The sequence below is a fragment of the Robiginitalea myxolifaciens genome (genome assembly GCF_900115205.1).
Taxonomy (GTDB): Bacteria; Bacteroidota; Bacteroidia; order Flavobacteriales; family Flavobacteriaceae; genus Robiginitalea; species Robiginitalea myxolifaciens.
In genome coordinates this window covers 343570-574255 of record NZ_FOYQ01000002.1, presented here as the reverse complement: position 1 = coordinate 574255, position 230686 = coordinate 343570, and the positions used below count along the sequence as shown (strand labels likewise).

Genomic DNA, 230686 nt, shown 5'->3' with positions numbered 1-230686 from the left:
TAAGCGATGGAATATCGGGGGGATCCTTGAATTCCGATCCAACGTAATCGGAGGCCGGGGCGCCCTGGAAGTATTTCAGTTCGATGGGGAGGAAGGCACGGCACGTTCCGGGCTTACCTCTATTGCACCGTCCGTAAAATTTGTACCCATAGCGGCGGTTAGTAATTTTTCCATCCAGAGTTCGCTCTTTTTCCCATTGGTAGATAACGAAACTGAGAATGGTGTTTTCCTGGATCAGAATGGTTTTATCTGGCAAACCCGCTTCTTTTACGACCATACCTTTGCGGGTGGGAAATGGCAACTGTTTTCTGAACTCAATAGCGAACTGAGTTTTGGGAAACCCGAGGATAGTTTTGCCAATAACAGCCTTAATCTTACCCCGGGGCTTTTCCTCAGTTTTTTTCCAAGTTCCAAGTTTACGGTACTCGCCCTTGTCCAGCACTCCCAGCGCATCGATTTGGGGAATGATTTTCCACAAGACTTTACGGCCCTCGGGGGAGGAATGAAATATCAATTGACCGACGCCCTGAACATTGAGGCCTTGTACACCAATTTTGTACGTGGGTCCAATACCGGGCTGGGGGAGACCTTTAATATTGGCCTTAGGGCAATTTTCTAAAACGAACATGCAGTATCTGACCCCATAGTATCCAAGACTTAATGATTGTAAACATCCGCAGACATGTTTATCCTATATTACTTGCTGTCAGCAGCTTACTGCAGACCGTGCCTTGTGTTGCCCAGGAGGTAAGCAGCTCCTACGGTCTGCAGCATGATGCAAAGATCCTAATCGATTCGATAGCTTTTGAAGGGAACCGGCGCACGCAGACATCGGCACTCCGCAAGGTAGTGCGAATCCGCAAAGGCGATTCTGTGGACGCCGCGATCATAGCGCAGGAGGTAGAACGGTTAAAACGACTACCATCCCTGGCCCATGTGGAATTTGAATTACGCGGGGAAAATCGGGACATCCTGCTGTTTCTACTGGAGGAGAACTTTACCCTGATTCCCTTTGCCAATTTCTATACCTCAGATAACGACGAATTCGCTTTTCGGATTGGCTTACAGGAGTTTAACGCCTTTGGTCGGAACATTACTTTGGGCGCATTTTACCAACGAGACATCTTTGATTCCTACGGCCTGCAATTCCGGGCACCCTTCCTTTTTAGCAGGCACCTTGGCCTGGCAGTTAACTGGACTTCGCTGGTTACCCAAGAGCCTGTTTTTCTGGATTCAGGCACAGCGGATTACCGTTACAGCAACCGATCTTTTGAAGTACTGGGGCTCTACCAGATCAACTTTAAGAATCGCCTGGAACTTGGAATAAATTACTTTACCGAGGATTACGCCTATTTGCAAGGGGCAACAGATCCAAACGTGCCTCAGGACTTAAAGGTGAATAAGTCGCTGGTTAAATTCATTTTTGATCACAATGGCCTGCGATACCATTATCATTACCTGTCCGGATTCCGGAGCATCCTCAATGTGCAATATGTCCATAGCCGGGATTCGGGGCAACTTCCCGATTTCTGGATTGGTTTCAATGACTTCTTGTATTTCGCCCGCGTGGGGCAACGGGGCAATTGGGCGAACCGTTTACGCCTTGGGCTAGCCGATAACGATCCTACCCCTTTTGCACCCTTTGCGGTAGATAACAACCTGAATATTCGTGGCGTAGGGAATACCATTGACCGGGGCACTGCGGCTATAGTTCTCAATACAGAATACCGCCATACCCTTATTGAAAAGGATTGGTTTGTGTTGCAGGGGAATGTCTTTGTGGATGGCGGAAGCTGGAGGAATCCGGGAGGTGATTTTGGGGACCTTACCGAACGCAATAACCTGCGCATTTATCCTGGTATCGGATTACGATTTATTCACAAACGCATTTTTAACGCCATTTTCCGAATAGACTACGGGCATGGGATCACCCCGGATGCCGCCAAGGGAATAGTCTTTGGGGTGGGCCAATATTTTTAAGTATGTCTGGAATACTTTGGTTTATACGAATTGGCTTTCTGCTGCTTTTGGTGGGAGCTTCCCCACAGGAGGAACGCGAATACGTCCGCCTGTATTACCCCAATGGCAACGTTAAGGCCGCCGGGTGGATTGCCGATCATGTGCGCGAAGGATACTGGTATTTCTATGCGGATGACGGGACCCTGGAACGCGAGGGGCACTACAATGAAGGAAGGCCTTCTAACTGGTGGATTTACTATGATGCGCAGGGCAAGCCCGCCCACAAATGCCAATTAGAAGATGGGATGAAGAATGGCTACTGCCTCAAATACACCGAAGGAGAGCTATCATCCGCTTCCCGATACAGTAAGGGACGCTTTGTGAAGGAATGGAAGGATCTGAAGAGCTTTAAGCGGGAAAACAGCCTGTTGGACCTGTACTAAAACACCAACCGAAATTCCGTTCCGGAATCGGGCGTTGAAACCAATTTAAGTTCGCCCCCGTGCAAGTGCATGATTTGACGCGAAAGACTCAGGCCAATTCCGCTGCCTTTTTCCTTGGTGGTGAAGAACGGGACAAAGATTTCGTCCTTGAGTTCTTCGGGTATTCCCGGGCCATTGTCTGCAACTGCGATTGTTTTTTGCCCCGCTCCATTGAAGTAGCCGCGGACCCGAATTTGCCGATCGGCTTGCTGTCCCAGTGCCTGACGCGCATTGCGGATGAGGTTGAGCATGGTCTGGGTAATGAGTTTCTCGTCGGCGTAAATTTCGAGATCTTCGGGCGCTATCTCCCAGGAAATAGGAGTATTCGTGTCATTGCTTCCTTCCGCCATTATCTGAAGTTTCTGGAATAATTCAGACAGGGGGATGAGCTGTCGGATCGGTTTCGGGACATTCAACAACGTTCTGTACGATTCCACAAACTCCATAAGGTTAGCGCTTTGCCCCTGTATTACCTCTAATCCCCGGATGGAACCGTCCAGTTTGCGTTGTTCTCCGAATAAGGCTGGATTTTCCTGCCCGCTTTGGAAATACTTCAGGACGGATTCGGATATAGAGGTTATCGGGGCAATTGTATTCATGATCTCATGGGTAAGCACACGAATCAGCCGAATCCAGGACTCGGTTTCTTTCTCATCTAGCTCATAGCGAATATCCTGTACAACCACCAGCAAGAGGGGTTCGTCTTTTAATACCACGGGTGTGGATTTCAGGGCCAACTGATGCTGTTCCCTTTCATTGGTCAGCTGGTAGAGCTTTCGGTCAAAGGGCTCAAAGCTGCTGAAGAGCGCATAGAGTTTCGGATCGATTTGTTCCAACTGCCGGACGTGATTCAAAGGGCTATGGTTGAATAACCTTTCTACGGTGGGATTGGAAAAAAGGATATGCCCTTTTTGGTTGTAAGTGAGTATCCCAATACGCGCCTGTCGCAATATTTCCTGGTAATAGTTCTCCCGGATTTGAAGTTGAATGTGTACCTCCTGGATCAGGCCATTGACGCGGTTTAAGCTTTGATTGAGCTCTTTAAAGGACTCAATATCAACTCTTTCAGGAAAACGAAGGGTAAAATCCTCATTGCGGATTGCGTCGAAGAAATAGGCGATTTTCCGATTTGTACTGTTGATATAACGAATCAGATCCAGGACAAGCCCAAATAGAATGGCCAGGGAAATCCCAAAGGTTATCCACCATTGGTTTCCCTGGGAATACGCCATCAGGATCGCGGCAGCCGCTATGCCGAATACCCTGAAAATGAGTTGGATGTAAAAATTCCGACTGGCCATCAGCGTGCAAACTTTTTGAGTTTATTGTATAGGGTCTGGCGGGTAATGCCCAACTCTTCTGCTGCAGCTGTATAATTGCCCTGATGCCTGTCCAGTGCTTTGTGGATCATAGCTACTTCCATTTCCTCCAGGGTTTTAGGGATATTCGCCGAAGTGCTTTCTCGAGCGCCGCTTGTCCCAAGGGAAATATCTTCGGGTTCGATACTGTTGTTTTCTGCCAGGATTACGGCGCGTTCCACACTGTGCAACAATTCCCGGATATTTCCAGGCCAGGAGTAATTCAAGAGCTTTTGCTGTGCTGCATTACTCAGCCGTATTCCGGATTTGTCGTATTTGGCACTGAATTTTCGGAGGAAGAAATCCGCGAGCACCCGGATATCATCCCCCCGCTCCCGTAAAGGGGGTACTTCAATGGTTATGGTATTGATGCGATAGAGCAGATCTTCCCGGAAGGCGCCTTCGCGAACCATTTGTTCCAGGTTGCAATTGGTTGCGCACAACAGGCGTATATCTACGGCGATGGATTTATTGGAACCAACCTTTACGATAGACTTGCTTTGGATGGCAGTCAGGAGTTTGGATTGGGCCTGTAGGCTTAAGTTTCCGATTTCGTCCAAAAATAAGGTTCCCGTATGGGCTGCTTCGAATTTACCTGTCCGGTCTTCCCGGGCATCTGTAAAAGCCCCACGTACATGGCCAAAAAGCTCACTTTCCAATAGGTTCTCCGCTATGGAACCCATGTCTACCTTAATAAATACCTCGTCCCTGCGATTCGAAGCCCGATGCAATTCACGGGCGATCAATTCCTTACCCGTTCCGTTCTCCCCGGTGATCAATACGTTCACATCCGTGGCTGCCACCTTTCGGGTTAACTTGAGCACAGCTTCAATGGCCTTGGATTGTCCGACTATGGAATGGCGGTCTTCGTTAATCACCTGCTTGAGTTGTCCTTCCTTTCTTTTGAGCTCATCGATGGTCTTATGGGAACGGGAAAGTTCTAGGGCAGCGCGGACGGTAGCCAGCAGCTTCTCGTTGTTCCAGGGTTTCAGGATAAAATCGGCCGCCCCTTCCTTAAGAGAACTCACGGCCAGGTCAACAGCACCATAGGCGGTCATCATTACTACAGTGGTCTGCGGCGATCGTTTCTTAATTTCCCGCAGCCAGTATAGGCCTTCATTACCGGTATTCACCCCGGCCGAAAAATTCATATCCAGCAGCACCACATCGTAACGATCCAGTTCCAGCGATGGAATTTGATTGGGATTCGAAATGGAGTCTACTGCATCGTATTCAAAGCGCAGGAGCAGATCCAGTGCGCTAAGGATACTTTTATTATCGTCAATGATTAAAATGTGGGCGGAAGTCATGCCAGCAGCACGTTGTGCAACGTAAAATTATTTTACACCCAATGTACAATATTTTTACATCTTCCAGAGCCGTCGGTTCTTTAAGATTTATTAAAACACTGATATACAGTATTTTGATTTTATGGCACGCCAATAGTATATAAAATGGCATGAATCAAAAACGACCAATCATCAATCTGCTGTTCAGTCTGCTCGGAGGGATTTTGTTGGGCCAGCAAACCGCCAATGAATCCCTCCCGGAGCGCTGGACCCTGGAGGCTTGTGTTGCCTATGCCCTGGAGCACAATGTCCAGGTAAAGGATTTCAGCTTCAATGTCGCTTCGGATCGGGAAACCTATCGCCAGTCGATCCGAAATCTTTTTCCAACTGCCAGCGGTTCTGCGGATTACTTTGTTAGTTATGGACGTGCGGAAGATCCCAATACCGGTACGTTTGTGACTCTTGATTTCTTCTCCAACAGTTATAACCTCAATAGTTCTATAGATTTATTCCAGGGATTTCAGAAATGGAACACCATCCGGGCCAATAAGTGGCTCTATCAGGCCTCCCTCAGCGAAAAGGAGCATCAGAATTACTTGCTCGCCTTTCGCGTAATGCAAGCCTTTTACGATATCCGCTTTTTTAATGGCCTTACCGCTATAGCGGAGGAGCAGGTTAGTGTTTCCCAGCAGAATTATGATCTGGTACAGCGGCAAATAGACCTCGGCTTAATGGCAGGGGCCGATCTCTACGAGGCGGAATCACTCTTACTCACCGATAAATTAAACCTGACCCAGGCGCAGAATCAACTGGCAGCAGCCAAACTGAACCTGATCCAGGAAATGAACCTTGAAGGGGTAAGTACCCTGGAAATCGAAACGACCCTGGATCCCGGGTTAATCGGTACTGAGACCTTACCGGATTCCGACGTCCTGGTTGAAACGGCTTTAGAGACCGTACCGTTAATGGCTGCCCAGGAATTTCGGGTGGAAGCGGCCCGCAAACAGTTGGCCGCCGCCCGGGGGAATTTATACCCTTCCATAAGTCTTGTGGCCGGATTTCGGACAGGGTATTTTGAAACAACCGTAGATTCCCTAGGGATGACCGTTCCTTTTGGAGATCAATTCAGGGATAACGCTTCGGAATTTGTCGGATTCTCTATGAATATTCCGATTTCCAATGCCTGGTCGCGCCGTTCACAGGTGAAGCAACAAAAAATCGCGTATCAGCGCGCGATGAATACACAGAAAATCCAACAGCAGGAATTGCGGCAAACCGTGATGCAATTGATTCAGGAAAATGAAAGCCTCAAGGTACAAAGGGAGCAAAGCGAGCAAACGGTAGTTGCACAGGAACTAGCCTTTGCTACGGCCCAGAAACGCTTTGAAAAAGGCTTAATCAATGGGATTGAGCTATTTACAGCGAAGAATCTCTATGCGACAGCCCAAAACGAAAACCTTCAGGTGCATCTTCGGTATGAAATCAACAAAAGCACTTTGGATTTTTACCAGGGATTACCGGTATTTGGTATGACCCGAGAATCGCGCTAATTCGCTAACGACACAGAAATTATGGACATCAAAATAGAAAAGAAAAAAGGGATACGGCGCAAGCACATTGTCTATGCGCTGGCCGGAGTGGCGTTGCTATTCGTAGGCTATAAACTGCTGTTATCGGATGGCGGAAGCACTTACAGAACCGAGGCAGATCGTATTTCCATAGCTCAGGTATCCCGCGGCGAATTCGACGATTATATTACCATCACCGGGAATGTTGCCCCCATATCGACCATCTATATGGACGCTTATGAAGGGGGAAGGGTTACCGAGAAGTTGATCGAAGAAGGAGCTACCGTTAAAAAAGGGGACATTATCCTGAAATTGGAGAATATGAACCTGTACGAACAGATTTTAGCCAGCGAGAGCAACCTGGCCTTAAAGCAAAACGATTTACGCTCAACAAAACTAACCTTTGACCAGCGCCAGGTAGACGGGCGTCGTTCCCTGGCAACCGCCAGTAATGAATTGCAACGGACCAAGCGAAACTTCGATCAGAACAAGGCGCTCTTTGCGGATGAATTAATCTCGCGGGAGGACTACCTTATCTCCAAAGAGAATTACGAATTAGCTCAGAAGCAGTACGATATCCTCAAGGTACAAACCGAAAATGACGAGCAACTGCGTGAGACTTCCCTCCGGGGACTGGACGCGGATCTGGTGCGAATGCAGAAAACCCTTTCTATGGTATACCAGCGGCTCGACCACCTCAATGTGCGAGCCCCCGCAGATGGGCAATTGGGTTTCCTGGATGCGGAAATAGGACAGAATATTACACAAGGGGAACGCATAGGCCAGATCAATGTCCTCACCGATTTTAAGATAGAGGCCAACATCGACGAACACTATATAGATCGGGTCAAGCGAGATCTCTCGGCTACCCTGGAGCGCAATGGCACTGAATTTCCGCTACGGGTTCGAAAAGTATATCCCGAAGTTCGCAGTGGACGATTTCGTGTAGACCTTGTCTTTACAGGCGATAAACCAGAAACCATCCGCGCCGGACAAACCTATAACCTGAAGTTACGACTCGGTGAATCCAGTGAGGCTGTCTTGCTACCCAAGGGAGGATTCTTCCAAAGTACGGGAGGACAATGGGTGTTTGTAGTGGTTCCCAATGGGGGTGAAGCCATTCGCCGGGAAGTTCGGTTGGGTAAACAAAACACGCAGTATTTCGAAGTCCTCGACGGCTTGGAAAGTGGGGAAAGTGTTATTACCAGTAACTACGATTCGTTCGGGGAAGCCGACCGCGTAATCATTAAGTAAAGAATTAAAAAACTCAAACAATCAAAAAGCGATGATAACTATTCAGAATCTCAAGAAATCGTTTCGCACAGAGGAAGTAGAGACCCTGGCGCTAAACAACGTAAACCTTAAAGTAGACGACGGCGAGTTCGTGGCCATTATGGGCCCTTCGGGCTGTGGTAAATCCACATTGCTCAATATTATTGGAATGCTCGACAACCCAACGGAGGGCTCCTATAATTTCGCCGGAAATGAAGTTTCCGGACTCAAAGAATCCCAGCGCACTGAGCTGCGAAAGGGGAATTTGGGCTTCGTTTTCCAAAGTTTCAACCTGATCGACGAGCTTACCGTTTTCGAAAATGTGGAACTCCCTTTGATTTATCTCAACATCAGTAAGAGTGAGCGCAAACAGCGGGTTACGGAAGTTTTGGAACGTATGAAGATGGCACACCGTGCCAATCACTTCCCCCAGCAATTGTCCGGAGGGCAACAACAACGGGTTGCGATATCCCGCGCCGTTATTACCAAGCCTAAACTCATACTGGCCGATGAGCCTACCGGAAACCTGGATTCCAAAAATGGGTTAGAGGTCATGAACCTGCTTACTGAGCTCAATCAGGATGGGACAACCATTGTAATGGTAACCCACTCCGACCACGATTCGCATTTCGCCCATCGGGTGGTTCACCTTTTCGATGGTCAGATTGTTACCCAGAATCAAAATCGCCCTGTAGGAGCAGCGATTTAGGAGTTTATTCATCGCATGCCGAGTTTATTCATCAATCGAAAATCACTGGGGTAACCCGAAAAAGCACACATCATGTTTAAGAACTATTTAAAAACCGCCTGGAGGAACCTGTTGAAGAACAAGGGGTACTCCCTGATAAATATAGGAGGTCTCGCCCTTGGGATCGCCGTAGCCCTGATCATAGGCCTTTGGATCCATGACGAACTTACCTATAACAGCTATTATAACAACAAGGATAGAATAGCCCAGGTATTTCAATCTCAGACTTTTAATGGGAATACCGGAACGGGACCTGCCATCCCACTACCTCTAGAACCAGCCCTCCGAGATGGTTTTGCCGATAACTTTGAGCATATCATGATGTCGTCCTGGACGCAGCAGGGTTTTCTGAGGGTTGGGGATCTGAATATCACGCGTACCGGGAACTATATGCAGCGAATGGCCCCTGAGTTCCTAAACCTCGAGGTAATTAAAGGAGATCGTGATGGCTTGCGTGAAATCAATTCTATCATGCTGGCAGAATCTACAGCGGAAACCCTCTTTGGTAATCAGGACCCAATAGGCAAGACTGTGCGAATTTACAATCAGTACGACCTCAATGTAAGTGCCGTCTACAAAGACATTCCCTTTAACAACTCCTTCAATGATACGGATTATATTATCCCATGGGACCACTATGTAAACAATGCTGAATGGATACAAAACTCCAAGGATAACTGGGGGAATAATTCCTGGCAAATGTTCGTGCAAATTGCAGACAATGCGGATATGTCGACTGTTTCCGAGCGCATCCGTAATGTCAAAAAAGACCTGAATGAGGACACAGCGGAATTTAATCCGCAACTTATGCTGCTTCCCATGGACGACTGGTACTTGCGTTCCAATTTCGAAGATGGCAAGCAGGTCGGTGGCCGGATCAAATATGTTTGGCTCTTTGGGATCATCGGGATTTTTGTTCTCCTGCTGGCCTGTATCAACTTTATGAATTTGAGCACGGCACGTTCCGAAAAGCGGGCGAAGGAAGTAGGGATTCGCAAGAGTATTGGCGGGCAACGCAGTCAACTGATCAATCAGTTCTTAAGCGAATCGCTGCTCGTAGTTGTCTTTGCCTTTGTCATGGCCGTCCTTATCGTTTTACTATCGCTCGATGGCTTTAATGACCTGGCGCGCAAAGAGATCGCATTCCCCTGGGAATCCCCCTTGTTTTGGGGACTGGCTTTGGGCTTGATTGTATTCACTTCGCTCTTGGCCGGGAGCTACCCAGCACTATACTTGTCCTCCTTCCGGCCCGTAGATGTGCTCAAAGGGACTTTTAAGGCAGGAAAGTATTCCGGTTTGCCCCGAAAAATCCTTGTGGTGCTGCAGTTTACCGTTTCGGTGGCCTTTATTATTGGAACCGTTATCGTGATGCAACAAATCAACCACGCTAAGAACAGACCAGTGGGTTACACTATGGATGGCCTGGTTCAGATTCCCACCTTTAGCGAGGATTTCAATGACAAAACCGAACTCATGCGGGAGCAATTCATCGGCTCCGGAGCCGTGGTGGAAATGGCCACCTCCAGTAGCCCGACCACTCGCATCTGGTCTAACCGAAGTGGTTATACCTGGGAAGGGAAGCCCGATGGTTTCCAGGAGGATTTTGCCTGGACCGAAGTCTCGGTGGACTATGCCAAAACCATTGATCTCAAAATCCTGGAAGGGCGGGACTTTTCTCGGGATATCGCATCGGATTCCATGGGAATCCTGATCAATGAAACTGCTGTCGCCTATATGGGTCTGGAAAATCCGGTAGGTACGATTATTCGCGATTCCGATGAAGAGGATCCCGGGCCGGATATGAAAATAATTGGAGTAGTTCAGGACATGATCGCCCAATCTCCATATGAGCCGGTGAAACAAGGCTGGTATGTCTATGACCGCTATAATAATTTCAGTTACTATAACCTGCGGTTGAATCCGAATCAAAGTGCAAGCCAAAGCCTGGCAACCGTTGAGCGGATCTTTAAGGACAACTTTCCGGCAATCCCGTTTCAATACGATTTCGTAGACGCGGAATACGGTGAGAAATTTGCTTCAGAACAACGTATCGGAACGCTTTCCGGAATATTTACTGCTCTGGCCATTCTGATCAGTTGCCTTGGCCTCTTTGGACTGACTTCCTTTGTTGCGGAACAACGGACCAAGGAAATCGGGGTGCGCAAGGTATTGGGGGCCTCTGCCTTTAACGTATGGAATATGCTTTCCAAGGATTTCCTGAAATTAGTCGCTATCTCTTGTTTCATCGCAGTTCCTATTGCCTACTACGTCATGAATGGATGGTTACAGGAATATCCGTATCGCGTTATCCTGAAATGGTGGATATTTGGCCTGGCCATGTTAGGAGCTTTTGGAATTACCGTGCTGACAGTAAGCTTCCAGGCGCTCAAAGCCGCCCGGCAGAATCCGGTAAAAAGTCTTCGGACGGAATAAACATAACCAACAAACAAACCAGAAGTTGAAAGGGCATCCCGCAGGGTGCCCTTTTTCTTGTCGGTTTACTTACTTGTTAAGATTGCAGTATTTTTAAGCCCAAATCCAACCTGAAGTGTCGGCCAAACAGGATCCCTATGCTGCCCTGAGATTCCGGGAATTCAATATTTTCCTGGGAGTTCGATTTGCCATGGTACTCGCCTGGTCCATGCAGTTCATCCTCATTGAATGGTTTGTTTATTCCCTGACCAAAGATCCCCTGTCCCTTGGTTTAATTGGGCTAATGGAAATTATCCCGGCTGTCTTAATGGCTTTGTTCGCCGGCCATATCGTGGATCAAAGGGAGAAAAGAAACCTGTTGATCAATTGTATCATCGCTTTTTCTGTCCTTAGCCTGGGCTTATTTTTTCTGAGCGATCCGGAGCGGGTGGCTTCCTGGGATCAAGGCTCATTGCTCGCTGGGATTTACGCCCTGGTTTTTTGCGGTGGATTGGTCCGTGCCTTTATTGGACCCACCATTTTTTCGCTGATCGCGCTGATTGTACCAAAACGGATTTACCCCAATGCTGCCACTTGGAGCAGTAGCACCTGGCAAGTAGCTTCAGTGCTGGGGCCAGCGCTTGCTGGTTTAACGATTGCCTGGATCGGGGTGCACTGGTCCCTTTGTCTGATCTTCGGATTTTCATTGTTGGCCTTACTCTTGCTGCTGAAGATTAAGCGCAAACCAATACTCAATCCAAAACTGGGGGAGCCTGTCCTGCAAAGTCTCAAAGACGGATTGCAATTTGTTCGGGGGAATAAAGCAATCCTCGGAGCCCTTACTCTGGATATGGTGGCGGTGCTCTTTGGAGGGGCAGTTGCGCTGCTGCCTATTTATGCCCAGGATATCCTGAAGGTAGGTTCGGAAGGCTTTGGGATTTTACGGGCCGCACCAGCTGTGGGCGCTTCCCTGACCATGCTGGGGTCTACGCGTTTCCCCCTGCACCGCAATGCCGGGAAAAAACTGCTCTGGGCCGTCTTCGCCTTTGGAGCCTGTATCCTGGTATTTGGAATATCCGAGATTTTCTGGATTTCGGTAGGCGCCTTGTTCCTGAGTGGGGCCGTAGACGGGGTGTCGATGATTATCCGCCAGACGATCCTGCAATTAAAGACCCCGGACAATATGAGGGGCCGGGTGGCTTCGGTCAATTCCATTTTTGTGGGATCCTCCAATGAACTTGGAGCTTTCGAAAGCGGCCTTACGGCGAAGCTAATGGGAACGGTTCCCGCCGTGGTTTTCGGGGGGATTATGACCATGCTTACGGTCGGTGTTACGGCCTGGAGTTCACCCTTCTTCAGAAAATTGGATCTCTCCAAAGATGTGGAGGAAGCCGAAGAAGCGTAATCGGTAGTCTTTTAATTTACGGGAATACGAAGGACCTGTTTTTTCTCACCGGGCCTTAAAGTAGTGGTGTGGTATTCCATACGTACCGAAGGACTTCCATAGTTGTAGTATACCCTGCATCCCACCATGAGTGGGGTATCGGACAAGGCGGGATCCTCAGCATTTTCGATATTGAATATCCATTCACCCGTGCTACCCGCACCAGCAAGGTCAAAGCTGCGCAACGAAATCCCAGTCTGCATTTCTTCACGCAAACGGTTTACCTCACCCAATTCGGTATGATCCCAATTGTAATAACGCATTTGAGGATTAACGGACTGTAAAACGAATTGCGCCCCGGGACGACTCCATTCAAAGACAATTCGGGCCGGATAGGACCCCGTAACCCCAATAGTTGGCTTTTCATTACCCAGGTCCCGACTGCGGACCGAGGCGAGGTAGGCTACACTTTTACCCAGGTCTGTGGCATAATCCCGTGATAATCCTGTGGTAGCCTTAAGCGAGCGATAATCGCGGGATAATCCCTTGATATTATCCTCAAATAAGTGTGCATCACTTTTTAAATAGGCCTGGTGTACCTTACCCTGAAAGGCTTGCGGGTCCAATTTTTCCAAGGTCGTTGCGAGGATCTGACCTGCCGGAGTTATGACTTCAGTAGACTTCTGCAAACGACTTCCACCAAATCCCGGACGCGATCCTCCTGCATACAACAGTTCTTGAATTCCCAGGGACACCATAAAATAGGCTTCCGGGTCTTCAGGTGCCAGTTGAATCACATTGCTAAGGATGCGCAGCGCATCTACCGGCTTATCTTCTTTGAAAAAATCATAGGCTTCCAGGTAAAATGACACATCATTTTCGTTCCCGGCACGCAGTTCAAAGTAGCGATCGATCCGCCTGGATGCGGGCACTCCTCTTAGTAGTTCCGTTAAGGCAGAAAAATTCACCAAAGCTGGATCAGAACCATCTTCATAAATATTTCCTTTGACTTTCAGCGCATCCTCTGGCTTTTGCCCCGACTTGGCGTAAACGGCATTCTTAGTGGTAATTTCCAATACGCCCCCGCTTCCCAGGGATCCGTATTTATTAGTCGCTACAAATCCTTTGAGCAGGGTCATGCTAGCGATATTTTCAGGGTCGAGGTAGGAGGTGTCGAAGACGCGTTTGGCACCGCCTCCGCCTCCTGCGTTGTTGTTGGTATGCCCGCCACCATCTGATCTGCCCATAGGGGTGCCGTCTACCACGATTAAGCCATAATTGTTTAATACGATTGATTTCATCTGGCGCGTCACAAACTGTGAGGCATCCTGGCCATTTCGTGCTAGCTCTATTCCGGTAAACTTCCCGCTGAGCAGGGTTTGAACAATGTCAGTCTCGATCTCGTCAATGTCCTCGTCTCCAATGGTCTGTACGGCATATCCCACCCGTCGCTTATCCCGGGGAGCAATGGCTGTCTGTACCATTTCGGGTTCTTCAAGCCGCTCTCCGGTAACGGTTACTTCGTCCAGATCAATGCCTTTGCTGTTCAGATAAAAGTTATACAACTTGTCCGAACCTGTAATGATCATTCGTGATTCCAACCCGGGTCCACTCAAAAACAGGGTATCCCCAATGGAGGAATTCATAGAGAATTTACCTTCAGGCCCGGTTCGTTGTTCTTCCCCCAATTTTAAGCTTTGCACCAGGACCCCTCGGGAGGGGGTACCATCGATGTACACCGTACCCTCGATCAGGGATAGGTCTTCAGCGTTAGCAATAGCTCCTCCGGAACTAGCATTGATTTCAGAATCTTTGGGTTTAAGTTGTACGTATTCCCCCCGATAGATCAAAGCGGCCCGCTCTAACCAGCGTTGGGATTCTCCGGTAGCCCGGCTCATAATGACGTTCCCGACTTCAACGGCCAGTTTATCGCCTTCCAGTAACAGATCACCGTCCGTGTAGATATAGGTAGCTTCTGTCCCCAGGTAGTCGGATAGTATCCCGTATAGCGCGATACCGTCGTACTTCAGATCTTTCAGATAGTCTTTTAAGGTTGACCAATCCCCATCGGAAACCCGAAAATTGGTTTCTTTCACCCCGGTATTGAATTCCAGTAGCCTGACCCCGGTATTTGGATTTGAAGCAAAAACGCCATCAAGGTAGCGAAAGGCGTAGATGGGTTCATTATCGGCCATGGAAGCCGACGTATCCCATGCCAGGGTTATTGTTCCGTTAGTTTGCCCCTGCGCAAAAACAGGAAAGGCCAACAAAATACAAAGGAGCGATAGCCGCAAATAAGTACGCATTATTATTTCATTAGTTAGCTAAAGATAATGATCCTGCAAAGAAAAGCACCTTCCGTAAAGAAGGTGCTCCAAATAGTTTGCCTGTAAGAACTTACTCTTCCGAACCTTGTGCAGCAGCGGTGTCATTGCCCCCATGGGTGCGGACCAGTCTGAGGAATTCGCCACGGTACCCTTCCGGATCGGCTCCTTTACCTGCAGAAGCCAGCGCAATCACTTGTTTAACATCCGAGTTATTGGCGAACTCGGAATCACGCAACTGCATGCCAAATAAGGCCAGAGATGCGGCAAAGGAGAAATCCTCACTTAAACCTTCAGGTTCTCCAAGATGCTTTTGAACCAGTTCCTTGCTCTTTTTACCATCGGGCTTTTTATAGCGAAACCTAACGGTGAACCAGGAAGAATCTGAGTTTTTTTTGTCAACGGCAACTTCGGTATACGAACGATCCGGGATCGGCTTAAGGAATGGACTTTCTGTGCCTACAGGCAGGACCTCATAGAGTGCAGTTACACTATGATTACTTCCCAGTTCCCCGGCATCTTTAGTGTCATCCATAAAATCCTCAGCAGCAAGCAACCGGTTTTCATAGCCAATTAAACGGTACGCTTTGACCTTTGCCGGGTTAAATTCCACCTGAATTTTAACGTCCTTGGCGATAGTAAACAGGGTTCCCCCGAATTCTTCACCAAAAACCTTTTGGGCTTCCTGCATGGTGTCGATGTAAGCGTGGTTGCCGTTGCCCTTATCGGCCAGGGTCTCCAGTTTGGAATCTTTGTAATTCCCCATACCAAAACCTAGTACCGACAGGAATATTCCCGATTCGCGCTTCGCTACAATCAAGTCTTCCATTGCCTTATCGCTACTGGCACCGACATTGAAGTCTCCATCTGTGGCCAGGATAACGCGGTTGTTCCCTCCGTTTATAAAATGCTTACGGGCCAGGGAATACGCCAGCTCAATCCCAGCGCCCCCTGCGGTTGATCCTCCTGCCTGCAATCCGTCTAATGCTGCAAGGATTTCTGCTTTACGGTTACCTCGGGTAGGAGGAAGGACGGTACCCGCTGCACCTGCATAGACCACGATGGAAACGCGATCCTGTGGTCGCAATTGATTTACCAGCAACTTAAAGGCAGACTTTAACAGGGGCAGCTTGTTGGAACTGTTCATGGATCCACTGACATCGATGAGGAAAGTAAGGTTCGATGCCGGAAGTTCTTCCTGATCAAAGGCCTTTCCCTGTAAACCGATGCGGACCAGGCGTGTGTTGGGATTCCATGGAGTAACGGCCAGGTTGGTGGTGATACTAAAAGGATCTTCCCCCGTGGGCTGTGGATAATCGTAGGCAAAATAATTGATCATCTCCTCGATTTTTACAGCATCCTCAGGAATGGTCTGCCCGGCATTGATCATCCGGCGTATATTGCTGTAGGCAGCGCGGTCAACGTCTATGGAGAATGTCGATAATGGATTTAGCATTACCCGTTTAAACCGATTCTCATTGATCTCCTCATAGGATTCATTGTTTTGAACTTGAGGAGGTGGTGCGTGGTGATAGGTGTAGCCGTTCGCGGGAGTAACATTGACTCCAGAGGCTTTACCCTGTAGGTTCCGGACCGCGTCGTATTCAGCAGAAACGGAAGTGACCGCTCCGGTTGCCATTTTCCTTTTTTGCACGCCGTAACCCACTACAACGACTTCTTCGAGAGCCGTGGAATCTTCTTGCATCTGCACATTGATTACAAGGTTTTTACCCACTTTTATTTTCTGGGCTTTCATTCCCAAATAGGTAAATACCAGGATATCACTGGTAGCGGCCTGTATGGAATACATGCCATCGAAATCGGTTTGGGTACCTTCGGTAGTTCCTTTAACGACAACATTGACACCAGGTAAGGGGAGGCCATCACTGTCGGTAACGATTCCGGTTATTTCTGCTGTTGTAGTCGGGGTGGGGGCCTCGCCCCCGCCCAAGGCAACAAGTAAAACGAGTAGGCTGAATAATGCTTTCATATCATTGAATTTTTTTGAGTACGCTTCAAACATAGCCAGCCGGGTAGGGGCAGGCAACGTCCAATGGGCAGCCTTACCCTTGTCTTGAGGGAAAGGGTTATTTGAGTTAGTGAGGCCCATAAATGATGAAATACCGGTATTTTTTTGGCCCGAGGCATAAATTCTACCCCTGATTCCCGATCTTCGGGGTATGAGATGCATTGCTGCCATTGCGTTTACCTTCCTCCTGGCTACTTCCTGTTCCAGTCAGTCTCAAGGCAGACTCGTAAGCGGGGAACAACTCACCGAAGTCCGGGAAAAGCTGGAATATTATCTCTACTACCCTCCGAATTATCCTGAAGATGGTCAAACCCCTGGGCAAGATCAGCGCACATTTGGATTGCTTGTTTTCCTCCATGGGGGTGGAGATGCGGGGAATTCTCTGGAACAGTTAAAAGCACAGGGACCCCCGAAGCGATTGCTCGAAGGGCCGGATTTGCCTTTTTTGGTATTGGCTCCACAACACGGGGAGGCCAGAACCTGGTGGAATACCAGGGCTGTTATGGAACTGGTCCGCGAAGTTGTGGATAAGAACCATATAGACCCCTCCCGGATTTACCTGAGCGGATTGAGTCGTGGGGCTTCGGCCTGTTGGGAACTGGCCGTGCAAAATCCGGATTACTTTGCGGCTATGGCGGTGGTTTGCGGCATGGCACCTGCGCCCTACGCCCATTGGCTGGATCCTGAGATGCCTATTTGGATGTTTCACGGTACGGAGGATGAGGTGATACCGTTTTCGGAATCACTGGAAATGGCCGATAAGCTCGAAGCGTTGGGTCGCAATGTTCGTTTTACTGTATATGAGGGGATGGGGCATAATGTTTGGGACAAAGCCTACGGGGATCCGGAGTTGTTTGAGTGGCTGGCTGCGCAGCGGCGGGATTAGTTAAGTACTGTAAATGGAAATGGTTATAAAAAATAGGGTTTTACTGCTGGGGGTAATCATCAGTATAAGCCTGCTGGGGTGCAAGGATGCGCCTCAGAAGCAGGAAACAATAAATAGCGGTGAAGGAGCCCCCGAAGTAGCAACACAGGAAGCGTCTGTCCAGGATTCTACGAGAGTAGATGCAACGGCTAATTCTGCACAAGAAGAAACTCCTCCTTTGGAATCCCTGCCGGATACAGCCTTTGTACGTCTGGCCGACTATAGCGACGGCTTTGCTTTCGATATGCGCTACGCAACCGATAATAACTTCCTTGAGGAAACCGTGTATCCTTGTGGCGAATGCTACACCCGGGTTAAAACGGCCAAAGCATTATTGCAGGCCAATGCCGTCTTTAAGGAAAAAGGGTATCGAATTCGCTTTTACGATTGTTATCGACCCAATTCAGTGCAGTATAAGATGTGGGAATTAGTCCCGAACCCGCAGTATGTGGCCAACCCGGTCAAAGGATCGATTCACAATAGGGGAGGTGCGGTGGATATTACCCTGGAAACCCTGGAAGGAAAACCCCTGGACATGGGTACTGATTTTGATTTCTTCGGACCTCGCGCGCATCACGATCATATGGATCTTCCTGCAGAAGTGCTCGAAAACAGGCGTGTTCTAAAGGAAACGATGGAGGCGCATGGGTTTTGGTCTATTCGAACAGAATGGTGGCACTATAATCTCGGGGCTGCCTCCCGTGACGCGGTTGCTAACTTTGTATGGCCCTGTCCTACCGCGAATTAGCACGTAGAATTTAGCTTTTGCCATAGGGGTGTTCCCAACCTTCCCGATACGCTCGCATAAGCAACGCTGAGGCTTCAGTGTCGCCGGGAATTATATGTTTTATGGGATCATAAGCTACCGGCCTGCCGATCTCCAGGGCCAGGTTGGCAAGAATGCAACTGGCAGAAGAAATATGGCCTTCTTCGATACTGGCAACCGGAGCCTTATCGGTTCCTATAGTTGTGAGTAAGTCCAGGAGATGTCTTCGGGTCGCGGGCACAGCATGTAATTCAATATCCTTTTCTTCCAGGTCAGCAGGATATTTTTCACGCTCATAAAGGACATCGCCCCGAATTATGGTGTCGTCCTGGGAGGAAGTAAATTCATATTTCATAACATCTCCCGCCAGGGTTCCCTTCTCACCAAAAATTTTAAAAGCCCAGGGATATTCCGGGTCTTCCGGGGTACCCCAACTGCGATGCGTCCAGTGAATCTTAAAATCGGGATAGTGAAAAATGGCTGTCTGTGTATCCGTGATATTGGATTTGCCTTCGGTTTGAACCAGGATGCCTCCTTCGGAACTTATTTGATCCGGCCAACCTAAATCCAGCATCCAGCGCACGGCATCGAGCATATGTACACACATGTCCCCCATAATACCATTGCCGTATTCCATAAAGGTGCGCCACCAGCGCTTGTGAGGCAGGCCGTCGTAGGGACGCATCGGAGCTGGTCCGGTCCAGAGATCATAATCCAGGAACTCCGGGACCTCCTGTAGCGGTGGATTACCATTTGCCCGCATGTGGTAGTAACAACAAATTTCAACATGCCCTATCGTTCCCAGTAAACCTTGGCGGACGATCTTCTCCCGGGCCTCGACCAGGTGAGGGGTACTTCTTCTTTGGGTGCCTATCTGCACTTTGCGCCCCAACTTTCGGGCGGTAGATAGGATGGCTTCGCCCTCCAATACATCTACGCTTATAGGCTTCTGCAGATATAAGTTAGCCCCGCGTTCCATGGCGTGGATTGCCGTTAAGGCGTGCCAATGATCCGGAGTTCCAATCAGAACAATGTCGAATTCGTGGGTGTCCAGCATGCGTCGATAGTCGCGGTAGGTACGCGGCATTTTCCCGGAGGGTTGGCGTGCCTTAGCCTGAAGGGCTGCCGTTTCCCGGTGTCTCCGGTCCACATCGCAAATAGCAACGATTTCACATGGAGCCACTTGCAATAGCCGCCAGAGATCCATGGTGCCATACCATCCAGCCCCGATTAACCCTACCCGCCATGGGGAATCCCGGTAAATGAGATCCAGGCCATAAGTGCCAAAAGAAGAAAGCAGCGCTGCTGCAGTCGCTCCTTTAAGGAAACGTCGGCGATTGATATTGAAGTGCGGTTGGTGGTTTTTCAACAAGTTTCAATTATTGGCCTATCTGCTTAAAGGTAGTTAATTAACCAAAATGCCAGGGGGAAGTAAAAGCAAGATCAGGCCTTGGAAGTAAAGAGAACGGCAAGACTATCGTCGACCAGACGAACAAAAAACAGGTAGCGATCCCCGCCATCGGCTATTTTGTTTCGCTTGCGAATCCGGGCAACAGTCTCGGGGAAGTTGCGGATGCTGATATTTGCTTTTGAGACGCCCAATTTGCCCGGTTTATAGGGTTTTACCTGCTCAACCCGGAAGCGGCGACCAGGAAAATCGAGTAGTACCCCGGAAGTATATAAATGGGTGTGTTGATGGAGTTTGCGCAATCCATAGCGCTGCCCGATTAAGGCAAAGGCTCCCGATTTCATTAATGCGACATTGGGTTCGTATAGATAGTTCTCAGGCATGCCCGTCGCAACTCCTGCTTCCTGTAGTTCTTCTTCGGTAAATTCGAAGCGTTCAGTAGTGTCTGCTGTAATATTTACAGCAATATGGCGAACAGGAGCCTGGCTGCCTGGTTGCAACCACCATAAGAGTTCTCGCATTTCATTGTTAACTGCAACCATATGAATTTCCCGAAGGTTACTTAATTGTCGGATACCTTCGCTAATATCGAGCATGGGAGAGGTCTTCAGTAAAAAATTACGGGAGCTGCTGCGGATTAATTCATCATGTTCCAAGATGTTGGGCTCGTAGTCCTCCAGGCGGATTACTTTTTCCCTTTGAGCGTTGCGGCGCGAGGGATCGGCATAGACCCAATCCAATGGCTTTTCCGGAAAACCCTTGAGAACGTCAAGACCGTTGGCATGTATCGCCTGAATATGTGATGCCCCCAGAGCAACAAAATTATTGGCCGCAATACGTGAAAGGGATTCGTCCTGTTCACAATGGTAGACTTGCGCAAAATTTTTTGACAGGAAATAAGCATCCACACCCAGCCCACCTGTTAGGTCCATGAGGGTGTTTCCGGCGACGAGACCGGCTTTGTAGCGTGCAGTTATTTCGGAAGAAGTTTGTTCTAGATTTAGGCTAGGCGGGAGGATGAGATTGCGTTTACCGTACCAGGATGGGACCTTCGATTTCAGGGTTTGGTGCCCTTTTAGTTGCTGGGCCAGTTGGGAAGAGGAAACAGCGTCGAAGGGACTCTTTTTTAAGGAAACTGACAGGATGTCAGCCGATAAATTATTTAATATAAAATCCTGTACACCAGTATTTAATATATTTTTATACAAAGTATAGCTATAAATCTTTAGTGAGGCGCCTAACCAGCTTGTTTTCCGCTAAAAATTCCTTTAAAATCACCTTAATTGCGGTATATCCCGGGATGGCTACGATCATCCCGGTTACCCCGAACAAGAGCCCTGCGATAATGATAACCAGAAATATTTCCAGCGGATGGGATTTGACGCTGTTGGAAAAAATCAGGGGCTGGGAAAGGAAGTTATCCACGAGCTGTCCAATGGTCAATCCGAGTAAAACCCAACCAACATCCGGAAGGATTACCGAGCTGAAATCTGAACCGAGATTTGAGGTCATGGTGAGGACGATCATAATGATCCCCCCGATCAACGGACCGATGTAGGGAATAATATTGAACAGCGCGCAGAGGAATGCGATTACCACGGCATCTTTTATTCCGACTAGTAAGAGTACAATGGTATAAATTATAAAGAGCACCAGTATTTGCCCAATCAACCCCACGAAATAGCGCGATAACAGCGATTTGATCTTTTCAATGGACTTCATTACGCGGCTTTCGTTTTGATCCGGGACAAAACTCAGTAGGCTATTCTCGAATAATCGACTATCCTTCAGGAAGAAAAATGAAATGAAAAGCACCGAAAACAGTCCCAGGCTCAGGTTGCTCAGAATACCCAGGATGGAGTTCAAAAAGTTGGGGATAAACCCAAACTCTACACCAGCTAAGATGCTTTTATCGAGTTCGCTATTCGCGATTACCGAATTCAGGGATTCCGGGCTGGCTCCGATATAGTCCATGATCTGCAGATAAAGGGAGTTGAGGTCACTTTGTAAGTCGTCAATATTGAGAAGGGATAGATTCCTGCCCTGTTCGCTGATCAAGGGTATAAATAGCGCAATGATCCCGCCGATTACCAGCAGGAGCAAGGTCATTACCACCAATACCGCTGCAGTATTGGGAAACTTGAGCTTTCGCCTGAGAAAAAGTACAACAGGCCTCCCGATAAGTGCAACAACCGCTGCTATCAGTACATAGGCAATTACGGATCGGATCAGGTACAGGAAATAGCCCAGTAAAATAATGCCTGCCAGAATAAAGACAGCCCTCAGGATTCCATTGGCCAGGGTGCGGGAGTTCATAAGTTTAATTTTTGAAGGCGTAATTTATGATATTGGCTCCCATTTGCAGGGCCTTCAAGCGGACGGCTTCCGGATCGTTGTGAACTTCAGGATCTTCCCAGCCATCGCCCAGATCACTTTCTGTTGTAAACAGTAATACCAGCCGGCCTTCGTGGAAGTATCCCATAGCCTGTGGGCGCTCGCCATCGTGCTCATGGATTTTCGGGAGGCCATCGGGAAAGGAGTAAGGTTCCTGGAATATCGGGTGATCTGCGCCCAACTCTTCCCATTGCCGGTCCGGGAAAACCTTACGCAATTCCTTATCGAGAAATTCGGCCATTCCGTAATTGTCGTCGATATGCAAAAAGCCACCGCCCAGCAAATAGGTTCTGAGGTTCATGGCCTCTTCCGCCGTGAAAATTACATTGCCATGCCCGGTCATATGAAGCATGGGGTATTCAAAGATCGAGGACTCTCCGACACCTACTGTTGCCGAAGCAGTATTTATATCCGTCTCAATATTTGCATTGCAGAACTGGATGAGATTCGGAAGCGCTGTTGGGTTGGCATACCAATCCCCACCTCCTCCGTATTTTAGTACCGCCACCTGCTGCGCACAAAGGTTAGACGCGGCAATGAGCAAAACTACGCCCAGGTATCTTCGTACTATGTCTGACACTATTTGCAAGGCTATTGATTGATTAAGTTTACGGTAAAACAGGCAGCCAATGCTGCGGTTTCTGTTCTCAGGCGACTATTCCCCAGGGAAACGGGAACAAAACCGCTACTGATGGCCTGTTCTACTTCCGCCTCACTGAAGTCTCCCTCTGGCCCAACTAAGACAACAACGTCCTTATCGGCCGCCACCCGACGCTTCAGGTCTGCTTTTTCCCCTTCCCTGCAGTGGGCAATAAACTTTAATATGGGTTGCTCGCCCTGGAGGAATTCCGCAAAAGTTTTTGGCTCCTCCAAAACCGGCAGGTAGGTCCTGAGGCTTTGCTTCATGGCCTCTTCCACGGTTCGTCGCATGCGATCCATCGGGAGATTGCGGCGTTCAGAGTGCTCACAGATTAACGGGGTAATCCGATCTACGCCAATTTCGGTGGCCTTTTCCAGAAACCATTGGAACCGGTCTATCTTTTTCGTGGGGGCAACTGCCATATGCAGGTCGAACATTTTGGGTCGCTTTTTCTCCGAATTGAGTACCCTCCCCATGCAACGCTTGTTGTTCGCTTCGAGGATTTCCGCATGAAAAAGCAATCCCTGGCCATTGGTAATCAGTAGCTTGTCCCCGGCTTTCTTCCGCAACACCTTTACGATATGGTGACTCTCTGCAGGGGGAAAGGAAAACTGATTTACGCTGTGGTCCAGCTCGGGATGGTAGAAATAATTCATCGGGAAGCTTTGGATTTGAGCGCTTCTGCTTTACTGCGGGCATGCTCCAATCCCCAGTCTATCCATTGATTAATTGCGGCGGTGTCCCGGTATCCCTCCGGGTCTACGAAGACAAATTCCTTCATGGGTCTGCCGGTAAACTCCATAGGGCGGGCTCCCGGCAGCATTAAGGCTTGTTCCATCAATGGTCCGGGTACGCGTACCATCAGGGATTCTCCTACGATACCAATACTCATTTTACCGCGATACATGTAGGCCAGCCCCCCGAACATCTTTTTTAGTTCCATGTCCTCATGAATGGCCGAACCGCGTTCCAGAAGCAATTGATTAAGCCGGCTTTCCAACGCTTCACTATAGGGCATAGACTGTTTATTTTCCGATTGAATACCTCGCTTTGGCCGATACATCGAGTCCGCAAAAGCGATTTTCAAGATACTTGAAATAACCGACAATTCCTATCATTGCAGCGTTGTCGGTACAGTATTCCATTGGGGGGACGTAGGTAGTCCAGCCCTGTTTTTCCTCAGCTTCTTTTAGGGCGCCCCGGATCCCGGAATTCGCAGCCACTCCTCCTCCTATAGCGATGTGTTTTAAGCCTGTTTCGGCTACCGCTTTTTCGAGTTTTTGCATAAGGATTTTGACGATGGTATGTTGAATGGATGCGCAAATGTGATCTCTTTCGCGCTCCACGAACCCGGCATCTTTTTCCTGTTGTTTTTGGATGAAATACAGGATACTGGTTTTTAATCCGCTGAAACTGAAATTCAGACCATCCACTTTGGGAATGGGGAATTCAAAACGCAGGGGATCACCCGCCTGTGCGTGTTTATCGATCAACGGCCCGCCCGGGTACGGAAAGCCAATCAGTTTGGCACTCTTATCAAAAGCTTCTCCTATGGCATCGTCCAGGGTTTCCCCGAGGACTTCCATTTGAAAAGGCCCATCTACCCGAACAATTTGTGTATGCCCACCACTAATGGTAGCCGCCAGAAACGGAAAAGGGGGAGGGGTATACCCTTCCCGTTCAATAAAATGCGCTAGGATGTGGGCTTCCATATGATTTACTTCAATGAGCGGGATATCCAAGGAAAGCGCCAGGGATTTCGCAAAAGAAGTGCCTACCAACAGGGAACCAAGAAGTCCCGGACCCCGGGTAAATGCTATGGCTGATAGGCTTTTTTTGTCGATATTTGCTGTGGCCAGCGCCTGATGCACCAAAGGAACGATATGTTGTTGATGCGCCCGGGAGGCCAACTCGGGAACGACCCCGCCATAAGCCTGGTGAATTTGTTGTGTGGCTACAATATTACTGAGCACCTGAGCCCCCTTGAGGACCGCTGCGGAAGTATCATCGCAGGAGGACTCGATAGAAAGGATTACAGGTTGTTCACGCACATCAGGCATTTGGAACGAAATTTGGTTGTGCAAAGGTAAAAATTAAGCCCCATCAGAAAAGTCCGCAAAATACTTGTTCGCTTCCTGCTTATCCTGCTGGTAATTTGCGTGCTGGGGACGGTTATTCTTTCCCTGCCCGGGGTACAGACCCGGTTGGCAAAAATGGCCACCAATGAGATTAATGAAACCTACGGCACAGACATTCGCATAGATCGGTTGCGGGTTTCACTGATTAGCTGGGACACTGCCCTGGAAAATATCTACATTCAGGATTACCAGGGAGACACCCTGGCGCATATTAAAGAGCTCAACACCTCCATCCTCAACCTTAAAGAGCTGGCCGGAGGGCAATTGGAATTCGGAGATATTGATATCGATGGGCTGTACCTGAACCTGAAAACCTACAAGGACGCTCCCGATACAAACCTGGGAATCTTTATAGATCAGCTCGACGACGGCAAACCCCGGGCTCCCGGCACTCCGCCATTTTATTTCAACACCACCGGCATCTCCATAATCAACAGTCGATTCCTGCTGACGGATGAAAACTTAGAGACTTCTAAAATTTTGGATTTCAAGAATCTGGAAATCGATGCGGATGACTTTACAATTTTGGGCCCCGAAGTAACCGCAGCCATAACCGCTTTGAAATTTCGTTCACCCAGAGGACTCGAAATGCAGGACATGGCGACGAATTTTTCCTACAGTAGGGAACAAATGCGTTTTGATTCACTGCGATTGCAATCACCGGGCTCTGTGATAAACGGGAACCTGACTTTTTCATACAAGCGGGAAGACCTGGTGGACTTTACCAACAAGGTGCTGGTCGATGCCCAATTCAATGAAAGCACTATTTCCCTGGATGAAGTAAATGTCCTCGCCCCAATTTTTGGTAGTGGGAAGGTGGCTTCCCTGAGTGCCGGATTTTCGGGAACCCTCAATGAATTAACCGTATCTGATCTATTGTTGGTCTGTGACCAAACCGGGATGCGCGGGACCTATGAGTTCAAAAACCTTTTTGATCGCGAGGAACCCTTTGTGATCAACGGCGAAATTCGAAACATTACTAGCAGTTACTATCAGCTGCGCGGCTTAATGCCTGAGATTCTGGGGCCTGTTGTTCCGCAGTCGGTACAGCGGTTAGGGCAATTTACGCTGCGCGGGCAGGCCGAAGTAACGGGAACCTCGGTAAATGCACAGCTCAACATTAACTCTCCTTTAGGCAGCGCTTATGCGGACCTGAATATGAATGATGTGGATAAGGCCGAAAAGGCTACTTATGCAGGTTTCGTATCCCTGATCGACTTTGACCTGGCCCGATTTACCCGGGATAAGAATTTAGGACGCACTTCTCTTGACCTCAATGTGGAAGGGACAGGCTTTACCCAGGAATCCCTGAATACAGAGATTATCGGGGAGGTATATACCCTTGCCTACAACGGTTACGATTATAAGGACATATCGGTTTCCGGGATAGTAAAAGATCAGTTATTCGACGGTTCCCTCAATAGCAAAGATCCGAATCTCATTTTTACTTTTGAAGGGCTGGCCGACTTTGGCAGTAACCCGAGTACCTTTAATTTCAACGCCTCGGTGGATCACGCCAACCTCTTTGCGTTGAATTTTATAGACGATTCTGTTTCTGTATTCCAAGGGGATGTGGCCATGGATATAATCGGGGATGATCCCGATAATTTCAGCGGGGATATCCGCTTTAGCCAAACGCAGTTCCGAAACGCGAACAACACCTATTTCTTCGAGGATTTCCAAATTGTATCCAGTTTTGATCAGGACACCGTACGCACCATAGAGATCAATTCTCCGGATATTATCACCGGCTACATGCGCGGGAAGTTCAAGACCCGGGAACTCGGAAGGCTATTGCAGAATTCTGCCGGTAGCATTTATACCAATTACCGACCCTACGAGATTTCTCCAGGGCAGGAATTGAACTTTAATTTCAGTATTTATAACAAGATTGTTGAGGTATTCCTTCCGGAAGTATCGTTTGGTCCCAATACCTTTATTCGAGGGAATATCGATGCCGATGCCGGCGACTTTAAACTCAACTTTCGCTCACCTTCCATTGCTGCTTTCGGCAACTCCATGGATTCCATTGATATTCGCGTCGATAATAAGAACCCCTTATTCAATACCTATGTTGCGGTGCAGGATGTACGCACGGTGTACTACGATGTCAGGGACTTTGAGCTTATCAATACAACCCTGAACGACACCCTGTTTTTCCGAACCGAATTCAAAGGGGGTAGCACCTACAACGACAGCTACAACCTTAACTTCTATCACACCTTTAACAAGGAGAACAAGTCCGTAATTGGACTAAAGCGATCCGACGTGAGTTTCAAGGGAAATACCTGGGTACTGAATCGGGAGGGTAATGACCGAAACAAGGTTATTATTAACCGGACGCTCGACAGCCTTATGATACAAGAGGTTGTCATGAACAATGAAGCCCGCGAGGAAATTTTATTGCGCGGTGAGCTCGCGGATTCCACCTATAAGGACCTGGAATTGCGCTTTAAAATCGTTTCCCTCAATAAGATTACCCCTGCCATCGACAGCCTCAAACTCAGCGGGGAGGTGAATGGTGTGCTTAACGTGCGTCAGGAAGACGATATTTACCTGCCGATAGGGAATCTCAATATCAGCGATTTTGGAGTGAATAACGTGCCGATGGGCGAGCTGGACATCGGGATTATCGGCAACAAGAACCTCACGGAATTTAGTGTCAATACCCGCATTACCAATCAGAATCGCGAAGTCTTTTCGATCATTGGCACCGTGCTGAACCAGGGGGAATATCCCTCGGCCAACCTAACGGCGAGTTTCCTGGACTTCCCCTTGCATCCATTCAATGCCCTGGGGGAAGGCGTAATTGATCAGATACGCGGGGATCTCAAGGGGACTGCGCGCATCGTCGGGGATATACGTAACCCGGAAATGTCCGGTTTACTAACGCTGAACGGGGCGGGCCTGGCGATCCCGTATCTGAATGTGAATTACGATTTTGCACCGGTATCACGGGTGCGGTTGGAGAATCAGAGCTTTGATTTCCAAAATATTCGACTAACGGATACCGAAATGTCGACACGGGCGGTGCTCGATGGTACCATTCGCCATCAGTTTTTTGATGATTGGAATCTGGACTTAAGTGTCGATACCCAGGGGGAACGCTTCCTATTGCTCAACACCGAATTCGACGAGGACGAACTGTATTACGGACAGGCCTATGCCGTAGGGCAAGGGCAAATAAGGGGGCCAACCAATGCCCTTGTAATAGATTTTGTGGGGGCAACAGGACCCGGGACTTCCCTTAAAATACCCATCAGCGACATTGCGACCGTAGGCGACTACAGTTTTATCAATTTTATCGAGAAGGATCAGCGCAGGCTAGAGGAGGAAGGCCGTGTGTTACGGGAATACGAGGGATTAGAGCTCAATTTTGACCTGGATGTAACTCCCGATGCCGAAGTAGAAATCGTGATCGATCAGCAAACCGGGAGCTCCTTGAAAGGAAGAGGGGCTGGGCTGATATTCATGGAGATCAATACCAACGGGAAGTTCAATATGTGGGGTGACTTCGTAGCTACGGAAGGCACCTACCGCCTGAAATACGGTGGGATCATTGACCGGACCTTCAAGGTTAAGCCTGACGGGCGAATTAACTGGGATGGTGAGCCTTTGGATGCCTTGCTGGATATGGAAGCGGTCTACTCGCTCAATGCCAACCCGGCCCCCTTGCTGGATAACGGCTTCGCGCGCAGTATTCCCACAGAGGTAATCGTCCGCCTTACGGGAGAATTGGAGCAACCCACGGTAGAATTCGACGTAGCCTTTCCAGGGGCTAGTTCCATTGTAGCTTCCGAATTGCAATATCAATTGCAGGATCCAACCGTGAAGGAACGCAATGCGCTGTTCCTGCTGGCACAGGGAACCTTTGTAAACCAAACCAGCGGACTCAATCAAAACGCCCTTGCGGGTAGCCTGATAGGCTCGGCAACAACCAACTGGTTTAACAAAGCCCTTGGGGCAAATGCAGACCGTTTGAATGTAGCCTTGTCCTATGAGGCCTCATACAACGATCCCAACGCTGAAGTCCTCCAGGAGGACCGGGTAGGGCTCAGTGTTTCTACGCGGATAACCGATCGAATCCTGTTCAATGGCCGCTTTGGTGTTCCTGTTGGTGGCGTGAGTCAATCAGCGGTTGCGGGGGATGCCGAGGTGCAGCTGCTGCTCAACGATCCGGGGACCTTGAGTATGCGGATTTTTAACCGGCAGAACGATATGCAACAGATCATCGGGGACCGCCAGGGATACACCCAGGGGGTAGGGTTGTCCTATGAGGTAGACTTCAATACGACCGGGGAGTTGTTCAGAAAGATTTTCGGGACGCAACCGAAAGAAGATCAGCGTGTTGTGCCTTCAGATTCCCTCCAGGTTCTGCAACCGAATGACAGCCTGGTTCCCAGGGATAGTTTGATACGATTTATCCCAAAAAACAAAAAACCTTTCTAGGATTCGCGTTTGGATGTGAATTTTTAGCAGTCAAACGTGAAAATCGTTACGAAAACGTTTTCGTGTACCCGGACCGCTAAGATTGCCCTTCCGGCATTCATTATTTGGTCAAAGTTTGTTAATTTTGCCATTCAAATTTTTGCATGTCTAAGACGATCAAAAAAATAGCGGTTTTAACCTCTGGGGGCGATTCTCCCGGAATGAACGCCGCGATTCGCTCCGTGGTGAGAACATGCGCCTTTTTGGATGTTGAATGTCTCGCCGTTTATCGTGGCTATCAGGGGATGATCGAAGGAGATTTCGTTCCCATGAATGCCCGAAGCGTAAATAACATTATTAACAAAGGGGGTACGATCCTCAAATCCGCGCGTTGTGAGGAATTCAGAACGCCGGAAGGGCGTGCCCAGGCGCACCAACAACTCGTAAATGCCGGGATCGATGGCTTTGTCGTGATTGGGGGAGACGGAAGTTTCCGGGGCGCCACCATATTCAACAAAGAATACGATTTTCCGGTAATGGGAATCCCGGGGACTATCGACAATGATATTTTCGGGACCCGCTTTACCCTTGGTTTTGATACGGCGCTCAACACCGTTGTGGAAGCCATAGATAAAATCCGGGATACCGCAAGTTCTCATAACCGCCTGTTCTTTATTGAAGTAATGGGAAGGGATGTAGGCCACATCGCCCTGAATGCAGGGGTAGCCGCCGGAGCTGAAGAAATCCTGATCCCTGAGGAAAACCTGGGGCTTGAACGCCTTTTGGATTCCCTGAAGCGAAGTAAGAAATCCGGTAAATCCTCCAGTATTGTGATTGTAGCAGAAGGAGATAAGACCGGTAAAAATGTATTTGAACTCAAGGAATATGTGGAGGAGCACCTGCCTATTTATGATGTTCGGGTTTCAGTACTCGGACACATGCAACGAGGCGGATGTCCTACTGCATACGATCGGGTTTTAGCCAGTCGAATGGGGGTAGTAGCCGTAGAGGCGCTCCTCAGTGGCAAAACCAACCTCATGGTTGGCATTATTGACAATGAAATGACCCTGACGCCCATCGAAGAGGCCATCAAGGGACACACAAAAATTGATAGGGAACTCATTCGGGTATCCGATATCATGACCGTATAATTTAAACACAGAAAAAATGGCAGCATTGCAAATTGGTATTAATGGATTTGGACGAATCGGACGCCTGGTTTTCCGCGCAACCGTGGAACGGGACAACGTAGATGTCGTTGCAATTAACGACTTGCTGGATGTAGAGCATCTGGCGTATTTGTTGAAGTATGACTCCGTTCATGGACGCTTCAATGGAACTGTGGATGTAAAGGATGGAAACCTGGTAGTTAATGGTAAAACCATTCGCATTACTGCTGAGCGCGATCCCTCCCAATTGCAGTGGGATGCAGTGGGGGCTGAAATCGTTGCGGAGTGTACCGGAATTTTCACTACCCTGGATATGGCCCAGAAGCACATCGATGGAGGTGCCAAGAAAGTCGTAATCTCCGCTCCTTCCAAAGACGCTCCTATGTTCGTAATGGGGGTGAATCACCAGGATGTAAAAGCTTCTGATACCATTGTATCCAACGCAAGTTGTACTACTAACTGTCTGGCCCCTCTGGCCAAAGTCCTGAATGACACCTATGGAATCGAAGAAGGATTGATGACTACTGTTCACGCTACTACAGCTACCCAGCTTACTGTAGACGGACCTTCCAAGAAAGACTACCGAGGTGGGCGCAGTGCGATGCTCAACATTATTCCAGCTTCTACCGGAGCAGCCAAGGCGGTTACCAAAGTAATCCCGGCTCTTGAAGGGAAACTCACCGGGATGGCATTTCGGGTTCCTACTGCGGACGTTTCCGTTGTAGACCTTACCGTGCGTCTGGAAAAAGAGACCTCGTATGAGGATATCAAGAAAACCATGAAGGCAGCTGCTGAAGGTCCCTTGAAAGGAATTCTGGGGTACACTGAGGAGGCCGTTGTTTCTCAGGATTTCGTTGGCGATGCCCGTACCAGTATTTTCGACGCTGGTGCCGGAATTGAATTGAATAGCAAATTCTTTAAAGTGGTATCCTGGTATGACAATGAGGCGGGTTATTCCAACAAACTGGTCGACCTGGCGCTGCACGTAAACAGCCTATGATTCTCATAACCGATAGCGGGGCAACCAAAGCCGATTGGATCGCGCTGGATTCCAAAGGCGATCAACTTTTCATGACTCAGACTTTGGGGCTTAGCCCCGAAGTTTTGAGCCGTGAGGTTATTGAAGAGCGCCTGGCCAATAACTTTGAATTGGCCAAGAACGCTTCAAAAGTGGAGCGCGTTCACTTTTACGGTGCTGGATGTGGAACGGAACGCATGCGTCGCTGGCTTCGCGAGATTTTTTCCGGCTTTTTCCCTAATGCCAAAATCGAGGTAAAGGAGGATACCTATGCAGCGATTTATTCCACCACAAAAATAGGTAGCCAGGGGATCGTCTGTATTCTGGGAACCGGTTCCAATTGCAGTTATTACGACGGCCACCAGATGTTTCAAAAGGTTACTTCTTTGGGATACATCCTTATGGATGACGGGAGCGGTAATTTCTTTGGGCGCAAATTAGTTCGGGATTATTACTATCATAAGATGCCTCAGGACCTGGCGTTGTTGTTCGATAAGGAATACAACCTGGATCCGGATGTAATCAAGGAGCACCTGTACAAAAAGCCTAACCCGAATACCTATCTGGCAACCTTCGCTCGCTTTATTGTTGAGCACAAGGAACATCCTTACTGCAAGGGCGTTATCGATAAGGGCTTCCAGCAGTTCATCAACAACCACATCATGCAGTTTGAGTTGGCCACCAAGGTGCCCATTCACTTTGTCGGGAGTATTGCCTACTACCTGCGGGAAGAACTATCGGCAGTGGTAGAGCGCAATGACCTCATTCTGGGGGTAATTCGCCAACGTCCTATCGAAGGACTGATGGAGTTCCACAAGCAAACGATTTAATACGCTTCACCCCGAAGTCTTACGAAACGCGATCAATCGCGTATCGCGATCATGGAAATTTCCACGTTTACGAACGCGGGTAGGTTTCCGACTTCCACGGTTTCCCGAGCTGGGGCATTCTCAGCTTCAAATCGAGAGCCATACACGGTATTGACTTCGGAAAACTGATGCATATCCTTTAAGAAAATCGTGGTCTTCACGACATCTTCGAAGGACATTCCCGCCTCGCTCAGGATGGCGTTGAGGTTTTTCATTACTTGCTCGGTTTCTTCAGATATAGAACCCTGGATTAACTCACCACTGGCCGGGTCAATGGCAATTTGCCCGGAAATGAACAGGGTATTTCCTTTTAATACAGCCTGGTTATATGGGCCAATTGGTGCTGGGGCCTTCTCGGTTTTGATTATTTTTTTCATGTTGATTTAATTGAAGTTATTGGGTTGGCTTCGATTCTCCCATTTGAGGTCCTTGAGGATGCTGGCTTTAATTCCGATAAAGAAGTACCAGCGTTCAAAGCGTCCAAACGGGCTCCAGTCAAAGTTCAATTTAAAACTTTTCAGGTCCCGATCGAAACGGAGGTTGGTAATCCCAAAACCTTTGAGTACAAAATCGTAGGAGGAATTGATTCCGACTTTCCACCGGGGAGATAGTTCGATATCCCCGGAAAACATCAATACGTTATTAGAAATCCGACCCTCCCGGTTTACGTTGGTGTAATTCAGGGCATAGGTAAGGTTTAGGTTCCAGGGTATTTTGGAACTCCAGGAAGGGTTTTGAACATCGTCCGGATCCCGGTCATCAAAAGCCCCCTGATTCAGGTCACGGGCCGATCCAAACAGGCCATCGGTACGTCCTCCTCCGGCCGCGACATAGGTATCCCCGTCATACGGATTATCCGGGTCTACCTGGCCATCCTGATCCTTGTTCTGGAAATCGGAAGATCGCAGGGAATAGGTAAGGTTGAGCCGGGCACTGGTCAGGCGAAACAGGCCTCCCCCGGCATCGATATTAAAGGTGTTGATTCGCCTGCCATTGTTGTCGATAGCATAAGGGTCCAGGCTGGCCCCAAAGTTCACCCGGAGTTTCCTGTCGAACAGGTCCGTACCCCCGGTAAGGTTTACCGGGCTCAGTTTCAGGGAATCCGCTTCCAGATTATAACTGGTACTTAAGTTCAGGCTATTGAGGAACATGACCTTTTTTGGTTCGGTCGCCGTGGAATCCTTATCACGGACCTTGGCTTCAAGCGTATTCGCCAACGTAAAGGAAAGGGAGCTGGACTGGGTCTGCCTCGGGGTGCCGAAGAGGGTATTTTCAAAGCGGGTGTAGAATATTTCTTCGCCCGTAGCCTCATTAACAACCTCCTCATAAAACTGGTCAAACGAAGGTGCCCAGCCATAGTTTATGCTCGGGCGCATCGTATGTCGCAGGGCCTGTATTTTCTTGTCTTCGCCAAAATTAAAGGTTCCGTAGAGCGTGGTACCCAAGCCTGCATTGAGGCTGTACTGATTGAATCGGTCAAAACCGTCTATGGTGTCGCGTACAATAGTTTGCGACTCCTCATCGAAGCGCCTTTGGGAAGTGTCCCAGGTCCATATATCTTCATAACTACCCCCCAGAGTGGCACTGATGTATTTGAATAATTTAAAGTTGGTCGAAATGGGAATCCGGTGTCGGGCACCCAGCCGGGCATTATCGAACATGGCCCCGGTGAGGAAATCGTCCATATTCGTGGTAATACTGTTCTGCCCGTTGAAATCGTATTGGAGGTTGATATTCTGGATGACTCCTTTTTTGATCCCCTCCCGTTTCGCAAAGGGGAAAATACGCTCCATACTTCCCTGCACAGTAGGCAGGGTTACGTTCACCGCTTCCGTATTGGTATTCTGACTATGCGTGGCGGTCAGGGATACATTTACCCGGGGGTAGGCGGGGAAGGTCTTGGAATAGGAAATAGATGAATTCAGGTTATTGACCTGGGTATTGGGTAGGTTTTGTTGCAAAAGGGAATTCCGGTAAAACTGGCTGCTGGCAATATTCACTGAGGCCGAAAAGCGCGAATTCGGACTGGCCTTGGGATCCTGATTGTGGCTGATCTGGATGCGGTAGATTGTATTTCTCGCATAATCGGAAAAGCCCTTCTGGCTGGTAATCAGATTCTCAAAATTAAAATTCACATTTCCCCGGAAAGCGTAGCGTTTTGCATAAACACTTTGTGCCCGAAACCCATAGCTCCCGTTGGTATAGATATCCCCATTAAACGAAAGGTCCACATAGTCGCTAATAGGCAGATAATAGCCCGCATTCTGAAGGAAATACCCGCGTTGGGGGTCATTTCCGAAGGTTGGGATCAGCACTCCGGCCGTTCGTCCGACACCCAGCGGAAAATAAGCAAAGGGTAGCGCAATAGGGGTAGGGACGTCTGCGATGTAAAGGTTGCTGTAGCCTGCGATTACCTTCTTACCCGGCACAAACTTGGCCTTGCGAATTCTGATGTAGTAGTCCGGATTAATCGTGTCCTTAGAGGTAGTGAGTTTCCCCTCGCTCATGAAATAGACCGAGTCGTTCTCTTTTTTGGTGCGTTCGGCATAGACTTTCATGGCCTCACTTCCCAGGGCTCCGGCATTTGCCTGTTGTTCGGTTCGGGAATTCCAGATTATTGCCTTTTCGGTATCGAAATTAAAGCGGATGGAATCAGGGGTAACCTCCTGAGAGCCTTGCTTAAAAAATGGCAGCTGGGAATAGTTGCCAAGGGTGTCTTTTAAGCGCCCTGCATAAACCTCGTTTTTGACATAGTCCAAAACGATGACTCCCGCCTTTAACTCGATGTCCTGATAATAGATTTCGGCCTCGTTATACAGATAAATACGCTGTTCGCGCTGACTCATCCGGATCGAATCCTTTGCTTTGTAGCGCACCTGGTCCGTTAAAGCACCGGAAGCAGGGGGAAGGGTATCTTGCTGAACAGCCGTTTCGCTGATGGAATCCTGCTGCATGAGCACTGTAAAATCAGGCGCCTGAAGGGTATCTCCAACCGGCATAATCGGCAAGACTACAGAGCGGTCTTCCTGAGCCCTTAATCCGACCAGGCAAAGGAGCATCAGGCCGAGGGAAAGAAGGAGATGTTTATTTGATTGCAAGACGATAAATCCTATTTTTGTAGGCAATAGCTCCGGATTCCGTGGTCAAACTTACATATTTTTATTGGCGAGCCGGAGCAATTAGAAGAATTTTAACCCGCCCCAAATTGAAAGAAAACCCCCAAATTAAATGGCGCAGTGAGATTATCATTCTTCTCATTGCCTCCCTGCTCTGGTCCATGCCGACACTATGGTCGCAAAGCGGGCCGAATAGCGGTGAGCCTCCTTTTACTGTTGTACTGGATGCTGGCCATGGCGGCCATGACCCTGGAAACCTGGGAAATGGGTATCTGGAAAAAAACATTGCCCTGAGTATTGTGCTTGAGGTAGGGAAGGCCCTGGAGCGTGAGGGCGGGATCAAAGTCATCTACACCCGCGACGACGACACCTTTGTTGACCTCTACGTCCGCGGAGAGATTGCCAACAAAGCCAAGGCCGATCTTTTCGTATCGGTCCACTGCGATTCTCACACGTCAAATGCCCACGGCGCCGGAACCTTTGTGCTCGGACTTCATGCCAACAAGCAGAATTTCGAAATAGCCAAGAAAGAAAACTCGGTGATCTATCTGGAAGATAATTACGAGACGCGCTATGCCGACTACGATATCAATTCCCCCGAATCTGTTATAGGATTAACGATTATGCAGGAGGAATTCCTGGATCAAAGTATCCTATTGGGTAAACTGATGCAAGACCGATTCACAGGGAAGTTGGGACGAAACGATCGCAAGGTAAAGCAAGCCGGATTTATCGTCTTGCACCAAACCTTTATGCCGAGCGTATTGATAGAAACGGGCTTCCTGACGAATAAAAACGAGGGCAAGTACCTGAATTCGGCTAAAGGGCAGGCCGAAATGGGGCAGGCCATAGCAGGTGCAATACTCGAATACCGCGAAAGTGTTCGTTCCGGCGCCTTACCGGAATCGGCTATGATCATCGATAACGATCCTCCTGCGGTTGCCGAAACTCCGGTAGATGAAGCTCCCATAAAGGAAGCTCCTGCAGAAGAAGCTCCCCAAAAGGAAGACCCAGTAAAAGAAGCTTCCGTAAATAAAGCGCCTGCAAATACAGAAGAGACAGCCGCGGAAATTCCTGCGAAGACTGAGGAGGTTGTCGACAAACCGCAGGTGGAAGACACTCCTGTTGAGGTGAAACAGCCCGAAAAAGAGGAAGCTCAGCCAAGCGGAATCACTTTCAAAGTTCAATTGTTGGCCGTTAGTCGGGATCCCAGCTTGAATCCACTCGACTACAAAGGCCTGAAACCCCTGAGTAAGGAAAAGTACCAGGATTTATTTCGGGTTTTATATGGCGATACGGCTTCATATGATCAGGCGCAAGCCTTACAGGCAGTGGCGGTCCGTAATGGATTTACATCCGCTTACGTTGTAGCGTATCGGGATGGTGTTCGCATTCCGTTGAAAGATGCGATAGAGTAATTTCTCGCTGAATAAAATATTTCTAATTTTGTTAGAAACGTAAAAGCTGCCTTTTGAAACTTTCCAGAGAAATTAAGACCGGAATAATCGTCATAGGCGGTATCCTTTTATTCATTCTTGGGTTCACCTACCTGAAAGCCTCTCCGCTATTTGATGACTCCAAGATATTCTATGCCGTCTATCCCAATGTCGGTGGGCTTCAGCCTGGCACGCCAGTTAGCATTAATGGCTATGCCGTTGGGAAGGTCCAGGATATCCGTTTCAAGGATGCCAGCGGGCAACTCATTGTAACCTTTTCCGTAAATGACGGCTTCGATTTTTCAAGGAACAGTATTGCTGAATTATACGATACCGGAATTATCGGGGGAAAAGGCATCCAAATTAAACCGGTATTCGACGAGGATCGTATGGCCCAGAACCGGGACACCCTGCCATCGAATATCCAACCGGGACTCACCGAACTGGTGCAACAGAATCTCAGTCCGCTGCAGATGAAGGTAGAGGGTGCCGTAACCAATGCGGATTCCCTGCTGGTACACTTTAATGACGTCCTCGACGAGGGGACGCGTTCAAATTTGCGACAGAGCATTCGCGGACTGAATCAGCTGGTAGCGAGTTTTCAGAAAAGCGCCGATGGTTTGAATGAATTGCTGGTGGCGAACCGAAGCCAGCTAGACAGTACGCTTAAAAACTTCAATAAGGTTTCGGGCAACCTTGCCCAACTCTCCGATAGTCTTAACGAAGCCGGGCTCGGCGAGACGATACGAAATATGGAAGCTACCCTGTCAAGCCTTAATGCGGTCATGTCTAAAATGGAGCAGGGGGAAGGCACAATGGGGAAACTCATGCAGGATGAGGCCTTGTATGAAAACCTGGCCAATGCTTCCCGGGAGCTGGATCTATTGCTTCAGGATTTCCGCCTGAATCCTAAGCGCTATGTCAATGTCTCTGTTTTTGGTAAGAAACAAAAGGAATATACGGTTCCAGAGAATGATCCGGCGGAAAACCAGTCTCCTCAATGATGACATATTTACCCAACCTGTTGTTTCTGGTCGCCCTGGTTCTGGGGATCGGATACTTTACCCGCAATATCCGCAAACTCATACGCAACATTAAGCTTGGCAGGCCAACCGAGCCTGGCGGCAGCCGTGCTGCACGATGGGGCCAAATGGCCCGCATTGCACTCGGCCAACAGAAAATGGTTGTACGTCCGATTGCCGGAATCCTCCACGTTATTGTTTATGTCGGCTTTGTAATCATCAATATTGAAGTCCTGGAGATCATCATCGACGGGCTCTTCGGGACGCACCGTGTTTTTGCTTTCCTGGGTCCGGTATACGACGTACTCATAGGCAGCTTTGAAATCCTGGCCCTCCTGGTGATTGTAGCCGTCGTGCTCTTCTGGCTTCGTCGCAATGCGCTTAAACTGGCCCGTTTCTGGAAACCTGAAATGAAAGGATGGCCCAAAAAGGATGCCGATTGGATCCTCTACATTGAGTTGGTCCTGATGTGTCTGTTTCTGACCATGAATGCTGCGGATTACAGCCTTCAGGAGATGGGTGCGGCCCATTACACTCAGGCAGGAGCTTTCCCGGTGAGTGGCTGGATTGCGCAATTTATGTCGGGCATGTCGGAAAGTACTTTGATACTGGTGGAACGCGGCGCCTGGTGGCTGCATATCCTGGGAATCCTCTTTTTCCTGAACTATCTCTACTACTCCAAGCACCTGCACATCCTTTTGGCCTTTCCCAATACCTATTGGGGTAAGTTGCAGCCCAAAGGTGAAATGACCAACCTGGAATCTGTTAAGCGTGAGGTGGCCCTGATGATGGATCCTTCTGCTGATCCTTTTGCGGCACCCGCTGCAGATGCTCCTCCACCGGAGACTTTTGGGGCCCGGGACGTTGAGGACTTGAGCCGGATACAATTGCTCAACGCCTATACATGTACGGAATGCGGACGCTGTACCAGTGAATGTCCTGCGAACCAAACCGGAAAAAAACTTTCCCCCCGTAAGATTATGATGGACGTGCGGGATCGGCTGGAAGCCAAAGGCCGGGAATTGGATGGTAAACCCGCTCAAGGGGAGGAGAAAGTACTGCTCGACGGCTATATTTCCAGGGAAGAACTTTGGGCCTGTACTACTTGTAATGCCTGTACTGAGGCTTGCCCGGTGAGTATTGATCCCATGTCTATTATTCTGGAGATGCGTCGCTACCTCGTTATGGAGCAGTCGGCTGCCTCCCAGGAACTCAATGTCATGATGGGTAACATCGAAAATAATGGAGCCCCCTGGCCCTTTAACCAAATGGATCGTCTGAACTGGCAGAACGAAATGTAATTGAACTATGGAGTCATCCACAAAAATACCTACCCTGGCCGAAATGACTGCTGCCGGACAAGAACCCGAAATCCTCTTTTGGGTGGGATGTGCCGGGAGTTTTGACGACCGGGCCAAGAAGATTACCAAGGCTTTTGTGAAGTTGTTACAAAAGGCTGGCGTGAATTTTGCAGTACTCGGCACAGAGGAGAGTTGCACCGGAGATCCGGCCAAGCGGGCGGGGAACGAATTCCTGTTCCAGATGCAGGCTGCGATGAATATCCAGGTTATGAATGGGTACGGGGTGAAGCGGATCGTCACAACCTGTCCGCATTGTTTCAATACCCTGAAAAACGAATACCCCGAATTAGGAGGGGATTACCAGGTACTCCACCATACCCAGCTACTCACCGATTTGGTGAAATCCGGTAAGCTCACGATAGAAGGGGGGACTTTCCGCGGCAAACGGGTAACCTATCACGACCCTTGCTACCTGGGCCGTGCCAACGGGGTCTATGAAGCTCCCAGGGAAGTGATCCGCAAACTGGACGCGGAACTGGTAGAAATGAAACGTTGCAAACAACGAGGGCTTTGCTGCGGGGCCGGGGGAGCACAGATGTTTAAAGAGCCGGAGCCGGGTAACAAGGATGTCAATATCGAGCGCACCGAACAAGCGCTCGAAACACAACCCGAAGTTGTAGCAGCTGCCTGTCCGTTTTGTAACACCATGCTCACGGACGGCATAAAAAACAAAGAAAAAGAAGCCTCCATAAAGGTAATGGACCTGGCAGAACTCCTGGCCGATGCCGCGGATCTTTAGGGCCTTACTCTTTATTTACAGGCGGGAACTATAATGAAGCGAGATGTTAGTCGAATTTGATCAACTCCCGGATTCCTCCAGAATCTGGGTCTATCAGGCCAGCAGGCCCTTTACCGAAGCTGAAACCGAAGCGCTGCAAAGCGATATGAAAGCTTTTCTGGAGCTATGGACTGCCCACGGCGCCTCTTTAAAAGCAGGATTCCAATTACCCTACCGACGTTTTATTGTTATTGGTCTGGACCAGAGCCAGCACGGTGCTTCCGGATGTTCCATAGACGCCTCTGTTCGTTTTATACAGGAACTGGAACAACGCCTGGATCTTATTCTTCTGGACCGCATGAACGTGACTTTCCGTCAAGGGGAGTATATCGCCTACAAGCCGCTTAAGGAATTCAGTGAAATGGCAAAAAACAAAGCTGTTTCGGCTAAAACCGTCGTGTTCAATAACCTGGTGGCCACCAAGCAGGAGTATCTCGAAGACTGGGAGGTTCCCGCTGGCGAAAGCTGGCATAAACGGTTTTTCTAAGGTGAACTTTTACCCAATACTATCCGTTTTTAATCCAATTAACACGGGCCATCCCATGAAGACCTGGGTCCTGTGTTTGCTCATTTGCGTTTCCTCTCTTAATGCACGGGGTCAGGATAATGCGATTCCGGATCCTTTCCTCGCCCCGGATAGTGTAGCCCAGCAGCGGTGGGTTGATGCCACGTACGAGGCCATGAGTGCCGAGGAACGCATTGGTCAGCTCTTTATGGTAATGGTGGCAAGCAGCCAGGGGGATGCTGCAGAGGCTAAAGCCATAGAACGCATTAAGGAGTACCACCTGGGTGGTATTATATTCAGTCGGGGAGGTCCGGTTCGGCAGGCTCAGATGACAAATGCCTTTCAGGAAGCATCTAAAACACCATTACTTATCGGGCAGGATGCGGAATGGGGGTTGGCCATGCGCCTGGATTCAACTTTTGCCTTTCCCTGGAACAGTACGCTGGGGGCTATCCGGGATACCAGCGTCCTGGAAACTATTGGTTATCGTATGGGGCTGCATGCCCGTCGTCTGGGGGTTCATATTAATTTTGCTCCTGTTGCCGATGTTAATATTAATCCGGCAAACCCAATCATTGGGAACCGGTCCTTTGGGGAGGACCCGAAATGGGTAACCAAACAAGCCTATCAGGTTATGCGCGGCATGCACCGGGCCGGAGTACTTACCAGCGCCAAGCATTTTCCGGGACACGGGGATACCGCTGCCGATTCGCATTCCACCTTACCTACCATTCCCTTTGATCGGGCCCGATTAGACAGTGTGGAGCTATATCCCTATCCAAAACTTATTTCGGGCGGGCTTTCTTCGGTAATGATCGCCCACCTCAATGTCCCTGCCCTCACCGGTTCACAAGTACGCCCAACCTCGCTTTCTAAAAGTGTTATCCAGGGCGTTCTGCGGAAAGAGATGGGGTATAAGGGCCTTGTATTTACCGATGCACTCAATATGAAAGGAGCTACCGGGTTTGAGGAAGCGCTTAATCCAACGCTGGAGGCCTTTCTGGCAGGAAACGACATGTTGCTCATGCCCAACAACCTGGAGGCCGATTGGGCTGCAGTCCTGGAAGCTTATCGCAGCGGGATGATATCCGAAACCCGCCTGGCCACTTCTGTAAAGCGAATTTTGAAGGCCAAGTACAAGGTTGGGTTGAATAAAAAACCTAAGGTTGCCCTGGAGGGAATACAGGAAGACTTGCATAAGCCCGAAGACAGCCTGGCCTATGAGCGCGCCATGGAGGAGGCCATAACCATTCTGAAAAACCCGGTACAGCTGTTGCCGATTCGCAATCTGGAAAACAAGCGCATCGCTTATCTGGCAACCGGTCCGGCAGATCACGAGGCCTTTTTGGAGCGGATGCGATTTTATGCGGATGTTGATCTGTTGCGCGTCAATGCCAGCGGAGAAATAAAGGGTCCCAGGCCCCTGGCAGCGTATAATCTGTTAGTTGTAGGATGGCATGGATCAAACGCTTCCCCCTGGTCTAAAGATCGGATTAGCGCGGCAGATCGTGAAAAGATAGCCTCTTTGGCTGCCCTGCGCAGTTCCAATACAGCGCTGGTTGTTTTCGGGAAGCCTTACTTGTTGGGGGATATTGAAGATTTTGGGGGTGTAGATGCCTTAGTTCTGGGTTACCAAAACAGTGTTATTGGCCAGGAAACGGCAGCGGAATTGCTGTTTGGGGTCTTTCCTGGAAATGGAAGGCTGCCGGTAACGGCGCATCCCAAATTTCCTGTGGGCACCAGTGTAAGCACCCCGGCATTGCAGCGACTGGGGTATTCCCTGCCGGAACGGGTAGGGATGGACAGAACGCTGCTCGCTCAGGTAGATACCCTGGTAAATCACGGCCTGGATTCCCTAATGTATCCGGGAGCCCAGGTTCTTATAGCCCGACACGGGCAAGTGATTTATCACAAAGCCTTTGGGTACCACACCGACAAAAAGGAAAAACCTGTAGCCAAGTCCGATATTTATGACCTTGCTTCGCTAACCAAAATTCTGGCCACACTTCCGGTATTGATGCAAATGGAGCAAGACGGGGAGATTCGCCTCAATGATACCTTCTCGACCCTACTCCCGGAGTTTGAAGAAACAGCACTAAAGGATGTTACCGTGCTCAAGGCCCTGAGTCATTACGGCAGATTACCTGCCTGGATAGCTTTTTACATCGATACCCTGAGCAAGGATCGTAAACCTTCCCGCGAATTCTATCGGGAGCAGCCGGAAGCAGGTTTTTCAATTCCCGTAGCCAAAGGGCTTTACCTGACCAATGCCTATCGGGATTCAATCTACAACCGTATCGCCCGTCAGGACCTTAAATCCAATCGCTATCGCTACAGCGATGTAGCGTATTATGTGTTTAAAAAATACATCGAAAAGCAAAAAGGAAAACGACTCAATAATTTGGTAGCCAGTGAATTATACGAACCTCTAGGGGCTTCGCGGACTACCTATTTGCCCCTGAATCGTTTTGATCCAGAGGTAATTGTTCCATCCGAAGAAGACAATTATTACCGATACCAAACCATTCGCGGTTATGTACACGACATGGGTGCAGCTATGCAGGGTGGAGTAGGAGGACACGCGGGTTTGTTCAGCGATGCCGTTGGGGTGGCCAAGATCATGCAGATGTACCTGCAGGGAGGTTATTATGGCGGGGATCGTTTTCTGGAGTCCCGGACCATAGAAAAGTTCAATAAATGCTACTTCTGTAAGCAGCAAGTCCGTCGGGGGGTTGGTTTTGATAAACCTCAGTTAGAGGACAAAGGCCCAACCTGTGGATGTGTGTCTCCACGGAGCTTTGGCCATAGCGGATTTACCGGGACCTATACCTGGGCCGATCCCGATGAAGGGATTGTTTATGTGTTTTTGTCGAACAGAACGTACCCCTCTGCCTCGAACAATTTATTGGTGCGTTCGGCCCTGCGAACCCGCATCCAACAGGCTATTTATGATTCCCTTATTAATTAGAGCGGGAAAATAGCCGTAATTTTATCCTATGAAAATTGCCATAGTCTGTTACCCGACTTTCGGAGGAAGCGGGGTAGTCGCTACCGAATTGGGCATTGCCCTCGCCAAAAGGGGGCATGAGATCCACTTTGTGACGTATAAACAACCGGTACGGCTGGAACTCCTCAGTAATCATATCCACTTTCACGAAGTTCACGTACCGGAGTATGCATTGTTTCATTATCAGCCCTATGAATTGGCCCTTTCCAGCAAACTGGTCGACACGGTAAAGCTTCATGGCATTGAACTCCTCCATGTGCACTACGCTATTCCACATGCCTACGCGGGATACATGGCCAAGCAAATGCTTCGGGAGGAAGGGATCCATATTCCAATGGTAACCACGCTACACGGGACCGATATTACCCTGGTGGGTAATCACCCGTTTTACCGCCCGGCCGTGAATTTTAGCATCAATAAATCCGATGCGGTTACTTCCGTTTCAGAAAGTCTGAAGCAGGATACGCTGGAGTTTTTTGACATCAAGAGAAAGATTCAGGTTATCCCGAACTTCATTGACCAAAGCAAGGTAAATCAGAATTTCACGGATTGCCAGCGAACCATGATGGCTCAGGAGGACGAGCGTATCGTAACCCATATCAGTAACTTCCGAAAAGTTAAGCGCATTGAAGATGTGATGCGGGTCTTCTACCGCATCCAAAATGAAATAGCGGCGAAACTGATTCTCGTAGGGGAAGGCCCGGAGAAAGAGCGGGCCGAAGCCATGGCGGATCAGATGGGAATCCAGCAGCAGGTGGTATTCCTCGGAAACAGCAATGAGATTGATCGCATCCTGTGTTTCTCTGACCTTTTCCTCTTGCCCTCCGAAAAAGAGAGTTTTGGGCTCGCAGCCCTCGAGGCGATGATCAACAAAACCCCTGTAATTTCCAGTAATGCAGGGGGAATTCCCGAAGTAAACCTCCATGGCGAATCCGGGTACCTTAGCAATGTCGGAGCTATTGAGGATATGGCCGAAAATGCCCTGAAAATTCTACGGGAAGATAAAACCCTGGCCGACTTCAAAATACGCGCTTACGAAGTGGCTACCCGATTTGACATTCAACGTGTAGTTCCCATGTATGAAGCAGTCTATGAGGAAGTTTATGCAGCACGCCTGAAGGAGGTATAGCCCACACCTTCCCGGCATTTCCGCTCCTTAGCACGAAAATTCATTTCCTTTCCCCTTATAAATCGGAGATTTTTCGGACTTTTGCATCAGTTTTTCTGCGGGTATATTATAATAATAACCTGCCCCGACTGTTAAGGGTACTAACATCCGAAACAGTTAAGAAATTATTCTGAAATGACTGACGCTTACAACTTAGCCCTCGAAGCAGCCGTACTCGCGGGTAAAGCAATTCTTGAAATCTACGATTCCAGCGAAGCGATTGAAATCACTTCCAAGACGGACGACTCCCCACTTACCAATGCAGATCGCGCTTCCAATGCAGTGATTAATTCATTCCTGGAACGCACTGATTTCCCGATTATCAGTGAGGAAAATAAGCAGATCGACTATGCCGACCGTAAGGATTGGGAAAGCTGCTGGATTGTTGATCCGCTGGATGGAACCAAGGAATTCATCAAGAGAAATGGAGAGTTTACGGTAAATATAGCCTGGTGCAAACAAGGTAAACCCGAATTTGGGGTGATTTACGTCCCTGTTACCCGAGAACTGTATTACGCAGTAGTCTCCAGCGGCAAGGCCTTTAAAACGGTACTGGACGAGGACCATAGCCTCAAAGTGGAGTTATTCCAGGAAGGCGATCGCATTAACCCATCCGGTACGGATAATGCACTTTTGCGGGTAGTAGGCAGCCGTTCCCATATGAATGCCGATACGGAAAACTTCATAGCCGAAATGAAAACCAAATACCAGGATATAGAAATTGTGAGCAAAGGAAGCTCCCTTAAATTTTGCCTGGTAGCAGAAGGTAAAGCAGATGTGTATCCAAGATACGCTCCTACCATGGAGTGGGACACTGCGGCCGGAAGTGCGATTTGCGAAGCCGTTGGGCTGCAGGTAATCTCACAGCGCGACCAACAACCGCTGAAATACAACAAGGAAGATTTGTTGAACCCTTATTTTCTGGTTCGTAGCTGATGTCCGACGAAACCGTAAAGAGACATATTGCCAAAACCATTACCTGGCGGGTCGTCGGGACGCTGGATACTATCCTGATCTCCTGGATCATTACCGGAAACCCGTTGACAGGCCTCAAAATTGGCCTTGCAGAGGTATTGAGTAAAATGGTGCTGTACTTTTTTCACGAACGCCTTTGGTTCCGGGTACGCATGCCGGAGAGCCGCAAGCGACACATCCTCAAAACGCTTTCCTGGCGGGCTATTGGAACCCTGGATACCATTATACTTTCCTGGATTATCTCCGGGAACCCCTTTACCGGTCTCAAAATAGGCATGGTAGAGGTGATCAGCAAAATGCTCCTATACTACCTGCACGAAAGGGCCTGGTATAGTACTAACTTTGGCCTGGGAACCAGAAGAAGAAAATCACAGACCCATGAGTGAGAATATTATCCCACACGATTATAAGGTTACCAGAGAAGACCGGGAGAAAGCTCAGGGGAATAAGGCTATCTTTGTTTTATTGACAGGGCTGTCCGGATCCGGTAAATCCACAATAGCCAATGCCTTAGAGCAGTACTTGTTCGAGAAAGGGCTCAGGACCTATGTTCTGGATGGGGATAATGTCCGTAAGGGGATTAACAATAACCTTAGTTTTAGCCCGGAAGATCGCTCAGAGAATATTCGTAGAATCGGGGAGCTCGGGAAGTTATTTGTCGATGCTGGCCTCATCACGCTCGCTGCCTTTATTGCGCCCTACCGGGCCGATCGGGAGGCCATGCGGGATCTGGTAGGCGCGGAGCGATACTGCGAAGTGTTTGTCAATACAAGCCTTGAGGTTTGTGAAGCCCGGGACGTCAAAGGATTATACGCCAAAGCCAGGGCGGGTGAAATTAAAAATATGACCGGGGTATCTGCCCCTTATGAGGCTCCTGAGCATCCCAGCGTGGAAGTTACTCACGAACAAAGCATTGCGGAATCTGTAGAAGCCATTTATAACGTATTATTACAACAAATAAAACTCAACAATGAGTAAGTATTATCTGAATTACCTGGACGAACTGGAATCAGAAGCGATTTATGTCCTGCGCGAAGTGTGGGCGCAGTTCCAGAACCCCGTCATTTTATTCTCAGGTGGAAAAGATTCTATTGTCGTAACCCATTTGGCCAAAAAGGCCTTTTATCCGGCCCGAATTCCCTTCGCCCTGATGCACGTGGATACCGGCCATAATTTCCCCGAAACTATTGCCTTCAGGGATTCCCTGATCGAAAATCTGGGCGCACGCCTGATTGTGGGGTCGGTACAGGAATCTATTGACAAAGGCCGGGTGGCCGAAGAAAGGGGTAAAAATGCTACAAGGAACGCCCTGCAGATTACTACCCTGTTGGATGCTATCGAAGATAATAAAGTGGATTGTGCCATCGGAGGAGGACGCCGCGACGAAGAAAAAGCGCGGGCCAAAGAGCGATTCTTTAGCCATCGCGATGATTTCGGGCAATGGGATCCGAAAAACCAGCGCCCGGAACTTTGGAACCTCTTTAATGGCAAACACTTCGAAGGAGAGCATTTCCGTGTTTTCCCCATCAGTAACTGGACGGAAATGGATGTTTGGAACTATATCCTAAGGGAAAATATCGAAATCCCATCCCTTTACTTCGCTCACGAAAGGGAAGTTGTTTGGCGTAACAATTCCTGGATCCCAAAATCGGAATATTTGATTATGGACGAAGGTGAAACGATCCACAAAAAGAAAATCCGTTTCCGAACTCTCGGAGACATTACCATTACCGGTGGGATTGAATCCGATGCCGATACCCTGGAGAAAATTGTTCAGGAAGTCGCTGCAATGCGCCAGACCGAACGTGGGAATCGCTCGGACGACAAGCGCAGCGAAACGGCCATGGAAGACCGTAAAAAGCAAGGATACTTTTAGAATTAGATCACTGAGTTTTGCTGTTCAATTCCTTTGAGTTTGCAATCTTTTTCCCGATTGTATTTGTGCTGTACTGGCTAACAGCCGCACATAAGACTCCCAGGAATGTTCTTTTATTGCTTGCGAGCTATTTGTTTTATGGCTGGTGGGATTGGCGGTTCCTCCTGCTTATTATGATAAGTTCCCTGGTAGACTTTTGGGTTGGTCAAAGGCTCCACAAGGCTAAAGAAGAGAGGAAGCGCAAGCAGTATCTGGGTATTAGCCTTCTCGTAAATCTTGGCTTCCTGGTTTATTTCAAGTACGCGAATTTCTTTATTGAAACATTCGTCGATACGTTCCGACTTTTCGGAAGCGAATTCGATGTAGCCCGACTCAATGTTATTCTTCCGGTGGGAATTAGTTTCTATACCTTCCAGACCCTGAGTTATACCATTGATATCTACAGAAAGAAGATAGCTCCAACCAAAGACTGGCTTGCCTTCTTTACTTTCGTTGCCTTTTTCCCACAGTTGGTCGCAGGCCCCATCGAGCGGGCGTCGCATCTCCTCCCTCAATTTTTCAGAACCCATAAGTTTGAATATAAACTTGTGCGCTCCGGGCTATTGCTGATCGCTTTTGGCCTTTTTAAAAAGATGGTCATTGCCGACCGGGCAGCGGTAGTGGTGAATAATGTTTTCAATAATGTCCATGATCACGCTGGCGTTGACTATACCATAGCAACCCTGCTATTCGCCTTCCAGATTTATTGTGATTTTTCAGGATACTCGGATATTGCGATTGGTACGGCGAGGACTATGGGGTTTGATTTGATGAAGAACTTCAATGCTCCCTACTTCTCGAAATCCATAACAGAGTTCTGGCGGCGATGGCACATTTCCCTTTCCACCTGGTTCCGGGATTATGTATACATTCCGCTGGGAGGAAGCAGAAAGGGTAAACAGCGCACGTACTTTAACCTGTTTGCCGTTTTCCTGATTAGTGGCCTTTGGCATGGGGCTGCGATGACCTTTATTATTTGGGGAGCGGTTCACGGGTTACTTATTGTTTTGGAGAAGGCATCCACTACTGTAAAGAGTTCGGTCCTGCCCAGATTGGGATTCCATAAACAAACGACCTCAAATTCGTTGTTCTTTACACTGCTCACATTTATAGCGGTGTGTTTTGCCTGGATATTCTTCAGGGCAAATTCCCTGGCAGACGCAATGGATATCATAAATGGATTGGGATATAATAACTATGCACTGCTTTTTGATCCTGCCCTGGCTATGGGACTTGGGGTTACCGCAGTAGATCTGAGGGTCCTCTTTTTGTTTATCGTCGTCTTACTGGCTTATGAGGTTTACGACCTTAAATTTGGGTTCATGACATTTTTTAACAAGCAGTCCGTTATTTTCAGATGGTCGGCTTATGTAATTTTGTTGCTGATCCTTGTCGTTTTTGGCATGTATGGTTCAGGACAGCCCCCAGAATTTATATACTTCCAATTCTAATGCAGCGCTTGATCCTTAAAATAGCAGTACTCGGAGCGCTTTTTGTAGCGGCACTTTTGCTTGGTAACTGGTATTTCAAGGATAAAAACATCCATGTAAAGCGCATGGAAGACTTCCGGGAAATCCACCGAAGCAATGACTCTGTCGATATCCTCTTTATGGGGAATTCCCATGCATACAACACATTCTTCCCGCTCATTTTTGACCGCAAATTCAAAACGAAATCTTTCGTATTGGCAAGTGGAGCGCAAAAGCTGGAGACGTCGCTATATTTATTTGAGAAGGAAGTCTTATCCCGCAAAAAATTGCCGGAATTATTGGTTCTCGAGGTAAATCATATGAACCTGGAGGGATATAAAAACGACAACCAGAAACTAGGCCAGTACCAGGTCTATGATAATTCATCCCTGGATTTGCAAGCTATTGAGAACCTGGGAAACATCTTTGGCAGGAAGAATTTAGTTGCTTCGACATTTCCGGTAGTCAGAAACCACAATAACTGGACGGAGGTCAATCCCTTTAACGCCTCATATGCCTTTACCAACGTAAATAGTTATTACAAAAATGGTTTCGTTGGTTTCCAGCGGGAGTTGAAGCCAAATAATTTAGATGGTTCGTTGCGATCAGAGATAAGCAATGACGGCAAAATCGAATTGATTGCCCCGAAGATTCCACCTTATGAAATAACACTCCCTCCAGCGGCTAAACGCGATTTATCTGAGTTCATAAGGTTATGTAAGCAGCATAATATTAAGCTACTGGTAGTTACAGCCCCCTATTTTCAGATTCTGAATGGCAAGTCCTCGGAACTGGCCAGTTTTTTGGAGCAGGAGGAAGTTAGCTATTTGAATTTTACGGATTCGCTTAGCAGCTTAAACTTACGCCTTAATGATTTTGCGAATAAGGGTCATTTAAATTTCAAAGGTGCAAAGAAAGCAAGTAACTGGTTGGCCGCTCAAATTGAAAATTCGTTCGAACTAGCCGGGCGTGAGGGTAGTGATACCTATGAACAATACATTAACCGGTACTCTCAAACCGTGCTCAATTCTGGCTCGCTATCGGCTTGCGATTATTATAACGAGCCGAATCACCAGATAGATCCTAATCGGAAACTGAATTCCATTGGGATATTAAAAGAGAGCGATGATCATATCGCCGTGTTCTTTGATATCTCTTATCAGGCTTTTCAACGTGATAATTACAGGGTGCGTTTCACATACAACAAGAAAGATCGCTTCTATCTTTCCGAAAGGGCTAAAAAATTGGGTAGTTTTGAAGAAAATTTTGAGATCCAGGGAATTGCGAAGCGACAAGGGGATCGAATTCTGCTCTTGCAAAGGAACTACGTACCGTTAAAGAGCATCAGTAAAATAGAATTAATACAAAAAGGTAAAGGCCCGGTTTTCAGCATTAATGGGCCTTTTGAATAGATTATTATGAAAATAGACAACAGTCAATTACTTCGATTTACCACAGCGGGAAGCGTGGACGACGGAAAGAGTACGCTCATAGGAAGGCTTTTGTACGATTCTAAATCGATTTTCGAAGACCAATTAGAAGCGGTTGAAAACACCAGTAAGCAGAAAGGACACGAAGGGGTAGACCTTGCCCTGTTTACAGACGGTCTTCGGGACGAACGGGAGCAGGGGATCACCATCGATGTGGCCTACCGCTATTTCACCACCCCGAGACGTAAATTTATTATTGCGGATACCCCCGGGCATATCCAATATACCCGAAATATGGTTACCGGGGCATCAACGGCCAACGCGGCCCTGATCCTGGTCGATGCGCGTCATGGAGTCATTGAACAAACCAAGCGGCATGCTTTTATCGCTTCTCTTTTGAATATCCCTCACGTAATTGTATGCGTGAACAAGATGGATCTGGTAGACTATGCCCAGGAGTCGTTCCGTGCGATTACAGAGGACTTTGAAGAGTTTGCTTCGAAAATGCTAATCTCGGATATCCGATATATTCCCATTAGCGCCCTGAATGGCGACAATGTGGTGAACCGTTCCGAAAATATGTCCTGGTACCAGGGTGCCCCATTGCTGCATACCCTGGAAACCATGCACATCAGCAGTGACATCAATAAGGTAGACGCGCGTTTCCCGGTACAGACCGTCCTGCGACCACAAAGTAAGGAGCACCTGGACTACCGGGGTTATGCCGGACGTATCTCCAGTGGGGTTTTTCGACCTGGCGACAAAGTAAGTGTACTTCCTTCCGGATTCTCTTCCGTGATCAAAGCTATCGACGGTCCTAATGGCAGCCTGGAGGAAGCATTTGCTCCGATGTCCGTTTCCATAACCCTGGAGGATGATATTGATATCAGCCGCGGGGATATGATTGTGAGAACCAATAACCAGCCAGAAGCAACCCAGGATCTTGAAGTGATGTTGTGCTGGCTGAATAACAAGCCGTCTCAGCCCCGGGCGAAATATAGCATCCTCCACACTACCAACGACCAAAAGGCGATGATCAAGGAAATCGTTCATAAGATCGATATCCAGACCCTGAACCGGGTGCCTGCAGATGGTGAACTCCAGATGAACGATATCTGTAAGGTGCGTATTCGTACGACCAAGCCCCTGATGGTAGACGTTTATCGCGAGAACCGCACCACAGGAAGCCTGGTACTTGTCGATGATGCCACCAATGAGACTGTGGCAGCAGGGATGATCGTCTAATTCGCAATTCACAGCAAGGAAGGAATCCACCGAGTCCTTAGTGAGAATAATCTTATCCGGAAATTGATACCAATAATCGGACGGGGGGTAATTTGGGTTGGCCCATTTTGCCTTTGCAGGGGCTATTTCCGGCAGCTGATCGACGAAATACGCTATTTACAGAATCCTCCACCTTTTGTGCGGAGACACCCTTAATTTTACAGTACCCAAATCATTGATATGAAACTGATTACCTATGCCCTTGCAGGCTTAATTGGCCTGAGTAGCCTACAAATCGCTACTGCACAGACAAATGAAATTACATCGGAATCTGAGATTCCGACCCTTACTGCAAAGGACTCTATAGTCCTGGAATCCTGGATATTTGGTCTTGGATTTAACGCCGTTGACGATTCCGGAGACGGATTCAACAATCTCCTTTCTATCGAAGACAAATGGAATATTGTTCCTTTTCCTTCGCGTGTTAGTATTGGACGATATTTCCAAAGTGGTCTCGGCCTCGAGCTTATCGGAAGTTACAACCGGTATATGGAAGGGAATATTGTAGAAAAGCAAGTCGTTACCGAGGAGATTCCTTATTGGGCTATCGACTCCCGATTGAGTTATGATCTGAATAAACTCGTCGGGGAAACTAGTTTCTTCGACCCTTACCTCGGTGTTGGGATCGGTTATGCCGATGCCTCAAACGTAGGACGGGTAACATTTAACGGTACCGTTGGATTCCGACTTTGGTTCTCTAAAAAATGGGGAGTTGACCTCAATTCTACAGGAAAATGGGATGCTTCTGAGGAAACGACCAACCACATACAGCACGCTGCAGGCGTAGTACGCCGATTTGGGATTGTGGAAGGACTCAGTAAGAAAGGGGAGGAGAAGCTCGCCTTGATTCGTGAAATGGAAGAAGCGCTCCAACGCCGTCAGGATTCTATTGCAGAGGCAGAACGCCTTGCACAGGCCGAAAGAATGCGTTTGGAAGAAGAGCGCCTCAGACAGCAACGCGAAGCCGAATTAGCCGCCGCTGAAGCTGCAAGACAGGCCGAAGCCAAGCGCCGGGCCGATTTAGCTGCAGAACTGGCTGGATTAGGTCAGGTCCGTTTTGCCCTGAACTCCTCTTACCTCAATACCGAATCAAAAGAAGTACTGGGCCGGGTCGTGGATTTTATGAATCGCAACAATACCCTGAAGTTTACCCTTACGGCGCATGCCGATTCCAGGGGGAATGCCGACTACAACCTCTGGTTGTCGCAACGCAGGGCCGAGAAAACGCTGTCCTATCTTATAGGAGCAGGTATCGACGAAAGCAGGCTTAGTGCCGAAGGGAAGGGTGAGAGCGAATTACTAAATCACTGCTCCGATGGAGTCCGATGTACAGCTGCAGAACATGCCGTAAACCGACGTAGCGAGATTACGATCAGCGCGTACGAATAACAATTTTTCCTGATTGCCAGACAATCAAAAACCCGGTAGTATTTGGGCTACCGGGTTTTTTTATGCTTAATGGATTGTAATTTTTATCGCGCGAAGATCAGCCGGAATGGCTCTGCATATTGATAGCCAACAGTATTGCCGAAATACGCAGCGGCCGTACGTAATCCTTCCAGACTGCGTGGATGGGGATGATCCCGAAGTTCGGTCTGATAAGCTTCCATAGCCTTCAGTTTTATCTCCAGGGTCTCGGAAATATCAACGAAAACATTTGGGCTAAACCACTGGCCACCAAGGATATTTCCCCATTCGGTGGACGAATTCACGTAGTAACTCAGTAAATAACGTACACATTGACCCGGCACTGGCCGACAGGCCACCACGGCACTGTCATAAATCTCCTTATGGTCGCGGTTAACATCGGTGTGATCCTGGACAAAAACCGTGTCGTACTGCCCTTTTTGGATAATTTCACCAAGGGCGGAGTTTTTATCGACATGGGCCACCGTGTCCAGGCGCATGTCAGGAAAAGTCATCCTCGGCAGGAGATTAGCTCCCATAGTTTTCATGGCAAGCTCAGCCTCCTTGAACTTATGTTCGAGGATCTTATCATCCCCGGCGTATTGGGTGCTACTGCCATCGGTAAAAATCAGCACATCCACAGTTTTACCTGCCTGGGCCAAAAGCGGTATCGTTCCGCCTACGCCCAGGACTTCGTCGTCCGGGTGGGCTGCGATTACCAGTATTTTCTGAAAAGAATCAATCACTTTATTCCTTTTTTTAGCTTGTAAATTTCGTCCTGGACACTATAGCCCAGTTTGTCCCCGATTTTAAAGAATTTGGGTTCGGGAATTTCCCCGTTGGCCAGGGTCGCTCCACCCAACCAAAGGTTTCCATCGGCAAATTGAACCAGGATTTCCCCACCCTTTCGGGTTAGTATTTGCCCTCGGGTCCCCGAAAATTTTCCTTCCTCGTCTTCCCGCACCTCCCAGAAGATGACTTTTTCATCCTTGTAGTAGGTATAGGCACCGGGATAGGGCTTGGAAACAGCCCGAATCAGGGCATCCATATCGGCGGCGCTGCGATCGAAGCTCAACAGGCCATCGGCCGGAGTCCTTTTACCGCGTACAGTAGCTCCTTCCTCGGATTGTTGCAGAAAATCAAAGGGCACCCCTTCACTGATCTGCTTGTATATTTCAAGGAAGCCCAGGGATAGTTCCCGGGCAACGATGTCATAGAGTTCGCCAACATAGGCGCGGGTGGGGATATTAAAATCGCGTTGGAATAGCAGCATCCCGGTATCTACACCCGTGTCAATTTTAAAAAAGCTTACGGCGGATGCTTCCAACCCTTCCAGGATAGTCCAGGGCAGGGGGGCACGACCACGCCCATAGGGTAGCTTACTGGGGTGTGTCCCTACTATAAATGCGCTAAAACAACGGATGAAATCCTCCCTGAATATTTGGCTCCATCCGAGGGTAAACAAATAATCAGCCTCCTTTGCCCCAAGTGATTCCAGGGTCTCCGGGCTATTCACATTCGTGCTGTCCAGGGTCTCAATTCCGTGTTGCTCGCAAAAAGGATGTAAATCGTAATAATCGGAAACCTGTGGATTGGGGCCGCTGGGCAGGGTTATCAAGCCGGTAATCTCACAACCCTGGTCTACCAGGTATTTTAAACTGTGAAAGGATTCCAGATTGGCGCCGATGCACCAGATTTTTGCCTTATGTTGCTGCCCCGACATAAGCTCAGGCTTCCTGTGTTTGGGCTACGGCAGCTTCCAGTTCCAGGCGTTCCAGTCCAAAGCGTTCCCGGAAGCCCGGGGTCACCAGTTTTAGTCGGTACTTGGCCATTTTCCGAACGACATTTTCAACAAAGGACTTGCTGAAAATGGGATAGGAATTCATTTTCTTGACAGCTTCCGGGGTACTGCAGTAATTTTCTGTGTTCCCAATGCTGTATATGGCACCTGCAAAAGGCAGGGGCTTCAGCGACTCCCCTGTGGGCAGTGCTTCCCACTCATGGCTGAACACCGGTAATTCTCCTTTCTCGTTGACCAATTGAGGCGCCAGATCGGCACGAACGATCAGACAGGTTCCGCAAAGCACGTTAAAGGTGTTTTTATTGAGAAAGATCAGGTTACTGCCTTCGTTATAGATATACCCTTTTTTAATAAACCAGCCGGCAGGTTTGTCTTTGGCGTCTGAGGCGAATTGCGCCAGGCCATTGTGGATACAATCATCGGCGTCAACAACCATGATGTAATCCGGATCATAAGCCTTGGATCGCTCCATCCCTGCCTTGATCTTGCGAGCCTTGTCGGCCTCCTTAGCGGCATTGCGATAGTGTTTAGGATCTGCCTCCTGAGGGGTGGTGCGGGCGATCATATCGTCTGTTGGCGGATCGAAATCTACCTGAAGGAATTCCAATTTGTCGTGGGTAAAATCGACGGGTGGAATTTCATGGCAAACCGCTATTACCCGGAAATCCTCAGAGGTTTGGTTACAAATGGAGCGCAGGGTTCGGTCTACCAGAACTGAAAAAACCTTCCAGTTGGTACTTACCTGTTCGCTTTTTATGGGTACTATAAATACTAACATCTTAGTTGCTTATGATTTAGGAGCCCGGTAAGCCGGGAAAAATTGTGTTTCGCCCACGCCTGAAGCCTGGGTTAACTTCTCGTATTCCGCGGGGTTTACGATATAACGCCAGATTATCCAGGGATAGGTCTGGTCGGAAAATGATGATTTAAAATCGAAGAGGGCATCGGCCTTACACTGGTAGCCTCCCCCTAAATTGAAAAACCGGAATCCTTCCTCTGTTCCCCGTACCCGCATCTCGTCAATAAGTAAGCGGGACGGTGCCAATCGCATATGATCGGGGTGCGTACCTGAGAGGTGATACTGAATGATATCATTCGATTTCACAAACATGGACCCGGCTGCCACGGCATCTGTTTCCAGATCTAAGGCCAGCAGGATATCTGTTTGAAAACCGTCACAATCCAGGAAATTGAAAAAATACTCCTGGTCAAAGAAATAGCTGTCATCGGCATCGAGCTTTTCCATGGTCATCAGATACACTTCGATGAAGTTAAGGACATCTTCCCGGCTTTCGGCCAGTTTAACCTTGAAATTACGACGCGCTTTGTTTACCCGGCTCTTGGTATCCCGACGGTAGGCCGCTCTGGAAGCCGCGAGGTCGCGAGTCAGGTCGATATTTACCAAATCGCCCAGTGGACGCAGGGTTCCCAGGCCTTCCAACAGCTCGTTTTGTCCGGGGATGAACGGATTCATCCGGGTGAAAATGGATACGACACCCATTTCCAGCAAGTAGTGCTCCAGGGTTACTTTGTATGTGGCAACCACCGATTCCTCAGGGGATTCTCCCAGGTTGGAAAGTGGTCCGGCGTAGCCGTATACAGAAGTGGCGTCCTTCAGATCGCTGTCTGGAATATCCCGAAGGAGCAGCGGAAGGAGTATCAGGGCATCCCCAGCCGAATATTCCAGTAAAACAGGGGATTCCCCAGTATTTCTGGAGATCTGGTGATAGTCAAAAGTGTGGTAAAAATCATAGGTGTCCACACGCCCCAGGAGATTCTCCCATGCTTGTTTTTCAGTATGTAAACGAATGCTCGTTTGCGACATTACATTAACTTTTGATAGACCTTCAGGGTCTTTTCAGTCATTGCTTCCAGGGTGAAATGGTTAAGGGCCCTGTCTTTCCCCTTGCTACTAACGTCATCCCTAAGGGATGCATTGCCCAATACCTGCGATAAAATGGATTGCAGGGCGCCCTGATCTGCTCTGGGATAAATAAAGCCATCGACCCCATCGGTAATTTGATCTAGGGCACCATTGGTATCGGTGCGTATTGTGCAGCAACCGCTCATCATGGCTTCCACACAGACCAGCCCGAAGGCCTCTGATAGGGACGGCAGCACAAAGACGTCGAATAATTCATAGAACGGTTTAGGATCCTGAAAAGGAACCTGGATAATTTCCAGGGTTTCGCGTGCCTCAGGCAGTAAGTCTTCCAGCCATTTCTGATCGGCCTCCGAGTAGTAGTCTCCCAGAAAAACCAGTTGAATATGGTCCCGTAGCTGCGGCTTTAGGCTGGCGGCAGATCCCAAAAGGACATCCAGGCCCTTTTCGCGGGTAATCCGTCCCACAAAACCTATGAGCAAGCGATCATCACGGAGTCCGTAGCGTTTCCGTAGTCCGGACAAAAGTGATTCCGGGCTGTTTTCAGCAAATCGGGATGGGATTCCATGGCATACAACCTGCACAGACGCAGGCTTGGCACCAAGGGTTTCAATGGCAAAATTCCTGGACTCCTCGCTAATGGCAATAAGCGCCGTAGCGTTCTTATAATTGATCTTTGGACGCAACTGAACATTGTGCACCGTGCTCACAAAGCGTTTTCCCAATAACCAAGGCAGAAAAGTGAGGTAGGGGGACTGCACGTGTAATACATCGTGAGGGGTTCGCAACAGCCACCAGAGAATTTGCACAGTAGCCAGGACTCCCTGGACAATTTTTATGGGAAGTATGCCCTTAGGAGTAATAAAAACCCGGGACGAATCGAGGCAAGCTGCCGCTTCCGCATATATATTGGCCAGATAAGGATTGTCCGGGTCGGTATTCCCACCCGAAATCAGCGATACGCTGTGCCCGCCTGCTTTCAAACCTTTGATCAGGTCAATGGTATGTAACGCTACGCCGCTTTTTTCAATACGACTTAAGAGTAAGAGGACTCTCATAGGGACGTTATCTGCCGCCTTGGGCTTTTTCTATCTCCGCAATAGTATCCTTGAGGATCTTTTGCGCAGTTTTAGCGAATTTCGGATAGGCTGTCTCAAAAGTTTCCCCAGGATCCAGGCGAATGGGTTCCTGACAAACAATGGTGCCTGCATCGACCTGTTCATCAATCACATGGGTCGTAATTCCGGTAATTTTAACGCCGTAGTCCAGGGCCTCCTGAATAGCCTTATGGGTGTTGAGGAAGCTGGGGAACAGCGATGGGTGTATGTTGATGATCTTTCCCGGAAATGCCTTCAGCAGCTCTTCACGTACCAGGTACTTGAAGCTGAGCAGGAGCACATAATCAATTTCCCTGTCTTGTAATAGTTGGGTCAAATGATGCTGGTATGCCGCCTTCGATGGAAAATCCGCCAACTGCACGCGGATATTCTCCACACCCTGACTTTCGGCGGCTTCGGCGGCCCCACTGGGGAGCCCATCGTAGATTAATAAGGAGATTTCAGAACCTTCCAGCTGCCCTCCGCCGTAAGCTTCGATCAGGTCTTTAGCGTTCCGTCCCCAACGCGAGGTTAGGATGGCCCATTTTAGCTTGCCCTCTTTGTTCATCTAAATCCAGCATTATAGAACTTGGATCCGCAACGTTGTCCTTGGAGCGAATCACATTGATCACAGTTTGTATAATAATTTTGATATCCAGGGGGAAGCTGAGCTTTTCCACATATTCGGCGTCCTTCTGAAGTCGCTCATCCCAATCCAGGAGGTTTCGCCCGGATACCTGCGCCAAACCGGTAATTCCCGGTAGTACGGTGTGCCTCAATCGTTCCTTTTCCGTGTAGAAAGGCAGGTACTTCGGTAATAGTGGACGCGGGCCAATCAGGCTCATGTCTCCTTTGAATACATTGATTAGTTGCGGAACCTCATCGAGGGAGGTCTTTCGGATTATCCGGCCCACGGGAGTTAGTCGCTTACTATCCGGTAACAACTTACCTTCGCCATCCCGCTTATCGTTCATGGTCTTGAACTTGATAATTCGAAATATTTTCTCGCCCTTTCCCGGACGTTCCTGCCGGAAGAATACGCTCCCCGAATTCGCGAAATAGAGCAGTATTGAGATGAGAAGCAGTATCGGGCTCAGTATGAGTAACATACTTGCCGATATCAGCAGGTCGATCAGGCGTTTGAAGTATTTTCTGTACATGTTGGGTACGAAAGATTCGCTGAGAACAAAGTAATTAATTTAAGGCGCTATGAGTCAAGTAAACTAGACGAATGGTCCGATTCCTGCGACTAGGCCAGTGAAAAGGCCTTGCTAGGACAGCGGAAAGCCCTGGCTAGCCGTAAATGCGGCCAATTTTTCATAAGCCCTGCCCACCTGCAATTCAGCAACCATATGGGCATAGCCTTTATTGCCCATGGTCTCTCGCAGGTCAGGATTCTCATACAGCTGTAAGAGTTTTTGCTTCAGCGCCTCCGTATCCGGGGCGTGCGCCCAGAAACCTGCTCCTACTTCTTCCAAATCCCTTCCATAGTCCGTATTCAGGTCAATGGCCGCAAGTACTGGCTTGCGGGCGTTGAAATAGGTAACTGTCTTGGAGGGGTAATTGGGAATGGTAAAATCTTCGCTCAGCGAGATTAACCCTACATCTGCAACCTGCATCAATTCAAAAAACCCACTTCGGGTCAGGTAGTCCCAGACCATGACGTTGCTCATCTTTCTTGCAGCAACCTCGCGATCCAGGCTCTCTTTTTCCACGCCTCCACCCACAATGAGGAAGAGCATATCGTCTATTTCACAGCAGGCCTCGGCCAGGGCAAGTACATTTTCCATCTTCTGTGGTTTTCCGATGTTTCCCCCAAAAAGGACCACAAATTTGCCCTCTAGACCAAAGCGGGCTTTTACTTCATCCAGCTGTTCGGGAGGTAATAAGTCATTTTTAACCCCCCAATTGGGCAATAAATGCAGCTTATCCGGATCGACTTCAGGGTTGTGTCGTCGGATATAAGCCATATTCTCTGCCGACATACAACCGATATAGTCACTGACTTTGTAAAGGGCTCTTTCGGTGCGACGAAAGTGTTTAAACAATAGGCTTCCCGGCCGCATCATGCCTAAATCCACGGCATTTTGCGGAAAAATGTCCCGAAGGACGAGATAAACTTTAAGCCCTGTCTTTCGTTTGAGCCATTGGGCAGCAACCGTAAGGGTAATGGGAGGGGTAGGGAGGATCAGCAGATCAAAGTTCAGATCGATGCCACTGCGCTTCAGGGCCCTTTTATAGGTGTAAGGCATCAAAACGGTAGTCAGGCCTTTCTGAATTAATCTCGGGCCAAAACCCTTTATCTGGGCCACTCGCAAGACCTGAAATCCATCCTCCTGCTGCACACCGGTATGTTGTGCATCATAGGCCGGGCCAACGATCACTACCTCGTGCCCCTGTTCGCGGAATGCTACCATGAGTTCCGTATACATGTTGTGGTACTCATTCATGTTGGGTACCGCAAGGCCAAGGAACAGGATGCGCATTTTAGGAGTTTTTGGACCAGACCACCCGATTGACGTAGTCTGTGTACGAAAGTATAATGCGAACTACTTTTTCACTCACATTAGGCATGCTGTAATCGGCCACCTGTCGGAAATTACGTTCCGGGTTGCGCTTTTGGGCGGTCAGGATTTCCAACCCCTGTAAAATGCGTTCCGGCTGAAGGCCAACCATCATTACCGAAGCCTCTTCCATGGCCTCAGGACGCTCGTGCGCTTCCCGGATATTAAGGGCCCGGAAGTTCAGGATAGAAGACTCCTCGGAGATTGTTCCGCTATCCGAGAGGACAGCAAAGGAATGATACTGCAAAGCGTTGTAATCACTAAAGCCCAGAGGCTTGAGAAATTGAATTAATTCATGCGTCTTAACATCTTTGGAATTCAGCATGTTACGTGTTCTCGGATGCGTAGATACGATAACCGGATACCCGTACTTCTCCGCGATACTGTTCAGGGAGGAAATGAGGCCTTCAAAATTCCGTGGATTGCTGATATTTTCTTCCCGGTGGCTGGATATCACAAAGTATTTTCCTTCCTCCAGGTTCAAACGCGTCAGAACGTCGGAGTTTTCGATTTTGTTGCGGAACTGACCCAGCACCTCAAACATCGGACTTCCCGTTTTTATAACACGGTCCGGCGGCAAACCTTCCCGGAGTAAGTACTCCCGTGCGATATCGCTATAGGTGAGATTGATATCGGCAATGTGATCCACAATCTTGCGGTTGGTCTCTTCCGGAACACGCTGGTCAAAACAGCGGTTTCCAGCTTCCATATGGAAGACGGGTATTTTGCGCTTTTTGGCCGGAATCGCGCAGAGGCAGCTATTGGTATCCCCCAGGACCAAAAAGGCATCCGGATTGATCGATTCCAGAAGCGGATCAATGGCAATCAGAATTTTACCCACGGTTTCCGTGGCATTGGCACCTGCTGCATTCAGGAAATGATCTGGCTTTCTAATGCCCAGGTCCTCAAAGAATATTTCGTTGAGTTCGTAATCGTAATTCTGTCCGGTATGAATGAGGGTATGGTCAATGGCGGTATGCCGATCCAGGGCGTTGAGCACACAGGCCAGGCGGATGATTTCCGGGCGTGTTCCTACTACCGTTACGACTTTAAGGGGTTTCACGATGATTGATCTTTTATTGGGTATGGTTAATCTTTTTGAACAACGTCTACAAAGAACGTATCGGGATCCTCCGGGTTATACGGTTCGTTAATCCAGAAGAGGGTAATGAGTTCCTCCTGTCCGACATTGCTGATATTGTGTGTGTACCAAACAGGCATATCTACGTAAGCGGGTGCCTCCCCGCTAAGCTCGTAGGTAATAACCTCGTCGGTTCCGATTTTCCTGAGTTGAATTTGTGCTTTGCCCTTGATAACGGCAAAACGCTCAGCTTTTCGCGTGTGAAAATGGTTGCCCCGGGTTATGCCGGGAACGGTGGTGGAATAGGAAAACTGGCCTTTGCTGCCTGTTCGGGCAATCTCCACAAAGCTTCCCCTTGGATCCGTGTGCAAGGTAAAAGGCGCGGGATAATGATCTGTCGGGATATAGCAACGGAAGGTATTGAAGAGGGCCCTTGTAAAGGTGTCCTCCACATCCGGAAATTCCCCGTTCTCCATGTAATCTGAACGAAACTGCAGGAGCAGGTTTAAGATTTCTGTCACTTTATAGAAATGGCGCGGTGCAATCGCATGGGTCCGGAAACTTGCCGAGGTATTCTCAGCGCCCTTCCCGGTTTCAGACGCAGTTTCGGTTGCCGTGATCGGGGAAGGGAAGGCCTTGGGAATAAGTCCCATGGCTTCGATAATTTCACATACCAGTTCATTGACGTAAATCAGGCCTATCTCATTGTCCTGGTGAACTTCTACCGCTTCGCCATGGGCGATTTTGTGGCAAAAAGTGGCCACCACAGAATTGTAGTTGGGCTTTCCAAAAGGTCCGAATACGTTGGGAATGGTCAGGGAAGTGCAACGCCCGTTGGTTTCCTCAGACCATTGTTTGAATAATTCTTTTCCGGCGAGCTTGGATTCACCGTAGCGATTCTCCTTAGATTCCTGGGTGGAAGAGGCAAATAGGATATGAGGCGTGTGATCCGCGGCCTTACAAGCTGCGATTAACTTTTCTACCAGTGCTACATTGGTCGCATAGATGACCTCCGGATCGGGGTGCCGGTTCATGGCAGCAAGGTGTACTACAGCGTCGCAGGCTGCTACAAATGCCTGGAGTTTTTCGGAATCCTCGAAATAATCCCGCTGAAAAGGAATAAGTTCCAGGGATTCATCAAGGGCCAGGGTGTTGGCCAAATGGCTACCTACGAATCCGTGTTGTCCTGTAATTCCTATTTTCATGACCTATTCATTTTCGCGAAACTCCCATTTTTCAAGGGGAAACCGATAATCATCCGCTGTTGAATCCGCAACACTGCAATCCGAAAACACCAGCAGTTCTGAATCCGGTGCCGCGGCTTTTATGGCGGTGCACATGCCCCCGGTTACGTATACGACCTCGGGAGAATCTGCCTGCAAGTTATAGACATCCGGCCGAATGGATTCATCCGGCGACTCGAAGTTTTCAACACGTACTGTATTGAGCACAAAACTTCCCCGGACGCAATGGAACCATTTAGACTCCTTGCGATGCCCCTGCCATCCCCGAACCAGGGTGGTATTTGCCGGTTTGATTCGGTAAAAGCGTTGAACTGCGCTTAGGTCCAGGTCGTTGCAAAAAACCATTTCCCCCCGGTGGTCTTCAAATTTCGCTCCCTGAATGCGCGATGCTGGCATTTAAAGCTGTTCTTGGATAAACTCCAGATCGGTAAGGGTTTTCTTGAGCTCCTCCATATTCAATCGCTTGGTGTTGTGCGAGTGATAATCTTCGATTTTGCTCATGTCTACTTCCCCTTCCGAGAAATAACGACTGTAGTTCAGGTCGCGGTTATCGGCCGGAATACGGTAAAATTCTCCCATATCCACGGCTTTCTGCATTTCCTCGCGGGTACACAGGGTTTCGTAGAGTTTCTCCCCGTGACGCGTTCCTATGACCTTTATGTCGTTTTCCGCTTCAAAAAGCTGACGGATTGCTTCGGCAAGGTCCCCGATGGTACTCGCAGGAGCCTTGTTTACAAAAAGATCCCCCTGGTTGCCGTGCTCAAAAGCAAAAAGGACGAGGTCCACAGCATCCTCCAGTGACATCAGAAAGCGGGTCATGGTAGGATCGGTTACCGTTAGCGGCAACCCTTCCTTGATTTGTTTTACGAACAAGGGAATTACGGAGCCCCGAGAGGCCATCACATTCCCATATCGGGTGAGGCAAACCGTAGTCTTGTTTTCCGGGATATTCCGGGAAGCAGCTACGGCTACTTTCTCCATCAGGGCCTTACTGATCCCCATTGCGTTGATCGGGTAGGCCGCCTTGTCGGTACTCAGGCAGATAATTTTTTCCACGCCGTTGGCTACTGCCGCATCGATGGTATTCTGCGTTCCAAAGACATTGGTTTTGGCCGCTTCGATGGGGAAGAACTCGCAGGAAGGCACCTGTTTCAGGGCTGCAGCGTGGAAGACGTAGTCTACACCACGCATGGCCTTGTCGATACTCTCGTATTGGCGAACATCCCCAATGTAGAATTTAACCTTGGGGTTCTTTAATTGGTTTCGCATATCGTCCTGCTTCTTTTCGTCGCGGGAGAAAATGCGTATTTCTTTAATATCGGTTTCGAGAAAGCGATTGAGAACGGCGTTTCCGAATGATCCGGTTCCGCCTGTAATCAGTAAGGTTTTATCCTTGAACATGGTTAAGTGTAAGGGTTTTATTCAGTTCTGGGGTTACAATTCCTATATTTTCTGTGCTACAAGGTAGCTGAAAATTGTAGCTTTTTAGACAAAGCGCAACAAAGTAACGCTTCTTTGAGGTATCAACGGATGTTCCTTTGATAAATTACATATTAATTGGACGAATGCACGATTTGGTAACGGGCCAAAAACCCCGCATCGGATGATCACCACGAATCTTCGATGATTTGCGGGATTTGAAGCCCTTAGGGCTGGGACCGAAGGAAATCGGCAAATGCAGACTGAAAATGGTCAATATCCCCCGAGATATCCTTCAGGAACACCTCGCAATTTGTATTGAAGACTGACGCGTCAAAATCACGTACAAAGTTTTCTATTTTTTCAGGTACTTCACAGTATTGATCAATGACGATTCCCAGGCCGTATTTAGCCACCAGTTCGCTCTGGGCGGTTTCCGAATTCACCAGGCAGGGAATGCGATACAATGCGGATAAGTATAAGCGGTTACTTAGCAAACTGGCTCCTTTGTTGAATTCTGTTCTGCTGATCAGGATGTTCAGGAAGTCAGTATCGGCCAATAAGGCTTCTTCATCGGGCTTATTGTATTGTCCGTAAAAGCTAATGTTAGAACAATCCCTGGATTCCGCAAAATCTTTTAACGCTTGCAGGGTAGGGCCCGAACCAATGAAATTCATTTGTATGGCCTCATTATTGCAAAGTTCCGCGACGAAGCGATGGTCAGAATCATAGTCCTTTATCTGTCCTATTGTTGTTAGTACTAGCGGCCATTTTTCGGGACTTGGGTAGTCCTTCCCGGTTCGCGACATATTTTCTTGTACCAGCTCAGCCCCTACGTTATGTCCGGTTATCAGCGATTTGTGCGGCGGAAGCCACTCCTTGAAACCAGGAGAAGAAATGACGATATGGTCGGCGCCTTGATAGCAGCGCTTGAAACGTCCGGGAAAATGATTCATCATTACCGAGAAATCCCGGATATCAAGCATAAACTCTCCACGGTACGACCCGGTGAGAAATTTTTGGAGAAAAATCGCCAATTGCGGGGTAAACACCACCACCCGGGTATAATTGCCAGCTTTCAGGGACCTTTTAATGAATTTTGCAAATCGCAGATAGTCGATAAACTTGTTCCAGGGGTAGCGGTGTTTGGGGATTCGGGAGAAGACTTGCTTACCTGCTTCCTTTCCGGTCCTATCCCAGTAGTACAAACTATAATCCGCTCCCGTTTTCCGGATTACCTCCAGGTAATAGTTGAGGTAGGGAGCATTAGAAGGATTGTTGGGAAGGATTAACGCTACTTTCATAAAGACGCTATTTGTACAAGTCTTATGATACTGAAGGTATATGTATTTTGTTTCCCATAGTTAGCCTGGCGAACTCCAGTACTCTGTGCGCCTGGACTTTATTGTTTTTATGGGTAAGCACAAAGGCCTTGGCCTGTTTCCCGAATTCATGCAAATCCTGTGCGCTTTGAGACATAACTTCCTCTAGTTTCCGGGCCATTTGCTCAGGATCTTCCCCTTCAAATAGATAAACAAAGGGCTTATATTCCGGGGGCATACCAGGCAGGGGAGTGGTTAGGGTTGGCGTACCCGATGCCATGTATTCCATATTTTTCGACGGGAATGAGTATTTGGTAAATTCCTCTGAGGACGGACGGGGGTTTACCAGTAAGCTCGCTTCTAATTGAGCGTTAACCACTACATTGGTCGGTACCAGACCATGGTAAATGACCCTGGGATCCTGCGCTGAATAAGTGCCCAGATCTTTTTCCATGGCCCCTGATCCGTATAAATGGAGTTCGGTATTGGGATCGCTGGTTTTCATAAAGGCCAGCACCAAATTCTCAACCCCATATTTTGCGAAGAGCCCCCCGCCGTAAAGGATTACCCTGGGAGAAGCTTTTTTGGTCAGATCGTTTTCCACCGAAGACATATTCATGTCCACCAGCCCCTCAACAATAATGTAGGGTCTGTTTTTGGGATTTACAACTGCCGACATGGCTTCCGTAAGTAAGATATATCCGGAAAACCTGGCAAGCGCAGAACGAGTTACCACGCTATAGAGTTTACCGGTGAAGGTTTGCCGGGATTCTGAAGAGGTGACCATCATCCCCGGGATATCCGTGACAATCCCGAGACATTTGCGGCCGGTGATTTTAGCCGCCGCAATAGCTGCCAGGCTCAACGTGGGATTCAGCGCATCACAGATCAACACGCGCTGGTCCTTTCGTCCGGAGAGCAACCAGAAGATATTGGAAAAGAAATACGCCAGGAACGCCCCCAGGTTCTTTAAAACCGGGAGATTGATAAAGGGTACATATCGGTATTGGACTCCCCTGGATTTTTCTCCTGGAAGGCGCCACCAAATACGGGAGTGATTCCTTCGGACTACAGGAATTATGCTGTAGGTCTCCACCGTGCAGTCGGAGGCCAACATTCCCATACCTTCTGCCAGCAGGCGATGAAACTTTTGCGCGGCAAGTTGAGGTTTCCGTGTGGAAGTCTCAAAAATATACTGAAGTGTGGCTTCTGAACAGAGGGCACTGAGATAGCGGACGCGTATCATTCTGGATTTTGTAGGCTTTTATACTTATTCACAATTCCTATGAACAAGCAGAACAATGCAAATTTGGTAAATGATCCGTCGATTACTGGCTCAACCATAAAAAGCAGAAAGAAGGAAAGCCCGTAGGTAACAAAAATGACATTTATCGGTATTTTCTCCTTGTTGCTTCGAACTGCCCTCCAAACATCCCTAAAGCCCCGGAAGGTAAAATAAAGGAGGAGAACAAACACAATAACGCCTCCTGATCTGTAGACATCCAACCACAGATTGTGAGAATGCCCGAATTCGGTTACATCCCAACCCAAGGGCTCTTTGATCATATATTCAAAGGATTTTGCCCAGCGATCTGTTCGGCCGCCACCACTGGCAACTTCGCCTGCTCCCCCTTTTTCGATACGCCTCGAAAAACTATTGAGCCAGTTGGCGTCCAGGTCAAACGATACTTTATTAGCGATAACAATAATCCCCACCATGATACCCATTATCAAGGCCAGATTACGCTTAAAATTCTGTCTGGGTAGAACATAGAACAAGGCGGTCAAAAACGCCAGCACAGTAATACCTAGTTGAGTCCGGCTTCCCAATCTCAGAACGCATACCATGCTGAGCACATAGATTATAGCCAGGACTATTTTATAACTGATTTTAATCCGATCCCTACTGGTTGCAAGAATGGCTGGTAGGCACATTGTAAAGATGAAGTAGGCTGCCATCCCGGTTGCGTTCATTTTGGTTTCACTCCAAAACATCGGAATATTTCGATCTCCCTGAACAAAACCACCTTCTGCGATGTTCAGCAAAACGGACAGCAACGCCGGAGAGGCCAAAACAACGCCTATCATTATCAGCAGGAGGTATAGCTTTTTGCCTGTACCCAGAATATGCACCATATACTTCCCCCAGAAATACATGGTTACGGGAATGGCGGCATAGACCAGGATATATTGGATTCCCTTAAGCGGGTTTACCGCATAAAACAGGGCGTGAACTACACAAAAAAGCATCAACCACATTCCGGTACGATCCCAGTTCTTAGAGGCAAACTGACCCCGGAACAAGAACATTGTGGGAATCAACAGGTATCCCAAAAGAAATCCGTAATTAAACAAATTAATGATTAACCCACTGATCAACAGAATGTTGAAGATTCCAACACCCTTAAAAAAGCTGATATTTACGGAAGTATTTTCCAATGGGCTATTTGCCTAGATTTCAGGGACGGTGTAGCCAAATGCCTCTATGTCTTTCTTAAAGGCATCCGCCACCAGGGCTACCGTTTCCGGCGTGTAATAATGCAGGAACTTTTTGTTGTCCCTGCTCTTCTTTAAGTGAGGCACCTCAATTTTGATATTTAATTTCGTGGCGATAGCCTCCATATCTTCGTTAAGGGTTTCCAGTTTACCAACGTAATCCACCAGCAACTGATCCCCATCGTAGAAAAAATCTTTTTGAAAACGCAATTCCTTCTCGATCCGCCACGCTAAATACTTTTCAAAACTCCCCAGATTCTTGATGAATTCATGTTGATAGTGATCTTTGTCCTTCAGCATAAATTCATATAGGGAAACCTGCCAATCCCAGGGATTGCGAACGAAGCCAAATTTAAAATAACTTTCGAAGACTTCAGCTGGTAGTTTGGCCTTCAAATCTTTGGCCCGAATATGCCCGTCGAACTGACTGGAAAAAATTTTCGGGTACTTCCCAATGAGCATGCCTAGTTTCGTGCCTAAAGAACTCTTAATAGGGGATTTGGAATTATAGTTTCTCAGGCCCGTACGGATACTGGTTCCAGCCACTTTGTAGTTGTGGATAAAAATGAACTTTTTGGTATGGGATATTAACATAGGTCGCTATGGAATAGGTACAATTGACTAACAAGTATACTCCGATAAAATTGCTTTACCTCCTAAAAAGGTGTGTAAAACGATGGAAAACCCAATAATTCCGACAACTCGAAACATTAGGGTGGAAGGGAATCTCCCTCAGGCAAATCCCTGACAATTAATTACCATTTTTCTCGTTAAAAAACCAACTTTGCGATTGCTATTCGCTTAGATCAAAATATACTATGATTTTCTTACAACCCCTGGGAGGCCTTTGTAATCGCTTGAGAACTTTAGATTCGGTAATAGACCTCTGCGAAAAGTACAATCGGGAACTAACCGTATTTTGGGTGAATAATGCAGCGTTAACAGCTCCTTTTGACGAATTATTTGAGCTTAAGGATACCCGGGGTGTAACGATTAATCTCATCGATGCCCCCGTAGGATTCCCGGATTTATATCGTTCTCCAGGGAATCTGCTAAAAAATTATCTCAAGGGCAGGAAGTTGACGGGAAATCAAAGTCAATTACTTAAAACCGTCAAAGCCATTCCGGAATCCCGGATAATCTGGAAGGACGATCTTCAAAAACTTTACGATTCAGGAAGTTTCGTTAACTCCCATAGCGTCGATGAAATGGACGCGAGGCTCTATCCGTTGGTTCAGGAGGATGTGGAAAGACTGTTTCAAGGAAATGCCGGCGAGAATGTCTACATAACCTCTTGTTACCGTTTGAGTCCGGTGCTGGATGCCTACAAGAAGTTTGAGCCTACAGCTGAACTCAAGGAGAGAATCGACAAAACCACGAGTTCTTTTACGAGGACTATAGGATTGCATATACGCAAATCGGATCACGAGACCTCCAAGAAGTTTAGTACTACAGAAAAGTTTGTGGGAGTAATCGAAAAAGAAATTGCTAACGATAGCCAGACCACTTTCTTTATTTCCACAGATGACGAGGCAACCAAAACTGATCTTATTGATAAATACGGCGATCGTATTCGCTTCAATGCAGTTTCCAGCTACGAAAGGGATAGCCCGGAAGCTGTAAAAGATGCCGTTGTTGACTTATACTGCCTTGCGGCCACATCCAGACTTTACGGGTCTCACCACAGTTCCTTTAGTCAGGTAGCGGCTATAATCGGCGGCATTCAGGCCACTACCGTAATGTAAACTTCTGGGTAGTCCCGGTGAGCTTATGCCAATCAATTCCTGAGATGCTTCAGGAAAAAAAACGCTTCAATTTCTTAACCACCAAAAATCGGGCAAGTCGGATAACTTCCCTGAGGTACAGCACTTTGGTTTCATAGAAGAGTTCTTTGGCCAGGTCTGAATCGGAATCGGGGAGCTGCCCGGCTTTCTCCATATCGTAAAGGAAATAGTCTGTTCCCGAAATTTCATGGATGATGTTGGCATCACGGGGTTTTAACTTTCTGCCGAAACGCTTAATTACATCGCGCTCGATTTTTCGTGATGAAAGTAAATACCGGGTTTGTGGATTGTGTTTGGTGCCATAAAGATCAACCGTTAGCTCTTCTTGGGATACTCCTAAAGCTTCATTGAGGTTTTCGTTTTCGAAGAAAACATCGTAAACACTTTTGGAACTATCGAGGTCACTGAATTGATATTGCTTCTCAACCCCTTCAAAAAGCGGGATTTGATAGTCCGTATTGCTCTCCTGCACATGGGTCCCCGAGTCCCCGAAATTGGTACTCAAACCTATTTTTGGATACAGGAAGTAGGTCTTGGTTTCCACCAGGTACTGTATGAAATACTTCAACCAGGATTTTTCTGACCAGGCCGAAACATAAGCTGGTAAATCATCGGAAGCCTCCAGAACTCCCTGATCCTTGTACCATTCGCGAAATCCACGCCATTGCGAACTGGTCCAGGCCTGTCCCCAGGAAGAAGCGAACTGGAAGTACCAGTTATCGTAGCCATCCTCCATTGGACTGAACTGTTTCTGGCACAGCACATTTTGCTTATGGTTGTACAGGGAAACCCCGGAAATATAGGGTCGGCTCTCAGCGAATGAAAGCGCTTGTGAGGTATAATTGTAAAAATCGCGCGCTACAATAAGATCGTCCTCCAAAAGTATTACGGATCCATAGTCCTGACTCAGGTCGCCACATTGAAGGACATGCTTTCTTAAGCCCAGGTTAACCTCTTGATAATTGATCTGTTTATCCCCGTGCTTCCAGGAAAAGGATTCGGCAACCGTGAGGACATCACCATTGGACTCGGCGCGATCAATACTAATGATCAGGGGGATGTCCTTGGAACTGTAAACAGCCCTGTTCAGCGACTTCAACAGCCTCGACAGGGAATCCGGCCTATTGTAAGCGATCACTATAATTGGAGTTCGGCTGCTCATTTTTCAAACGTACCGATAAAAGAAGAAATATCCCGAAACCTATCCGCATTGGCAGCGATCCATTCGGGATCTTTATTCCACCATTTGAAACCAATTAAAAATTCTCTTTGGTCTTGTTCAAAGCGGTATTTCAAATGTTTGCCGGGACTTCCTCCCACTATGCTGTATGGTTCAACATCCTTTCTGACCAGGGTATTGGTAGCGATTATTGCACCGTCTCCAATGGTTACCCCATCCATTATTCTTACGTGATTACCAATCCAAACGTCGTTCCCGATCTTAATGGAATAGGGCGTATTTGGATCAAGCGGGGGTTCAAATTCGGTGTATTGCTGTTCTTTTACGTAGGTGAATCCGGCCTGCTTGCGGGTTGAAAAGAATGCAGGGTGGGTACTTACGAATTTTTCCGCTGGGTGTTTTCCGAAAACGCCAGTAACGTCGTTGCCAATAGAACAATATTTACCGATGTGCGTATTGGTAAAAGCGCAGCCGGCTCCAATGTAACTCCCATAGCCCAGATGGCTGCTGTGGAAGGAAGAATTTGCGCCCAGTGCATTATTCCCTTCAAAACTGGCCGATTTCCCAATGAAGGATTTTTGGCCGAAAATAACCTGAACCTGGCCTTTTAGCCTGGTTTTCAGCCACCATTGCGCTATGCCGGGAACAAAAGGAAGCGAAAGAAGTAAGCGTTTTATCATCGTCGGATCAGTTGGAACTCCAGGCTATAAGTTCTTTCTTAAATTGGTCACCTTGCTAAGGGTTAGTTTATATTCAGGAATCGGGAAAAACCGGATCAGCAGCCAATATAGTATTCCAGCGGCTATAGGGATAATGATTATCGCCAGCAAGTCACTGAAATTCGCTTGCATTAACAATAACGAAAAAATTACCATTATCATATTAGCCAACAGAATCCAACGGATATCGATAATTTGCTGGAAAGCGTTGTACTTCAATAACTTGCCAACGTAGTAGGAATTGATAAAGAAATGAATTCCCGTCGCCAGTAGTTCGGCCAGGGCTATCATGACAATCCCATAGGGCAGGGCTATGATCACCAGGGTCGCCCGAATAGCAATTCCGAGATATTGCTGCCTGAGGACAAGATCGGTCCTCCCGATAACATAGAGGAGGTTTAAATTGAGGCCCGAGAGAATGGTGATGGAACGCGCCACACAAAAGATCTGCATCACCGGAACGGCGAGCATCCATTTTTCCGTAAGCACAAAGCGGACTAAAGGCTCTGCAACTACTGCAAGTCCCAATAAAATGGGTAATACAACCATTCCGGATATCTTCAGAATTTTCTTGGAGTGGGAGACTAGCAATTTCGTATCGTCCTGAAAAGGCGCAAGCCCGGGCAGTAATACACTATTCAGCGTACCGCTGAACAAACTATACACTACGGTTGAAAACTGAACCCCTCTGGAGAAGAATCCGAGCGCATTGGCGCTGAGGTATTTACCGATTAGAATAGCGTTCAGATTGCTGAATATATTGGCCAAAAGGGCGGAAACCAGCAGCTTTGATCCGTAGGAAAAGAGCCCCTTAAAAGAAGTTTTTGAGAATTTCCAAATAGGCTTCCAACGGGAGTAAATCCAGGTTAGGAAGGCCGCAAGGATTGCGCGTATCAGCGATTGCCAGACCAGGGACCAGACGCCGAACCCATTATAGGCCATATATATGGCGATTAAACCGGAAATAACGACAGAAATCACGTTGATTTTCGTCAGTGTCTTAAAATCCAGAAGAATGGTCAGCAGGGTAGTGGGTACCGCAAAGGATGCGTTGATTATCAGGGTAATGGCTAGTACCCGTAAATAATCGACCAGCAAAGGGACTTCATAAAAATCCGCGATAAACGGGGCGGAGAACCACAAGATGGCATAACAAGCCAGTGCAATGCCCAGGTTAAAGAGAAAGACGGTGGAGTTGTCGTCCTCGTCCCGATCCTGTTTGTGAATCAGGGCGTTGGTAAATCCACTATCGACAAAAACCTGAGAAATGATAATGAATACCATCAGGATGGCGAGCACCCCATATTCTTCCGGGCTGAGTATCCGGGCCAAGATGATACCCAACAGGAATTGGGTAGCCTGGGTGGAAATACGGTTCAAAGCACTCCATGCTGTACCCTTGAAAAGTTTATCTCCAAAACCCATTAGGTCCTTTGTCTTTCGTTCAGCGATTGGCGATTAGCAATGCATCACCGGGATTGGCTGGTATACCAGGAGTATATGTCTCGAATGCCCTGCTCCAATTCCTTGACGTGCTTCCAGCCCAGGTTGTGGAGTTTGTTTACATCCGTTAGTTTCCTGAGGGTTCCGTCGGGTTTAGAGGAATTGAAATAAAGCGATCCCTGAAAACCAACCTCAGCTTTGATTTGTTCCGCCAGCTCGGCAATTGAAATGTCTTTGCCAGTACCGATGTTAATGTGCGTGTTTCTGATTTCATCAGAATCCGGACAGGTTTGAGCAAAGTCGAGTTGCTCCATAATAAACACGCAGGCATCTGCCATATCTTCAGACCAGAGAAATTCACGTCTCGGGCGACCTGATCCCCATATCTCTACGTGCACCTGGCCATCTTTAAGTTTTACACCGTATTTCTCCAGGATGCCCGTAATTTCAGCATCTGTGCTGTTTTGGTCCACCCCTTCGATTGGCAGGTTTTTCAAATCGGAACGCAAGGTTTCCCAATCGGCATTTTCAAGTGCTTTACCCAGGTGGATTTTCCGGATTAATGCCGGTAATACATGGGATTTTTCCAGATCAAAATTATCATTGGGCCCGTAGAGATTGGTAGGCATTACAGAGAGGTAATTTGTACCATATTGCAGATTATAACTCTCACATAGCTTTATGCCCGCAATTTTGGCAATTGCGTAGGGCTCATTGGTATATTCTAATGGCCCGGTCAGGAGGTATTCTTCCTTCATGGGTTGCGGGCACTCTTTGGGATAGATACAGGTGCTTCCCAGAAAAAGAAGTTTCTGAACACCGGAACGATACGATTCATGGATGACATTATTTTGTATCATCAGGTTGTCGTAAATAAATGTACCGCGATAGGTATTGTTGGCAACGATACCGCCTACTTTGGCTGCTGCCAGAAAAACAACGTCTGGCTTTTCCTTGGCGAAAAATTCTGCAACCTGAGCGGAATCCCTCAAATCCAACTCTGAGCTTGTGCGCAGTAAGAGGTTTTGGTACCCTTTCTCCTGAAGACTTTTAAGTATTGCACTGCCAACCAGGCCACGATGACCGGCTATGTATATCTTACTATCCTTATTCATGCAATTACTCGAAATAGTTCATGATACGGTAGCCGCCATCCTTGAGGTATTGTTCTTTTTCCATTAACCTCAGGTCGCTCTCTACCATATCCTCGATTAAGTCCTCCAGCTCGTATTCGATTTGCCAGCCTAGTTTTTCTTTTGCTTTAGTTGGATCACCAATAAGCAAGTCTACTTCGGTAGGTCTGAAATATTTAGGATCCACAGCGAGAACTTCTTTTCCAACAGGTAATTGATATTTTGGATTACTGCAGGATTTCACCACAGCAGTTTCATTAACTCCTTCGCCTTTGAATTCCAGCTCAATGCCCACTTTATCAAAACTCATACGCACAAATTCACGAACTGGGGTGGTTTTACCTGTGGCAATTACCCAGTCTTCGGGTTGGTCTGCCTGGAGGATTAACCACATCATACGAACGTAATCCTTGGCATGTCCCCAATCCCTTTGCGCATCGAGGTTGCCGAGATAAAACTTCTCTTGTAATCCCATGGCAATTCGGGCTGTAGCTCGCGTAATTTTCCGGGTAACGAAGGTTTCCCCCCGAATCGGGGATTCGTGATTAAATAAGATCCCGTTGCAGGCAAACATATCGTAAGCTTCCCGATAGTTTACCGTGATCCAATACGCGTACATTTTAGCCACCGCATAAGGGCTTCTTGGGTAAAATGGAGTTGTTTCGGATTGAGGTACTTCCTGAACCTTACCATATAACTCGGAGGTAGAAGCCTGGTAAATACGGGTTTTCTTTTCCAATCCAAGCAAACGCACGGCATCCAGGATACGGAGCGTGCCGATACCATCGGCGTTGGCGGTGTATTCCGGCACTTCAAAAGAAACCTTTACATGACTCATTGCGGCCAGGTTATAGATTTCGTCGGGTTGAATTTCCTGGATCAGACGGATGAGATTCGTACTATCGGTCATATCTCCATAATGGAGAATGAAATTGCGATCTTCAACATGTGGATCCTGGTATATATGATCGATTCTATCCGTATTGAATAACGATGCTCTACGCTTGAGACCGTGGACTACGTACCCTTTTTTCAATAAAAATTCGCTGAGATAGGCGCCGTCCTGTCCTGTTACTCCTGTAATTAGTGCTACTTTACTCATTAATAAGACTGGGTTGAGATATTCCTTGTTAATTATCGACAAAGATGGGGATTTACATCTTTTCGTGAAATGATTCAAGTTGAAATTCAACAAATAACGTTGAAATAAGGACTATGTTGCTGGAGACAAAAAAAGCCCCCGATACGTTCGGGGGCTTTAAACTTTTTGCAGAAAATCCTAATTAGGCGGCGTAAATCCGACGTTTGACCAGCTACAATTCTGGAAACTAGCGTTCAAATTGTAGGATGGACCTCCCTGAATTCGTTCAATCTTGAAATTGTTAACTCCCTGGATCGTACAGCCACTTAATACGGTGTTGCTGTTGGCACGATCGACCTCGAAAAGGTAATCCAGGTTTATAAACCGGCAATTGTTAAACCTATTGTTGTCGGCGCTACTCGCATGGTTTGCAGTTTGAAAGTATCCAAAGGCAATTCCTGAGAAGGCATCTCTAACGGTAACCCGATTGAAGGTGTTGTTATCACTTGCATCGTCCACATCTCCCGCAGCACCGTCGTTCCAATCCTGGAATTTAATCGAGCAATTCGTCAGGGTTATATCCTCCAGGGTATTGTTGTTGGAACCGTTGGCAAGCCTCATTCCACCTACTTCTGGAGAGTTACTGTCGATATGGGACTCTTTTAGAATGTTTCCGTTGCGAATGGTGTTGTTGGAAGTTTGAGGGAATTGCAACCCTAACTGCGTATTCACAATTTCGAAATTGTTCAGGGTATTCCCGGTGATCTGGCCGTTTCCTTTAAAGGTAATTCCATGGCCACGATGCTCCAATTGTCCTACGCGCTTCACATAAATGTTGTTGAAGTTCGAGTTCCTTACACCTTCGGCAATCAGGAAATAGTAATCGGTTGGATTAATGTTGTTGTCTGCGTAGACCTCAACATTACTTACACTCATTCCAACCCCGTCTTTCAGGGTTACCCCCTTGGCCCCTGCATTGATGACGATTGAGTTCTCCAGCTTAACGTTATTCCCTGCCAGCCAGATTCCATTCCCGGAGTAATTCAGGAAGGCATTAGAGGTTGCAGATGGATAAGAATGAGAGGGGTTGTAATCCCCGATCTTCACTGCGATGATATTCTTAAACTCATTGTACTGCCCAATAGACTGCAGACCAAATTCATATTCGGTAAACTGGAAGTTTTCGACATGAATGTATGAACCGGTGATATAGAATCCGGTACCAGATCCTTCCCCAGAAGGTGCAGATCCTCGAAGGAGCGGCATTTTTGAGGCATTGAGCTGCTCTCCGTAATTGAAAGACGAGCTACCATAGGTTACGATATCACCCGGGGTATTGGTGTACCCAATAAACTTGATTGGATTGCCATAGGATCCACTGCGATTCACGTGAATCTGTTTGTTTCCGTAGTTTCCGGCTTTGACATAGACAATGTCACCAGGCTGGGCCGCATCAAAAGCATGTTCCAGACTCCAGGCTGTGCTTTCGCTGAGCCCACTGGCGTATGCGCTTCCGCTAGGAGTTACATAATAACCGGGAGGTGCGCTGCCGCCACCGCTTCCTCCGCTGCTTCCACCTCCGGACGAAGATTCAACAGTAATGGAAATTGTAGCCGTTCCAGTAACTCCCTGGTCATCGGTAACCGTTAGGGTAGTGGTATAAGTGCCCGGGGTATTAAAAGTATTCTGTGTCGTTTGACCATTTCCAGTCTCAGTATTTCCAAAATCCCAGGAATACGATACAATCCCGGAATCGTCCGTTGAGGCAGTGGCATCAAAACTAACGGTCAAAGGAGCAGGTCCTGAGGTAGGATTTGCTGAAATGCGAGCTACCGGAGACTGATTATTTGTTGAGGAAGACCCGGTAACCGTTATGGTCAGGTTATCCGTACTGGTTAGCCCCTCAGCATCGGTTACAGTTAAGGTAACACTATATTCTCCCGCTTCGGTAAAGGTTCGGCTGGGATTTTTGGCCGATGACGGGTCATTGGTTCCAAAATCCCAGTAATAACGGACTATACCTTTATCATCGGTAGATTCATTTGCCGAAAACTGTACGTTCAGGGGGGCTTCTCCTGAAGTTACAGAAGCGGATGCTTGAGCAACCGGCGCCTGATTATCCCCTTCCTGTACTGTAATAGTGATTATGGCTTCATCAGTAAGCCCATTGCCATCGGTTACAAGTAAGCTGGCATTATAGGTTCCCGGCTCGGTGTAGGTATGGGTGGGATTGATCGAAGTCGACGTGGACCCATCTTTAAAATCCCAGGCATAAGATGCAATTGCTGTGTCGTCAGAAGAGTCTTTACCTTCAAACGATACCTCCAGAGGTGCCTGCCCGTTGACCGGGGTGGCGTTGACAACGGCCTGAGGTGCCTGGTTCTCGGTGGATCCAGAGCCCGTATCTTCTTCCTCACCAGCACTTCCAGACGTGGGATCGGCTACGGTGATGGGGTCTGCCTCTTCCGGGGCATTATAGGTCACAACGAGTTTTGGGAATGCTTTGGAGGGGTGCTCTTTGGAAGCTATAGCCAGATCATTTCCGTTGGCATGGAACAGGATTAAGGTAGTTTTACCGGGAATCATATCTGCAGCACTGAGTACAATTTCCTGAGTACTTCCTGCGATAAAGGTATCATTGATTTGTCCGAGTAAAACGTCTGAACCGGGCGCATTGTCGAAATCGAGCTCCGTTTCGTCCCATTCCCCTTCTAATCCCTGATATACCTGAATTTCTCCGTCACCCCCATCGGTCATGATAGTAAACTGAAAGGAAGCGTCAGTTATGTAGCCGCCGATGGCTTCAATTGGGGATAAGTCAAAGAGCAAATAACTGGTCCGGCTGCCTTCCTCCAGGCGCATTAAAGTTTCATTGTAGCCCTTTCCACTTTGCAGGTAGGCGTCATCAGTAGGAGGGAAGGTCGTGGTTCTGGCTTCGAAGCCTTCTTCCATTCCCGCATTACTTTCTTCTTCGGTAGTCTCTGAGGTGGTTTCCTCAGTGGTTTCCTCTGTAGTTTCTTCGGCGGTCTCTGAGGTTGTCTCCTCGGTGGTTTCTTCGCTAGTCTCGCCTTCTTCCGGCGTTACTTCCTTTTGATTTTCGTAAAATTTTGCGTCGCTGATTATATCAGGGTCCTTTGAACATCCCAGTACAAGACAAAGGACTAAAAATGCAAAAGCAGGTATTGTGCTCCAGTAGATTCACGTGGGGTGAAATCTCATGAGTCGGATTAGGGTTTGGGGCTAGGTATGTTTGCTCTACTAGGTAACTGAATTAATCGGCAAAAATTATGATTTAATCGACGAAATGCACTTTTGCATGCAAAAATTTGTCAACAATTTCCAGGGAACTTATCCGGTCAAATCACGATACCAAAAAATATATCGTGTGTTTTACGGATGAAATTGCTCCTTTGGACGACAAAAGAAGGTGATTTTAACGTTTTTTTGATAAAAAACTCGATGAACTGCACACTCTTAATCAGGGATTCCTCGATTTGCATGCAAAATCTGACAAATTAAAGCGGAACCCCGGCCAAATTAGATGGAATAGTAATTCTTATACCATTTGATGAAGGCCTCGACACCTTCACTCAATTCGGTGGCCGGTTTGTAGTCGTAGCGTTGTTCGAGCCCGCTGGTACTCGCCCAGGTTCTCGGAACATCCCCGGGCTGCATCGGCATCATCTCCTGGGTAGCTTTTTTACCCAATTGTTTTTCGATCTCACCGATAAAATCCATCAGGCCTACGGGTTGTCCTTTCCCAATGTTAAAGAGCAGGTATTTTTCCTCCTTAGGGCGCAGTGCAACATTTTCCTCAAGAATCCGCACCATTCCAGCAACAATGTCATCGACATACGTGAAATCACGTTCTTGTTTCCCGTGGTTGAAAACCTTTATGGGCTTATCGTCTAATATTGATCGGGTAAACAGGTAATAGGCCATATCCGGCCGACCCCAGGGGCCATATACGGTAAAGAATCGAAGCCCTGTTGTGGCTAAGCCATAAAGATGGCTGTAGGTGTGCGCCATTAATTCATTGCTCTTTTTGCTCGCTGCATATAAGCTTATGGGATGATCCACATTGTCTTCGACCCGAAAGGGGATCGAATCATTGCAACCATATACGCTCGAGCTGCTGGCATAAACCAGGTGCGCTACATTATTGTGTCGGCAGCATTCCAGCAAGTTGGCAAAACCAACGATGTTGCTGTCTATGTAAGCCATTGGATTTTCCAGACTGTAGCGAACCCCCGCCTGGGCGGCTAGATTGCATACAGCATCAAAGGGATGTGTGGAAAATAACTTGGGGAGTGCTTCCCGGTCTTCCAGGTTTAAGCGATAGAATACGAGCTTATTCCCCCAAATATCGCTCTCGGCAGGAAGATTGTAGATTCCGGCAGCCTTTTCATCAATGCCCAACTCCTTGAGGCGATCAAATTTTAATTGAGGATCATAGTAGTCATTGATGGCATCCAGGCCAACTATTTCATGGCCCCGTTTGAGGAGTTCCTGTGCACAGTGAAATCCGATAAATCCGGCCATTCCGGTAACCAAAATGCGCATGTCTGAACTTTTGCGATTGGGAATATGAACCAAAAGTACACATAATGTTACTAGCTATACAGTTCCTTCGGTTTGGATTTGCCCCGCTTCCCTCAATAGCGTACTTTTTCGGATGAAGAACACATTTTGTCGTTTCAGGTATTTGCCAGTTGGTTTAGGACTTGCCCGAGAATGTAGCTTAACGGGTTTCCCATTCGGTTAAACGAAATTAAAAGGAGCGATTCGCCGGAGGCCTCAGGCTTGTTTTATCTTTAACTTTCTAAGGAAAATTCCAATCAAACCAGGGAGCTCCTAAACTGTTGAAGACCTGTTAATAACATGGCTTCAAAATTCGGACCCCTTTGAAATTTAAGGTTATCTTTGATAGCCGCTTAACAATCGACCAGAAAATGAATAATACGGTTGTAAAGGCCTCAAAAATATGGCTCTCCTCTCCCCACATGGGCGGCACAGAGCAGCACTATGTTCAGCAGGCTTTTGACAGCAATTGGATCGCCCCATTAGGCCCCAATGTTCAGGGTTTTGAGGAAGCGATAGAGGATTATCTTTCCGGAGGCGTCCACGTGGCTGCCCTAAGTTCCGGTACAGGAGCCATACATCTTGGTCTGAAGCTACTCGGAGTAGGTCCCGGAGACATCGTTCTCTGCCAGAGCCTTACTTTTTCCGCATCTGCAAATCCGATTACTTACCTGGGAGGACAACCCGTATTTATCGACAGTGAAAAGGATACCTGGAATATGTCTCCTGAATTACTGGAGGAAGCTATCCAGCATTTCCTTTCGAAAGGCAAGAAACCCAAGGCCATTATCCCGGTACACCTCTACGGAATGCCTTATAAAGCAGAAGCCATACGCGAGTTGTCGCTTACCTATGGAATTCCAGTTCTGGAGGATAGTGCCGAAGCCCTGGGAAGCAAGTACCACGATGTGCCCTGTGGCACCTTTGGCGATCTGGCCGTTTTGTCATTCAACGGCAATAAAATTATTACTACTTCCGGTGGGGGTGCCCTTGTGGCCCATACCCGGGAGCACAAGGAAAAAGCTGTTTTCCTGTCCACCCAAGCCCGCGACGCCGCGCCGCATTACCAACATTCCGAAATAGGGTTTAACTATCGGATGAGTAATGTCCTGGCCGGAATTGGACGGGGTCAGATGGAAGTTTTACAAGCGCGCGTCGAATCCAGACGGGCGAACCATCAATATTACCTGGAGCATCTCGGGAAACTCGAAGGGATTGAATTCCTGCAGGAACCCGAAGGCATGTTTTCTAACCGCTGGCTTAGCTGCATCCTGACGCCTTCCTACGAGGCCAGGGAGAAATTGCGTCTGGCCCTCGAAGCCGAAAACATTGAGTCCAGACCCCTATGGAAGCCCATGCACCTGCAACCTGTTTTTGCAGATTGCCCGGCTTTCAGCGATGGTACATCAGAAGAATTGTTTCAGCGCGGACTTTGCCTGCCCAGCGGGTCTAACCTGGATGTTACCGACTTAAACCGCGTTATTGCGGCGATTACCAAATCTTACACCCCATGATTAAAAATTACATTATTAGTAACTCTCATCGATACGCATCGCGATGGCTGGTTCTCGCCATCGATGTCTTGTTGATCAGTGTTGCTTTTATCCTTTCCTACTTAATCCGGTTTAACCTGACCTGGAATTTTGAAACGGATAATCTATGGCTACAGCTTCCCATCGTAGCGCTTATCGGAGCCCTTTCCTTCCTCATTACCGGATCGTATAAGGGAGTCGTGCGCCATACCGGGGTGCGGGATGTTTATAACATTTTCAATGCGATTTGCGTCTCCAGCATATTCACGATTTTCATGGTAATCTTCAATCGGCAATTGGGTATCCTCGTCGATTTTACGATTCCACTATCTATCATCATTATCCACAGCTTAATTGGCTTTATCGCCCTGACGGCTTCACGGTATGTATTTAAATCCCTCTTTCACAGTTTCGTACGTAAATTCAGTGTTACCCGTAATGTTCTGATTTATGGGGCCGGAGAGGCAGGGATCCTTACCTATAATGCGCTTACAAGCCACTCGGCCAGCGATAAGCGCGTCTTCGGATATATCGATGACGACAATAAAAAAGTAGGGAAAAGCATCAATGGCGTCCGGGTCTACGGAACCGAAATCCTTAACCGCGATTTCATGCAGCGCAACGATATCGACGAGATCATTGTCTCGATCAATAATATCGAACAGCACCGGCTGCGGGAAATTGTTGAGGGACTGGTGGATTTCCAGGTACAGGTTAAGATAGTCCCGCCAGTAGAAGACTGGATCAACGGGGAACTTAAGCTCTCCCAGATTAAGCAGGTACAGATCGAGGATTTGCTCAACCGTACCCCCATCAATATCCGGAAATCCCGAGTTTCGAATGAGCTGAAAGACCAGGTTATTATGGTAACCGGGGGAGCAGGTTCTATCGGAAGTGAGATTGTTCGTCAAATCGCGAATTACGATTACAAGGCGCTGATTATCATTGATCAGGCAGAATCGCCACTTTATGATTTGCAGCAGGAACTCAAGCAAAACGGCTTCCACAACTTTGTGCCAATCGTTGCGGATATCCGGGATAAGAACCGTATGAATTCCTTCTTTCAGGAGCACCAGCCTAACATTGTCTTCCATGCTGCAGCCTACAAGCATGTGCCGCTGATGGAGTACAATGCTTACGAGGCAATCAAAATCAATGTGGCCGGCACGAAAGTCCTGGCAGATCTGGCGCTCACCCATAAAGTAGACAAGTTTGTTTTTGTATCTACGGACAAGGCGGTGAATCCTACCAATGTCATGGGAGCTACCAAGCGTATCGCCGAGATGTATATCAGTTGTATGCATCAGGAGCATCGCACCAAATTCATTACCACGCGTTTCGGGAATGTATTGGGATCCAACGGTTCCGTAATCCCCCTCTTCCGACGACAAATCGAAAACGGTGGTCCTTTGACAGTAACTCACAAGGAGATTACCCGCTACTTCATGACCATTCCTGAGGCTTCTCAGTTGGTACTCGAAGCGGCTGCCATGGGTAAAGGCGGGGAGATATTCATCTTTGATATGGGCGAGTCCGTGAAGATATTCGACCTGGCCCGCAACATGATCAAGCTTTCCGGCCTGCGTTACCCTGATGATATCGATATCAAAATCACAGGGCTCCGACCCGGAGAGAAGCTCTACGAAGAGTTGTTGGCTAATGGGGAAAATACCTTGCCAACCTACCACAAGAAGATTATGATCAGCAAGGTTCGGGAACTGGATTACGCCCTGGTGCGCTCCAAAATCGACGAGCTTTGCATCTCCAATATGTTCTTTAATGGTGATACCGTACGCCTTATGAAGGAAATTGTTCCTGAGTACGTGAGCCATAATTCGGAATTCTGCAAACTAGACTCCAATGGGAATGAAGTTGCCCTTCCGGAACCCGGCAAGGAAATCAAAGCCCAGCGACGAACCGTCTACGAGGCTTACATGCGTTCCACACAATCACCTGAAAATAAACACTGATGAAAAATAAGTTAATCCTTGCCTTGCTTGCGCTGGGCATCTTGTCTTCCTGTGGATCCAAAAAAGACGTTGTCTATTTCCAGGATGCCGGAAGTTTTGAAACACTGATCAACAAGAACACCTTTACCCCGAAGTTCAAAATAGACGACCTGGTAAGTATTCACGTTTCCACCCTGGATCCGGAAGCCAGTGCGCCTTTCAACTTGTTCCGAGGGGCTGCCGAAGGTGGGATTCGTCCGGAGCAGGTAGATTACCTTATTGACGATCAGGGGGAAATCGATTTCCCGGTGATTGGTAAAATTAAGATTGCAGGACTTTCACCTGAGGAGACCAGGGTTATGCTGAGGGAACGCCTTTCGGAATATCTCGTTGATCCTATCATCAATATCCGCCTGAAAAACTTTACCGTTACCATCCTTGGAGAAGTTAATCGTCCGGGAACCTATCCGGTAAACGGGGAACGGATTACCGTGCTGGAGGCTATTGGCCTGGCAGGGGACCTAACCATAAAAGGACAACGCGAAAACGTCAAGGTCATTCGCGACTTTGACGGAACCAAAGTGTACAATACTATTGACCTTAGAAGGAAGGACGTAATGAATTCCCCCGTGTTTTATCTTACCCAGAACGATGTGGTCTACATAGAGCCAAACCGTTCTGCTGCAACTTCCTCCAGTCTGGATAATCGTGCGTCGATTGCAGTTTCTATTGTATCGGTCTTAATAACCTCTACTGTAATTCTTATTACCAGGAATTAATACCATCCCAAGGCCCCAACCAAAAAGGGATTGAACTTAAAATACTTTAAATGTCTGAGAATATTGATCTGAGAGAATTCGTCAATCAATACATACGTCACTGGAAATGGTTTGTTCTGGGCGTAGTGGTTGCCGTTGCGCTGGCTTGGGTGTATTTACGTTATACCATACCGGAGTACGCCGTGGGCGCCAAAGTAGAAATCATTGACGAGAAGAGCTCTGGCGGCGGTTCACAACTTCTTGAACTGGACTTACTGGGCACAGGAAACGTGAAAGTAGAGGACGAGATTGAAGTCATGAAGTCGCGTTCCAATTTCGTAGAAGTGGTACGTGAATTAGGTCTCAATACCCAGATTAAATTGCAGGGTAATATTATTGAATCCGAGCTCTACAATAATCGTCCCATAAACCTCAGTTTTATTGCCCCGGACTCCGTTGTCAATAACGCAACCTTTACCTTTTACATAGAGCCCAAAACGCCGAATTCATTTACCTATACCGAAGAAGAAGGCGGGCCCAGAAAGGAAATGTCTTTTGGGGCTAATATGACGACTCCTATCGGAGGCATTGTAGTGACGCCTGACCTGGAACATCTCGACCGGTTTATCGACAGAACCCTCAAAATAAGTGTACGTCCGATCAATACAGTCGCCAGCGCTTATAGTGCCAAAATCAATATTTCACCGGCCGACGAATACTCCAATATCATTAACATATCCCTGAAGGATCCTATTAAGGAAAAGGCGACGGATATTGTGAACAGTCTGATTCGCATTTATAATCGAAATGCCGTTGAAGACAAAAAAGAAATAGCCGACCGAACCGAACAATTCATCAATGACCGGATTGCGGATATAGCCACCAGCCTTACCTCAGTAGATGAGGATGCCGAGGAACTAAAAACCAGTCGCGGCCTTACCGATATCGCTTCAGAGGCTAACATAAACCTCAATGTTGGCGTTGCCAACCGTCAGGAACTGGCCAACACGCAAACACAATTGAACATTGCCTCCGGCATGAAGGATGTGGTAGACCAGCAAGACGGGTATGATATTCTTCCCACCAACGTAGGGTTGAACGATCCTACCATTGCGGCGACAACTGCCCAGTATAACCGGATAGTTCAGGAGCGGAAACGCTTATTGAAAAGTTCAACGGAGCGTTCGCCTGTTGTGCAAAACCTCAACCAGCAATTAGAGGCCTTGAAATCCTCGATTTCGTCCAGTTTGGGCGGTACGGTAAACAGCCTGGGCATGCAGGTCAATACCCTGAGCGGGCAGCAGCGGATTATCCAGTCCCGAATTTATTCTGCACCAGGAAATGAGCGTGCCTTGCGGGATATTACACGTCAACAGGAAACAACGGAATCCCTGTACCTGTATCTGCTTACCAAAAGGGAAGAGGCCCAGATCGCTGTGGCTTCTGCTTCCCCCCAATCCCAGGTAATCGATCCGGCCTTTCCTATTAGCGATGGCCCGGTGTCCCCTAGAAGAAACTTAACACTTCTCGCTTCGTTCCTCCTGGGTCTATTGATTCCCTTCTCGGTAATCTACCTGCGGGATTTGCTGGACAACAAGATCCACAACATGTACAACCTGGAAAAAATCTCCAGGGATGTCCCGGTACTGGGAGAAATTCCCAAGCTCGGACGCAGTGAACAGAAGTTTATCGCCTCTGAGGACCGATCCGTACTCGCTGAGGCTCTCAGGATTATCCGCACTAATGTGGATTACCTGATGCGGTCTAAACGAGGGAGTTCCCATAACAATGTTATCCTGATTACCTCCAGTACCTCGGGTGAGGGGAAAACCTTTATTTCCACCAACCTTTCGCTGATTTTATCCAGCCCAAACAAGAAGGTACTATTGATTGGAGCGGATATCAGGAATCCGAAGCTTTACACCTATTTCCTTGGAAATAAAGTAGATAAAATAGGCAAATATCAACGCAATAAGGACGCTGGACTTACCGAGTATCTGTACGACGAAAAACTGCAGATGAAGGATATCGTTAATTCCATGCTTGTCCATAAGAACACCATCGATGTCATTTACTCTGGGCGAATCCCCCCGAACCCCACAGAACTGTTGATGAGCGATCGCATGAAGGAACTCGTAGACGAGGCCTCTGCCAAATACGACTATGTCGTAATGGATACTGCTCCATTAATGGTGGTAACTGACACCCTGCTAATTAGCTCGCTGGCGCATCATACTTTGTATGTGACCCGTGCGGGAGTAACTGAAAAGCAGGCGGTAGAATTCCCGGTTAAACTCCAGAAGGAAGGAAAGATCAGTGGTCTGGCCTTTCTCGTAAACGACGTGAAAAGCGCAAATCTGGGGTATGGCGGCAAATATGGTTACGGCTACACCAAGACTCAGAAGAAGTGGTGGAAGTTGTAATTATGGATTAGGGAATTGACTGGACAACTGGTATTCACAAACCAGCTTCAGAATGTTGAAAAAATTCCCTTGTAAACTGCCATAAGTCATAGAATTAACATGGAATTTTGCGCAAAATTTGCACCGGTTGTATTTGAACGTCAATCATCCCCGCTTAATCGAATATACGGGACCTGATTTTCCGATGCACGCCCCCTGAGTTATCTTTGGTTACTTGGGGGCACTTTAAAAATTGCTATATAATTTTCTTATCATGAGAAACACTACTTCTGCCCGTTCCAAGCGTATGCATTACGTCCTGATCGCGTTTGCATTCATGCTGCTTGGGGGATTTAAAAGCTATTCTCAATTCAATTTCTCGCAAAGCGAATTGGACTTCAATGGTTTTGCCAATGTTTCTTCCGGGGTAACCGGGCTTACATTTGGCCCTGATGGCCGGCTTTACGTTGCGGAATACCCGGGAACCATCAAAATTTACACGGTACAGCGAAACGGTCCCACCGATTACATCGTCACCGGATTGGAAACCCTCAACGGGGTGCAAACCATTGTCAACCACGATGACGACGGGTCGCCCTGTAGCGGTACGGCTACCGATTGTAATAATCGGGAAACCATTGGTATTGAGGTAGGAGGGACTGCACTTAACCCGGTGATTTATGTTTCTTCCAGTGATTTCCGGATCGGTTCCGGAGAAGGAGGAGGAAACGGGGACGTGGACCTCGATACGAACTCCGGGATCATTACCCGAATGAGCTGGAACGGAGCGAGCTGGGATGTGGTTGATTTGGTAAGAGGATTACCGCGATCAGAAGAAAACCACGCTACGAACGCCTTTCAGATTACAAACATCAATGGCACGAATTACCTGGTAGTTGCTTCAGGTGGAATTACCAATGGGGGAGCACCTTCCACCAACTTCGTGTACACCTGTGAATACGCTTTATCCGGTGCTGTGATCTCCATTAACCTGGATATGATCAACAGCATGCCTATCCTCACCGATGGTGACGGCAGGGATTATATCTACGATCTTCCCACACTGGACGATCCCACGCGAGCAAACGTAAACGGTATTACAGACCCTGACGATCCGGGATATGATGGAATCGACGTTGGGGATCCCTGGGGTGGAAACGATGGCCTCAACCAGGCGATTGTAGACCCAACAGGACCTGTACAGATTTTATCTCCGGGATACCGGAATGCCTATGACCTCGTTGTAACTGAAAGCGGGGCGCTCTACGTTACCGACAATGGCGCAAACCAGGGTTGGGGTGGATTTCCAGAAAATGAAGGGGGAGGCTCTGTAACCAATAATTACGATCCGGCAGAACCGGGAAGTGATTCCCCATCTGGTGGAGAAGAAATCAATAACCTGGATCACCTGCAATTGGTGACCACGGATTTAGAAACCTATACCTTCGGGTCTTACTACGGGGGACACCCCAATCCAACCCGGGCAAATCCAAACGGTGCCGGTCTGTTTACAGCCCCGGCAGCTTCTGGTTTAGCCGGAGCGGTGTTCAGAACACAGACTTATGATCCGGATGGTTCTACCCCCGGATCTACTACGGACCCCAGTATTGCCCTCCCGGCAAACTGGCCTCCTGTTCCTTCAGCTAACCCGGTAGAGGGCGACTGGCGAGGCCCTGGCATTGCCAATCCCGACGGTCCTGTCGACGGAGAAATTGTTATTTGGGGAACCAATACCAACGGTATCGATGAATACACAGCTTCCAACTATGGTGGAGCCCTGCAGGGTAACCTCATGGCAGGTCATAGCGGTGGAAATATTCGCCGGGTAGAACTTAATCCCGACGGAACACTGCTGAATCTTACCTCGAATTTCTTTTCTGGGATCGGTGGTAATGCACTGGCCATCCAGTGTAATGGAGATTTAGAAGTATTTCCCGGTACGGTTTGGGCGGGTACCCTGAACGGAAAGATCGTTGTCAATGAGCCACAGGATTTTGTGGATTGTATCGAACCGGGTGAACCCGGATATGATCCGAATGCGGATTACGATGGCGACGGCTACACCAACCAGGACGAAGAAGATAACGGCACGGATCCCTGTAACGGAGGGTCTCAGCCAGACGATTTCGACAAGGTTGCCGGAGCGCCGCTGATTTCCGATCTGAACGATACGGACGATGACGCTGATGGTATCTTGGATGCCAACGATCCCTTTCAATTAGGAGATCCAGCCACTACCGGCAGCGATGCCTTTACCCTTCCGGTCCGTAACGATTTATTCAACGACCAGCAGGGGCTGGGTGGAATCTTCGGACTGGGGATGACCGGATTAATGAACAACGGGGATACCGGCGCCAACTGGCTGCTTTGGCTGGACCGACGCGATGATCCGGGAGATCCCAACCCGAATGACGTATTGGGTGGTGCGCCAGGACTCATGACTTCCCACATGACTTCCGGCACGGCCCTCGGTGCGACCAATACCCAGGAAAAGGGGTATCAATATGGTGTCCAGGTCGATCAAACTACCGGTAAATTCACCGTTATCGGGAACTTGCTGAATTTTGACGGGCCTTTACAACTTTACGGGAATACTGCCGCCGTTGGCGGAGAGCTGGGGCACTTCATTGGAGATGGAACCCAAAGTAATTATATAAAGGTTGTCCTTACTACAGATGGTATTACGGCCTTGCAGGAAATTAACGATGTTCCTCAAACCCCTATTACGGTTAATATTCCAACCGGACAGCGTCCGACCGCGTCAATGGTATTCTACTTTGAAGTAGATCCTTCCAATGGAGAGGTGCTGCTTGAGTATTCCAAGGATGGAGCGGCACGGGAAACCATTGGCACGATTACGGCTCAGGGAAGTATTCTCAATGCCATCCAGAACAGCAATCAGGATCTAGCAGTAGGATTTACGGGAACTTCCGGAACCGTTGGGGTAGAACTGGAAGGAACCTGGGATTTCCTCAACGTTGTTGGGGAAGTACCTGTAGTTGTCCTGGAGTTACCCGATTTATTGCGCACCATTAACGCGGCAGACGAGGATATAGATTTAGACAACTATTTCGACGACGATGGAGGTACCGCCAACCTCACTTACACCGTTGAGACCAATACCAATAATGCTGTTGGAGCTTCTATTAGCAGTAACATCCTTACGCTGACCTATCCCGGAACGGCCGAAGTTTCCCAGATAACTATCCGGGCAACGGATTCCGATGGTTTCTTTGTGGAAGACACCTTCCAGGTAACGGTTACAGATGGGCCTATTGTGCTGTATCGCGTTAACACGGGAGGCCCTGGATTAGCGGCTATAGACGGGGATCTGGCCTGGGAAGAAGACACGCCTACAAATCCTTCCGCCTACCTGTCACAAGCAGGTACGAACCAACAGTTTATTTCGACCACAATGCCGGTAGACGGTTCCGTGAACCAAACGACTACTCCGCTGGAGGTTTTTGCAACAGAGCGTTACGACAATATACCCGGAGCACCGAATCTCTCCTATTCTTTCCCGGTAAGCCAGCCTGGAAATTATGAGGTTCGTCTCTATGTTGGGAATAGCTTCTCGGGAACCTCTGATCCCGGGCAACGTATTTTTGATGTCACTTTGGAGGGAGCGGCCCTGCCACTCTTAACGGACCTGGATTTGTCTGCTACTTATGGACATGAAACGGGTACTGTGATTTCCCACATTATCAATATTACGGATGGAGACATCGACATTTCATTCCTCCACCAGGTAGAGAATCCACTGATTAATGCGATCGAAATTTTGGATGCTCCTGACGACGATACGCCAATTTACGTGTTCGATATCGCCGATCAGAGCAATAATGAAGGGGAGCAGTTAGGTGGAAGTCTCGGCGTAACGGCTTATGGGGGAGATGGAAACCTGCAGTATGCGGCAACAGGACTTCCTCCTGGAATTACCATCGAGCCGACCAATGGTCAAATCGGGGGAACCATAGCGGCTGGAGCAGCTTCAGGAAGCCCTTATAATGTCATCATTTCAATAGATGATACCGACGGCACAAACACAGATGCTGTTACTATTAATTTCCAATGGGAGGTATTCGAGGCATTTGCCTTCCGCATCAATGCGGGCGGAGCTGGAATTACCAGTACCGATATCGCTCCCGATTGGGAAGCCAATGCACAAAGTGGATTGCAGAATGGTGGAAATTATTCTGTGAATACAGGTTCCGTGTTGGCAACGAGCGGCCTGCTCAATGAGAATCGGGATGTAAGCGTGCCTGCTTATATCGATGCGAACACCTACGAAACACTCTTTGGCACCGAAAGGTTTGACTTACCCGCGGCTCCGGAAATGGAATATACCATGGATTTAGGGAGCGGGGATTATTGGGTGAATCTTTACATCGCCAATTTCTTCGAAGGGAATTCCCAGGTTGGAGATCGCATTTTCGATATCAGCATTGAAGGCGCCTTAGTAGAAGATGATTTCGATGTCATTGCTTCCTTTGGCCACCTGACAGGAGGGGTTTTATCCTATCCCGTGACGGTAAATGACGGTACCCTGAATATACTCTTTGAGCATGTTGTGGAGAACCCAGTTCTCAATGGTATCGAAGTATTTGCCATTAACGATGCCCTGCCGGACCTCGTATTAAACAGCATACCCAACCAGCAGAATAATACGGGAGAAATCATCAGTTTCAGCGCCAGCGCGAGCGGAGGGGACAATGGACAACCCCTGCGTTACTATATAGCCGGGCAACCCGAAGGAATTACAATCAACGCCGTAAGCGGCCTGATTAGTGGTACGATTGACCAGGCAGCTGGAATTGGCGGCCCCAATGGGGACGGAAATTACCAAACGGTCGTTACCGTGCTGCGTCCCGGTTCAGCACCTGCTACCCAGGTCTTTACCTGGAGCGTGAATACCACCTTGTTGTGGTTGGAAAAAGACGAAGCCCTGAATTATACCGGACGCCACGAGTGTTCTTTTGTTCAGGCTGGTGACAAATTTTACCTCATGGGTGGACGTGAGAACAGCAAGACTATCGATGTCTATGATTACACCACCAATACCTGGGTAAACCTTATTGATTCTGCGCCTTTTGATTTCAACCACTTCCAGGCGGTAGAGTATCAAGGGCTTATTTGGATTATCGGGGCATTTGTCGATAACAACTTCCCGAACGAAGCCGCTGCAGAGCACATCTGGATGTTTGATCCGGCAACGGAAACCTGGATTGAAGGTCCTGAGATCCCAGTTGCCCGTCGCAGAGGTTCTACCGGTTTGTCTATCTACAACAATAAGTTCTATATCAGTGGCGGTAATACCGATGGTCACGATGGTGGATGGGTTCCCTGGTTCGACGAGTTCGATCCGGCTACCGGAACCTGGACCGTTCTGGCCGATGCGCCAAGAGCCCGGGATCACTTCCATTCCGGAATAATCGGAGATAACCTTTATATGGCCGGAGGAAGATTGTCCGGAGGTACCGGCGGGGTATTTGCGCCAACTATTGCCGAAGTTGATGTCTATGACTTTAACACCGGGACCTGGTCTACCCTTACCGAAGATCTGCCCACGCCTCGTGGGGGATCCACTACGGTAAGCTTCCAGGGCCAGTTGATCGTCATTGGAGGGGAAGTTCAAAATCAGCTAGTCTACGGGGTAAATACCTCGGATGCCTTGCCGATCACCGAGGCCTATGACCCGGTTGCGGGATCCTGGACCAGACTACCCGATATGAATTTTGAGCGTCACGGAACCCAGGCGATTGTTTCCGGAGAAGGCGTGTTTATTCTAGCGGGCTCCCTCATACTGGGAGGACCCAGCAATCAAAAGAACATGGAATACCTGGGCGCCGACAATCCACAGGGAACACCCAGCGTAGCCAGTACCCTGGATGCGCCGAGTTTTGTAATCTTTGCCGATGGCGAAACTCAGGATATTGATTTGAGCGTGGTCGGTGGAAACATCGGTAAGTTTATCCGGGACATCACCGTAAGTGGTGCGAATGCTGGGGACTTTAGTTTTGATGCGGGCGATCTGAATAACGCCCTCTTAAACCCCGGTCAAACCCATGTGCTAACCTTTACCTTGAATGGTACGGGTGCAGATCGTTCGGCTCAGGTTACCATTGATTACGATAATGGAGAGGTATTGACTATTGTCCTATCCAATAATGCGGATACGGAGTTGGAAGTTACCAATCCTGGGAACCAGTTCAACTACGAAGGGGATACAGTTACCTTGCCTATTCAGGCGAGCAGCTCTAATGCATTGACATACAGCGCAAACGGGCTTCCACCTAACCTTACTATAGATCCAAATACCGGAGTAATAACCGGAACCATTTTCGAAGGGTCTACGGCCAACGGTGCCTTTATCGAATCCGGAGGACTGGTCGTAGCGGAGGCAGAATCCGTGGATTTGGATCCCACCTGGACCATTACCAACATCGATGGGGAAACTGGAATAATTGCAGGTACTGACCATTTAGGTTCGCCTAATGGAGGTACGATGAATTACGATATCCAAATTACCACACCTGGGGTCTATCGATTTAACTGGAATAGTTTCTACAGTGGCAGTAATTCCACGGAAGAAAACGACAACTGGTTAAAATTCCCCAATGATAATGGCGTCTGGTTCTTTGGATTTAAGGGAACACCTGCCAGTGAGGCTGCCCTGATTGCAAATCTTCAGGGTGCACAAACCGATATCGTTTTCCCGGTTGGTAGTGGACGCGAATCTGCAGGAACCATCCCTGAAGGGAATTCCAACAATGGATACTTTAAAATCTATCGCTCCGGTGGGGCTTCGGAAACCTATGATTGGCAAGCCCTGACCAGTGATAACGATCCACATAATGTCTATGTGTATTTCGAAGCTGCCGGTACGTACACCGCGCAGATTTCGGAACGCTCTACAGGCCATGCGATTGATCGATTTGCCCTGTACAAATTCGATACTTTTGGCAACGTAGGAGATGCTACCCTGAACGGATTTGCAGAATCCTCCAGGACCGGGCAGACCGATGGAGCGGCGGCAAACAGTCCGTACGATGTGGAGATTACTGTAAGCGACGATGCGGTTCCGCCGGCTACCCAAACCATTAATTTCCAATGGATCATAGGGGAAGCGGGAGACCTGATTGCTGTACCGGAGGCAGATCCGCTGTCTGGTGAAGCTCCGCTTACGGTCCAGTTTACGGGTAGTAACTCCCTGGACGATGTGGGTGTGACCTCATATCTGTGGGATTTCATGGATGGAAGCCCTACAACTACTGAGGCAGATCCGCAACACACCTTCACCGCACCAGGGGATTATTTGGTTTCCCTGACTGTTGGTGATATTGATGGCAATTCCGATACGAATACGGTATTGATCCAGGTTACGACACCGGCTTCGGCACCACCAGTGGTCGACGCTGGGGCTGATCAGGAAATTACTTTGCCAGAAGACAATGTATTGCTCAATGGAACGGCCAGCGATCCCGATGGAGGTACTATTGTAACCTATGCCTGGACACAGGAGTCCGGACCATCCACAGCTTCACTTTCTGGCGCGAGCACGCCTGACTTGTTGGCTTCAGGTCTTGAAGCAGGCACCTATGTTTTCCGCCTGACTGTGACCGATGACGAAGCAGAAACGGCCTTTGATGAGGTAACTGTAGTGGTGAATCCACCTTCCTCCTTGCCACCGGTAGTGGACGCAGGACCGGATCAGCAAATTACATTACCGACAAATACGGTGACCCTTAATGGTACCGCCTCTGACCCGGATGGGGGAGTTATTGTAACCTATGCCTGGACCCAACCAAGCGGGCCAAGTGTAGCTACGCTAACAGGTGCGGATAGCCCCGATTTAACGGCCGACGACTTAATCGAGGGAACCTATGTTTTCCGATTGACAGTAACCGACGACGAAGGGGAAACTGCCTTTGACGATGTAACCGTGGTAGTGGAACCATCAGGAACCCAGCCACCGGTTGTCGACGCCGGAGCGGATCAGCAGATTACGCTGCCGACCAATTCGGTAGTCCTTAACGGAACGGCGAGTGATCCGGATGGTGGAAATATTGTAACCTTTGCCTGGACCCAGGAAAGCGGGCCAGCAGCGGCAACCCTGTCCGGAGAAGACACGGCGGACCTGACCGCTTCAGATCTGGTTGAAGGCACCTATGTTTTCCGACTGACGGTAACAGATGACGAGGGAGAAACGGCTTTTGATGAAGTTACGGTAGAAGTCTTACCGGAAGCCCCGCAGCCACCAGTGGTAGATGCGGGTCCCGATCAGACGATCACGCTGCCTACCAATGTAGTTGTGCTCAACGGTTCGGCTACAGACCCTGATGGAGGTGCTATTGTAGCCTACCTCTGGACTCAGGAAAGCGGACCAGCTGCAGCTACCCTGACCGATGCCAATACGGCGAGTCTGACTGCTGCGGATTTGGTGGAAGGAGTTTATGTGTTCCGATTAACGGCCACTGACGACGAAGATCAAACCGGATTTGACGAAGTAACTGTTACTGTCCTTCCGGAAGGAGCCCTGCCTCCAATCGTCGATGCAGGACCTGATCAACAGATCACCCTGCCTACCAGTACGATTGTATTGAATGGTTCCGCGACAGATACCGATGGCACGGTGGTTTCGGTTGTATGGACACAGGAAGCCGGTCCTTCGACAGCTACCCTGACCGACGCCAATACCACGAGCCTGACGGCTTCTGACCTGGTTGCCGGAAGCTATACCTTCAGGCTTACCGCAACGGACGATGATGGTTTCACCGCTTTTGATGAGGCAATCGTACTCGTTGAGACTGAAGGGCCTGGAGACGAGGTAGAAGCAACGATACTCAACCCTGCGGTCCGATCCGGGGAGGAGCTTTACGGCGTGCTGCGCATCAATGCCCAGGACCCGACCATAATCCTTACCAAGATCAGCGTCTTTGATTACACAGGTCGATTGATGCGTGAAATCAATGATCCGGGACCATTATTCGAATCTCCGGACCTGCCGGGAATTACCGGAGCATACCACATTCCGGTAGGCATGTACAGCTACGGTATTTACTTTGTACGGTTGGAGTTCAATCGGGGAGAAGACCAAATTCTAAAGTTAATGGTACGCAACCCGTAGCCGGGTGGGCACCTATAAATTCAGGATCAAAACCAATCAAAAAAACCGCGGATTTCCGCGGTTTTTTTATTTAATAGAACACCTCTTTTAATTAATAGAATACCTCAATGGATTTCCCGATTAGCGGCAGGAGTTGCTCCAGGCGCTTCGGTTTTAAGGTAAGTTCTTTAATCGCCTTAAAGTGATGCATGTTGTGGATGTCAGAACCCAGGAAATCCACCATCCCCTGGTCGAGCAGTTTCCAAGCGAGTTGTTCCACCTCCTTGTCGTAATAGCCAGCCAAGGACAACAGATTAATTTGAAAGAGAATCCCCTGTTCTTTGAGTTTTATCAGTTTCTTAGGCCGTCGCTGCAGGAAAACATAGCGCTCGGGATGGGCCAGGATTGGGGTTAGTCGTCTGCGGTTGATGGCGATCATTGCCTCATCGAAGTTCAGCGGAGGTTGCAGAAAGGACATCTCCGATAGCATATAACCTCCTGATAAAGGCATGTGGTGATCGTTTTCCATCAGTTCTTCGAACTTGGTGTCGATCATGTGTTCGGCAGCCGTTTCTATTTCAAAGGAATCAATGCCTTCCTCCTGCATGGCCAATAGTAACCGCTCATGCGCGTCTTGGATTAGCTCCGGCGTATTCGGGTACAGCGGAGCAAAAATATGGGGAGTTGCAATTATTTTCTTTATGCCAACCGATTGATACGCCCGGATTAGCGCCAGGGAATCTGCAGTATTCTTTGCTCCATCATCGATTCCGGGCAGCACATGGTTGTGGATATCCACAAAGTCCTCCAGATAATCTGCCAAGTAAATCTTCTTACTGAAAAATCCGAGCATAGTTCATTGATTCGGTGCAAAAGTACATCTTATCATGCAATACGCTAACTCTCGCGGCCGATGTCAGGGAATCATACTATCTGTGGTGGATTGATACGGCATACGCAGTAATCGATCGTGAATTGCCTTTAACCGCTGCGGCCCGGCACCTAACTTAAAGAGTATCACTAGAAGGAGGTTGGTCAGGTTTATGCGCAGGTAGGAGTTCGACTGATATTTGCGAGCCGAAACCAGCAAGTCTTTTTTTACGATAGTATAGGGAACTTCATGCTTCTTCATTCGGCGGAAGAATTCAAAATCCTCCATGATTACCTGAGCTTCGTCAAATTTGCCCAATCGTTCAAAGACTGCGCTGCGGATAAATAAACATTGATCTCCGCCACCCGTAAACAGACCGTCCTTTCGGGTAAAGCGTCCGTTGATCCTCAGCAATGCACTATCGGAATCAAAGCGATAGGAGAAAAAGCCGGCATCATTTCCTTCAGCAAGGCACTGTTGAATGGCTTCGAAAAATCCAGGTGGAGGCAGTACATCGGCATGAAGAAAAACCAGTATTTCTCCGTTGGAGTCGCGTGCCCCGTCGTTCATCTGTTTAGCCCGACCCCGACGCTTCCCCTGTAAAATCCTGAGATTAGGAGCCACCTGCCGACAACCCGAATAGTCCTGGGTGCACGTGCCCGTACTCAAAATTATTTCGACTTCATGACCCTTGGCCAGTTGGCTGAGGCTGGGAAGAAGTTTCATAAGATTGGCAACTTCGTTGTATACCGGAATGATAATTGAGATCAAAAGGCCGTATTATTGACAGTGGTTTGCAATGAAAGGACAACATTTCCGACCAATCGGACGCATCGCCACCATTATATACTTATGAAGGTATTCAATAGTTTACTGAAGATCGCGTTCCTGGTCGTATTTATCCTGGCATTTTTTTGTAATTGTGGGGTAAAGAAATCCATCCTGGACCAGGCAGCTACGCAAACTACGGCACTCAATACCCTTTCGGAGGATTTTCTCAAAGCTATTCGGGAAGATAAGCCTACAACCCAATTTACGGAACGACTGGCCCAAATGGAGCTCAAAGAAATTGAATTGGGCTTGCAAACCGATGCCGAACGCTATGCTTTTTGGATCAATATATACAATGCATATATCCAGGTAGTACTTAAGGCAAAACCTGAACTTTATGAGGATCGCAGAAGTTTCTTCTCCGAGGAGATGCTTGAAATAGCCGGGCGGAAGGTATCTTTTGAAACGATTGAGCATGGAATCCTCAGAAAATCACAGTGGAACCTGGGTCTTGGATATGTTCGCAAATGGTTCCCGGGAGAATTCGAGCGCAAGCTAAGGGTGGAGAAACGCGACTTTCGCATTCATTTTGCCTTGAACTGTGGGGCTAAGGACTGCCCGCCGGTTGCTGTGTACACGCCGGGCCGTCTGGAGCAACAACTGGAAATGGGAACCCGAAAATATCTCGAGCGAACCACTCGCTTCGATGAATCCTCAAATACCGTCACCGTTAGTTCACTATTTAGCTGGTTTCGCGGGGATTTTGGGGGGAAATCAGGAACCCGGAAAATCCTCAGCGATAAAGGTCTGATCCCAGACACCAAAGGGGTTTCTATTGAATATTCCAATTATGACTGGACCCTGGAACTGGATAATTTTATCGACCTCTGAGAAAAGTAATTCACCAAAAGATTTCAGGGAGTATATCCCTTAGAACGCTTCCCGCACCGTGAAGTACAAATTGCCTCCTTCCCGGGTCCAGCCGTAATCCAGCCGAACCCGGATACCATCCTTTTGGTTGAGTACATAGCGCAGCCCAACGCCCCCGGCATTGCGAAATTTGGAATTAAAGAGATCTGAGAAAGTGGGGGCTACTGTGCCCGATGAGCCAAAAACTACCCCTCCGAAGCGCCTGAAAATGGGAAATCGATATTCCAGGGCAAAATTTAATTCTCCGTTGTCGAGAAATCGCCGATTATCAAAACCACGGCTTCGATTGGTACCAAGATTATTCATACTTAAGAAGGGAGTTCCTTCCCCGCTATTGGCAATGAAAATATTTCCAGCCAGGATGTGTTGTCCTTTCAATCTTTGGTAGTAACGCGCGTCGACATTGAATTTGGAGAAAGTGAACTCTGAGCCGAGTAACTCCAGGGATCTGAAGGCCCCGGCTTGAATGAAGAAGCCACGGGTTGGTTGGAATATATTATCGCGGCTGTCATATACCGCAAGGACACCCAAATTGGAGATTATACCGCCTTCCTTTCCCAATACCTCGGCATTGGCCAGCGTTCCATTTTCCGCTGCCTCCAGATTGTAGAATGCGTCGAATTCAAATCCAATACCCGCGAGAAACCCTGGAAACAATTCACGCAATCCGTTAATCCTGACCCTGGGGAAGGACACTTCATACGTTTCGAGATCCTGCTCCCGGCTATCAATTCCTATTCCATAGAAGTTATAGACGTATTTGTAATAGCCCAGCTCCCCGAAAAGGCGCCATTTCGCATCATCCCAATACAATTCGTAGGGAGCCCAAAAGAGGATTTGATTTTTTGTGGTATAGCCTGCAGCCAATTGAACAGCAGATGGGAAGCTGTCCTTTGATTCGCTATTGAAACGAAAAGTGCCAACACCGATCCCTCCAAATATTACTCCGGTTTCCGGTGAATACACCACTACCGGGAGAACGTCGAGTTCCAAATTGGCAATCGAGTCCTGAGAAGACGTTGAATTGGATTCCCCCTCCTGCCCAAAAGCCGGGAGGGTAAAGCTGCTACAAAAAAACAGCAGAATCCATAGGTGCGACAACTTCATGCGATAAGATACGCATCTAAAGATAAGCACGCAGACTTTCTGCCTGGGTTTTGTTGCGCAATCGACGAATGCCTTTTTCTTTAATTTGCCGCACGCGCTCACGGGTTATATCAAAGACTTCCCCAATTTCATGTAAACTCATAGCATTTTGTTTGCCGATGCCATAGTACATGCGAACCACCTCACCTTCTTTATCGGGCAGTGTATCCAGTACAGTGCTGATATCCGTACTCAGGGATTCCTGCATCACCTTGCGGTCGGGCTTTAGGGTATTCTTTGAAGGAGTGACGCTGTACAGATTCGAAGATTCTCCTTCTTTCAAAGGAGCATCCAGAGAAATGTGTTTTCCGGAGCTCTTCAGGGTTTTCTTGACCTTGTCGACGTTCATGTCGAGTTCTTCGGCGATTTCGAAAGGAGAGGGAGGACGCTGGTTTTTCTGCTCCAGCCGGGAATGTACTTTTAATATCTTTCGGATGGTCTGTAATTTATTCTGGGGCAGGCGCACCATTCTGGATTGTTGTGCCAATGCCTGCAAAATAGATTGACGAATCCACCAGACGGCATAGGAAATAAACTTAAACCCCCTGGTTTCATCAAAACGTCTGGCTGCCTTCACCAGCCCACGGTTGCCCTCATTGATCAGATCGGATAATCGCAGGCCACGTCCCTGATATTGTTTGGCGGCGGAAACTACAAAACGGAGGTTAGCATTGACCAGTTTTTTCAGGGCTGCCTCATCGCCTTGTCTGATTCGGACTGCCAGTTCCACCTCCTCTTCGGCAGTGATCATGTCAATCTTGGAAATTTCCTGAAAGTACTTTTCAAGGGATTTGGAATCCCGGTTGGTTATTTGTTTTGTAATCTTTAGTTGCCGCATACAATAAATACATTGGTTTATTATATGAAACAGCTTTTATTGAAAAATGCAAATAATTGGCCTTTTTTATGTGTTTTTTAAGCTTTTTTGAGCAAAAAACATTAAAAACGAACTAAAAACACCAAAAATGATCAATTCTTAATCTGAGGACAAATGCGGATTTAAAGCTAAAAGTTCATAATCAGAATCACTTCCCAATACAAAAGTTGGCAAAAATGTTGCCCAGCAAATCATCGGACGAAATCTCCCCGGTGATTTCCCCTAAATGATGCAATGCCTGATTGATGTCTACGGAAAGCAGATCCGCAGGGATTTCCTCGCTCAATCCACGCTTAACTTCGTCGATCGCTTTTTGTGCATTGAGCAATGCCTCGTAGTGGCGGGAATTGCTGACAACGGGATCCTGATTTTGGAGCAGGCCACGGTTAACATGATTCAGCAATTCCTCCTGAAGGGCATCCAGACCGGAACCGGTGCGGGCAGAAATGAGCAGAGGGGAGGGGATATCCTCCTGCACCCAATTTTTCTGCTCGTCACTCATTTTATCGGCCTTATTGACCAGAACAAGGAGGGGCTTTTGAGGATGCGCCTCCTGAAGGGCTTTCAGGGCTTCTTTTAGTGACGATCTGTCCTTGTCCTGAAGCGCGGCACCGTCCAGGAGATAAAGGATCATCCGGGATTGATCCATTTTTTCATGGGTTCTTTGTATTCCGATATTCTCTACCGTATCCGAGGTTTCCCGTATTCCGGCGGTGTCAATAAATCGAAATCCGATTCCGCCTATGCTGATTTCATCTTCTATAGCATCCCGGGTAGTTCCTGCGATATCGCTAACGATAGCTTTTTCTTCTTTGAGCAATGCGTTTAACAAGGTAGACTTGCCCACATTTGGTTCTCCTGCTATGGCAACCGGAATCCCGGTTTTAAAGACATTTCCCATAGCAAAAGAATCGATAAGTGATTTTAATAGTCCGGAGAGCTTATTGAGGAGGTTGTGGAATTCGTCCCTTTCTGCAAACTCCACATCTTCCCCGGAAAAATCCAACTCAAGGGTAATCATAGAAGCAAAATGGATCAGCTCCTCCCGGAGTTTCTGTATTTCCGAACTATATCCACCGCGCATCTGTTGCAAGGCTATCTGATGGCTCGCCTGATTTTCGGAAGCGATTAAATCGGCAACAGCCTCGGCCTGGCTCAAGTCCATTTTTCCAGCCAGAAAAGCCCTGAGCGTAAATTCCCCGGGTTGCGCCATCCGGCACCCGTCCTTAAGGAATAATTGCAATATTTCCTGTTGGATATAGGGAGAACCGTGACAGGAGATTTCCACGACATCTTCGCCGGTATAGGAGCGCGGTCCCCGGAAAACACTCGCCAGGACCTGGTCGAGCACCCGACTGCCTTCGCGAATCGTGCCCAAATGAATCGTATGGCCGGCCACCTCAGTCAGGGAACGCCCGGATTCGGCCTTAAATCGGTTTGCCGCCATAGCTATGGCTTCAGGCCCGGAGATTCTCAGGACAGCTATGGCACCTGATCCAGCGGGAGTAGCAAGGGCGATAATTGTTTCTGTTGAGGTCATGAAAAGTCCGTATTTATTGCAAAAGTACGCTGATTTGTAACAATTTACTCGCTTTTGCGACTAATGAGGCACAATCACTAATCAATCAAAAAATGGAAGTAGTATCTAGAGAAGGAATGCGGGTTGACCGGCCACTGCTGACAATTACGCACCTAACGCAATTATTAACCTATTTTATTGGGTTTGGTAGCCTGATAGTCCCATTGATTATCTGGTTATCCTCCCGAAATAGGGTAGAAGGAATGAACGAGCACGGCAAGGCTATCATAAACTTGCAGCTAAGCTTGATCTTATATGTAATCCTGAGTATCCCGGCTATCTTATTACTGGGTCTGGGTATAATCACCCTCATAGGAACAGCAATCCTCGGCTTTGTTCTGCCAATCGTAAATGCGGTACGGGCAAGCAATGGGGAATCTCCGAGTACATTCCTGACCATTCCGTTCTTTTCGTAAGTCCAGAGGTCAGTCAAAGGGAATCTTACACCCATAAAAAACCCACAAGTAGCGCACTTGTGGGTTTTGTTTTTGTCGGTTGAAGAATTAATTCGTGCTTCAGGCTTACTGAGGCAATCCTTAGTCGTTCAGCATTACCGGCATTACCAGCATGGTCACCTGTTCGCCTTCGTCCAGGCCATCGGCCGGGGTCAGGATTCCTGCACGGTTAGGCAGACTCATCTCTAGGCTAACTTCGTCGGAATCGAGGTTCCCGAGCATTTCCACAAGGAAACGCGAGTTAAAGCCGATTTGCATATCATCGCCCTGATAAGAACATGTTAGGCGCTCTTCCGCCTTGTTACTGTAATCTACGTCTTCTGCAGAAATATTGAGTTCCGCTCCGGCGATTCGCAAACGAATCTGGTGGGTAGTCTTGTTAGAAAAGATAGATACACGCCGCACAGAACTGAGAAACTGCCCGCGTTGTATTACAAGTTTATTAGGGTTCTCCCTTGGGATTACCGCCTCGTAATTCGGGTATTTCCCGTCGATCAGCCGGCAAACCAGCTCGGTATTATCAAAACTGAATTTGGCGTTACTGTCGTTATATGAGATCGTTACTTCTTCTTCACTTCCGGCTAGGATTCCCTTGAGCAGATTCAACGGCTTCTTGGGCATAATGAATTCAGCAACCTGTGGTGCTTTTACATCGCTGCGCTGATACTTCACGAGTTTGTGGGCATCGGTAGCTACAAAAGTCAGGTGCTCCGGGCTGAATTGAAAAAATACCCCGCTCATTACAGGGCGCAAGTCGTCGTTTCCAGCGGCGAAGAGTGTTTTGTCGATCGCAGTGGAAAGGATATCGCCCATCAGTTTTGTTGTGCTGGGATCGGCCAACTCCACGGCTTTTGGAAATTCCGCACCATCTGCATAAGCCAGCGCATACTTACCATGGCTGGAACTAATCTCTACAGTGTTATTATCAGCAACCACAAAAGTCAGGGGTTGCTCCGGAAAAGTCTTTAGTGTGTCGAGAAGCAGTCGGGCAGGTACGGCGATAACTCCCTGGTCTTCCGAATCTACTTCGAGGACCGTACTCATGGTGCTTTCCAGATCGGAAGCCGATACGCTGAGCTGATTCTTATTCAGATTGAAAAGGAAATTGTCCAGGATAGGAAGCGTATTGCTATTGCTAATAACACCACCCAACACCTGCAGCTGTTTCAGAAGGTAGTTGCTGGATACTATAAATTTCATAAATGAGATGCTTTTAAAGCCCCGATTTTATTAAACCCAGGGCAGGACATAGCCCGATTGACAAATATATCTTAAATGTCTGTCGGTGTAAAACAAACTTATCAACACAACTAGCTGTATCTCCTTTTTCTCAAGGCATTGAAGGTCAGTCCAATACCGAGTAAAAGGAGCAGGGGAAGTCCGATATTCAACAATTGCCAGCGCATTTTGTTTTCTGCGGTCTTTTCCGGGTCCAGCAAGGGGATATCTACTTCCTTTCGTCGCAAATCCAGGAGCCCCTGATCATCTAACAAATAATTGAAGGAATTGATCAGGAATTCCTTGTTGCCGTAGAAGCTGCCCGTCCATTTATCATATCCCAGTTCCAGGGGGCGCCCCTGATTGAGTTGATTGGCTATCAGGCTTCCGTCACTAATTACGATGAGTTTATTCTCAGGTCCATTTTCCTGAAATCCCCGAAGCTCAATGGGGCGTATGCGATTGGCATAGGCCGAGTTAAAGCTTCCTTCTACCAAAACAGCCACCGGAAACCCGCCCGGTTGGAATTGCTGGGGATCTGGTTCGCGGTCCAGGATGTTCAGGCTTACCAGCTTGGGAACTCCCTCTGTACGGGATCTCGGCGAAGTTCTGTAGAGGACGGTTTTATCGTATCGGCTACCAACGGTATCGATGGAGCTGGCGAATTGCATGCGCAAAGCTTCGAGGTTGGTATTAATCGGGTGGTTGTTGCTCGATAACAACAGCGGGTGATAAATCCAGGGTAGCGGGTTGTATTGTGCTTCCCGACCTTCTCCCGTAGCCAGGACTATCTGCGAGCAGAAAAGATCTGCGACCATATCCGGATTAATCCGAACACCGTAACGGAAGAGCAGGTCGCTTAAATTCAGGTCATTCGCAATAGCCAGCGCTTCACCGCCTCCGGCCAGCAGGCTGTCCAGTTCCATGGAAGCCCCATCAGTGAGCCAGAGTGTTTTTCCTCCTGACACCATAAACTGATCCAGTACTAGTTTTTCCACTTCACTAAAAGGCTCAGTTGGCCTGGCGATTAGTGCTGCATCGAATTGTTGCAGCTGGCGCAGGGTTTGCTCTGGATCAGTGGCCACGGAATCCAGGGTAAAAGGAGCAATGTTGTAGTAGGCTCTAAGAGTGGTTAGAAAGTCACTCAGATAGCGATCATCGTACTCCCCATTTCCCCGTAGCACTGCAACACGTTTCTTTTCGGTAACTCCTAATTTGGCAAAGGCATCGGCAAAGGCAAATTCCATATTCTGTATGGAATGCGTAATACGATCTTCAAGGGTGGCCCCTTGGCGGTTTCGCAACAAGGGGACTATTTCGCTGCGTTCCCCATGGGTTACTACAGCCCAGGGAAAAACCATTTCCTGACTAACCCGGCCGTTGTCTTCTGTGGTGACGTTGGCAGGCTTCATTCCCAGTTGAATCAATTGCTCTACCACGGCATCCGGATTCGCCTGATCTTCACGCGGATCCAGGAAAGTGAAACCGAGATCCTCGTGTTCCGATTGGAACTCTTCCAGCAACAAACGGGCTTCTCGTTGCAATCGAACAAATTCAGCGGGCAAATCGCCATCGAGCAGTACGTCTATGGATATAGGGTTTTCCAGCTTATCCAGGGTAGCCAGGGCCGGCTCGGAGAGTGTAAAGCGCTTGTCTTCGGTGAGATCCCAGCGAACATAGAACATAGAAGCCAGCAAGTTAACCACGACAAGGCCGCCAACGGCAATGAGTAAATATTTTAAAAGCCCGGCCCTGTTCATTTCCGCAATCTTTTTACCTGGATTAGGGCCAGGAGGAGGAAGAATAAAGTGAGGGAAATAAAATAGACGGCGTCCCGGCTGTCTAATACCCCCAGGCTAATGCTTTCATAATGGGCCTTTAAGCCTATACCGGCAATGTCCAGGGCAGAAGCACCATCCGAAAACAGTGTGCTCAGGCTCTCGAAGCCGTAATACATTGCAAAACAAAGGACAATGGCGAACAGGAATGCCGCAATCTGATTTTCGGTAAGGCTCGAAGCAAAAATTCCAATAGCACTATAGGTTCCCGAGAGGAGGATCAAGCCGAGATAGGATCCCAATACGAGACCCATATCCAGATTTCCCGTAGTACTTCCCAATTGCCATATGGCCAGAACATAAATCAGGGTAGGGAGTAGGCAAATTAGAACGAGGGTCAATACCCCAAGGAACTTTCCAAGCACAATCCTGGCCGCCGATGTGGGCCGGCTCAGCAGTAACTCCAGGGTTCCCATGCGCCTTTCCTCAGCTAGCGTACGCATACTCACCGCTGGAATCAGCAGTAGCAACACCCAGGGCGCCAGGAGGAAAAAAGGGCTCAGGTCTGCGAATCCGTAATCCGGGATATTGAACGGGCCTTTAAATACCCAAAGGAACAGACCGCTGAGCACCAAGAAGGTACCCATGGCCAGATAGCCCACCGGTGAACCAAAAAATGATGCAATTTCCTTTCTAAAAATAGCCCGCATGTACTGGCTTATTCGTCTAAATGATTATACAAACTCCAGGCCTTTGCCGGAGCCGCAAAGAGTGCCTTGGTTTGTGACCAGACACCCTTGAAAAAAGGGGATTTCCGATAATTCTCCAGGGCCGATTCAGATTCCCATTTACTGTAGGTAAAAAAGATTCCTACCTCCCCGGATTCCCGTAATAACTCCAGGTGTTTGCATCCTGGAAAGGTGCGGATGCGTTCCCGGGAACTTTCAAAAATCCGTTCAAAACTAGGAATATTTTCTTGCTTAAACTGCAAACAAACGATACGGGTCAGCATTTACTTAAAGTTTATGATCACGGTGTCCCTGTAATTGAGTCCCAGAAGGGTTGCTGCTCCTCCTACGGTCTCCGGATTACTTTTATAGATGGCCAGTTCCACGTAGCCGGAGGCATTGAAAAGCGCTAATAAGTCGCCAGGTCCCTTCCGGTTAGAAGGGTCCAGCTCATAGTTGATGATCCCCGAGTAATTGTTGTGGATTTGGCGTAGTTTTTTGTTCCGGGCTTCCAGCGTCAGGTTGCGCCCATTGCGATAGGCCTCCACCAGACTTTTGGTAATGTTTGTAACCACATTTCCGTAGTTGTCTATGTAAATAACACTACCGGTAATGGTATTGCCATCGTTGGAAATCCTCGGGGCAAATTCCCGGGATTGTTTCAGAGCGCTAAATGGTTTACCAACAACTTCGAGGGTGCCTCCCCGAAAGATATGGCAGGCAACGGGAACAAAGACATCGAGTACGGGAAAGGAGGAATACGGATTATTGGGCAGGTTAATCTCCACCACTTTATCGGGCTGGACTTCTGCGAGAATAAGACTGATAACCCCGTTATCCGCAGTGATGAAGTAATGCTTATCTACATATACTGCAATGTGCTTATTTTCAGGGGTTAACTCGGAATCAACACCGACTATATGGATGCTACCTTCGGGGAAGGATTTATACGCATTTTTGAGCAGGTAAGCGCATTCTTGGATGTGGAAGGGGGTAACATGGTGGGAAATATCGACCACTACGGCCTCTTTCAGCTCCTTGTAAATAGTTCCTTTGATGCTTCCTACGAAGTGGTCTTTATTACCAAAATCCGTAGTCAGGGTGATTATGGGCATCCCGTGCTGTTGATATTTTTTTTAGAGGCTCAAACTGATTTTTACGTAAGTTTGTTTCACAAAATTAAGCAAAATTTAAGGGCGCTGCACCCTTGTTTTTCACCCCTGCAAATATCTGATTTTTGAACGAACTCAGCCTGGAACTTACCGATATCAACCCCCGGGAATTCTTCGGGGAACGCAACTCCAATTTTAACCACATCAAAAAATTCTATCCCAAGCTAAAGTTAGTGGCGCGGGGTACGGAGATAAAGGCCTTTGGGGATCCGCCCCTATTGGAGGAATTCGAGAAGCGTTTCAAAATGCTAACGGACCACTACAATCGCTACAACAACCTGGACGAAAACAGTATTGATCGTATCCTGGAGAGTGTAGATGAAGCAGAATACCAGAATTCCGAGAGCAGTGGGGAAGTGTTACTGCATGGGGTGGCCGGTAAATTGATTAAGGCCAGAACTACCAATCAGCGCAGGTTGGTAGATGCGGTCGAAAAAAACGACATGGTATTCGCAATCGGGCCCGCGGGAACCGGGAAAACCTATACCGGGGTAGCTCTTGCCGTAAGGGCGCTGAAAGCCAAACAGGTCAAGCGCATTATCCTTACCCGACCCGCTGTTGAAGCGGGGGAGAACCTGGGTTTCCTCCCGGGAGACCTCAAGGAAAAACTCGATCCTTATATGCAACCGCTGTACGACGCCCTGCGGGACATGATCCCTGCAGAGCGTTTGGCAAAGTACATCGAAGACGGTACCATACAGATTGCCCCGATGGCCTTTATGCGGGGAAGGACGCTGGACCATGCCTTCGTTATCCTCGACGAGGCGCAGAATACGACCCATGCCCAGATGAAAATGTTCCTAACGCGTATGGGAAAGAATGCAAAATTCCTGCTCACTGGAGATCCCGGGCAGATCGACCTCCCCAGAAGAGTGATATCCGGATTAAAAGAGGCGCTTTTGATACTGAAAAATGTAAAGGGGATCGCCATGATTTATCTCGACGACAAAGATGTAATTCGCCACAAACTGGTTAAAAAAGTCATCGATGCCTACAAGACTATAGAGCATCAAAACTAATGCTTCAGCAATTCATACCCACAGAACCATGACTCCTGCATTGACCCAAACTGATTTTAATTTTCCAGGACAACTGGGGGTGTACAAGGGAAAAGTTCGGGAGGTTTACTCCCTGCAGGACAACTTACTGGTTATGATTGCGACCGATCGGCTCTCGGCTTTCGACGTTATAATGCCTAAGGGAATTCCCTTTAAAGGACAAATCCTGAATCAGATCGCTACCCGGATGATGCAGCAGACCTCTGATATCGTTCCCAATTGGCTTTTAGCCAGTCCGGATCCCAACGTTGCTGTAGGCTTTCGATGCGAACCCTTTAAGGTGGAAATGGTAATCCGCGGCTATTTGGCCGGGCATGCTGCCCGCGAATACAAAGCTGGGAAACGAAGTCTTTGTGGGGTGCCGCTACCTGAAGGATTACGCGAGAACGACCGTTTACCCGCACCCATAATTACTCCGGCTACTAAAGCCGAGCAAGGCGATCACGACGAGGATATTTCCCGTGAAGAAATTATTAGCCGGGGCATTGTGAGTGAAGCAGATTACAAAGTGTTGGAGGAATATACCCGGGCCCTGTTTCAAAGGGGTACTGAATTGGCCGCCGAGAAAGGCTTGCTTCTGGTTGACACCAAGTACGAATTCGGGAAAACCCCGGATGGTAAAATCGTGTTGATCGACGAAATCCACACACCGGATTCCTCCCGTTACTTCTACGAAGCTGGATATGAGGAGCGACAGGCCCAGGGGGAACCCCAGAAGCAACTCTCCAAGGAATTTGTGAGACAATGGCTAATCTCACATAATTTCCAGGGGCTGGAAGGGCAAACGCTCCCGGAAATGCCGGATGACTATATAGCCACGGTATCGGAGCGTTACATTGAGCTATATGAACAAATCACCGGCCTTACCTTTGAACGGGCCGAGACCGGTGATATTCATAAACGCATTGAGGATAACGTACTAACCTTCCTGCAGTCCTTTCGAGCGGAGCATTAGGCTTATCGTACCATTAGCTTAGCGGTATAGGAGTAATCGCTGCCTGTTAGGTTCACGATATAGAGGCCGCGCGCTAAATCGCCCAGCTCAAAGGATGTTTCTTCACCTTCCCGGACCTCAATAGTAAGCCGTTGCTGCAGGTTCCCTGAAGTATCGAATAGCTCCAGCTGGTAACTTCCTTCCTGAACATAGGCTATGGCTACCTGGCTAAAAGGCGTTGCGGGGTTCGGAGACACCTTCATGGGCTGGTCATCGTCAACAATGGTGCCTATTGCCAACACTTCAGGTACCTGGACACCCAGGCTTCCCGAGTCGTCGGTCGCGCGAATCTCAAAACTTTCATTGTTTTCGATGCGGTTATCGGATACGGTGGCAACCTCGAGGATCGCCAGGGTAGCGCCAGCCTCGAAAACCAGAATTTCCTGTAGTGGCTCGTAATCGTTTCGCCTTGCCGTGATATCGTCAAAGATCAGCGGGATTTCAACCCGTTCTGAGACTGCCTTATCCAGGGTAAATTCGAAAACAAGGTTGCTTCCTTCCAGTCCAGTGGCAGTTGTGCCATTCATTACCGGGAGTACGCCAGGCGTATCGTTCGGATCGTCATCGGGATCGTCATCAGGATCGTCTCCGGGATCGTTGGGATCGTCCGGAGGACTAACATCTACCAGGGCGGTATCACTGTATCCACCGTCGGCAGTAACCGCGGTGATCGTTACTTGCCCCGGGGCAAGAGCCAGGATCTCTCCATTGGTATTCACACTGACAATACTGGCATCAGAACTGCTCCAGGTCACACGCTTGTCGGAGGCGCTTGCAGGCTGCACATCCGCTGATAGCCGCAAAGACTGTCCTATAAACAGGCTCACTACTTCCGGGCTAACCGTAACCCCGGAAACTGCAACGGGTTCATTGCCACTGCCATCACACGGGGTTTCGGCTAAATTAAGGTCTGTTGCCCCTGAATCGTTAAGGCTAAGGGTAATACGGTCTATCAGGTGATTGTTCGAGCGGCCTGAGATTTCCATGGTGTACGTACCCGGGGTATCGAATTCCACATAGATGAAGTGGCCATCATTGTCGCTGGTATAGGTGGCCCAACTCCAGGCAGTAGACCCACTGATGTAAACTTTAAACCATCCGGCCGAACCGGCACCCTCGGGGTTCGGGCTTTTGCCACTCCCATGAGGATATACCCTGCTTCCCGACTTTTCTCCGTAAAAATCGGAGGCATCTGGAAAGCGGAGCCAGGAATCATTATGTTCGGTAGGGTTGGTTCCCTGTCCTACCTTGGAGTGCCACTGGAAGCGATATTTTCCAGGGGTATTAATCTGAATAGGCACCGGGATAGTACCATTACCGGGGCTTCCGAAGTTATCACCACCGATCCATTCCAGGTAACCGGATCCGGTATAACCACTGGCGGCACTGCGCTGAACCCATCCGGAGGTGGTATTGAGGTTTTCAGCTTCGATAACTACCAGGCCATTTTGTTCCTGATAGGCTCCCTGGCATGCGCCATCTCCGGGATCGGAACCGCCGCCGGAATCTGAAGTTTTGCGTACCAGTACTACCCAATCCGAATTTTGGCTGGAAGGGGCATTTCCCAGGCTGCGGGAACCACCACCTTCAATACTGCTAACGCTCCCGGTTTGCAGGGACCCTCCGCTGGCCGGGTTATACCACAATACCTCATAGGTGCCACTTTGTCCGTTGAGGTTTAGTTGGTCCGTACCTCCTCCATTCAGGTAAATGGCATAAATCTCACCCGATTTTGCCAGGCAGTAGTTGTCTGATTTCCCGGTAAGGCCGTCATTAGAAGACATCGACCAAAACGGAAGGTGTTCGTTAAAGAAATCCAGGGCGTGGCGGGCATCGTCCCATTTGGTGGCCCGGCTTCTCCAGTCCTCTGCCGTTAAATCGGTTTCGCCCGTCTGATACCCGAAGTAGTATTCTACACCGGCACCTCCGGCTAGCAAAGTACCCCAAAGGATTCGGTGTCTTACTTCGTCCCGGTTATCGGCTTGCTCTCCCTTATCTCCGGAATACGAGGCATCGGCAGCAACACCGACCTGGTGGCCTCCCTGTTCGTCGTTAGCAACAACCCAGGTCTTGCCACTGGCTTCTGCCTGATCGATCCAGTATTTCACATCGTCATGGACGTTATTGATATTACTTTGTAATGAAGCTCCGGTAAAATCCTCGTTTCCAAGTAGTGGCCCGTAAACAGGCTGTTTTTGGGAAGGGTAGCTATGGATCACGATATTGTGATCATAGGGATCCAGGTCCCGAACATAAGCCGCATACGACTTAATGCGCGATTGATTCGGATCGGAGAGCTCGGCGAAAATATCGTTTTCCTCTCCGAGATTCCAGTTCAGGGCAAGGTGATGCCCGAATCGTGCGATCAGTTCCCGGTAATAGAGTTTCCTCGTGGTGCCCAGGTCTCCCCCGTCAAGCAGTTGATCGTTCTCGGTTTCCTGGGTTTTAAAGTGAAGGTACATGCCTTTGCTATCTGCATGTGCGAACAGGATTTCCCACTGCTCCAGTTTGGAGACGTCGTAACGGGTTCTGTTCTCAGCATCCTGACCTCCGGCACCATCCAGGCCACTGTGTGCACTGGAAACCCAGGGCCAAACATCCTTCCCATCTCCAATAACATTCATGGTTAGGAAAGAGAAAGCATTCATACCCTTGTCTGCCAGGTAGTTAACAGCACCTATAATTCCTTTGCCTTTGCCGCCATCCCAGGTTGGGTCTCCACTATTCCAGTCCTGTGCATGGGGCCCCCATGTTTTGCTACCAACGGTATTGTCAAAATCAGCACAGGCCAACAGGTTTTCGGGTGAATCGGCTCCGGCTTTCAGGAAATAGGTGTCGCTTTCTTCGAATTGTAAGTAGCGTTCCCCTACATAGGAAAGGCGTCCTTTGGCGCGGTTGTCGGGTAGTGGTTTATCGCTTGCACCTATAGAGAAACTACCGTTGGCACCATCAAATGAAGTTGCCGTACCTGCATTGGATGCCAGGTCAATAGCGATGTCTGAACCAGTGCGGAAGGAAGCGGAATAACTCCATGATCCTATCTGATCCGGGCTAAAGCGTACTTCCCAGATGGCGCCGGAGCTGGCGTTTGTCTCGGCGGCATTTCCATCGGCTGCATAGAATCCGGGAACATCGATTTGACGTCCGTCGGGGGCAGTAAATTTTACATTGAGGCGATAATCGAGAAAAGGATTTACCGCTGCGGATTCACTGGTCGAAGGACCCTGGAATTGTATGCGGACGGTGTGCCATTTTTTGAGTTCGCCAAGAATTGTAGTCTGGCCATGTGTAAGGGTTACCGACAATAGGCAAGCTATCGCCAGCAGGGTAGTTTTCAGGTGCATAAGTAGGTTTTTGGGTGATGGACCCACCTTTTACAAGAAAATTTGAGTCCTTCAGGCCCCAGGGGCGTCAATTATTCAGGCGATTTGGGATGCCTGATCATGAAAACACCTGGTTTCCGATAGCATAAACTTAAAAAGACAACGGGAGAATTAGATGAAATCATCAATTTTTTCGATGAAATACACGAATCCGTTAAAATGAACTGATTTGACCTAGCTGTAGGAGCTGTCGGGTAGATAAATCCTTTTTGCTTTGCAGTCTGTTGAGGATATGCAGGAAGGCCATCGCTGTAATATAGGCGTCCCCGAGTGCGGTATGCCGATCTTTGCAATTCAGGTCATAAGCCTTTGCCAATTCGTCCAGGGAGTAATGCTCTTTCTTTTTCAAAACAGGACTTTTTATCAGGCTTTTCCTATAGAGCTTTTCAGTGTCTAATGCCGGGTTCCTAAGTTCGGGCAGCTCATTTCTTTTGCGTGCCCTGTAAATCATGCTCAGATCAAAACCCAGATGATGTCCAACCAGGATTGCATCCTTGCAGTAGGTGTCGAGAAGTGCCATCGCTTCGGCCTCAGGGACTCGCTTGTGACGTCCTTCCTTTAGTATCCCATGGATTGGAACACTCTGTCGATCAAAATGCTCTTGCTCCAGAAATAATTCCACACCCTGATTAATCGCAATTCGGGTACCCTTGATCTTCAATAGACCCAGGCTCAGAATGCGATCCCGTTCCGGGTCAAAACCCGTTGTTTCCGTATCGAGTACTACAAAGCTCACAGCTTGTAAATCCGCTGCAATCCCTTCAGGTAATGGCTTCTCCCAAAACCTGCTTAGCATTTTCCTCCAAGTACCCGCTACGCCAGCCATTTATAAAAGTAAAGTGGCACCCTTGAAGCGTATGGTCAAGAGCTCCTGGAGTTCACTTATGGTTTTAAAGGTTCGCTTAAGCTTAATTTTTTCCTCCTTACTCAAATTATCCAACGCTATAAACCGACCGGAATCCCCGTGAAGCAGCCCTTGTTTTGTCCTGAATTTTAGCAAAGCTTTGGTCGCGTAGGAACAGGAAAGGAAGAATTCCCGATTATTTGGTTCCAATTCGGCCAGTTTTTCAAAACGGGCCGCCGTACCGTTAATACTTTTGATATGATGGGACAAAATCAACACCCTTGCAGCATCGGTTAAGGGCATAAGGGCGCGGTGTTTGAGGTCAAAAAAGTCCTTATGCTTTCCGTCCTGTTCCACCAGAAACTGCCGGAAAAAACCAGTGGGGGAAGGGTTTTGCAATGCCCCTGCCGCCAAATGGGTATAAAACATAGGGTAGGACTCAGCGGTCTTAAAAATATGATCCGACAGCTCCCGAACTAGTGTGGGATCGCCGTAGGTATGGTTATAATCAAAAAATATAGAGGAGAGTAAGACCTCTTCTTTGCCCGGATTACTGATCCACTCGGTAACCCGGGTTTTCCAGGCGCCCAAACTCTGGCACCAGGCGGGATTGGAGGCCATCATGTCGGCGGGACAGTATTCATAACCAATGGTTCTTAAGCCTCGGTTAATACGTTCGGCCAAGTTTTTGAAATAGTTGCTGACCGCGGGCAACTCTTTTTTAGGAACATCGGCAAAAAGGATGGCATTGTCCTGATCCGTATGCAGGAGTTGCTCTCCGCGTCCCTGACTTCCCAACGATAGCCAGGAAAATGGCACCGGGGGAGGTCCTTCCTTTTTTAAGGAAAGGGCAATGACTTGTTTGATGCAGGCGTCATTGAGTTCGGAAATCAACCGGGTCGTCAATGACATGGGAAAATTATTCTGCAGGTAGCCCTGAAGTAACTGAACAACACGTTTTCGAATCGGGACAATCCGCTTGATCTTTCGTGTACGCTTAATGGCTCGCATCAGTACCTCGGGGTTATTCCCCAGGGCCAGCAAGACATCGTATTTAGAAAGCATCCCTTTAACCGGGCTATCCGGGGTTCCGTCTTCTGTAAGAATCAGATGGCTGATATCGTTTTTCATCATGGCCAGTTGGGCCTGACTTATGGTGAGTGTGCTGGGGTAGGTAATCAGCGGACTACTCATTATGTTCTCAGCCGCCGCATCGATCGGAAATTTACCAGTTGCCACCTGGTTCCTTAGATCCTTGTCCGTTATGATGCCCACAGCGATGTCCCCATTCATGACCAGCACGGATCCCACTGAATGGTGGGTCATTAGCTCGGCTACCTCGCGAATTTGAGTCTGCGGTTCGCACCGGATAATTTTCTTCTTGGGTTCGAGGGGAATAACAGCGGTATACGAGGTGTTTATTCCTGATGTAACCGGATTGTCAGTTACCGTGAGTTGCAGCTTACCGCTGTGTTCCTTGGAATAGGGGTTTCGGGTGTTTGAAGCAAAACTCTCCAACAAGAAGTTCCCGACTTCTTCGTAGCTCTGAATATAAGGTCGGAATACCGCAATGGGAATGGCGTAAAGGATACTTTCTTCCCGGGCCTGTGCCTGTAATTTGTAATCTTCTCCTGCGACAAGCGGACGTAAGCCAAAAATATCCCCTTCATCACAGATGTCTATGATGGATCCATCGTTGCTATGTCTGAGCTCTACCGCACCTTTATGGACAACATAGAAACTGGAATGTACTTTTTCGCCCTGTTTGAAAATAAAGCTGCTCTTCTCTTTATATACGATATCTACCTCCAGGGCAAGAGCTTCCAGATCCCGGGAGGTAAATTCGTTAAAAGGGGGGAAGCGACCCAAAAAATCGGCTACGCGTTCGGAAATACGATTGCTCATTGCAGGGATTTATACTAAAGTTAGCCAAAATAGCTATTTGCGAATCAAGGGCGCAGTGGTTTCCGACCTGAACGATTCGGCCCCTTGAGTTAGTAACCGGATATTCCTCCATTTGATTTGCTTTCCCGCAAGGGAATCGTCCGGGATGCTGTGTACCTGTAATCCGATGAATCCGGAACTTTCGGCTTCGTCGATCAGGTTGGCGGTATTGATACCGTTGACCCAAATCGCCAACTGGTTTCCGAAAGCTTCGATGCGATAGTGGTTCCAGCTCCCATTTTTAAAGGCGGTGCGGCCTTCTGGATTATTTTCCAGGGTATAGAGCCAGCCGCGTTTCCCTTCCTCGTAGATCCCACCGCTCCAGGCGCGGGGGCTGGGATCGATCTCTGCCTGGTAGCCGTGTATTTGTCCGTCATTGTATTCAGGTCTGCTGTGACTTCTGAATTGCACGCCCGAATTAATATTGGGATCTACCATTACCTCAAACTCCAAAATGAAATCATCGAACTGCTTCCGGGTACACAAAAAAGTGTTGGGGGAATTCGCTACGGTAGTGCCGATAACTACTCCGTCCTCCAGAATGTAGGACGCTTTGCCATTGCGCACCTCCCAGGCCGTAAGCTCGGGGTCTTTGACTAAATACTGCCAATCGGGTTCTGAACCGCCACAGCTGCCCAATAGGAGCGCCAGGAAGAAGAAAAAGCTAATTCGAGTCAAAAAGGTCATGCAATTGGTCTGCTGTAAAGGTCTGGTCATAGGTTCGGTCAATTTTTCTGAGGCTATCAATGGTAGTGGTTCGGATACTTTGAGGCGAAGTGGTAAAGGCATTGCGCACAAAATTTCCAATATCCCGGATATTCTCGTCGGTTAGTTCTTTGTTGTTCCCGATCCCCGGCATAGCGACCTGAAAATCGTAGGCGGTGCCATTAACCGTTATGGGGCCGTGCAAGCCATAAAGCATCAACGCCACCAGACGCTCCTTGGATTCGGAAACGAACTCCGATTGGAGCAGAGGGGGAGCTAAATTCTGTATCCCCTTACCATCCGGTCCGTGACAGGTAGCACAATGCGTATTAAAAAGGATGCGTCCACGGGTAAGCGGGTCTTCGCCAACAGAAAAATTGATTTTTTCCGGGATCTGGAGCTGGGATATTGAATCCAGGCGCTGGCTCAATCCCTCACTAAGTGCTTTTTCATGGTTTAAGAAAAACTGTTTTTCATTGGGATACAAGGCCGAAAAGAGGGCATCCTCGTAGATTGGGGTTTCCGCATGCCGGTTCAAAAGTGCAGTGAGGTAATTGAGGTATGAATCTTCAGTGCCTGTTCCATTTTTCGCTAAAGTCCGGGCCAGATAGTGAACCAGGTAGTAATCAATAATTTCATTCCTGGCGTGTAAAAGCGTTTCCAGTGCCCCGACAGATAACTTAAAGTCCCGCTCCGCCATTAATTTTAAAATATGGGACGTATAATGGGGATACTCCGCTAATCCTTTGAGGTCTAGCTTTTCCAATCGGAGTTGGTCAATGCCCTCCAGGGAATACAATGCGTGAATCCGGGTTTTCTCGCTGCCGGCTGTATTTACAATATCCTGAAGTCGCGCAGTGGTTTCGACACCTGATTCGGATAGGCCTTTTTCAGTGGAACCTGCATTAATTTTTGTGATTAAAAGCTGCTGTGCATTATCCCGAATCCAGATATTGGCCGAAGCCAGGGAGTCTAGCAGAGCTACTGCCGACAAGGAGGTGAGATCTACACGTCGATAGGGTAGAGAATCGCTGGAAATTCTAAGGATTCGACCCATCCCGCTAACCGTATCCAGCCCCCTGGAGATGTATTGTTCCCGGAGATAACTTGTCAGATAGGTTTTATGTTGAATAATACCACGGTGCATATCCACCAGAAAAAGAGCTCCATCCGGTCCGTTGGCCAAATTTACGGGCCGAAATGCCTGGTCCCAGCTTCTCAGGAATTCCCGGTCCTTCCATACTTGTTCCCCGCTGGTCTGTAAGGAGTCAAATCCGACCCGATTCCGCTTAACCAGATTTACTTCTGGTCCACATACAAAGAAATCCCCCGAGAATGCTTCCGGTAAACCAGAACCTTCAAAGTACAGCGGAGCCGCGGCGCTTGTGAAATTGTTGAGCATCCCATCTTCCCGAAGAACCCCGGGAATATAACCCCGGTTTACGGCGGTGGCCTGCAGCGGGTAAACGGCTTGATTCGCCACTACGTTATTGCCAATACTGTACTGAACCTCGTATCTCGGATTCTTGTTGACCAGGTTGGGAAGTACGTAATCCCCGCGCAGCTGGTTGGAATTGTCGTTGTAGTACAGGCGGCCGTAAGGATCATGGGTAATGCCCCATTGACCGCGGAAGGAGGTGGATTCTTTGATCCATTTTCCCTTTTGCTTTCGATACCGCTTGGAGTCCTTTGCACTATAAATCCAGTTATCGATATTCATCAATAACCCGTTGGGCTGATGTTCCACATTTCCACCTACTGCATAGGCCGAATCCACGATTTCCGTTTTCCCGGGCAGCAAGTCTTCAGTAATCTCCGTGAAGTACAGATAAGGCGGTTCGGCATAAAGCAGCCCACCATAAACATGGGTGAAAGCGCGGGCCAGTTTGAGGCTGTCTAAAAATACTTTGCTGTGATCGGCAACGCCATCCCGGTCTTTATCTTCAAGTACCAGGATCCGCCCGATGGGGTCTTCCTCATCGACGCCCTCCAGCGTCCTCATATAGCCCGACATCTCCAGCACCCAAATATTGCCCTGAGAATCGAAATTCAGGGCCACAGGGGCTTCTATCAGTGGTTCGGAAGCTATGTTTTGTAATACGAGGCCCGGGGTTAATTCATAGGCGGAAAGGTCGATCTGAGGTTCCTCGAAGTTACTGACACAGCTAACACCGGTTAGGAGAATAAGGGAAAGAATACCAGTTAAAATAGGCCTCATGTCGCGCACAATGACCTTTAAAGATAAGTACAAAAAATACTACCCGAAAAATTTAAGTTGTTCTGATGGAAGTATAATTCTCGTTTTAAAAACTGCGTACGTACTAGGAATGCTTAACCGGCAAAAATTAAAACTACAGAGAGTACTAAAAAAGAAAAGGCTGGAAAAGATCTTTTTATGGGATCCTGAACTTTTACATGCATGCTTATTGCGCCGGCCATAAGCACAGCCATGGTTCCGGCAGCAGGTATAGTTAACGATGGAAACCAGATCGAGGCCAGGATCAGGATTGCGGATATTACTTTTAGGGCTCCTACCAGGTACATAAGTGTTTCGGATAGGCCATATACTTCGAATTCTTCTTTCATACTTTTTGCAGAACCACCACGCCAGGTCGTAGCTTTGTTAAAACGAAAGAACCAAACATTAATAATGCTCAGAAAAATAAAGACCTTAATCCCGGTTAATACGTATTCCATGATTGCGAGTTTATATAGTTAATTTATAAGATTTATGAATTCCATTGGACCTTTAGCCCTGACCTTACTTCTGTTTTCGGCCATCTCCTTTTTATTCTTCGGAGTTACCTGCCTCTATTCTCCTTATATGATGCTTGAGTTTAAGAGATATGGCCTGAGTAAATACAGAAAACTGACCGGAATCCTTCAACTTGCTGGAGCTTTGGCTTTATTGATAGGTTTATGGTTTCTTCCATTGGCACTTTTGGGGAGTATGGGACTTTCCATGCTCATGGTACTGGGCTTTATAACACGCATCCGTATTAAAGATAGTTTTTTAAAATCTACCCCATCATTATTCTATGCCTTAGTCAATTTGGCCTTATTCTTTGTTTTGTTTAATGAATAGATGATAAAGTTAAACAATAATCCGTATCTTTAATAGCAATACTATCAAAGTAATCTTAAAATTTGGATAGTAATTGCTAATAAAGTGTTACGATGAAAAAGAAAAAAGACCTTCGCAGCCAGCTGCCCATGGCCGATATGCATACCAATGGGGTAAGATTTGATCCAGAAGTACTAGAGGCCCTGCGCAGGCAACGGGCTGGAAATTCGGCTTCTCCTTCGCCTGAGGCCCAGGGCGAGTAATTAGCCGTGAATATTTCTGATAGACTATTTAAGCTGTTTCTATCCGAAGAAACCAAAAAACGGATAGAACGGATAATCCTGCGTGTTGCTGTACTTAGTTTCGTCCTTCATTTAGCCTTGATATTCCTAACGAATTATGGAATCGTAAATTGGTTTGCTGAGTCGGAATTGCTCAAAAATCCAATATCTGCAATTTATACCCCATTCTCGTTTATACTGATTTATGAGGTTTACCTACTCGTATATTATTTACCCAAATCCTTCACAACTTATATAACCAAGCAGTATGAGATTATTACCCTGATCATAATCAGGAAGCTATTTAAGGATTTGGCTTCGTTGGAACTTACTTCGAACTGGTTTGAAATAAAAGACGACTTACAATTCACTTATGATGTAATCGCTTCGTTATTACTGTTTTATCTAATATATCAGTTTCAAAAGCGCGGTAAGCGAAAGGTAACTTCAACGCAGGTAATGGATAGTAAACTAACGCGGTTTATCCGGCGAAAAAAGATCATTGCTACCCTTCTGGTTCCCCTGTTTTTTGTACTGGCTCTTATAACGTTAGCAGGTTGGCTTAACGAGATTTCATTTACTGCAGATCAGTTGCCATCCTTTCAATCCATCAATAATTTATTCTTCGATGAGTTTTTTACGGTACTTATTCTTGTGGATGTTGTTCTTCTCCTGCTGTCATTTTTCTATACAGATAAATTCCACAAGATTATCCGTAATTCAGGATTCATCGTATCTACCATTTTAATTCGCTTGTCCTTTGGGGTTAGTGGACTGATTAGTACCGTTCTGATAGTGGCGGCGGTCGGTTTTGGGCTAATCCTGATTCAAATCCACAATTATTATGAGAAGGATGTAGTGGTAAGCGGATAGCGGTAATTATCCTAATAAAAAAAGGGCCTCCAATATAATTGAAAGCCCTTTGAATATGCGTAGCGAGAGGGGGACTTGAACCCCCGACCTCAGGGTTATGAATCCTGCGCTCTAACCACCTGAGCTACCTCGCCGTGGTGTATAAAAGCGGCTGCAAATATAGTTTTTCTCCATTGTTTCCCCAAGGCGATCCCCCCAAAAAGTTTTTCTTCAATTATTTTTTAATCATGCATAATTCGATATATTGCCCGCGAGCTAAAAATCCCAATTATAATGGAAGACAAGGTGAAATTTGAACTGGAGTTTGTTATTCAATCCTCTCCCCAGTTGCTCTTCCAATATCTCGCTACACCATCCGGGCTTTCGGAATGGTTTGCGGACAACGTCAACTCCCGGGGTGAGAAATTCACCTTTATCTGGGATGGGGCGGAAGAGGTTGCCCGCATGCTCAAGCGCAAATCCGATGAATTTGTTCGTTTTGCCTGGGAATACAATGAAGATGACTCCTATTTTGAGATGCGGATAATCGTAGACGAGATTACCAAGGATGTATCGCTCTTTATTACAGACTTTGCCGAAGAGGATGAGGTGGAAGAGGCTAAAATGTTGTGGGACAATCAGGTATCCGACCTGAAGCAAATCCTGGGTTCTACGTAAATGTCCACCATAAATCTAGACGGCGATTTACTTCCCGCCGATTCCCATTTCCTGAATCATCAAAATCGCGGGCTGCGCTATGGCGATGCGTTATTTGAGACTATTCGTTATACCGGAGCTGAATTGCTTTTTTGGGAAGACCACTACTTCCGTTTGATGTCCTCGATGCGGCGCCTCCGAATGGAGATCCCTATGAGTTTTACCATGGAGTTCCTGGAGGAGGAAATTCGCAAGGGTTTACAGGCCGATGGTGTGGCAACTCAGCCCGCGAGAATACGCCTGACCGTATTTCGGAAGGAAGGTGGCCGCTATACCCCTGAGGATCGTGGAATTCGCTACATAGTGGAGCACGAGCCGCTGTCCAAAGCGGCTTATGAGTTGGAAACCGGGGACAACCGGGCCGACCTCTACAAAGACTATTACCTCCATGCCGATGAGCTCACCGGCTTAAAGCATAGCAACAAGATCGTTCATGTTCTGGCCGGTATCTACACCCGTGAAAATGACATGCAAACCTGCTTTCTCCTAAACCACAATAAATCGGTTGCAGAGGCTCTTGATGGCAATATTTTCCTGGTCAGGGGGAAGGAGATCAAGACCCCGCCACTTGCCGACGGGGCTTTAGATGGTATACTTCGAAAGCAATTATTAAAGCTTGGTGCAACGGATTCGGAATATCAATGGGTTGAGGCCTCTATTTCACCTTTTGAACTGCAGCAGGCCGATGAACTATTTGCTACCAATGTAATTCGTGGCATCCGGCCCATTACGGCCTACAGAAAGGCGACCTATGGACATGAGGTTGCTGAGCGGGTTCTCAATGAATTAAACCAACAAATAGCGGGACAAGAATCTTAATTCGATTCTAGTTCAGGCTGGGATTCTCCGGGGCGTTTGACCAGAGCATATAGTCGCCCCCAAGTTCCATCATCTTTTCTTTCCAAAAGGCCTGGGTAGACTTGCGGATGATATCGCTCTCATATTTATTGGAAGCTACAATCCAGGATTTCGAGAGCAATTCCTGATTGAGCTGGAGGGAAGCCCATCCCGAGTATCCCAGAAAGAAACGAATATCGTTCTGACTGATTTGCCCCGTATTGATCAGGGTTACCGTAGTATCGAAATCGCCACCCCAGAAAATTCCGTCGGAGATTTCAATGGAATCCGAAATCAAATGGGGTACGTTGTGGATAAAATAAAGGTTGTCCTGTTCTACCGGCCCCCCATTAAATACGGGGAAAGGGACTTCGATCTCGTCTACGAGATCGCTCATGCTGTAGTTCAAGGGCTTGTTCAGGATAAAACCTACTGACCCTTCTTCGTTGTGTTCCGCAAGTAAAACCACCGAGCGATTAAAGGAGACATCTCCTGTAAGCGCTGGCTCTGCGATGAGCAGATTTCCTTTTTGCGGTTCGCTAAGCATGCAAATAAGAGGGTTAGTTAGTTCTAAAATAGCATAATTCCTCCAATACACAACCCAAAGTAGTGGAAAAGAAACAGCCCCGGGAGTATCCCGGGGCTGCTTCAATATTTTGGATCGAGTAGTTACTGCTTAGTTTACAGCATCGCTCAAATCAGATCCCGCTTTGAACTTAACAACTTTCTTGGCTGGGATGTGAATGGTTTTACCCGTAGATGGGTTACGACCCTCGCGGGCGTTTCTCTGAGATACTGACCAGGATCCGAAACCTACGAGTGAAACTCGGTTTCCTTTTTTCAGTGATCCTTCAACATTCCCGAGGAAAGACTCGAGTGCCTTTTTAGCGGCTGCCTTGGTGATACCGGCATCAGCTGCCATGGCATCGATTAATTCAGTCTTGTTCATAATTAAATTTCGTTAATAGATGTTATACATATTGCAAAGCGCAAACAAATTTATACGGATTTGCGTGCAACACAAGTAAAACCGGGGCAAATCAGCGTTTTTGTTGATAACTTAGAGCCATTGTTGATAAACTGACCGGATTTTGGTCAATTTGCGTTGAGCCCTTTAATTCCGGGCCTTTAGAGTAAGTAGGCATTTTCTTTTAATTCGAAGCCATTCAACAGGTCCGAAACCTGCATCCTGCGTTTCCCTTCTAATTGAATTTCGAGGAGCTCCAGATCGAAGTCTGAGGTGGCAGCGAACAACCTCCCATGGTCCAGAATAAGTTGGCCAGGATCCGTCCCGGACTTGCGATCCGTCAGGGTCGCCTTAAATACTTTGCACTGCATCCCATCTGTGTTGTTATTCCACATTTGGGTCCAGGCCCCGGGGTAAGGACTGAGTCCCCGTATTAAATTATGAAGCGTCTCGGCGGGCTGGTTCCAGTTTATCTTAGAATTGTCCCGATTTAGTTTTGGAGCCTTCTTATCAGGATCGGCCTCGTTTTGCTTTTTTGCCTTGACTTCGCCCTGTTCAATAAGGCCAACAGTTCTAACCAACAATTCCTGACCCAGTTCCATGAGGCGATCATGCAACTCCCCGGCATTCTCCTCAGGTCCAATTTCAAGGGACTCTTGCAGGAGGATGTTCCCTGTATCTATGTTTTCATTAATAAAGAAGGTAGTAGCGCCCGTAGTAGTCTCGCCATTTATAATTGCCCAATTTATGGGGGCAGCTCCCCGATAGTCGGGTAAGAGCGAAGCATGTAAGTTAAACGTTCCGAATTCCGGGAAAGACCAGATGGCAACGGGAAGCATTCGGAAGGCCACTACAACCTGAAGATTAACGCCGAATGCCACAAGGGAATCCAGGAATTCCGGATCCTTCAGGTTGGTGGGTTGTAAAACGGGTAACTCCTTTGAAAGGGCATATTGTTTTACGGCAGATTGCCTGAGTTTTCTACCGCGTCCCGCTGGCCTGTCCGGAGCCGTAACTACGGCAACTACGTCGTACCCAGCTTCGAGCAATGCGGCCAGGGAAGCGACCGCAAATTCCGGGGTGCCCATAAAGGCAATCTTCAGTACATTCATTTGGTTGTAAGATAATAGGTATTACTATCGCTAATGGCAACTTTGCCTTCTTGTAGCATTTCCTGCAGGGTGGCCAGGATTTCCTGCTCGGGCACCTCGCTGCTCGCTATCAACTCTCTTGAGGTTTTCGGGCCATGGGCCAAATTACGGCTTAGCCGATGAATCAGTTGGGTTCTATTGGCTTTTAGGTTGGAATTGGCGACACGCGGCTGGCAAACATCGCAGATTCCGCAGGGTTCCGGTTGTGGTTGGCCAAAATAAGCCAGTATCTGCTGTTGACGACAAAGGGAACTTTCTTCAACATAGGTCAACATGGCGTTGACCTTAGCGATTCGCAGTCGGTTTCGGTTTTCAATGTCCCGGGAGAACAAATGAATAGTTCGCTCATCTTCCCGAGGCACGAGAAATAGCAGATTCAAATCCGATGTATTGAGTTCCAGGTTAAGGATTTCGTCCTGGTCCAATCGTTCCAGCCATTGAATAAATTCACTTTCAGAGATCCATAGTTTTTTGCTTATTCCAAGGGTTCTGATAGCCGTGGGAAAATCGAAAAGGCCGCCATAGGTCCGGAGTAACAACTGTATGGGTTCCTTCATCAAGGGGTATTTCTCAAAATATCCCCAAAGGGCTTCCTTTTTACAAATGAACTGGATTTTAGCCTGAGCCGAATACTGGCGACTCAACCCAATCACGCCTTGCCGATCCAGGACTTCCAGAACCTTCAGTGTCTTGGATATGGGCAGTTTGTATTGATTGCAAAACGATTCCAACCGAAAAGGGTAAACCCCCTCGGGCAATTCGCCGTAGGCAACTTCAAAATAGTTGCAAAGCTTCCTGTAGGTCAGGATCAGGTCTCGGGTGCCTGGCAGATTTCCCAGATAATACGACTCGCTGTCTGAAATATCAGCGGGTCCGGCGAGCAATACAGCCCGTGCCGGAAGGCCGTCTCTACCGGCCCGTCCGGCCTCCTGATAATAGTGTTCCAAAGTCTCAGGGATGTGAAAATGGACAACCAGGCGGACGTCGGCCTTATCCACACCCATCCCAAAGGCATTGGTTGCGACCATAATACTGTCGGAATCCTTTAGCCACAGCTGCAAGTTTTTCTTTTTGCTGTCCAAATCCATTCCGCCGTGGAAGCTCAGGGCTTTTAATCCGGAATCCTTCAGATAATCGGCAAGCAGGACACTTGCTTTGCGACTCCGAACATAAATAATTGCACTGCCGTTGGCAGCCATACAGAGGGTTTTCAGGCGATAGCGCTTATCCTCAGTTTTCAGTACTTCAAATGAAATGTTCTCGCGGAACATAGAATCCGAAAGCACGGTTGCCTCAGGCATCTCCAGTTGCTTGAGGATGTCCAGCCGTACCGTTTCGGGAGCAGTGGCAGTAAGTGCAATAAATGGAATGTCCGGATGTAATTCCCGCAATCGGGCGCATTCCAGATAAGCCGGCCGGAAGTCATAACCCCATTGCGAGATGCAATGCGCCTCATCTACCGCAATCAGCGATATCTTGGATCGTGAAATGCGTTCCAGCACCAATTCTTGTCTCAATCTTTCCGGACTTAGGTAGACCAGGTCGTAATTGCCATAACTCAAGTTGTCCAGGCGATCGATCAGTTCATTTTCCGTGATGCTTCCAAATAAGCCCATAGCCTTTACCCCTTGCTGCTTCAGGCGGCTGAGCTGGTCCTCCATCAGAGCGATAAGTGGGGAAATGACCAGGGTGGTTCCTTCCAGCATCAAAGCCGGAACCTGATAACATAGTGATTTGCCCCCACCGGTAGGCATTAGGAGTAAGGTGTCCTTTCCGGCAAGTACATTTTCAATAGCGGGTTTCTGTAAACCCCGGAAAGTGGTGTACCCCCAGTATTTCTCCAGTATTTCTTCCGGTTGGGTCATTCAGGGAAGGCGTTCTGAATTAAAGCGATTGGTAACCAGGGAGAGCATTTCAGATACACGCTCAACAACAGTACCCGTCGGTAAGGTGGTAATTTCATAATTACACTGCTGATACGTGGTAACCAGTTGGTTGTGAATGTCCACGGCTTCTTCGAATGCCTCGAGCCTTCCGTCGTCCTGTCGATAGATATCCCGCCAGGGGGGAAGGACAACAACCATATCGTAGCGCATCTCCAGGCAGGCCCTGGTAAAAGCATTGTGATATTCCTGTTTAAAATAATCCATATAGGCAATGACGTCCGGCAGGCCGCGGTCAAAGAAAACCAAATCCTCTTTCAGAGTGGCTGCTGCCTCAAATTGCGCCTGCCGCCCTTCCAGTAATTTTTCGTTGAAGGCGAGTGGATCAGCCACAAAAGCCAGGGGATTTGTAATTGGAGTGGCTTCTTCCTCTGCTTTTGCCCGTAGGGTCATGTCCCGGATAATTTCATGCATGCAGTGATAGCCTGAGCGTTCCAGTTCCTCAATAACGGCTGTTTTTCCGGTTCCGGGACCACCGGTTATGACAATGCGTTTGGGTCTATTCCGATCCATTAAACAAATTTAGTTATTCTCGCATGCAGCGGGAAATCACTGTGGCGATTTTCAAGCTGTAATTACATACAGTATCTTTGCAAAAAAAAGGAATGGCAACAGAAAATCCCGAAGACTTTTATAACAGGCTGGAACAGGAACTCACTAATTCCACGCAATGGCCTTCGGATTACCTGTATAAGTTTATTATCCCCACCGACGAGGATAAATCCCGACAAATCAGCCGGATCTTCGACAATACGGGTGCGGTTATTAAATCCAAGCAATCCCGGAATGGTAAATACACCAGTCTTTCGGTAAATGTCCGCATGAAGAATCCACAGGAGGTTATCGAAAAGTATCGGGAGGTTTCCGTGGTAGAAGGTGTGATATCCCTCTGATTGCATGGGTTTCTCGCTTTAATTTTGTTTCTTTGAAAGCGCATAGGGAATAGCTACTCCCTTGCTTTACTTCATTGTTAATTACAGCACATATACTTTGAACGAAGTTTTCAACCTCCAGTATAATACGGAAAGGCCACCGTTGCACATTCCTGAGTACGGCCGCCATTTTCAGAAAATGGTAGATCACGCTGTCGCTTTAGAAGACCGCGAAGAAAGAAATCGAATGGCGCAGGCCATTATAAGCGTAATGGGTAACATGCAACCTCATTTGCGAGATGTTCCCGATTTCCAGCATAAACTTTGGGATCAATTATTTATCATGTCCGATTTTAAGTTGGATGTTGATTCTCCTTATCCCGTCCTGAGTAAGGAAGTCCTGGAAGCGCGTCCCGAACCCCTGGATTATCCTCAAAACCACCCGAAATACCGTTTTTACGGAAACAATATCAAGCGGATGATCGACGTGGCGGTGAAGTGGGAAGCAGGAGACAAGCGGGCAGGCCTTGAATATGCTATCGCCAACCACATGAAAAAGTGTTACCTGAACTGGAATAAGGATACGGTAGACGACAAGGTGATTTTTGCCCATCTTTTGGAGCTAAGCGACGGAAAAATCGATTTGGCTGCTGATGGTGAAAACCTGACAGAGAGCGGACAGTTCCTGAAGCAGCGCAGCAACAAATCCAACCGAAGTAATTCTCAGAAAAAAGGACAGCGCGGAAGCCGGGGTAAAAAGCGTTACTAATCCATGGGTACATTTAAAATTGAAGGTGGACATCGCCTTCAGGGGGAAATTACTCCTCAGGGAGCCAAAAACGAAGCACTACAAATTCTTTGTGCCGTATTGTTAACCGCCGAAGCGGTAACAATCAGCAACATTCCCGACATCATCGATGTCAATAAGCTCATTGCCCTTTTGGAAAACCTGGGGGTAAAAATCCAGAAAAAGGGAGAGGGTTCCTACACCTTCAAAGCCGATGAGGTAAACCTCGATTACCTGCAATCCGAAGCCTTTAAACGGGATGGTCGTGGACTACGCGGTTCCATTATGTTGGTAGGGCCTTTACTGGCCCGCTTTGGAAAGGGATATATCCCAAAACCCGGAGGCGACAAAATTGGGCGCCGACGTCTAGACACCCACTTTGAGGGATTCATAAAACTGGGCGCAGCATTCCGATATAATCGGGAGGAATACTTTTACGGGGTAGAAGCCAAAAAGTTGAAAGGTGCCTACATGTTGCTCGATGAAGCCTCAGTTACGGGTACCGCTAATATCGTAATGGCCGCAGTTCTTGCTGAAGGAACTACTACTATTTACAACGCGGCATGCGAACCTTACCTGCAGCAGCTCTGCAATATGCTGAACAGAATGGGTGCTCGAATTAGCGGGGTAGGTTCAAACTTGCTAACCATCGAAGGGGTGGAAAAATTAGGGGGAACCGACCACCGCATGTTGCCGGATATGATTGAGATTGGCAGTTGGATTGGTTTGGCCGCCATGACGCGCAGTGAGCTCACGATCAAAAATGTAAGCTGGGAAAACCTTGGACTTATTCCTTCAGTTTTTGGAAAATTAGGGATTACCCTGGAGCGAAAAGGGGATGACATCTATATCCCAGCCCATACCGAAGGTTATGAAATCCAGAACTATATCGACGGATCTATCCTGACCATTGCCGATGCTCCCTGGCCAGGTCTTACGCCGGATTTGCTGAGTATCATTTTGGTAGTGTCTACCCAGGCACGTGGCGAAGTCCTCATCCACCAGAAAATGTTCGAGAGCCGCCTCTTCTTTGTCGACAAGTTATTGGATATGGGCGCGAAGATTATTCTTTGTGATCCCCACCGCGCAACGGTCATCGGACATGATTTTAAATCTTCCCTGAAAGGAACCACCATGACCTCACCGGATATTCGCGCCGGGGTATCGCTACTCATTGCAGCATTGTCGGCGAAAGGTGAAAGCACCATACACAACATCGAGCAGATCGATCGGGGCTACGAAGCCATAGACACGCGTTTGCAGGCAATCGGAGCTCGGATTACCCGGGTTTAACCTTCAGAATTCCAGGCGATTACTTTTCGACCAACTCCCCATCGGGGAATTGGGCAAAGCGACCTTTATCTGGCCGATGCACAGGATCGTGCTGATCCCAGGGCCATCCTCCGAATTGGGTCCGGCGAAAACGATTCATGGCTTGCTGGATTTCTTCCGGGGTATTCATAACAAAAGGGCCATACTTGGCAACCGGTTCGTTTATCGGACATCCCTGCAGCCATAACAACCGGCTTAGCACATTTCCTCCCACCAGGGTTCTGTACTCATTATTTAGGGAAACGCCCTGACCTTTCATTAGAGTTTGGCTATCATCAGCGGAATGGGACGTAAGTGTAAGAGATTCCCCTTCGAAGAAATAAAGATTCCGATTCGCCATATCGCCCAATTGAGGTAGTTCCAGCTGTTCGCCAGCTGCGAGATCGATTATGGCGACAACTACTTCGTTTTCAGGGGCTGCTGCCCAGGAGTCGGGTGGTGGGGAAAGTGCCTGGACGTCATCGAGACTACCTGCTACCAGGGTTACTGAGCTATTTCCCTTCTGAACCACAGGAACTTCCTCTTTCCAATACATCTTGAAATACGGGGAAACCCGCTTACTTTTTGCAGGCAGGTTGAGCCAAATCTGGAATAATTCGAGGGGATTGGGCTTATCCTGATTGACCAGGGGGAACATTTCCGAGTGCTGGAGTCCATCCCCGGTTGTGATCCATTGCACATCGCCCTGCCCAAAGCGAGCGGCTGCTCCGAGTGAGTCAGAATGATCGCATAATCCTTCAGTAACAATAGTTATGGTCTCGAAACCACAATGCGGGTGGGCAGGAAATCCGGGAACTGTCTTTCCGTGATACATTCTCCAGGCATTATTGGGATCAAAATCGCTGCCCAAAGCCCGACCAGATACCCCTGTAGCTGGTCCTAAATCATTATTCCCTTCCGGGTATTGATCGTAGTGATACGCGCAGAAGAGGAAGGGGTCCGGGGTATTCCACGGAAACCCCAGGGGAAATATCTCTATTGGATTATTTGCCATTAGGAATCAAAATCTATTTTTCGATGACTGCCATCGCAGAAAGGTTTGTTAGTGGATGCACCACAACGGCAGAAGGCATTACTTCCTTCCAGTTTCCGGTTTTCGCCGTTTACCTCTAGGGCAATATCCCCTTCGAATAAGACCGGTCCTCCCGGGATTACCTTGGCTTTGATTTGAGCTGCTGCCTGGGGTTCATCTCCGGCGGAAGCACCACTATCGCGATAGGTCAATGCTCCTGAAGGACACTGATCGATCTGTTTTTTTAAGGCCTCAACCGCTGCATTTTCCGGCCGTATCCAGGGCTTGTCCTTGGGCTTGTACACTTCTGGCAAGGTCTTGACACAGATCTCGGAATGAATACATTTCCTGGGCTTCCAGATTACTGCGAAGTCCTCTCCCTTGGCGTATTCTTTGACTATTTCTGACATGGATAATTCGTATTTAATCGATATTTATACCTCGCATAACCAGCGCTTTCCATTCCGGGTTTCGTTTGATGTATAGCGCGACAAATGGGCAGAGGGGAACAAGCTCCAGTTCCAGGCGCTTTACCTCCTCTAAAACCCCCTTCACCAGTGCTTTTCCAATACCCTTTCCGGATAATTCCTGTGGTACCTCGGTATGGGTAAGGTAGATTTTTTCCCGGGTTTTAATGTATTCTATGAAAGCCGTCTGATCACCGACTACGGCTTCAAATCGCTTTCGATCAGGATTGTCTGTTATGTTAAGTTCCATAGTAATTTGTTTTAGTTATTTGGGCGCCTGAGACTCGTGCAATTTTATTCTTCGATGCCATTGATTGGCGGAGGACCTTCCGGAATCATGGGTTCGTAAACCGTATTTCCTTTGCGCTCTATATATTCTGCCTTTACTTCTTCTACCAGTTTATCATCCTCGAATAAATCAGCCATGGTCATGGCCATGGCTTTAGCGGCCTGTAGCATGCCTTTATGTCCAATACTCATTCCCCCGCAGGCTACTACAGCCCAGGAGTGCCAGGGAGTGTCCTTGGGGGCAACGGTGACTCCCAGGTTGATATTGGCTACGTTCCAGCTGACATCTCCAACATCCGTGGATCCTCCCATGGGGTGTTCCTGTGTTTCTTCCAGTGGCCTGATTTCACTGTCCAGGCCCACTAGTGGCTTTCCAGTGGCTTCTTGAATTCCCTTGCCAAAAGTTATTTCTTCTGGCGTGTATTCAATAGGCCCGAGTAATTCCAGATTTTCTTGCATTATTGCCCCACCTCGCCTGTTAACCAGTATTTCATATATTCCTGAAATCAGGGAGATCTTGTATTCAACATTGGCCATAATTGCCGCGCCTTCAGCCATTTTTTGAATCTGCTCGTAAACCGGCATCATGCCTTCGCGCTTGGTATCCCGAACCCGTACCCATAACCTGGAGTAATCGGGAACTACGTTGACTACCTGACCGCCATCTTGAATGTGATAGTGGATTCGTACCGTTGGTTTTACATGTTCACGATAATAATTGATCCCGGTAGTATAGAGCTCTAATGCGTCGGAAGCACTGCGCCCGTTCCACGGATCTGAAGAGGCATGAGCGGCCTGTCCATAAAACTCTACTTTAAAATCGATTAAGGCAAGACTGCTTTGAACATCTGCCTTCGTTAAAGCACTGGGGTGCCAGCTAATGTTGACATCAACATCGTCCCAAATACCCGCCTTAACCATCCAGATTTTCCCAAAGAACTTTTCTTCTGCGGGAGTGCCCATAAATTTTATGGTTCCCTGAAGGTCGCCAGCTTCAATGCGTTCCTTGATCGCAATGGCCGATGCCAGGCTGGCCGTCCCGAATAAATTATGTCCGCATCCGTGGCCTGCACCGCCGGGAACACGGGCTTCCTTGGTCGGCTGTGCTTTCTGGGATATTCCAGGAAGCGCATCGAATTCTCCGAGAACGGAAATTACGGGTTTTCCACTGCCATAAGTCGCTACAAATGCAGTGGGCATTTCCGCAACGCCACGCTCAACGGTAAAACCGTTTTTCTCGGCATATGCGGCCAATAATTTTGAACTGATATCTTCATCGAACGCGGTTTCGGCTAAAGCCCAAATCGAATCGCTTATGGAAATAAGTTCGGCTTTATGAGTTTCAATGGAGGCAACGATGGCTTTCTTGGTTTTGCTCATTTTTTGTCCGTAACTGGATACGCTAAACAAGGCGAGCAATAGGAGAGGGAGGAGTGGTTTTTTCATATTTCTAAAGATATCAAAAAGGGATGGGATTGCCGAACCGCTGCTGTTGGTCGAAAAAAAACAATTTTTTGCTTCAGATTCGTTTTAACCATTGAAGTCCAAAGTCACCCAAATGAGATCTTTAGTGTATCTGGGATTTTTGTCCCTGCTTTTATTTTCATGTAGTGCTACCCACCGGCTGAGTATGACAGTTACTGAACCCGCCGTGGTTAGTTTACCGAAGAATGTTCAGCGTGTTGGGATTATCAATCGATCTATTCCCTCTGAAGGAAAGGGTACCCTGGCCAAAATAGATGCCATTCTGAGCGCAGAAGGCATGCAGCTCGATCGGGATGGATCCCAGGCAGCCCTGCAAGGATTAGCGGATCGCTTGCGTACATCGAACCGCTTCGAAGCCGTGGTGATTCTGGACAGCCTTCCTCAGCTGGCAAAAGGAACTTTGGCCATGCCCGCTGCCCTCAGCCGGGAGCAACTGCGCGAGTTATGTGCAACCTATGGATTGGACGCTGTTTTTTCGCTGGCGTATTATGATACAGCTACACAGGTCCGGGCCGAAATTGGTATGCGGGAAGTAACGGGAACCCTGGGCATCCCAGTAAAGGTTCCCATGCATCGATTGGATCTTACCACCGCTTTGAGGAGTGGATGGCGCATTTATCTCCCCCAGGTACCCCTGCCTGTAGATCAGTGGGAATACACCGACTACCTGCGGGTCAGTGGTCAGGGAATAAATCCGGTAGAAGCCCTTGAATCCATCAGGAATCGCAAGGAACGGGTTCTCGATATTTCACGCCAGACCGGATTTGTTCATGGCAGCCGTTTAGAGCCTTCCAGAATCCGCGTGGGACGTGATTATTTTGTCCGGGGTAACGATTCTTTTGAACGCGGCAAGCGACTGGCACAGACGGGTGCCTGGAATGAAGCGGCACAGTTGTGGGAAGCCGAAACCGCGCATCCCAAAGACAAAATTGCCGGACGTGCCCATTACAATATGGCTATCATCAATGAGATAAATGGCGACCTGGAAGCCGCCCATAGCTGGGCTAAAGATGCCTATGCGATCTATGGCAATCGGGAAGCGCTGCGTTACATAAGAATTCTGGAGCGCCGACTGGCTGCCCAGGCCGAGTTGGAAATGCAGCTTTCCGGACTCACACCTGAATAAAGCATTACTTCAAAAGGAATTTTGTCTTAGTTCAGGGCAGTTTTATAGGTGTCCAGGCAGCGCTCGCGTGCCATTTTATGGTCTACCATTTTTTCCGGATAGGCTTCGGTACCAAATTCAGGCACCCAATGATTAACGTAGGTCCGCTGCTTATCGAATTTATCTAATTGGGTAATTGGATTAAAGATCCGGAAATACGGAGCGGCATCCACTCCACTACCTGCGGCCCATTGCCAGTTGCCTACATTGCTGGCCATTTCATAGTCGAGTAATTTTTCAGCAAAATAGGCTTCCCCCCAGCGCCAGTCGATCAGCAAATGCTTGCAAAGAAAACTGGCGACCAACATGCGTACCCGGTTGTGCATATAGCCCGATTCATTTAATTCGCGCATACCGGCATCGACCAGGGCATATCCGGTTTCTCCTGCTTTCCACTTGTCAAATTCCTCCTCTTTATTGCGCCACTTTATGTTGTCGTATTTAGCCTTGAAGGCCTTATTCGTCGTATGTGGAAAATGCCAGAGGATTTGCATAAAAAACTCACGCCAGATAAGTTCGTTCCAAAAGGTTTCATTCTCAGGCTTCAGGGCTTCTTTCAAGGCCTGGCGCACAGAGATAGTACCAAACCTCAGATGGGGGCCCAACCGGGAAGTGCCATCCTTTGCCGGAATATTCCGGGTATCCTCGTAATTGGCTACTAAATCCCTGGAGAGATTGAACTCAGGAACCTTAATGGCAGATTCTTCAAAACCAATATCGCTTAATGCGAGATTTGGTAATAACGAATGTTCATAGCAGTTCTGCAGGTATTCCTCGCTGGGATAGTGCTCATAACCACTTTTTTTAAACTCCTCTTTCCATTTTCGCATGAAAGGAGTGTAGACCACATAGGGATCCCCGTCGTCCTTTACAACCTCGGACTTTTCAAAAATTACCTGATCCTTATAACCTTTGAAGGGAATGTCATGTTTGTCGAGCAATTCCCAGATCTGTTTATCCCGTTTCCGGGCGTAAGGCTCATAATCCCGATTGGCAAACACTTCCTGAACATCCCACTCCTTTATAAGCTCACCAAAAACATCCTCAGGTTTTCCATGATAAATAGCTAGCGAACTTCCGTGTTTTGCCTGCAAGTGATCCCGCATTTGCTGCAGGTTTTGCATGATGAAATTGACCCGCGCATCGTCCTTTGGCAATTCATCTAGGATTTCCGGATCGAATATGAAGATTGGCATTATTCGCGTGCCCGAATTCAATGCCCGATACAAGCCATGGTTGTCTTCGAGTCGCAAATCGCGTCGGAACCAGAATATGGAAACCTTTTGCGCCATCCTAATTCACGTTCAGCGTCGAGAGTCCTCCGTCTACGCCAAGAACTTGACCGGTAATCCAATCATTCTCTTTGCTAAGCAGGAAGGCAGCAGCACGAGCAATATCTCCTGGGGTTCCCGTGCGACGTAGCGGATGACGCTCCGCCATTTTTTCTCTTTTCTGCTCGTTGTTCAACAGGCGGCCTGCCAAAGGTGTATCGACCAGTGAAGGTGCGATTGCATTCACGCGTAGCTTAGGGGCATACTCGGCGGCCAAAGACCGGGCAAAGGCCTCCACGGCTCCTTTGGCAGCTGCCACGCTGGTATGAAAGGGCATACCACTTTTAACGGCTACCGTACTGAAGAACACCAGGCTCGCCCCTTCATTGAATCGTGGCATAATCTTATTGAGCACCTTCACGAGTCCAAAGAAATTGATTTCCATTTCCTCGCGAAAGGCATCTTCGCTGAGCATTTTGAACGGTTTCAAGTTGATACTGCCGGGGCAGTATACAAAACCGTCGAGTTGTTCCGGAAGGCCATTACCCTCTGGTATTTCGCCTGTTACGTCCAGGGTAATATGCGGAATACCTGTATTTTCCAGGGCACTACCGTCCCGGGAAGCCGTGTAGACGTTATAATCTGATTTTAGTAATTCTACAAGTTCCCTTCCAATGCCGGAAGTTCCCCCAATAATAAGTACGTTTTTAGACATGTATTCCTATAGTTTTTTAAATGATAATTGATCCGTTCCGCTTTCGGCCTTTCCAAAGCGACGGAGTAATTCCGCCTCGCGGTAGGCAAATATTTCCTTGAGCTGCCTTTTGACAAAAAGCCCGTGGGCTAGATCGCCAAGCGGCCCTAGCGGTAATTTATAATTTACGATATCCTCCATCCGGGTTCCTCCCGATATGGCTTCTATGCGATGTTGATGGTGCCAGAATGCATAGGGTCCAAATCGCTGTTCATCGACGAAGTATTCGCCTTCTTTAACATGGGTAATCTCCGTAACCCAATGAGTTTTAAATCCTTTGAAGGGGGAAACCTTGTAGTGAATGATTTGCCCGGCAAACATGTTTTCTGCCAACCCGTCCAGGATTTCAAACTTCATCTTGGGTGGGGTAATCCGCTGTAAATTACCGGGATTACTGAGAAATTCCCAGGCTTCAGCAGGAGTGCAGGAAAGATTTTGAGCGGCGCGAATTTGGTAGTGACCCATGGATGATTAATAACACACGCAAGTTACAGTGGATTTTGTTTAACTAAAAGAAATTAAGGTTAAACATAAATTAAAATACCCGTAAACCCTTTATCGAGAATAGACTGCGAAGGACTAATTTTTGCGGTGATCCCGGAGCATTTCGTAACTTTTCGGCATGCTAAGATCGGCGTCGTACATGCTATTCTGGAGCTTTGGTCTACTAGGTGCCTTAGCCTATAGTCAGCCTCAGGTAACCCTGCTGGGCAATCTCCCGGAAGAGGTAGGAGAGAGCTCGGGATTATTAGGCCTTGACGATCGTTTGATTACCCATAACGACAGTGGGAATGAGGCCGTATTATATGAGCTGGATGCCGATAATTTTGCGCTTCTAAGAACCATTGAGATCACAGGGGTGACCAATACGGATTGGGAGGACATTGCCGTGGACGACAATTTCATCTATATCGGAGATATCGGGAATAACCTGGGACAGCGCCAGGATTTGAAAATACTACGCGTTTCTTTGGACGCCCTACGTTCAGGAACTTCGGTGACCCCTGAAATCATTAGCTATAGCTACGAAGATCAAACGGATTTTAGCGGGGGCCAGAATAGCGATTGGGATGCCGAGGCGCTGGTGGTTCGCGGCGATGACCTCTTGATTTTTACCAAACAATGGCAGTCTGGGGGAACGGTTATCTACAGGTTGCCTAAAGTCCCTGGCGATTATCAGGCGGAGCGTATCGGCGAACTGTCTATTGGCGGGTTAATCACTGCCGGACATCCGTTTTCCGATGGAAGCGGGATTGCCCTTCTCGGCTACAGTAATCAACTGCAACCGTTTATGGTTCGGCTTCCGCTCGGCGCAGATGGCCTGCTTTTCCCAACTGAAACTGTACGGGAACCACTGGAAATTGGCTTTGGCCAGGCCGAAGGACTTCTGGCATCAGCTCCTGGTATCTATTTGTTCAGTACCGAGTCGTTTACCAATGCTTTTGTAAGCCTCCAGGCCTCAGTATTCCGGGTAGAATTTGCAGATGGTGACCCTACCGGAGAAGAGCCGGGAGGGGAGGAACCAGGAGGAGAAGAACCCGGTGGGGAAGAACCGGGAGGAGGTGGCGCTCCCAATCCTGGATTTGGAGGTTATCAACCCCAGTTAGCCAGTGATGAATTGCGGCTATTTGGCAGACCCTTCAGTGGCCTCTTGGAATATGCTCACGGTAGCACCAACGAGCTGCTCGCAAGGGCTATATACGATTCTGCAGGACGCCGGATTCGATATGAGGAAGGGCCGGAAATTCGGATTGCGGAAATGGATGTATCAGGCCTGGGTACTTCCATATACTATTTTACCCTTTACCTGCGGGAACAAACCTTATCCCGGCCGTTCATCAGATACTGATTCTTTTAAGGTTTCTTTAACAAACCGCAGCATCGCAACTTCATAGCTTTGAGGTGATAAATCTCAAGAGCCATGAAACAAACTTTCTTACTTGCGGCCGCACTTTTGAGCGGTCTGATGAGCTGGGGACAGATCCAGGTCCCACAACCCAGTCCTTCATCGATGATGAAACAAACCGTTGGCCTCACCCAGGTTACAGTAGAATATTCCCGCCCCTCGATGCGCGGGCGTACTATTTTCGGAGATTTGGTCCCTTATGATGCCATTTGGCGTACGGGAGCCAATATGAATACGACCATTAGCTTCAGCGATCCGGTTACCGTGTCAGGAACGACTCTGGAAGCAGGGACGTACGCCATCTACACCAAACCAGGTATGGATAGCTGGGAAGTCTATTTCTACACGGATACAAATAATGGCGGATTGCCCCGTAAATGGGATGATAGCAAAGTAGCCGCCACTGCCACAACCCAGGTATACAAAATGGAGGATCCGGTGCAAACCTTTACCATCACAATCGATAACCTTACCAATAACGGTGCTGTCATTGGTATGCTTTGGGAAAACGTATATGTAGGTGTCCCTTTTGAAGTTCCTACGGCAACCAAGGCCCAGGCCAGCGTTGAAGCGGTAATGTCGGGACCTTCTGCCAATGATTATTTCCAGGCAGCTTCCTACTACCACGACGAAGGGATGGATCTGGCTAAGGCCAAAGAATGGATTGACAAGGCAGTCGCTGCCAATCCAAAGGCATTCTGGATGTCCCGCCGTCAGTCATTGATCTATGCTGCTATGGGCGATACCAAAGGCGCTATTGCAGCCGCCAAAAAATCCCTGGCCGCGGCCGAAGATGCGGGCAACAACGATTACATCAAAATGAACAAAGACAGCCTCAAAGAGTGGGGCGCAATGTAATTGGACATAAATACAGGATCAAAGACCCGGCTCAAAGGCCGGGTTTTTTTATAGCTCGGCAGGCTCCTGTTGCAAGAGGCGGTCAAAACTCTCTATGATGAGCGCCAACAACATAACTACAACACAACCTACGGCATTGAGCCAGAGGTAAGACATCCAGTCGAGGTACCAGATTACTATCACGATGACCTGAGTGATCAGGGCTGCCACAAACACCGAATTCCCGCGTACATAGCGTACGAAAAAAGCCAGCAAAAATATACCCAGGACATTTCCATAGAATATGGAACCAATAATATTCACTAGCTGGATTAAGTTGTCGAACAGATTGGCAAAGCAGGCAATGAGTATGGCAATAACGCCCCAAAGCAGCGTAAAGAACCGGCTTACCTTGAGATAGTGTTTCTGATCCATTACCTGGTGTGTATTTCGCTTGTACAGGTCAAGGGCGGAAATCGTACCCAGGGCATTGAGCTCGGAAGCGGTTGACGACATGGCTGCGGAGAGAATTACGGCCAGTAACAGGCCAATCAATCCCCGTGGCAGGTAATTCAGGATAAAGTGGATAAAGACATAGTCCTTGTCATTCGTTTCAGCTCCAGGATCTGCTTTCGCAATCATTTCCCGGGCAGCCTCCCGGTTATTCTGTTCCTTGCGGTTTATCTCGAGGATCTTTTGCTTGGCATCTACGGTTGCCGTGTATTCCTTGAGGTCAAGGGCAGCTGAAAAGTTTTCCTGCGCCATCTTCTTTTCCACCTCCAGTTCCCTGTGGGCGGTTTCCAGCACCTGGTACTCCTCGGCATATTCCGAATCCAGGACACTTTGAGTCGCAGCCGGGTTAAAGTTCAGGGGAGAAGGATTGTACTGATAGAAAACGAAAACCATAACCCCGACCAGCAGAATAAAGAATTGCATAGGGATTTTGAGGATTCCGTTGAAAATAAGTCCCAATTGACTTTCGCGCACGGACTTGCCGGATAGGTAACGCTGAACCTGACTCTGATCGGTTCCGAAATACGCCAGCATCAGGAACATTCCCCCAGTAATTCCGCTCCAGAAGGTGTACCGGCTATCCGTATCGAAGTCAAAATTGAGGATATTCAGTTTTTCGCTTGCCCCGGCCACCTTAAGGGCTTTGCCAAAGGTAAGGTCGGTGGGCAGATACCCGAGAATGAAAAAGAATGCCATAAACATCCCCAGCATGATGATAAACATCTGTTGCTTCTGGGTAACGTTGACCGCTTTAGTTCCTCCGGAGACGGTGTAAATGATTACCAATATCCCGATTACGATATTCAGGATTGTCAGGTCCCATCCCAGCACAGCTGATAGGATTATCGAAGGCGCAAAAATGGTGATTCCCGCAGAGAGTCCACGCTGGATAAGAAACAGGACAGCTGCCAGGGTTCTTGTCTTTAAGTCGAACCGTCGTTCCAGGAATTCATAGGCGGTATAGACTTTGAGATGATGGTAGATTGGAACAAAAACCAGACAAATTATAATCATTGCCAGTGGCAGCCCAAAATAAAATTGAACAAAGCCCATCCCATCGTGAAAGGCTTGCCCCGGAGTGGATAAGAATGTGATCGCACTGGCCTGAGTAGCCATTACCGAGAGCCCTACGGTTAACCATTTGGCTTTCTTGCCGCCCTGCACATAGTCTTCTACGCTTTGGCTCCCCCGGGTTTTCCATACCCCATAGGCTACGATAAAAAGTAAGGTGCCAGCAAGTATGATCCAGTCTAAAGATCCCATATCAGGCGTTTGAGGTCATGATAAAATAGAACACCAGAAAATAAATGGCATTGAGGATGAGCACGAGCGTATACTCGCGCTTCCATACCATTTTTTCCTTCATTTCATCCCTTAATTTCACGATCTTCTTTTGGTTCTTCTGCTCCGATAGACAGCATATTGGTAAAGAGCTTAAAGGCTCCGGGTACTCCGGCGGGCAGTTCCCGGAAAAAGCTCAGTCCGGTGTAAATGTAATGACCTTCTCCGTAGGGGGCCACAAGGAGACTACCGTCTTTGCGAGATTCCCCGGGATCATTCATACCCAGAATAGGCGTAAACTGACTATCCCAACTGTCGGGGAAGTACAGTCCGCGTTCCTGTACCCAGCCCTCAAAGTCGGCTTCTGTAATTTTGTTTGGGAAATTCAGCACGGGATGGTCCCCTGCAAGCAGGCTCACTTTCGCATTTTCATCCGAAACCCGGTCCCTGGACAATTGTAAGGCGTAAGGACTCAGGGAAGAAAAATCCCGGGGGCCGCGTCCGGAGGTATTGTATTGGGTAATCATGGTTCCTCCCTGCGCTACGTATTCCAGGAGCACTGGATTCTTAAAAGGAAGGTCATCCAATACATTGTAGGCCCGGATACCCAGCACAACAGCGTCCATACCCTGAAGGGCTTCGGCACTGATATCGTCTACTTCAAGGCGATGTACCGTATAGCCAATGGCTTCCAGAGATTCAGGGACTGCGTCACCCGCTCCCATAATATAACCGATATGCTGCCCTTTCTTTTGAACGTCCAGGCGTACTACGCGAACCTGTGCTGGCATGAGTACCAGTTGGGTTGGTACATGATCATAGGCTATAGTTATCAATTCCCGGTCATATATTTCGCCTTCAATTTGGATTTCGGGTCGGATACTCCCTTCGCTTGCATTATTAGGGGGAAGGACTTCAAAGGTGAAATCCTTTTCCTCTCCTGCGGTGGCCAGGCTAAAATTGTATTGAGCCGGATTTACGGACCAGCCTTCCGGGATATTCAATTTCAAGGTGCCCTGTTGTCCGGCTGCCTGTGCCTTCAAACTAACTTGCACGGGTTGTGCCAATTCGTTGGGAAAGATCACAACTGTCTCTGTAAATCCAGCGGTAACAGGCGGAACTATGTCGAATTGTTTGTATCGCTCACCTTTGTCGGGCTCCGCATACCGGTGAATTACCGGCAAGTTTATGTGCATTGAATTACCTTCAATCTCAATATTCAAATCAACGGAGAAGGCTGCCGGAGTTTCTGGTTTGCCGATAAGACCTTCCTCAGGAACATTGTACATACCCAGGGTGGCCGCATCTCGTAGCCAGTAAGGCCCTGTAAGTTGTTGGTCTTTGTCAATGTTGAGCGTCACCGGAAGCACATGGCGTTTGTTTTGGGTGAGGTTCAGGGTGGTGTCGACCTGCATTCCGCTGTTGCCAGTTATCCCCAAAAGTTTTACCGCAGCCTCACTGCGGTTTATCAGTTCTATGGAAACTCTGGCTGTTGCGCCAGGGACCCCGGTGGATTCCTGAGATGAGGCCTCGAGGTACAGCCCAGCAGTCCCAACGATGAGGTTTTTGAGTTCTATTAATTTACGATCCCGCCAAAACCCTGGTTCTAAACCGCTTAATTTTTGATAGGCTTCCAGGAGTTTGGGTAAGTGCGCTGCAGGATTGGCAAAATTAAAGTTCTCTGCAATGGGGTAGAGGATTGCTCCCACGGCCGAACCACCTGCGATCCGCCCCCAGCTGGTATCAATTCCCTCGAAAAGGTCGTTACCGCTGAGTGGCATTCCTTCGATAAGCTCCAGAAATTCTCCTTCCGAGCCCCTGCGCAACGGACGCCCAAAGCCCTGACAAAGGTGCTGGCTACTGGCCATTGAGGCAATTTCATTATTGGAAAGCCCGCGTTCAGGATAATAGACACCGACGTCTAATTGCACTAAATCCCGTTCCTTCATCGCCTCCAGGAAGCGCTCTTCACTTCCGTAGAACCACCAGGAGGTATTGTGAAAGATACGCTTGGGTTGCCAGGTATCCAGGGTTTCCAATTGTTCGGGATAGGCGTTGGAATCTCCGGTAAGTGCAAAGGCTTCGGTACTCAACATAGCCGAAGCTGTATGATGCCCGTGGGTAGTTCCCGGAGTTCGGTGATCAAATCGGTTTACGATTACATCCGGCCTGAATTGACGAATAATGCGGACTACATCGGCAAGAACCTCGTCTTTTTCCCATATGTTGAGGGTTTCATCGGGGTGTTTGGAATACCCGAAATCCACAGCCCTGCTAAAAAATTGTTCACCACCATCTACATTTCGAGCTGCCAACAATTCCTGAGTCCGCAGTACGCCTAGAAGCTCCCGTAATTCCGGACCGATGAGGTTTTGACCTCCATCTCCGCGAGTTAACGAAAGATAGGCTGTCCGGGCATGTACCGCGTTAGACAAATAAGAAATGAGGCGCGTATTCTCGTCGTCGGGGTGGGCTGCCACATAAAGTGCTGACCCGAGAAAGTTTAATTTTTGCAGGTCGTTATAGAGATCTACTGAACTGCTGGTAGACGCACGTTGCGCCGAAAGAAGAAGTGGAAGAAACGCAAAGAACAGTGTGGCCCTCTTCAGGATGGCAATCATGTCTGGCTTGTTAGCGGTGGTTCACCTCAAAGATAGGGAGATTTTGACCGCAGGCGCTGTAGCTTTAAAACTTCTTTAACATCGAAGATTAAACAAAATCGCAAGTCTAGAACTCACTGTCGATTTCTGGGGGAAGCTGGGTGACCGCTTTTTGAAGAAAAAGACTATTTGGGTAGGTAACGAGCTCCCCGCCAGGTTTGCGCAGATGAACGTGAAATCCCCGGATATCCTCAATAGTATAGTCTACCTTTTCCTCTAATTCTTTATCATGGATTCTTATGCGGTCGCCGATTTTATAGGGAAAACTAAAAAACAGGATAATTCCCGCAGTTACGTTACTGAGAATAGACCAGGTAGCGAACAGGGCAACGCCAATCACCGCAAAAACCGAGGAGAAAATCAATCCCAGGTCCTTGATATTTATCCCCCAGATAAAGACCAGCGCTACGATCAGCAATACACTATGCATAATGAGTATATACTTGCTGATCAATCGGGTACGCACTTCATTGAGGCTGCTTATCCTGCCAATTCTGCGAATAGTCTTGAGTGCCAGGGTTCTGGAAATCAATATGATTATAATACACACCAGGGTGGTGAGTAATTCATTTTGGTAGTTCGAAAGGAAGCTCTCCATATGCTTAGTCGAGGCCCAGGCTATCGCGAAGAATAACATCGGCGTTACTGTTTTTAGTCCAATAGGGGGTTAGTAGTCGGTTCTTGCGTGTTGCGGTGGTCGTCAGCATCTTCGCCCCCGCACCAAAACCGTCCGGATAGGTTTCTGACCACCCTTTGATTCCATAAGGGAACTCACCTTCGAAATGGATCTGCAGGGTGCGGTTCAGCTCAGGGTAGGTCAGGGTGTACGTACGCTGTGCTCCGGGATCACTCAGGGTAGCCTGTACGGTATATGCGCGGATCGGTTGATGTTTAAGGCGAAGATACTCCAGAGAAGGAACGGCCCGAAGTTCGCCCAGGGGAAGTCTTTCCGGTGCAATGCGCAGGCGCATCCAGAGTTCATCCTCCGTAATTTCAAGAGGAAGCTTAAAATCCTGTTCGCCTTCGCTTTCGAAATAACTGTGCCCAATTACTTGCAAGGAGTCCCTGCGATTTAGCTGGGTATAGACATGTCCGCACCACTCTTGAACCGAGGTCGAAATCTTGCTGGCACCCATATGATCCCCAACAGGATAAAAGATGCTACTCATTATGGAATAGGGGTAAAGGCCCGTTAAGAATTTCTTGGTTCTGTTTAACTTCAGTACGGATACTGTACTGCTGTCTGTACGATCGTCTTTGACTTGTTTCACCGGGTCAAACGGTTCCGTTACATATATCAGTACAGCTTCCCCATCCCGAAGTTCTCCATATCTCGCCTGACTGAGCTCGTATGAGGTGAGCTCCGCCTGCCCGGCATACCAATACGATCTGAATTCGGCGCTCAGGGGGAAGGGTTTGGCAGCTGCTTCTTCGGGGGCATCGACAACTTCGGATTGTTCCGGAGTTTCTGTGCAATTCCAGAAGAGTGCCAGGATTATTACAGGTATCAAATAGTTCAGTCTCATCTTGCAGTTTTTACTAAAGTTACTCAAAATCCGGCGGTTGCCAGCTCTTTTAGGGTTCTGTAAACCAAATGGGTAGGAAGGCCCATGACATTGGTGTAGGAGCCTTTTATAGATACAACTCCAATCATCCCAATCCATTCCTGTATACCATAGGCTCCCGCTTTATCCATAGGATTACCGGCCTCTATATAGTAGTCGCATTCCTCCTGACTCAATGCAGCGAATTCGACCTCGGTTATCGCATGGGATACCCACGTCTGGGAGGAAGTTCGAAAGCAAACTGAGGTAATTACTTCATGGGTCTTACCCGATAATTCCAGCAGGGTTCGGCGGGCTTCCCCGGAGCTACGTGGTTTTTCCAGTACGCGATTTTCCATCCATACAATGGTGTCCGCCGTCAATAGTACGGTGTTGGGTGGAACATCCGTCATAATCCGGCTCGCCTTGGTTTGGGCCAGGAAATCTGTGATTTCACTGCCTTTTAATTCCGTGGGGTAGTCCTCGGGTCCGTCTTGCGTTTGCACCTCGAACGAATAGCCCAAAGCTTCGAGCAAGGCTTTTCTGCGCGGGGAGGCTGAGCCGAGTATGATATGCATGATATTAGTCGTTAGAAGCATTAAAGTGATTCTCCCAGTCGCCACGAACTTTGAGCACCTGCTCAACGATATCCCGGACACAGCCCTGGCCGCCGTTGAAATGGGAAATGTAATCACTCACTGCCTTTATTTCAGGTGCCGCGTTTTGCGGGCAGGTGGCAATTCCACAAAGTTTCATAGCAGGAAGATCCGGAATGTCATCCCCCATATAAAGCAATTCCCCCTGCTTCAGTTCATAATCCAGTATGTAGTCACGAAGTACTTCTTCCTTGTAACCCGCGCCCAGAAAGATATCGGTAACCCCTAATCCTTTTAAACGCTGGCGGACGCCTTCATTGGAACCTCCACTAATAACGCAAACCCGATACCCTTTATCAATAGCTGTTTTCACGGCAAAACCATCGCGCACACTCATTTTCCGCAGCAGTTCTCCTGAGGTGGTGATCAGGATGGAGCTATCGGTGAAAACGCCGTCGACATCAAAAACAAAAGTGGTTACGTCCTTGAGTTTCTCTTTATAGTTCATGGTGTGCTGTTACTTTTTGTTGGAATAGGTTTCAATGATACTGTCACTTAAATGGCGATAAAGCGTCCGAAGCGCCGGGGTATCCAGCAATCCGAGATGCCGGGCGATGGTGTTCTCATCACCCCTGCGGGCAGGCCCTGTTTGTGCGTCAAAAGCGCCTATTTTTAATGCTTTACTAAAAGTCTCTTCAAGTAAAGGATTAAGACTATCCCCGGCAAGTCCGGACCCTTCCAAAATGTTTTGAGCCAAATAAATCAGGTGGTTGCTAAAATTATTGGCAAGGACTGCCGCCAGGTGCAAACGCAATCGTTGCTCAGAATTCGCATGATGTGTTTTAGCGCCTAAAGCGCCTGCAAGGTTTTCGAGATCGCGTAACGTTGGTGCCGATGTGGCCTCCAGAAAGACCGGAACATCCTCTAAACCTATAATCCTGTCTGCAGAAAAGGTCTGCAAAGGATAAAATACCGCCGTATGCTTTGCTGATTCAATCTCGGACAATGCCTTTGCCCCGGAATGATGGACAACCAGGGAATCCCCGAAATCAAAAGAAGCGGTGAAGCTTGCCAGGGAATCGTCTGGAAGCGCCAGGAAATAGCAATCGGCCTGAGGCAGACGGGTATCCAGGCGTTGAATCCTAACCTGCCAGTCAGAACCACGGAAGTCTCGTTCTTTCCGCCCGTAAATCCCTGCAAAGTCCAAACCCGCTGCCTTTTCCAGCGAATAGGCCAGGTTTACCCCGAGGTTTCCACTTCCGATAATAGCAATCCGTTGCACAGGTAGCAAAAATACGCCATTATGCACTATTTTTGCACTCAAAATTGCGTCTGAATCTTATGCTGAAAGCCTTCGAGAAATTCTTGTTTTCTACCCGATTTATGGCCGTGCTATTCCTTGGATTGGCTGTAGCCATGGCCTTCGGGACCTTTATAGAAAGTTGGTATAGTACAGAAACGGCACGAGTATGGATCTATAATACCTGGTGGTTCGAAGGTATTATGGTGCTTTTCGTTGTCAACTTTTTCGGGAATATCCAGCGATATCGACTGCTCCAATGGAAAAAATGGCCCGTCTTACTCCTCCACCTGAGTTGGATTCTCATAATCGTAGGAGCGGCCATTACCCGATATATAAGTTTCGAAGGCATGATGCCTATTCGGGAAGGCGCAACGGAGCGGGTTTTCTATTCGGATAAAACCTACCTGACGTTATTAGTCGATGGGGAAATGAATGGGCAGACCATGCGGAAACCCTTGCAGGAGGAAATCATTGTTACCGAAGAAGCGCTTAAATCAGGACTGCCCTGGAATACCGATTTCGACGGGACTCCTGTCCGCGTTGATTACGCAGGCTTCGTAAAGGGTGCGGAATTGGGAATTGTACCCGATCCGGCTGGAGACCAATACCTGAAGGTGGTTGAATCGGGAGGAGGAACCCGGCATGAACACTACCTGAAGGAAGGGGAAATTGCGAATATCCACAACATCCTGTTTACCTATAACAACCGGCAGGCCGGAGCTGTCAATATTATCATTAACGATAGCATACAAAGTATAGAATCCCCTTTTGCCGGAAGCTTTATGCGGATGGCAGATCAATTCAGCGGGGTAGTGGCCGCAGATAGTATTCAGCAGTTACAAATGCGATCCTTATACACCCTTGGGAGTCAGCAGTTTGTGCTTCCCGATCCCCCGGTGCGCGGTCGGTATGATGTGGTAGCTATCCCTGAAAATGAGCGCACCGACAATGACCTGGATGCCTTGCTGGTCGACGTCACCATTGGTTCGGAGACCCAACAGTTAAAGCTCCTGGGGAGTAAGGGAAGGGCCGAGTACAATGAGCCCAGTACCATAGGGGGATTGCAGGTACGCGGTTCCTACGGTTCCAAGGTTTATGAACTGCCATTCAGCATTACCCTCAACGATTTTATTGCGGAGAAATATCCGGGAACCGAGCAGGGGTATGCCTCCTTTATGAGTAAGATAACGGTACGGGACAGCCTGGGCGGAGAGCGTCCGTTTGATTATGACATATACATGAACCATGTTCTCGACCATAAGGGGTATCGATTCTTCCAGGCGAGCTTCAGCCCTGACGAAAAAGGCACGGTACTTTCGGTGAATCACGATTGGTGGGGGACCTGGATCACCTACATTGGATATTTCCTGCTGTACATAGGGCTTATGGGCATTATGTTCTTTGGGAAAACCCGATTTAAAGATCTCGGGGCGCAGCTGGAAAAACTGAAGAAGAAAAAAGCAAGACAGGCCGCTGCTGGTCTGTTCTTTCTGGGTATGCTGCTGGGAGTAACGCAGGTACAGGCTCAACAAACCCAGGGTACGGATCCCCAGGCCGCGATCCCAGTCAACTCACCACCTGTTTCGAATTCGCAAACAGAAGCAGCCGCGTTGAACCCAGCTGTTGAACAGGATCATTTGCACCGGCAACTCCCGCCAAAGGAACTCATCGATTCCCTTATTCTTGCAACGGCCATACCTTTGGAGCAGGCTGAAGCCTTTGGCCACCTCGTGATCCAGGACGACGGAGGACGGATGAAGCCGGTGAATACCTTTTCCTCCGAGTTACTTCGGAAGATCAGTTTTAAAAGCACCTACAACGGACTCAGTTCGGACCAGGTATTGCTGTCTATGCTCATGCAGCCCAACCTCTGGACTGTTGCAGAGTTTATTGCGCTGGACAAGAAAACCCAAAACGATAGTATCCGAAGCATGATAGGCGTTCCCAAGGACCGGGAATATGTCAGGCTCATTGAATTCTTTGACGAGAATGCACAAAACAAACTGGATCCCGTTCTCAGGGAGGCCTTTGCCACGAATACTCCGGACAAATTCCAACAGGATTTTAAGGATGCCTACTTCCGCCTGGGGCTCTTAAACCGTGCTTTGAGCGGCGAAATCCTCAAAATATTCCCCCTGATTGACGACTCCAATAACAAATGGATTTCTGCTCCGGATTATGCTACAGGAGACTACGTGGTGCGGGATACCTTGTATTCCAACTTCATCCGCAATTCCATGAATTTTTACCTGATGACTCTGCAGCAGGCGCAACAGACCGGGGATTATTCAGAAGCGGACAAACTGTTGGCTGCTTTCCGGCAGAATCAATTGAACCACGGAAGTGCCGTCCGCCCCTCCGATAACCGAATCGAAACAGAAGTTGTCTACAACAAGCTGGACATATTTAACCGGCTTTATAAATACTATGCCCTCAGCGGCTTGTTGCTGTTTTTTGTACTGGTCTTCCAGATTTTCCGGGAGCGGCGAATTTGGGATATCGGGAATTTCTTCTTCAAAGGGGTGATTTGGCTGTTGTTTTTCTGGCACACCATTGGCCTGGTGCTACGCTGGTATATATCAGGTCACGCGCCCTGGAGCGACGCATATGAGAGTATTCTCTATGTAAGCTGGGCTACAATGGCCATGGGGCTGGCGCTGGGCCGAAAGAGCGATATGACTATTGCCGCTTCGGCTTTCGTAACTTCTATGTTGCTTTGGATTGCGCATCAGAGCTGGGTAGATCCCGCCATTGCGAACTTGCAACCGGTGCTGGACAGCTACTGGTTAATGATACACGTGGCCGTGATTGTGGGAAGTTATGGACCGCTGACCGTGGGTATGATCCTCGGGGTAGTCTCCCTAATTCTAATATTGCTCACTACGAAAAAGAACAGGGAGCGCATGAAGCTCAATCTGCGGGAACTAACGGTTATCAACGAACTGTCGCTTACCGTAGGCCTGGTGATGTTGACTATTGGAAACTTTCTCGGCGGACAATGGGCCAATGAAAGCTGGGGGCGTTACTGGGGTTGGGATCCCAAGGAAACCTGGGCGCTCATTTCCATAATGGTATACGCTTTTGTGATACACACCCGATTGATTCCCGGACTCCGGGGCAACTGGACCTTTAACTTCCTGAGCATACTCGCTTTCAGTTCCATAATGATGACCTATTTCGGGGTTAACTTTTACCTAGCCGGCCTGCACAGTTATGCAAGCGGAGCACAGGTGATTACCCCTTCTTTTGTGTGGTACACCCTGTTAGGGGTGCTCATCCTGGGCGTCCTCAGTCGTTGGAGATACCAGGTGCATTACCATAAAAAATAGCTTGGTTTTAGGCCGGATTCAGATTTTTTCGCAATATTTGCGGACTATGATTGATTAAGAAGCCCTTCGCGATCCTTCCGGAACTTCCCGGAAAAGACTGGAAATACAGACTTCAATGCCCCTTAATCCTGCGGCAAGACGTCAGTTTCCGGTAATCCTTTACCACAAACTTCTTAATCATGTCGATCAATCCATTTAAATCACGATACTTCAAGTATTTCCTTCAGGCCCTCAAGGGTTCTCATGGGGATTTCACCGAAGGCAGCGTACGTAAAGCCATTTTCATGCTCTCCATTCCAATGATTCTGGAGATGATGATGGAATCCGTCTTTGCCGTTGTAGACATCGCCTATGTGTCCAAGGTTAGCGTAAATGCTGTAGCCACCATAGGCCTGACCGAATCTGTTATCACCTTACTTTACGCAGTAGCCATTGGCTTAAGCATGGCAGCAACTGCCGTTGTTGCACGCCGCATTGGTGAAAAAGACGTCACCGGAGCCCGAATAGCCGCTGTGCAAGCCATAATCCTCGGGAGTGTCGTGGCGATTACCGTCGGTATATTCGGATATATCTATGCCAAGGATATCCTCCAGTTAATGGGTGGAGAGCAGGATCTTATTGAAGAGGGCTACGGATATACCCAATGGTTGATCGGGGGAAATATCACCATAATGTTGCTGTTCCTGATCAACGCGATATTCCGGGGGGCGGGGGATGCTTCCGTGGCCATGTGGGTTTTGGTGCTTTCCAATGGCTTAAACATTATTCTCGATCCTATTTTTATTTTCGGATGGGGGCCTATCCCTGAATTCGGGGTAAAAGGGGCTGCTATTGCTACCAATATAGGCCGGGGTACCGCGGTGCTCGTCCAACTGGCGATCCTGTTCTTAGGCTGGAGCAGAATAAAAGTTACCCTGAGGAATTGGGTGCTGGATCTGAAAGTTATGTGGAATCTGGTACGGGTTTCTCTTGGGGGAATTGCACAATTCTTAATCGGAACCAGCAGTTGGGTATTCCTCATGCGATTAATGAGCGAATTCGGAAGCGAGGTGCTGGCCGGCTACACCATTGCCATCCGGGTAATGATGTTTACGCTGATGCCTTCCTGGGGTATGAGTAATGCGGCTGCCACCCTGGTTGGTCAAAACCTGGGAGCGGGCAAACCGGAACGCGCAGAGACTTCCGTATGGAAAACCGGAAAATACAATGCCTGGTTTATGGGATTGGTATCTATCGGTTACCTGATATTTGCCCCCACCATCCTGGGCTGGTTCAACGACGTACCCGCTGTAGTGGAGAACGGGGCATTATGCCTGCGGGTTATCGCGGCGGGTTACATATTCTATGCCTACGGAATGGTGGTTACTCAAGCCTTCAACGGTTCCGGGGATACACGAACCCCAACGCGTATTAATCTGGTAGCTTTCTGGTTATTCCAACTCCCCTTTGCCTATTTCGCGGCAAAAGTTCTGGATTATGGCCCTATTGGAGTATTCCTGGCCATAACCCTCGCCGAGGTTTTACTTACCGTACTGGCGCTGCTGGCTTTTCGCAAGGGGAAATGGAAGTCCTTCCAGGTGTAAACCAACGCTATCTCAGGCGATTCCGGAATTTCAGGTGAAATGCCCCGGAATCGCTATTTTTGAATGTCGGACCTAATCTGAGTTACGACTGGTTAATTTTCGGATGTATGGAAAACAAACACAAGGGAATCAATACGCGCTGCACGCATAGCGGAAACCTCGAGGATGAGCGATTTCGCGGGGCGGTATCTCCCATATATGTAAGTACCTCTTACGCCTATGAGGATGTGGATATTAAACGCTATCCGCGATACTTCAATACCCCGAATCAAGAGGCGCTTTGCCGCAAAATGGCCGCCCTGGAAAACACGGAAACGGCGCTGATCTTCGGGAGTGGAATGGCCGCTGTAAGTACCGCCTTACTCGCCTTTGTACAAAGCGGGGATCATGTGGTGCTCTCAGAGCATTCCTATGGAGGTACGCAGAACCTGATCCGGGAGGAATTCGACAAGTTCAGGATCGAATACACATTCATAGCCGAACCAACGGTTGCCGCATACCGGCAGGCGATCCGTGAAAATACCCGGGTTCTCTACCTCGAGACCCCTTCCAATCCACTGATGCAAATCACTGATTTGGAGGGAGTGGCGGAGCTTGCCCGGAAAAAAGGTCTTGTTACGATGATCGACAACACCTTTGCCTCCCCGGTAAACCAAAATCCGGCAGACTTCGGGATTGACCTCATTATTCATTCGGCTACCAAGTACATGGGAGGACATTCCGACATCTGCGCTGGTGTGGTAATGGGAAGTACGGAACACATTGACCGTATCTTCCAGTTAGCCAAAAATATGGGAGGAAGTCTGAGCGATTACACGGTGTGGCTCCTCGAGCGTAGTATCAAGACCATGGGGCTTCGCGTTAAGGCGCAAAGCCAGAATGCCTTGGAGCTGGCCCGTTTCCTGCAAACATGCCCGGAAGTAAACCGGGTATATTATCCGGGACTGGAAGACCATCCGGATCACGAATTGGCAAAAAAGCAAATGAAGGCTTTTGGGGGCATGCTGTCTTTTGAATTGGCCCCTGAGGTAGACCTTGGTGAATTCACCCATTCGCTCAAATTAGTTAAGGCTTCCATGAGTTTGGCCGGAGTCGAGAGTACGCTGACACTTCCTTCGCAGACATCACATGCCCTGTTGACCGAAGCGCAACGCAAGGCAGCCGGAATTGAAGAAGGCCTCATTCGTTTTTCCTCCGGTATAGAGGATATTGAAGACTTAAAGGAAGATTTGCTGCAAGCATTACGTAAAGCAACACACAGCCTCGCATGAAGTTAGATGTACTGGTATTCGGGGCCCATCCCGACGATGCGGAACTCGGGGCAGGAGCTACCATTGCCAAAGAAATAGCGCAGGGAAAAAAAGTTGGGATTATCGATCTCACCCGGGGTGAACTGGGCACTCGGGGCACCGCTGAAATCCGGGATGCAGAAGCAGCTAAAGCAGGCGAAATACTGGGATTAAGCGTCCGCGAGAATATGGGATTTGCCGATGGTTTTTTTCGTAATGATCGGCAGCACCAGTTGGCGATTATTCAAAAGGTCCGACAGTATCGCCCTGACATCGTACTCTGCAATGCGGTGGAAGATCGCCACATTGACCACGGCCGCGGAAGCGAACTCGTAAGTGACGCTTGTTTCTTGAGCGGTCTGATTAAGATTCCTACAAATCACAACGGGGACGCCCAGGAGGCCTGGAGGCCCAAAAATGTTTACCATTATATTCAATGGAAGAACCTGACTCCTGATTTTGCTCTGGATGTCAGTGGATTTATGGATCAGAAACTAGCGGCAATTGGCGCCTATGCGTCTCAATTTTACGATCCCAACAGCGAGGAACCTCAAACACCGATAAGCAGCAAGAATTTCACCGACAGCGTAGAATACCGGGCACGGGATTTGGGACGTTTAATAGGGGTAGAACATGCCGAGGGCTTCAATGTATCGCGCCTCCCTGCAGTACGGCAACTGAGCGATTTAATTTAAACCGCTTTTCCTAAGGCGTTTTCAGGATTGTTTTGGCCCCGCATACAGGCCTTGGGCAGGGTAAAGTAGAAGGTACTTCCTTTTCGCATAATGCTTTCCACCCAGATTCGGCCGTTATTCTTTTCGACCATTTCTTTACAAAGGGAAAGCCCCAGGCCGGTACCTTTCTCCTTATCTGTTCCGTAGGTAGTGTGATGCGTCTTATCCTGGAAGAGTTTACCTAAAGTAATACGGTCCATTCCCATACCGGTATCACGGACCGAGATTTCCCATTCCGTTTCGAGTTCCCGGGCTTTGAGGGTTACCATCCCGTTGTGTGGGGTAAATTTAATGGCATTGCTGATCAGGTTTCGGATCACAATGTCGATCTGGTTCGGATCGGACCAGGTTTGTACAGATCCATCCACTTTGGAAACAATGCGAATCGATTTGCGTTCGGCCAGTTCGGAAAGCAGGTTTATATTGTCCTGTACAACAGTTTGCATATCCATTTCCTGAGCCTTGGTTATGCTGCCTTCCAGCTGGGAATTACCCCAGGAGAGCAGGTTATTCAGGGTAAAATAGATATGATCAACATCCCCGCGCAGCTTGGGCATTAAGGTCAGGAATTCTTCCCGTTTCAGATCGCCGTCCTTGAACATTTTCAACAAGCCTTGTAAGGCACCTATGGGTCCGCGCAGGTCGTGACCGATAATGGAGAAGAGCTTGGTTTTGGTTTCACTGATATCCTGGAGTTCGGCTTTACGCTTTTCGAGGAACTCCTGCTTGGTTTGCAATTCTGCAGTCAGCTGCTTTTGTAGTTTTTTAGAGCGCCACACCAAATAGATAATAATGGTGGCAATCAAAAGGATTACCCAACCGATGCGGATATAACGCTTTTGCTTGGCCAGGGCCTTTTCGTTGTTCTCAATGAGTTCGGCTTTCTGCCGCTCGTATTCGTCCTTAGTCTTATGCAGATTCAGGCTCTGGCGGTTTTCGCTTCGGGCCAGGGAGTCCGATAATTGCTGGAATAGCTCATGATAGGCCAGGGCAGTAGCGTAATCCTCCCGATTCCTGTGGATTCTATAGAGGGTCTTGGCACAATCCCGCTTTCCATTGGTGAAATTGATCTCGTTGCTTATTCTGAACGCGTCCGTGGCGTAAACCGAAGCAAGACTATCATTGCCTTTCCCAAAATAGGCCTGTGCCATTCCATTAAGCAAATCAATGCGAGCGCGCTGATCGTCCAGGCTCAGATGCAACATATCGCTTTGGTTGTACCAGTACAGCGCCCACTTGTAATTGTATTTCTTCAGGTAGATTTTACCCTTAGTCTCATAGGCGTAGGCCAGCCAATCCATGATCCGGTGCTCTTCGAAGATGTCGATACTCTGGTTAACGTTAAACATGGCGTATTCCAGGTTCCCCATATCGGCATACAAGGATCCCAGATTGCTCATGGTTTCGGCCTTGATCACCTCATTATCAATAGAATCGTTTAAGCGCTTGACCTTTTTATAATAGGCCAGCGCGGCTTCGTAGTCTTTTTGTTCGGAATATAAATTGGCAATATTCTCCAGGATTATCGATTGCATGATTAACTCATCCAATTCCTGAGCCAATTCCAGGGCTTCCAGATAACCATTCAATGCGCTACCGTAATCTCCTTTATAAGCAAATTCGCCAGAAAGGCTGTTGAGTCCTTTAAGGCGAAGCATCTGATGCTCATCTCCTTCGGCCAGGGTGAGCCCTCTTTTGTAGTATCGAATCGCTTTGGCATTCTGACCGCGATCTGAATAATAATCGGCCAGTCGCATATTTGCCTTACTCTTTCCTGCCTGGTAATCGGCAGCTTCACTGAGGTCCAGCATCAATTCGCCTATTTGCAGGAGGCTATCGGCCTGATAGAACCGGATTTCTTTAGCCAGTTCGTTGAGTTTGTTGATATAGGTGGAATCCTGTGGATTGAAGTCTATGGACCGCTCCAACTTCTGGATTTCTTTTCGAAGTTCAGCTCGGGGGTCGGTTTCATTGGCGAGTACATCCATAGTCCCCGGAAAAATTCCCGGAAACAGGAGGCACAGGCAAAGGAGAACTGGTATAGGTTGCCAAAGGCTTTTCATGCGTCAAAATCAGACAGGCTAAATTTACCCTTGACCCATTGTGTGGCGTAAAGTTTGTTGTGAAAGGTGGATTTTTGTGTGTCTGGTCGATATAATCGTGCAGTTCGTCGATAAAAATGGAATTCTGGAAGTTGGAAACTGAGCCTGAAAAAGGCGCAAATACCCTCCCGGTCGAATCAAAATATGCCAGAAATAATTTTGCGCACAGCTTCGAATTCTATTAACTTTGCCACCGCTAAAATGGTGGTTGTAGCTCAGCTGGTTAGAGCGCTGGATTGTGGTTCCAGAGGTCGCCGGTTCGAACCCGGTCTTCCACCCAAGAAAAAAAGCCTTCAGTTTTTGCTGAAGGCTTTCTTGTTTATGGCATTACTGTATTGCTACTGAACTGCGATTATTTGGCCGCTTTGTCAACAACCAAACGCGCATCGCGGTTGGCAACTTCCCAGGCTGTGTGGAATACCAAACGCGCCCGTTGCTCCAGTAAATCGTAATTTATTTTATCCGGAGTGTCCCCGGGCCGGTGATAATCTACATGGGTCCCGTTAAAATAGAAAATGATCGGAATGTTGTTCTTGGCAAAATTGTAGTGGTCGCTTCTGTAGTAAAACCGGTTGGGGTCGTTTTCGTCGTTGTAGGTATAATCCAACTCCATCCCCGTGTATTTCGAATTTACCTCCTCCGACAGCTCGTGTAGTTCTGTACTCAGCTTATCGGAACCGATCAGATAAATATACTCCCGGGAACCCTCGCGTTTGGGGTCGATTCGTCCGATCATATCGATATTCAGATTCGCAACCGTGTTGGCCAGGGGGTACAGGGGTTCGACATCCGTGTAGTATCGCGAGCCTAGCAGCCCCTTTTCTTCCCCGGTAACATGGAGGAAAACAATACTTCGCCGGGGACGGATACCTGCTTTGGCAGCCTCCTTAAAGGCCTCCGCAATTTCCAGCATAGCAACCGTACCGGATCCGTCGTCATCGGCGCCGTTATTTACCTCCCCATCGGGTTCTAAACCAATATGATCCAGGTGAGAGGAAATCACGACATACTCATTTGGGATTTCCGATCCTTCCAGAATAGCGACTACGTTTTCGGAATCAATGGCCTGGTTTTCACTTTCAATTTCCAGGGCAAGATCTGCAGCAATACTACTGCCAACCTCTATTTTGGACCACTCCCCGAATACGGTATTGGCCACATCCCCATTGAGGAGGATAAATTGGGTGTTTTCCTCTTGAGAAGCCAAATTCATACGCCCGCTATTGTTGCGTCGCATATTATCAAAATAGCCTTTATACCGCTTGAAGTTCTGATCGTCTACATACATCAGGGCCTTGGCTCCATGAGCCTGGGCCGCATCTACGCGACGATTGATTGCTTCCGATACATTACTCCATTTCGAAGCTTCCAGGGTCCCTGTAAGGATATAATTGCCATCATCGCCTCGTGGCTCTCCGGAACGGGTGAGCACCACCTTGCCATTTACATCGACATTGTCATAATCGGAATACTGTTCCTCATCAATGCCATATCCCATGAAGACCACTTCAGAATAGGTGCCGGTACCGGGCGAAAACGCCAGGAATTCTCCGCCATTGGTAAGAATAACATCATCCAGGACGATTCGCCCCTCGGGAAGTTTGGACATTTCAAGAGGAACCTTCTGGAAATAAGTACCTGAAGTTCCGGCAGCGGCTGGAATATCCATCCCTTTATAAGCTTCTCTCAAATATTCGACTGCTTTCTTTTGTCCGGGTTCCCCGGTCTCCCTGCCTTCAAATTCGTCTGAGGCGTAGGTGTATAAATGTTCCTGTAATTCCGCTTCGGTAATCGTGGCGGCATAGGTTACGGAGGCATCGACTTCCGGCTGATCCGGAGTGGTGGATGCCGTGTTCTTACTGGTGTTGCAGGAAAGAGCAAGCGCAGCAAGACAAATGCAATACTTATTCATCAATTTTTATTTAGGAATTCAAAAATACGGAAATCTATGCGGTCAGGAATCAGATAGATCCGTAGGCCTTGTGGAGCATTTGATCCGTAGTACCCCGATCTAGGAACACGTCAAAATTACGCCCCTGTGTACGTTGAGCGCCCAGGGCATTGGCGTACTTGGCCGCCCGGACAAAGTTCTCAGGCTCTTCCAACAGCCCAAAGCCCAGACCCCCGGCAAAAGAATCTCCACAACCCGTAGTATCTACCACATCCGTAACCGGTACAGAAGGAACGATTTCCTTGTGGACTTTCCCGTTTTTCATAAAGTAAACGGCACTTCCGCCAGCGTCCAGGGTTACAATGAGGGATTTCACCCCTTTGAAAAGTACGTGATTGGCCAGGTCGTCCAGATGGGCTTCACTAACATCGTGGAAAGGTTTCAAGTCTTCCACCTTATACTCTTTTTCGAACCAGCAACAGCGGGATTCCTCCAGGTTCATCTTCAGCACATCGATATAGGGTAACCAAAGATCCCGATCAATCCAATATCGGATAAGCCGGTCTCCGGTTGTAGTAACAATGTTCGTAGGCCCATGGGCATCGAATATTACAGGCGCATTGCTGTTTGCTTTGATGAACTTCAGGGTCTCCAGGGGAATTTCGTAATCGGTAATCGGAACGCAGACGAATACATCGGCATCGAGCACATCTTCTAAATCCTCTCCGACGATCGGATTCATAAATCCGGTTTGCTTCTCCAAACGGTTGTTCTGATCGACGAATTTGAGCTGAATAACATCTCCCTGATCTGCACCATCGCGAATCCCGGTGGTATTGATGTTGGAGTAGGGGGAAAGGATTTCCAAAACACCGGGCTTATCTGCTTTGCGGACATGAGAAATCAAGTGGACTTCACCGTCATTTCCCAGCAGACGGGACATGCCAATGGCCGTATGTGTTGCGCACCCATATTTCTCGATAACCTCTCCGCGATGGGTGGTGATATGATCCCTGGGAATGGGTCCGAGAACTGCTGCTTTATATCCTTTCATTCGTTGTGCTAATTGGAATACGGAAGATATGAAATTAAGTGCATTCCGCCGAAATGCAAGGGAACCGAACTTCTTCGGGAAAAGCAGGCCGAAAATCGATTCTCCTTTGCGCCCACTTACAAAAAAGCCATATATTTGCCCCGCATTTCAGGAGGAATGGCAGAGTGGTCGAATGCGGTGGTCTTGAAAACCATTGAGGGTCACACCTCCGGGGGTTCGAATCCCTCTTCCTCCGCAAACAAAGCGCCCCGCGATAAGCGGGGCTTTTTTGTTTGTGTTTGCGTCAAAAACCTGTTTTTGTAAGCAAAACTAAACAGAAAAGACGGTCATGCGCAGCATGACAGGGCGCTTTGTAATTGCAGGACTCCCCTCAAGGGATCACGTCGCGTTAGCGGCGTAATCCTTTAAAGGATTTCCTAATCCTTCAATTTCCAGCGCACCGGCTGGCTCCTCGCTGCAGAAGCTCCACCGGACCTTCTGCGAGCGCTCGGCCCGGGATCACGAGTGAAGCGAGAAATCCCTTTGCCTGCATGGCTAAGTTTTCAAATTGCAGGACACCTTTCTTGCATACCTAGTAAAGCGAGTTCTTCGTCATACTCGGGTAATAGGGATGGAAGTAAAAAGAAGATCAGGTTGCCGAATACTTTCAACGATAAAGTAGGTAAACCTTGAAGAATAATCTTACTTTCAGTTTTTTCAAACCCAAAATTGCCATGAAAAGGATCATTTTAGTACTAATCATTTGTCTTTTGACTTCAAATATTTACGGACAAATATCCTATGAAAAGGGTTTTTATATTGATAATTCAGGGCAAAGGAAGGATTGTTATATCAGGAATGTAGACTGGAAGGACAATCCTACAGAGTTTGAATACCGATTGAAAGAAAATCTTGAATCCAAAACCATTGGCATTTCAGATGTAAAGGAGTTTCAAATAGATAGTATCGCTAAGTACGTCCGCCGTACTGTCAACATCGATAAATCAAGTGAGAATTTCGAAATGATGACTTATGAAAGAAATCCTGTCTATGAAGAAGAAACGATATTCCTGGAAGTACTTGTCGAAGGCAGGGCCAGCCTTTACAGATACGAAAATGGGGATTTAGTAAGATTCTTCTATAATACACAAGAAACCGATTTGAAGCAGTTGGTCTACAAATCCTACTTTGTTACCAGCGAACGAATAAATAGAAACAATGAATTTAGAAATCAGTTATGGAACACTATAAAATGCCCTGATTCTAGAATTAGTAAGGTTGAGAGTCTAGAATACCACGAGAAGGATTTGACACCTTATTTTATAAATTATAATGAATGCGCCGGATCAGATTATATGTATTTTGAGATTAAAAAGAATCGAGATTTATTCAACCTGAACATTCGACCGGGCATACGGTTTACCACCCTAAACATTCAAAATAATCTATCTGATATAAAAGAAGAATTTAACGCTGAAACATCCTTAAGGCTAGGGATGGAGGTTGAATTTATTTTACCTTTTAACAACAGTAAATGGGCACTGTTTGCTGAACCCACTTATCAGTATTTTAAATCTGATTTAGAAGAATCCTCCTCATCAATAGACGGTGTTGATTATAAATCTATTGAAATACCGGTAGGGGTAAGGCACTATTTCTTTATCAATAAGCAATCCAAAATCTTTATCAATGCTGCTTACGTCCTAGATTACAGTATAGGTAAATCGAGGGTGATTCGTGATTTTTCTAATGATTTAGAAATAAGCGTTGCTGATAATATTGCTTTTGGGATAGGTTATAAACACAATGATAAATTGAGTTTGGAACTACGTTATCAAACAACAAGAGATATCCTAAGCAGGTTTGAATTTTGGTTTTCAGAGTATCAAACAACCGCCATAATAGTAGGATACTCAATTTTTTAGCCTTAAAAACCGTGTACTTTAAATCAATAATACCTTCAGGTCTGCTACTGCTGTTTTTCCTAAACTCCTGTCAGCCAGATCAGGAGTACGTCTGGCAGGAAATAGAGGTAACGGTTTCTGCTTTCAATTCTGTGCCCTGGCAAACCGATGGAGATCCAACGATAACCGCCTGGGGCGACACCTTGCAAGAAGGCATGCAGTGCATCGCCATCTCAAGGGACCTGTTGGCTATAGGCCTTGAGCACAACACGGAGGTAGAAATTGAAGGTCTCCCAGGAACTTACCTCGTGAAGGACAAGATGAACCGCAGGTTCAGGAATCATGTAGATCTGTATATGGGGACTGACGTTTCCAAAGCCCGGGAATGGGGTCGGCAAAAACGAATTATTCGATTCAAAGTTCCGGATACAACTTCAGTGAAGTAGTAGGACATCTATTTTAGTTTCACTCTAATACAGCAGGCCTTAATGTCTTAATATCAGATAGTTCTGTTGCGTTACGTATCGTTTCTATCTGATTCTTCAGCAGTTCCTGATACGGATCGTCCGAAGCCAGGTTTTCAGATGCTCTGGTATAGGCTGCCAGTGCATTTTCCTTTTGATTTAATCTCAGATAGGCGTTCCCCAGAACCGTGTTATCACTGCTACGCCAAGGCATGATCTCTACCACTTTCTCCATGCGCCTGCGCACCAGATCCCAATCCGGCTCCCGGGTTTCGGCCAGGTATTCAAACACTTTTCCACTCATGGAGAATGCCCAGTTTTCGGGATCGGCCAGTTCCCCGTAGGCGATACTGATATTGCCAAGTCGTTTAACTGTTTTGAGCGCATCCAGGCGTGCGGGATCCCAGTTTGGCCAGGGGTGGTAGAGCCACGATTCAATAATAAAATAACCCTTGACCTTACCTTCCGAATTGGAATCGTCAAAAATATCTTTAACAATACCCCGCTCTACATCGAGTTTGGAAGCATTTACCTCTTCCTTCATTAGCCAACTCCAACTTTGGATATTTTCCGTACTATCCACATGAATCCCATCAAAGAAATCCCGGATTTCATAAAAGCGTTGCCCAAGATACAAGCCTTCGTTGGCGAAAAACTTATAGGCATTTTCCGTACCCCCTACGATTTCATTGTGATACTCGTAGATCCGTTTCTCAGTGACCGTCATAACAAAGGTTATGAGCAATAGGCCGTAAGGGATCAGTCGATTTCGGATACCCAGTCTGGGCAAACCTAAAAAAGCGGAGGCTCCGGCCAGGATACCCAGCCCCGCGGTAATGGGCATGGCATGACGTACGCCCCCGTAGGAAGTACGCCCCGAAGCCAGGGCCAGCACATGCATAATTACCAAAGTGCCGACGAATGCAATAATGACCCATTGTTCTTTGGTAAATGAACCCTCCCCTTTACGCGCTTTTATTGCGCAATAGATTAACACGCCGAGCCCCAATAACAGAACCAGTTGAAGCGCAAGCGGAATTCTCACCAACAAAACAGCAGGGAAGTATAAATAGGGAGCTCTGCCCATAACCACTTCCCCGAAGAATTTGTGTTCGTCATCGCCACGGCCTTCCATGCCTGCCCGAATCGTATCGGCAAACCCCCAGAGATAAGCCTTGGGAAAAAGGCGGGAATTGTCCATGAAGGTCACCAGGTTCCGATATATGGGCTTATTGAGGTCTGAAATCTTGAGCTCCAGACTTCGATTAAACTGGTCTTTCCCCTCGATAGATCCTTCATAGCTGAAGCCATAGGCAGCCCATAACACCCCAAGTCCGATAATCGAGGCTCCGAGGATCCGTACCAAACGACTCCCGGCTTCTTTCCAGGATTTCTTAACCAGGGGAATCAGGGCAAAACCGAGCAACAGCAGCCCTATCCCGGCTATTGCCGGTAACGCAGAATGCTTTACGGCCATGGCGCTTCCCACGGCAAGGCCAAAGGCGACTACCCATTCCCATTTCCAGGTCATTGCGAGTTTACCGGCTGTAAGTGCGCTAAGGACAAGGGTCAGCGATAGGGGTAAATCTGTTAATACGAGAGGCTGATGCGAACTAATACTGGGCTCCAAAGCGAGCCATAGCATACTTATCAGGGCCCATTGAAACCCAAAAAAACGCCAAAGCAAGCCGGCGATACACAGGCCGAGAATAAAATGAAAAGCGTACATCGCCGCCCGGGATTTCCGCTGTATCCCAATGTCGTCGTTTTCGTAATACATGATTTCCTGCAGCCAATGCCGCTCATGTTCCTTGTCGTTGAGCACCTCCAGCGGACGCAACTCCATATCATTTTTTATCCAGTGTCCCACCCATAATTTAGAGAGGGGAGGATGTTCTGGATTCAATCGGTAATCTCCGGTTTCGGCATAATAGGCTCCGGAAATAATATGAAAGGGTTCGTCATTGGCAAAAGAATCCAGGCGTGTGCCGTAAGAGGATCTCCAGATAGTAAATAGCAGGACGCCTAGTAGCGTCAAGCCCTGCCACAAGCGGGGATTGGAAGTAAAAGTCTGGCGAGAAAAGACTTTTTGCATGTGTTAGTTGGGTTGGTATGAGGATAAAGTACTAATTATTAAAGGATTAATAAGGGGGATTGTATATCTCGTTCGATTAGTTGTATGAATGCCCTTGAATAAAACTTCTTGATTTTATGTACTTTACCAACACAACCTAAACTTCACCAACCGATGAAATCAAAAATTGTAAGCGTTCGCTTGCTTTTATTCGTATTCCTGCTGGCTGCAAATCTGTCTGCTCAGGAGAAAGACGCGAAATGGAATGTAGCTGCGCCTGAGGGCGATTGGAATATTAAAGAGGTTCCGCTGCAAACCGACGAGGGGACCTGGATGAACCTCGATGTTAGCCCGGACGGAACTCACATTGTATTCGATATGGTCGGTGATATTTTTATCGTACCGATTTCCGGAGGTACGGCTACGCTTTTACGTGGGGGACTTCCCTACGAGGTTCAGCCCCGGTTTAGTCCGGACGGGAAGCATATTAGCTTTACCAGTGACGCAGGGGGCGGAGACAACATTTGGGTCATGGACCGGGACGGCAGCAATGCGCGGCAGGTTACCAAAGAGAGCTTCCGCCTGTTGAACAATGCAACCTGGACCCCTGACGGGCAGTACCTGATCGCCAGAAAACACTTTACTTCCCAGCGTTCTCTCGGTGCAGGGGAATTATGGATGTACCACATTACCGGAGGTTCCGGTTTACAGCTTACCAAGCGCAAGAACGACCAGCAGGACGTAAACGAACCCAGTCTTTCACCCGATGGCCGCTATGTCTATTACAGTGAGGATGTGTATCCGGGCGGGTTTTTTCAATACAATAAGGATCCCAATAAGCAGATCTACGCCATTAAGCGGTACGATCGGGAAAAAGGGGAAACCCTGACCGTTACAGGTGGTCCCGGTGGGGCAGCGCGGCCCGAAATATCCCCTGACGGCACAAAAATGGCCTTTGTACGCAGGGTTCGCACCAAGACGGTACTCTATATCCACGATTTGGAAACCGGCGAAGAGTGGCCGCTCTATGCGGATCTGAATAAAGACCAACAAGAAGCCTGGGCTATTTTTGGCACTTACCCGAACTTTTCTTGGACTCCGGACAATAGTGCCCTCATTTTTTGGGCGGGTGGAAAACTCAATCGCCTGGAGGTGGCCAGCCTGGAAGTGAGCAATATACCCTTCGAAGCTTCCACTACGCTTAGCATTGCTGAGGCGCTTCACTTTGAGATACCGGTGGCACCGCAAGAATTCACCGCACGGGTCATCCGGGGTGCAGTAACTTCCCCGGACGGTAAAACTCTTGCCTTTAATGCAGTCGGGCAGTTATGGACCAAACGATTGCCCAATGGGAAGCCCAAACAACTCACTACCGGTCCGGCTTTTGCCTTTGAACCTGCTTTTTCCCCGGACTCCAGGCAGCTTGCTTATGTAAGCTGGGATGATAAGGAAAAAGGAGCTGTGCATACCATCTCGGTTTCAGGCGGAAATTCCACCAAACTCACCACAGTTAAGGGAATTTACCGCACACCTGCCTTTTCCGCTGATGGAAATAGCCTTGTGTTTGTTCGGGAATCCGGTAATGGGGATCAGGGCTTCGCCTTTACCAAGGAAGCGGGGATTTATACTGTGAATGCCCGGGGAGGAGCGCTCAAAAAAGTAATCGGGGAGGGGGCCTACCCACAATTCAATCCAAAAGGGGATCGAATTCTCTATCAATCCGGAGGCACCTATTTTGGTAACCTTACCAAATCGCTGAATAGCGTTGATCTGAACGGGGAAGATAAACGCACGCACGTTAAAACAAAATACGCCAACCGAATTGTACCCAGCCCCGACGGTAAATGGATCGCATTTTCTCATTTACACAAGGTATTCCTGGCACCCTGGCCTGCTTCTGGTAAAACCTTGGACCTGGATAACAAGTCCAAATATGTACCCGTGTCTCAGGTTAGTAAAGACGCCGGAATCAATATTCACTGGTCCGGCGATAGTCAAAAGATATTATGGACCCTTGGGGATCAATATTTTGAAAATGCCGTAGCCAATCGGTTTACCTTCCTCCCGGATTCCCCGGATAGTATTCCTCCTGTAAAGGAGAAAGGCATGCCTATTGGGCTCGAATTAAATTCCGATGTACCCAAAGGTGTAACGGTATTTACCGGTGCTCGCATTATTACAATGGAAGGAGATGAGGTCATTGAAAATGGGACCCTGGTAGTCCGGGATAATCGAATTGAGGCCGTCGGACCGGCAGGAGCAGTGAATATTCCGTCAGCAGCACATATCGTTGACGCGAGCGGTAAAACCATAATGCCGGGGATCGTGGATGCCCACGCCCATTTACAAGCCTTCCGCCATGGGCTAACCCCGCAGCAACATTGGCCACTTTATGCCAATCTTGCCTATGGAGTAACGACTGCGCATGACCCTTCGGCAAATTCGGAAACCATCTTTTCCCTGGCCGAAATGGTCCGCAATGGAACCATGGTAGGCCCGCGTATTTTCTCAACAGGTATTATCCTCTATGGGGCGGATGGTGATTTCAAGGCGGTCATTAACTCATTGGAAGATGCGCGATCGGCCATCCGGCGTACTAAGGCCTACGGGGCGCAATCCGTAAAAAGTTATAACCAGCCTCGGCGGGAGCAGCGCCAACAGGTGATACAGGCTGCCCGGGAATTGGGCGTGCATGTAGTCCCTGAAGGAGGCTCTACGTTCTTCACCAATTTAAGTATGGTAATGGATGGGCATTCCGGGGTGGAACACAATATACCCGTTGCACCGGTATATAAAGACGTCACTACACTTTGGGGCAATAGCGATACGGGGTATACCCCAACCTTGATCGTAAATTATGGAGGTATGAACGGGGAGTTCTTTTATTATGAGCGGGACAACGTGTGGGAGAATGAGAAGTTACTGACGTTTACGCCAAGAGGAATTGTAGATGCCCGATCCAGGCATAGAACAAAAGTCCCTGCGGAGGAATACGATAATGGGCATATACTGGTTTCAGAGACCTGCAAGCACTTAAGCGATGCCGGTGTTAAGGTAAATCTTGGGGCACATGGACAGTTACAGGGACTCGGTGCACACTGGGAACTCTGGATGCTTCATCAGGGAGGAATGAGCAATATGGAAGCCCTTAGGGCCGCTACAATCAATGGGGCGGAATATATAGGAGCCGGAAAGGAAATCGGCTCCCTGAAAACCGGAAAACTGGCCGACCTTATTGTGTTGGATGGAAACCCATTGGAGGATATCGAAAACACGAATACAGTGCGATACACGATGGTCAACGGCAGGCTATATGACGCTTCTACCCTAAACGAAACCGGAAACCACACCCGGGAGCGAGGACCGTTTTACTGGGAGCAGGGAAGAAACAACCAGGCCTTTCCCTGGCATGAAGACACCATGAGCTTTGGGGTACCACATTGTGGTTGCCAGGTAGTACGACACTAATTTCAGAAGGTTATTCTTGTAAATCCCTATCGTTAGATACGATTTTACTGGCACGCAGATCTTCACCGGGCAGTTTGCCGCGGTCAACGCTATTGAAGGTCTTAAGTGAATCCAGCGGACTGCCGTAGTAGTCGTAGTGATCCGGAGTTAAGTTCACAGCCGGGGTATCGGCAGTTGCCTTTTTCCAGTTATTAAGTCTTTGTTTTAGCGATTCCAAAACAGCGCTATATTCAGGGGATTCTGCCAGATTGTGCAATTGATGAGGATCTTCGGTTGTGTGATACAACTCGTATTGTGGTCGGGGGTATATGAAGTGGTCCCTGTATTCTGAAGGGATTGCTTCCGGATTGAGGCCCCACTGAAGCAGTGATTTAAAACTATCACCAGTATGGACATCGGCTGCACTGGATTGGCGTTTCTCCGGAAGGTTATTTTCGATCAATAAGTACTCTTGGGAACGAACCATGCGTTCATGCGCCTGATAATCGTGCCAATTGTGTTCGGCAAATACATAGTCCCTATGGGAAATCGCAGGATTTTGCAACACTGATTTAAAGGACATGCCCTGGTAGGATTCACCAACCGGGAGTCCGGCAATCTGCAGCAAGGTAGGGGCAAGGTCTATAATAGATATCAGGGCCCTGGAACGTTGGGGTCTATTGCCAATACCAGCCCCGGATACTATCAGCGGGGTTTGTAAACCACTGTCGTACATCCGCGTCTTGTCCCTGGGAAAAGGCCTTCCATTATCGGCAATTACAATGACCAAGGTGTTCTCCAACCTTCCCGTGTTCCTCAACGCATTGAGTACGCGTCCGATATGAAAATCGAAGCGTGCTATCTCATCGTGGTAGGCGGCCAAATCATGACGGGTCAGGGAATCGTTCACGAGATAAGGAGGTGGGACAATAGCCTCGGCATTCGGGATAGCGGGATGTCCTTGCCGATCCCAATTGCGATGCGCGTCCAAAGAAGCCATCCAAAGGAAAAAGGGTTGCTGTTCAGGAATAGAATCCAACAGCTCCAACCACCGGTCTTCACCTCCAGGCCCGATTGCCGTGTCCATTACAGTATTGAAGTCTTTTCGGGTCGCTTCTCCAAGGTGCCACTTTCCGCTGGCGCCCACGAAATATCCCGAGCTTTTCAGATCTCCAGCTACTGTTTTTATGGAGGGTAAAAGGGGGGTATGAAGTTCAGGGGCACCCGTATTATGCGGATACCGGCCACTAATAATACTGGCTCTGCTCGGGCTGCAGGAGCTGGTAGTTAATATGGCCCGTTCAAAGGTAATCCCATTTTGTGCAAGGGAATCAATAACTGGTGTATGACCAATAGGGTTACCATAAACCTTTAAATCCGTTGCACTGACATCGTCTGCTATGAATACAATTATATTAGGCCTCGACAGCTTACCGCTGTCAGCAAATTCACAGGAAATAGCCAACATCAGAATAAGGAAGAGGCTAAAAACTGGCTTAAATCGAAATATCCTATCCATAGTACTATCGATGAAAGGTAAATATTTACGGTGAAATACCTGTGAATAATTCAGAGGGTAAGGCCTTTTGAGTGTTGCCTATGCGCTCATCGAAAGTATTAAGCACTTACCCGAAACTGTGAAAAACTCATAGCCTTTATCTGGTTTTTTAACAAAAAATCACCCGTTTTTACCCAAATCCTGTGAAAAACTAATAACACATTCGGGGCCTGTCTGTAAAACTTTGTCAGCTCCAAACCCCAAATCTGTGTGTTATGAACCCTATGTTAAAAATCAGAATCCTCTTGGGTTGCCTGCTTCTGGGAATGATATCTCTTCAGGCACAAAACCAAAGGATGACTCGCTCTGGTCAGGAACTGAGAAGTGAGGCAGACAAAAGAATCGAGAACTACTTACAACTGGTAAAGCTCGGCTATTCCGACGATGAGATTTACGAGGATCTCGGAAATGCCAATTTCCTTGCCGAGAATTACGAAACTGCAGCATTCTGGTACCAGAAGCTCATTGATCTGCAGGGTGTTGAGGCGGTGGCTTTTAGCTACCTGGAACGCTATAAATATGCTCAGCACCAGGCAGGTATCGTTGCCCATCGCGATGTTGCCGACCGACGGGACTGGTACTCCAAAGTTCGCGACGACTACCGCGTGACCAATACCTCTTACGTAGCCAAGCTCACTCAGGATTTGGCAGCAAATTATCAAATGCCCGACTTTGGCCGCTCTGGTCACCAAAGGGATACGGATGGTCTTGATGCCCTACGGGCCATTCCGCAGGCCGACCTGGCTCAGTTGCAATCCGACAGGATTGGGATCCAGGATGCCTACCTCCCGCCGGTGGCCGTGACGGCCGACGGGCAAATGGCTTACTTCAGCAAGGCTGTACCTATGAAGCCGCTTACTGGATTATTCTCCAAAAAGCAATTGGTGCATAAACTCTACAGTGCCCGTAAAATAAATGGGAAGTGGAGCGACATCCGGGAATTGGGTGTGGTGCCCAAGTATGCTTCTGCAATGCATCCAGCTGTATCGGCAGACGGGCGACGCCTTTATTTTTCTTCCGACATGCCAGGTTCTTTCGGGAAGTACGATATCTATGTTTCAGATATTCAGCGCGATGGTAGTCTCGGTGTAGCCCGAAATATGGGCGACAAGGTAAATACCAGAAGGAATGAAATGTTCCCCTCCCTGGTAGGAGACGATGTGCTCTTCTTCGCTTCAGATGGACGAGATGGTTTTGGTGGCCTGGATTTATACGCCGCTCGGGTAGCCCCCAGCAGTGTAGGCCTTGCCGTGAACATCGGAAGCCCCTTCAATAGTGCAGAAGATGATCTGGCGCTCAATCTGAACACCGATAGCGGAATGGCTTCCGTAGTATCCAACCGCGGTACCCGAGGCGATGATGTGCGCGAGCTGGTAATTACCTATCAGGAAATGCAGCGTAACGGTCTTGCGGATAACCGCCACGACTTCATGGATATCCTCTCGGTAAACCCCCGAAGCACAGTAGCCAATACGCATTTCGAAGATTAGCCTGTGATTGGATTATAAGCTAAACTGAACTTTATTCCGGGATACCCGGAAGTGTCGCCGGGGGAAGTGGTCACCCCCCATTCCCCCCGGCTTATACCCCCAAAATACCGGCCGTTTACCCCAGCGGCTCCAAATTACAACCCGATGAAAGCGAGCAAGTTTATTAACGGAACCCTGAGCGGGCTGCTACTGGCAGTAACGCTCCTCCTGGCCCCGGAAGTTACCGGGCAGCAAACGGAGACCGAAAGGGAATTCAGTGTTAAGAGTCCCTTTCACAATCAATTGTTTTTTAATCGATTCCTGATCAACCCTACTTTTTCCCTGGTACGCGAGAACAAATCCTATCTAAATATCCTGCACCGGAATCAATATGCTTCCTTTGAGGATAACATTCAGAACTATTACCTGGGATTCAGCAATCGGCTCAATGAGCGCACTGCACTGGGTATTGGAATCTATGGACAATGGGAGGGAGTTGTTCAGGAGTTCGGGTTCAATGCGAATTACGCCCGAGCCATTAAACTGGGCGATAACAGCAAGCTTACCTTTGGTACGAATATTACCTATGTAAGTCAGGGCCTGGATCAATCCCGTATTATTACACCAGAGACGGATCCCACCCTGCAGGACGCCGGAAAGGAAAGTAAAATTGCAGTGCAACCAGGTATTGCGCTAACCCTTGGGCGATTTGACCTCGCTTTCTATGGAAAGGAACTCATTAAGTACAACCAAACCAGTAATGAGTTAATTACAGGGTTTGAAACAGCGAACCTGCAAACCGCCTTGCAGTATACGCAACCGCTTAATGCCACTTCGGGTTTATTCGAGGACGGTCGTATTATGCCCATGGTCCAGGTAGGGCAGGGGCCGGAAGACCGCATTGCCTATATCGCTTCCCTCCTGGTGGATTTACCCCACTACGGATGGCTCCAGTCTACCTATGATGCCACCTATGGTTTATCTATGGGGCTCGGTTTCAACCTGAGTCAGACGATGTCCTTAGGATATTTGATGGAGAAGGACGTGACCAATACCGGATCCAATCTGGGTTGGAATCATGAAATAAGCCTGGCGTATACCTTCCGCGATGAGGAAGAAAGCCTGAAAGACTACGCTAACCTGAGCCAGGATAAGCGCATCGATGATATCATCCGGAATTACGAGGAACAAATTTCCCAGCTGCGGGCCGAGGTGGAAGCCGATCGTCTGGCTTCCACCCAGGGTACAGTGGCTAAAAATTCCGGCAGTAATCCGGAAGGTCTTGCCGATTTGGATGCAACCGCTAAAGCGAGTACGACTACCAACACCAATCCTGCGCTTACCGATGAATTGCGGGAAGGATGGCAAGCCGCCCATAATAATAAGGAGGATTCCCGGGTGGCCAGGTCCGGCAAGAGGAAGGCAAAGACAAAGTTGGCAGATGCCGATGTGGCTGCCTTAAAGGAAGATGCCCTGAATTCCTACTCCCTGGCATTTGAGAACCGATTAATTCTGGACGAACTGATCCTGCGCCAGGATTCGATTGAGGCTGCACGTACCGCGCAGTTCGAAAAACGCTTTGAGACCCTTGTGAGAACAATAAGAAATGAAAAGTGCAACGGACAAACAGCTTGTCCTGAATCCAAAACCCAAACTCCGGAGGAGCGCCTGCCTGCAGGTGGAGCAAGGACTGCCATAGCGGCGGTGCCTACCCAGAAAGCTCCCGTCAACACCCAAAAGACACCTAATCTAAAAAGAGACTTTAAGGAAGTTCCTATACGATCCAAAAATCGGTCGGATATCGTTGGGGTGTCATCTGGTTATTATATAATTGCGAACGTCTACAGTAATAAGACGTATCTCAATGCCTTCGTGAAATCACTTAAGGAGAAAGGCTTGAATCCGAAGCAATTCTATAACACAGAGAACGGGTTGTATTATGTATATCTGGCCGATTTTAATACTAAAGAGGATGCCGATCTGGCCCATAACTCCAATTTAAGCGGCAAGTACGCGGAGGAGAAATGGATTATGGAAGTCTATAACCCAGTGGCAACGGCTAAAGTGGATTTCCTGGACTAGGAAACACATTCCTCTGACGAAGTGGTGAGGTTCATCTCACTTACGCTTGCTCCACAAAGACCATCTGAAAACGCATTTTTCGGGTGGTCTTTTTAAATTTTTGAAGCTCTTGAATTACAGACCACTCAGTCTATTTTAACACGAAAATTCGACCAAGTGCACACCTGGACTGCACTTGATCGAAAAAAGCTGCATTTGCTGGGTGGAAATGGGGGTATTTCGTACATTTTCATTGAAAACATTACAACCTGTTTTTGTACAACCCAAATCTGTTTTTATCATGTCCTACTTTTACCCCCGAAAGGAAGGCAACCCGAAATCATCGCACACCCCTGCTGAAACGGGTACGCTTCAAGACCCCTTCCGACACCTTTATTATTTAAGGAAATTCCGTCCGGATGCACTGGCCGGATTCCCGGATGCCTGAGCGACAAAGTAAACGTTGTCCACGGATGTAATCCTGTGCTTTTCTTTAGCTGTGTGCCCCGCAGCCAAAGTGCCCCAAAAGTAAAAGGATACTGTCTGACTGTGCCAGGGTGCGTGCTACAAAGCACGTGCCCCGGGCATCCCTTGACCAATTCAAACCCCAAAAGAATCAAAAATACAACCCCAAATTCTCCAAAATATGAATACTTCTACTCTAAAAGTTATGGTTATCGATAGCGATCCCAGGATGCTGGAAGCCTATCCGTATTATTTTCACACCTATCGCGACTACGAACTTTGCGGCCTGTATAGTTCGGCTTCAGAGGCGCTTAAAGATTTCAATAGTATGCGCCCGGATATCGTGATTTCGGAAATGCGTCTCCCGGAGGAATCAGGCATTTCTATACTCCAGGCAATCCGTAAAATGGACGCCAGTGCCCAGGTCATTATGGTGAGCGAAGAAAATGAGTTCGAAAAGATCAAGGAAGCCTTTAAGTATGGTGCGGTGGGTTATCTGACCAAACCAATCAGCAAGGATAGGTTACTCAATGCACTGGATGCCATTAAATATGAAGGCGCTGCGATAAGTAGTGATATTGCGCGGAAGGTCATTGACATGTTCCGTCGTAAATCCTATGAACGCTTTTCGGAAAGAGAAAACGAAATCGTCGAATACCTCTGTCAGGGGGCTACCTATAAGATGATTGCGGAAAAACTATTTGTAAGTCCTTCTACCGTGAATTTTCATATCCAGAATATCTATTTGAAACTGGATGTCAATTCCAAAGCGGAAGCCCTGAATAAATTACAAGAACTCGATTTAGCGAGTTAATGATAAGTTGCTTTGTGGGATTAGCTTCTAGACCAGTCCCGGGTGTTTAGCCATAGAAGCCATGGGAACTGGCAGAAAGAAAGCCCCGCTTACTGCGGGGCTTTTTTATGGTTGCAAAATCCTTTTTGCTGCAAAATCAGTAGGCTCCTACAAAACCACTAAGCTGTTGTATAGTGACTATTGCCTGTCCTGCGCCAGAACTTCGGCGCCCAGACCGCTAATACCTTCCATATACATCCAGATTTCTCCGTGATCTTTGACCGTAGATTTTGCTACGTCTTCGAGGAAGGCTGGGAAAGTTCCTTCGCCGTGTACCTCTTCAAAATATCCTGGAAATTCATCGCCCTGATTCATCATTTTCATGGAATCAATAAAGTCGATCCAGGCAAAATCCATTCCATCGTCTCCAGGCATTACATTGAAATACATCCCGTAGATCTGATCTGGATATTTTTCGGCATATACCTTTCGTACCCGTTCCAGAACACTCATGAATAATTCGTTTTCAAAGCGCTTCATATCAATGATGAATACGTTGAGGTATTTCACATTAAAATCTCTGGAAAAGTTGCTCCATTGCGGGTTATAGCGCCAACTGTGGGTTACAGCCGTCCCTTCTGTATGGGCAATTACTGCAGAATTCCAGTGATTCATATGCTCGGGACCCATATCCATTTCGTCCATGGTCGACCAGAAGTGCGGTCCCATGGTCCAGACATACTTTCCGGAATTCACACCGTTCATGATCCAGTAAACCCGGGCCCCTGTGGGTCCGTCTTTATGGAACTTTTCGTTGTGTTCCTTTAAACCGGCTTCCAGCTGAGATATATGGGCCGGGTTAGGGGTTAACATGATGTTGGTGAAAAGCGGGTATTCCTGCATTTCCTGACCTGCTGCCAATACGGGTATTAGCAACAGCATTGCGAATAGTTTTTTCATCTTAATTGCGTTGGTTGTTTTTAAGCTATTGTAGATAGCTGCTTACCGCGCTCATTGGGGCGTTCTTGCGGGAGGGGATACGAATATCCGGTCGGTATTGCCTAGCACGGCAAAAGCGTAATGGATTTTGCGGAAGATATGAGGATAAGAAGATACGAAATATTCCATAGATTATTGATTATCAAATGGATAGTAAATAGCTACATAAACTGTAGGAAAAGATTCTAAAGAAACTGAGGCAGCGCAGGTGCTTTTAGGTATCCAGGCCCCTTATCGCTGATAAGTACTTCTTAAGCGCTTCACCGGCTTTAGGATAAAGCAATAGTAAACCGATCATATTGGGAAAGACCAGGGCCAGAATCATGGCGTCGGAAAATTTAATCACCGCATCCAGGGTTACCGCGGCACCCAGCACCGTAAATACCAGAAACAATACCTTATACGCCATACTGGAAACCTGGCTTCTTCCAAAGAGGTAATTCCAGGATTGCAGTCCGTAGTACGACCAGGAAATAATGGTGGAAAAGGCAAAGAGCAAAACCGCAATAGCCAGGACATATGAGGCTCCGGGGATAGCCGCTTCAAAGGCCATGGAGGTGAGGTTTACGCCACCGATGCGCTCTCCGCTTTGTAGTAAGACTTCATTGTTTAATGCGTCCCCATAGATAAAGTTGCCCTCCAGGTTAAATAACACAATAACCAGGGAGGTCATAGTACAAATCAATACGGTATCTATAAAGGGCTCCAATAAACCAACGAGGCCTTCGGAGGCTGCATATCGGGTTTTCACTGCGGCATGGGCAATGGCAGCCGAACCGGCCCCTGCCTCATTGGAGAAAGCTGCCCTGCGCAGCCCCTGGATCAGGACTCCTGCAAACCCGCCGCTGACCGAGGCCCTGGGAGTGAAAGCTTCTTCCAGGATCAAACCAAGAGCTGTCCCCAGGTTATCCCATTGTGAAAGAATGATGAATCCGGCGCCAAGGACATAAAGCAGGGCCATGAAAGGAACAATTCGCTCTGTAACTTTGGCTATTCGCTGGATGCCTCCTATGATCACAATGCCAACCAGGATTGCGAAAATAACCCCAATCAAAGTTCCTGAGGCACTACCATCCAAGCCAAATCGACTAACTAGCTGGGCAGTGGCCTGATTGGACTGGAAGGCGTTGCCTCCCCCAAAAGATGCCCCGACACAGAGGAGTGCAAATATCCCGGCAAGGACTTTTCCAAGTCGCGTCAGCCCAAGGCTTTTCAGTCCTTTGGAGAGATAATACATGGGCCCGCCATACACACTTCCCTTTTCATCCATATCCCGGTATTTAACCCCCAGCGTGCACTCGACAAATTTTGAGGACATCCCCAATAATCCGGTCAGGATCATCCAAAACGTGGCTCCCGGCCCCCCCACGGAAATAGCAACCGCGACCATGGCAATATTGCCCAATCCTACAGTACCTGATACTGCCGTGGTAAGGGCTTGAAAGTGATTGACTTCCCCTTGATTCCCTGCTGCATCCCGTTCCAGTTCATCGAACTTACCGCGTACCACCTGCAGGGCAGTACCAAAGTGCCGGATATTGATAAATCGGAATCTAAGCGTAAAAAGAACAGCGCCAAAGATCAATAGGATCAAAACTATGGGCACACCTATGCCAGCTATGGGAATTTCTGTAAATACCAATTGCTCCCACCAAAGCGCTACGGGCATGAATGCCTCATTGATACGCTCGTCGATGCCTCCTGTATTTAAACTCAGGCGTGGAAAGGAAAAAGAAAAAGCCGTGTGCATATACTTGAATTTTCCATCCAAGATGCCGGCAATGAGTCAGTTACAGGGCATTTGTCGGAAGAAATTCAGAATTGTCGGAAAACAAGGAGGGTCCGAAATGATTTGATACGCCCTACGAAATCTTCAGGGAATCCGGGGATAGACGCAAGCGTATCAGGCGTTGGCGATCTTTTGACTGTTCAAAAAGCAAGGACTTCATCGGATCAAAATGAATTTTCTTGTCCCAGGCTTTCGGACCGTACAATTCGTCCAGGAAGTTTATTAGCAGCCGGCGGATTTCATTGTATTCCTGAATATCGTACTCCCGATCTTTTGCTGGTGCATTCTTGGGCCTGATCTCCAGCCAACCCTGCGGATGCTCTGTGCGGGCCCTGATAAATCGCGATAGCAGTTCATAATTCGATGGTGTTAGGCTTACTTGCACGCGATCGCGATTCGGGAGTCCACGGACTTCCACCTCCTTTTTAATCCGATCTCCCTGCCGATTGCTGAAAAGCGTCAGTTTCAGATTTTCTACCAAGGGGAGGTGGGTTTCCGAAAGTTCCCTTACCCAGCTCAGGGCCAATGCAAAAAAGATCATGATCAGGGAGGATTTGAAAAAGGCGGAAAAAAGCAACAGATTTAAGCGGGAGTCACTGAGTTTGTAGAGCTGTGCCAGGAGGGTGATTAAGATACAGACCTGAGAGAGAATAGCCAGGGCTTTCAGGCGTCGGCGCCGGAAGGATTCCCATAGGACCATTCCTAAAATCAGAAGTGTAAACAGGGAATAGTAGACATCAAACTCCTGGATCAGGCCTTCACTACCCATCAGAATCTTGCGCAAGGTCGGAAGCAGTGCGAGTACAAAAGGGATGGTGATCAAATATACCCAATAGGGCGATCGGATTAGTGCTTCTAAAGGTTTCGGGAGAAATCGAAACCAGGGAAGTGCGCTCAGGATAAAAAGGGAATTCATGAGCGAAAGCAGGGATTTTCCACCCTCTGGCCAGGAGACCTCCAGCGGATTAGAAGCGAGGTAAACTTCGAGCAGCCCGCTCGCGCTCCAACAGAGAATGGAAAATGCCAGCCAGACCTGCCCTTTATCGCCTTGTTTCCTGCCGATGTGCCACCAGATTGCAAGCAGTGCGGCAAATGCAAAAAGACAGGTAGAAAACTCCCACCAGCCATAGAAATTGAGCACTTCCGCGTTTGCTTCCAATGGTTCCATTTGCTTTAAAGATATGGATTCCCTGAGCTATAATTATTCCCTTAAATTTACGCACAAATTAAAAGCGCAATCATGCCGGGATTTGAACAGTTTGGGGCTGCCGAAAGGGAATCGATACAGGAAGTGCTGGATACAGGGGTATTAATGCGTTACGGGTTTGATGGAATGCGAAACGACCGCTGGAAGGCAAGGGAAATGGAGCAATTGTTGGCCGCCCGGATGCAAACCAGCCATGCCCATTTGGTAAGCAGTGGCACGGCTGCCTTATCTGTGGCTATGGCGAGTGCTGGGATTGGAGCCGGAGACGAAGTTATCCTGCCGACCTTCACTTTTGTAGCCAGTTTTGAAGCTGTGCTCGCTGTGGGGGCTATTCCTGTGCTTTGTGACATTGACGACACCTTAACGCTCGACCCTCTGGCGGTGGAGCAATGCATTGGACCGAAAACCAAAGCGATAATGCCTGTGCATATGTGCGGTTCCATGGCCGAATTGGACCCCTTGCTCGCTCTTGCTGAAAAGCACCAGCTTATCCTGCTGGAGGATGCCTGCCAGGCTATAGGGGGCACGTATAATGGGAAACCCCTGGGAAGCTTGGGCCATATTGGTTGCTTCTCCTTTGACTTTGTTAAAACCACTACTTGTGGAGAGGGTGGGGGACTCATCACCAACTCAGAGGCCATCTATGAAAAGGCTCAGGCTTTCAGTGATCATGGGCACGATCATATCGGTTCGGACCGGGGGGCAGAACAGCATCCCTTTCTCGGGTTTAATTACCGCATTTCAGAGCTGCATGCAGCTGTGGGCCTGGCACAACTAAGCCGTCTCGACGAGTTTCTGGCGATACAGGAAAGCCACTTTAAAGTATTGGAGGCAGCGATAGCGGACATCGAAGGCATCACCTTGCGGAAGGTGCCGAATTCCGGGGTGCAGAATTATTCATTTCTGAATTTCTTCCTCCCGGATGAAAACCGGGCCAGGAAGGCGCAGCAGGCCCTTGTGGCAGCCGGAGTAGATGGGGTCTTTTACTGGTACGACAATAACTGGCATTACCATCGTAAATGGGAGCATCTAAAGCAGGGACATTCCTTACATGCCTTACCCGATTCCACAGTGACAGCCCTGAAAGAACTCTCGACCCGGGAGTTCCCGGCATCCGATCATTGGATGGGAAGAAACCTTTCTGTACTGATTAAGCTTAACTGGTCGGAAGCAGCCTTGTCCGAACGTGCGGCAAGCATGCGTCGGGTTTTATTGGAAATCACCAAAACCTAATAGGCCACATAGTCTACGATTTCCAGGCCATACCCCACGATACCAATACGTTTGGCCTGCTGGCTATTGGTCATTAGCCTGATCTTTTGAATGTTGAGATCGTGTAGTATTTGCGCGCCAATTCCGAAATCCTTGTTATCCATTTCGATCCCCGGTGCCTTGAGGATGCCCTTGGCCTGGTTTTCCTTGAGACCCCGGATTCGGGAAAGCAGGTTCAGGGAATTACTGTCCTGATTAATAAAGACGATAGCTCCTTTTCCTTCCTGCCCAAGTGTCTTGAACATGTCGTCCAGTTTTTTATCCGCATTATTGGTTAAAGTACCCAGGATATCGTTGTTCACCAGGGTGGAATTAATGCGCGTGAGCACGGGTTCGCCCACTTTCCAACTTCCGCGGGTAAGGGCCAGGTGGATTTGTTCGTTTGTGGTTTGTTTATAAGCATGGAGTCGGAAATCCCCAAACCGGGTTTCGACGTCGAAGCTTTCCATTTTCCGGATCAGGCTATCGTGTTGCATACGATAGGCCACCAAATCCTCGATGGAAACTAGTTTCAGATCGAATTTTTCGGCAACCTCCATCAATTCGGGTAAGCGAGCCATGGTTCCGTCTTCATTCAGGATCTCTACCAGAATTCCTGCAGGACGGAATCCTGCCAATCTAGCCAGGTCTACAGCCGCTTCCGTATGTCCAACACGTCGCAGGACACCTCCGTTTTTGGCACGCAGGGGGAAGATATGACCCGGACGTCCCAGTTCGTGAGGATTGGTTTCGGGATCCACGAGGGCTTTGATGGTCTTGGCCCGGTCGTGTACCGATATTCCAGTGGTGCATCCATGACCAATGAGATCTACGGAAACCGTAAATTGAGTATGGTGGAGCACGGTATTGTTCTCTACCATCATGGTGAGATCCAATTCTACGCATCGCTCCTCGGTCAGTGGCGCACAAATGAGCCCGCGACCCTCACGGGCCATGAAATTGATCATTTCGGGGCTTACCGCCTCAGCAGCAGCAATAAAATCTCCTTCGTTCTCCCGATTTTCATCGTCGACAACGATTACCACTTTACCTTCTCGAATGGATTCAATTGCGGATTCGATAGAATCCAAGCGTATCTTTTTCTCCATAAAATCTATTTCGCTGCTTTCGCCTTATTCTTCCGCGAAAAGCGCTCCCGGAACCAGTCTATAAAATGTCCGAAACTCATTAACCCCTGATCTGCAGTTGCCCGACGCGTTAACCAGATGCCCAACGGAAGCATGATCATGGTTGGAAGCCAGGCGCCGAGCGCGGGATGGATATTGCCCTCCTTGGCGTAGTTGCCCGAAAATACGCCAAAAAAGTAATAGGCGAGGAAGAGGACAATGGCCACAACCATGGGCAGTCCCAGGCCACCTTTTCGGATAATAGCACCGAGGGGAGCTCCCACAAAGAACAACACAATACATGACAGGGCGAGGGCAAACTTTTTATGCAGGCTCAGAATGTGCACGTTGTATCGCTTATAGCTAAGCTCCAGTTCGTCTCGTTTACCCTGCACGGTATTGAGAAGATTCCGAACACTGTTTCTTGCGTTGTCCAGCAATTGTCCCTGCTCGAATGTTTTGAAACCTGTCAACAGGGAGTCGGGGTAAACTTCACGATGAGGATTGGGGTCCTCCATACTCAAGCTCTGGGGTTTGCCTACTTTGGAGACCTCGCGTTTGGCCGATTGCCGTGCTGGTCCCGGACGCTGTCGATTCGCTTGTCCCGGGCGCTGTTGATTCGCCTGCCCGAAATTCGAATTTGCGGCGTTCGGAGCGCGTTGGGCGACCGTAGGCTTGGAAGCAGCCTTAGTGCTGTCCAGGCTCACTTTCATTCCTTCCAGCGCACGACCCGTACTGTCCCGTTGTAAGCTATCTACGGGAGTTGTTTCCTCAGAAAGGGGGAAGGCACCGACCCGGTTGCTAATAGAGCGCGAAAAGTTTGTGGCGAGTTCCAGATTGTGATCTCGGATGGAATCGATATCCACCAACAACCGACTCACATTTTTCATCTTATCCGTTTCCACATTGCGATCTGCCTCGATGTCCTCCATATTATCGGGCAGGGCAATATTCATGACATAGGTTTCGAAATCGGCCTTGGCATAGGGAAAGGTTCTATCTGTTGTCCCGGACTTGTTCACCAAATCGTGATAGTAATAGCCGTCCTTAAGCAGCAGTTGAATAATGTCTGATCCTTCGGAACTGATGAGTTCCCCGGTTGCTGCTTTGATAACCGTTACGTTTTTCTGCAGGCGGGATTTTTCGTGGATGATAATGTTATCCAGGAAGCGGTCGTTCTCCCCGTATTTTCTTTCCACCTTAATACTGCGTCCTTCAAAATCGCTGAAAACTCCTTCTGTGATGGCCGCAGCGGGCTTCAGGGAGGCAATATTTCGCCTGAGGTTGTAGATCTTCTGTTCCGATATTGGAATAACCGTATTCGCGAAGTAAAACGTAAGAATGCCCAAGAGGGAAACAAAAACGATCAGGGGTGCCATGGAGCGTTGCAGGGAAATCCCGGACGCTTTCATCGCCGCAAACTCATAATTTTCGGCAAAGGCTCCGAAAGTAAGTATGGAGGAGAGTAACACGGTAAGGGGTAGTACCTTTTCTGTGAGGTTTGGCATCAGGTAGAACAGGAACTTCCCGATAATGATCAAATCCAGCCCTTTGCCTGCGAGATCATCAATGAACAACCAGATCGTCTGGAAGATGAAGATGAACATCAGGATCAGGAACGAACTGAAAAAATTCGTAAGGAATCGCTTCAGTATATATTGATCGAGTATGCGCAAGGCTTAGTTATCTGCTTCGAGTAAGGAATTACCGAGAAAACAACAGGTCTGGACCTGCTAATTCCGTATGATGTAGTAACCGTCCTCCTCGTATTTCTCGACGTCAAAGTTAAACAAGGCCGACGAGAGGGGTTGGTTGGTTTTCAAAGAATTAACAGTGATCGTGGTTTTTGTGCCGTTCTGACCGGTTTCGATGAGCTTGTAAATGTGTTTGGTTTCTGCATCGATTCCCAATAAGATGGAAGCAACCTCCGAATTACTGTCAATAGGGGTAAGCTTTACGTACTGGATTTTACGTCCCTGCACATTCTGGAGGATATCCCAGGCATAGTTGTGGCCCTGCCGATAGAAGGTCAGCATCTTGCTGGGGCTAACTGTCCCGGCATCTTCGGACTTATCTTCGATGGTGACTTCTTCATTTTCAGGGACTACGGTGTACACCTTCTTGCCGTCGTACAATTGCTGAGCTCCTAAATAATTCAACAAATACTGGTCCCCTTTAAGGGTTAGGTCTCCCCGGGTTTCCTGACGGACATTGGCTTCCTGGTTATACAGCTCAAATTTAAAATCGATAAAGATGTTATCGTAACTGCTAACCTTGTCGTAAACTTCGTCGAGCAAGGCTTTTGCCTTGGCCGAATTCTGCGCAAATACCCCATTGGAAAAGGTCAATGCTAATGCTATAATCAAGAGACGTTTCATGAGTCGCTTTTGGTTTCGTTGTTCAATAAATGTTCCAGGCTGGCCAGGTCGGATACCAATACCTGCCGGGCCTTACTTCCTTCAAATGGCCCTACGATTCCAGCAGCTTCGAGCTGATCTATAATACGACCGGCCCGGTTGTATCCCAGTTTGAGTTTGCGTTGGATCAGGGAGGCTGAGCCTTGTTGTGCGGTGACCACAACCTCAGCAGCATCTCTGAACTTGGAATCGCGTTCCTCGATACTGTAATCAATTCCTGTGCCAGAATCTTCGCCTTCATATTCCGGTAAAAGATGGGCATCCGGGTAAGCGCGCTGGCTTCCGATATAGTCCGTAATCTTAGCCACTTCAGGGGTATCGACAAAGGCGCATTGCAGGCGAACAATATCGTTGCCCTGTGTGTAAAGCATGTCACCCCGGCCAATAAGCTGGTCGGCCCCCTGTGTATCGAGGATTGTCCTGGAATCGATCTTGGAAGTTACCCGGAATGCAATTCGGGCGGGGAAGTTTGCCTTGATAATTCCGGTGATCACGTTGACCGAAGGCCTTTGGGTGGCAATGATCAGATGGATACCGATGGCACGGGCTAATTGGGCCAAACGCGCAATCGGGGTTTCCACCTCTTTCCCTGCAGACATAATCAGGTCGGCAAATTCATCGATTACCAGTACGATATACGGCAGATAACGATGCCCTTCATTGGGATTGAGTTTACGGGCTTTGAATTTGGTGTTGTACTCTGCAATGTTTCGAACCAGGGCCGATTTTAACAACTCATAACGGTTGTCCATCTCAATACAGAGGGAATTCAGCGTATGGATTACCTTGGTGTTGTCGGTAATAATCGCTTCTTCTGTATCCGGCAATTTGGCGAGGAAATGTCGCTCAATCTTGTTGTATAATGTGAGCTCTACCTTTTTCGGGTCTACCAGGATAAACTTCACCTCTGCCGGGTGCTTTTTGTAGAGCAGGGAGGTCAGAATGGCGTTCAGACCAACGGATTTACCCTGCCCGGTAGCTCCCGCCATGAGCAGGTGCGGCATTTTCGCGAGGTCTACAACAAACGTCTCATTGCTGATTGTCTTTCCAAAAGCAATGGGAAGCTGCATTTCGGCCTGCTGGAATTTTTTCGAGGCGATAACGGAACGCATCGATACGATGGTCGGTTTTTTGTTGGGGACTTCAATACCAATCGTCCCTTTGCCTGGTATAGGGGCAATGATACGGATACCCAGGGCTGCAAGGGAAAGGGCAATATCGTCTTCCAGGTTCTTGATCCGGGAAATCCGTATACCCGCCTCGGGGACAATTTCGTAAAGGGTCACGGTAGGCCCGATGGTTGCCTTGATCTGGGCAATGCCTATTTTGTAATTCTTAAGGGTGTTTACAATCTTATCCTTATTCTCCTCGAGTTCCTCCTGATTTATGGTTATTCCGCCACTGGCCCCGTGGGTGTCCAGTAAATCCAGATGCGGGAACTTGTATTTTGAGAGTTCAAGGGTCGGATCGAATTCCCCGAAGTTGTCGACCAGTTTCTGTGCGGCGACATCGGTATCTTCCTCTTCCTCATTGGCTTGCTGTTCTACCTCAACCTTGAGCTCGGATCCGGTATCCGGGAGTTCTTCGGTCGAAGGTTCTTCGGGCGTTACCGGAGGAATATCTGTTTTATGCGTGTAGAGATCTGTGGCATCTTCTTCGGCTTCTTCTGAGGCCAGGGTAATGGGGTTGGAAGTTTCTTCCTCACTGTCCGTGTCATCGAGGTCGGTCACCACTGCTTTGGGTTTGCGTTCCGGAACCAATGCAGTAGCTCCCCGATTCAATGCACGCGCAAACTCTTGTGGATCAAAATTAAAAAAGCGTACCAGGATAACCACCAGGCAGAACAAGAGGAGCAGGAGTACGCCGATCTTTCCGATATAATCCTGCAGGAAATCGTTCATTTCGAAGCCGATTTGTCCGCCCAGCAAAGGGCTTTCAGCCGCAAAAAAACCGAGGCCTATAGACGTCCAAATCATCATCACCAGACCCCATATCCATTTAGAAGTGAGTCCTTTACGTGGAATTCCCAAAAAGAGGTAAAGCCCGCTCAGGCAGAGCAAAACCGGAAGAATAAAAGAGGCCAGCCCAAAGCCTTTGAACATGAAAAAATGGCTGACGGACGCCCCGAATTTATTAAGCAGGTTTTTGGCTTCCCGATTGCGGTCTGCGAATTCCGTAAGCAGACTTTGGTCGCTTTGCCAATTGAGATAAAAAGAAATAAAGCTGAAAAACAGCGCTATACTAATCAGAATGAGCAAGCTCCCCAGAATCACCTTATTCTGCTTGGAAGGTCTCAGTCTGGAAGCTTTCTTTTTGGTTCTGGTTTTGGTCGCTTTCTTTCGGGCCATTAATAGGATTCGCGTAGACAGGGGCTAAATTACAAATTTACCCCCTAAGCCAGCGGGTGAAATTGGGTCAAAATATCTTGGGGAGATAGATTATGCATCCGATAGCGGAAGCGATAAGGGAACAAATCATTACCGCCCCTGCAGAAATATCCTTAATTCGACCAATGCGTGGGTCGTGGTTGGGTTGTACGAAGTCGGATAGTTTTTCGATAGCGGTATTTACCCCTTCCACGCCCATAACCAGTCCTATGGCCAGTAGTTGAAGGATCCATTCGGTGGCAGATATCTCACAATACCATCCCGCCAGAATTACGACAAATGCGATGACCACCTGGATTTTAATACTACTTTCGGTTCGCACCAGAATCCAGGCCCCACGCAAGGCGTAAACCACGCTTTTCAGTCGATTTTGAACAAAAGATTCCTTAGCCATCCATCAGCGCCTCCAGCGCCGCTTTGTAGTTAGGTTCTTCCCCGATTTCAGGAACCTGCTCGGTGTATCTTACGGTTCCATCCGTATCCAGAACAATTACACAGCGCGAATGCAGTGCTTCGAAAATCCCGTCTGTCATTTCCAGACCGTATGATTTGCCAAAAGCACCTGCGATATAATCGGATAGCATTTCAACATTTTCTATCCCTTCTGCCGCACAAAATTGTTGTTGCGCAAATGGAAGGTCCCGGGAGATGCAAACTACTACGGTATTGTCCAGTTCTGCTGCTTCCTGATTGAATTGCCGGACCGATTTGGAACACACCCCGGTATTTACACTGGGAAATATGTTCATCAATACTTTTTTACCTTGTAAATCACTGACAGACATCTTGCTGAGATCTGTTTTTACAAGTATTGCTTCAGGGGCTTTCGATCCTACTTGAGGGAGGTTTCCGGAGGTGTGGACGGGATTTCCGCCCAGGGTTATGTTTGCCATAGCGTTCGTTTTTGGGAATTAATATTACGTCCTCCGAAAGTAATAAAATAATGCCTTGCTGGTCAAGCGGATTCCCAGCCTCAGGATTTTTTAGGAAGGAGTTGCTTGATCTTGATTCCAAAGGCGGCGAAGACCAGTGTTGTTATCGGACTCAGCCAGTTGAAGATGGCAAAGAAGAAGTAATCCGCAACAGATACCCCGAGCACCGAACTGTGATAGGCCCCGCAGGTGTTCCAGGGGATCAATACCGAGGTAACCGTTCCTGAATCTTCCAGTGTTCGGCTCAGGTTTTCAGGAGCCAGGCCCCGGTCTTCATAGGCTTTAGCGAACATTTTGCCGGGGACTACAATGGCCAGGTATTGATCAGAAGCTGTAATATTCAGCGCCAGGCAACTTCCAACCGTGCTAGCGAAGAGCCCAAAGGTTGTTTTGGCCATCCCCAGCAACCATTCGGTTATTCGGGATAAGGCGCCAATGGCATCCATAATTCCACCAAATACCATGGCGCAAACAATCAGCCATATCGTATCCAGCATTCCCTTCATGCCCTTAGCGGAAAAAAGATCGGACAGGGCGGGATTATCGGTGGCTATGGATGTTTTAATAGTGATTGCGTTAATGATGCCTTTGTATGCGGATTCGAAATCCAGCGTATCTGCTCCGGTAAGTTGCGCCACTACACCGGGCTGAAAGATCAGGGCAAAAACAGCGCCTAACAGGGTGCCCACAAGAAGGGCAACCAGGGGCGGGGTTTTGCGCACGATCATACCGATAACCGCCAATGGCACAAGGAACAACCAGCCATTGATCGTAAAGACCCCGGTTATTGCTTGCTGGATGCTGGAAGTGTCGGCCTCACCGCTGGTATCCAGGGTGAAACCAATAATGATAAAGACCAGTAGCGCCACAAGTATTGTTGGAATCGTGGTCCAGGTCATGTAGCGGATATGTGAAAACAGATTTCCACCTGCCATGGCCGGGGCCAGATTGGTAGTGTCGCTCAAGGGAGACATCTTATCCCCAAAGTAGGCGCCTGAGAGCACAGCGCCAGCCGTCATTCCCAGGGAAATACCCAGGGCGTCCCCAATACCTATTAAAGCTATACCTACTGTGGCGGCTGTAGTCCAGGAACTCCCGGTCGCTACTGAGATAATCGCACTGATGATCAAGCAGGCTGCCAGAAATATCGTTGGATTCAGGATTTGCAGGCCATAATAGATCATGGCGGGAATAATCCCGCTGATCAGCCAGGTTCCGGCCAGCGCCCCTACCATGAGCAGTATTAACAAGGCGCCGGAGGTAGAACGAATGTTTTCGGCCACCTCGGAAAGCATGGTCTTGAAAGTTACTTTCTTGAAAGCACCAACAACTGCAGCTACAGCGCCACCCATCAAGAGGATAAACTGGTTGGAGCCGCCCACGGCATTATCGCCGAAAACAAACACGTTGTAAGCCAGCATCCCGACGAGCGCAAGCACGGGGATCAGGGCTTCCCAAATGGAGAGTGATTGGTTTTCTACGATATTTTCGTCCTGTCGGTACTTGGGCTTAGCGGCGGCCATAGGGAATGTTTAAAGGCCCTAATAATACGATATTGCCCCGCATTCTGCAACCTGCAGAAATTATCTCATGGCGTTAACTGGGGTTAGGATCCCAAGTTTCTCCATGCACTCCTTCATTTTGTGGTAGGTGCGTTCAATGTTCTGGTCCAGGCCAATCGAAAAGCGGATCAGCCCGTCGCTGAGCCCCATTTCGCGCTGCTCGTCTTCCGGGATTTCGGAAGAAGTAGAGGTGCCCGGAGCACTGAAGAGTGTCTTATAAAAACCGAGGCTAACGGCCAGGTATCCCAAATTCTCCCCCTGCATCATCTCCATCAGGGCATTGGCCTTATCCAGGCTGCCGGCATCCAGGGTTAACATTCCTCCATAGCCGTACTCAGCGCGCATCTGTTTGGTGAATGCTTCGTGACCGGGATGGGAGGAAAGTCCCGGGTACACTACCCTGAGGCCATCTGCTTCGAATCGCTCGGCCAGATAATGCGCATTGTAGCTGTGTTTGGCCATTCTAAGGTGAAGCGTACGCATGTTTTTTAGGATGGAGGCGGCCCGAATACTATCCAGGGTGCTTCCAAGTAGCATGCCTGCCCCGTCGTTGACATCTTTTAAGGCCAGGCAAAATTCCTTATCAGCGCAAACCACGCCTGCCACCGCATCGCTGCTTCCATTAATGAATTTGGTAAGGCTGTGAATAACGATCCTGGCACCCAGCTTTGCCGGGGAAATGCTCAATGGGGAGAATGTATTGTCTACCACTAAAGGAACACCCGCCTCATCGGCTATTTTGGAGAGGGTAGGGAGGTCGGCTACTTCCAGCAGCGGATTGCTTACGGACTCGCAATAAATCATGCGCGTATTGGATTGCACTGCTTCTTGGACGGCTTTAGGGTTTGTGATATCCACAAAGCTCACCTCAATACCGAAACGGCAAAGAAAATTTTTCAAAAAGGCATAGGTGCCTCCATAGATGGTCCGGCTGCTGATTAAATGATCTCCTGTACTGCACAATTGCAGGATTACGGCCGTAATGGCGCCCATTCCACTGGCAGTAACATTTGCGGTCTCTGTTCCTTCCAGGGCAGCAAGGGCTTCCCCTAAGTAGAGATTTGAAGGGGAGGAGTGCCGACTGTACAGGTAGCACCCTTCTGTGTTTCCTTCAAAAGTATCGAACATGGTTTTCGCTGAAAGGAAGGTGTAGGTGGAAGAATCTGAAATAGAAGGATTTACTCCTCCGTACTCCCCGAAGTACTGTAAATCCTGAATGGCGTCTGCTGGTCGATATCCCATGGTTAAATTTTTAAGTAAAACTAGATAAAATATACTATATTTTCTGTGCTAAGTTATATTTGTAGATATTAAAACTATATTTATTATATTAAGTAGAATAAATATCTAATTTTATTCGTTTTTCTCATTTTAGTAGATAAATATTCCATGGAACTCGATGAAAAAGACTTGATCTTGCTTCACAGCCTGCAGCAAGATGGAAAGCAGACCACCAAAGCACTTGCCCTGCAGTGCGATCTTTCACCTACAGCAGTCTATGAACGGGTAAGGCGCCTGGAAAATCGCGGTATTATCCGGAAATATGTGGCCCTGCTAAATCCTGAAAAAACCCGGCGCGGCCTTAAGGTCTATTGCCATGTAAAACTGGACCAACACATAAAACCTCAGGTCGAAGCCTTCGAAAAGGAGATCAATAAATTGCGGGAAGTAGTGAGTTGCTACCATATCGGAGGGGACTACGATTACCTGCTGGAGGTTTATGTAAAGGACATGGAGGCCTATCGCGAGTTTATGGTGGGAAAATTAACGGCCATCCAACATATCGGAAGTACCCTGAGTGCGTTTGTGATCCGTACGGTAAAACACACCACGGAAATCCCATTAGACACTCCGGAATCTGCCGTCAGGAACTAAAAACATTCGTATTTTTGTACCGAATAAAGACGGGTGTTCGCATCCATAAAAACAATTCAGTTTATGAAATCATTTGATGTCGCCGTGATTGGATCAGGTCCCGGAGGATATGTAGCCGCAATACGATGCGCTCAGTTAGGTATGAAGACCACATTAATCGAGAAATACAATACCCTTGGCGGTACGTGTCTCAATGTGGGGTGTATTCCTTCCAAGGCCCTTCTGGATTCAAGCCATCATTACCATGATGCGATTACGCACTTTGAAGAACATGGGATCGATATACCTGGCGATGTTAAGGTGAATCTCAAGCAAATGATTGCCCGCAAACAGGGCGTTGTAGATCAGACTACCAAGGGGATTGAGTTCCTCATGAACAAAAATAAAGTGGAGGTATTCCACGGCCTGGGCTCTTTTAAAGACGCCACCCATATTATGATTAAAGGGGAAACGGAAGAGACCATCGAGGCTAAAAATATCATCATTGCCACAGGCTCGAAACCTTCGACCCTCCCGTTTATTGAGATTGATAAGGAACGAATTATAACCTCGACCGAGGCCCTGAGCTTGAAAGAAGTGCCCAAACACATGATCATCATTGGTGGAGGGGTTATTGGCCTGGAATTGGGTCAGGTTTATAATCGCCTGGGGGCCGATGTTAGTGTGGTGGAATACATGGATCGCATTATTCCAGGAATGGATGGCGCTTTATCCCGCGAACTCACCAAGGTGCTGAAAAAGCAGGGGGTGAAGTTTTACCTGAGCCATAAAGTAAAATCGGTGACCCGCAAAGGCAAAGAAGTCATTGTTGGAGCCGAAGACAAAAAAGGCGCCGATGTGGAATTCAAGGGGGATTACTGCCTGGTTTCCGTTGGCCGGCGACCTTATACCGATGGACTCAATGCCGAGGCGGCCGGGGTTAAGTTAAACGATCGCGGGCAGGTAGAAGTCGATGACCACATGCGCACGTCTGCGGCCAATATCTATGCAATTGGGGATGTAATCCGCGGGGCAATGCTCGCCCATAAAGCGGAAGAAGAGGGTGTGATGGTAGCCGAGATTTTGGCGGGCCAGCAACCGCACATTAACTATAACCTGATCCCAGGAGTTGTCTATACCTGGCCGGAAGTAGCTGCGGTAGGAAAAACCGAGGAGGAACTTAAGGAAGCAGGGGTACCCTACAAGAGTGGTCAGTTCCCGATGCGGGCACTTGGAAGATCCAGAGCAAGTATGGATACCGACGGTTTCGTCAAGATCCTGGCGCACAAGGAAACCGATGAAGTGCTTGGCGTCCATATGGTAGGAGCCCGGGTTGCAGATCTTATTGCCGAAGCGGTAACGGCTATGGAATTCAGGGCTTCCGCTGAGGATATTGCCCGAATGAGCCATGCACACCCGACCTATGCTGAAGCAGTTAAGGAAGCTGCATTGGCAGCGACGGAAGATCGCCCGCTACATATTTAAGCTTTACCCAGCATCTGGAGTAACTTGGACCAGACGAGCTTCAATCGTTGAGCAATAACCTGGAACAAAGCCTGTATTTCTTTTACAGCGCGTTTGGAGAATTCGCCTATCCCGGATTTAATTGCAAGCTCATGCTTGTCGTAAACCAGGGCAAACCAGGTACAGGCAATCATAAACAATAAGGCTCCTGGAATTGCTATTGCAGGACTGAGATCATGATGCAGGTAGCGATAGAGCCCCATCCCTGTAAAACTTCCATAGAGTATAATGAAGTGTATCACATAAATACTCAGGGTATTTTGCCCAATCCGCAGAAAGAGGCGTACCTCCATTAATTTTCGAAGTAAGATAAACACAGCGAAGACGAGCATTACATCCCCCAGCCTGATAAAGAGATAGTTATTTGCCACAATCTGCTCAAAGAGCTCCAGGCCTGTAGCCTGTCCTAACCAGTTGAAAAACGCTGAGCTTTGTGCGATTAACCACCATCCGGAAATTAGACTGACCGCAATACTCCATAGGAAAATCCTTTTGGTATTTTGAAACTTCAGGAAGATCCAGGAGAGGAAAGCTCCTATCGCGGCATATCCGGCCCAGGGAATTATGGTAAAAACGGAGCCGTTGGCCTTGGAAAAATAATTCTCAATTCCGCTTGGCATCCAACTGAGATCCCAGACTTTATATGCAGGTTCAAATAGGAACAACACCAATCCGGTGGTGAGCAGCAGGAGCGGAAACAACCCGGCGCGCAGGCGCTGCGCAAGAAGATAGAGTCCGATGATGAGCAATAAGGAGAGGCCGATACAGTGCAGCACATCTACCAGGTAAAAACCGGGATAAATCTTTCCCTGAAGGATTCCAAAGATATTGGTGCGCAGCAGGTAACCTATCACCAGAAGTTCCAGACCGCGACGTACCCCTTTGCGGATACGCGGATTACTTATCCCTTGATTAGGCGCACGCAGCAGCAAAAAGGTGAAAATAAATCCGGATACTGTAAAGAAAACTGGGGCGGTTATGCCGCGAAAATACTTCCAGACCGAATATACCGTGTTCGACGGATCGCGGAATACAGGATCCAAAAGACCATCGATAAAGTGGCCCTGCAGCATCATCAGGATGGCCCAGGCACGCATCGCGTCGATAAAGTAGAGTCGCTTTGTTTGTTTGGACATCATCTAGCCTATATACTTCAAAACAAGCCGTTTGGATCTTTCGGGGGCAAAATTAGTCAAAATGAGGTGGGAAAAATGGGAAATGCGGTATTTTCGTCTAAAAGCAATTCATATGTCCGTAATCCTTGGATTTGCCGGTAGTAACAGCGCAACTTCAATTAATCATCGATTCGTAAAATACGCCCTGAAAAGCATAACCTCGGAGCCAACAGAACTTATTGAACTCCGCACGCTTAAGCTTCCGATATACGATGTTGACGTTGAAAAGGCCTCGGGAATCCCAGGAGAAATCCAGGCGATTTATGAGAAATTAAAGTCCAGTAAAGCCTGGGTATTCTCAGTAAATGAGCATAATGGGAATCCTTCGGCTTACACCAAGAGCTTGTTAGACTGGTTAAGCCGCAAGGACAAGAATTTTGGCAGCGAATTAAAAATCCTCCTGCTTTCCACTTCACCCGGACGGGGAGGGGCCGGTTCTTCCCGGGCAGCTGTCGCGAGCATGTTAAAGCGATTTGGCACGGAAAATATTTGGGAATTTGGCTTGCCCTCTTTCAACCATACGTTTTCAGACGAACAGGGTATTACGGATCAGGAATTGGCCACTGACTTCAGGGAAAAACTCAATCAATTTCTCTCTTCCATTTAATGCAGCGAACCGCCCATAAAATTTCTATTCTTCCCAGCGCTGCGGTAAAGGAGAAACTCGTCCGATGGAGTTCAAAGCAGGCGCATTTCGCCTGGTTGGATAGTAACAGGCATAGCGATAAATACGGGGCTTTTGAGGCCCTTTTGGCGGTTGGTAATCTGGGGCATTTGGCCTCGGATGTTCCAGGAGCCTTCGACAAACTCGGCACCTTTTATGCCGATAAAGCGGACTGGATTCTCGGATATCTTTCCTACGACCTCAAAAATGACCTGGAAGCACTAAGCTCGGATAATCCGGATCGAATGGGATTCCCCGAACTATACTTTTTTCAACCGGAAAAAATCATCGAGGTGCGGGAAGCGGAATTGATCTTTCGCTATCCGCTGCATTTGGCCGGGCAGATCCGCGAGGATTGGGAAGCAATCCAGGCTTCCGGAATGTCGGAGTGGGAGAGCGACCCGCCATCCTGCAGGATTCGCATGGGAATGTATAAAGAGCAGTACCTCAACGCCGCGCAGCGCCTGCTGGAGCATATTGGTCGCGGCGATATTTACGAAGTAAATTTTTGCCAGGAGTTTTTTGCGGAAACCCCGGAATTGAATCCCTTACGGGCCTTTATGGCACTGAATCAAATATCGCAAGCTCCTTTCGCTTCGTTCCTGCGTTTTGGCCAGCGCTACCTTATCAGTGCTTCCCCGGAACGCTTCCTCCGCAAAGTCGGAACTCAACTGATCTCACAGCCAATGAAAGGCACGGCTCCGCGCAGTTCGGATATAGCAGAGGATCAGGAATTGGCTGCTGCGTTGCTCGCTGATCCCAAGGAACGGGCCGAAAATATCATGATCACGGACCTCGTCCGTAACGATTTGAGCAAGAGCGCGCTGAAAGGCAGCGTGGAGGTCTCTGAATTGTGTGCATTGAGATCCTACAAACAAGTGCATCAAATGATATCCACGGTTACGTCTAGAATTTCCCCCGCACAGGGAAATATTGAATTGCTTAAGGATGCCTTTCCAATGGGAAGCATGACGGGTGCTCCTAAAATTTCGGCACTCAACCTTATTGAACAGGAGGAACAATTCCGGCGTGGTGTTTATAGCGGGGCCCTGGGCTATATGGACCCGGAAGGGGGCATGGATTTCAATGTGGTCATTCGCTCCATAGTCTATGACGCCAATAAAGGGTTGGCGAGTTTTGCGGTTGGAAGTGCGCTTACTGCCGGAACCGCTCCGTTGCGCGAATATCGCGAGTGCCTGCTAAAAGCCCGGGCCATGCGAGAAGTTCTGGAGGGTAAGGTTCTTTGATCTGAAAGAACTTCGGCCTAATTTCGCAATAGCGTTTTTTCTTTCCGATAATGATAGCAGCGTTTACAAACATGCTGAAGGAAAAATTTCCTGAGCTCGCAAAGGAGCCGGTTTTGGTTGCCTGTAGTGGCGGCCTGGACAGCGTGGCTCTGGTGCATTTATGTAAGCAGACCGGGTTGGATTTTGGTGTGGCCCATGCCGATTTTGGATTGCGTGGATCGGAAAGTAAGGCCGATGCAGAATTTGTAGCGAATCTGGCCAGGAAGTTTAACACGGAATATTTTGTAAAGTCTTTTAATACAAATTATTACGCAAATCTACATAAACTTTCAGTTCAAGAGAGTGCCCGAAATCTCAGATACCACTGGTTTCAGGTTTTGTTGGCTACAACGCGTTACCGATGGGTGCTAACGGCTCACCATGCCAATGATCAATTGGAGACCTTTTTAATGCATCTGAACAGGGGTGCTGGCCTTGGTGGCTTATGCGGAATTCCGGAACGACAAGGCCGTATTTTACGCCCGTTATTGCAAGTAACCCGATCAGAACTGGAAGAATTCATTTCAGAAAACGGCTTGGCATACCGGGAGGACAGCAGCAATGCTACCGATAACTATCTCCGGAATCGTCTCAGGCACCATGCGGTTCCACCTCTCCTGGAAACCCTGCCAGGGCTTTTGCCTGCATTTTTACAAAGTTTGGAGCATTTAGAGGGGGCTCGGGAAATTCTGTTAAAGCATCTTGAAGGGATCAAAGCCTCCCTGGTAACACAGGAGGCGGACTGTCTTGCCTTTAACCTGGAGCAACTGGCTTCGCTTTCACCCCGCGGTCCCTATCTATTTGAATTATTCGCTCCATATGGTTTTACGGATTACCGGGCGATTGAAGATTTGTTGGAAGGTATGTCCGGGAAAGAGGTGCAATCCCCTACGCATCGCCTGTTGCGGGATCGGAAAGCGCTGCTGTTGAAGTCAAAGGCCAGTGAAGCGATAAAGGAATTTCAGTTTGATCTGTGGGAGACCGGGAATTACCCTCCAGGACTTAAAATAACGCTGGTAGAGGCAAAAATGACGCCTGCAAGCATACAAAAGGACCCCGATCCTAATGTACTATACCTTGATAAAGCTTCGTTAAATCAAAGATTATGGCTGCGTAAATGGCGCCAGGGGGATTATTTTTGCCCCATAGGTATGCGTGGGGGCAAGAAGGTCTCCAAGTTTTTTAAAGACTTGAAATTAAGTCAGTTTCAAAAAGAGGCCCAATGGATTTTGGGATGCGGGGACCGAATTGTTTGGTTACCCGGACTTCGGGGAGACGATCGGTTTAAGGTTACCGAAGCTACCCGGCAGATTATAAAATTAGAATGGCGGCACGAATAGCAACGATACTCATCTTCTTCACTTCCCTGACCGGATTTGGGCAATTGATTCCAACTGGGCTTCCTGAGGAACCGGTACGCTGGGATCAAAGCTTCGAGCAGATCAATGACAGCACCTATCGATTGGTTTTCACAGCCGACATTGAGGAAAACTGGCATTTGTACTGCAAGCACTCCGATGAAGATGGGGCGATGCCGATGATTTTCGGTTTTGAAGGTGTAGGGGAGCGGTATGTCATTTTGGATACCCTCGTCGAGAGCCCCACAAGGAAGGCCTACAATGACATTTTTGGGGTCGATGAAACCTTTTTTGAGAATAATGCGCGGATGACACAGGATATTCGCCTTCTCGATTCTGGGACTGAACCAATCCGGGTAACCATTGAGTACCAGGTCTGTGATGAAGTATGTATTCCTGGAGAGCACACCTTTGATTTTTACCTGTCAGGCGGGGAGCCCATCGGGAATACTGAAAACCTTCAGGCCAATATTTCTGCCTCGGATAGCTTAAAATCTGCAGCCCTGCGCCTGCAAATTAAAAATCCGGAGATGCTCAGGGAAGGTAGTGCCGGGGAAGTACTCGGTGGCGGACAGGGAATCTGGGGGATTTTTGGGCTGGGTATACTTGGAGGCTTCATTGCCCTGTTAACGCCTTGTGTGTTCCCAATGATTCCGTTAACGGTCTCCTTTTTCACTCGAAAAAATGGCGCTAAAGCCTCGGGAGTTGGAAATGCGGTACTCTACGGGATGTTCATTGTGCTGATCTACTTTTTGCTCAGCTTGCCTTTTCACCTTATGGATTCCGCCGATGGGCAATTTTTGAATGCATTGGCCACCAATATTTGGGTGAACCTGCTGTTTTTCCTGATTTTCGTGCTCTTTGCCATATCCTTTTTTGGCTATTTCGAAATTACCCTGCCCGCTTCCTGGGCAGCCCGTATGGATGGTGCTTCCCAGCGATTAGGCGGGGCTCCTGGTATCTTTTTTATGGCTCTCACCCTGGCCATTGTCTCCTTTTCCTGTACCGGACCTATTCTGGGCGGGTTGCTGGGCAGTACTGCGCTTTCGGAGGGGGATGTCGCCCTAAAACTGACGGCTGGTATGACGGGTTTTGGATTGGCCCTCGGACTCCCGTTTGCTCTTTTTGCACTATTCCCCAATTGGCTGCAAAAAATGCCGAAGTCGGGACAATGGATGGAGACCGTGAAGGTTGTCCTCGGATTCCTGGAGCTGGCGCTTGCCCTGAAATTCCTCTCGAATGCCGATTTGGTCGGACACTGGGGCTTGCTCAAACGGGAAATTTTTCTGGGGATATGGATTTTACTTACCCTGGGGCTAGCAGCCTACCTTATGGGCTGGTTTCGGTTTAAAAAATCAGAAGGTCCGGCAGGCATCAGTATCACCAGACGCTTGGGTGCCCTGGCCTGTTTGCTGTTTTCGGCCTATTTAGGGTATGGACTTGTTACCGGCCAACCCCTGAAACAATTGAGTGGCTTTCCTCCACCGGACTTTTATAGCTTACGAGCAGGAGCAAGTGATTGTCCCCTGGGATTGGAATGTTACAAAGACTTTGAAGCTGGCAGGGAAGTATCCCGGGCAACCGGCAAGCCCATGTTGCTGGATTTTACCGGATGGGCCTGTGTGAATTGCCGCCGGATGGAGGAGCAGGTATGGAGCGACCCGGAGGTATACCGACTGCTTCGGGACGAATTTGTTCTGATATCCCTTTATGTAGACGACAGGGAAGAACTGGCTGAGGAAGCGCAGTTCATTTTCCATTACCCCAATGGTAAAACGAGACCCATAGAAGATATCGGAGATCTTTGGGGAACCTTCCAAACCGTAAATTTTGGAGCCATATCGCAGCCATACTACATTCAATTAAGTGCTGATCTCGAACTCCTTGCGCCTCCCATCCAGAATACCGACGTGGCGACCTATCGCCAATGGCTTCAATCGGCCAGGCAAACGGCGACGATTCAATAGGGAAAGCCGTATCTTTAGGGGATACAACCATCGAGCTTTTGAAAACCATTCGCAGGATATTTAAAGTATTGCTGGCCTTGCTGTTGTTGCTTGTGCTGGCGGGATATTTCTTTGTTCAACATCTGAAACCCGAGTATGACGGGGAACTCGAAATGCAGGGGCTCGCTGCTTCTGTTACCGTTTCTTACGACACCTATGGAATCCCCCATATAACTGCCGACAGTGAACCAGATGCTTACCGTGCCCTGGGCTACGTCCATGCACAGGATCGTCTATGGCAAATGGAGTTGCTGCGCAGAATCGCTCCGGGAAGGCTCTCCGAAGTCTTTGGAAGTCAAACCCTGGATGCCGACCGGCTCTTTCTGACCCTGGGAATTGATGAAGCCAGCAGAAGACATCTCGCCAAGGCCGATACCTTATCCCGGGAGTATCAATTATCCACAGCATATCTGGAAGGGGTCAATACTTTTATCGCAGAAGGCCCCACGCCCTTGGAATATTACCTTACCGGTCTGGACAAAGAGCCCTTTGAGCTTGTGGACATATACAATTCCCTCGGGTACATGGCTTTTAGTTTTGCTATGGCACATAAAACCGATCCCTTACTGGAAGACATTAAGAACCGGTTAGGCCCGGATTATGTGTACAGCCTACTCGAGGACTGCTCGAATTGTACCGAAACCATCCCCATTACAAATCCGGGTGACAGCGCAGCCGCCACCGATTTGCAGGCCAAACTGGTTTTACCCCAACCGCGCGATGAGGTAGCTTCGCTAACCGGGGTAAGCCGAAAAATAGATCAAATCATTGGTGGATTACCCTTGCCCGCGCTTGAGGGTAGTAATTCCTGGGTGCTTTCCCCGGCTAAAACCAGTACGGGCGCCGTTCTTTTTGCAAACGATCCCCATATTGGCTTTGCCCAACCATCAGTCTGGTTCGAAGCACACGTTAAAAGTCCACAATACGAGCGCTATGGCTATCACCTGGCAGGGATTCCTTTTCCCATTCTGGCGCACAACCGGCAGAATGCCTATGGGATGACGATGTTCGAGAATGATGATATTGATTTCTTTTACGAAACCGTAAATCCCGAAGATCCCAGTCAGTATAGCAGGAACGGGCAGTGGGAGTCTTTCAAAGAGGAAAAAAGGATGATTGAGGTCAAAGGGGAGGACGCCGTGGCCTTCTCTTTTCGCACCTCTGACCTTGGCCCGGTCGTGAATGATCTGTTTCCTGATCTGAAAGAGGAAACACCTGTAGTCATGTCCTGGGTATTTACCTCGGGTAAAAATGAAGTCCTTCAAGCGCTTTACGGAATAAGTCATGCTGGGGATTTCCAGGCCTTTGAGCAGGCTGTATCCAAAATACATGCGCCCGGATTGAATATGATGTACGGCGATGCTGAAGGCAATGTGGCCTGGTGGGCTGCCGCCAAATTATATCGTTTTCCCGATTCGATTAGCACCAAATTGGTCATGGAGGCCTCCCTGGATTCCCTGCGAAGCGACGTTCCCTTTTCAGAAAATCCCAGAGCCATAAATCCGGAGGCGGGATACGTCTACAGTGCAAATAATCAACCGGAAAGTACCAGCGCTGGGTATATTCCGGGGTACTATTTACCTGAAAACAGGGCCCGTCGAATTACGGACCTGCTGGAGTGTAGGGATGATTGGGATCGCGAGGGTGTTGCGGAAATGATCGTCGACGTGACTTCTTCGGTTGATCCGGAAATCATTTCAGATCTCGCCCGTGCAGTTCCTGTAGATGCCTTAAATGAAACCGAATTAGAATTCCTGGATATGCTCAACAGTTGGGATGGTTCGCATGCCCTGAAGAGTCCAGAGCCTGTGCTATATCACCGCTGGGTTTATGAGTTGTCTCGTGCTGTCTTCCAGGATGAGTTAGGGGAGGAAGGGTTTAAGGCGCTCTTATCGACCCACATATACAAGCGGGTTCTTGCACGACTAGTGAAGGAAAGGGAGTGGCCCTGGTGGGATAATGTACAGACCGAATCGGTAGAAACAGCGGAGGCCATTATTGAGCAGAGTTTCAAAGATGCCCTGGAACAGGTAATCGATCAATCGGGCGAGGACCCGGATAAGTGGGAATGGAAGAATTTCCACACCATAGAATTTGAACATCCGCTGGGAGCAGTTGCCGCCCTGCGACCAATTTTCAATATCGGCCCATATCCGATTCACGGAAGTCGGGAGGTGGTAAATAACCTGGCTTTTCCTTACGATTCTACAGGTTATTTCAAGGTGAATGCAGGGCCTTCCACACGCCGGGTCATCGATTTTTCAGATATAGAGAATAGCCAAAGCATATTGCCAACGGGTCAATCGGGCAACCCGTTCAGTCCGCATTACGACGACCAGTCCGAACTCTATATTCGCGGGGAATTCCGGAAGATGCTCATGAATCCTGCCGAAATACAGGAGAAGGAGATCAATCGACTGGTTTTAACTCCTGTCCGAACTTCGGAATAATTCCGCCGGCTCCCATCGCATCCCTGCTTTGATTCTGCATAGTCAACAGTAATATTTGAACTGATATTCAGATTCAAATGGTATGTTGGCCAAGGTGTATGCCAGTGCATTAAGGGGAATAGAAGCTACTCATGTAGTTGTTGAAGTAAACGTTTCTAAAGGCATTGGTTATCATTTAGTTGGATTACCCGATAATGCTGTCCGTGAAAGTAATTACCGCATTGCTTCGGCCCTGGCCCAAAGCGGCTTTCGCATCCCGGGTAAGAAGATCACCATTAATATGGCTCCTGCTGATCTTCGTAAGGAAGGGGCAGCCTACGATCTCTGTATAGCGCTGGGTATTTTACAAGCAACCGGGCAAACTAATTTTCCGGACCTACCGCACTATGTTATTATGGGAGAATTGGGCCTGGACGGTAGCCTGCATCCGGTCAGAGGAGCGCTTTCGGTAGCATTGGCTTCCCGCAAAGCTGGGTTTAAGGCTTGTGTCTTGCCTGTAGTCAATGCGAAGGAGGCTGCAGTAGTCCGGGGAATTGCCGTTTACGGATTGGATCACCTGGATCAGGTGGTGGCATTACTCCGGGGTCATTCAGAAATTAAACCCTTGAATGGGCAAGCGCAAACAGCTGCAAGTAAGTCCCCTTTTGGTAGTCCTGATTTTGCTGAGGTAAAGGGGCAGCTCGCGGCAAAAAGGGGGCTAGAAGTTGCGGCATCCGGAGGTCACAATATCCTGATGATAGGTCCGCCGGGAGCCGGTAAAACCATGATGGCCCGGCGATTGCCTGGAATACTTCCTCCCATGACCTGGGAAGAAACTCTGGAAACTACCCGGATTCATAGCGCATCGGGCAAGCCGAACAAGGGCATGACAACCCAACGTCCATTCCGAAATCCACATCATTCTATATCCCAAGCAGCCCTGATCGGTGGGGGTGCATACCCGCAACCCGGTGAAATTTCTCTGGCGCACAATGGCGTGCTGTTTCTGGACGAATTGCCAGAATTCAAACGCAGCGTGCTGGAATTGATGCGACAACCTCTGGAAGACCGGCAGGTAACGCTTTCCAGGGCAAAGTATACGCTCACTTATCCATGCAGCATTATGCTGGTGGCCAGCATGAATCCAAGCCCTTCCGGCTATTATGTAGATGTCGAAAAAGAAGGAATTGCCGCTTTCCGCGAAATGCAGCGGTATTTCAAGAAGATTTCCGGTCCGCTTCTTGACCGAATCGACCTGCATCTTGAAATTAACCCGGTTCCCACTGAGCATTTAACCTCAGGAAAACCCTCGGAATCCAGCGCTGCTATCAGGGCGCGCGTGCAGCTCGCAAGGGAAGTGCAATTAAGTCGATTTGAGGGGTCCGGAATATACAGTAATGCGCAGATGGGTGCTGAGCAGCTCAAGCGCTACTGTAACCTTGAGGAGGCACCACGCAGACTATTAAATCTCGCGATTGACAAGCTCAGCCTCTCGGCCCGTGCACATGAGCGGATCCTCAAAATGGCACGCACTATAGCCGATATGGGAGGTTCTGAGAAGATCAGGGCGGAAGACATGGGTGAAGCTATTCAATACCGCGGACTGGACCGGGAATACCTACTCTAGATATAAGGATCAGGCAAGCACTTTTTTGAGGGCAGAGGCAAAAGACTTCATGTCCTCCATAGTTCCAGTACTGATTCGCGCCCAGTCCATAAGGGGAGGGAAGGGGCGACCGATCTGAACCTGATGTTCCATCATCTGCGGGATTAACGTCCGTATATCGCGTCCGGTTTTAAAGAAAATAAAGTTGGTATGAGAGGTAATGTACTCCAATCCCATAGCGTCGAACTCGCTATACAGATACTGCTTGGCCCTTGTATTCTCCTGAAGACTAAACTTGTAAAAAGAGTCGTCCTTCAGGGCAGCTTCTGCAGCAAGGATAGCTAGCGTATTGGTGTTGGCCATGAGCCGTTCCCGTAACCGGAGCGCAATATCCGGGCGGGCAACCAAATAACCTATTCTCAAACCGGCTAAACCAAAGACTTTTGAAAACGTTTTGGAAACAATTATGTTTCGTCCTTCACGAACGAGTTCTATCATTGAGGGATAATCGGGTTCTGTTATAAAATCATAGTACGCCTCGTCGCTGAAAACCAAGGTTCTGTTTTCCACACTCAGGCAAAAATCTCGAAGTTTCCCGGCATCCAGTAAGGTTCCCGTGGGGTTATTCGGATTGCACAAAAATACCAGTCGGGTCTTTGAATTAATGCGCCGTTCCATGGCTTCCAGGTCGTGGGTCTGACTCGAATCCAGGGGCACCCGGTGCACGTAGGCACCGAAAGTCTCTGCATAACTCAACAGGGCCTGGAACGTAGGGTCGGCGGCAATAATCTCCCCTCCGCCCATACCATATACCAAACCTGTGGCTTTTAACCCTTCCGTGGAACCTCCAGTAACTACAATGCAGTCCTCGGAAACTTCCTCTTTTTCGGCTATAGCCTTAACCAAAGGTTTCAGATAGGCAAAAGGATAACGGCAACCCGCATCCATCCCGGTTTTCAGGACGTCCCGAACTAAAGGGGATGGGCCATAGGGGTTTTCGTTGGCGTTTAACTTGGCAAAGGGTGCCTGAGTTGTGGAAGGTGTTGTGGCCAGCAAAACCGGGAGTCCACCCATAAGGGTAAAGCCTCCTCCTAATGCGACGGATTTAAGCCAATTTCGGCGGTTGGTGGTATTCATATTTCGTGTCTCTTTTCACCAAAAAGATACGAAATACTTAGTTGAAAGTTAGATAATGCAATGAGACTGCGGGAATTGCAATCTTCTAAAAGATTGTATTGCTCACCAGGATTGCCAGGATTAATACAACCATGGCCAGGTTTACGGTAATGGCGATTACTTTCTTTTCGGTAAGGGGTTCGTCAAGTCCTTTAATCACATACCAGGTACCGACTATCCCCAGGAATCCGGAAAGGACAATAGGAAGTCCGAAAAGCAGGCGTGACGCTAAAGGGCTAATGTTCAGCATAATGGCAAGGGCTGCCATAGTGAGTAGTCCCAGAATAAACTGGCTCATACGATAAGAGCGATGGGTGTAGTTAAAAGGGGATTCCATAAGCTGATTTTTAAATGACTTTGATGTTGACTCTTAGGCCATCGATGATTCCCTGAATGTTCTCTACGGTGCGGCCGAGATCTTTGCGTATCAAGGTATAGGGGATGCGAATGGTTGTAAAACCATTTTTATAGGAATGCATTGTTTTTTCTAGCTCCTGCAGCGCTTTTTCACTTGTAAGCGGCTCCAAGCTTTTCTCGATTTCTATATTCAGTTTAACCCGGGATATCGCTAAATCTACCGTACGTTTACCATCCCACCAGGCCATCATAGGTTTGATACCTTTTTCCTTGAGCGCGTAGTACAGGATGATTGTTTCTTCCGGAATATCATTCTGTGCCAAGAATTTCTCCATACGCTTGAGATGCGCCGGACACAACTCCGCCTGGAATTTGTCCATGGACTTACGATGGTCGAGGTAACTAAGGGGGGATTTGCATTCGACACAGGTCATAGGTAAAGTAGGTTTACGAGGGTTTTGGGAAGTTAATAACCCGCCTTGGTCTGCTTTATTATATCCTTTCGACGTATGACACCCTACTTTTAGACGAACTGCAAAAAACTCGATAAAATGCACACTTTGCGATCGAAATCCACCGGTTGATTATCTTTAGCAGCAACTGCTTTATCCGCCCATGAAGAAATCCGGACCGGGAATGTTAATAGCTGCGGCTTTCATTGGCCCGGGAACAGTGGCAACCTGCCTGGGTGCCGGAGTGAGTTTTGGATATTCCCTGCTTTGGGCCTTATTACTTTCTATTATTATTACCATAGTGCTCCAGGAAATTTCCGGTAGGATTGGCCTGACCAGCACACGTCCAATTCCCGCAATTTTGGAATCTATGATCCCTGGGAAATACGCAGGTAAAGCCTTGATCGGGTTAATACTTTTGGCGATAGTCCTTGGGAATTCGGCCTATGAAGCAGGGAACATTGCGGGCGGAACCCTGGGCCTGGAAGCGCTATTTGGATCAGGGGCTGTTGCTTACTATCCCTTTATCGTAATCCTATTGGCTGGCATTATCCTATGGATGGGGTCCTACAAGCTTTTGGAACGGATCTTTACCGCACTGGTACTGATCATGAGTATGTCCTTTATTTTAACGGCGCTTCTTGTCCGCCCGGATTTGTCTGCGCTTTTCGCGGGTTTGTTTTATCCAAAAGTTACCGGGGATACGATAATGACGGTTATGGCATTGATCGGCACAACCGTAGTTCCCTACAACTTGTTCCTGTATCCCGCACTGGTGCGCCAACGATGGGAGGGCGCCGGAAACCTGAGTGCTATGCGGCGGGATATTATCGGCTCGGTTTTAATTGGAGGTATCGTTAGTATGGCGATACTGGTTACCGGGGCCGGAACCGGTATGCAGCAAATGGAAAGCGTCCTGGATATGGCCAAGTCATTGAGTCCCATTTATGGTACTGCTGCAACTGTTGCCATCGGAGTCGGGTTGCTCGCTGCAGGGTTAACCTCTTCGATTACAGCCCCGCTTGCAGCTGCCTATGTAATTCAACAAAGCTTTGGGTGGGCGCCCGATAATCGTTCCTGGAAGTTCAGGTTGGCCTGGGGAGGAGTCCTCCTGATAGGACTGCTATCTCTTACCCTGAATATAAGACCACTGGAAGTGATCTTTTTGGCTCAGGTTGCCAATGCGCTGCTATTACCCCTGGTTGCCTTCCTGTTCTGGAGGATGGCCTCGGATAAACAGCTTCTGGGGGAATTTCGCAGTTCCCGGACTGGTGTAATAGCCGGTTTAATCATAGTAATCCTGGTTGGCCTGTTGGCGCTGCGAACACTTTATCGGATTTTTGTTTCATGAGTGAACGCCCATTACACATAGATATCAATTGTGACCTTGGGGAAGGCGTGGGGAATGAAGCCCAAATCCTTCCTCTTATAAGCTCATGCAACCTTGCTTGCGGAGGCCACGCGGGTTCTCCGGAGCTCCTGATAGAAATTCTGGAGCTGGCAAAGCAACATGGGGTTAGGGCAGGAGCCCACCCCTCATATCCGGATCGAAAAAATTTTGGGCGCCGGAGTATGTCCCTGAGTAAAGAAGAATTGACCCAAACGATCCAGGAACAATTAGCGGTCTATCAGCTTGCCGCGGATCGAACAGGAACCCGGATGCATCATATTAAAGCACACGGAGCCCTCTACAACGATTTGGCTGCAGATACGCAACTGGCCGAAATATACCTCGAGGCTCTCGAACCTTATAAACCCACATCTATACTCTTTGCGCCCTGCGGAAGTGAGTTTGCCAAATTCGCCGCGTCTCATGGCTTCACCATTTGGGAAGAGGCATTCGGAGACCGGGCATACAATACAGACGGGAGTTTGGTCAGTAGGAAGCTCGAAGGGGCGGTGCTAACGAACCCCAAAGTGGTTCTGGAGCAGATTGTCCGAATGGTTCGTCAAGGGCTGGTGAATACCTGGCAAAATTCTACTTATGCACTGGAGCCAAAGACTATTTGCTTACACGGCGACACCCCGGGAGCATTGGAAATATTGATGTATCTTAGACGGGAACTGCCTTTAGCGCGGATAGCAATTGCCAAGTGAGTAGTTACCCCTATCGCATTAAATCTTTCGGAACCAAGGCCTTACTACTGGAATGGCCTAAAAACATCTCTCCTGGACTGATTCGTGAGATAAGCGCTTTTGGCGATTTCCTGATCAAAAACTACCTGAACCAACCTAAATGGGAGGCACTTCCCATCTATCACTCCCTAACGCTCATTTCCCCGGAGAAGGAACCTGACCTGGCGGCAGTAGCCGAACAGATCAATACTGCATGGCAAGCTTTTGCAGGCCATAAACAAAAATCAGGGAGGGAATGGGTGCTGCCCGTTTGTTACGAAGGAGATTTTGCCCTCGATTTGGAAGAGGTTTCCAACCGGCTTAAGCTAAGTCCTGCCGAACTTATCGCTTTGCATTGCTCTGTGTCCTACCCGGTTTACGGCATTGGCTTTCTGCCAGGCTTCGTATATCTGGGAGGAGTGCCTGAGGCGTTGGTTCTACCACGACGGGAATCCCCGAGATTGAGGGTGCCCGCAGGATCTGTAGGCCTGGCTGGGGTGCAAACAGGTATTTATCCGCAACAATCGCCAGGAGGCTGGAATATTATCGGGAATTGCCCGATTCCTTTATTCGATGCCCAAAGGGAGCCACCTTGTTTTATCCAAATTGGAGATACCGTGCGATTTCGGGCGGTAAGTGCCGCTGAGCATGAATTGCATCGCATAGAAGGACAGGTTGGTATTTATGACTTTTCTAAACGGATTGCCCATGATGCGGATAAGTAAACCCGGTTTTATGACCAGTGTTCAGGATTTGGGCCGCGTGGGCTATCGCCATTATGGGGTGCCTGTGTCCGGGGCATGCGATAGTATTGCTGCCAAAAGAGTTAATGCTTTGTTGGAAAACAGTAGCTCCGATGCAGTTTTGGAGTGTACTATGTTTGGCCCTGAAATCAATTTTGAGGCGGATACTTTTCTGGCAATCAGTGGAGCCGATATGCAAGCTTTTCTGAATGATGAAAAGCTAGAAATGAATAAAGTATATGCTGTAAATGAAGGTAGTACTTTAAGTTGCGGAAATATCGAGAAAGGGCTGAGGGCCTACATAGGAATCCGCGGTGGAATTCACACTCCTGAGGTGTTGGGCAGTCGTTCATTTTATTTTCCGGTAACTGAAAAGGGCCAGTTGGCAAAAGGAGATGGACTGGCTTTTGATCCCAGTACCCAATACGAGCCCAAGGTCCTAAAAATATCCTCCAGTGATCTGTACCGGGAGATCGATTTAACGGCATACCCAGGACCAGAATTCGAAATTTTATCCGAAGCTTCCAGGAAGCAACTCCTGGAGTCGCCTTTTACCATTAGCAAGGATTTTGACCGGATGGCATGCCGGCTTGCGGAAACCCTGGACCCCCATAGCCATAAGTTGATCACCTCGGCCACGCTCCCGGGATCGGTACAATATACCCCGGCCGGGCAGGTTATGGTGCTGACCCGCGATGGTCAGACTACCGGCGGGTACCCTCGTATTCTCCAACTCGATGAACGTTCGCTTTGTATCCTGGCGCAAAAAAGAGCCGGGGATACGATTCGGTTCAATTTCCGCGAGAATTCTCTCAGCAACTGATTTTTACCTCCTGCGCTTCCGTTTTTGATCTTTTCGCAGCGGATTGAATATGGTATTTTAACTTATCTAATTCACTGAATAACAAACATTTATTTCTTTAACAGTGTTGCTGACCCTATTGGCAGACGCTATGGGAAATATTGTGCCTAATGCAAACTTTTATCTTTGAATACTGGAATTAAAATGTCTCTTCCTATGGGGTTGAATACCTACAGTAAAAATGTTACCCAGGACCCGACACAGCCTGCTGCACAGGCAATGCTCCACGCGATAGGACTCACCGATGCAGATTTGGAAAAGCCGCTCATTGGGATAGCCAGTACCGGATATGAGGGCAATCCGTGTAACATGCATCTGAACGATCTCTCTAAACATGTCAAACGCGGGGTGCAATCCAAAGATCTCGTAGGTTTGATTTTCAATACCATAGGGGTGAGCGACGGGATTTCCATGGGAACTTATGGCATGCGATATTCGCTGCCCTCCCGGGATATTATTGCAGATAGCATGGAAACAGTTGTCCAGGCTATGAATTATGACGGCCTGGTCACAGTGGTTGGCTGTGATAAAAATATGCCAGGAGCCCTCATGGCCATGCTGCGATTAAATCGGCCATCGGTAATGGTATACGGAGGAACAATTGCCTCTGGTTGCCATGCCGGCAGAAAGCTCGATGTAGTCTCTGCCTTTGAAGCCTGGGGCCAGAAAGTTGCTGGGAATATGGCTGAGGAGGAGTATAAAGCCGTAATTCAGAATGCCTGCCCGGGGGCTGGGGCTTGCGGGGGGATGTATACCGCAAATACCATGGCTTCTTCCATTGAAGCTTTGGGTATGTCATTGCCATATAGCTCCTCAAACCCTGCAGTCGGCGAAGAAAAGGAAAGCGATGGTGTAAAGGCTGGAGAAGCCTTACGCTTGTTGCTTGAAAAGGATATCAAACCACTTGATATCGTAAATAAAAAGTCTCTGGAAAATGCCATTCGACTGATTGTTGTTATGGGAGGGAGCACCAATGCCGTGCTTCATTTCCTGGCTATTGCCAAAGCCGCAAATGTCGATTTTACGCTCGATGATTTCCAGCGTATTAGTGATGAGACACCCTTTTTGGCGGATCTCAAACCCAGCGGAAAATACCTTATGGAGGATGTCCATCGTATCGGGGGCGTACCTGCGGTGCTCAAGTTTATGCTGAAGGAAGGCATGCTGCACGGGGATTGCCTTACAGTGACTGGTAAAACCCTTGCCGAGAACCTCGAAAGTGTACCCGACCTTAGCGCGGATCAGGATGTAATCCGTCCTGTGAACAATCCTATAAAACCAACCGGGCACCTTCGGATTCTCTACGGAAATTTGTCTCCAACAGGTGCCGTTGCGAAGATTACCGGGAAAGAAGGGCTGAGATTTGAGGGTCCTGCGCGTGTCTTTGAGGATGAATTCAAAGCAAACGCCGGTATCGGTGAAGGGAAAGTAAAAAAAGGCGATGTGGTGGTTATTCGCTATGAGGGGCCTATGGGAGGTCCCGGGATGCCGGAAATGTTGAAGCCTACAAGCGCCATTATGGGAGCTGGCCTGGGTAAAGATGTGGCCTTGATCACGGATGGCAGGTTTTCAGGGGGAACCCATGGTTTTGTAGTGGGGCATGTTACCCCTGAGGCTCAAGCTGGTGGCCCGATAGCGCTGGTTCGCGACGGTGACATCATAACCATTGATGCCGAAAGCAATAGCATATCAGTAGCCCTGTCCGAAGAAGAACTGGAAAAGCGAAAAGCAGCATGGAGCGCCCCTGCGCTCAAAGTCAGTAGGGGGAGCCTTTATAAATATGCACGAGTTGTATCCTCTGCTTCGGAGGGTTGTGTAACCGACGAATTTTAATCCATACTACTTATGGAACCTGTAAAAGAATTGAAAAAGACAACTGAAAGCCCGAAAAGCATACGCGTTACCGGAGCTGAAGCAATCATGCACTGCCTAATTGCGGAAGGTGTTGATGTCCTCTATGGATACCCGGGAGGGGCTATCATGCCGGTGTATGATGAGCTCTACAAATTTCAGGACGATTTACACCATGTTTTAACGCGCCATGAACAAGGGGCTATTCATTCCGCCCAGGGATACGCAAGGGTAGCGGGCAAGGTTGGCGTAGCTATGGCTACATCAGGTCCGGGTGCGACCAACCTGGTAACTGGTTTGGCCGATGCTCAGATCGATTCTACCCCAGTGGTTTGTATTACCGGACAGGTGCCGCGTCATCTTTTAGGTTCCGATGCCTTTCAGGAAACGGATATCATTGGGATATCTACTCCGGTGACCAAGTGGAATTATCAGATTACACGAGCCGAAGAAATTCCGGACATCCTGGCGAAAGCGTTTTTTATTGCGCGAAGCGGCAGACCCGGACCGGTGTTAATCGATATCACTAAAAATGCGCAGTTCGATGAACTAGACTTCGTATATACGCCCTGTAAAGGAGTGCGAAGCTACAATCCTGCGCCTAAGACTTCAGAGGATTCCCTACGCAAAGCAGCTGAAATGATCAATTCAGCTAAAAAGCCATATATAATTTATGGACAGGGAGTTATACTTGGAAATGCAGAGGAGGAATTAACGACGTTTGTCGAGAAGACAGGTATTCCCGCCGCCTGGACTATCCTGGGCCTATCCGCTATGGATTCGGACCATCCGCTGAACGTGGGCATGGTTGGTATGCATGGGAATTACGGCCCCAATGTACTGACAAACGAATGTGATCTGCTGTTAGCCATCGGGATGCGGTTCGATGATCGGGTAACCGGGAATCTGGAAACCTATGCCAAGCAGGCCAAAATCATTCACTTTGAAATCGACCCTGCGGAAATCAATAAGAATGTGGAGGTAGACCTGGCATTGCTGGGAGATGCCAAGGACACCTTATCCCGATTGATTCCCCTTGTAGCTAAGAATTCCCATCCGGAGTGGAAAGCTGAATTCGACAAGAAATACGAAGAGGAATATGCTGCGGTAATCGAACGCGATCTACTGCCACAGAAAGAGGGGCTTACCATGGGCGAGGTCATCGCTCAGATCAACAAGGCCTCCGAACACAAGGCGGTTATAGTAACCGATGTTGGGCAACACCAAATGGTCGCCTGCCGCTATGCGAAATTCAAGGAGTCTAAGAGCAATATAACTTCTGGTGGGTTGGGAACTATGGGATTTGCTCTTCCGGCCGCTATAGGCGCCAAAATGGGTGCTATGGAACGCGAAGTCGTTGCCGTAATCGGGGATGGAGGATACCAAATGACCATTCAGGAGTTGGGCACTATTTTCCAAACAAAAACCCCGGTAAAGATCGTGGTGCTCAATAATGATTTCCTGGGGATGGTACGCCAGTGGCAGGAGCTTTTCTTTGACAAGCGCTATGCTTCGACTATTATGACCAATCCGGATTTTGTTAAGATTGCAGAGGGATACCACATAAAAGCCCGCCGCGTTACGGAGCGCTCGGACCTTGCCGAAGCGGTTGCCGAAATGATAGCGAGCGACGAGGCCTATTTCCTGGAAGTTAAGGTAGAGAAAGAGGATAATGTTTTTCCGATGATTCCTTCCGGAGCTTCCGTATCGGATATCCGCCTAAAATAATTCAAGCGAATTCAAAGCAACAGTAATGGAAAATCAGTGGTTTACGATTTCGGTTTATTCAGAGAATCAGGTAGGTTTGCTCAATAGGATCTCCGGGATATTTTTAAAGCGACATATTAATATAGAAAGTTTAAATGTCTCTAAATCAGAGATTGAGAATATATCAAAATTCACAATTGTTGTTCATACGACCGAACGTTGGACCCGGCACATTGTTTCTCAGATTGAGAAGCAGGTCGAAGTGATTAAAGCGTTCTACCATCGGGACGACGAGACCATTTATCAGGAATCAGCCCTGTTTAAAATAGCTTCAAACCTGCTCTTTGACGAGCGACAGATTCAGAATATTATCAAAGACAGTCATGCACAAATTGTAACGGTTAGCCGGGAATTTTTTGTGCTGGCCAAGACCGGCCGCAGGCATGAGATCGACGAAATGCATCAGAAATTAGAGCCTTTTGGCATCATGCAATTTGTACGTTCCGGCCGTATCGCGGTAACCAAGACCGAAATGCGCATCTCGGCCATGTTGGAAGAATTCCAGCATGCTTAATTTGAACAAACCACCTAAAGCGTTTTTTATACAACACCATGTCTAATTATTTTAACACACTATCACTACGCGAACAACTGGAACAACTGGGGAAATGCCGATTTATGGAGTCCTCGGAATTTGCAGATGGCGTCCAGGCACTTAAAGGCAAGAAAATCGTAATTGTCGGATGTGGGGCCCAGGGATTAAATCAAGGCCTGAACATGCGGGATTCCGGATTGGACATCTCCTACACACTCAGACAAGCCGCTATCGATGAAAAGCGGAACTCTTATAAAAATGCCACAGAGAATGGTTTTGCTGTTGGCACCTATGAAGAGCTTATTCCCCAGGCCGACCTGGTGATTAACCTTACGCCTGATAAGCAACATACCCAGGTGGTTGGGGCTGTTATGCCCTTGATGAAGCAAGGAGCTACCCTGTCCTATTCACATGGTTTTAATATCGTGGAAGAGGGCATGCAAATCCGTAAGGACCTCACTGTAATTATGGTTGCCCCAAAAAGCCCGGGTTCAGAAGTCCGGGAGGAATATAAACGCGGTTTTGGAGTACCCACGCTCATCGCTGTTCACCCGGAAAACGATCCGGAAGGAAAAGGTTTGGCCCAGGCAAAAGCCTATGCAGCTGCCACCGGAGGACACCGCGCTGGCGTTCTGGAGTCTTCCTTCGTAGCTGAAGTAAAATCAGATCTAATGGGGGAGCAGACCATTCTGTGTGGATTACTGCAAACGGGTTCTATCCTCAGTTTTGACAAGATGATTGCCGAAGGGGTAGATCCCGGATATGCGTCCAAACTCATTCAATACGGCTGGGAAACCATTACCGAGGGCTTGAAATACGGGGGAATCACCCATATGATGGATCGGCTTTCCAATCCGGCCAAAATCAAGGCCTTTGAACTATCCGAGGAATTGAAGGATATCATGCGACCCTTGTTCCGCAAGCATATGGACGATATCATGAGTGGTCATTTTTCGAGCACCATGATGGAGGATTGGGCCAACGACGATAAGAACCTGCTAACCTGGCGCGCCGCAACCGCAGAGACGAATTTTGAAAAGACTCCTGCCGGGGATGTGGAGATTGGTGAACAAGAGTACTATGACAAAGGCGTTCTTATGGTCGCTTTTGTTAGGGCAGGAGTGGAATTGGCCTTTGAGGCCATGACTGAATCCGGTATTATTGGAGAATCGGCCTATTACGAGTCCCTTCATGAAACGCCATTGATAGCCAATACTATTGCCCGTAAAAAACTTTTCGAAATGAACCGGGTGATCTCCGATACAGCCGAATATGGCTGCTACTTGTTTGATCATGCCTGTAAGCCCCTGCTTACTGATTTTATGAAAGGGGTAGATACCTCAGTTATCGGTGAGACCTTTGGATCGGATCGTGACAACGGGGTGGATAACGCCCGTTTAATTGCTGTAAACAAGGCGCTACGGGAACATCCTGTGGAGATTGTAGGAGCCCGGTTACGCGCTTCTATGACAGCCATGAAACCCATTGTATGAGTGTAATCCCGCAAGAGTTTAAGATTGTTAATCCGATTGACCAGCGGCAATACCTCGTTGGAGGTGAATTGAAGCCCTGGTCCGGAGCAGTAACTGAAGTCTATTCAACCATTTCCTCCGAAGAATCCTATGCCCCAACACTTTTGGGGAGTATCCCGGATATGGGGGAGGCCGAAGCAAACGAAGCCCTGCAGGCTGCATTGAGCGCTTATGACAAGGGGAAAGGAGCCTGGCCCACCATGAAGGTTCGGGACCGGATCGAATGCATGGAGAAATTCGTGCGGCAGATGGAATCCAAGCGGGAGGAGATTGTAAAGCTATTGATGTGGGAAATCGGAAAATCCCTTCCGGATTCCCAAAAGGAATTTGACCGTACTGTTGAATATATCTACGATACCCTGGAAGATTATCGACAGTTAGATCGGAATTCGGCCAAGTTTCAGAAACACGATGGGGTATATGCCCATATTCGGCGTGGACCTCTGGGAGTGGTACTCTGTCTGGGCCCCTATAACTATCCGCTGAATGAAACTTTTGCCTTGCTGATCCCTGCAATAATTATGGGGAACACAACTATTTTCAAACCTGCCAAACACGGGGTTTTGTTGATTACCCCACTTTTGGAAGCGTTTCAGAACAGCTTTCCCAAAGGTGTGGTCAATATTCTCTTCGGTCGGGGCAGGGCAGTTGCAGCCCCGATTATGAAAACCGGGAAGGTAGATGTACTGGCGCTTATCGGAAATAGCAAGTCGGCCAATGCATTGCAGGACCAGCATCCCAAGAGCAATCGATTGCGACTGGTACTGGGGCTCGAGGCCAAGAACCCGGCCATAATCCTTCCGGATGCCGATATGGACCTTACGGTTCAGGAATGTATCGCAGGAACACTCTCGTTTAATGGGCAGCGTTGTACAGCGCTGAAAGTGGTTTATGTACAGGAGGAAGTCAAAGAGGAGTTCCTGAAGCGATTTACCAGGGCAGTAGATGCCCTCAAATTCGGTAACCCTTGGGAAGAAGGCGTAAAACTAACGCCGCTGCCTGAGCCCGGTAAACCCGATTACATTCAAGAACTTATAGACGATGCCCTCGCTAAAGGGGCAAAGATCCTCAATGAAAAAGGAGGGCAGCGGTTCGATAATTTTATCTGGCCTGCCGTTCTGTATCCGGTAACAAAGGACATGCGCGTATATCAGGAGGAGCAGTTTGGCCCGATTATACCGATCCGTTCATTTGAAGAGATTGAGGAGCCGCTGGACGAAATGGCAGAAAGCAATTACGGTCAGCAAGTGAGCCTTTTTGGAAAGGATGTCTACACCCTGGCACCACTGATCGATACGCTTGCGAATTTGGTTTGCCGTGTAAACCTGAACAGTTCCTGCCAGCGTGGTCCGGACGTGTACCCCTTTACGGGACGCAAGGATTCAGCTCAATCTACCTTGAGTGTGCACGATGCGCTTCGCTCGTTTTCCATCAGGACCTTCGTGGCCTTTAAGGACAATACGCTCAACAACGAAACGGTTGAAAAGCTCCTGGACACCAAGGCCTCCAATTTTATAAGTACAGATTACCTCCTGTAGGCTAATTGGCGAGGTTGGCGATATTCAGCATTTTCTCAGTAGCCTTGATTGCCGAAACAGTCTGGTCGGAATCCAGACCTCGGGTAGTAAACTCCTTCTGATTGTCCCGCCAGGTAATAACGGTTTCACAAAGAGCATCTGAATTTGAGCCCGGGGGAATACGGACTGCATAATCCACAAGGGTAGGTAAGGGGCGCTTCAAGCCACTGTAGACTTTACGAAGGGCATTCATAAAGGCATCGAATTGTCCGTCGCCCTGAGCATTTTCCTCATAAAGTTTCTCTTCTATCTCTACGGCAACGGTGGTCGAAGGTTGCAGGCCCTTGGCATGGGTCAGGACATAAGAGCGGATAAACACATTCTGGGGCACGCTTCCGGTACCCAACACGTCCGAAATGATATACGGCAGGTCTTCCTGGGTAACCCGTTGTTTTTTATCGCCCAGCTCTATGATACGCGCCGTCACCATTTTAAGCTCCTCGTCGGAAAGGCTCAGCCCGAGTTCCTGCAGGTTCTTTTGTATGTTGGCTTTGCCCGAAGTTTTACCGAGCGCATATTTGCGTTTTCTCCCGAAGCGCTCGGGCATCAAATCATTAAAGTAAAGATTCTTTTTGTTGTCTCCATCGGCATGTATTCCAGCGGTTTGAGTGAATACATTGTCACCCACTATTGGTTTGTTGGAAGGGATGCCGATACCGGTAAATGCCGATACCAGTTTGCTTACTTTGAACAGGGATTTCTCATGCACGCCAATGGCGATTTCCGGCATAAAATCGTTGATAACGGCAACCACACTGGCCAGCGGAGCATTCCCCGCACGTTCTCCCATCCCGTTGACGGTAAGGTGAAGTCCATTCACTCCGGCACGCAGCGCTTGCATGACATTGGCCACACTTAAATCGTAATCGTTGTGGCCGTGAAAATCGATATGGAAATCGGGATACCGTTTTACAATCCGGTCGAGGTATTCGAAAGTCTCCCCAGGGGTGAGTACACCGAGGGTATCGGGGAGTAACACGCGTTTTATAGGCTGACTTTTCAGGAAATCCAGATATTCGAAGACATAGTCCTCCGAATTCCGCATGCCATTACTCCAGTCTTCCAGGTAGATATTACTGGTAATACCCATTTCCTTTGCCTGTTCCAGGACCTTGGCAATGTCCTTGAAGTGCTCGGAAGGTTTTTTCTTGAGTTGGTATTTCAGGTGGTTCAGGGAACCCTTGGTAAGGAGGTTCTGCACCCGGGCTCCACTTTTTTCCATCCATTCCAGGGAAGCCCCACCATCTACAAATGACAGGACTTCTACTTTTCCCAATAAGCCTTCGTCCCGCGCCCAGGAAGTTATTTCCCGAACGGAGTTGAATTCACCTTCAGAAACGCGCGCGGAGGCAACCTCGATCCGATCTACACGCAATTCCTGTAGCAGAAGCCGTGCGAGGGTAAGTTTTTCCGAAGCGGTGAATGATACGCCTGAGGTTTGTTCCCCATCCCTCAGGGTGGTATCCATTATTTCGATGGAACGTTTTGTCATAAGGGCGATTGGGCAGCAAAAGTGGCTATTTCTTCTCGGATATTGAGCAGGTAGTCAATATCGTCAAAGCCGTTGAGCAGATTGTCCTTTTTGTAAGGGTTGATCTCAAAAGATTCTTTGGCTCCCGTAGCCAGGATCTCAATCTCCTGGGCGGGAAGGTCTACCCGGATTTCTGTCTTGGGGTCTGCCTCGATAGCTTCGAATATTTGCTGGAGGAATTCAGCACTGACCTGAACGGGCAACACGCCCACATTCAGGCAGTTGTTTCGAAAAATATCGGCAAAGAAGCTGGAAACAACACAGCGAAATCCGTAATCGTATACGGCCCATGCGGCGTGTTCCCGAGATGATCCGGAGCCGAAATTTTTTCCTCCTACCAAGATCTTTCCACTGTAAATCGGGTTATTGAGTACAAATTGTTCCTTAGGGGTGTTATCCTGGTTGTAACGCCAATCCCGGAACAGGTTGTCCCCAAATCCTTTGCGTTCGGTAGCCTTCAGGAAACGAGCGGGAATAATCTGATCGGTATCCACATTTTCGATGGGCAGTGGAACCGCTGTACTCTGAAGGGATTTAAATTTATCGTATGCCATTTGTTCTAATTATTTATTCCGCAAAGCGGAATTGAACCTTTTAAGATTCTGGTTTTGGTCCTTTAATCAGGCGGTTTCTAATTCCAGTAAGGTCCGTGGATCTGTTACTTTCCCCGTTACCGCCGCCGCCGCCGCTACCAGGGGGCTCGCGAGAAGTGTGCGGGCACCGGGCCCCTGCCTTCCTTCAAAATTTCGGTTCGAAGTACTCACTGCGTATTTGCCAGCGGGGATTTTATCATCGTTCATTGCCAGACAAGCCGAACATCCGGGTTCCCGAAGTTCAAATCCAGCCTCTGTTAGAATATCCAGGATGCCTTCCTCCTGAATCGCCTGTTCTACCTTATGCGATCCGGGAACGAGCCAGGCCGTTACATGGTCTGCCTTCCGGCGTCCTTTAACGATTCGCGCAAAGGTTCTGAAGTCCTCGATGCGTCCGTTAGTGCAGCTTCCGAGAAATACAAAATCTACTTGCTTGCCCAACATGGAATCCCCTTCTTTGAAGTCCATGTAGTCCAGGGATTTGTGATAGGTTGAAGCCCCTCCCTGAACGGTGCTCGCCTCGGGAATGTGTTGGGAAATTCCAACACCCATCCCCGGGTTGGTACCGTAGGTAATCATGGGCTCGATATCGCTTCCCTGGAAGTGAATCTCTTTGTCAAAAATGGCGTCCGGATCGGATTTCAAGGTTTTCCAGTAGGTCATAGCCTCATCCCAGGCTTCACCCTTGGGTGCAAATTCACGGCCTTTGACATATTCAAAGGTTTTCTCATCCGGGGCAATCATGCCTCCACGGGCTCCCATTTCTATACTGAGGTTACACACGGTCATCCGGCCTTCCATAGACATATTGCGGAACACCTCTCCGGCGTATTCCACAAAATATCCTGTTGCTCCCGAAGTGGTAAGTCTTGAGATAATGTAGAGTGCAACATCCTTAGGCGTTACAGCATTATTGAGGCTTCCATCTATGGTGATCCGCATTCGCTTGGGTTTGGGCTGCATGATACATTGGGTGGCCAATACCATTTCTACCTCCGAGGTACCGATGCCAAAGGCTATTGCCCCAAAGGCTCCATGGGTAGAAGTGTGGGAATCTCCGCAAACGATGGTTGCACCCGGTACGGTAATCCCATTCTCAGGGCCGATGACGTGGACGATTCCATTTTTCTCATGGCCAAGTCCCCAATAGGGGATGCCGTGGGCTGCGGCATTCTCCTCCAGGGCCTGCAGCTGTTTCGCCGAAAGGGGATCCTGAACCGGAAGATGCTGATTACGCGTTGGCGTATTGTGATCAGCAGTAGCAAAGGTGCGCTCCGGATGCAAGACCTGAATATTCCTGTTTTTTAATCCTAAAAAGGCTACCGGACTGGTTACTTCATGAACCAGATGACGGTCAATAAAGAGGACGTCTGGCCCCTCCGGAATACTGCGGACAACATGCGAATCCCAAACTTTGTCAAATAGTGTCGTGCTCATATTAAAATTCCCTGATAAGTGTTGTAAATACAGACTTTTTCAATAGACGAAAGTACAAACTGCATGCGGCACGCAAAAACTTTGTCTGCCTCAAATTACGATGCCCAAGTGACTACCTGCACATTTAACGTGGAGCTGATTCTGTTTAACAAATCACTAACAAGACGGCCAAATCAAGATACCTACCTTGAACATCTAATCAATTTAAAAACAAACATCATGAAAAAATCGTACCTCGCGCAGGTCTGCGCACTGCTTATTTTTTGCCTTCTTTTTACCATTCCGGCTAATAGTCAACTCAACCTTCCCAGAGGAAGTCAGGCCGCAACGGTAACCCAACGAATCGGGATTAGTGATGTGTCCATCACGTATTCGCGCCCCCGGGTTAACGATCGGGAAATATGGGGATCACTTGTTCCCTATGGAATGAACAACCTGGGTTTCGGGACAGCGACCGCTTCCCCCTGGCGCGCAGGAGCCAATGAAAACACGGTAATTCACTTTTCAGAAGACGCTCAGATAGAAGGGCAGGCGATTCCCGCGGGAGAATACGGCTTGCACATGATTGTCAATGAAGACGATTCGGCGACTATTATTTTTTCTGAAAACGCTGGAGCCTGGGGAAGTTACTTTTATGAGCCGTCCGAAGATGTCCTCAGGGTCGATGTCCGCGCCGAAGATGCGCCCCATACCGAATGGCTTCAATACGAATTCACCGATATCAGTGCCGACGGGGCAACAGCTCGCCTGAGGTGGGAGGAAAAAGCGATTCCTTTCCGGATCACCATGGAGGTGAGCGATATCGTCATGCAAAGTATCCGACGCGAATTGCAAAACCAGCCTGGATTTAATCGGCAAAGCTGGGAGCAGGCAGCTAATTATGCCCTTAATAACAATGGAAATTTAGAGGAAGCACTCGGCTGGATCGATGCAGCCATTGCCGGGCAATTCTTTAGTGAAAAGAACTTCACCAACTTAAACATCAAAGCGCAGATCCTCAATAGAATGGGCCGTACTGCAGAAGCCGACGCCGTTATGCAGGAAGCCCTGGCCATGGGAACGGTCCTGGAGATTCACGGTTATGGCCGGCAATTGATCGCACAGGGTAGGGCAGCGGACGCCCTTGAGGTCTTCCAAACCAACGCCAAACAAAATAAAAACACCTGGCCTGTAGATCTTGGTTTAGCACGAGGTTATAGTGCCGTTGGGCAATTCGACAAGGCGCTGAAACACCTCAAAATAGCCGAGGGGCGCGCCCCGGATGTTCCCAACAGGAACGCTATTGCTGCTAATATTGAAAAGTTGGAAAAGGGGGAGGATATCAACTGATATAGTCCCATCTGTTCTTCATAACCCCCATTCGACTGAGCTTTTCACGCACCATCTGATGGTCCGGATGCCCTAACTCGGGATCTTTCGATAGTAGTTCCCGTGCATGGTATCGGGCTGTTTTCAGGAGTTCGGAGTCCCTGACAATGTCTGCTATTTGCAGACTCAGGACTCCGCTCTGCTGGGTGCCCATTAAATCCCCAGGGCCACGCAACCTCAGGTCGGTTTCTGCGATTTCAAAGCCATCATTGGTCTGCACCATGGTCTGCAGGCGTGTCTGTGCATCATCTGATAGTTTCCCGCCACTGATAAGGATGCAATAACTCTGATCAGCACCACGGCCAACCCTTCCTCGCAGCTGATGTAATTGCGATAACCCGAATCGCTCTGCGCTTTCGATGATCATGACCGAAGCGTTGGGGACATTCACCCCAACCTCTATGACCGTGGTGGCTACCATAATTTGCGTTTCTCCATTAACAAAACGCTGCATTTCAAACTCTTTGGCCTCCGGCTTCATTTTACCGTGTACAATAGAAAGCTGGTATTGTGGGGCTGGAAATTCCCGGCTCATGCTTTCAAAACCATCCATCAGGTCCTTGTAATCCAGAGCTTCTGACTCCTCAATTAGCGGATAAACCACATAGACCTGCCGCCCTTTGGCAATTTCCTCTTTCAGGAATGCAAAGACCTTCAGGCGGTCCCTATCAGTCCGGTGTACAGTACGTACAGGTTTACGCCCGGGAGGAAGTTCATCGATGTTGCTGACATCTAAATCGCCGTAGAGGCTCATGGCCAGGGTTCTGGGAATAGGTGTAGCCGTCATCACCAGAATGTGCGGCGGACTTGCATTTTTCTTCCAGAGTTTGGCGCGTTGGGCTACCCCAAAACGGTGTTGCTCATCGATGATGGCCAACCCGAGATTCTTGAATTGAACCCGATCTTCCAGTACGGCATGGGTTCCAATAAGAATAGGCAAACTGCCGTCTGCCAGCGACTGTAATATGGGTTTGCGATCCTTTTCTTTCACGGAACCCGTAAGGAGTGCAACTGATATTCCCAGGGGTTTGAGCAAGTCTGAAATGGCGCGATAGTGTTGCTGGGCCAGAATTTCCGTAGGGGCAACAAGGCTGGCCTGATACCCGTTATCCAGGGCCAACAAAATGGTCAATACAGCAACGATTGTTTTACCGGAGCCAACGTCCCCTTGGAGCAGGCGATTCATTTGGGCCCCACTCCCCAGGTCGGAACGGATTTCCCGAAGCACTCTTTTTTGAGCTTCTGTGAGTTCAAAGGGCAGTGCCTGCGTATAAAAATCACGAAATAAATCCCCCACCTGCTCAAAGACGAACCCTTTAATGCGTTTTTTGCGCGAAGCGTTCTTCCGCAGTAGCGCTAACTGGATGTAATAGAGCTCTTCGAATTTCAAGCGCGCCTGTGCTCTGGCCAGGTTGTTGTTGGAGTCCGGAAAATGGGCCTGTACCAGCGCCTGCTGTTTTCCAACCAATCCCAGTTCGTCCCTTAGCCCTTGTGGCAGTGTTTCAGGTAAGGTCTCCAGCACCTGTTTTAATAATTCTGCCACGCAAGTTGCCAGTACCCGATTCGTGACGCCTTGTTTGCTCAATTTTTCGGTCGAGGGATAGATCGGCTGCATCCGCAGCTGTTTTTTCTGCCTGTGCTTCTTGAGGAGTTCCAGATCCGGATGGGCCATGGACCAGGTGTTCCCGAATCGGTTTACGCGACCAAAGGCCACATAGGGCTCCCCTAATTTCAGGCGGTCCATAAACCATTGCTGGCTCCGGAACCAAACCAATTCCATTTCACCGCTTTCGTCCCGGAAAGTTGCAATGAGGCGCTTCCCCTTTTTCTGAGCTACGGTTTTTAAGTGCACTATTTTACCAATTACCTGGACTTCGGCTGAGCTCGGCTGCAATTCGGAAATACGATAATAGCGGGATTTGTCCAGAAACCGGTTTGGAAAATGATAGAGCAAATCCTGATAGGTCGCAATACCTAGTTCCCTGCTCAAAAGTTCTGCGCGGCCCGGGCCAACGCCTTTGAGATAAGTAATGGGCGTATGCAGCATATCCGGTGGCATAGGACTAAATTACGCCTTCGATTGTTCTTCTGCAACGGGCATTTGGCTAAATTTGAGTCAGAACTCCAGTCATGAATTTTTGGAAGCTTTGTGGTGCTGTTTTGTTGTGGTTAGCTAGCCAGAATTCCCTTGGTGCACAAGAATACGGGGCAGATTTCCTAACCGGAGATATTCGTCTCGTGCTCCATGCGGACAGTCCAGCCGTTCAAGGGGATGTTACCTATAGTTATCGTTCTTCGGGAAATTTGGATTCTATTTATCTGGATACTCGGATGGTATGGACTAACTGGGTTAAAATAGACGGGAAGCAGACCAACTTTGAATTCCACCCGGAAAATAACAAATTAGCTATTCCAAGCCCCAGGGATACGCTCTTACATTACTTGAGTATTGATTTTTATGGAATTCCAGACCAAACTGTGTATCGGGTAGGCTATTACGACAGTATTCCGGGCAATGAACAAATTTGGACACAAGGCCAGGGAAAATACAGCAGTCGCTGGGTTCCCAGTTTTGACGATATGCGCGAAAAAGTAATTTTCAGCATGCAAATCGAAATGGATTCGGTCTTTGAGGTCATAGCAAATGGGGTACTGGACTCCGTGTCAATCGCCGGCGAAAAGCGACGCTGGTATTACCGGATGGAAAAGCCCATGAGCAGCTACCTCCTTGCCTTCGCAGCCGGACATTTCAATAGGCGTGCCGGGCAATCCGCAAGCGGAATCCCCCTTTACTGGTATTTGCCCAAAGGGAAGTCTTTTGAGGGCACTACTACCTACCAAAATAGTATAGAAATATTCGATTATCTCGAGAATGCGTTGGGGGTACCTTATCCCTGGAAAAACTATAAGCAGGTTCCCTTGCAGGAATTTATGTATGCGGGGATGGAAAACACGGGCACCACATTTTTCTCAGATCGCTACCTCACAGATAGTATTTCCCGGTCCGACAGGGATTATTTCAATGTCAATGCCCACGAACTGGCTCATCAATGGTTTGGCAACCTGGTTACGGAAGAAGATGGGCGCTCACACTGGCTGCACGAAGGTTTTGCAACTTTTTATGCGTACAAGGCGGAAATGGAAATCCGGGATGCTCAGGCGGTTTGGTGGCGACTTTTTGAAACTGCCCGGCAATTGGAATTTCAAGCCGAAAAAGGGGAGGGGAAGGCCCTGACCGATCCCGATGCCGGTTCCCTGATCTTTTACGAGAAAGGAGCCTGGGCATTGTTTGCCCTGGAGGAAGCAGTAGGCTCGGCGGATTTTAGAAAGGGGATTACGGCATTCTTAAAGCAGTACGCCTTTCGGAATGCCAACATTGAGGAATTCCTTTCAGTCATGGAGGAAGCAAGTGGAAAACCTCTTGATGGCTTTAAGCTACAATGGTTGGATTCGGAGGGCTTCCCGATGGAGTGGGCTGAAAATTACCTGGCGCAGCAGTCGCCGTCTGTTTCTTATTATTTATCCCTGGATCGTACAGGCACCAATAGCAACCAAGACGCGAATAATACAGGTTTTAGCCAAGCCTGGAACACGTTTGACCTGCCAGCGTATCGCGCTCAGCTGATAGGCAAGTACAAGATGGAGCTCACCCCGGCAGATTATGAGCTGGTGTTTCAATCATCAAACCCCAAAGTGAATGCTTCGGCCCTGGCAGCGCTTGGAACACTGCCCGAATGGTCCCTGAAATGGGCGACCGGTTTATTGAATGCTTCAAGCTACGACCTCAGGGAACAAGCGCTCTTTGCTATTTGGGTTGCTTTTCCCCTTGAACGGAATAACATCTTGAACTATACCCGGAATAACGGGAGTCTTAACTCGGAAACATTCCAACAATTATGGTGGGTATTATCCGTTTATACAGCAGGTTACGTATCACAATCGGAACAAATGGATTACATTCAAAACCTACAGTTTAGCACGGCACCCGGCCAGCCGATAGAGGTGCGTCAGAATGGATACGCCTTACTGGAACAGCTGGAGCTTATCGGAAAACAACAACTAATAGAATTGGTACTTTCTTCCGAACACCATTCCTGGCAGTTCCGCAATTATTGCCGGCGATTGCTCGATCGCCAGATAGCTGCCAGACCCGATAAGTTATATTGGGAGGAATTGCTCAAGGCTATTCCCAAAACTCCGGGAACATCCTCGAATCGGGCCGAATTCGAACCGGATTATTTGCGAAAGAAAATAGCGGAGTTATGAAAGCATTGGTTATTTCGGGAGGTGGAAGTAAAGGCGCGTTCGCTGGAGGCGTTGCACAATTTCTACTTGAAAAACACGGCGGATACGATATGTACCTGGGGACTTCGACCGGAAGTCTTTTAATAAGCCACCTCGCCTTGCATAAGATCGACAAGATACGCGGGGTATATACTTCTGTTAATCAAAAAAGCATATTCAGTAATTGCCCATTCACCATCAGTCGCAAGTACGGCATTGCCACTATTGGAATTAACCACTGGAACGTCTTGCGGAATTTCATGAATGGAAGCAAGACCTTTGGAGAAAGCAAGAACTTGCTGCAACTTATCCGGAATTCGATAACACCGCAGGAATTTCAAGAGCTGAAATCCAGCCAGGCCGACCTGGTAGTCACCGTTTCCAATCTCAGCCTGAACCAGGTCGAATACAAGTCGATCCGTGATTTTGACTACGATGATTTTTGTGAATGGATCTGGATCTCCTGCAATTATATCCCATTTATGAGCCTGGTGAGAAAGGATGGTTGCGAGTACGCCGATGGCGGGCTGGGCACTATGGTGCCTATTGAAGAGGCCATTCGACGCGGAGCCACCCAGGTGGACGCTATTATTCTGCATACCGAGGTTACCCAGTTAAACCGAATGCCTTCGAGAAACGCTTTCTCCCTGCTTACAAATATGTTTGGCTTTATGCTCGACAGAATCGAACAACAGAACATTAAGATCGGGAAGTTTGTCGCAAATAATAACGACGCGATTATCAACTTCTACTTTACACCAACTATCCTGACAACGAATTCGCTCATCTTCGAAAAGGAGCAAATGTCACAATGGTGGGAGAGTGGCTACCTGTACGCAGCAACAAAAAGTGAGCGTTCCAGTGAATTGGAACCGGATTAACCCGGATTACCAGAGTTCACCGATTTCCTTTTTCACGTAGGAAAGTGCGGTAGCCGAAGGAGAGGCCTTATCCATGGTTTCATTCAGGATGTCTTCCCGAAGTTTTTCGGCCGTTTCAGAGGTGCTCATTCCAGCCTTGCGGATGGCTTGTATCGTGGCATTTTTGGCTGCCTTGATCACATTCCAGCATTCATCTGACATGTAGATTTGCTGGGAAAGGTTGTGCTCAAATTCGTTTTCAATATTCTTGATAAGCAGGTTCTCATAACCTGATTTATCCGAAGACTTGGGAGCTACACGTACTACCAGGCTCGGAATCGAAATGCGTTCAAGGAATAATGCCATACGCTCATAAGCTTGCAGGCGAATTGGTAAAGCATCTTTCTGACTGTCCTTGTGAAGGAGGTAGCGTCTGCGACCTTCCTCATTTCGGGTATGCAGGCGGAAGAAATAAAATGCGATGGCGCCGGTTACAACGGCGGGTAAGAGATAAGCAAAGAGTTGAAAGATATCGTCTCCGGTCATGTCAGTTTAGCTTGGTTTGTTTGAAAATCAGAACGGCAGGCAACGCCAAATAGTATATCTACCGCTGTATTTCGGAACGAACCTGGCTGTAAAAGCCTTTATGATCCGGGTGCAGTAAGATGTTTATGCCTTCACTGAAATTGCCATCTCGGCCTCGTGCGCTTAAGCGCGTGGCTTCAATCCCCAGCCCTTGTTGAAAGTGATTCATCACAGCGGTAGCCTGATTGGCAGCCATACTTATCTCCCCGGTCATGGATAGCCCCTCTATCGTTGCGCTGAATTGCGGATAAGCCTTAAGTAAGTTAGCTACACCCTCAAGCCAGGGTTTTGACGCATCGACCACTTCTACGCCAGTATCGCTTCCGAAGAGCGTTTCCAGGCCCGCTGTAATTACCAGGCTGCCCGAACCTACCGCTATTTTGGTGTCCGGACCTAAGGTGCGTTTGGCATCTGATAATAAAGCGATAATCGTTGAGTCATGGGTGCTGAAGGTGTCCACGATGTTTTTGAGTTCAGCTTCCCGTTCCTCCAGGGATGAAAGGGCTTTAGTGAGGGCCGCAGTATTCTTATTACTGACTTCCGCAAAGCTCCCCAGGTTTTTCAGCAGGGTAGCGTTCGCATCCTTAAGTTCATTCACCTGGTTTTCATAAGACTGCGCCTGCGCCTGGCTCGCTCGCTCGCTGGCCCTGGCTGTTGCAATAGAGTCATTGGCGATCCGAAGCTGGTTTTGCAGACTGTCTATGGTGGCCAGCAGTTCACTCTTGCGTTGCGCATGTAGCTCCTGAATACCCGTCCCCATTAAAACCAATGCGATAATGAGAATTTGAAGGGGAGTAATTTTGATCATAGAATCGCGTACTAGTGTTTGTTATTTCCTATTCGCCTGCACTTAGATAGTCCAGGGTAATTTCTGTCATTGCCTTAACCCCTAAAAGCATACCACTATCGTCTATTTTGAAGTCAGGAGTATGATGGGGGAAGGACTCCGTATTTCCGGGAGTCATTCCTCCTAAAAAGAAGAAGAAGCCAGGGACTTCCCGCTGGAAATAAGAAAAGTCTTCGGCCCCGGTTATCGCCTTTTGGGTCTGTACGTTTTCATTGCCCGCCACCCGTTGCAGAGTAGGCAGCATTTTGGTAACCAGATCGGGATCGTTGTAGGTAATGTCTGTGGCGTCTTTGATGGTTATTGTTGCAGATCCGCCATAAGCCTGTGCGATTGTAGTAACCATCTCTTCCATCCTGCGGTTTATATGATCCTTCATATCGTAGTCCAGGGTTCGGATCGTGCCCAGCATTTCAGCGCTTTCCGGAATGATATTGAAGCGGACCCCACTTTTTATCTTTCCTACGGTGATAACGGCGGCTTCATTGGTGAGGTTGGATTCCCGGCTAATGATCGTTTGCAACCCGTCAATAATCTTGGCACTGATCAGGATCGGATCAACACCCGACCAGGGCTGTGAACCGTGGGACTGCTTCCCCTGTACTTTGATATTGAATTCCTGGGCGGCAGCCATGGCCCCGCCGGACTTGTAGCGAATGACGCCAACCGGGGTTTGAGAATTGATGTGCAGGCCAAAGATGGCATCGACGTCCGGGCTTTTCAATACGCCTTCCTTAACCATCAACAAGGCGCCACCCTCTTCTCCCGGAGGCGGACCTTCTTCTGCGGGCTGGAAAATGAATTTGACTGTGCCCCGGATTTTGTCTTTATTGTTGCTCAGGATTTCCGCAACACCCATAAGGATAGCCGTATGGGTATCATGGCCACAGGCATGCATTACCCCAACGGATTCCCCCAGAAACTCGGTTCGGACTTCAGAACGAAAGGGGAGGTCGTTGCGCTCGGTTACGGGAAGCGCATCGATATCAGCCCTCAGGGCTACCACCTTTCCGGGCATATCGCCTTTGAGAATCCCAACCACACCGGTGTGGGCTACGCCAGTCTCAACCTCAATTCCTAAAGATCGGAGGTGGGCCGCTATTTTCTCAGCCGTTTTAAATTCTCGATTGGAAAGTTCGGGATATTGGTGAATGTCCCTTCTCCATTCGATTACTTTACTTTCTATTTCCTGGTAATCCGAATCCAGCCCGTAGCCTTGTGCGTTCAGAAAAGTAAAAGGGCAGCAGAGCAGGAGGAGTAAAAGTCTTTTCATAAGAATCTAAGTTGGTATTTCCTTACAGGAATTTATGAGTAGTTAAAGGTACTGGGTTTTGTTTATAAATCCCAGTTTTATCCGTTTGAGGTTGCGGTGAGAATTGGCTAACTTCACGCGCTATATTACCGCCTCCATAAATGTTTCTCAACGAACTTAATGACGCTCAGAAAGCTCCTGTTTTACACAAGGATGGTCCCCTCATGGTTATCGCCGGTGCGGGTTCCGGGAAAACACGCGTGTTGACGTACCGAATTGCCCACCTGATGAATCAGGGGGTCGATTCTTTTAATATCCTGGCGCTCACCTTTACCAACAAGGCTGCCCGCGAAATGAAGAAGCGGATAGCCGATATCGTGGGGAATTCCGAAGCCAAGAACCTTTGGATGGGTACTTTTCACTCGGTATTTGCCCGTTTGCTTCGATTTGATGGGGACAAATTGGGATTCCCGAGCAACTTTACCATCTACGATACCCAGGATTCCCAACGTCTTATATCGTCAATTATCCGGGAAATGAGCCTGGACAAGGATATTTACAAATACAAACAGATCCAGCAGCGAATCAGTTCGTATAAGAACAGCCTGATTACGGTAAAGGCCTATTTCCAAAATCCGGAGTTACAGGAAGCCGATGCTATGGCGAAAAGACCGAGGATGGGGGAGATCTACAATGAGTACGTAGAGCGCTGTTTCAAGGCGGGGGCCATGGATTTTGACGACCTGCTCCTACGCACTAACGAACTGCTGACCCGCTTCCCCGAGGTGCTGATGAAGTATCAGGAGCGCTTTAAATATATTCTGGTCGATGAGTATCAGGATACCAACCACTCCCAGTACCTGATCGTGCGGGCCCTGGCGGATCGCTATCAGAATATCTGTGTGGTAGGGGATGATGCTCAGAGTATCTATTCTTTTCGTGGGGCGAATATCTCCAACATCCTGAACTTTCAACGGGATTACGACGACGTAAGCGTTTATCGCCTGGAACAGAATTACCGCTCTACCAAGAATATTGTAGGGGCGGCGAACAGCGTGATCGCCAAAAATAAGAACCAGCTCGAAAAAGTAGTTTGGACCTCCAATGATCACGGCGGGAAGATCAAGGTCCATCGAAGTCCAACCGACGCTGAAGAGGGGCGCTATGTCGCTTCCTCCATTTTTGAGCATAAGATGCAGCATCAGTTACCCAATGGGGCTTTCGCGGTACTCTACCGAACAAATTCCCAGTCCCGATCCATTGAAGATGCTTTGCGCAAACGGGACATTGCCTATCGCATCTACGGCGGGCTTTCCTTCTATCAACGAAAGGAAATCAAAGATGTATTGGCGTATCTGCGACTCATCGTTAATCCGGCCGATGAAGAGGCCCTGAAACGGGTAATTAATTTCCCGGCACGGGGAATAGGGCAAACCACTATGGACCGGCTAACTGTTGCGGCCAATCAACGGGGGATTCCCATTTTTGATATGATCGGCCAACTGGAGCAGCATCCCAATGGGATTAATGCCGGTACGCGCCGCAAGCTGGAGGATTTTGTAACCATGATCCGCAGTTTCCAGATTATGAATCAACAGGCCGATGCCTTTACGCTTTCCGAGCATGTAGCCCGTAAAACCGGCTTGCTTCAGGAGTTCAAGAAAGACGGGACCCCGGAAGGGATAACCAGAATGGAAAATATCGAGGAATTGCTCAACGGGATCAAAGACTTTGTAGAGGGCCAGAAAGAGTTGGCTGATGCCAAAGGGGATCTTACAGAGTTCCTGGAAGATGTAGCCCTGGCGACCGACATGGATAAAGAAGTTGGGGATGAAGATCGGGTGGCACTTATGACGATACACCTGGCCAAAGGCCTGGAATTCCCATATGTATACATTGTGGGTATGGAGGAAGATCTATTCCCTTCGGCCATGAGTATGAATACCCGAAGTGAACTGGAGGAAGAGCGCCGTCTGTTCTACGTGGCGCTTACGCGGGCCGAAAAACAGGCCTTCCTGACCTATACCCAAAACAGATATCGCTGGGGAAAACTAATCGATGCGGAACCCAGTCGCTTTCTAGAAGAGATCGATGAGGAGTATCTGGAATACATTACCCCGGTAGAAAATTATCGGTTTAAACCCCTTTTAGATGGGGATATTTTCGGGGAAGTAGATAAAAGCAGACTTCGCCAGCGCAAACCTGTTCCCGGGAAACCTCCGACCTCTCATAAGCCCAATCAGGAGCAATTGCGAAAATTACGGAGGATTAAACCCCAGCTGGGGGAACCTTCAGCGGCGGATCCGGCATTGGCCACGCTGGAAACGGGAAGTCTGGTAGACCATAGCAGGTTTGGCAGGGGAGAGGTATTGAAAATCGAAGGAGTAGGGAGCGATCGCAAAGCCGAAATTCGATTCGAACAGGGAAATGTCAAGAAATTGTTGTTGCGATTTGCTAAATTAAAGGTATTGAAATCCTGACCAGGGTATTCCATGGCTGAATTCATAAAAATATATGAGGAGAATCCCAATCCGAAAGCGGTACGGAAAGTCGTTGACGTGCTTCGGGATGGCGGCCTGGTGATTTATCCAACCGACACGGTTTATGGCCTGGGCTGCGATATTACCAATAGTCGGGCACTGGAACGTCTCGCACGCATAAAAGGGGTGAAATTGGAAAAAGCCAACTGGTCCTTCATCTGTGCAGACCTGAGCAACCTCTCCGATTATGCCCGGCAATTAGATACGCCGACCTTTAAAATTCTGAAGCGGGCCCTTCCGGGTCCATATACCTTCATTCTCCCCGGTAGCAGTAATCTCCCCAAAGATTTTAAACGCAAGAAGACCGTGGGAATCCGCGTGCCTGATAATGCCATTGCACATGCCCTGGTCTCTGAACTGGGCAGGCCCATCGTTTCCACTTCCATCCGGGATGAGGATGATGTAATCGAATACACCACCGATCCGGAGCTCATATATGAAAAATGGGAGAACCTGGTAGACGTTGTGGTCGATGGAGGTTATGGAGATAATGTTGCCTCTACGGTAATCGATCTCTCGGGATATGAACCGGAAGTGATACGGGAGGGCAAAGGAGACCTGAGTATCCTGAATTAAAAAAGGCCCGGAAATCCGGGCCTCTTTATTTATTGCTGTTTCCTTTTGGAAGGAATTCGGTTTAGTTATTGATCGCAGGATCGTCCATGCCTTCTTCGATCATCGAGTAGAACTGATCCAGTTTTGGAAGAACTACGATACGGGTGCGGCGGTTCTTAGCGCGATCTGCAGCTGAATCATTGCTGGCAAGCGGTACATAGTAACTACGACCTGCAGCAGTCATACGGGCAGGATCCACACCGAAGTCGTTTTGCAGTACGCGTACAATGGATGTGGCGCGCTTTGCACTCAAATCCCAGTTGTCTAACAGGACACCAGAGCTGTAAGGAACATTGTCGGTATGTCCTTCTACCATAAACTCAAAATCAGGCTTGTTGTTAACTACCTTGGCTACTTTGCCTAAAACTTCTTTGGCAGCAGAATTTACATTATAGCTTCCGCTGGAGAAGAGGAGTTTATCTGAGATGGAAACGAATACTACGCCTTTCTCAACACTGATTTCGATATCCTCGTCATCGAGGTTACCCAGTACCCCTTTCAGGCTTTGTACCAGGCTCAGGTTTACAGAATCGCGACGAGTAACAGCATCCTGTAATTTGCGGATAGTCAGGTCCTTTTCGCGAAGGCTTTCCAGGGATTTTTCGAGGTTGTCTGCTCCTTTGGCAGTTAGCGTTGTGAGGTTACCCATGTTATTGATGAGCTCCTGGTTATTGGCTTTTAGAAATGCATTTTGCTCTTCCAGGGTTTGCATCCGTGCGTCTGCGGTTGCCTTTTCCTCCAGGCAGCTGTTGAGCTTAACCGTGGCTGAATTCAAAAGGTCTTGAGTTTCCTTTTGCTTGGCTTCCAGTTCTGCATACTTTTTTTGGGAAACACAGGAAGACAAAGCTATGGCCATTCCCAGGCATCCAAGAATAATTTTTTTCATAATTACTATTTGTGAGTTAAAGTTGTTATCAACGTGGGGTACGAATTCGTTAACAAAATTATATAAAAGTAAAATCGACTATAACCAGGCGACTCGTTAATCTTTTACTAAATTGTTAAACGCCCTTGTTTTACTTACGTAATAAGACCACACTATGGATGTTGTGCAATAGTATTTTTTTGTGAATTGCGCCTTTTCCCGTTTCCGAAACATGGATCCAAAATGCCGGTAAAAACTCAAATGGGCTCTTAACACAGCCCAGGAGTGCCGCGGTTTACCTTCAAAGAAAAAGACGAGAGCTGCCAGGCCGTCCAATAATAGCCGTGTAAAAATGAGTACGAGGGAAACCCTTAATCTCAGGTTTTTAAGCAGGGAATAGAGGGAATTCCGAAAATTCAGGAAGGTCTTACGCGGATTCATATTGCTCAGGGTAGATCCCCCCAGGTGAAGTACCTGTGAATGCCCCACGTAGCGGACGGCATAGCCAGCATTGTGTGCACGCCAGCAAAAATCCACTTCCTCCTGGTGGGCAAAGTAATCCGGATCAAAACCACCTAATTCCCGAAACACGTCTTTCTTGACGAACAAGCAAGCCCCGGTTGCCCAAAAGATTTCCCGGATATCATCGTATTGCCCTTCATCCTTTTCCAGGCTCTGAAAGATTCTTCCGCGGCAAAAGGGATAACCCAGGCGATCGAGGTATCCACCGGCCGCACCGGCATATTCAAAGTGGGTAGGTCGTTTCAGATCCTTAATCTTGGGCTGGGCAATAGCCAGGTTCGCATCCTGC

At 48.3% G+C, this 230686-nt stretch carries 184 protein-coding genes and 3 tRNA genes (2 of these 187 running past the window's edge); 86 read left to right on the top strand and 101 right to left on the bottom strand.

What is annotated here, in order from left to right; translation table 11 throughout:
* The 3 genes in view from BM318_RS10605 to BM318_RS10595 are tightly spaced (at most 41 nt apart) and all read left to right on the top strand, a layout consistent with a single transcriptional unit that may run on beyond the window.
* Positions 1-619, top strand: partial view of a hypothetical protein gene (locus tag BM318_RS10605; protein WP_092982586.1) — the 3' portion only. It extends 284 nt beyond the left edge of the window; 619 of the gene's 903 nt are visible here — the last part of the coding sequence; its start codon lies off the left edge, out of view; it ends in the stop codon at positions 617-619.
* A 41-nt stretch (positions 620-660) separates the two neighbouring features.
* Positions 661-1980: a POTRA domain-containing protein gene (locus BM318_RS10600; protein ID WP_245759808.1), complete on the top strand. Its 1320-nt coding sequence runs from the start codon at positions 661-663 to the stop codon at positions 1978-1980.
* Between the two features lie 2 nt (positions 1981-1982).
* Positions 1983-2402, top strand: a complete 420-nt coding sequence (locus BM318_RS10595; RefSeq protein ID WP_245759807.1) for a toxin-antitoxin system YwqK family antitoxin — start codon at positions 1983-1985, stop codon at positions 2400-2402.
* Here the strand turns inward: BM318_RS10595 and BM318_RS10590 are convergent.
* Positions 2399-3742, bottom strand: a complete 1344-nt coding sequence (locus BM318_RS10590; protein ID WP_092982585.1) for a sensor histidine kinase — start codon at positions 3740-3742, stop codon at positions 2399-2401. The genes BM318_RS10595 and BM318_RS10590 overlap by 4 nt on opposite strands.
* A complete protein-coding gene (locus BM318_RS10585) occupies positions 3742-5109 on the bottom strand; it encodes a sigma-54-dependent transcriptional regulator (RefSeq protein ID WP_092982584.1) in 1368 nt (455 codons plus the stop codon). The genes BM318_RS10590 and BM318_RS10585 overlap by 1 nt, the downstream gene beginning before the upstream one ends.
* A gap of 149 nt (positions 5110-5258) precedes the next feature.
* On the opposite strand from BM318_RS10585, the gene BM318_RS10580 reads away from it, so the two are divergent.
* The 5 genes from BM318_RS10580 to BM318_RS10560 all read left to right on the top strand — a co-directional run bounded on the left by BM318_RS10580 (position 5259) and on the right by BM318_RS10560 (position 12493).
* Positions 5259-6638 carry a TolC family protein gene (locus BM318_RS10580; protein WP_092982583.1) on the top strand — a complete coding sequence of 460 codons (1380 nt, stop codon included), beginning with the start codon at positions 5259-5261 and terminating at the stop codon, positions 6636-6638.
* Between the two features lie 21 nt (positions 6639-6659).
* Complete coding sequence (locus tag BM318_RS10575) at positions 6660-7910, top strand: efflux RND transporter periplasmic adaptor subunit (protein ID WP_092982582.1); 1251 nt, start codon at positions 6660-6662, stop codon at positions 7908-7910.
* A 31-nt stretch (positions 7911-7941) separates the two neighbouring features.
* The gene (locus tag BM318_RS10570; protein WP_092982581.1) at positions 7942-8637 is read left to right on the top strand and encodes an ABC transporter ATP-binding protein; all 696 of its coding nucleotides are present in this window, start codon (positions 7942-7944) and stop codon (positions 8635-8637) included.
* 72 nt (positions 8638-8709) lie between these two features.
* Positions 8710-11109 carry an ABC transporter permease gene (locus BM318_RS10565; protein WP_092982580.1) on the top strand — a complete coding sequence of 800 codons (2400 nt, stop codon included), beginning with the start codon at positions 8710-8712 and terminating at the stop codon, positions 11107-11109.
* Between the two features lie 115 nt (positions 11110-11224).
* Positions 11225-12493, top strand: coding sequence for an MFS transporter (locus BM318_RS10560; protein WP_092982579.1), 1269 nt, complete (start codon positions 11225-11227; stop codon positions 12491-12493).
* 11 nt (positions 12494-12504) lie between these two features.
* Here the strand turns inward: BM318_RS10560 and BM318_RS10555 are convergent, their stop codons facing one another.
* Complete coding sequence (locus BM318_RS10555) at positions 12505-14778, bottom strand: TonB-dependent receptor plug domain-containing protein (RefSeq protein WP_092982578.1); 2274 nt, start codon at positions 14776-14778, stop codon at positions 12505-12507.
* Positions 14779-14869: 91 nt separating this feature from the next.
* The gene (locus BM318_RS10550; protein ID WP_092983495.1) at positions 14870-16786 is read right to left on the bottom strand and encodes a vWA domain-containing protein; all 1917 of its coding nucleotides are present in this window, start codon (positions 16784-16786) and stop codon (positions 14870-14872) included.
* A 190-nt stretch (positions 16787-16976) separates the two neighbouring features.
* Here BM318_RS10550 and BM318_RS10545 point away from each other — a divergent pair, with 190 nt between their 5' ends.
* Together BM318_RS10545 and BM318_RS10540 are read left to right on the top strand one after the other, a co-directional pair.
* Complete coding sequence (locus BM318_RS10545; RefSeq protein ID WP_092982577.1) at positions 16977-17711, top strand: carboxylesterase family protein; 735 nt, start codon at positions 16977-16979, stop codon at positions 17709-17711.
* 13 nt (positions 17712-17724) lie between these two features.
* A complete protein-coding gene (locus BM318_RS10540; protein ID WP_245759806.1) occupies positions 17725-18498 on the top strand; it encodes a M15 family metallopeptidase in 774 nt (257 codons plus the stop codon).
* A gap of 10 nt (positions 18499-18508) precedes the next feature.
* Here the strand turns inward: BM318_RS10540 and BM318_RS10535 are convergent, their stop codons facing one another.
* From BM318_RS10535 to tsaD, 7 genes are all read right to left on the bottom strand, one after another.
* On the bottom strand, positions 18509-19885 hold the full coding sequence (locus BM318_RS10535; RefSeq protein WP_092982576.1) for a Gfo/Idh/MocA family protein: 1377 nt from the start codon (positions 19883-19885) through the stop codon (positions 18509-18511).
* Between the two features lie 74 nt (positions 19886-19959).
* On the bottom strand, positions 19960-20856 hold the full coding sequence (locus BM318_RS10530) for a THUMP-like domain-containing protein (RefSeq protein ID WP_143099963.1): 897 nt from the start codon (positions 20854-20856) through the stop codon (positions 19960-19962).
* A 283-nt stretch (positions 20857-21139) separates the two neighbouring features.
* Positions 21140-22240 (bottom strand): AI-2E family transporter, encoded by a 1101-nt coding sequence (locus tag BM318_RS10525; RefSeq protein WP_092982574.1) that lies wholly within the window; start codon positions 22238-22240, stop codon positions 21140-21142.
* Between the two features lie 4 nt (positions 22241-22244).
* A complete protein-coding gene (locus tag BM318_RS10520) occupies positions 22245-22889 on the bottom strand; it encodes a DUF4159 domain-containing protein (protein WP_092983493.1) in 645 nt (214 codons plus the stop codon).
* Positions 22890-22909: 20 nt separating this feature from the next.
* Entirely contained in the window at positions 22910-23614 is a 705-nt protein-coding gene (locus tag BM318_RS10515; protein ID WP_092982573.1) for a 16S rRNA (uracil(1498)-N(3))-methyltransferase, read from the bottom strand.
* A complete protein-coding gene (locus tag BM318_RS10510; protein WP_177218302.1) occupies positions 23611-23976 on the bottom strand; it encodes a TfoX/Sxy family protein in 366 nt (121 codons plus the stop codon). The genes BM318_RS10515 and BM318_RS10510 overlap by 4 nt, the downstream gene beginning before the upstream one ends.
* A 7-nt stretch (positions 23977-23983) precedes the next feature.
* Entirely contained in the window at positions 23984-25018 is a 1035-nt protein-coding gene (gene tsaD / locus BM318_RS10505; RefSeq protein ID WP_092982571.1) for a tRNA (adenosine(37)-N6)-threonylcarbamoyltransferase complex transferase subunit TsaD, read from the bottom strand.
* A 99-nt stretch (positions 25019-25117) separates the two neighbouring features.
* On the opposite strand from tsaD, the gene BM318_RS10500 reads away from it, so the two are divergent.
* The 4 genes from BM318_RS10500 to BM318_RS10485 all read left to right on the top strand — a co-directional run bounded on the left by BM318_RS10500 (position 25118) and on the right by BM318_RS10485 (position 32541).
* Positions 25118-29545, top strand: a complete 4428-nt coding sequence (locus tag BM318_RS10500; RefSeq protein ID WP_245759805.1) for a translocation/assembly module TamB domain-containing protein — start codon at positions 25118-25120, stop codon at positions 29543-29545.
* A gap of 143 nt (positions 29546-29688) precedes the next feature.
* Positions 29689-30675, top strand: a complete 987-nt coding sequence (pfkA, locus tag BM318_RS10495; protein ID WP_092982569.1) for a 6-phosphofructokinase — start codon at positions 29689-29691, stop codon at positions 30673-30675.
* A gap of 16 nt (positions 30676-30691) precedes the next feature.
* Positions 30692-31693 (top strand): type I glyceraldehyde-3-phosphate dehydrogenase, encoded by a 1002-nt coding sequence (gap, locus tag BM318_RS10490; protein WP_092982568.1) that lies wholly within the window; start codon positions 30692-30694, stop codon positions 31691-31693.
* On the top strand, positions 31690-32541 hold the full coding sequence (locus BM318_RS10485) for an N-acetylglucosamine kinase (RefSeq protein ID WP_092982567.1): 852 nt from the start codon (positions 31690-31692) through the stop codon (positions 32539-32541). Before gap ends, BM318_RS10485 begins: the two co-directional genes overlap by 4 nt.
* Positions 32542-32573: 32 nt before the next feature.
* Here the strand turns inward: BM318_RS10485 and BM318_RS10480 are convergent, their stop codons facing one another.
* Both BM318_RS10480 and BM318_RS10475 read right to left on the bottom strand, forming a co-directional pair.
* Entirely contained in the window at positions 32574-32957 is a 384-nt protein-coding gene (locus tag BM318_RS10480) for a RidA family protein (RefSeq protein WP_092982566.1), read from the bottom strand.
* Positions 32958-32963: 6 nt separating this feature from the next.
* Entirely contained in the window at positions 32964-35639 is a 2676-nt protein-coding gene (locus BM318_RS10475) for a putative LPS assembly protein LptD (protein ID WP_245759848.1), read from the bottom strand.
* Between the two features lie 218 nt (positions 35640-35857).
* Between BM318_RS10475 and BM318_RS10470 the strand changes: the two genes are divergently transcribed.
* The 15 genes from BM318_RS10470 to BM318_RS10400 all read left to right on the top strand — a co-directional run bounded on the left by BM318_RS10470 (position 35858) and on the right by BM318_RS10400 (position 53435).
* Entirely contained in the window at positions 35858-37114 is a 1257-nt protein-coding gene (locus BM318_RS10470) for an N-acetylmuramoyl-L-alanine amidase (protein ID WP_092983492.1), read from the top strand.
* A gap of 53 nt (positions 37115-37167) precedes the next feature.
* A complete protein-coding gene (locus BM318_RS10465; RefSeq protein ID WP_092982564.1) occupies positions 37168-38136 on the top strand; it encodes an MlaD family protein in 969 nt (322 codons plus the stop codon).
* A complete protein-coding gene (locus tag BM318_RS10460) occupies positions 38136-39455 on the top strand; it encodes a 4Fe-4S dicluster domain-containing protein (protein WP_092982563.1) in 1320 nt (439 codons plus the stop codon). The genes BM318_RS10465 and BM318_RS10460 overlap by 1 nt, the downstream gene beginning before the upstream one ends.
* Positions 39456-39462: 7 nt before the next feature.
* Positions 39463-40254 carry a (Fe-S)-binding protein gene (locus BM318_RS10455; RefSeq protein WP_092982562.1) on the top strand — a complete coding sequence of 264 codons (792 nt, stop codon included), beginning with the start codon at positions 39463-39465 and terminating at the stop codon, positions 40252-40254.
* Between the two features lie 43 nt (positions 40255-40297).
* Positions 40298-40780, top strand: a complete 483-nt coding sequence (locus BM318_RS10450) for an ABC transporter ATPase (RefSeq protein ID WP_092982561.1) — start codon at positions 40298-40300, stop codon at positions 40778-40780.
* A gap of 55 nt (positions 40781-40835) precedes the next feature.
* The gene (locus BM318_RS10445; RefSeq protein ID WP_092982560.1) at positions 40836-43766 is read left to right on the top strand and encodes a serine hydrolase domain-containing protein; all 2931 of its coding nucleotides are present in this window, start codon (positions 40836-40838) and stop codon (positions 43764-43766) included.
* A gap of 28 nt (positions 43767-43794) precedes the next feature.
* Positions 43795-44934, top strand: coding sequence for an N-acetyl-alpha-D-glucosaminyl L-malate synthase BshA (gene bshA, locus BM318_RS10440; protein WP_092982559.1), 1140 nt, complete (start codon positions 43795-43797; stop codon positions 44932-44934).
* A 174-nt stretch (positions 44935-45108) separates the two neighbouring features.
* A complete protein-coding gene (gene cysQ, locus BM318_RS10435) occupies positions 45109-45909 on the top strand; it encodes a 3'(2'),5'-bisphosphate nucleotidase CysQ (protein WP_092982558.1) in 801 nt (266 codons plus the stop codon).
* Positions 45909-46334 (top strand): DUF2061 domain-containing protein, encoded by a 426-nt coding sequence (locus BM318_RS10430; RefSeq protein ID WP_092982557.1) that lies wholly within the window; start codon positions 45909-45911, stop codon positions 46332-46334. Before cysQ ends, BM318_RS10430 begins: the two co-directional genes overlap by 1 nt.
* Positions 46327-46926, top strand: a complete 600-nt coding sequence (cysC, locus tag BM318_RS10425) for an adenylyl-sulfate kinase (RefSeq protein WP_092982556.1) — start codon at positions 46327-46329, stop codon at positions 46924-46926. Before BM318_RS10430 ends, cysC begins: the two co-directional genes overlap by 8 nt.
* Entirely contained in the window at positions 46919-47824 is a 906-nt protein-coding gene (cysD, locus tag BM318_RS10420) for a sulfate adenylyltransferase subunit CysD (protein ID WP_092982555.1), read from the top strand. Before cysC ends, cysD begins: the two co-directional genes overlap by 8 nt.
* A 173-nt stretch (positions 47825-47997) precedes the next feature.
* Entirely contained in the window at positions 47998-49314 is a 1317-nt protein-coding gene (locus tag BM318_RS10415) for an MBOAT family O-acyltransferase (protein WP_317040359.1), read from the top strand.
* Positions 49314-50744 (top strand): hypothetical protein, encoded by a 1431-nt coding sequence (locus tag BM318_RS10410; RefSeq protein WP_092982553.1) that lies wholly within the window; start codon positions 49314-49316, stop codon positions 50742-50744. Before BM318_RS10415 ends, BM318_RS10410 begins: the two co-directional genes overlap by 1 nt.
* Before the next feature lie 6 nt (positions 50745-50750).
* Positions 50751-52007: a sulfate adenylyltransferase subunit 1 gene (locus tag BM318_RS10405; RefSeq protein ID WP_092982552.1), complete on the top strand. Its 1257-nt coding sequence runs from the start codon at positions 50751-50753 to the stop codon at positions 52005-52007.
* A 219-nt stretch (positions 52008-52226) separates the two neighbouring features.
* Positions 52227-53435 carry an OmpA family protein gene (locus tag BM318_RS10400; protein WP_092982551.1) on the top strand — a complete coding sequence of 403 codons (1209 nt, stop codon included), beginning with the start codon at positions 52227-52229 and terminating at the stop codon, positions 53433-53435.
* An 83-nt stretch (positions 53436-53518) separates the two neighbouring features.
* Here the strand turns inward: BM318_RS10400 and BM318_RS10395 are convergent, their stop codons facing one another.
* The 16 genes from BM318_RS10395 to BM318_RS10320 form a co-directional block, all read right to left on the bottom strand.
* Positions 53519-54199 carry a PIG-L deacetylase family protein gene (locus BM318_RS10395; RefSeq protein ID WP_092982550.1) on the bottom strand — a complete coding sequence of 227 codons (681 nt, stop codon included), beginning with the start codon at positions 54197-54199 and terminating at the stop codon, positions 53519-53521.
* Positions 54196-55176 carry a methionyl-tRNA formyltransferase gene (locus BM318_RS10390; protein ID WP_092982549.1) on the bottom strand — a complete coding sequence of 327 codons (981 nt, stop codon included), beginning with the start codon at positions 55174-55176 and terminating at the stop codon, positions 54196-54198. The genes BM318_RS10395 and BM318_RS10390 overlap by 4 nt, the downstream gene beginning before the upstream one ends.
* A 4-nt stretch (positions 55177-55180) precedes the next feature.
* Positions 55181-56032: a glycosyltransferase family protein gene (locus BM318_RS10385; RefSeq protein WP_092982548.1), complete on the bottom strand. Its 852-nt coding sequence runs from the start codon at positions 56030-56032 to the stop codon at positions 55181-55183.
* A 9-nt stretch (positions 56033-56041) separates the two neighbouring features.
* A complete protein-coding gene (locus tag BM318_RS10380) occupies positions 56042-57079 on the bottom strand; it encodes a GNAT family N-acetyltransferase (protein WP_092982547.1) in 1038 nt (345 codons plus the stop codon).
* On the bottom strand, positions 57079-58194 hold the full coding sequence (locus BM318_RS10375) for a glycosyltransferase family 4 protein (RefSeq protein ID WP_092982546.1): 1116 nt from the start codon (positions 58192-58194) through the stop codon (positions 57079-57081). The genes BM318_RS10380 and BM318_RS10375 overlap by 1 nt, the downstream gene beginning before the upstream one ends.
* Before the next feature lie 7 nt (positions 58195-58201).
* A complete protein-coding gene (locus BM318_RS10370) occupies positions 58202-58801 on the bottom strand; it encodes a formyltransferase family protein (protein ID WP_092982545.1) in 600 nt (199 codons plus the stop codon).
* Entirely contained in the window at positions 58740-59393 is a 654-nt protein-coding gene (locus BM318_RS10365) for a sugar transferase (protein WP_092982544.1), read from the bottom strand. Before BM318_RS10365 ends, BM318_RS10370 begins: the two co-directional genes overlap by 62 nt.
* 111 nt (positions 59394-59504) lie before the next feature.
* On the bottom strand, positions 59505-60719 hold the full coding sequence (locus BM318_RS10360; RefSeq protein WP_092982543.1) for a glycosyltransferase family 4 protein: 1215 nt from the start codon (positions 60717-60719) through the stop codon (positions 59505-59507).
* Position 60720: 1 nt separating this feature from the next.
* Entirely contained in the window at positions 60721-61860 is a 1140-nt protein-coding gene (wecB, locus tag BM318_RS10355) for a non-hydrolyzing UDP-N-acetylglucosamine 2-epimerase (RefSeq protein ID WP_092982542.1), read from the bottom strand.
* A gap of 26 nt (positions 61861-61886) precedes the next feature.
* Positions 61887-63083, bottom strand: coding sequence for a polysaccharide biosynthesis C-terminal domain-containing protein (locus BM318_RS10350; RefSeq protein ID WP_092982541.1), 1197 nt, complete (start codon positions 63081-63083; stop codon positions 61887-61889).
* 3 nt (positions 63084-63086) lie between these two features.
* Positions 63087-63518 carry a cupin domain-containing protein gene (locus tag BM318_RS10345; RefSeq protein WP_092982540.1) on the bottom strand — a complete coding sequence of 144 codons (432 nt, stop codon included), beginning with the start codon at positions 63516-63518 and terminating at the stop codon, positions 63087-63089.
* Positions 63519-64523, bottom strand: coding sequence for a polysaccharide biosynthesis protein (locus tag BM318_RS10340; RefSeq protein ID WP_092982539.1), 1005 nt, complete (start codon positions 64521-64523; stop codon positions 63519-63521).
* 245 nt (positions 64524-64768) lie between these two features.
* Positions 64769-65845 carry a glycosyltransferase family protein gene (locus BM318_RS10335; protein WP_092982538.1) on the bottom strand — a complete coding sequence of 359 codons (1077 nt, stop codon included), beginning with the start codon at positions 65843-65845 and terminating at the stop codon, positions 64769-64771.
* Positions 65846-65867: 22 nt separating this feature from the next.
* Complete coding sequence (locus BM318_RS10330) at positions 65868-67109, bottom strand: glycosyltransferase (protein ID WP_092982537.1); 1242 nt, start codon at positions 67107-67109, stop codon at positions 65868-65870.
* Positions 67106-68302, bottom strand: coding sequence for an O-antigen ligase family protein (locus tag BM318_RS10325; protein WP_092982536.1), 1197 nt, complete (start codon positions 68300-68302; stop codon positions 67106-67108). The genes BM318_RS10330 and BM318_RS10325 overlap by 4 nt, the downstream gene beginning before the upstream one ends.
* Positions 68303-68314: 12 nt before the next feature.
* Complete coding sequence (locus BM318_RS10320; RefSeq protein WP_092982535.1) at positions 68315-68953, bottom strand: sulfotransferase family 2 domain-containing protein; 639 nt, start codon at positions 68951-68953, stop codon at positions 68315-68317.
* A 224-nt stretch (positions 68954-69177) separates the two neighbouring features.
* Between BM318_RS10320 and BM318_RS10315 the strand changes: the two genes are divergently transcribed.
* Entirely contained in the window at positions 69178-70104 is a 927-nt protein-coding gene (locus BM318_RS10315; RefSeq protein ID WP_092982534.1) for an O-fucosyltransferase family protein, read from the top strand.
* A gap of 49 nt (positions 70105-70153) precedes the next feature.
* On the opposite strand, the gene BM318_RS10310 is transcribed toward BM318_RS10315, so the two are convergent.
* The 7 genes from BM318_RS10310 to BM318_RS10280 all read right to left on the bottom strand — a co-directional run bounded on the left by BM318_RS10310 (position 70154) and on the right by BM318_RS10280 (position 80262).
* Positions 70154-71281, bottom strand: coding sequence for a glycosyltransferase family protein (locus tag BM318_RS10310; protein ID WP_218154997.1), 1128 nt, complete (start codon positions 71279-71281; stop codon positions 70154-70156).
* A gap of 20 nt (positions 71282-71301) precedes the next feature.
* Positions 71302-72003 carry a CatB-related O-acetyltransferase gene (locus tag BM318_RS10305; RefSeq protein ID WP_092982532.1) on the bottom strand — a complete coding sequence of 234 codons (702 nt, stop codon included), beginning with the start codon at positions 72001-72003 and terminating at the stop codon, positions 71302-71304.
* A gap of 24 nt (positions 72004-72027) precedes the next feature.
* Entirely contained in the window at positions 72028-73467 is a 1440-nt protein-coding gene (locus BM318_RS10300; protein WP_092982531.1) for a lipopolysaccharide biosynthesis protein, read from the bottom strand.
* Between the two features lie 44 nt (positions 73468-73511).
* Positions 73512-74600: a GDP-L-fucose synthase family protein gene (locus BM318_RS10295; protein WP_092982530.1), complete on the bottom strand. Its 1089-nt coding sequence runs from the start codon at positions 74598-74600 to the stop codon at positions 73512-73514.
* Positions 74601-74604: 4 nt separating this feature from the next.
* Positions 74605-75720, bottom strand: coding sequence for a GDP-mannose 4,6-dehydratase (gmd, locus tag BM318_RS10290; RefSeq protein WP_092982529.1), 1116 nt, complete (start codon positions 75718-75720; stop codon positions 74605-74607).
* A 177-nt stretch (positions 75721-75897) separates the two neighbouring features.
* Positions 75898-78651 carry a PKD domain-containing protein gene (locus BM318_RS10285; RefSeq protein ID WP_092982528.1) on the bottom strand — a complete coding sequence of 918 codons (2754 nt, stop codon included), beginning with the start codon at positions 78649-78651 and terminating at the stop codon, positions 75898-75900.
* A 585-nt stretch (positions 78652-79236) separates the two neighbouring features.
* The gene (locus BM318_RS10280; RefSeq protein WP_092982527.1) at positions 79237-80262 is read right to left on the bottom strand and encodes an NAD-dependent epimerase; all 1026 of its coding nucleotides are present in this window, start codon (positions 80260-80262) and stop codon (positions 79237-79239) included.
* Positions 80263-80651: 389 nt separating this feature from the next.
* Here BM318_RS10280 and BM318_RS10275 point away from each other — a divergent pair, with 389 nt between their 5' ends.
* The 5 genes from BM318_RS10275 (at position 80652) to BM318_RS10255 (ending at position 96048) form a co-directional block, all read left to right on the top strand.
* Complete coding sequence (locus BM318_RS10275) at positions 80652-81794, top strand: DegT/DnrJ/EryC1/StrS family aminotransferase (protein ID WP_143099962.1); 1143 nt, start codon at positions 80652-80654, stop codon at positions 81792-81794.
* A complete protein-coding gene (locus BM318_RS10270; protein ID WP_092982526.1) occupies positions 81791-83782 on the top strand; it encodes a polysaccharide biosynthesis protein in 1992 nt (663 codons plus the stop codon). The genes BM318_RS10275 and BM318_RS10270 overlap by 4 nt, the downstream gene beginning before the upstream one ends.
* The gene (locus tag BM318_RS10265) at positions 83782-84540 is read left to right on the top strand and encodes a polysaccharide biosynthesis/export family protein (RefSeq protein WP_092982525.1); all 759 of its coding nucleotides are present in this window, start codon (positions 83782-83784) and stop codon (positions 84538-84540) included. Before BM318_RS10270 ends, BM318_RS10265 begins: the two co-directional genes overlap by 1 nt.
* Positions 84541-84590: 50 nt before the next feature.
* Positions 84591-86942, top strand: a complete 2352-nt coding sequence (locus BM318_RS10260) for a GumC family protein (RefSeq protein WP_092982524.1) — start codon at positions 84591-84593, stop codon at positions 86940-86942.
* A 253-nt stretch (positions 86943-87195) separates the two neighbouring features.
* Positions 87196-96048, top strand: coding sequence for a PKD domain-containing protein (locus BM318_RS10255; RefSeq protein ID WP_092982523.1), 8853 nt, complete (start codon positions 87196-87198; stop codon positions 96046-96048).
* A gap of 91 nt (positions 96049-96139) precedes the next feature.
* Here BM318_RS10255 and BM318_RS10250 read toward each other — a convergent pair whose 3' ends face one another.
* On the bottom strand, positions 96140-96880 hold the full coding sequence (locus BM318_RS10250) for a tyrosine-protein phosphatase (protein ID WP_092982522.1): 741 nt from the start codon (positions 96878-96880) through the stop codon (positions 96140-96142).
* Between the two features lie 63 nt (positions 96881-96943).
* Positions 96944-97669: a TIGR04283 family arsenosugar biosynthesis glycosyltransferase gene (locus BM318_RS10245; RefSeq protein WP_092982521.1), complete on the bottom strand. Its 726-nt coding sequence runs from the start codon at positions 97667-97669 to the stop codon at positions 96944-96946.
* 81 nt (positions 97670-97750) lie between these two features.
* Here BM318_RS10245 and BM318_RS10240 point away from each other — a divergent pair, with 81 nt between their 5' ends.
* Positions 97751-98560, top strand: coding sequence for a DUF547 domain-containing protein (locus tag BM318_RS10240; RefSeq protein ID WP_245759804.1), 810 nt, complete (start codon positions 97751-97753; stop codon positions 98558-98560).
* A 39-nt stretch (positions 98561-98599) separates the two neighbouring features.
* Here BM318_RS10240 and BM318_RS10235 read toward each other — a convergent pair whose 3' ends face one another.
* The 3 genes from BM318_RS10235 to mnmE form a co-directional block, all read right to left on the bottom strand.
* Positions 98600-99706: a BamA/TamA family outer membrane protein gene (locus BM318_RS10235; protein WP_092982520.1), complete on the bottom strand. Its 1107-nt coding sequence runs from the start codon at positions 99704-99706 to the stop codon at positions 98600-98602.
* Between the two features lie 16 nt (positions 99707-99722).
* Positions 99723-100583, bottom strand: a complete 861-nt coding sequence (locus BM318_RS10230; protein WP_092982519.1) for a sigma-70 family RNA polymerase sigma factor — start codon at positions 100581-100583, stop codon at positions 99723-99725.
* A gap of 187 nt (positions 100584-100770) precedes the next feature.
* Entirely contained in the window at positions 100771-102162 is a 1392-nt protein-coding gene (mnmE, locus tag BM318_RS10225) for a tRNA uridine-5-carboxymethylaminomethyl(34) synthesis GTPase MnmE (protein WP_092982518.1), read from the bottom strand.
* Positions 102163-102254: 92 nt separating this feature from the next.
* Between mnmE and BM318_RS10220 the strand changes: the two genes are divergently transcribed.
* Positions 102255-102617, top strand: coding sequence for a DUF4870 domain-containing protein (locus BM318_RS10220; RefSeq protein WP_092982517.1), 363 nt, complete (start codon positions 102255-102257; stop codon positions 102615-102617).
* A gap of 120 nt (positions 102618-102737) precedes the next feature.
* Here the strand turns inward: BM318_RS10220 and dnaN are convergent, their stop codons facing one another.
* The 5 genes from dnaN to BM318_RS10195 form a co-directional block, all read right to left on the bottom strand.
* Positions 102738-103856 carry a DNA polymerase III subunit beta gene (gene dnaN, locus BM318_RS10215; RefSeq protein ID WP_092982516.1) on the bottom strand — a complete coding sequence of 373 codons (1119 nt, stop codon included), beginning with the start codon at positions 103854-103856 and terminating at the stop codon, positions 102738-102740.
* Positions 103857-103966: 110 nt separating this feature from the next.
* Entirely contained in the window at positions 103967-105634 is a 1668-nt protein-coding gene (gldG, locus tag BM318_RS10210; RefSeq protein WP_092982515.1) for a gliding motility-associated ABC transporter substrate-binding protein GldG, read from the bottom strand.
* Positions 105631-106362, bottom strand: coding sequence for a gliding motility-associated ABC transporter permease subunit GldF (gene gldF / locus BM318_RS10205; protein ID WP_092982514.1), 732 nt, complete (start codon positions 106360-106362; stop codon positions 105631-105633). Before gldF ends, gldG begins: the two co-directional genes overlap by 4 nt.
* A gap of 8 nt (positions 106363-106370) precedes the next feature.
* Complete coding sequence (locus BM318_RS10200) at positions 106371-106664, bottom strand: putative quinol monooxygenase (RefSeq protein ID WP_092982513.1); 294 nt, start codon at positions 106662-106664, stop codon at positions 106371-106373.
* Positions 106665-107495, bottom strand: coding sequence for an SAM hydrolase/SAM-dependent halogenase family protein (locus tag BM318_RS10195; protein WP_092982512.1), 831 nt, complete (start codon positions 107493-107495; stop codon positions 106665-106667).
* 122 nt (positions 107496-107617) lie between these two features.
* Here BM318_RS10195 and BM318_RS10190 point away from each other — a divergent pair, with 122 nt between their 5' ends.
* Positions 107618-108571, top strand: coding sequence for a PhoH family protein (locus BM318_RS10190; protein ID WP_092982511.1), 954 nt, complete (start codon positions 107618-107620; stop codon positions 108569-108571).
* A gap of 28 nt (positions 108572-108599) precedes the next feature.
* Positions 108600-109565 carry a phosphoribosylaminoimidazolesuccinocarboxamide synthase gene (locus BM318_RS10185; RefSeq protein ID WP_092982510.1) on the top strand — a complete coding sequence of 322 codons (966 nt, stop codon included), beginning with the start codon at positions 108600-108602 and terminating at the stop codon, positions 109563-109565.
* A 2-nt stretch (positions 109566-109567) separates the two neighbouring features.
* Here BM318_RS10185 and BM318_RS10180 read toward each other — a convergent pair whose 3' ends face one another.
* From BM318_RS10180 to BM318_RS10155, 6 genes are all read right to left on the bottom strand, one after another.
* Positions 109568-112948 carry a DUF5060 domain-containing protein gene (locus BM318_RS10180; protein ID WP_092982509.1) on the bottom strand — a complete coding sequence of 1127 codons (3381 nt, stop codon included), beginning with the start codon at positions 112946-112948 and terminating at the stop codon, positions 109568-109570.
* A gap of 193 nt (positions 112949-113141) precedes the next feature.
* Positions 113142-113783 (bottom strand): 3'-5' exonuclease, encoded by a 642-nt coding sequence (locus BM318_RS10175; protein ID WP_177218301.1) that lies wholly within the window; start codon positions 113781-113783, stop codon positions 113142-113144.
* Positions 113784-113813: 30 nt separating this feature from the next.
* Positions 113814-115736, bottom strand: coding sequence for a DUF294 nucleotidyltransferase-like domain-containing protein (locus BM318_RS10170; protein WP_092982507.1), 1923 nt, complete (start codon positions 115734-115736; stop codon positions 113814-113816).
* 33 nt (positions 115737-115769) lie between these two features.
* Positions 115770-116492, bottom strand: coding sequence for a 3-keto-disaccharide hydrolase (locus BM318_RS10165; protein ID WP_177218300.1), 723 nt, complete (start codon positions 116490-116492; stop codon positions 115770-115772).
* Positions 116440-118698 carry a DUF7133 domain-containing protein gene (locus BM318_RS10160; RefSeq protein WP_092982505.1) on the bottom strand — a complete coding sequence of 753 codons (2259 nt, stop codon included), beginning with the start codon at positions 118696-118698 and terminating at the stop codon, positions 116440-116442. Before BM318_RS10160 ends, BM318_RS10165 begins: the two co-directional genes overlap by 53 nt.
* A 113-nt stretch (positions 118699-118811) precedes the next feature.
* Entirely contained in the window at positions 118812-119177 is a 366-nt protein-coding gene (locus BM318_RS10155; protein WP_092982504.1) for a DoxX family protein, read from the bottom strand.
* A gap of 34 nt (positions 119178-119211) precedes the next feature.
* Between BM318_RS10155 and BM318_RS10150 the strand changes: the two genes are divergently transcribed.
* The 3 genes from BM318_RS10150 (at position 119212) to BM318_RS10145 (ending at position 120698) form a co-directional block, all read left to right on the top strand.
* Positions 119212-119565: a DoxX family protein gene (locus BM318_RS10150; RefSeq protein WP_092982503.1), complete on the top strand. Its 354-nt coding sequence runs from the start codon at positions 119212-119214 to the stop codon at positions 119563-119565.
* Between the two features lie 92 nt (positions 119566-119657).
* Positions 119658-119807, top strand: a complete 150-nt coding sequence (locus BM318_RS14445) for a hypothetical protein (protein WP_177218299.1) — start codon at positions 119658-119660, stop codon at positions 119805-119807.
* A gap of 6 nt (positions 119808-119813) precedes the next feature.
* Positions 119814-120698: a hypothetical protein gene (locus BM318_RS10145; RefSeq protein ID WP_092982502.1), complete on the top strand. Its 885-nt coding sequence runs from the start codon at positions 119814-119816 to the stop codon at positions 120696-120698.
* Between the two features lie 60 nt (positions 120699-120758).
* On the opposite strand, the gene BM318_RS10140 is transcribed toward BM318_RS10145, so the two are convergent.
* A tRNA-Met gene (locus tag BM318_RS10140) sits at positions 120759-120832 on the bottom strand.
* 139 nt (positions 120833-120971) lie between these two features.
* Between BM318_RS10140 and BM318_RS10135 the strand changes: the two genes are divergently transcribed.
* On the top strand, positions 120972-121355 hold the full coding sequence (locus tag BM318_RS10135; RefSeq protein WP_092982501.1) for an START-like domain-containing protein: 384 nt from the start codon (positions 120972-120974) through the stop codon (positions 121353-121355).
* Positions 121356-122213, top strand: coding sequence for an aminotransferase class IV (locus tag BM318_RS10130; RefSeq protein ID WP_092982500.1), 858 nt, complete (start codon positions 121356-121358; stop codon positions 122211-122213).
* Between the two features lie 7 nt (positions 122214-122220).
* Here the strand turns inward: BM318_RS10130 and BM318_RS10125 are convergent, their stop codons facing one another.
* From BM318_RS10125 to BM318_RS10105, 5 genes are all read right to left on the bottom strand, one after another.
* Positions 122221-122778, bottom strand: coding sequence for a YqgE/AlgH family protein (locus BM318_RS10125; protein WP_092982499.1), 558 nt, complete (start codon positions 122776-122778; stop codon positions 122221-122223).
* 129 nt (positions 122779-122907) lie between these two features.
* Positions 122908-123180, bottom strand: coding sequence for an HU family DNA-binding protein (locus tag BM318_RS10120; RefSeq protein ID WP_092982498.1), 273 nt, complete (start codon positions 123178-123180; stop codon positions 122908-122910).
* Positions 123181-123359: 179 nt separating this feature from the next.
* Positions 123360-124310, bottom strand: a complete 951-nt coding sequence (gene fmt, locus BM318_RS10115) for a methionyl-tRNA formyltransferase (RefSeq protein WP_092982497.1) — start codon at positions 124308-124310, stop codon at positions 123360-123362.
* A complete protein-coding gene (locus tag BM318_RS10110; protein WP_092982496.1) occupies positions 124307-126214 on the bottom strand; it encodes a RecQ family ATP-dependent DNA helicase in 1908 nt (635 codons plus the stop codon). Before BM318_RS10110 ends, fmt begins: the two co-directional genes overlap by 4 nt.
* Entirely contained in the window at positions 126215-126805 is a 591-nt protein-coding gene (locus BM318_RS10105; protein ID WP_092982495.1) for an AAA family ATPase, read from the bottom strand.
* Between the two features lie 92 nt (positions 126806-126897).
* On the opposite strand from BM318_RS10105, the gene BM318_RS10100 reads away from it, so the two are divergent.
* The 3 genes from BM318_RS10100 (at position 126898) to murA (ending at position 129244) form a co-directional block, all read left to right on the top strand.
* A complete protein-coding gene (locus BM318_RS10100) occupies positions 126898-127185 on the top strand; it encodes a DUF493 family protein (RefSeq protein ID WP_092982494.1) in 288 nt (95 codons plus the stop codon).
* Positions 127186-127282: 97 nt separating this feature from the next.
* Positions 127283-127933, top strand: a complete 651-nt coding sequence (locus BM318_RS10095) for a DUF4290 domain-containing protein (RefSeq protein ID WP_092983489.1) — start codon at positions 127283-127285, stop codon at positions 127931-127933.
* A 3-nt stretch (positions 127934-127936) separates the two neighbouring features.
* Positions 127937-129244, top strand: coding sequence for a UDP-N-acetylglucosamine 1-carboxyvinyltransferase (murA, locus tag BM318_RS10090; protein ID WP_092982493.1), 1308 nt, complete (start codon positions 127937-127939; stop codon positions 129242-129244).
* A 19-nt stretch (positions 129245-129263) separates the two neighbouring features.
* Here murA and BM318_RS10085 read toward each other — a convergent pair whose 3' ends face one another.
* From BM318_RS10085 to BM318_RS10070, 4 genes are read right to left on the bottom strand one after another with little or no spacing between them, the layout of a single operon-like run.
* Positions 129264-130277, bottom strand: coding sequence for a pirin family protein (locus tag BM318_RS10085; RefSeq protein ID WP_092982492.1), 1014 nt, complete (start codon positions 130275-130277; stop codon positions 129264-129266).
* Complete coding sequence (locus BM318_RS10080; RefSeq protein WP_092982491.1) at positions 130277-130705, bottom strand: (4Fe-4S)-binding protein; 429 nt, start codon at positions 130703-130705, stop codon at positions 130277-130279. The genes BM318_RS10085 and BM318_RS10080 overlap by 1 nt, the downstream gene beginning before the upstream one ends.
* A 13-nt stretch (positions 130706-130718) precedes the next feature.
* Positions 130719-131012: a GNAT family N-acetyltransferase gene (locus tag BM318_RS10075; protein ID WP_092982490.1), complete on the bottom strand. Its 294-nt coding sequence runs from the start codon at positions 131010-131012 to the stop codon at positions 130719-130721.
* 44 nt (positions 131013-131056) lie between these two features.
* Positions 131057-132496, bottom strand: coding sequence for an amidohydrolase (locus BM318_RS10070; protein ID WP_092982489.1), 1440 nt, complete (start codon positions 132494-132496; stop codon positions 131057-131059).
* A 112-nt stretch (positions 132497-132608) separates the two neighbouring features.
* On the opposite strand from BM318_RS10070, the gene BM318_RS10065 reads away from it, so the two are divergent.
* Entirely contained in the window at positions 132609-133661 is a 1053-nt protein-coding gene (locus BM318_RS10065) for a DUF6340 family protein (protein ID WP_143099961.1), read from the top strand.
* Between the two features lie 26 nt (positions 133662-133687).
* Here the strand turns inward: BM318_RS10065 and BM318_RS10060 are convergent, their stop codons facing one another.
* From BM318_RS10060 to BM318_RS10050, 3 genes are read right to left on the bottom strand one after another with little or no spacing between them, the layout of a single operon-like run.
* Complete coding sequence (locus tag BM318_RS10060) at positions 133688-134992, bottom strand: cryptochrome/photolyase family protein (protein ID WP_092982487.1); 1305 nt, start codon at positions 134990-134992, stop codon at positions 133688-133690.
* Between the two features lies 1 nt (position 134993).
* On the bottom strand, positions 134994-135686 hold the full coding sequence (locus BM318_RS10055) for an SDR family NAD(P)-dependent oxidoreductase (protein WP_092982486.1): 693 nt from the start codon (positions 135684-135686) through the stop codon (positions 134994-134996).
* A 6-nt stretch (positions 135687-135692) separates the two neighbouring features.
* Entirely contained in the window at positions 135693-136190 is a 498-nt protein-coding gene (locus BM318_RS10050; protein ID WP_092982485.1) for an SRPBCC family protein, read from the bottom strand.
* A 157-nt stretch (positions 136191-136347) separates the two neighbouring features.
* Between BM318_RS10050 and BM318_RS14440 the strand changes: the two genes are divergently transcribed.
* Positions 136348-137574: a hypothetical protein gene (locus tag BM318_RS14440; RefSeq protein ID WP_177218298.1), complete on the top strand. Its 1227-nt coding sequence runs from the start codon at positions 136348-136350 to the stop codon at positions 137572-137574.
* Positions 137575-137646: 72 nt separating this feature from the next.
* The gene (locus tag BM318_RS10040; protein ID WP_092982483.1) at positions 137647-138489 is read left to right on the top strand and encodes a DUF2911 domain-containing protein; all 843 of its coding nucleotides are present in this window, start codon (positions 137647-137649) and stop codon (positions 138487-138489) included.
* Between the two features lie 48 nt (positions 138490-138537).
* Here BM318_RS10040 and BM318_RS10035 read toward each other — a convergent pair whose 3' ends face one another.
* The 7 genes from BM318_RS10035 to BM318_RS10005 all read right to left on the bottom strand — a co-directional run bounded on the left by BM318_RS10035 (position 138538) and on the right by BM318_RS10005 (position 146344).
* Positions 138538-140244 carry a sodium:solute symporter family protein gene (locus BM318_RS10035; RefSeq protein WP_092982482.1) on the bottom strand — a complete coding sequence of 569 codons (1707 nt, stop codon included), beginning with the start codon at positions 140242-140244 and terminating at the stop codon, positions 138538-138540.
* A 104-nt stretch (positions 140245-140348) separates the two neighbouring features.
* On the bottom strand, positions 140349-142883 hold the full coding sequence (locus BM318_RS10030; RefSeq protein WP_092982481.1) for a PIG-L family deacetylase: 2535 nt from the start codon (positions 142881-142883) through the stop codon (positions 140349-140351).
* A 106-nt stretch (positions 142884-142989) separates the two neighbouring features.
* On the bottom strand, positions 142990-143559 hold the full coding sequence (locus BM318_RS10025) for a mechanosensitive ion channel domain-containing protein (protein ID WP_245759803.1): 570 nt from the start codon (positions 143557-143559) through the stop codon (positions 142990-142992).
* Complete coding sequence (locus BM318_RS10020; protein WP_092982479.1) at positions 143525-144448, bottom strand: septum formation inhibitor Maf; 924 nt, start codon at positions 144446-144448, stop codon at positions 143525-143527. The genes BM318_RS10025 and BM318_RS10020 overlap by 35 nt, the downstream gene beginning before the upstream one ends.
* A gap of 23 nt (positions 144449-144471) precedes the next feature.
* Entirely contained in the window at positions 144472-145047 is a 576-nt protein-coding gene (locus BM318_RS10015; protein ID WP_092983488.1) for a Maf family nucleotide pyrophosphatase, read from the bottom strand.
* A 1-nt stretch (position 145048) separates the two neighbouring features.
* On the bottom strand, positions 145049-145570 hold the full coding sequence (locus tag BM318_RS10010; RefSeq protein ID WP_092982478.1) for a KdsC family phosphatase: 522 nt from the start codon (positions 145568-145570) through the stop codon (positions 145049-145051).
* Between the two features lie 9 nt (positions 145571-145579).
* Positions 145580-146344 (bottom strand): Rossmann-like and DUF2520 domain-containing protein, encoded by a 765-nt coding sequence (locus tag BM318_RS10005; protein WP_177218296.1) that lies wholly within the window; start codon positions 146342-146344, stop codon positions 145580-145582.
* A 59-nt stretch (positions 146345-146403) separates the two neighbouring features.
* Here BM318_RS10005 and ccsA point away from each other — a divergent pair, with 59 nt between their 5' ends.
* The 4 genes from ccsA to bshB1 all read left to right on the top strand — a co-directional run bounded on the left by ccsA (position 146404) and on the right by bshB1 (position 153261).
* Entirely contained in the window at positions 146404-149694 is a 3291-nt protein-coding gene (gene ccsA, locus BM318_RS10000; protein ID WP_092982476.1) for a cytochrome c biogenesis protein CcsA, read from the top strand.
* A gap of 179 nt (positions 149695-149873) precedes the next feature.
* Positions 149874-151277 carry an MATE family efflux transporter gene (locus tag BM318_RS09995; RefSeq protein WP_092982475.1) on the top strand — a complete coding sequence of 468 codons (1404 nt, stop codon included), beginning with the start codon at positions 149874-149876 and terminating at the stop codon, positions 151275-151277.
* Between the two features lie 107 nt (positions 151278-151384).
* Positions 151385-152548: a trans-sulfuration enzyme family protein gene (locus tag BM318_RS09990; protein ID WP_092982474.1), complete on the top strand. Its 1164-nt coding sequence runs from the start codon at positions 151385-151387 to the stop codon at positions 152546-152548.
* Positions 152545-153261, top strand: a complete 717-nt coding sequence (bshB1, locus tag BM318_RS09985) for a bacillithiol biosynthesis deacetylase BshB1 (protein WP_092982473.1) — start codon at positions 152545-152547, stop codon at positions 153259-153261. The genes BM318_RS09990 and bshB1 overlap by 4 nt, the downstream gene beginning before the upstream one ends.
* Here the strand turns inward: bshB1 and BM318_RS09980 are convergent.
* Entirely contained in the window at positions 153258-155288 is a 2031-nt protein-coding gene (locus BM318_RS09980; RefSeq protein WP_092983487.1) for a tetratricopeptide repeat-containing sensor histidine kinase, read from the bottom strand. The genes bshB1 and BM318_RS09980 overlap by 4 nt on opposite strands.
* Before the next feature lie 317 nt (positions 155289-155605).
* Between BM318_RS09980 and BM318_RS09975 the strand changes: the two genes are divergently transcribed.
* A tRNA-His gene (locus BM318_RS09975) sits at positions 155606-155681 on the top strand.
* A 73-nt stretch (positions 155682-155754) separates the two neighbouring features.
* Here BM318_RS09975 and BM318_RS09970 read toward each other — a convergent pair.
* Entirely contained in the window at positions 155755-157314 is a 1560-nt protein-coding gene (locus BM318_RS09970) for a M28 family peptidase (RefSeq protein WP_092982472.1), read from the bottom strand.
* A gap of 49 nt (positions 157315-157363) precedes the next feature.
* Positions 157364-158347, bottom strand: coding sequence for a carbohydrate kinase family protein (locus BM318_RS09965; protein ID WP_092982471.1), 984 nt, complete (start codon positions 158345-158347; stop codon positions 157364-157366).
* A 150-nt stretch (positions 158348-158497) separates the two neighbouring features.
* Between BM318_RS09965 and BM318_RS09960 the strand changes: the two genes are divergently transcribed.
* The 3 genes from BM318_RS09960 to BM318_RS09950 all read left to right on the top strand — a co-directional run bounded on the left by BM318_RS09960 (position 158498) and on the right by BM318_RS09950 (position 160676).
* Positions 158498-158582 (top strand) — tRNA-Ser (locus tag BM318_RS09960).
* A gap of 478 nt (positions 158583-159060) precedes the next feature.
* Positions 159061-160251, top strand: a complete 1191-nt coding sequence (locus tag BM318_RS09955; RefSeq protein ID WP_143099960.1) for a porin family protein — start codon at positions 159061-159063, stop codon at positions 160249-160251.
* An 11-nt stretch (positions 160252-160262) separates the two neighbouring features.
* Entirely contained in the window at positions 160263-160676 is a 414-nt protein-coding gene (locus tag BM318_RS09950; protein ID WP_245759802.1) for an RlpA-like double-psi beta-barrel domain-containing protein, read from the top strand.
* Positions 160677-160695: 19 nt separating this feature from the next.
* On the opposite strand, the gene BM318_RS09945 is transcribed toward BM318_RS09950, so the two are convergent.
* Positions 160696-162789, bottom strand: a complete 2094-nt coding sequence (locus tag BM318_RS09945) for an ArnT family glycosyltransferase (RefSeq protein ID WP_092982469.1) — start codon at positions 162787-162789, stop codon at positions 160696-160698.
* Positions 162790-162942: 153 nt separating this feature from the next.
* On the opposite strand from BM318_RS09945, the gene BM318_RS09940 reads away from it, so the two are divergent.
* On the top strand, positions 162943-166236 hold the full coding sequence (locus tag BM318_RS09940) for an amidohydrolase family protein (RefSeq protein ID WP_092982468.1): 3294 nt from the start codon (positions 162943-162945) through the stop codon (positions 166234-166236).
* 10 nt (positions 166237-166246) lie between these two features.
* Here the strand turns inward: BM318_RS09940 and BM318_RS09935 are convergent, their stop codons facing one another.
* Positions 166247-167734, bottom strand: a complete 1488-nt coding sequence (locus tag BM318_RS09935) for a sulfatase family protein (RefSeq protein WP_092982467.1) — start codon at positions 167732-167734, stop codon at positions 166247-166249.
* 335 nt (positions 167735-168069) lie between these two features.
* Between BM318_RS09935 and BM318_RS09930 the strand changes: the two genes are divergently transcribed.
* From BM318_RS09930 to BM318_RS09920, 4 genes are all read left to right on the top strand, one after another.
* Entirely contained in the window at positions 168070-169263 is a 1194-nt protein-coding gene (locus BM318_RS09930; protein ID WP_177218295.1) for a TolB-like translocation protein, read from the top strand.
* A gap of 144 nt (positions 169264-169407) precedes the next feature.
* Positions 169408-171324, top strand: coding sequence for a PorP/SprF family type IX secretion system membrane protein (locus BM318_RS09925; RefSeq protein ID WP_092982465.1), 1917 nt, complete (start codon positions 169408-169410; stop codon positions 171322-171324).
* 280 nt (positions 171325-171604) lie between these two features.
* Positions 171605-171751, top strand: a complete 147-nt coding sequence (locus BM318_RS14435) for a hypothetical protein (protein ID WP_177218294.1) — start codon at positions 171605-171607, stop codon at positions 171749-171751.
* A 198-nt stretch (positions 171752-171949) separates the two neighbouring features.
* Positions 171950-172582 carry a response regulator transcription factor gene (locus BM318_RS09920; protein WP_177218293.1) on the top strand — a complete coding sequence of 211 codons (633 nt, stop codon included), beginning with the start codon at positions 171950-171952 and terminating at the stop codon, positions 172580-172582.
* Between the two features lie 177 nt (positions 172583-172759).
* On the opposite strand, the gene BM318_RS09915 is transcribed toward BM318_RS09920, so the two are convergent.
* The 3 genes from BM318_RS09915 to BM318_RS09905 form a co-directional block, all read right to left on the bottom strand.
* Complete coding sequence (locus BM318_RS09915) at positions 172760-173521, bottom strand: hypothetical protein (RefSeq protein ID WP_143099959.1); 762 nt, start codon at positions 173519-173521, stop codon at positions 172760-172762.
* 253 nt (positions 173522-173774) lie between these two features.
* A complete protein-coding gene (locus tag BM318_RS09910; RefSeq protein ID WP_092983485.1) occupies positions 173775-175310 on the bottom strand; it encodes an alanine/glycine:cation symporter family protein in 1536 nt (511 codons plus the stop codon).
* Positions 175311-175422: 112 nt separating this feature from the next.
* The gene (locus tag BM318_RS09905) at positions 175423-176517 is read right to left on the bottom strand and encodes a hypothetical protein (protein WP_092982462.1); all 1095 of its coding nucleotides are present in this window, start codon (positions 176515-176517) and stop codon (positions 175423-175425) included.
* A 72-nt stretch (positions 176518-176589) separates the two neighbouring features.
* Between BM318_RS09905 and BM318_RS09900 the strand changes: the two genes are divergently transcribed.
* Positions 176590-177789 carry a DegT/DnrJ/EryC1/StrS family aminotransferase gene (locus tag BM318_RS09900; RefSeq protein ID WP_092982461.1) on the top strand — a complete coding sequence of 400 codons (1200 nt, stop codon included), beginning with the start codon at positions 176590-176592 and terminating at the stop codon, positions 177787-177789.
* Here BM318_RS09900 and ribB read toward each other — a convergent pair.
* The 8 genes from ribB to BM318_RS09860 form a co-directional block, all read right to left on the bottom strand.
* Positions 177786-178916 (bottom strand): 3,4-dihydroxy-2-butanone-4-phosphate synthase, encoded by a 1131-nt coding sequence (gene ribB, locus BM318_RS09895; protein ID WP_092982460.1) that lies wholly within the window; start codon positions 178914-178916, stop codon positions 177786-177788. The genes BM318_RS09900 and ribB overlap by 4 nt on opposite strands.
* 5 nt (positions 178917-178921) lie before the next feature.
* On the bottom strand, positions 178922-180610 hold the full coding sequence (locus tag BM318_RS09890; RefSeq protein WP_092982459.1) for an LptF/LptG family permease: 1689 nt from the start codon (positions 180608-180610) through the stop codon (positions 178922-178924).
* Between the two features lie 57 nt (positions 180611-180667).
* A complete protein-coding gene (locus BM318_RS09885; RefSeq protein ID WP_092982458.1) occupies positions 180668-181312 on the bottom strand; it encodes an outer membrane lipoprotein periplasmic chaperone LolA1 in 645 nt (214 codons plus the stop codon).
* Positions 181309-183699 carry an FtsK/SpoIIIE family DNA translocase gene (locus tag BM318_RS09880; protein ID WP_092982457.1) on the bottom strand — a complete coding sequence of 797 codons (2391 nt, stop codon included), beginning with the start codon at positions 183697-183699 and terminating at the stop codon, positions 181309-181311. The genes BM318_RS09885 and BM318_RS09880 overlap by 4 nt, the downstream gene beginning before the upstream one ends.
* 67 nt (positions 183700-183766) lie before the next feature.
* Positions 183767-184132 carry a diacylglycerol kinase family protein gene (locus BM318_RS09875; RefSeq protein ID WP_092982456.1) on the bottom strand — a complete coding sequence of 122 codons (366 nt, stop codon included), beginning with the start codon at positions 184130-184132 and terminating at the stop codon, positions 183767-183769.
* Complete coding sequence (gene tpx, locus BM318_RS09870) at positions 184125-184631, bottom strand: thiol peroxidase (RefSeq protein ID WP_092982455.1); 507 nt, start codon at positions 184629-184631, stop codon at positions 184125-184127. The genes BM318_RS09875 and tpx overlap by 8 nt, the downstream gene beginning before the upstream one ends.
* Before the next feature lie 80 nt (positions 184632-184711).
* The gene (gene nhaC, locus BM318_RS09865; protein WP_092982454.1) at positions 184712-186193 is read right to left on the bottom strand and encodes a Na+/H+ antiporter NhaC; all 1482 of its coding nucleotides are present in this window, start codon (positions 186191-186193) and stop codon (positions 184712-184714) included.
* A 60-nt stretch (positions 186194-186253) separates the two neighbouring features.
* Positions 186254-187474 carry an aminotransferase class I/II-fold pyridoxal phosphate-dependent enzyme gene (locus BM318_RS09860; RefSeq protein WP_092982453.1) on the bottom strand — a complete coding sequence of 407 codons (1221 nt, stop codon included), beginning with the start codon at positions 187472-187474 and terminating at the stop codon, positions 186254-186256.
* Positions 187475-187621: 147 nt separating this feature from the next.
* Between BM318_RS09860 and BM318_RS09855 the strand changes: the two genes are divergently transcribed.
* On the top strand, positions 187622-188107 hold the full coding sequence (locus BM318_RS09855; RefSeq protein ID WP_092982452.1) for an Lrp/AsnC family transcriptional regulator: 486 nt from the start codon (positions 187622-187624) through the stop codon (positions 188105-188107).
* Positions 188108-188170: 63 nt separating this feature from the next.
* A complete protein-coding gene (gene lpdA, locus BM318_RS09850; RefSeq protein WP_092983484.1) occupies positions 188171-189571 on the top strand; it encodes a dihydrolipoyl dehydrogenase in 1401 nt (466 codons plus the stop codon).
* On the opposite strand, the gene BM318_RS09845 is transcribed toward lpdA, so the two are convergent.
* Positions 189568-190749 (bottom strand): acyltransferase family protein, encoded by a 1182-nt coding sequence (locus tag BM318_RS09845; protein WP_317040357.1) that lies wholly within the window; start codon positions 190747-190749, stop codon positions 189568-189570. The two genes, lpdA and BM318_RS09845, sit on opposite strands and share 4 nt — an antisense overlap.
* Before the next feature lie 109 nt (positions 190750-190858).
* Between BM318_RS09845 and BM318_RS09840 the strand changes: the two genes are divergently transcribed.
* The 6 genes from BM318_RS09840 (at position 190859) to BM318_RS09815 (ending at position 200155) form a co-directional block, all read left to right on the top strand.
* Entirely contained in the window at positions 190859-191392 is a 534-nt protein-coding gene (locus tag BM318_RS09840; RefSeq protein WP_092982450.1) for an NADPH-dependent FMN reductase, read from the top strand.
* The gene (locus BM318_RS09835; RefSeq protein WP_092982449.1) at positions 191392-192696 is read left to right on the top strand and encodes an anthranilate synthase component I family protein; all 1305 of its coding nucleotides are present in this window, start codon (positions 191392-191394) and stop codon (positions 192694-192696) included. The genes BM318_RS09840 and BM318_RS09835 overlap by 1 nt, the downstream gene beginning before the upstream one ends.
* 71 nt (positions 192697-192767) lie before the next feature.
* Positions 192768-194075, top strand: coding sequence for a tRNA lysidine(34) synthetase TilS (gene tilS / locus BM318_RS09830; protein ID WP_177218292.1), 1308 nt, complete (start codon positions 192768-192770; stop codon positions 194073-194075).
* Positions 194060-196060 carry a protein-disulfide reductase DsbD family protein gene (locus BM318_RS09825; RefSeq protein WP_092982447.1) on the top strand — a complete coding sequence of 667 codons (2001 nt, stop codon included), beginning with the start codon at positions 194060-194062 and terminating at the stop codon, positions 196058-196060. Before tilS ends, BM318_RS09825 begins: the two co-directional genes overlap by 16 nt.
* A complete protein-coding gene (locus tag BM318_RS09820) occupies positions 196021-198549 on the top strand; it encodes a penicillin acylase family protein (protein ID WP_245759801.1) in 2529 nt (842 codons plus the stop codon). The genes BM318_RS09825 and BM318_RS09820 overlap by 40 nt, the downstream gene beginning before the upstream one ends.
* Positions 198550-198631: 82 nt before the next feature.
* The gene (locus BM318_RS09815) at positions 198632-200155 is read left to right on the top strand and encodes a YifB family Mg chelatase-like AAA ATPase (RefSeq protein WP_092982446.1); all 1524 of its coding nucleotides are present in this window, start codon (positions 198632-198634) and stop codon (positions 200153-200155) included.
* 9 nt (positions 200156-200164) lie between these two features.
* On the opposite strand, the gene BM318_RS09810 is transcribed toward BM318_RS09815, so the two are convergent.
* From BM318_RS09810 to BM318_RS09800, 3 genes are all read right to left on the bottom strand, one after another.
* Positions 200165-201271, bottom strand: coding sequence for a pyridoxal phosphate-dependent aminotransferase (locus tag BM318_RS09810; protein ID WP_092982445.1), 1107 nt, complete (start codon positions 201269-201271; stop codon positions 200165-200167).
* Positions 201272-201356: 85 nt separating this feature from the next.
* On the bottom strand, positions 201357-201647 hold the full coding sequence (locus tag BM318_RS09805; protein WP_092982444.1) for a hypothetical protein: 291 nt from the start codon (positions 201645-201647) through the stop codon (positions 201357-201359).
* A 10-nt stretch (positions 201648-201657) separates the two neighbouring features.
* Positions 201658-202101, bottom strand: a complete 444-nt coding sequence (locus BM318_RS09800; RefSeq protein ID WP_092982443.1) for a hypothetical protein — start codon at positions 202099-202101, stop codon at positions 201658-201660.
* 181 nt (positions 202102-202282) lie between these two features.
* Between BM318_RS09800 and BM318_RS09795 the strand changes: the two genes are divergently transcribed.
* The 9 genes from BM318_RS09795 to BM318_RS09755 all read left to right on the top strand — a co-directional run bounded on the left by BM318_RS09795 (position 202283) and on the right by BM318_RS09755 (position 213062).
* Entirely contained in the window at positions 202283-203470 is a 1188-nt protein-coding gene (locus BM318_RS09795) for an Nramp family divalent metal transporter (RefSeq protein ID WP_092982442.1), read from the top strand.
* Positions 203467-204216, top strand: coding sequence for a 5-oxoprolinase subunit PxpA (gene pxpA, locus BM318_RS09790; RefSeq protein ID WP_092982441.1), 750 nt, complete (start codon positions 203467-203469; stop codon positions 204214-204216). The genes BM318_RS09795 and pxpA overlap by 4 nt, the downstream gene beginning before the upstream one ends.
* Positions 204213-204959 (top strand): 5-oxoprolinase subunit PxpB, encoded by a 747-nt coding sequence (gene pxpB, locus BM318_RS09785; RefSeq protein WP_092982440.1) that lies wholly within the window; start codon positions 204213-204215, stop codon positions 204957-204959. The genes pxpA and pxpB overlap by 4 nt, the downstream gene beginning before the upstream one ends.
* Positions 204943-205800 (top strand): 5-oxoprolinase subunit C family protein, encoded by an 858-nt coding sequence (locus BM318_RS09780; protein ID WP_092982439.1) that lies wholly within the window; start codon positions 204943-204945, stop codon positions 205798-205800. Before pxpB ends, BM318_RS09780 begins: the two co-directional genes overlap by 17 nt.
* Before the next feature lie 195 nt (positions 205801-205995).
* Positions 205996-207672, top strand: a complete 1677-nt coding sequence (ilvD, locus tag BM318_RS09775) for a dihydroxy-acid dehydratase (RefSeq protein ID WP_092982438.1) — start codon at positions 205996-205998, stop codon at positions 207670-207672.
* 12 nt (positions 207673-207684) lie between these two features.
* Positions 207685-209418, top strand: a complete 1734-nt coding sequence (gene ilvB / locus BM318_RS09770) for a biosynthetic-type acetolactate synthase large subunit (RefSeq protein WP_092982437.1) — start codon at positions 207685-207687, stop codon at positions 209416-209418.
* A gap of 25 nt (positions 209419-209443) precedes the next feature.
* Complete coding sequence (gene ilvN, locus BM318_RS09765; RefSeq protein WP_092982436.1) at positions 209444-209971, top strand: acetolactate synthase small subunit; 528 nt, start codon at positions 209444-209446, stop codon at positions 209969-209971.
* A 38-nt stretch (positions 209972-210009) separates the two neighbouring features.
* Positions 210010-211485 carry a ketol-acid reductoisomerase gene (gene ilvC / locus BM318_RS09760; protein WP_092982435.1) on the top strand — a complete coding sequence of 492 codons (1476 nt, stop codon included), beginning with the start codon at positions 210010-210012 and terminating at the stop codon, positions 211483-211485.
* Entirely contained in the window at positions 211482-213062 is a 1581-nt protein-coding gene (locus tag BM318_RS09755) for an NADP-dependent glyceraldehyde-3-phosphate dehydrogenase (protein ID WP_092982434.1), read from the top strand. Before ilvC ends, BM318_RS09755 begins: the two co-directional genes overlap by 4 nt.
* Position 213063: 1 nt before the next feature.
* Here BM318_RS09755 and BM318_RS09750 read toward each other — a convergent pair whose 3' ends face one another.
* From BM318_RS09750 to leuC, 3 genes are all read right to left on the bottom strand, one after another.
* Positions 213064-214593 (bottom strand): alpha-isopropylmalate synthase regulatory domain-containing protein, encoded by a 1530-nt coding sequence (locus BM318_RS09750; protein ID WP_092982433.1) that lies wholly within the window; start codon positions 214591-214593, stop codon positions 213064-213066.
* Positions 214590-215186: a 3-isopropylmalate dehydratase small subunit gene (leuD, locus tag BM318_RS09745; protein ID WP_092982432.1), complete on the bottom strand. Its 597-nt coding sequence runs from the start codon at positions 215184-215186 to the stop codon at positions 214590-214592. Before leuD ends, BM318_RS09750 begins: the two co-directional genes overlap by 4 nt.
* A 66-nt stretch (positions 215187-215252) precedes the next feature.
* Positions 215253-216662, bottom strand: a complete 1410-nt coding sequence (gene leuC, locus BM318_RS09740; protein WP_092982431.1) for a 3-isopropylmalate dehydratase large subunit — start codon at positions 216660-216662, stop codon at positions 215253-215255.
* 219 nt (positions 216663-216881) lie between these two features.
* On the opposite strand from leuC, the gene BM318_RS09735 reads away from it, so the two are divergent.
* Complete coding sequence (locus tag BM318_RS09735) at positions 216882-217991, top strand: DUF2911 domain-containing protein (RefSeq protein ID WP_092982430.1); 1110 nt, start codon at positions 216882-216884, stop codon at positions 217989-217991.
* Here the strand turns inward: BM318_RS09735 and recG are convergent.
* Entirely contained in the window at positions 217984-220089 is a 2106-nt protein-coding gene (gene recG / locus BM318_RS09730; RefSeq protein WP_092982429.1) for an ATP-dependent DNA helicase RecG, read from the bottom strand. The two genes, BM318_RS09735 and recG, sit on opposite strands and share 8 nt — an antisense overlap.
* 71 nt (positions 220090-220160) lie before the next feature.
* Here recG and BM318_RS09725 point away from each other — a divergent pair, with 71 nt between their 5' ends.
* Both BM318_RS09725 and BM318_RS09720 read left to right on the top strand, forming a co-directional pair.
* Positions 220161-222296: a M1 family metallopeptidase gene (locus BM318_RS09725; RefSeq protein ID WP_092982428.1), complete on the top strand. Its 2136-nt coding sequence runs from the start codon at positions 220161-220163 to the stop codon at positions 222294-222296.
* A complete protein-coding gene (locus BM318_RS09720) occupies positions 222293-223195 on the top strand; it encodes a patatin-like phospholipase family protein (RefSeq protein WP_092982427.1) in 903 nt (300 codons plus the stop codon). Before BM318_RS09725 ends, BM318_RS09720 begins: the two co-directional genes overlap by 4 nt.
* Positions 223196-223201: 6 nt before the next feature.
* Here BM318_RS09720 and BM318_RS09715 read toward each other — a convergent pair whose 3' ends face one another.
* The 3 genes from BM318_RS09715 to BM318_RS09705 are packed head-to-tail and all read right to left on the bottom strand — an operon-like array spanning position 223202 to position 225876.
* Positions 223202-223720 (bottom strand): DUF7935 family protein, encoded by a 519-nt coding sequence (locus BM318_RS09715; RefSeq protein WP_092982426.1) that lies wholly within the window; start codon positions 223718-223720, stop codon positions 223202-223204.
* Positions 223721-223778: 58 nt separating this feature from the next.
* Entirely contained in the window at positions 223779-224567 is a 789-nt protein-coding gene (locus tag BM318_RS09710; RefSeq protein WP_092982425.1) for an OmpA family protein, read from the bottom strand.
* A gap of 28 nt (positions 224568-224595) precedes the next feature.
* Positions 224596-225876, bottom strand: coding sequence for an amidohydrolase (locus tag BM318_RS09705; protein ID WP_092982424.1), 1281 nt, complete (start codon positions 225874-225876; stop codon positions 224596-224598).
* 140 nt (positions 225877-226016) lie between these two features.
* Here BM318_RS09705 and BM318_RS09700 point away from each other — a divergent pair, with 140 nt between their 5' ends.
* Both BM318_RS09700 and BM318_RS09695 read left to right on the top strand, forming a co-directional pair.
* Positions 226017-228335: an ATP-dependent helicase gene (locus tag BM318_RS09700; RefSeq protein ID WP_092982423.1), complete on the top strand. Its 2319-nt coding sequence runs from the start codon at positions 226017-226019 to the stop codon at positions 228333-228335.
* Positions 228336-228347: 12 nt separating this feature from the next.
* The gene (locus BM318_RS09695; protein ID WP_092982422.1) at positions 228348-228971 is read left to right on the top strand and encodes an L-threonylcarbamoyladenylate synthase; all 624 of its coding nucleotides are present in this window, start codon (positions 228348-228350) and stop codon (positions 228969-228971) included.
* Between the two features lie 61 nt (positions 228972-229032).
* Here the strand turns inward: BM318_RS09695 and BM318_RS09690 are convergent, their stop codons facing one another.
* Positions 229033-229896, bottom strand: coding sequence for an OmpA/MotB family protein (locus BM318_RS09690; protein ID WP_092982421.1), 864 nt, complete (start codon positions 229894-229896; stop codon positions 229033-229035).
* Between the two features lie 96 nt (positions 229897-229992).
* Positions 229993-230686: the 3' portion of a glycosyltransferase family 2 protein gene (locus BM318_RS09685; RefSeq protein ID WP_092982420.1), read on the bottom strand. Its footprint extends 317 nt past the window's final position; 694 of the gene's 1011 nt are visible here — the last part of the coding sequence; its start codon lies beyond the right edge, outside the window — the gene reads right to left on this strand; it ends in the stop codon at positions 229993-229995.

What these genes read in the sequence shown, in the direction of transcription:
- BM318_RS10600 (WP_245759808.1), top strand. Translation starts at nt 661, where the DNA reads ATGATTGTAAACATCCGCAGACATGTTTATCCTATATTACTTGCTGTC.
- BM318_RS10595 (WP_245759807.1), top strand. Translation starts at nt 1,983, where the DNA reads ATGTCTGGAATACTTTGGTTTATACGAATTGGCTTTCTGCTGCTTTTG.
- BM318_RS10590 (WP_092982585.1), bottom strand. Translation starts at nt 3,742, where the DNA reads ATGGCCAGTCGGAATTTTTACATCCAACTCATTTTCAGGGTATTCGGC.
- BM318_RS10585 (WP_092982584.1), bottom strand. Translation starts at nt 5,109, where the DNA reads ATGACTTCCGCCCACATTTTAATCATTGACGATAATAAAAGTATCCTT.
- BM318_RS10580 (WP_092982583.1), top strand. Translation starts at nt 5,259, where the DNA reads ATGAATCAAAAACGACCAATCATCAATCTGCTGTTCAGTCTGCTCGGA.
- BM318_RS10575 (WP_092982582.1), top strand. Translation starts at nt 6,660, where the DNA reads ATGGACATCAAAATAGAAAAGAAAAAAGGGATACGGCGCAAGCACATT.
- BM318_RS10570 (WP_092982581.1), top strand. Translation starts at nt 7,942, where the DNA reads ATGATAACTATTCAGAATCTCAAGAAATCGTTTCGCACAGAGGAAGTA.
- BM318_RS10565 (WP_092982580.1), top strand. Translation starts at nt 8,710, where the DNA reads ATGTTTAAGAACTATTTAAAAACCGCCTGGAGGAACCTGTTGAAGAAC.
- BM318_RS10555 (WP_092982578.1), bottom strand. Translation starts at nt 14,778, where the DNA reads ATGCGTACTTATTTGCGGCTATCGCTCCTTTGTATTTTGTTGGCCTTT.
- BM318_RS10550 (WP_092983495.1), bottom strand. Translation starts at nt 16,786, where the DNA reads ATGAAAGCATTATTCAGCCTACTCGTTTTACTTGTTGCCTTGGGCGGG.
- BM318_RS10545 (WP_092982577.1), top strand. Translation starts at nt 16,977, where the DNA reads ATGAGATGCATTGCTGCCATTGCGTTTACCTTCCTCCTGGCTACTTCC.
- BM318_RS10540 (WP_245759806.1), top strand. Translation starts at nt 17,725, where the DNA reads ATGGAAATGGTTATAAAAAATAGGGTTTTACTGCTGGGGGTAATCATC.
- BM318_RS10530 (WP_143099963.1), bottom strand. Translation starts at nt 20,856, where the DNA reads ATGGACCTAACAGGTGGGCTGGGTGTGGATGCTTATTTCCTGTCAAAA.
- BM318_RS10525 (WP_092982574.1), bottom strand. Translation starts at nt 22,240, where the DNA reads ATGAACTCCCGCACCCTGGCCAATGGAATCCTGAGGGCTGTCTTTATT.
- BM318_RS10515 (WP_092982573.1), bottom strand. Translation starts at nt 23,614, where the DNA reads ATGAATTATTTCTACCATCCCGAGCTGGACCACAGCGTAAATCAGTTT.
- BM318_RS10510 (WP_177218302.1), bottom strand. Translation starts at nt 23,976, where the DNA reads ATGCCCTATAGTGAAGCGTTGGAAAGCCGGCTTAATCAATTGCTTCTG.
- tsaD (WP_092982571.1), bottom strand. Translation starts at nt 25,018, where the DNA reads ATGCCTGATGTGCGTGAACAACCTGTAATCCTTTCTATCGAGTCCTCC.
- pfkA (WP_092982569.1), top strand. Translation starts at nt 29,689, where the DNA reads ATGTCTAAGACGATCAAAAAAATAGCGGTTTTAACCTCTGGGGGCGAT.
- gap (WP_092982568.1), top strand. Translation starts at nt 30,692, where the DNA reads ATGGCAGCATTGCAAATTGGTATTAATGGATTTGGACGAATCGGACGC.
- BM318_RS10485 (WP_092982567.1), top strand. Translation starts at nt 31,690, where the DNA reads ATGATTCTCATAACCGATAGCGGGGCAACCAAAGCCGATTGGATCGCG.
- BM318_RS10480 (WP_092982566.1), bottom strand. Translation starts at nt 32,957, where the DNA reads ATGAAAAAAATAATCAAAACCGAGAAGGCCCCAGCACCAATTGGCCCA.
- BM318_RS10475 (WP_245759848.1), bottom strand. Translation starts at nt 35,639, where the DNA reads ATGCTCCTTTGCCTGGTCGGATTAAGGGCTCAGGAAGACCGCTCTGTA.
- BM318_RS10470 (WP_092983492.1), top strand. Translation starts at nt 35,858, where the DNA reads ATGCCGACACTATGGTCGCAAAGCGGGCCGAATAGCGGTGAGCCTCCT.
- BM318_RS10460 (WP_092982563.1), top strand. Translation starts at nt 38,136, where the DNA reads ATGACATATTTACCCAACCTGTTGTTTCTGGTCGCCCTGGTTCTGGGG.
- BM318_RS10455 (WP_092982562.1), top strand. Translation starts at nt 39,463, where the DNA reads ATGGAGTCATCCACAAAAATACCTACCCTGGCCGAAATGACTGCTGCC.
- BM318_RS10450 (WP_092982561.1), top strand. Translation starts at nt 40,298, where the DNA reads ATGTTAGTCGAATTTGATCAACTCCCGGATTCCTCCAGAATCTGGGTC.
- BM318_RS10445 (WP_092982560.1), top strand. Translation starts at nt 40,836, where the DNA reads ATGAAGACCTGGGTCCTGTGTTTGCTCATTTGCGTTTCCTCTCTTAAT.
- bshA (WP_092982559.1), top strand. Translation starts at nt 43,795, where the DNA reads ATGAAAATTGCCATAGTCTGTTACCCGACTTTCGGAGGAAGCGGGGTA.
- cysQ (WP_092982558.1), top strand. Translation starts at nt 45,109, where the DNA reads ATGACTGACGCTTACAACTTAGCCCTCGAAGCAGCCGTACTCGCGGGT.
- BM318_RS10430 (WP_092982557.1), top strand. Translation starts at nt 45,909, where the DNA reads ATGTCCGACGAAACCGTAAAGAGACATATTGCCAAAACCATTACCTGG.
- cysC (WP_092982556.1), top strand. Translation starts at nt 46,327, where the DNA reads ATGAGTGAGAATATTATCCCACACGATTATAAGGTTACCAGAGAAGAC.
- cysD (WP_092982555.1), top strand. Translation starts at nt 46,919, where the DNA reads ATGAGTAAGTATTATCTGAATTACCTGGACGAACTGGAATCAGAAGCG.
- BM318_RS10415 (WP_317040359.1), top strand. Translation starts at nt 47,998, where the DNA reads ATGATAAGTTCCCTGGTAGACTTTTGGGTTGGTCAAAGGCTCCACAAG.
- BM318_RS10410 (WP_092982553.1), top strand. Translation starts at nt 49,314, where the DNA reads ATGCAGCGCTTGATCCTTAAAATAGCAGTACTCGGAGCGCTTTTTGTA.
- BM318_RS10405 (WP_092982552.1), top strand. Translation starts at nt 50,751, where the DNA reads ATGAAAATAGACAACAGTCAATTACTTCGATTTACCACAGCGGGAAGC.
- BM318_RS10400 (WP_092982551.1), top strand. Translation starts at nt 52,227, where the DNA reads ATGAAACTGATTACCTATGCCCTTGCAGGCTTAATTGGCCTGAGTAGC.
- BM318_RS10390 (WP_092982549.1), bottom strand. Translation starts at nt 55,176, where the DNA reads ATGTCGGGGCAGCAACATAAGGCAAAAATCTGGTGCATCGGCGCCAAT.
- BM318_RS10385 (WP_092982548.1), bottom strand. Translation starts at nt 56,032, where the DNA reads ATGTTAGTATTTATAGTACCCATAAAAAGCGAACAGGTAAGTACCAAC.
- BM318_RS10380 (WP_092982547.1), bottom strand. Translation starts at nt 57,079, where the DNA reads ATGTCGCAAACGAGCATTCGTTTACATACTGAAAAACAAGCATGGGAG.
- BM318_RS10375 (WP_092982546.1), bottom strand. Translation starts at nt 58,194, where the DNA reads ATGAGAGTCCTCTTACTCTTAAGTCGTATTGAAAAAAGCGGCGTAGCG.
- BM318_RS10370 (WP_092982545.1), bottom strand. Translation starts at nt 58,801, where the DNA reads ATGAACAAAGAGGGCAAGCTAAAATGGGCCATCCTAACCTCGCGTTGG.
- BM318_RS10365 (WP_092982544.1), bottom strand. Translation starts at nt 59,393, where the DNA reads ATGTACAGAAAATACTTCAAACGCCTGATCGACCTGCTGATATCGGCA.
- BM318_RS10360 (WP_092982543.1), bottom strand. Translation starts at nt 60,719, where the DNA reads ATGCGCATCCTGTTCCTTGGCCTTGCGGTACCCAACATGAATGAGTAC.
- BM318_RS10350 (WP_092982541.1), bottom strand. Translation starts at nt 63,083, where the DNA reads ATGAAAATAGGAATTACAGGACAACACGGATTCGTAGGTAGCCATTTG.
- BM318_RS10345 (WP_092982540.1), bottom strand. Translation starts at nt 63,518, where the DNA reads ATGCCAGCATCGCGCATTCAGGGAGCGAAATTTGAAGACCACCGGGGG.
- BM318_RS10340 (WP_092982539.1), bottom strand. Translation starts at nt 64,523, where the DNA reads ATGTTCAAGGATAAAACCTTACTGATTACAGGCGGAACCGGATCATTC.
- BM318_RS10335 (WP_092982538.1), bottom strand. Translation starts at nt 65,845, where the DNA reads ATGAAAGTAGCGTTAATCCTTCCCAACAATCCTTCTAATGCTCCCTAC.
- BM318_RS10330 (WP_092982537.1), bottom strand. Translation starts at nt 67,109, where the DNA reads ATGATACGCGTCCGCTATCTCAGTGCCCTCTGTTCAGAAGCCACACTT.
- BM318_RS10320 (WP_092982535.1), bottom strand. Translation starts at nt 68,953, where the DNA reads ATGTTAATATCCCATACCAAAAAGTTCATTTTTATCCACAACTACAAA.
- BM318_RS10315 (WP_092982534.1), top strand. Translation starts at nt 69,178, where the DNA reads ATGATTTTCTTACAACCCCTGGGAGGCCTTTGTAATCGCTTGAGAACT.
- BM318_RS10305 (WP_092982532.1), bottom strand. Translation starts at nt 72,003, where the DNA reads ATGATAAAACGCTTACTTCTTTCGCTTCCTTTTGTTCCCGGCATAGCG.
- BM318_RS10300 (WP_092982531.1), bottom strand. Translation starts at nt 73,467, where the DNA reads ATGGGTTTTGGAGATAAACTTTTCAAGGGTACAGCATGGAGTGCTTTG.
- BM318_RS10295 (WP_092982530.1), bottom strand. Translation starts at nt 74,600, where the DNA reads ATGAATAAGGATAGTAAGATATACATAGCCGGTCATCGTGGCCTGGTT.
- gmd (WP_092982529.1), bottom strand. Translation starts at nt 75,720, where the DNA reads ATGAGTAAAGTAGCACTAATTACAGGAGTAACAGGACAGGACGGCGCC.
- BM318_RS10285 (WP_092982528.1), bottom strand. Translation starts at nt 78,651, where the DNA reads ATGGAAGAAGGCTTCGAAGCCAGAACCACGACCTTCCCTCCTACTGAT.
- BM318_RS10280 (WP_092982527.1), bottom strand. Translation starts at nt 80,262, where the DNA reads ATGCGCATTTTGGTTACCGGAATGGCCGGATTTATCGGATTTCACTGT.
- BM318_RS10275 (WP_143099962.1), top strand. Translation starts at nt 80,652, where the DNA reads ATGAATAATACGGTTGTAAAGGCCTCAAAAATATGGCTCTCCTCTCCC.
- BM318_RS10270 (WP_092982526.1), top strand. Translation starts at nt 81,791, where the DNA reads ATGATTAAAAATTACATTATTAGTAACTCTCATCGATACGCATCGCGA.
- BM318_RS10265 (WP_092982525.1), top strand. Translation starts at nt 83,782, where the DNA reads ATGAAAAATAAGTTAATCCTTGCCTTGCTTGCGCTGGGCATCTTGTCT.
- BM318_RS10260 (WP_092982524.1), top strand. Translation starts at nt 84,591, where the DNA reads ATGTCTGAGAATATTGATCTGAGAGAATTCGTCAATCAATACATACGT.
- BM318_RS10255 (WP_092982523.1), top strand. Translation starts at nt 87,196, where the DNA reads ATGAGAAACACTACTTCTGCCCGTTCCAAGCGTATGCATTACGTCCTG.
- BM318_RS10250 (WP_092982522.1), bottom strand. Translation starts at nt 96,880, where the DNA reads ATGCTCGGATTTTTCAGTAAGAAGATTTACTTGGCAGATTATCTGGAG.
- BM318_RS10240 (WP_245759804.1), top strand. Translation starts at nt 97,751, where the DNA reads ATGAAGGTATTCAATAGTTTACTGAAGATCGCGTTCCTGGTCGTATTT.
- BM318_RS10235 (WP_092982520.1), bottom strand. Translation starts at nt 99,706, where the DNA reads ATGAAGTTGTCGCACCTATGGATTCTGCTGTTTTTTTGTAGCAGCTTT.
- BM318_RS10230 (WP_092982519.1), bottom strand. Translation starts at nt 100,583, where the DNA reads ATGCGGCAACTAAAGATTACAAAACAAATAACCAACCGGGATTCCAAA.
- mnmE (WP_092982518.1), bottom strand. Translation starts at nt 102,162, where the DNA reads ATGACCTCAACAGAAACAATTATCGCCCTTGCTACTCCCGCTGGATCA.
- BM318_RS10220 (WP_092982517.1), top strand. Translation starts at nt 102,255, where the DNA reads ATGGAAGTAGTATCTAGAGAAGGAATGCGGGTTGACCGGCCACTGCTG.
- dnaN (WP_092982516.1), bottom strand. Translation starts at nt 103,856, where the DNA reads ATGAAATTTATAGTATCCAGCAACTACCTTCTGAAACAGCTGCAGGTG.
- gldG (WP_092982515.1), bottom strand. Translation starts at nt 105,634, where the DNA reads ATGAACAGGGCCGGGCTTTTAAAATATTTACTCATTGCCGTTGGCGGC.
- gldF (WP_092982514.1), bottom strand. Translation starts at nt 106,362, where the DNA reads ATGCGGGCTATTTTTAGAAAGGAAATTGCATCATTTTTTGGTTCACCG.
- BM318_RS10200 (WP_092982513.1), bottom strand. Translation starts at nt 106,664, where the DNA reads ATGCTGACCCGTATCGTTTGTTTGCAGTTTAAGCAAGAAAATATTCCT.
- BM318_RS10195 (WP_092982512.1), bottom strand. Translation starts at nt 107,495, where the DNA reads ATGCCCATAATCACCCTGACTACGGATTTTGGTAATAAAGACCACTTC.
- BM318_RS10185 (WP_092982510.1), top strand. Translation starts at nt 108,600, where the DNA reads ATGACTCCTGCATTGACCCAAACTGATTTTAATTTTCCAGGACAACTG.
- BM318_RS10180 (WP_092982509.1), bottom strand. Translation starts at nt 112,948, where the DNA reads ATGCACCTGAAAACTACCCTGCTGGCGATAGCTTGCCTATTGTCGGTA.
- BM318_RS10175 (WP_177218301.1), bottom strand. Translation starts at nt 113,783, where the DNA reads ATGCTAAGCAGGTTTTGGGAGAAGCCATTACCTGAAGGGATTGCAGCG.
- BM318_RS10170 (WP_092982507.1), bottom strand. Translation starts at nt 115,736, where the DNA reads ATGAGCAATCGTATTTCCGAACGCGTAGCCGATTTTTTGGGTCGCTTC.
- BM318_RS10165 (WP_177218300.1), bottom strand. Translation starts at nt 116,492, where the DNA reads ATGACCAGACCTTTACAGCAGACCAATTGCATGACCTTTTTGACTCGA.
- BM318_RS10160 (WP_092982505.1), bottom strand. Translation starts at nt 118,698, where the DNA reads ATGAGGCCTATTTTAACTGGTATTCTTTCCCTTATTCTCCTAACCGGT.
- BM318_RS10155 (WP_092982504.1), bottom strand. Translation starts at nt 119,177, where the DNA reads ATGGAATACGTATTAACCGGGATTAAGGTCTTTATTTTTCTGAGCATT.
- BM318_RS10150 (WP_092982503.1), top strand. Translation starts at nt 119,212, where the DNA reads ATGAATTCCATTGGACCTTTAGCCCTGACCTTACTTCTGTTTTCGGCC.
- BM318_RS14445 (WP_177218299.1), top strand. Translation starts at nt 119,658, where the DNA reads ATGAAAAAGAAAAAAGACCTTCGCAGCCAGCTGCCCATGGCCGATATG.
- BM318_RS10135 (WP_092982501.1), top strand. Translation starts at nt 120,972, where the DNA reads ATGGAAGACAAGGTGAAATTTGAACTGGAGTTTGTTATTCAATCCTCT.
- BM318_RS10130 (WP_092982500.1), top strand. Translation starts at nt 121,356, where the DNA reads ATGTCCACCATAAATCTAGACGGCGATTTACTTCCCGCCGATTCCCAT.
- BM318_RS10125 (WP_092982499.1), bottom strand. Translation starts at nt 122,778, where the DNA reads ATGCTTAGCGAACCGCAAAAAGGAAATCTGCTCATCGCAGAGCCAGCG.
- BM318_RS10120 (WP_092982498.1), bottom strand. Translation starts at nt 123,180, where the DNA reads ATGAACAAGACTGAATTAATCGATGCCATGGCAGCTGATGCCGGTATC.
- fmt (WP_092982497.1), bottom strand. Translation starts at nt 124,310, where the DNA reads ATGAATGTACTGAAGATTGCCTTTATGGGCACCCCGGAATTTGCGGTC.
- BM318_RS10110 (WP_092982496.1), bottom strand. Translation starts at nt 126,214, where the DNA reads ATGACCCAACCGGAAGAAATACTGGAGAAATACTGGGGGTACACCACT.
- BM318_RS10105 (WP_092982495.1), bottom strand. Translation starts at nt 126,805, where the DNA reads ATGGATCGGAATAGACCCAAACGCATTGTCATAACCGGTGGTCCCGGA.
- BM318_RS10100 (WP_092982494.1), top strand. Translation starts at nt 126,898, where the DNA reads ATGGCAACAGAAAATCCCGAAGACTTTTATAACAGGCTGGAACAGGAA.
- murA (WP_092982493.1), top strand. Translation starts at nt 127,937, where the DNA reads ATGGGTACATTTAAAATTGAAGGTGGACATCGCCTTCAGGGGGAAATT.
- BM318_RS10085 (WP_092982492.1), bottom strand. Translation starts at nt 130,277, where the DNA reads ATGGCAAATAATCCAATAGAGATATTTCCCCTGGGGTTTCCGTGGAAT.
- BM318_RS10080 (WP_092982491.1), bottom strand. Translation starts at nt 130,705, where the DNA reads ATGTCAGAAATAGTCAAAGAATACGCCAAGGGAGAGGACTTCGCAGTA.
- BM318_RS10075 (WP_092982490.1), bottom strand. Translation starts at nt 131,012, where the DNA reads ATGGAACTTAACATAACAGACAATCCTGATCGAAAGCGATTTGAAGCC.
- BM318_RS10070 (WP_092982489.1), bottom strand. Translation starts at nt 132,496, where the DNA reads ATGAAAAAACCACTCCTCCCTCTCCTATTGCTCGCCTTGTTTAGCGTA.
- BM318_RS10065 (WP_143099961.1), top strand. Translation starts at nt 132,609, where the DNA reads ATGAGATCTTTAGTGTATCTGGGATTTTTGTCCCTGCTTTTATTTTCA.
- BM318_RS10060 (WP_092982487.1), bottom strand. Translation starts at nt 134,992, where the DNA reads ATGGCGCAAAAGGTTTCCATATTCTGGTTCCGACGCGATTTGCGACTC.
- BM318_RS10055 (WP_092982486.1), bottom strand. Translation starts at nt 135,686, where the DNA reads ATGTCTAAAAACGTACTTATTATTGGGGGAACTTCCGGCATTGGAAGG.
- BM318_RS10050 (WP_092982485.1), bottom strand. Translation starts at nt 136,190, where the DNA reads ATGGGTCACTACCAAATTCGCGCCGCTCAAAATCTTTCCTGCACTCCT.
- BM318_RS14440 (WP_177218298.1), top strand. Translation starts at nt 136,348, where the DNA reads ATGCTAAGATCGGCGTCGTACATGCTATTCTGGAGCTTTGGTCTACTA.
- BM318_RS10040 (WP_092982483.1), top strand. Translation starts at nt 137,647, where the DNA reads ATGAAACAAACTTTCTTACTTGCGGCCGCACTTTTGAGCGGTCTGATG.
- BM318_RS10035 (WP_092982482.1), bottom strand. Translation starts at nt 140,244, where the DNA reads ATGGGATCTTTAGACTGGATCATACTTGCTGGCACCTTACTTTTTATC.
- BM318_RS10030 (WP_092982481.1), bottom strand. Translation starts at nt 142,883, where the DNA reads ATGATTGCCATCCTGAAGAGGGCCACACTGTTCTTTGCGTTTCTTCCA.
- BM318_RS10025 (WP_245759803.1), bottom strand. Translation starts at nt 143,559, where the DNA reads ATGTTATTCTTCGCGATAGCCTGGGCCTCGACTAAGCATATGGAGAGC.
- BM318_RS10020 (WP_092982479.1), bottom strand. Translation starts at nt 144,448, where the DNA reads ATGAGACTGAACTATTTGATACCTGTAATAATCCTGGCACTCTTCTGG.
- BM318_RS10010 (WP_092982478.1), bottom strand. Translation starts at nt 145,570, where the DNA reads ATGAACTATAAAGAGAAACTCAAGGACGTAACCACTTTTGTTTTTGAT.
- ccsA (WP_092982476.1), top strand. Translation starts at nt 146,404, where the DNA reads ATGCTGAAAGCCTTCGAGAAATTCTTGTTTTCTACCCGATTTATGGCC.
- BM318_RS09995 (WP_092982475.1), top strand. Translation starts at nt 149,874, where the DNA reads ATGTCGATCAATCCATTTAAATCACGATACTTCAAGTATTTCCTTCAG.
- BM318_RS09990 (WP_092982474.1), top strand. Translation starts at nt 151,385, where the DNA reads ATGGAAAACAAACACAAGGGAATCAATACGCGCTGCACGCATAGCGGA.
- bshB1 (WP_092982473.1), top strand. Translation starts at nt 152,545, where the DNA reads ATGAAGTTAGATGTACTGGTATTCGGGGCCCATCCCGACGATGCGGAA.
- BM318_RS09980 (WP_092983487.1), bottom strand. Translation starts at nt 155,288, where the DNA reads ATGGATGTACTCGCCAATGAAACCGACCCCCGAGCTGAACTTCGAAAA.
- BM318_RS09970 (WP_092982472.1), bottom strand. Translation starts at nt 157,314, where the DNA reads ATGAATAAGTATTGCATTTGTCTTGCTGCGCTTGCTCTTTCCTGCAAC.
- BM318_RS09965 (WP_092982471.1), bottom strand. Translation starts at nt 158,347, where the DNA reads ATGAAAGGATATAAAGCAGCAGTTCTCGGACCCATTCCCAGGGATCAT.
- BM318_RS09955 (WP_143099960.1), top strand. Translation starts at nt 159,061, where the DNA reads ATGAAAAGGATCATTTTAGTACTAATCATTTGTCTTTTGACTTCAAAT.
- BM318_RS09945 (WP_092982469.1), bottom strand. Translation starts at nt 162,789, where the DNA reads ATGCAAAAAGTCTTTTCTCGCCAGACTTTTACTTCCAATCCCCGCTTG.
- BM318_RS09940 (WP_092982468.1), top strand. Translation starts at nt 162,943, where the DNA reads ATGAAATCAAAAATTGTAAGCGTTCGCTTGCTTTTATTCGTATTCCTG.
- BM318_RS09935 (WP_092982467.1), bottom strand. Translation starts at nt 167,734, where the DNA reads ATGGATAGGATATTTCGATTTAAGCCAGTTTTTAGCCTCTTCCTTATT.
- BM318_RS09930 (WP_177218295.1), top strand. Translation starts at nt 168,070, where the DNA reads ATGACTCGCTCTGGTCAGGAACTGAGAAGTGAGGCAGACAAAAGAATC.
- BM318_RS09925 (WP_092982465.1), top strand. Translation starts at nt 169,408, where the DNA reads ATGAAAGCGAGCAAGTTTATTAACGGAACCCTGAGCGGGCTGCTACTG.
- BM318_RS14435 (WP_177218294.1), top strand. Translation starts at nt 171,605, where the DNA reads ATGTCCTACTTTTACCCCCGAAAGGAAGGCAACCCGAAATCATCGCAC.
- BM318_RS09920 (WP_177218293.1), top strand. Translation starts at nt 171,950, where the DNA reads ATGAATACTTCTACTCTAAAAGTTATGGTTATCGATAGCGATCCCAGG.
- BM318_RS09915 (WP_143099959.1), bottom strand. Translation starts at nt 173,521, where the DNA reads ATGAAAAAACTATTCGCAATGCTGTTGCTAATACCCGTATTGGCAGCA.
- BM318_RS09910 (WP_092983485.1), bottom strand. Translation starts at nt 175,310, where the DNA reads ATGCACACGGCTTTTTCTTTTTCCTTTCCACGCCTGAGTTTAAATACA.
- BM318_RS09905 (WP_092982462.1), bottom strand. Translation starts at nt 176,517, where the DNA reads ATGGAACCATTGGAAGCAAACGCGGAAGTGCTCAATTTCTATGGCTGG.
- BM318_RS09900 (WP_092982461.1), top strand. Translation starts at nt 176,590, where the DNA reads ATGCCGGGATTTGAACAGTTTGGGGCTGCCGAAAGGGAATCGATACAG.
- ribB (WP_092982460.1), bottom strand. Translation starts at nt 178,916, where the DNA reads ATGGAGAAAAAGATACGCTTGGATTCTATCGAATCCGCAATTGAATCC.
- BM318_RS09885 (WP_092982458.1), bottom strand. Translation starts at nt 181,312, where the DNA reads ATGAAACGTCTCTTGATTATAGCATTAGCATTGACCTTTTCCAATGGG.
- BM318_RS09880 (WP_092982457.1), bottom strand. Translation starts at nt 183,699, where the DNA reads ATGGCCCGAAAGAAAGCGACCAAAACCAGAACCAAAAAGAAAGCTTCC.
- BM318_RS09875 (WP_092982456.1), bottom strand. Translation starts at nt 184,132, where the DNA reads ATGGCTAAGGAATCTTTTGTTCAAAATCGACTGAAAAGCGTGGTTTAC.
- tpx (WP_092982455.1), bottom strand. Translation starts at nt 184,631, where the DNA reads ATGGCAAACATAACCCTGGGCGGAAATCCCGTCCACACCTCCGGAAAC.
- nhaC (WP_092982454.1), bottom strand. Translation starts at nt 186,193, where the DNA reads ATGGCCGCCGCTAAGCCCAAGTACCGACAGGACGAAAATATCGTAGAA.
- BM318_RS09860 (WP_092982453.1), bottom strand. Translation starts at nt 187,474, where the DNA reads ATGGGATATCGACCAGCAGACGCCATTCAGGATTTACAGTACTTCGGG.
- BM318_RS09855 (WP_092982452.1), top strand. Translation starts at nt 187,622, where the DNA reads ATGGAACTCGATGAAAAAGACTTGATCTTGCTTCACAGCCTGCAGCAA.
- lpdA (WP_092983484.1), top strand. Translation starts at nt 188,171, where the DNA reads ATGAAATCATTTGATGTCGCCGTGATTGGATCAGGTCCCGGAGGATAT.
- BM318_RS09845 (WP_317040357.1), bottom strand. Translation starts at nt 190,749, where the DNA reads ATGATGTCCAAACAAACAAAGCGACTCTACTTTATCGACGCGATGCGT.
- BM318_RS09840 (WP_092982450.1), top strand. Translation starts at nt 190,859, where the DNA reads ATGTCCGTAATCCTTGGATTTGCCGGTAGTAACAGCGCAACTTCAATT.
- BM318_RS09835 (WP_092982449.1), top strand. Translation starts at nt 191,392, where the DNA reads ATGCAGCGAACCGCCCATAAAATTTCTATTCTTCCCAGCGCTGCGGTA.
- tilS (WP_177218292.1), top strand. Translation starts at nt 192,768, where the DNA reads ATGCTGAAGGAAAAATTTCCTGAGCTCGCAAAGGAGCCGGTTTTGGTT.
- BM318_RS09825 (WP_092982447.1), top strand. Translation starts at nt 194,060, where the DNA reads ATGGCGGCACGAATAGCAACGATACTCATCTTCTTCACTTCCCTGACC.
- BM318_RS09820 (WP_245759801.1), top strand. Translation starts at nt 196,021, where the DNA reads ATGGCTTCAATCGGCCAGGCAAACGGCGACGATTCAATAGGGAAAGCC.
- BM318_RS09815 (WP_092982446.1), top strand. Translation starts at nt 198,632, where the DNA reads ATGTTGGCCAAGGTGTATGCCAGTGCATTAAGGGGAATAGAAGCTACT.
- BM318_RS09810 (WP_092982445.1), bottom strand. Translation starts at nt 201,271, where the DNA reads ATGAATACCACCAACCGCCGAAATTGGCTTAAATCCGTCGCATTAGGA.
- BM318_RS09805 (WP_092982444.1), bottom strand. Translation starts at nt 201,647, where the DNA reads ATGGAATCCCCTTTTAACTACACCCATCGCTCTTATCGTATGAGCCAG.
- BM318_RS09800 (WP_092982443.1), bottom strand. Translation starts at nt 202,101, where the DNA reads ATGACCTGTGTCGAATGCAAATCCCCCCTTAGTTACCTCGACCATCGT.
- BM318_RS09795 (WP_092982442.1), top strand. Translation starts at nt 202,283, where the DNA reads ATGAAGAAATCCGGACCGGGAATGTTAATAGCTGCGGCTTTCATTGGC.
- pxpA (WP_092982441.1), top strand. Translation starts at nt 203,467, where the DNA reads ATGAGTGAACGCCCATTACACATAGATATCAATTGTGACCTTGGGGAA.
- BM318_RS09780 (WP_092982439.1), top strand. Translation starts at nt 204,943, where the DNA reads ATGATGCGGATAAGTAAACCCGGTTTTATGACCAGTGTTCAGGATTTG.
- ilvD (WP_092982438.1), top strand. Translation starts at nt 205,996, where the DNA reads ATGGGGTTGAATACCTACAGTAAAAATGTTACCCAGGACCCGACACAG.
- ilvB (WP_092982437.1), top strand. Translation starts at nt 207,685, where the DNA reads ATGGAACCTGTAAAAGAATTGAAAAAGACAACTGAAAGCCCGAAAAGC.
- ilvN (WP_092982436.1), top strand. Translation starts at nt 209,444, where the DNA reads ATGGAAAATCAGTGGTTTACGATTTCGGTTTATTCAGAGAATCAGGTA.
- ilvC (WP_092982435.1), top strand. Translation starts at nt 210,010, where the DNA reads ATGTCTAATTATTTTAACACACTATCACTACGCGAACAACTGGAACAA.
- BM318_RS09755 (WP_092982434.1), top strand. Translation starts at nt 211,482, where the DNA reads ATGAGTGTAATCCCGCAAGAGTTTAAGATTGTTAATCCGATTGACCAG.
- BM318_RS09750 (WP_092982433.1), bottom strand. Translation starts at nt 214,593, where the DNA reads ATGACAAAACGTTCCATCGAAATAATGGATACCACCCTGAGGGATGGG.
- leuD (WP_092982432.1), bottom strand. Translation starts at nt 215,186, where the DNA reads ATGGCATACGATAAATTTAAATCCCTTCAGAGTACAGCGGTTCCACTG.
- leuC (WP_092982431.1), bottom strand. Translation starts at nt 216,662, where the DNA reads ATGAGCACGACACTATTTGACAAAGTTTGGGATTCGCATGTTGTCCGC.
- BM318_RS09735 (WP_092982430.1), top strand. Translation starts at nt 216,882, where the DNA reads ATGAAAAAATCGTACCTCGCGCAGGTCTGCGCACTGCTTATTTTTTGC.
- recG (WP_092982429.1), bottom strand. Translation starts at nt 220,089, where the DNA reads ATGCCACCGGATATGCTGCATACGCCCATTACTTATCTCAAAGGCGTT.
- BM318_RS09725 (WP_092982428.1), top strand. Translation starts at nt 220,161, where the DNA reads ATGAATTTTTGGAAGCTTTGTGGTGCTGTTTTGTTGTGGTTAGCTAGC.
- BM318_RS09720 (WP_092982427.1), top strand. Translation starts at nt 222,293, where the DNA reads ATGAAAGCATTGGTTATTTCGGGAGGTGGAAGTAAAGGCGCGTTCGCT.
- BM318_RS09715 (WP_092982426.1), bottom strand. Translation starts at nt 223,720, where the DNA reads ATGACCGGAGACGATATCTTTCAACTCTTTGCTTATCTCTTACCCGCC.
- BM318_RS09710 (WP_092982425.1), bottom strand. Translation starts at nt 224,567, where the DNA reads ATGATCAAAATTACTCCCCTTCAAATTCTCATTATCGCATTGGTTTTA.
- BM318_RS09705 (WP_092982424.1), bottom strand. Translation starts at nt 225,876, where the DNA reads ATGAAAAGACTTTTACTCCTCCTGCTCTGCTGCCCTTTTACTTTTCTG.
- BM318_RS09700 (WP_092982423.1), top strand. Translation starts at nt 226,017, where the DNA reads ATGTTTCTCAACGAACTTAATGACGCTCAGAAAGCTCCTGTTTTACAC.
- BM318_RS09695 (WP_092982422.1), top strand. Translation starts at nt 228,348, where the DNA reads ATGGCTGAATTCATAAAAATATATGAGGAGAATCCCAATCCGAAAGCG.
- BM318_RS09690 (WP_092982421.1), bottom strand. Translation starts at nt 229,896, where the DNA reads ATGAAAAAAATTATTCTTGGATGCCTGGGAATGGCCATAGCTTTGTCT.